This window comes from Mesorhizobium sp. M6A.T.Cr.TU.016.01.1.1, from assembly GCF_003952585.1.
GTDB lineage: Bacteria > Pseudomonadota > Alphaproteobacteria > Rhizobiales > Rhizobiaceae > Mesorhizobium > Mesorhizobium mediterraneum.
The window spans coordinates 3,651,793-3,882,478 of the sequence record NZ_CP034452.1 but is presented as its reverse complement, the minus strand read 5'-3'; the positions used below and the strand labels follow the sequence as shown (position 1 = coordinate 3,882,478).

General features: G+C 62.5%; 199 protein-coding genes, 3 tRNA genes, 2 rRNA genes, 2 pseudogenes and 1 riboswitch (2 of these 207 running past the window's edge). Of the genes and pseudogenes, 118 read left to right on the top strand and 88 right to left on the bottom strand.

The features are described 5' to 3' along the window. Both EJ075_RS18575 and EJ075_RS18570 read left to right on the top strand, forming a co-directional pair. Positions 1-30, top strand: the end of a protein-coding gene (locus tag EJ075_RS18575) for a response regulator transcription factor (protein ID WP_095484205.1). It extends 687 nt beyond the left edge of the window; the window shows 30 of its 717 coding nt (coding positions 688-717); its start codon lies beyond the left edge, outside the window; its stop codon occupies positions 28-30. Continuing rightward, positions 27-1,430, top strand: coding sequence for an ATP-binding protein (locus EJ075_RS18570; protein ID WP_126105245.1), 1,404 nt, complete (start codon positions 27-29; stop codon positions 1,428-1,430). Before EJ075_RS18575 ends, EJ075_RS18570 begins: the two co-directional genes overlap by 4 nt. 236 nt (positions 1,431-1,666) lie before the next feature. On the opposite strand, the gene choV is transcribed toward EJ075_RS18570, so the two are convergent. The 3 genes from choV to EJ075_RS18550 form a co-directional block, all read right to left on the bottom strand. After that, on the bottom strand, positions 1,667-2,848 hold the full coding sequence (choV, locus tag EJ075_RS18560; protein ID WP_126105244.1) for a choline ABC transporter ATP-binding protein: 1,182 nt from the start codon (positions 2,846-2,848) through the stop codon (positions 1,667-1,669). Continuing rightward, complete coding sequence (choW, locus tag EJ075_RS18555) at positions 2,845-3,699, bottom strand: choline ABC transporter permease subunit (RefSeq protein WP_095484202.1); 855 nt, start codon at positions 3,697-3,699, stop codon at positions 2,845-2,847. Before choW ends, choV begins: the two co-directional genes overlap by 4 nt. Before the next feature lie 124 nt (positions 3,700-3,823). Then, the gene (locus tag EJ075_RS18550; RefSeq protein WP_126105243.1) at positions 3,824-4,759 is read right to left on the bottom strand and encodes a choline ABC transporter substrate-binding protein; all 936 of its coding nucleotides are present in this window, start codon (positions 4,757-4,759) and stop codon (positions 3,824-3,826) included. A gap of 23 nt (positions 4,760-4,782) precedes the next feature. Between EJ075_RS18550 and EJ075_RS18545 the strand changes: the two genes are divergently transcribed. The 4 genes from EJ075_RS18545 to EJ075_RS18530 all read left to right on the top strand — a co-directional run bounded on the left by EJ075_RS18545 (position 4,783) and on the right by EJ075_RS18530 (position 8,470). Beyond that, a complete protein-coding gene (locus EJ075_RS18545) occupies positions 4,783-4,980 on the top strand; it encodes a hypothetical protein (RefSeq protein WP_095484200.1) in 198 nt (65 codons plus the stop codon). A 46-nt stretch (positions 4,981-5,026) separates the two neighbouring features. Next, on the top strand, positions 5,027-5,632 hold the full coding sequence (locus EJ075_RS18540; protein ID WP_095484199.1) for a thymidine kinase: 606 nt from the start codon (positions 5,027-5,029) through the stop codon (positions 5,630-5,632). Positions 5,633-5,723: 91 nt separating this feature from the next. Continuing rightward, positions 5,724-6,914 (top strand): glycosyltransferase, encoded by a 1,191-nt coding sequence (locus EJ075_RS18535; protein ID WP_126105242.1) that lies wholly within the window; start codon positions 5,724-5,726, stop codon positions 6,912-6,914. Between the two features lie 188 nt (positions 6,915-7,102). Beyond that, positions 7,103-8,470, top strand: a complete 1,368-nt coding sequence (locus tag EJ075_RS18530) for a Mur ligase family protein (protein WP_126105241.1) — start codon at positions 7,103-7,105, stop codon at positions 8,468-8,470. Here the strand turns inward: EJ075_RS18530 and EJ075_RS18525 are convergent. Continuing rightward, the gene (locus EJ075_RS18525; RefSeq protein ID WP_126105240.1) at positions 8,439-9,749 is read right to left on the bottom strand and encodes a Mur ligase family protein; all 1,311 of its coding nucleotides are present in this window, start codon (positions 9,747-9,749) and stop codon (positions 8,439-8,441) included. The two genes, EJ075_RS18530 and EJ075_RS18525, sit on opposite strands and share 32 nt — an antisense overlap. Positions 9,750-10,012: 263 nt before the next feature. Here EJ075_RS18525 and EJ075_RS18520 point away from each other — a divergent pair, with 263 nt between their 5' ends. The 7 genes from EJ075_RS18520 (at position 10,013) to EJ075_RS18490 (ending at position 19,430) form a co-directional block, all read left to right on the top strand. Further along, on the top strand, positions 10,013-11,101 hold the full coding sequence (locus EJ075_RS18520; RefSeq protein ID WP_126105239.1) for a hypothetical protein: 1,089 nt from the start codon (positions 10,013-10,015) through the stop codon (positions 11,099-11,101). Between the two features lie 35 nt (positions 11,102-11,136). Beyond that, on the top strand, positions 11,137-12,282 hold the full coding sequence (locus EJ075_RS18515) for a hypothetical protein (RefSeq protein ID WP_126105238.1): 1,146 nt from the start codon (positions 11,137-11,139) through the stop codon (positions 12,280-12,282). Between the two features lie 24 nt (positions 12,283-12,306). Further along, positions 12,307-14,217: an ATP-binding protein gene (locus EJ075_RS18510; RefSeq protein ID WP_126105237.1), complete on the top strand. Its 1,911-nt coding sequence runs from the start codon at positions 12,307-12,309 to the stop codon at positions 14,215-14,217. A gap of 162 nt (positions 14,218-14,379) precedes the next feature. Beyond that, on the top strand, positions 14,380-15,684 hold the full coding sequence (locus EJ075_RS18505; protein WP_126105236.1) for a DUF6638 family protein: 1,305 nt from the start codon (positions 14,380-14,382) through the stop codon (positions 15,682-15,684). Between the two features lie 51 nt (positions 15,685-15,735). After that, on the top strand, positions 15,736-16,878 hold the full coding sequence (locus tag EJ075_RS18500) for a DUF2333 family protein (RefSeq protein WP_126105235.1): 1,143 nt from the start codon (positions 15,736-15,738) through the stop codon (positions 16,876-16,878). Positions 16,879-17,040: 162 nt separating this feature from the next. Further along, complete coding sequence (locus EJ075_RS18495; protein WP_126105234.1) at positions 17,041-17,436, top strand: ester cyclase; 396 nt, start codon at positions 17,041-17,043, stop codon at positions 17,434-17,436. A 314-nt stretch (positions 17,437-17,750) separates the two neighbouring features. Further along, entirely contained in the window at positions 17,751-19,430 is a 1,680-nt protein-coding gene (locus EJ075_RS18490) for a formate--tetrahydrofolate ligase (protein ID WP_126105233.1), read from the top strand. A gap of 71 nt (positions 19,431-19,501) precedes the next feature. On the opposite strand, the gene EJ075_RS18485 is transcribed toward EJ075_RS18490, so the two are convergent. After that, a complete protein-coding gene (locus tag EJ075_RS18485) occupies positions 19,502-20,149 on the bottom strand; it encodes a cysteine hydrolase family protein (RefSeq protein WP_126105232.1) in 648 nt (215 codons plus the stop codon). A gap of 130 nt (positions 20,150-20,279) precedes the next feature. Here EJ075_RS18485 and EJ075_RS18480 point away from each other — a divergent pair, with 130 nt between their 5' ends. The 3 genes from EJ075_RS18480 to EJ075_RS18470 all read left to right on the top strand — a co-directional run bounded on the left by EJ075_RS18480 (position 20,280) and on the right by EJ075_RS18470 (position 22,374). Beyond that, positions 20,280-21,269, top strand: coding sequence for a helix-turn-helix domain-containing protein (locus EJ075_RS18480; protein ID WP_126105231.1), 990 nt, complete (start codon positions 20,280-20,282; stop codon positions 21,267-21,269). 113 nt (positions 21,270-21,382) lie between these two features. Further along, positions 21,383-21,868 carry an antitoxin Xre/MbcA/ParS toxin-binding domain-containing protein gene (locus EJ075_RS18475; RefSeq protein WP_126105230.1) on the top strand — a complete coding sequence of 162 codons (486 nt, stop codon included), beginning with the start codon at positions 21,383-21,385 and terminating at the stop codon, positions 21,866-21,868. Continuing rightward, positions 21,865-22,374, top strand: a complete 510-nt coding sequence (locus tag EJ075_RS18470) for an RES domain-containing protein (RefSeq protein ID WP_126105229.1) — start codon at positions 21,865-21,867, stop codon at positions 22,372-22,374. Before EJ075_RS18475 ends, EJ075_RS18470 begins: the two co-directional genes overlap by 4 nt. Before the next feature lie 33 nt (positions 22,375-22,407). On the opposite strand, the gene EJ075_RS18465 is transcribed toward EJ075_RS18470, so the two are convergent. Beyond that, complete coding sequence (locus EJ075_RS18465; RefSeq protein ID WP_126105228.1) at positions 22,408-22,965, bottom strand: sugar O-acetyltransferase; 558 nt, start codon at positions 22,963-22,965, stop codon at positions 22,408-22,410. 164 nt (positions 22,966-23,129) lie between these two features. Between EJ075_RS18465 and EJ075_RS18460 the strand changes: the two genes are divergently transcribed. From EJ075_RS18460 to EJ075_RS18435, 6 genes are all read left to right on the top strand, one after another. Then, complete coding sequence (locus EJ075_RS18460; RefSeq protein WP_126105227.1) at positions 23,130-23,591, top strand: DUF4126 domain-containing protein; 462 nt, start codon at positions 23,130-23,132, stop codon at positions 23,589-23,591. After that, a complete protein-coding gene (locus EJ075_RS18455; RefSeq protein ID WP_126105226.1) occupies positions 23,588-24,964 on the top strand; it encodes an FAD-containing oxidoreductase in 1,377 nt (458 codons plus the stop codon). Before EJ075_RS18460 ends, EJ075_RS18455 begins: the two co-directional genes overlap by 4 nt. A 150-nt stretch (positions 24,965-25,114) precedes the next feature. Next, a complete protein-coding gene (locus EJ075_RS18450) occupies positions 25,115-26,284 on the top strand; it encodes an MFS transporter (protein WP_126105225.1) in 1,170 nt (389 codons plus the stop codon). Between the two features lie 85 nt (positions 26,285-26,369). Next, on the top strand, positions 26,370-27,443 hold the full coding sequence (locus EJ075_RS18445; protein ID WP_126105224.1) for a succinylglutamate desuccinylase/aspartoacylase family protein: 1,074 nt from the start codon (positions 26,370-26,372) through the stop codon (positions 27,441-27,443). A 257-nt stretch (positions 27,444-27,700) separates the two neighbouring features. After that, on the top strand, positions 27,701-29,890 hold the full coding sequence (locus tag EJ075_RS18440; RefSeq protein ID WP_126105223.1) for an anthranilate synthase: 2,190 nt from the start codon (positions 27,701-27,703) through the stop codon (positions 29,888-29,890). A gap of 47 nt (positions 29,891-29,937) precedes the next feature. Beyond that, a complete protein-coding gene (locus EJ075_RS18435; protein ID WP_206437570.1) occupies positions 29,938-30,852 on the top strand; it encodes a cation diffusion facilitator family transporter in 915 nt (304 codons plus the stop codon). 127 nt (positions 30,853-30,979) lie between these two features. On the opposite strand, the gene EJ075_RS18430 is transcribed toward EJ075_RS18435, so the two are convergent. Together EJ075_RS18430 and EJ075_RS18425 are read right to left on the bottom strand one after the other, a co-directional pair. Then, positions 30,980-32,128, bottom strand: a complete 1,149-nt coding sequence (locus tag EJ075_RS18430) for a glycosyltransferase family 10 (RefSeq protein ID WP_245457948.1) — start codon at positions 32,126-32,128, stop codon at positions 30,980-30,982. A gap of 27 nt (positions 32,129-32,155) precedes the next feature. Beyond that, complete coding sequence (locus tag EJ075_RS18425) at positions 32,156-33,229, bottom strand: hypothetical protein (protein WP_126105221.1); 1,074 nt, start codon at positions 33,227-33,229, stop codon at positions 32,156-32,158. 96 nt (positions 33,230-33,325) lie between these two features. Here EJ075_RS18425 and EJ075_RS18420 point away from each other — a divergent pair, with 96 nt between their 5' ends. The 9 genes from EJ075_RS18420 to EJ075_RS18370 all read left to right on the top strand — a co-directional run bounded on the left by EJ075_RS18420 (position 33,326) and on the right by EJ075_RS18370 (position 44,484). After that, a complete protein-coding gene (locus EJ075_RS18420) occupies positions 33,326-33,763 on the top strand; it encodes a DsrE family protein (RefSeq protein ID WP_126105220.1) in 438 nt (145 codons plus the stop codon). A 70-nt stretch (positions 33,764-33,833) separates the two neighbouring features. Beyond that, a complete protein-coding gene (locus EJ075_RS18415; RefSeq protein ID WP_095484178.1) occupies positions 33,834-34,634 on the top strand; it encodes an SDR family oxidoreductase in 801 nt (266 codons plus the stop codon). Between the two features lie 45 nt (positions 34,635-34,679). Then, positions 34,680-34,988 carry a putative quinol monooxygenase gene (locus EJ075_RS18410; RefSeq protein WP_095484177.1) on the top strand — a complete coding sequence of 103 codons (309 nt, stop codon included), beginning with the start codon at positions 34,680-34,682 and terminating at the stop codon, positions 34,986-34,988. 71 nt (positions 34,989-35,059) lie between these two features. After that, a complete protein-coding gene (locus tag EJ075_RS18405; RefSeq protein ID WP_126105219.1) occupies positions 35,060-36,148 on the top strand; it encodes an AbrB family transcriptional regulator in 1,089 nt (362 codons plus the stop codon). Between the two features lie 177 nt (positions 36,149-36,325). Further along, positions 36,326-38,437, top strand: a complete 2,112-nt coding sequence (locus EJ075_RS18400) for a TonB-dependent siderophore receptor (protein WP_126105218.1) — start codon at positions 36,326-36,328, stop codon at positions 38,435-38,437. A 637-nt stretch (positions 38,438-39,074) separates the two neighbouring features. Next, a complete protein-coding gene (gene leuA / locus EJ075_RS18385; protein ID WP_164547289.1) occupies positions 39,075-40,751 on the top strand; it encodes a 2-isopropylmalate synthase in 1,677 nt (558 codons plus the stop codon). A gap of 193 nt (positions 40,752-40,944) precedes the next feature. Beyond that, on the top strand, positions 40,945-42,723 hold the full coding sequence (locus EJ075_RS18380) for a hypothetical protein (protein WP_126105216.1): 1,779 nt from the start codon (positions 40,945-40,947) through the stop codon (positions 42,721-42,723). Between the two features lie 99 nt (positions 42,724-42,822). Then, entirely contained in the window at positions 42,823-43,626 is an 804-nt protein-coding gene (locus EJ075_RS18375) for an alpha/beta fold hydrolase (protein WP_126105215.1), read from the top strand. 234 nt (positions 43,627-43,860) lie between these two features. Then, positions 43,861-44,484 (top strand): hypothetical protein, encoded by a 624-nt coding sequence (locus EJ075_RS18370; protein ID WP_126105214.1) that lies wholly within the window; start codon positions 43,861-43,863, stop codon positions 44,482-44,484. Here the strand turns inward: EJ075_RS18370 and EJ075_RS18365 are convergent. Beyond that, entirely contained in the window at positions 44,474-45,388 is a 915-nt protein-coding gene (locus EJ075_RS18365; protein ID WP_126105213.1) for a metallophosphoesterase, read from the bottom strand. The genes EJ075_RS18370 and EJ075_RS18365 overlap by 11 nt on opposite strands. A gap of 53 nt (positions 45,389-45,441) precedes the next feature. On the opposite strand from EJ075_RS18365, the gene EJ075_RS18360 reads away from it, so the two are divergent. Next, positions 45,442-45,942, top strand: a complete 501-nt coding sequence (locus EJ075_RS18360) for an NUDIX domain-containing protein (RefSeq protein ID WP_126105212.1) — start codon at positions 45,442-45,444, stop codon at positions 45,940-45,942. 1 nt (position 45,943) lies between these two features. On the opposite strand, the gene EJ075_RS18355 is transcribed toward EJ075_RS18360, so the two are convergent. Continuing rightward, a complete protein-coding gene (locus EJ075_RS18355; RefSeq protein WP_126105211.1) occupies positions 45,944-46,933 on the bottom strand; it encodes a glutathione S-transferase family protein in 990 nt (329 codons plus the stop codon). Between the two features lie 274 nt (positions 46,934-47,207). Between EJ075_RS18355 and EJ075_RS18350 the strand changes: the two genes are divergently transcribed. The 6 genes from EJ075_RS18350 (at position 47,208) to EJ075_RS18325 (ending at position 51,929) form a co-directional block, all read left to right on the top strand. Continuing rightward, positions 47,208-47,744, top strand: a complete 537-nt coding sequence (locus EJ075_RS18350; protein ID WP_126105210.1) for an N-acetyltransferase — start codon at positions 47,208-47,210, stop codon at positions 47,742-47,744. A 70-nt stretch (positions 47,745-47,814) separates the two neighbouring features. Continuing rightward, positions 47,815-48,576: a 3-hydroxyacyl-CoA dehydrogenase gene (locus EJ075_RS18345; protein ID WP_126105209.1), complete on the top strand. Its 762-nt coding sequence runs from the start codon at positions 47,815-47,817 to the stop codon at positions 48,574-48,576. A 6-nt stretch (positions 48,577-48,582) separates the two neighbouring features. Continuing rightward, positions 48,583-49,755, top strand: coding sequence for a CaiB/BaiF CoA-transferase family protein (locus EJ075_RS18340; RefSeq protein WP_126105208.1), 1,173 nt, complete (start codon positions 48,583-48,585; stop codon positions 49,753-49,755). A gap of 39 nt (positions 49,756-49,794) precedes the next feature. Continuing rightward, the gene (locus EJ075_RS18335) at positions 49,795-50,574 is read left to right on the top strand and encodes a HugZ family protein (RefSeq protein WP_126105207.1); all 780 of its coding nucleotides are present in this window, start codon (positions 49,795-49,797) and stop codon (positions 50,572-50,574) included. 155 nt (positions 50,575-50,729) lie between these two features. Then, positions 50,730-51,068 (top strand): metalloregulator ArsR/SmtB family transcription factor, encoded by a 339-nt coding sequence (locus EJ075_RS18330; RefSeq protein ID WP_065011891.1) that lies wholly within the window; start codon positions 50,730-50,732, stop codon positions 51,066-51,068. A gap of 57 nt (positions 51,069-51,125) precedes the next feature. After that, positions 51,126-51,929 (top strand): RNA methyltransferase, encoded by an 804-nt coding sequence (locus tag EJ075_RS18325; protein ID WP_126105206.1) that lies wholly within the window; start codon positions 51,126-51,128, stop codon positions 51,927-51,929. Positions 51,930-51,958: 29 nt separating this feature from the next. Here the strand turns inward: EJ075_RS18325 and EJ075_RS18320 are convergent, their stop codons facing one another. Then, positions 51,959-53,128, bottom strand: a complete 1,170-nt coding sequence (locus EJ075_RS18320) for a hypothetical protein (protein WP_126105205.1) — start codon at positions 53,126-53,128, stop codon at positions 51,959-51,961. A gap of 148 nt (positions 53,129-53,276) precedes the next feature. Further along, positions 53,277-53,858: a DUF1134 domain-containing protein gene (locus EJ075_RS18315; RefSeq protein WP_126105204.1), complete on the bottom strand. Its 582-nt coding sequence runs from the start codon at positions 53,856-53,858 to the stop codon at positions 53,277-53,279. 355 nt (positions 53,859-54,213) lie between these two features. On the opposite strand from EJ075_RS18315, the gene EJ075_RS18310 reads away from it, so the two are divergent. After that, positions 54,214-54,843 (top strand): histidine phosphotransferase family protein, encoded by a 630-nt coding sequence (locus EJ075_RS18310; RefSeq protein ID WP_095484160.1) that lies wholly within the window; start codon positions 54,214-54,216, stop codon positions 54,841-54,843. Between the two features lie 246 nt (positions 54,844-55,089). Beyond that, a complete protein-coding gene (locus EJ075_RS18305; protein ID WP_126105203.1) occupies positions 55,090-55,458 on the top strand; it encodes a response regulator in 369 nt (122 codons plus the stop codon). A gap of 120 nt (positions 55,459-55,578) precedes the next feature. Here the strand turns inward: EJ075_RS18305 and ctrA are convergent, their stop codons facing one another. Next, a complete protein-coding gene (gene ctrA, locus EJ075_RS18300) occupies positions 55,579-56,274 on the bottom strand; it encodes a cell cycle two-component system response regulator CtrA (RefSeq protein WP_006203583.1) in 696 nt (231 codons plus the stop codon). A gap of 451 nt (positions 56,275-56,725) precedes the next feature. On the opposite strand from ctrA, the gene EJ075_RS18295 reads away from it, so the two are divergent. After that, positions 56,726-57,103 carry a flagellar export protein FliJ gene (locus tag EJ075_RS18295; RefSeq protein ID WP_029349790.1) on the top strand — a complete coding sequence of 126 codons (378 nt, stop codon included), beginning with the start codon at positions 56,726-56,728 and terminating at the stop codon, positions 57,101-57,103. Positions 57,104-57,191: 88 nt separating this feature from the next. Here EJ075_RS18295 and EJ075_RS18290 read toward each other — a convergent pair whose 3' ends face one another. Further along, positions 57,192-57,323, bottom strand: coding sequence for a hypothetical protein (locus EJ075_RS18290; protein WP_245457947.1), 132 nt, complete (start codon positions 57,321-57,323; stop codon positions 57,192-57,194). A gap of 17 nt (positions 57,324-57,340) precedes the next feature. On the opposite strand from EJ075_RS18290, the gene EJ075_RS18285 reads away from it, so the two are divergent. Further along, on the top strand, positions 57,341-58,141 hold the full coding sequence (locus EJ075_RS18285) for an NADP-dependent oxidoreductase (RefSeq protein WP_245457946.1): 801 nt from the start codon (positions 57,341-57,343) through the stop codon (positions 58,139-58,141). A 71-nt stretch (positions 58,142-58,212) separates the two neighbouring features. Here the strand turns inward: EJ075_RS18285 and EJ075_RS18280 are convergent, their stop codons facing one another. Both EJ075_RS18280 and EJ075_RS33175 read right to left on the bottom strand, forming a co-directional pair. Then, positions 58,213-58,488, bottom strand: a complete 276-nt coding sequence (locus EJ075_RS18280) for a DUF1153 domain-containing protein (RefSeq protein ID WP_006203587.1) — start codon at positions 58,486-58,488, stop codon at positions 58,213-58,215. Positions 58,489-58,573: 85 nt separating this feature from the next. Continuing rightward, positions 58,574-58,723 carry a hypothetical protein gene (locus tag EJ075_RS33175; RefSeq protein WP_158302530.1) on the bottom strand — a complete coding sequence of 50 codons (150 nt, stop codon included), beginning with the start codon at positions 58,721-58,723 and terminating at the stop codon, positions 58,574-58,576. Between the two features lie 36 nt (positions 58,724-58,759). Between EJ075_RS33175 and mnmA the strand changes: the two are divergent. Beyond that, a pseudogene (mnmA, locus tag EJ075_RS18275) lies at positions 58,760-59,915 on the top strand (tRNA 2-thiouridine(34) synthase MnmA). Between the two features lie 15 nt (positions 59,916-59,930). Here the strand turns inward: mnmA and EJ075_RS18270 are convergent. After that, on the bottom strand, positions 59,931-60,938 hold the full coding sequence (locus EJ075_RS18270; protein WP_126105201.1) for a Gfo/Idh/MocA family oxidoreductase: 1,008 nt from the start codon (positions 60,936-60,938) through the stop codon (positions 59,931-59,933). A 342-nt stretch (positions 60,939-61,280) separates the two neighbouring features. Between EJ075_RS18270 and EJ075_RS18265 the strand changes: the two genes are divergently transcribed. After that, positions 61,281-61,357, top strand: a tRNA-Met gene (locus tag EJ075_RS18265). A 256-nt stretch (positions 61,358-61,613) separates the two neighbouring features. Here EJ075_RS18265 and EJ075_RS18255 read toward each other — a convergent pair. Then, the gene (locus EJ075_RS18255) at positions 61,614-62,264 is read right to left on the bottom strand and encodes a hydrolase (protein WP_126105200.1); all 651 of its coding nucleotides are present in this window, start codon (positions 62,262-62,264) and stop codon (positions 61,614-61,616) included. Between the two features lie 154 nt (positions 62,265-62,418). Between EJ075_RS18255 and EJ075_RS18250 the strand changes: the two genes are divergently transcribed. The 4 genes and pseudogenes from EJ075_RS18250 to EJ075_RS18235 all read left to right on the top strand — a co-directional run bounded on the left by EJ075_RS18250 (position 62,419) and on the right by EJ075_RS18235 (position 65,246). Beyond that, positions 62,419-63,312: a LysR family transcriptional regulator gene (locus tag EJ075_RS18250; protein ID WP_126105199.1), complete on the top strand. Its 894-nt coding sequence runs from the start codon at positions 62,419-62,421 to the stop codon at positions 63,310-63,312. A gap of 263 nt (positions 63,313-63,575) precedes the next feature. After that, positions 63,576-64,511 (top strand): pirin family protein, encoded by a 936-nt coding sequence (locus EJ075_RS18245; RefSeq protein WP_126105198.1) that lies wholly within the window; start codon positions 63,576-63,578, stop codon positions 64,509-64,511. A gap of 101 nt (positions 64,512-64,612) precedes the next feature. Continuing rightward, a pseudogene (locus EJ075_RS33750) lies at positions 64,613-64,775 on the top strand (DUF5996 family protein); the annotation flags it as partial. A 120-nt stretch (positions 64,776-64,895) separates the two neighbouring features. Further along, positions 64,896-65,246 (top strand): ethanolamine utilization protein, encoded by a 351-nt coding sequence (locus EJ075_RS18235; protein ID WP_126105197.1) that lies wholly within the window; start codon positions 64,896-64,898, stop codon positions 65,244-65,246. A 156-nt stretch (positions 65,247-65,402) separates the two neighbouring features. Here the strand turns inward: EJ075_RS18235 and EJ075_RS18230 are convergent, their stop codons facing one another. After that, positions 65,403-65,684, bottom strand: coding sequence for a hypothetical protein (locus EJ075_RS18230; protein ID WP_126105196.1), 282 nt, complete (start codon positions 65,682-65,684; stop codon positions 65,403-65,405). 304 nt (positions 65,685-65,988) lie between these two features. Between EJ075_RS18230 and EJ075_RS18225 the strand changes: the two genes are divergently transcribed. The 6 genes from EJ075_RS18225 (at position 65,989) to EJ075_RS18200 (ending at position 72,553) form a co-directional block, all read left to right on the top strand. Further along, positions 65,989-67,209 carry a sedoheptulose 7-phosphate cyclase gene (locus EJ075_RS18225; protein WP_095484145.1) on the top strand — a complete coding sequence of 407 codons (1,221 nt, stop codon included), beginning with the start codon at positions 65,989-65,991 and terminating at the stop codon, positions 67,207-67,209. A 157-nt stretch (positions 67,210-67,366) separates the two neighbouring features. Then, the gene (locus EJ075_RS18220) at positions 67,367-68,596 is read left to right on the top strand and encodes a 6-phospho-beta-glucosidase (protein WP_126105195.1); all 1,230 of its coding nucleotides are present in this window, start codon (positions 67,367-67,369) and stop codon (positions 68,594-68,596) included. Then, positions 68,593-69,669 carry an ROK family protein gene (locus EJ075_RS18215; RefSeq protein WP_095484143.1) on the top strand — a complete coding sequence of 359 codons (1,077 nt, stop codon included), beginning with the start codon at positions 68,593-68,595 and terminating at the stop codon, positions 69,667-69,669. The genes EJ075_RS18220 and EJ075_RS18215 overlap by 4 nt, the downstream gene beginning before the upstream one ends. Continuing rightward, the gene (locus tag EJ075_RS18210) at positions 69,656-70,720 is read left to right on the top strand and encodes an alcohol dehydrogenase catalytic domain-containing protein (RefSeq protein ID WP_126107366.1); all 1,065 of its coding nucleotides are present in this window, start codon (positions 69,656-69,658) and stop codon (positions 70,718-70,720) included. The genes EJ075_RS18215 and EJ075_RS18210 overlap by 14 nt, the downstream gene beginning before the upstream one ends. A gap of 12 nt (positions 70,721-70,732) precedes the next feature. Further along, positions 70,733-71,629 (top strand): TIM barrel protein, encoded by an 897-nt coding sequence (locus EJ075_RS18205; RefSeq protein WP_126105194.1) that lies wholly within the window; start codon positions 70,733-70,735, stop codon positions 71,627-71,629. 15 nt (positions 71,630-71,644) lie between these two features. Continuing rightward, the gene (locus EJ075_RS18200) at positions 71,645-72,553 is read left to right on the top strand and encodes a hypothetical protein (protein WP_245457945.1); all 909 of its coding nucleotides are present in this window, start codon (positions 71,645-71,647) and stop codon (positions 72,551-72,553) included. A gap of 30 nt (positions 72,554-72,583) precedes the next feature. Here EJ075_RS18200 and EJ075_RS18195 read toward each other — a convergent pair whose 3' ends face one another. From EJ075_RS18195 to EJ075_RS18175, 5 genes are read right to left on the bottom strand one after another with little or no spacing between them, the layout of a single operon-like run. After that, positions 72,584-73,582, bottom strand: a complete 999-nt coding sequence (locus tag EJ075_RS18195) for an NAD(P)-dependent oxidoreductase (RefSeq protein ID WP_126105192.1) — start codon at positions 73,580-73,582, stop codon at positions 72,584-72,586. Then, positions 73,579-74,457 (bottom strand): NAD-dependent epimerase/dehydratase family protein, encoded by an 879-nt coding sequence (locus tag EJ075_RS18190; RefSeq protein WP_126105191.1) that lies wholly within the window; start codon positions 74,455-74,457, stop codon positions 73,579-73,581. Before EJ075_RS18190 ends, EJ075_RS18195 begins: the two co-directional genes overlap by 4 nt. After that, complete coding sequence (locus EJ075_RS18185) at positions 74,454-75,371, bottom strand: sugar phosphate nucleotidyltransferase (protein WP_126105190.1); 918 nt, start codon at positions 75,369-75,371, stop codon at positions 74,454-74,456. The genes EJ075_RS18190 and EJ075_RS18185 overlap by 4 nt, the downstream gene beginning before the upstream one ends. After that, a complete protein-coding gene (locus EJ075_RS18180; RefSeq protein WP_126105189.1) occupies positions 75,368-76,561 on the bottom strand; it encodes a glycosyltransferase in 1,194 nt (397 codons plus the stop codon). Before EJ075_RS18180 ends, EJ075_RS18185 begins: the two co-directional genes overlap by 4 nt. Next, positions 76,561-77,424 carry a class I SAM-dependent methyltransferase gene (locus EJ075_RS18175; protein ID WP_245457944.1) on the bottom strand — a complete coding sequence of 288 codons (864 nt, stop codon included), beginning with the start codon at positions 77,422-77,424 and terminating at the stop codon, positions 76,561-76,563. Before EJ075_RS18175 ends, EJ075_RS18180 begins: the two co-directional genes overlap by 1 nt. A gap of 417 nt (positions 77,425-77,841) precedes the next feature. Here EJ075_RS18175 and EJ075_RS18170 point away from each other — a divergent pair, with 417 nt between their 5' ends. Then, positions 77,842-78,801 (top strand): DMT family transporter, encoded by a 960-nt coding sequence (locus tag EJ075_RS18170; protein ID WP_126105187.1) that lies wholly within the window; start codon positions 77,842-77,844, stop codon positions 78,799-78,801. Positions 78,802-78,914: 113 nt separating this feature from the next. Here the strand turns inward: EJ075_RS18170 and EJ075_RS18165 are convergent, their stop codons facing one another. Continuing rightward, positions 78,915-80,144 (bottom strand): ROK family transcriptional regulator, encoded by a 1,230-nt coding sequence (locus tag EJ075_RS18165; RefSeq protein WP_164547130.1) that lies wholly within the window; start codon positions 80,142-80,144, stop codon positions 78,915-78,917. 108 nt (positions 80,145-80,252) lie between these two features. Here EJ075_RS18165 and EJ075_RS18160 point away from each other — a divergent pair, with 108 nt between their 5' ends. The 11 genes from EJ075_RS18160 (at position 80,253) to EJ075_RS18110 (ending at position 93,113) form a co-directional block, all read left to right on the top strand. Continuing rightward, positions 80,253-81,518 carry an ABC transporter substrate-binding protein gene (locus EJ075_RS18160; RefSeq protein WP_126105185.1) on the top strand — a complete coding sequence of 422 codons (1,266 nt, stop codon included), beginning with the start codon at positions 80,253-80,255 and terminating at the stop codon, positions 81,516-81,518. A gap of 60 nt (positions 81,519-81,578) precedes the next feature. Then, positions 81,579-82,514 (top strand): sugar ABC transporter permease, encoded by a 936-nt coding sequence (locus tag EJ075_RS18155; RefSeq protein ID WP_126105184.1) that lies wholly within the window; start codon positions 81,579-81,581, stop codon positions 82,512-82,514. Then, positions 82,507-83,409: a carbohydrate ABC transporter permease gene (locus tag EJ075_RS18150; protein ID WP_126105183.1), complete on the top strand. Its 903-nt coding sequence runs from the start codon at positions 82,507-82,509 to the stop codon at positions 83,407-83,409. Before EJ075_RS18155 ends, EJ075_RS18150 begins: the two co-directional genes overlap by 8 nt. 10 nt (positions 83,410-83,419) lie before the next feature. After that, on the top strand, positions 83,420-84,517 hold the full coding sequence (gene ugpC, locus EJ075_RS18145) for a sn-glycerol-3-phosphate ABC transporter ATP-binding protein UgpC (RefSeq protein ID WP_126105182.1): 1,098 nt from the start codon (positions 83,420-83,422) through the stop codon (positions 84,515-84,517). A 49-nt stretch (positions 84,518-84,566) separates the two neighbouring features. Beyond that, positions 84,567-85,295, top strand: coding sequence for an SDR family oxidoreductase (locus tag EJ075_RS18140; protein WP_348627326.1), 729 nt, complete (start codon positions 84,567-84,569; stop codon positions 85,293-85,295). Positions 85,296-85,440: 145 nt separating this feature from the next. Then, positions 85,441-86,337, top strand: coding sequence for a sugar phosphate isomerase/epimerase family protein (locus EJ075_RS18135; protein WP_245457943.1), 897 nt, complete (start codon positions 85,441-85,443; stop codon positions 86,335-86,337). After that, positions 86,334-87,146 (top strand): SDR family oxidoreductase, encoded by an 813-nt coding sequence (locus tag EJ075_RS18130; protein ID WP_095484126.1) that lies wholly within the window; start codon positions 86,334-86,336, stop codon positions 87,144-87,146. The genes EJ075_RS18135 and EJ075_RS18130 overlap by 4 nt, the downstream gene beginning before the upstream one ends. A 350-nt stretch (positions 87,147-87,496) precedes the next feature. Next, positions 87,497-88,684 (top strand): magnesium transporter, encoded by a 1,188-nt coding sequence (locus EJ075_RS18125; protein ID WP_095484125.1) that lies wholly within the window; start codon positions 87,497-87,499, stop codon positions 88,682-88,684. Between the two features lie 428 nt (positions 88,685-89,112). Next, positions 89,113-90,369, top strand: coding sequence for a tetratricopeptide repeat protein (locus tag EJ075_RS18120; protein WP_164547128.1), 1,257 nt, complete (start codon positions 89,113-89,115; stop codon positions 90,367-90,369). 95 nt (positions 90,370-90,464) lie between these two features. Next, on the top strand, positions 90,465-91,175 hold the full coding sequence (locus tag EJ075_RS18115; RefSeq protein WP_164547127.1) for a FecR domain-containing protein: 711 nt from the start codon (positions 90,465-90,467) through the stop codon (positions 91,173-91,175). A gap of 24 nt (positions 91,176-91,199) precedes the next feature. Next, the gene (locus EJ075_RS18110) at positions 91,200-93,113 is read left to right on the top strand and encodes an adenylate/guanylate cyclase domain-containing protein (protein ID WP_164547126.1); all 1,914 of its coding nucleotides are present in this window, start codon (positions 91,200-91,202) and stop codon (positions 93,111-93,113) included. Between the two features lie 165 nt (positions 93,114-93,278). Here EJ075_RS18110 and EJ075_RS33745 read toward each other — a convergent pair whose 3' ends face one another. The 3 genes from EJ075_RS33745 to EJ075_RS18090 all read right to left on the bottom strand — a co-directional run bounded on the left by EJ075_RS33745 (position 93,279) and on the right by EJ075_RS18090 (position 95,107). Next, the gene (locus tag EJ075_RS33745) at positions 93,279-93,533 is read right to left on the bottom strand and encodes a hypothetical protein (RefSeq protein WP_245457942.1); all 255 of its coding nucleotides are present in this window, start codon (positions 93,531-93,533) and stop codon (positions 93,279-93,281) included. Positions 93,534-93,672: 139 nt separating this feature from the next. After that, a complete protein-coding gene (locus EJ075_RS18095) occupies positions 93,673-94,182 on the bottom strand; it encodes a superoxide dismutase family protein (protein WP_126105176.1) in 510 nt (169 codons plus the stop codon). A 148-nt stretch (positions 94,183-94,330) separates the two neighbouring features. Then, on the bottom strand, positions 94,331-95,107 hold the full coding sequence (locus EJ075_RS18090) for a sulfite exporter TauE/SafE family protein (protein ID WP_126105175.1): 777 nt from the start codon (positions 95,105-95,107) through the stop codon (positions 94,331-94,333). Positions 95,108-95,532: 425 nt separating this feature from the next. Then, positions 95,533-95,645, top strand: a riboswitch (TPP riboswitch). A gap of 129 nt (positions 95,646-95,774) precedes the next feature. Here EJ075_RS18090 and EJ075_RS18085 point away from each other — a divergent pair. The 5 genes from EJ075_RS18085 (at position 95,775) to EJ075_RS18065 (ending at position 101,591) form a co-directional block, all read left to right on the top strand. Continuing rightward, complete coding sequence (locus tag EJ075_RS18085; protein WP_164547124.1) at positions 95,775-96,575, top strand: ABC transporter permease; 801 nt, start codon at positions 95,775-95,777, stop codon at positions 96,573-96,575. Beyond that, positions 96,569-97,330 carry an ABC transporter ATP-binding protein gene (locus EJ075_RS18080; protein ID WP_164547288.1) on the top strand — a complete coding sequence of 254 codons (762 nt, stop codon included), beginning with the start codon at positions 96,569-96,571 and terminating at the stop codon, positions 97,328-97,330. Before EJ075_RS18085 ends, EJ075_RS18080 begins: the two co-directional genes overlap by 7 nt. Continuing rightward, positions 97,327-98,340 carry an ABC transporter substrate-binding protein gene (locus EJ075_RS18075; protein WP_126105173.1) on the top strand — a complete coding sequence of 338 codons (1,014 nt, stop codon included), beginning with the start codon at positions 97,327-97,329 and terminating at the stop codon, positions 98,338-98,340. Before EJ075_RS18080 ends, EJ075_RS18075 begins: the two co-directional genes overlap by 4 nt. Beyond that, positions 98,337-99,638 (top strand): LLM class flavin-dependent oxidoreductase, encoded by a 1,302-nt coding sequence (locus EJ075_RS18070; protein ID WP_126105172.1) that lies wholly within the window; start codon positions 98,337-98,339, stop codon positions 99,636-99,638. The genes EJ075_RS18075 and EJ075_RS18070 overlap by 4 nt, the downstream gene beginning before the upstream one ends. Before the next feature lie 243 nt (positions 99,639-99,881). Next, a complete protein-coding gene (locus tag EJ075_RS18065; RefSeq protein ID WP_126105171.1) occupies positions 99,882-101,591 on the top strand; it encodes an ABC transporter ATP-binding protein in 1,710 nt (569 codons plus the stop codon). Here EJ075_RS18065 and EJ075_RS18060 read toward each other — a convergent pair. Then, a complete protein-coding gene (locus EJ075_RS18060; protein ID WP_126105170.1) occupies positions 101,561-102,676 on the bottom strand; it encodes an AI-2E family transporter in 1,116 nt (371 codons plus the stop codon). The two genes, EJ075_RS18065 and EJ075_RS18060, sit on opposite strands and share 31 nt — an antisense overlap. Before the next feature lie 526 nt (positions 102,677-103,202). Between EJ075_RS18060 and EJ075_RS18055 the strand changes: the two genes are divergently transcribed. Beyond that, positions 103,203-104,072 carry a hypothetical protein gene (locus tag EJ075_RS18055; protein ID WP_126105169.1) on the top strand — a complete coding sequence of 290 codons (870 nt, stop codon included), beginning with the start codon at positions 103,203-103,205 and terminating at the stop codon, positions 104,070-104,072. A 51-nt stretch (positions 104,073-104,123) separates the two neighbouring features. Here EJ075_RS18055 and EJ075_RS18050 read toward each other — a convergent pair whose 3' ends face one another. From EJ075_RS18050 to EJ075_RS18015, 8 genes are all read right to left on the bottom strand, one after another. After that, positions 104,124-105,635 carry an aldehyde dehydrogenase family protein gene (locus EJ075_RS18050; RefSeq protein WP_095484113.1) on the bottom strand — a complete coding sequence of 504 codons (1,512 nt, stop codon included), beginning with the start codon at positions 105,633-105,635 and terminating at the stop codon, positions 104,124-104,126. 179 nt (positions 105,636-105,814) lie between these two features. Then, positions 105,815-107,089: an RNA polymerase sigma factor gene (locus EJ075_RS18045; RefSeq protein WP_095484112.1), complete on the bottom strand. Its 1,275-nt coding sequence runs from the start codon at positions 107,087-107,089 to the stop codon at positions 105,815-105,817. After that, positions 107,086-107,460, bottom strand: coding sequence for a YciI family protein (locus tag EJ075_RS18040; protein WP_126105168.1), 375 nt, complete (start codon positions 107,458-107,460; stop codon positions 107,086-107,088). Before EJ075_RS18040 ends, EJ075_RS18045 begins: the two co-directional genes overlap by 4 nt. Positions 107,461-107,570: 110 nt before the next feature. Further along, on the bottom strand, positions 107,571-108,671 hold the full coding sequence (locus EJ075_RS18035) for a DNA topoisomerase IB (RefSeq protein ID WP_126105167.1): 1,101 nt from the start codon (positions 108,669-108,671) through the stop codon (positions 107,571-107,573). Positions 108,672-108,818: 147 nt separating this feature from the next. Further along, positions 108,819-109,703 carry a transglutaminase family protein gene (locus tag EJ075_RS18030; protein WP_126105166.1) on the bottom strand — a complete coding sequence of 295 codons (885 nt, stop codon included), beginning with the start codon at positions 109,701-109,703 and terminating at the stop codon, positions 108,819-108,821. Between the two features lie 2 nt (positions 109,704-109,705). Next, positions 109,706-112,108: a circularly permuted type 2 ATP-grasp protein gene (locus EJ075_RS18025; RefSeq protein WP_126105165.1), complete on the bottom strand. Its 2,403-nt coding sequence runs from the start codon at positions 112,106-112,108 to the stop codon at positions 109,706-109,708. A 6-nt stretch (positions 112,109-112,114) separates the two neighbouring features. Further along, positions 112,115-115,492 carry a transglutaminase family protein gene (locus EJ075_RS18020; protein ID WP_126105164.1) on the bottom strand — a complete coding sequence of 1,126 codons (3,378 nt, stop codon included), beginning with the start codon at positions 115,490-115,492 and terminating at the stop codon, positions 112,115-112,117. Between the two features lie 110 nt (positions 115,493-115,602). Continuing rightward, positions 115,603-116,793 (bottom strand): acyl-CoA dehydrogenase, encoded by a 1,191-nt coding sequence (locus EJ075_RS18015; RefSeq protein ID WP_095484107.1) that lies wholly within the window; start codon positions 116,791-116,793, stop codon positions 115,603-115,605. A 108-nt stretch (positions 116,794-116,901) separates the two neighbouring features. On the opposite strand from EJ075_RS18015, the gene EJ075_RS18010 reads away from it, so the two are divergent. Next, positions 116,902-117,798: a LysR family transcriptional regulator gene (locus EJ075_RS18010; RefSeq protein WP_126105163.1), complete on the top strand. Its 897-nt coding sequence runs from the start codon at positions 116,902-116,904 to the stop codon at positions 117,796-117,798. On the opposite strand, the gene EJ075_RS18005 is transcribed toward EJ075_RS18010, so the two are convergent. From EJ075_RS18005 to EJ075_RS17970, 8 genes are all read right to left on the bottom strand, one after another. Then, entirely contained in the window at positions 117,799-120,111 is a 2,313-nt protein-coding gene (locus EJ075_RS18005; RefSeq protein ID WP_126105162.1) for a Tex family protein, read from the bottom strand. It lies immediately after the preceding gene. Positions 120,112-120,321: 210 nt separating this feature from the next. Further along, the gene (locus EJ075_RS18000; RefSeq protein WP_126105161.1) at positions 120,322-121,518 is read right to left on the bottom strand and encodes a serine hydrolase; all 1,197 of its coding nucleotides are present in this window, start codon (positions 121,516-121,518) and stop codon (positions 120,322-120,324) included. Positions 121,519-121,585: 67 nt separating this feature from the next. Next, positions 121,586-123,013 carry an amidase gene (locus EJ075_RS17995; RefSeq protein WP_126105160.1) on the bottom strand — a complete coding sequence of 476 codons (1,428 nt, stop codon included), beginning with the start codon at positions 123,011-123,013 and terminating at the stop codon, positions 121,586-121,588. A gap of 111 nt (positions 123,014-123,124) precedes the next feature. Next, a complete protein-coding gene (locus EJ075_RS17990) occupies positions 123,125-124,159 on the bottom strand; it encodes an extracellular solute-binding protein (RefSeq protein ID WP_126105159.1) in 1,035 nt (344 codons plus the stop codon). Between the two features lie 25 nt (positions 124,160-124,184). Next, entirely contained in the window at positions 124,185-124,991 is an 807-nt protein-coding gene (locus EJ075_RS17985; RefSeq protein ID WP_126105158.1) for an ABC transporter permease, read from the bottom strand. Continuing rightward, positions 124,984-125,904 (bottom strand): ABC transporter permease, encoded by a 921-nt coding sequence (locus EJ075_RS17980; protein WP_126105157.1) that lies wholly within the window; start codon positions 125,902-125,904, stop codon positions 124,984-124,986. The genes EJ075_RS17985 and EJ075_RS17980 overlap by 8 nt, the downstream gene beginning before the upstream one ends. Beyond that, positions 125,904-126,998 (bottom strand): ABC transporter ATP-binding protein, encoded by a 1,095-nt coding sequence (locus EJ075_RS17975; RefSeq protein ID WP_126105156.1) that lies wholly within the window; start codon positions 126,996-126,998, stop codon positions 125,904-125,906. Before EJ075_RS17975 ends, EJ075_RS17980 begins: the two co-directional genes overlap by 1 nt. Before the next feature lie 126 nt (positions 126,999-127,124). Beyond that, positions 127,125-128,792, bottom strand: a complete 1,668-nt coding sequence (locus EJ075_RS17970) for an amidohydrolase (protein ID WP_126105155.1) — start codon at positions 128,790-128,792, stop codon at positions 127,125-127,127. A gap of 170 nt (positions 128,793-128,962) precedes the next feature. On the opposite strand from EJ075_RS17970, the gene EJ075_RS17965 reads away from it, so the two are divergent. Both EJ075_RS17965 and EJ075_RS17960 read left to right on the top strand, forming a co-directional pair. Continuing rightward, positions 128,963-129,994, top strand: coding sequence for a histone deacetylase family protein (locus tag EJ075_RS17965; RefSeq protein WP_126105154.1), 1,032 nt, complete (start codon positions 128,963-128,965; stop codon positions 129,992-129,994). 299 nt (positions 129,995-130,293) lie between these two features. Beyond that, on the top strand, positions 130,294-131,937 hold the full coding sequence (locus EJ075_RS17960) for an MFS transporter (protein WP_126105153.1): 1,644 nt from the start codon (positions 130,294-130,296) through the stop codon (positions 131,935-131,937). A 20-nt stretch (positions 131,938-131,957) separates the two neighbouring features. On the opposite strand, the gene EJ075_RS17955 is transcribed toward EJ075_RS17960, so the two are convergent. Together EJ075_RS17955 and EJ075_RS17950 are read right to left on the bottom strand one after the other, a co-directional pair. Then, on the bottom strand, positions 131,958-133,370 hold the full coding sequence (locus EJ075_RS17955) for a hypothetical protein (protein WP_126105152.1): 1,413 nt from the start codon (positions 133,368-133,370) through the stop codon (positions 131,958-131,960). A 463-nt stretch (positions 133,371-133,833) separates the two neighbouring features. Further along, positions 133,834-134,946 (bottom strand): TauD/TfdA family dioxygenase, encoded by a 1,113-nt coding sequence (locus tag EJ075_RS17950; RefSeq protein ID WP_126105151.1) that lies wholly within the window; start codon positions 134,944-134,946, stop codon positions 133,834-133,836. A gap of 438 nt (positions 134,947-135,384) precedes the next feature. Between EJ075_RS17950 and EJ075_RS17945 the strand changes: the two genes are divergently transcribed. After that, positions 135,385-135,669: an SCP2 sterol-binding domain-containing protein gene (locus tag EJ075_RS17945; protein WP_123149707.1), complete on the top strand. Its 285-nt coding sequence runs from the start codon at positions 135,385-135,387 to the stop codon at positions 135,667-135,669. A 62-nt stretch (positions 135,670-135,731) separates the two neighbouring features. Here EJ075_RS17945 and EJ075_RS17940 read toward each other — a convergent pair whose 3' ends face one another. Continuing rightward, positions 135,732-136,301 carry an N-acetyltransferase gene (locus tag EJ075_RS17940; protein WP_126105150.1) on the bottom strand — a complete coding sequence of 190 codons (570 nt, stop codon included), beginning with the start codon at positions 136,299-136,301 and terminating at the stop codon, positions 135,732-135,734. A 91-nt stretch (positions 136,302-136,392) separates the two neighbouring features. Beyond that, positions 136,393-137,526 (bottom strand): ornithine/lysine decarboxylase, encoded by a 1,134-nt coding sequence (gene odc2 / locus EJ075_RS17935; protein ID WP_095484094.1) that lies wholly within the window; start codon positions 137,524-137,526, stop codon positions 136,393-136,395. A gap of 543 nt (positions 137,527-138,069) precedes the next feature. Between odc2 and EJ075_RS17930 the strand changes: the two genes are divergently transcribed. The 4 genes from EJ075_RS17930 to EJ075_RS17915 all read left to right on the top strand — a co-directional run bounded on the left by EJ075_RS17930 (position 138,070) and on the right by EJ075_RS17915 (position 142,074). Further along, the gene (locus EJ075_RS17930; protein ID WP_126105149.1) at positions 138,070-139,269 is read left to right on the top strand and encodes an amidase; all 1,200 of its coding nucleotides are present in this window, start codon (positions 138,070-138,072) and stop codon (positions 139,267-139,269) included. A gap of 1 nt (position 139,270) precedes the next feature. Further along, positions 139,271-140,170: a LysR family transcriptional regulator gene (locus tag EJ075_RS17925; protein ID WP_126105148.1), complete on the top strand. Its 900-nt coding sequence runs from the start codon at positions 139,271-139,273 to the stop codon at positions 140,168-140,170. An 85-nt stretch (positions 140,171-140,255) separates the two neighbouring features. Further along, entirely contained in the window at positions 140,256-140,924 is a 669-nt protein-coding gene (locus tag EJ075_RS17920) for a DUF1007 family protein (RefSeq protein WP_126105147.1), read from the top strand. A gap of 58 nt (positions 140,925-140,982) precedes the next feature. Then, a complete protein-coding gene (locus tag EJ075_RS17915; RefSeq protein ID WP_126107363.1) occupies positions 140,983-142,074 on the top strand; it encodes a nickel/cobalt transporter in 1,092 nt (363 codons plus the stop codon). 33 nt (positions 142,075-142,107) lie between these two features. On the opposite strand, the gene denD is transcribed toward EJ075_RS17915, so the two are convergent. The 4 genes from denD to EJ075_RS17895 all read right to left on the bottom strand — a co-directional run bounded on the left by denD (position 142,108) and on the right by EJ075_RS17895 (position 145,043). Next, a complete protein-coding gene (gene denD / locus EJ075_RS17910) occupies positions 142,108-143,085 on the bottom strand; it encodes a D-erythronate dehydrogenase (protein ID WP_126105146.1) in 978 nt (325 codons plus the stop codon). A gap of 1 nt (position 143,086) precedes the next feature. Continuing rightward, a complete protein-coding gene (locus EJ075_RS17905; protein WP_095484090.1) occupies positions 143,087-143,293 on the bottom strand; it encodes a hypothetical protein in 207 nt (68 codons plus the stop codon). A gap of 63 nt (positions 143,294-143,356) precedes the next feature. Then, complete coding sequence (locus EJ075_RS17900) at positions 143,357-144,343, bottom strand: cation diffusion facilitator family transporter (protein WP_126105145.1); 987 nt, start codon at positions 144,341-144,343, stop codon at positions 143,357-143,359. 13 nt (positions 144,344-144,356) lie between these two features. Beyond that, positions 144,357-145,043 (bottom strand): GNAT family protein, encoded by a 687-nt coding sequence (locus EJ075_RS17895; protein WP_126105144.1) that lies wholly within the window; start codon positions 145,041-145,043, stop codon positions 144,357-144,359. Positions 145,044-145,126: 83 nt separating this feature from the next. Between EJ075_RS17895 and EJ075_RS17890 the strand changes: the two genes are divergently transcribed. Then, positions 145,127-146,311, top strand: coding sequence for a pyridoxal phosphate-dependent aminotransferase (locus EJ075_RS17890; RefSeq protein ID WP_126105143.1), 1,185 nt, complete (start codon positions 145,127-145,129; stop codon positions 146,309-146,311). Positions 146,312-146,436: 125 nt separating this feature from the next. Beyond that, positions 146,437-146,817 carry a YciI family protein gene (locus EJ075_RS17885; RefSeq protein ID WP_126105142.1) on the top strand — a complete coding sequence of 127 codons (381 nt, stop codon included), beginning with the start codon at positions 146,437-146,439 and terminating at the stop codon, positions 146,815-146,817. Positions 146,818-146,826: 9 nt separating this feature from the next. Here the strand turns inward: EJ075_RS17885 and EJ075_RS17880 are convergent, their stop codons facing one another. The 3 genes from EJ075_RS17880 to EJ075_RS17870 all read right to left on the bottom strand — a co-directional run bounded on the left by EJ075_RS17880 (position 146,827) and on the right by EJ075_RS17870 (position 149,662). Then, positions 146,827-147,582, bottom strand: a complete 756-nt coding sequence (locus EJ075_RS17880) for an SDR family oxidoreductase (RefSeq protein ID WP_126105141.1) — start codon at positions 147,580-147,582, stop codon at positions 146,827-146,829. 272 nt (positions 147,583-147,854) lie between these two features. After that, on the bottom strand, positions 147,855-148,619 hold the full coding sequence (locus EJ075_RS17875; RefSeq protein ID WP_095484085.1) for a tellurite resistance TerB family protein: 765 nt from the start codon (positions 148,617-148,619) through the stop codon (positions 147,855-147,857). 119 nt (positions 148,620-148,738) lie between these two features. Further along, positions 148,739-149,662, bottom strand: a complete 924-nt coding sequence (locus tag EJ075_RS17870; RefSeq protein WP_126105140.1) for a rhodanese-related sulfurtransferase — start codon at positions 149,660-149,662, stop codon at positions 148,739-148,741. A 191-nt stretch (positions 149,663-149,853) separates the two neighbouring features. Between EJ075_RS17870 and EJ075_RS17865 the strand changes: the two genes are divergently transcribed. Further along, a complete protein-coding gene (locus EJ075_RS17865) occupies positions 149,854-150,492 on the top strand; it encodes a 2-dehydro-3-deoxy-phosphogluconate aldolase (protein ID WP_126105139.1) in 639 nt (212 codons plus the stop codon). Between the two features lie 75 nt (positions 150,493-150,567). On the opposite strand, the gene EJ075_RS17860 is transcribed toward EJ075_RS17865, so the two are convergent. Further along, positions 150,568-152,439 (bottom strand): DUF882 domain-containing protein, encoded by a 1,872-nt coding sequence (locus EJ075_RS17860; RefSeq protein WP_126105138.1) that lies wholly within the window; start codon positions 152,437-152,439, stop codon positions 150,568-150,570. 378 nt (positions 152,440-152,817) lie between these two features. Then, positions 152,818-154,356: a sigma-54 dependent transcriptional regulator gene (locus tag EJ075_RS17855; RefSeq protein WP_126105137.1), complete on the bottom strand. Its 1,539-nt coding sequence runs from the start codon at positions 154,354-154,356 to the stop codon at positions 152,818-152,820. A gap of 195 nt (positions 154,357-154,551) precedes the next feature. Between EJ075_RS17855 and EJ075_RS17850 the strand changes: the two genes are divergently transcribed. From EJ075_RS17850 to EJ075_RS17835, 4 genes are all read left to right on the top strand, one after another. Beyond that, complete coding sequence (locus EJ075_RS17850) at positions 154,552-156,393, top strand: M3 family oligoendopeptidase (protein ID WP_164547123.1); 1,842 nt, start codon at positions 154,552-154,554, stop codon at positions 156,391-156,393. Positions 156,394-156,768: 375 nt separating this feature from the next. Beyond that, positions 156,769-157,506, top strand: coding sequence for a proton-conducting membrane transporter (locus EJ075_RS17845; RefSeq protein ID WP_126105136.1), 738 nt, complete (start codon positions 156,769-156,771; stop codon positions 157,504-157,506). A 167-nt stretch (positions 157,507-157,673) separates the two neighbouring features. Further along, positions 157,674-158,819 (top strand): aminodeoxychorismate synthase component I, encoded by a 1,146-nt coding sequence (locus EJ075_RS17840; protein WP_126105135.1) that lies wholly within the window; start codon positions 157,674-157,676, stop codon positions 158,817-158,819. Next, on the top strand, positions 158,768-159,430 hold the full coding sequence (locus EJ075_RS17835) for an aminotransferase class IV family protein (protein ID WP_126105134.1): 663 nt from the start codon (positions 158,768-158,770) through the stop codon (positions 159,428-159,430). The genes EJ075_RS17840 and EJ075_RS17835 overlap by 52 nt, the downstream gene beginning before the upstream one ends. A 133-nt stretch (positions 159,431-159,563) precedes the next feature. Here EJ075_RS17835 and aztD read toward each other — a convergent pair whose 3' ends face one another. Further along, a complete protein-coding gene (gene aztD, locus EJ075_RS17830; RefSeq protein WP_245457941.1) occupies positions 159,564-160,775 on the bottom strand; it encodes a zinc metallochaperone AztD in 1,212 nt (403 codons plus the stop codon). Between the two features lie 78 nt (positions 160,776-160,853). After that, positions 160,854-161,840 (bottom strand): zinc ABC transporter substrate-binding protein AztC, encoded by a 987-nt coding sequence (gene aztC / locus EJ075_RS17825; protein ID WP_126105132.1) that lies wholly within the window; start codon positions 161,838-161,840, stop codon positions 160,854-160,856. A gap of 262 nt (positions 161,841-162,102) precedes the next feature. Between aztC and EJ075_RS17820 the strand changes: the two genes are divergently transcribed. Continuing rightward, a complete protein-coding gene (locus EJ075_RS17820; protein WP_126105131.1) occupies positions 162,103-162,483 on the top strand; it encodes a Fur family transcriptional regulator in 381 nt (126 codons plus the stop codon). Between the two features lie 161 nt (positions 162,484-162,644). Here EJ075_RS17820 and EJ075_RS17815 read toward each other — a convergent pair whose 3' ends face one another. Together EJ075_RS17815 and EJ075_RS17810 are read right to left on the bottom strand one after the other, a co-directional pair. Further along, complete coding sequence (locus EJ075_RS17815) at positions 162,645-163,088, bottom strand: DUF6640 family protein (RefSeq protein WP_095484235.1); 444 nt, start codon at positions 163,086-163,088, stop codon at positions 162,645-162,647. A gap of 136 nt (positions 163,089-163,224) precedes the next feature. Next, positions 163,225-163,551, bottom strand: coding sequence for a hypothetical protein (locus EJ075_RS17810; RefSeq protein WP_095484075.1), 327 nt, complete (start codon positions 163,549-163,551; stop codon positions 163,225-163,227). Positions 163,552-163,747: 196 nt separating this feature from the next. On the opposite strand from EJ075_RS17810, the gene EJ075_RS17805 reads away from it, so the two are divergent. Further along, positions 163,748-164,797: a LacI family DNA-binding transcriptional regulator gene (locus tag EJ075_RS17805; RefSeq protein WP_126105130.1), complete on the top strand. Its 1,050-nt coding sequence runs from the start codon at positions 163,748-163,750 to the stop codon at positions 164,795-164,797. Positions 164,798-165,050: 253 nt separating this feature from the next. Here the strand turns inward: EJ075_RS17805 and EJ075_RS17800 are convergent, their stop codons facing one another. Continuing rightward, complete coding sequence (locus EJ075_RS17800) at positions 165,051-165,476, bottom strand: nuclear transport factor 2 family protein (protein ID WP_126105129.1); 426 nt, start codon at positions 165,474-165,476, stop codon at positions 165,051-165,053. A gap of 168 nt (positions 165,477-165,644) precedes the next feature. On the opposite strand from EJ075_RS17800, the gene EJ075_RS17795 reads away from it, so the two are divergent. From EJ075_RS17795 to EJ075_RS17765, 7 genes are all read left to right on the top strand, one after another. Beyond that, positions 165,645-166,553 (top strand): LysR family transcriptional regulator, encoded by a 909-nt coding sequence (locus EJ075_RS17795; protein WP_126105128.1) that lies wholly within the window; start codon positions 165,645-165,647, stop codon positions 166,551-166,553. 369 nt (positions 166,554-166,922) lie between these two features. Continuing rightward, positions 166,923-168,368 carry a homospermidine synthase gene (locus EJ075_RS17790; protein ID WP_126105127.1) on the top strand — a complete coding sequence of 482 codons (1,446 nt, stop codon included), beginning with the start codon at positions 166,923-166,925 and terminating at the stop codon, positions 168,366-168,368. A 196-nt stretch (positions 168,369-168,564) separates the two neighbouring features. Then, positions 168,565-168,936 (top strand): hypothetical protein, encoded by a 372-nt coding sequence (locus tag EJ075_RS17785; RefSeq protein WP_126107361.1) that lies wholly within the window; start codon positions 168,565-168,567, stop codon positions 168,934-168,936. Positions 168,937-169,118: 182 nt separating this feature from the next. Continuing rightward, positions 169,119-171,167, top strand: coding sequence for a bifunctional UDP-sugar hydrolase/5'-nucleotidase (locus EJ075_RS17780; RefSeq protein WP_126105126.1), 2,049 nt, complete (start codon positions 169,119-169,121; stop codon positions 171,165-171,167). Between the two features lie 146 nt (positions 171,168-171,313). Further along, positions 171,314-172,366 (top strand): ferrochelatase, encoded by a 1,053-nt coding sequence (gene hemH, locus EJ075_RS17775; RefSeq protein WP_095484070.1) that lies wholly within the window; start codon positions 171,314-171,316, stop codon positions 172,364-172,366. A gap of 250 nt (positions 172,367-172,616) precedes the next feature. Beyond that, positions 172,617-173,567: an SPFH domain-containing protein gene (locus EJ075_RS17770; RefSeq protein ID WP_095484069.1), complete on the top strand. Its 951-nt coding sequence runs from the start codon at positions 172,617-172,619 to the stop codon at positions 173,565-173,567. Positions 173,568-173,577: 10 nt separating this feature from the next. Next, entirely contained in the window at positions 173,578-174,048 is a 471-nt protein-coding gene (locus EJ075_RS17765; protein WP_095484068.1) for an NfeD family protein, read from the top strand. 47 nt (positions 174,049-174,095) lie between these two features. Here the strand turns inward: EJ075_RS17765 and EJ075_RS17760 are convergent, their stop codons facing one another. Beyond that, the gene (locus EJ075_RS17760) at positions 174,096-175,097 is read right to left on the bottom strand and encodes a KpsF/GutQ family sugar-phosphate isomerase (RefSeq protein ID WP_095484067.1); all 1,002 of its coding nucleotides are present in this window, start codon (positions 175,095-175,097) and stop codon (positions 174,096-174,098) included. 151 nt (positions 175,098-175,248) lie between these two features. Between EJ075_RS17760 and EJ075_RS17755 the strand changes: the two genes are divergently transcribed. Next, a complete protein-coding gene (locus EJ075_RS17755) occupies positions 175,249-176,961 on the top strand; it encodes an outer membrane beta-barrel protein (RefSeq protein ID WP_126105125.1) in 1,713 nt (570 codons plus the stop codon). 151 nt (positions 176,962-177,112) lie between these two features. On the opposite strand, the gene galU is transcribed toward EJ075_RS17755, so the two are convergent. Further along, positions 177,113-178,027: a UTP--glucose-1-phosphate uridylyltransferase GalU gene (galU, locus tag EJ075_RS17750; RefSeq protein ID WP_185928333.1), complete on the bottom strand. Its 915-nt coding sequence runs from the start codon at positions 178,025-178,027 to the stop codon at positions 177,113-177,115. 204 nt (positions 178,028-178,231) lie between these two features. Here galU and EJ075_RS17745 point away from each other — a divergent pair, with 204 nt between their 5' ends. Next, positions 178,232-179,458, top strand: coding sequence for a lytic murein transglycosylase (locus EJ075_RS17745; RefSeq protein ID WP_126105124.1), 1,227 nt, complete (start codon positions 178,232-178,234; stop codon positions 179,456-179,458). Positions 179,459-179,571: 113 nt separating this feature from the next. Then, on the top strand, positions 179,572-180,795 hold the full coding sequence (locus EJ075_RS17740; RefSeq protein ID WP_126105123.1) for a DUF459 domain-containing protein: 1,224 nt from the start codon (positions 179,572-179,574) through the stop codon (positions 180,793-180,795). 216 nt (positions 180,796-181,011) lie between these two features. On the opposite strand, the gene EJ075_RS17735 is transcribed toward EJ075_RS17740, so the two are convergent. Both EJ075_RS17735 and gltB read right to left on the bottom strand, forming a co-directional pair. Further along, entirely contained in the window at positions 181,012-182,466 is a 1,455-nt protein-coding gene (locus tag EJ075_RS17735) for a glutamate synthase subunit beta (protein ID WP_126105122.1), read from the bottom strand. Positions 182,467-182,609: 143 nt separating this feature from the next. Continuing rightward, positions 182,610-187,346 carry a glutamate synthase large subunit gene (gene gltB, locus EJ075_RS17730; protein WP_126107360.1) on the bottom strand — a complete coding sequence of 1,579 codons (4,737 nt, stop codon included), beginning with the start codon at positions 187,344-187,346 and terminating at the stop codon, positions 182,610-182,612. Positions 187,347-187,815: 469 nt separating this feature from the next. Between gltB and EJ075_RS17725 the strand changes: the two genes are divergently transcribed. After that, complete coding sequence (locus EJ075_RS17725; RefSeq protein ID WP_126105121.1) at positions 187,816-188,868, top strand: low specificity L-threonine aldolase; 1,053 nt, start codon at positions 187,816-187,818, stop codon at positions 188,866-188,868. 77 nt (positions 188,869-188,945) lie between these two features. Here EJ075_RS17725 and EJ075_RS17720 read toward each other — a convergent pair whose 3' ends face one another. After that, entirely contained in the window at positions 188,946-189,413 is a 468-nt protein-coding gene (locus tag EJ075_RS17720; RefSeq protein ID WP_095484062.1) for an Hsp20 family protein, read from the bottom strand. A gap of 541 nt (positions 189,414-189,954) precedes the next feature. Between EJ075_RS17720 and EJ075_RS17715 the strand changes: the two genes are divergently transcribed. Beyond that, positions 189,955-190,926 (top strand): alpha/beta hydrolase, encoded by a 972-nt coding sequence (locus tag EJ075_RS17715; protein ID WP_126105120.1) that lies wholly within the window; start codon positions 189,955-189,957, stop codon positions 190,924-190,926. A gap of 23 nt (positions 190,927-190,949) precedes the next feature. Here the strand turns inward: EJ075_RS17715 and EJ075_RS17710 are convergent, their stop codons facing one another. The 3 genes from EJ075_RS17710 to EJ075_RS17700 all read right to left on the bottom strand — a co-directional run bounded on the left by EJ075_RS17710 (position 190,950) and on the right by EJ075_RS17700 (position 193,700). After that, on the bottom strand, positions 190,950-191,462 hold the full coding sequence (locus EJ075_RS17710; protein WP_126105119.1) for a DUF1579 domain-containing protein: 513 nt from the start codon (positions 191,460-191,462) through the stop codon (positions 190,950-190,952). A gap of 113 nt (positions 191,463-191,575) precedes the next feature. Continuing rightward, positions 191,576-192,349: a histidinol-phosphatase gene (hisN, locus tag EJ075_RS17705; protein ID WP_126105118.1), complete on the bottom strand. Its 774-nt coding sequence runs from the start codon at positions 192,347-192,349 to the stop codon at positions 191,576-191,578. A gap of 409 nt (positions 192,350-192,758) precedes the next feature. Next, positions 192,759-193,700 carry an N-formylglutamate amidohydrolase gene (locus EJ075_RS17700; protein ID WP_095484227.1) on the bottom strand — a complete coding sequence of 314 codons (942 nt, stop codon included), beginning with the start codon at positions 193,698-193,700 and terminating at the stop codon, positions 192,759-192,761. 162 nt (positions 193,701-193,862) lie between these two features. On the opposite strand from EJ075_RS17700, the gene EJ075_RS17695 reads away from it, so the two are divergent. Both EJ075_RS17695 and EJ075_RS17690 read left to right on the top strand, forming a co-directional pair. Next, positions 193,863-194,225 carry a response regulator gene (locus EJ075_RS17695; RefSeq protein WP_006199474.1) on the top strand — a complete coding sequence of 121 codons (363 nt, stop codon included), beginning with the start codon at positions 193,863-193,865 and terminating at the stop codon, positions 194,223-194,225. A 115-nt stretch (positions 194,226-194,340) separates the two neighbouring features. Then, positions 194,341-194,415 (top strand) — tRNA-Val (locus EJ075_RS17690). A 670-nt stretch (positions 194,416-195,085) separates the two neighbouring features. Here the strand turns inward: EJ075_RS17690 and EJ075_RS17680 are convergent. Together EJ075_RS17680 and EJ075_RS17675 are read right to left on the bottom strand one after the other, a co-directional pair. Continuing rightward, complete coding sequence (locus EJ075_RS17680; RefSeq protein ID WP_095484059.1) at positions 195,086-196,048, bottom strand: GDP-L-fucose synthase; 963 nt, start codon at positions 196,046-196,048, stop codon at positions 195,086-195,088. 145 nt (positions 196,049-196,193) lie between these two features. Further along, positions 196,194-197,348: a dihydrodipicolinate synthase family protein gene (locus tag EJ075_RS17675; protein ID WP_126105116.1), complete on the bottom strand. Its 1,155-nt coding sequence runs from the start codon at positions 197,346-197,348 to the stop codon at positions 196,194-196,196. A gap of 239 nt (positions 197,349-197,587) precedes the next feature. Here EJ075_RS17675 and EJ075_RS17670 point away from each other — a divergent pair, with 239 nt between their 5' ends. The 13 genes from EJ075_RS17670 (at position 197,588) to EJ075_RS17610 (ending at position 212,256) form a co-directional block, all read left to right on the top strand. Continuing rightward, the gene (locus tag EJ075_RS17670) at positions 197,588-198,631 is read left to right on the top strand and encodes a LacI family DNA-binding transcriptional regulator (protein ID WP_126105115.1); all 1,044 of its coding nucleotides are present in this window, start codon (positions 197,588-197,590) and stop codon (positions 198,629-198,631) included. Next, positions 198,628-199,644 (top strand): Gfo/Idh/MocA family oxidoreductase, encoded by a 1,017-nt coding sequence (locus tag EJ075_RS17665; protein ID WP_126105114.1) that lies wholly within the window; start codon positions 198,628-198,630, stop codon positions 199,642-199,644. Before EJ075_RS17670 ends, EJ075_RS17665 begins: the two co-directional genes overlap by 4 nt. Beyond that, entirely contained in the window at positions 199,641-201,242 is a 1,602-nt protein-coding gene (locus EJ075_RS17660; protein ID WP_095484055.1) for an acyl CoA:acetate/3-ketoacid CoA transferase, read from the top strand. Before EJ075_RS17665 ends, EJ075_RS17660 begins: the two co-directional genes overlap by 4 nt. Then, positions 201,235-202,011, top strand: a complete 777-nt coding sequence (locus EJ075_RS17655) for an enoyl-CoA hydratase/isomerase family protein (RefSeq protein ID WP_126105113.1) — start codon at positions 201,235-201,237, stop codon at positions 202,009-202,011. The genes EJ075_RS17660 and EJ075_RS17655 overlap by 8 nt, the downstream gene beginning before the upstream one ends. Positions 202,012-202,030: 19 nt before the next feature. Next, positions 202,031-203,542, top strand: a complete 1,512-nt coding sequence (locus tag EJ075_RS17650) for an aldehyde dehydrogenase family protein (protein ID WP_095484053.1) — start codon at positions 202,031-202,033, stop codon at positions 203,540-203,542. Positions 203,543-203,601: 59 nt separating this feature from the next. Continuing rightward, positions 203,602-204,855 (top strand): ABC transporter substrate-binding protein, encoded by a 1,254-nt coding sequence (locus EJ075_RS17645; protein WP_126105112.1) that lies wholly within the window; start codon positions 203,602-203,604, stop codon positions 204,853-204,855. 136 nt (positions 204,856-204,991) lie between these two features. Then, positions 204,992-205,948 carry a sugar ABC transporter permease gene (locus EJ075_RS17640; protein WP_126105111.1) on the top strand — a complete coding sequence of 319 codons (957 nt, stop codon included), beginning with the start codon at positions 204,992-204,994 and terminating at the stop codon, positions 205,946-205,948. After that, entirely contained in the window at positions 205,945-206,889 is a 945-nt protein-coding gene (locus tag EJ075_RS17635; RefSeq protein WP_095484050.1) for a carbohydrate ABC transporter permease, read from the top strand. Before EJ075_RS17640 ends, EJ075_RS17635 begins: the two co-directional genes overlap by 4 nt. Positions 206,890-206,893: 4 nt before the next feature. Further along, positions 206,894-208,009, top strand: coding sequence for an ABC transporter ATP-binding protein (locus tag EJ075_RS17630; protein WP_126105110.1), 1,116 nt, complete (start codon positions 206,894-206,896; stop codon positions 208,007-208,009). A gap of 5 nt (positions 208,010-208,014) precedes the next feature. Further along, positions 208,015-209,532 (top strand): GMC family oxidoreductase, encoded by a 1,518-nt coding sequence (locus tag EJ075_RS17625; RefSeq protein ID WP_126105109.1) that lies wholly within the window; start codon positions 208,015-208,017, stop codon positions 209,530-209,532. Beyond that, positions 209,529-210,290: a 3-ketoacyl-ACP reductase gene (locus tag EJ075_RS17620; RefSeq protein WP_126105108.1), complete on the top strand. Its 762-nt coding sequence runs from the start codon at positions 209,529-209,531 to the stop codon at positions 210,288-210,290. Before EJ075_RS17625 ends, EJ075_RS17620 begins: the two co-directional genes overlap by 4 nt. A 12-nt stretch (positions 210,291-210,302) precedes the next feature. Beyond that, positions 210,303-211,931, top strand: coding sequence for a GMC family oxidoreductase N-terminal domain-containing protein (locus tag EJ075_RS17615; RefSeq protein WP_126105107.1), 1,629 nt, complete (start codon positions 210,303-210,305; stop codon positions 211,929-211,931). A gap of 10 nt (positions 211,932-211,941) precedes the next feature. Then, a complete protein-coding gene (locus tag EJ075_RS17610; protein WP_126105106.1) occupies positions 211,942-212,256 on the top strand; it encodes a Dabb family protein in 315 nt (104 codons plus the stop codon). Position 212,257: 1 nt separating this feature from the next. Here the strand turns inward: EJ075_RS17610 and EJ075_RS17605 are convergent, their stop codons facing one another. The 3 genes from EJ075_RS17605 to EJ075_RS17595 form a co-directional block, all read right to left on the bottom strand. Continuing rightward, positions 212,258-213,103, bottom strand: coding sequence for an EamA family transporter (locus EJ075_RS17605; protein ID WP_095484044.1), 846 nt, complete (start codon positions 213,101-213,103; stop codon positions 212,258-212,260). A gap of 7 nt (positions 213,104-213,110) precedes the next feature. Then, positions 213,111-214,025, bottom strand: coding sequence for an endonuclease/exonuclease/phosphatase family protein (locus EJ075_RS17600; RefSeq protein WP_126105105.1), 915 nt, complete (start codon positions 214,023-214,025; stop codon positions 213,111-213,113). A gap of 97 nt (positions 214,026-214,122) precedes the next feature. Next, complete coding sequence (locus tag EJ075_RS17595) at positions 214,123-215,673, bottom strand: cation:proton antiporter (RefSeq protein WP_126105104.1); 1,551 nt, start codon at positions 215,671-215,673, stop codon at positions 214,123-214,125. 123 nt (positions 215,674-215,796) lie between these two features. Here EJ075_RS17595 and EJ075_RS17590 point away from each other — a divergent pair, with 123 nt between their 5' ends. Then, complete coding sequence (locus EJ075_RS17590) at positions 215,797-216,423, top strand: glutathione S-transferase family protein (protein ID WP_126105103.1); 627 nt, start codon at positions 215,797-215,799, stop codon at positions 216,421-216,423. Between the two features lie 224 nt (positions 216,424-216,647). Here the strand turns inward: EJ075_RS17590 and EJ075_RS17585 are convergent, their stop codons facing one another. The 9 genes from EJ075_RS17585 to EJ075_RS17545 form a co-directional block, all read right to left on the bottom strand. Beyond that, positions 216,648-217,712 carry an ABC transporter ATP-binding protein gene (locus EJ075_RS17585; protein ID WP_126105102.1) on the bottom strand — a complete coding sequence of 355 codons (1,065 nt, stop codon included), beginning with the start codon at positions 217,710-217,712 and terminating at the stop codon, positions 216,648-216,650. A gap of 30 nt (positions 217,713-217,742) precedes the next feature. Beyond that, positions 217,743-218,534: an ABC transporter permease gene (locus tag EJ075_RS17580; RefSeq protein ID WP_095484040.1), complete on the bottom strand. Its 792-nt coding sequence runs from the start codon at positions 218,532-218,534 to the stop codon at positions 217,743-217,745. Next, positions 218,531-219,520 (bottom strand): ABC transporter permease subunit, encoded by a 990-nt coding sequence (locus tag EJ075_RS17575; RefSeq protein ID WP_095484039.1) that lies wholly within the window; start codon positions 219,518-219,520, stop codon positions 218,531-218,533. The genes EJ075_RS17580 and EJ075_RS17575 overlap by 4 nt, the downstream gene beginning before the upstream one ends. Positions 219,521-219,684: 164 nt before the next feature. Beyond that, positions 219,685-220,791: an ABC transporter substrate-binding protein gene (locus EJ075_RS17570; RefSeq protein ID WP_095484038.1), complete on the bottom strand. Its 1,107-nt coding sequence runs from the start codon at positions 220,789-220,791 to the stop codon at positions 219,685-219,687. Between the two features lie 243 nt (positions 220,792-221,034). Next, the gene (locus EJ075_RS17565) at positions 221,035-222,207 is read right to left on the bottom strand and encodes an iron-containing alcohol dehydrogenase (protein ID WP_126105101.1); all 1,173 of its coding nucleotides are present in this window, start codon (positions 222,205-222,207) and stop codon (positions 221,035-221,037) included. Between the two features lie 17 nt (positions 222,208-222,224). Further along, on the bottom strand, positions 222,225-223,613 hold the full coding sequence (locus tag EJ075_RS17560) for an aldehyde dehydrogenase family protein (RefSeq protein WP_126105100.1): 1,389 nt from the start codon (positions 223,611-223,613) through the stop codon (positions 222,225-222,227). 85 nt (positions 223,614-223,698) lie between these two features. Then, positions 223,699-225,069, bottom strand: coding sequence for a glutamine synthetase family protein (locus tag EJ075_RS17555; protein ID WP_126105099.1), 1,371 nt, complete (start codon positions 225,067-225,069; stop codon positions 223,699-223,701). A 96-nt stretch (positions 225,070-225,165) separates the two neighbouring features. After that, entirely contained in the window at positions 225,166-226,728 is a 1,563-nt protein-coding gene (locus EJ075_RS17550) for an amino acid permease (protein WP_126105098.1), read from the bottom strand. A gap of 19 nt (positions 226,729-226,747) precedes the next feature. Beyond that, on the bottom strand, positions 226,748-227,566 hold the full coding sequence (locus tag EJ075_RS17545; RefSeq protein WP_095484033.1) for an N-formylglutamate amidohydrolase: 819 nt from the start codon (positions 227,564-227,566) through the stop codon (positions 226,748-226,750). Between the two features lie 134 nt (positions 227,567-227,700). Here EJ075_RS17545 and EJ075_RS17540 point away from each other — a divergent pair, with 134 nt between their 5' ends. Next, entirely contained in the window at positions 227,701-228,528 is an 828-nt protein-coding gene (locus EJ075_RS17540) for a MurR/RpiR family transcriptional regulator (protein ID WP_126105097.1), read from the top strand. A gap of 197 nt (positions 228,529-228,725) precedes the next feature. Here the strand turns inward: EJ075_RS17540 and EJ075_RS17535 are convergent. From EJ075_RS17535 to EJ075_RS17525, 3 genes are all read right to left on the bottom strand, one after another. Beyond that, positions 228,726-228,802 (bottom strand) — tRNA-Met (locus tag EJ075_RS17535). Positions 228,803-229,035: 233 nt separating this feature from the next. After that, positions 229,036-229,150: ribosomal RNA gene (gene rrf / locus EJ075_RS17530) — 5S ribosomal RNA — on the bottom strand. A gap of 96 nt (positions 229,151-229,246) precedes the next feature. Further along, a 23S ribosomal RNA gene (locus EJ075_RS17525) occupies positions 229,247-230,686 on the bottom strand (it continues 1,429 nt past the right edge of the window).

Below are 230,686 nucleotides of genomic sequence, written 5' to 3'. Positions count from 1 at the left end.
CAGTTCTTGCCCGAAACGACCTCAGAATGAGACGCGTCCTGCCGCAGACCCTGCCCGTCTGGGTGCTGCTCATCGTCATCGCCGGCCTGCTGATCAGCCAGATCACGACGCTTTACATCGTCTCGCGCGACCGTGCCGCCGCCAACGACGTGGTCGATCTCTACAGGCTCAATGATCGCGCCTTCTCGCTGGTGCAGCTGATGCATGCCGCCTCGCCCGAAGCACGCAAGGCCACCGCATCCGGCCTGTCCAACGCGACCTACGCGCTTACCGTTTCGGACACGCCCGCCGTCGCCTCGTCGATAGCGGGCGACGACGAACTGGCCGAACTGGAGGACATATTGGTCGGGCGGCTGTCGAAATTCGGCATTACCGATGCGCGGGTCCGGCGCGATCCGGCGACACGGGAAGCCGACGATGGGGGCGCGATCGAGGGTCGCGATGTCGGCGAGGTCGAGCGCGACCTCCTGGTGCTGGCCGCCGATTTCGCCCAGAGCGACAAGCTGACAGCGTCGCTCCGCTTCGCCGACGGCCAATGGCTGAACTTCACCGAGCCGAACACACCGATGGGGCCGATATTGAGTTTCGACAGCCTGCCGCTCTATGCCTTGATCGCCGGGCTGGTGGTGGCCATGTCGATATGGTCGCTGCGCCGGCTGACCGCGCCCTACCGGATGATGGAAACCGCGGTGAAACGGATCGGCAACGACCTGAAGAGCCCGCCGATCGCCGAGACCGGCAGTCGCGAGATCCGCACCGCGGCAAAAGCGGTCAATGCCATGCAGGCAAGGCTGCGCGACTATGTCGAGGATCGCGAACATCTTGCGGCAGCGCTCGCGCACGACCTGCGCACGCCACTGACAAGAATGCGGCTGCGTCTCGAACTGCTGCGGAAATCGACAGTTCGTGCCGCACTCGCGCACGATCTCGCCGATATCGAGGAGATTGCCAGCTCGGTGATCGACTTCGCCACCTTCGAGGTAACCGAGGAGAAGAGCGAACGGATCGATTTCTGGTCGCTCGTGGAATCGGTCGCCGACGGCTACGAGGAGGTTTCGTTCGACAATGACGACACGCGGTCGCGCGGCATCATCTGCCTTGCGCGGCCGGTCGCGCTCAGGCGCTGCGTCACCAATCTCGTCCAGAACGCCGTGACCTACGGCAAGAGGGCGCATCTCAGCCTGCATCGATCGGGAAAGACGATCACGCTAGCCATCCGCGACGAGGGGCCAGGCATACCGCAGGCCGAGCTCGACGCCGTGTTCGGCTCGTTCGTGCGCTTGGAACAGTCCCGCAACCGCCAGACCGGCGGCCTCGGCCTTGGCCTGACGATCGCCCGCAACATCGCCCGCGGCACCGGCGGCGAGGTCAGCCTGTCCAATCATCCCGGCGGCGGCTTGCTGACCGAGCTGAAATTGCCGCTGGCGTAGCTGGCGGTATCGGCCAAGCCGGCATTCCTTCGCGCCCCCCTCTGTCCTGCCGGCCATCTCCCCCACTTGGGGGGAGATCGGCAGTTTCGCAGACGGCTCTCACATTCCAACGTTTGTAGTTGGCGAAATCGGCAATGACAGCCAATCTCCCCACCTGTGGGGGAGATGTCCGGCAGGACAGAGGGGGGCGCGAAGGAGCGCGGCAGTTGTTTTTTTCTCTCCTCCCGAGGAGAAAACTACCGCCTCAACACCGCGCTCAACACATCCCTGATGCCGATGGCGCCGACGAAGCGCGACTGATCGTCGAACAGCGCCACGGGCGCGGTCTGCGAGCGGTGCATGGCCAGCATCACCGTCTTCAGCGAGGTGCCGGGATTGGCCCAGAACACCTGCGCCGTCTCCTCCGGCTGCGCCTCGACATCGGCGCAGGACACCCAGAACGCCGGCTTGCCGTCGCGCTCGGCCGCCGCCACCAGCCCGTGCTCGTCGATCTTGAAACGCGTCGTCTTGCGGCGGTCGAGCCACACCCAGCCGTCCTCGCCGTGGTCGAGGTCGCGGCGGTCGCGCATCACGTTCCAGGCGGTCAGCACCGAGAGCGGATTCACATTGGCGATGAAGTCGCGGACATAGTCGTTGGCGGGGCGCAGCACGATGTCTTCCGGCGCGCCCGTCTGCACGATGCGCCCGCCTTCCATGATGGTGATATGGCTGCCGATCTTCAGCGCTTCCTCGAGGTCGTGGCTGACGAAGATGATGGTCTTCTTCAGCTCGGCCTGAAGCTGCAGCAACTCGTCCTGCAGCTTGGTCCGGATCAGCGGGTCGAGCGCCGAGAACGGCTCGTCCATCAACAGGATCGGCGCTTCGGTGGCAAAGGCGCGCGCCAGCCCAACGCGCTGCTGCATGCCGCCGGAAAGCTCGTGCGCATATTTCTTCGACCATTGGTCGAGATTGACCAGTTTGAGCTGGCGATGCACGCGCTCCTTGCGCTCGGCTTCGGGCACGCCGGCGAGCTCGAGGCCGAGGCCGACATTCTCCTCCACCGTGCGCCACGGCAGCAGGCCGAACTGCTGGAACACCATCGCCACCTGCTTCTGCCGCAGCCGCCGCAGGGTCGCCTCGTCGCAGGTGACGACATCGACCGTCTTGTCGCCATCCTTGACCAGAACCTGGCCGCGCGAAACGACGTTCAGTCGGTTGACGGCGCGCAACAGCGTCGACTTGCCGGATCCGGACAGGCCCATGAGCACGGAAATCTCACCCTCATGCACGGTGAGGCTTGCCCCGGCGCAGCCCAGCACATTGCCGGTCTTTTCGAGGATCTCGGCGCGGGTGGCGCCGCTGTCGATGAGCGCGAGCGAGCCGGCCTGGTCGCTGCCGAAGACGATGTCGACATTCTTGAAATCGACGGCGACGGTCATTTCTTGCCTCCAACGCCAATGCGGGTCATCCGGTCGAGCACGATGGCCAGCACGACGATGGCGAGGCCGGCCTCAAGCCCGAGGTCGATCCTGCGCGAGCCGAGCGCCCGGTTGATCTCGGTGCCGAGGCCGCCGGCGCCGATAAGGGCCGCGAACACCACCATCGACAGCGACAGCATGATCGACTGGGTCAAGCCGGCCATGATGGTGGGCAGGGCCGAAGGCAGCTCGACCTTCCAGAGCAGTTGGCGCCTGGTGGCGCCGAAGGCCTCGCCGGCCTCGATGATCGATTTCGGCACCGAGACGACACCGAGATGGGTGAGACGGACCGAGGTCGGGATGACGAAGATGATGGTGACGATCAGGCCGGGCGCATTGCCGAGCCCGAACAAGGTCAGCACCGGGATCAGGTAGACGAAGGTCGGCAGCGTCTGCATCAGGTCGAGCACCGGCAGCATGATGCGGTAGACCTTCGGCTTGTGCGCGGCCCAGATGCCGAGCGGCACGCCGATCGCCATCGAGGCGGCGGCGGCGGCAACCACCAGCACCAGCGTCTCCACCGTCTGCTTCCAGAGGTTCTGGTTGAGGATGAACAGCAATCCGATGAAGACGGCGAGCGCCAGGCCCTTCGAACGCTGCAGGACATAGGCGAGCAAAGCGATCAAGGCGATGAGCAGGACGGGCGGCAACAGAAGAAGTCCGTCGACCATCCCGTCGAGCAGGAAATTGAGGCCGTTGGAAAAGGCCCTGAGGACGGTGTTGAAATTGTCGGTGAGGAAGGTGAAAAAGGCCTTTCCCCAAGCGCCTATAGGGATCTTGTAGCTGACCAGGAATTTGGAAATCGGATCCATCTAGCCCCTCTTCTATCGGCGCCGTCCTTGCCGGATGGTCATCTTGTCACAGGATATGAAAAAGGGCAGCCCTTTCTACCGTGGCTGCCCTCGTTTCGATTATTCCGAATTCAAGGTTATCGGCTCAGCTTCCGAGCGCGGTCTTGACCGCCGCCGCCGCGTCGCCACCGTCGAAAGTGGTCACGCCGGCAAGCCAGGGGGTAACTGCATCCGGGTGCTTCTTCAGCCAGTCGGTCGCGACCGTATTGGCGTCGCCGCCCTTCAGGATCGCGTCCATCATCTCGCCTTCCATATCCAGATTGAACTTCAGATTGGCGATGAACTTGCCGACATTCGGGCATTCCGTCATGTAGCCCTTGCGCACGTTGGTATGCACGGTGGCGGCGCCGAAGCCGCTGTCGCCCATGCCGTCGAGATAGGCGAGTTTCATGGCGCCCATCACCGGATGCGGCGTCCAACCGAGGAAGGCGATCCATTCGTTGTTCTTCATCGACTGCTCGGCCTGGGTGAGCATGCCGGCCTCGGAGGATTCGACCAGTTCGAAGCCTTCGAGATTGGCCGCCGGGTCCTTGATCATGTCGAGGATGATGCGGTTGCCGTCATTGCCGGCCTCGATGCCATAGATCTTGCCGTCGAACTTGTCCTTGAACTTGCCGAGATCGGTCAGCGTCTTGACGCCGGCGTCCGCGACATAGGCCGGCACGACGATGCCATAACCGGCACCGCTAAGGTTTTCGCTGACGGTCTCGACCGAGCCGTCTGCGGTGTACTCCTTGATGTCGGCGGTCATCGACGGCATCCAGTTGCCGAGGAAGACGTCGAGGTCCTTGTTCTTCAGCGACGCGTAGGTCACCGGCACCGAAAGCTGGATCACTTCCGGCTCGTAGCCGAGCGCAGTGAGCAGCACCGAGGCGACGCCGGTCGTCGCTTGAATATCGGTCCAGCCGACATCGGAGAGACGCACCGTCTTGCAGCTTTCCGGATCGGCGGCGAAGGCTGCACTGGTGGACAGGAAAGCCGCCAGGCCGAGGCCGGCGACGAAGGAATTGAGACGCGACATAAAAATTCTCCCATTTCGATTCTTTGGCGAAGCGAAGTTACGGTTTTTATCTCCGCTTTGTTTCGTCAGCCAAACACCATTCTGGTGCGGTTTCAAGCAATAAGGCAATCGCGATCAACGGCGCGGACTGGCCGATCAGCGACACGCTGCCTGCTGCTCCAGCCGCTTTTCTGCTGGCCAGCCGCTTTTCCGATGAAATGCGCCTTTCCGGTGGAATGTGAGGACGCCCCCTCCCCGCGCCATGCGAACTCGGCTTAAAAGGGCGGCATGGCCAAGCTGTACTTCCACTATGCGACGATGAATGCCGGCAAGACGACGATGCTGCTGCAGGCTTCCTACAATTACCGCGAGCGCGGCATGACGACGATGCTGTTCGTCGCCGGCCACTACCGCAAGGGCGATACCGGGCTGATCTCGTCGCGCATCGGCCTTGAGACGGAAGCCGAGATGTTCCGCGACGGCGACGATCTGTTCGCCCGGGTCGCCGAGCATCACGACCATACGACGGTGCATTGCGTCTTCGTCGACGAGGCACAGTTCCTTGAGGAGGAGCAAGCATGGCAGCTCGCTCGCATCGCCGACCGGCTGGACATCCCGGTGATGTGCTACGGCCTGCGCACGGATTTCCAGGGCAAGCTGTTTTCCGGCTCGCGTGCGCTTCTGGCGATATCAGACGAATTGCGCGAGGTGCGCACCATCTGCCGCTGCGGCCGCAAGGCGACGATGGTCGTGCGCCTTGGCGCCGACGGCAAGGTGGCGAGACAGGGCGAACAGGTGGCGATCGGCAAGGATGTCTATGTCTCGCTCTGCCGCCGCCATTGGGAAGAGGAAATGGGCCGCGCCTCGCCCGACGATTTCATCGGCTTCACCTAAAGCGCACATACTTTTGTGCGACATGCATTGAGCCTGACCAGCGCTATTTCGCTTTCATCGGTGCCCAGCTACGATCCAGGCGGGGGCCAAAATGAAAATTCTGCAATTCACGGTCGACTGTCCATATCCGCCGGTTTCGGGCGCCGAAATCAGGAACGCCGCCAATGCGCGGGCGCTCACCGCGCTCGGCGAAGTTCTGACCGTGAGCTTCACTGGCGGGCCGGCGCCCTTCCCGCCGCCCAACATCCGGCACCGGATCATCGAGGCGGCCCGCGGTCGCGGCCCCTGGCAGAAGCGCAGCGCGCATCCGACCGTGCATTTGATCCCGGCCGACGAACTGGCCGAAGCGGCCGCGATCTGGAAAAATTTCGCGCCCGACCTCGTCGTGGTCGAAGACATCGCACTTTCGCAATTGCTGGCGTTGGCCCCGGAGCTTGGCGGTCGGACCGTCGTCGACCTGCACAACATCGATTCGCGCACGCTGGCGGACCGCATCGGCGCGCTGTCCTTGTGGCAGCGTCTGCGGCGTTTTCGCGAGCATCGGGCCAAGATTGCCCAGGCACGCGAAGCCGATATCCTCGCCGCGAAGACGGCCGACCAGGTCTGGGTCTGCTCCGAAGCGGACCGGGCGACGCTGGCACTGGGACCGGCCCCTGCCCCTGACTTCGTCAAGGTGATCGTCAATCCCATCCCCGACGAGACCATGCTTTCCCTGCCGATTGCCGACCGGCGATACCAGGAAATCCGCCTCTGCTTTATCGGCCACCTCGGTTACTTCCCCAACATCGACGCGGTCAAGCAGATCGGTCGCAAGATGGTGCCGCGCTTTGCGGCGTCCGGCCGCGACTGGTCGATCACCGTCGCCGGCAAGAACCCGCGCGGAATCGTGCGCCACTACTGCGCTAAGCACGGGCTCAATCTCGTCGAAAACCCACCGCGCCTGCCGGACCTGCTGGCCGCCGCCGGCTATGCGCCGATCCCGCTGAGGTTCGGTGGCGGAACCCGCATCAAGGTGCTGGAGGCGATGGCCGCAGGACTGGTCGTCTGCGCCACGAAAAAGGCCGTCGAGGGGCTCGGCCTGGAAGCAGGCACGCACTTTCTGTCCGGCAGCGATGCCGGCGAGCTTGCCGCGACAATCGTGACCTTCGCCGCAGAGCCGCAGAAGGCCGCTAAGATGGCCGCCGCGGGGCGGGCGTTCGCGCGCGACAGGCATTCCTTCGCAGCGATCGAACGGACGATCCTGCAGGCCGTCGACGACCTGTCGGCGCGGCTGCCGGATTGAGCATCGGCCCTTCCGCAATCCCGCCATCATGCGGCGTTTGTGAAGGCCGGCCGCCAAGCCATAACCTCACATTGGCAACGCCGGTGCAGACTCCCTCTGGCGCAACGTTGCAACGGGCTGTGGACAAGGTAGAAGATGAACGCCTGTCCGGTCGTCCCGCCGGGCCGCAGGGGGGAAGTGTCGACAAGATGGAGCAACTTTCCGCACGAGCAAAGCGCCTGCTCGGTTTCGACCGCGCCGGGCCTTTGCGATCCAATTTGCGGCGATTGAAGGGCAAATATCGCATAGCGATGGCGCGCCTGCGCCGGAGGCAAACGAAAGCCACCGTGATCGGCATCACCGGCAGTTCGGCCAAGACCACGACGGCGGAGCTTCTGGCTCATATCCTTGAAGGCAGCGGTTCCGTCCACAAATTGACGGTGAGCAACACATTCAACCGGCTGATCGAAAAACTTTGGCACTTGCCGCGAAATTCAGCCTATGCGGTGATGGAATTAGGGGTCATGGCCAAGGGGGACATGGCGCGGATGGCTTCGGTTCTGAAACCCGACATCGCCATCATGACGCTGATTGCCGACGAGCATCACTCGGCATTCGGCGGCAGAGCTGCTGTCGCCGCAGAGAAACAGGCGCTGGTCGAGTCGCTGGCACCGGACGGCCTCGCCATCCTGAACGTCGACGATGATCTTATCGCGGCGATGGCACTGAACACCGTTGCGCCGTCCGTGACCTTCGGCCGCTCGGAGCGCGCCCGATACCGCGCATGCGACATCCATGCCGCTTATCCTCAGCGGCTGAGCATGACGATACACGGGCCAGGCGGCGCACTTGCGCTCAGAACACGCTTCATCGCCGAACATTTCTGGCTTGCCGTGGCCGCAGCGGCCGCAGCGGCGCTGGAGCTCGGGGTCGATGCCAGGATTATCGCCGAAAGGGTCTCTACCTTCGAGCCGATGCCGACCCGGTGCGGCGTATGGCAGGTGCGTGGCGGGCCGACGTTCTTCGTCGACACGGCGAAGACGCCATTTCATTCGCTCGGGCTGGCCTTCGACATGCTTGGCCGTGCCGATGCCGGCTACAAGCGCGTGGTGCTTGGTCATATCGCCGACTATGCCGGCAAGCCGGCAAAGGCCTATGGCAGCGCCTATCGCGCCGCGCGCGCCATTTGCGACCAGATTGTCTTCGTCGGCGAGCATGCTCATCGTTCGGGTGCGGCACAAGAGGATCGCGACGGTGGCCGCTTCCTCGAAATGCGCTCGGTCCGCCAAGTCGCCGAGCACGTCAGGGCCACACAACGGCCGGACGAAGTCATTCTGGTCAAAGGCTCGCGAAATCTGCATCTCGAACGCATAGCCCTTGCCGCAGACCACGATGTTCGCTGCTGGGAGCCGGTTTGCGGATATCCCAGAAGCTGTCTGGAGTGCGGGAAATACCTGATTCCATTCGAGCAACATCGGGAGATACGCGCAGCCGAGAAAGATGAACTGCGCGCGGTACGAAAACGCGCGAGCCTCTGGCGGCGCTTCACGCCCTTCCCGCGTCGTCCTTCAACCTGACTGGGCCGAAGACGTCGTCCATGACCGGCTTGATGTCGCCGACATGCGCGCCGAGCACCAGCAGGAGATCGTCCGCCGTGGCGAGGCTGGCCGCCAGCCGCAGCCCTTCCTCGTAACTGCCGGCGTTGTGGATCCGGGTTTCCGCCACGCCGCAGTTCATCAGACCTGCCTTGAGCAACTCGACAATCTTGGCTGGCGGCCGTCCGCGCCGGAAGATCGGCTCTTCGTAGCATATGAAAATGTCGAATCCCGGCGTGATCGCAGCGGCGACCCGCTCGTAGTTGAACCCTGGGCGATTGCCCCAGCAGCTGACCATGCAAAGACGCCGGCCCGAAACCGGGATTCGGGCCACTGCCGCAACCAAAGCCCGCGTGGCGGGCGGACTGTTGGCCCGGTCAACCACGATCCGGAACGGATACTGGTCAAAAATGTTGAACCGGCTGGGCAAATCTTCTGCCGAATTCGATAGCGAAAGCAGCGCCTCGGCAATGACGGCCAAAGGGACGCCGAGGGCGTCGGCAAGTGCGGCCGCAGCCATTGCGTTGGCTATGTTGTGGCGCAGGGCTCCGTTCATCGAGGAAGGCAGTTGCCAGGCGTCGACGACCAAATGGCGTGCGTCGCCCTGGCGGCGAACGATCCATTCGCGGCCCGCTTCATGTTCGACCACGAAAGCGACGTGACCTCCAGCAATGTGACGCCTGACCAGATCGTCTTGTGTCTCGAAGCCGAACAGCGTGACCCGGCCCGGGCGATATTGCTCCGCCAGCAAACGGCACGACGGGTCATCAGCACCAAGCACGACGCGCCGAGCGGCGTCTGTCACCTTGCGTTTCAGCCTGGCCATATCGGCAACGGTTTCGATGCCGTCCATGCCGATCTGCTCGTCCTGCACGTTGAGCAGTGCCGCCACGTCGCAACGTCCGAGGTAAAGCCCTCGCCGGTTAAGGCCGCCGCGCGCCGTCTCCAGAACCGCGGCGGTCACGTCGGGCCTGGCGAGCACAGTGCGCGCGCCGCTGTAGCCAGCGCGGTCGCCACTCTGGATCATCTGTCTGCCGACATAAATGCCGTCGGTCGTCGTCAGGCCGACGACATGCCCCTGACATTCGAGAATACGTGCCAGCATCCGGCTCGTCGTGCTCTTGCCGACGGAACCGGTGATCATGGCGACCGGCATCCTTGACCGCATCAGCCCACGCACTTGCGCGCGCAGCCGCCGCCGGAATTGTTTCAGTCCATTGCCGAAGTTCAAGGCGCCGCCCAGCCAGATTCCATGCGCCATTGTCGCGTCGGCTGACCAAATGTCCAGTGGCAGCCTGTCGACCGGGAAGAAACGCAATTGGTTGCTTTGTGACGGCAGTTATGCTATTGATTTGGGTATGGTGCTGATTGCGCCAACCACCCGCCGCGAGGCGGGTTTTTTGTTTCAGGCTTCGGCGCCATCCTTTATCGGCCTGCTAATCTTCCACCTTCCCTTCCCCCCATGCCACACATATATTCGCGGCGGTTCGCGACACGAAACAGATGCCGAAGCGGGAGGCCCCTATGGCGACATTGCAGAATTTCGATGCCGAAATTGCCAAGACCAAGCAGGTCGTGCAGGACATGCGCACGAAAATCGAGCAGTCCGGCACGGTGCTCGACACGCTCGCCAAGACCGACAAGAAGATCGGCGACGCCAATTTCGACCTCGAGAACGCCCGCATCGAGGATGTGCTGAAGCAGCAGAAGGTGATGGAAGGCAACATCGCCGACCTGATCATCGGGCTGGAGGACGCCACCAACGTCTTCGGCGCCGAATTCGAGAGCATGAAGAACTACACCGGCTGGGAAAGCTTCATCGGCATATTTTCCAGTCAGAGCAAGCAGCGCATGCGCACCGACCGTGTCCGCAACATGTCGCTGGCCGGCAATCTGCAGGAGCTGCTGGCGAAATCCGATACCATCGTCGGCATCCTCAAGGCGCAGAAGCAGGTTCTCGACCAGCGCTACAAGACCTCCGAGGCCAGCCTGTCGCAGGTGATCGAACGCCGCAAGACAACCATGTCCAATCTCGAGACCGTGCAGAAGCGCATCGAAGAGCTCAACCCGATGCTGCTCGACATCGAGAACAAGATCGCCGCCTCGACCAGCCAGAAGGAGCGCACGCAGCTTGAAGGCGAGCGTTCGAAACTGGCGACGGAATACAACGAAAAGCAGGCCAAGGAGCAGGAGCTGCTGGCCGAAAGCCAGACGCTGGAACGCTACACCTCGATGTTCCAGACCTTCGTCGATTCGCTCAACAACCAGATCGCGGCACAGTCGACGCTGATCAACAAGCTGACCATCGATACCGAGCAGCGCATCGTGCTCTACAAGGCGCTGGAAGACTCGCTGAAGACCGCCGCCCAGCAGGACGTCGCCCACAAGATCAACACGCTGGGCAGCCAGGTCGACAACACCGCCGAGGAGACCATGGCCGGCATTGGTGCTGCCTCGCAGAAGCACATTGGCGATCTCCTCGAAATGCACGAGAAGAACATGGTGGCGACCGCCGACATCCAGCGCCGCAAGAAGCTGGCCGACGATGCCTTTGCCCGCCGCTTCGACGACGTGCTGAAGAAGCACAATGCGGCAAACTACGTGCAGTCGTAATTGCTGCGCTCGCATACCTCCCAAGGGCTGGCTGCATGACCCCCGAAAACGAAGCGGCAACGCGTTATTTCTCGGCGATCACGGCAGCGCTCAGCGGCCTCGAAGTGTTCATGCGCGACGATCGCTCGCCGCTCTACCGGCACGGCATCGTCGCCAAGATCGTCGCCGAATATATTGCGCGGCTCGACAACTCCTTTGCCTGCTGGCGCAACCGGCTGGGTTTCATGGAGACGTTCCGCATTTCGCGCGCCGAAAGCGGCTTTCCGGTTTTCCAGAACCTGCTCGAACTGGAGAACGACCGCCGCCAGGCCGATACGCGTCTCGCCAACATACCGCTGGCCGACGAGTTGCGCGAGGAAATGGCCGACTTCATCCTGCGTCACAAGCAATTCCCCGAAGCGCTGCAGAAGTCGATGGCCGAGCGGCTCTATCTGGAGGGCGTCAAGGGCGAGACGACCTTCGGGCCCTTCACATTGGCGCAGACGGCAAAAGTCTCGGTCAATCCGAAGACGGGGCGGCCTTACTACCTCGTCCATTGGGCCACCTTCGACGGCAGCGCCAACCTGCCGCTGGTCTACATGGTGACGGTCGAGGATTCCTCCGAAGAGATGATCGAGCAGCTTGTCGACCGCAACGGCAAGCTCAACGAGAAGGTCGACATTCCGCTTCCCGTTGAAGGGCTGCTCAATCCCGAGCTTGCCCATCGCTTCGATGACTTCACCGAGAAGAATTCCGCCTACACGCTGTCGCCGGCGACGATCGCCGTCAACCTCGACAAGGATTTCGAGCCGCTCCACCCGAAGCAGCTGCGCCGCGTCGTGCTCGGTCCCTTCTATTCGGCAGGGATCACCGAGAACAATTCGACGGTGACCGACGTTCTGGCCAAGGTGCGCAAGCCGGAAAACGCCTGGCTCCTGACCTGGACCATCCAGGAGGTCTATTCCAAGGCCGAGAAGCCAGGCCGCAAAGGTCTGTTTTCAAGCGAGAAGACGACGCAGGAGTTCTTCATCGACACCGACGACCTGGAGGCTGCGCGGCAGGGCGTGTCGAGCTACGAGAACCACGCGCTGATTCCGCATGAGGCCTATCAGGCGCTCTACGCCGCCGGCGAGGCGCAGAAGATCTTTTCGGGCTACAAGGTCCACATCCTGTCCAAAGGACAGGTCATCAGTGACGTCTGACCGTCAAACCGCGGAGTATCCTTCATGGACACCGGCCTGACCACGATTTCGGAAGCGGCAATCGAAAAGCACCGCGCCACGGCGCAGAGCTTCATCACCCGCATCGTCGTGCTGGAGGACCCGTCGCGGGAATCCGGCACCGCACTTGCCGGCACCAACCGCCGCTTCGTCTCGACCGTCTCGGTCGGCTCGGTCAGGCGCACGCGCGAGGTCGAGCTGGCCAAGACAGTCGCTGCCGTCCATCCCGGCGATCAGCTGCTGAGCATTGCGCAGCACATGCTTTTGTTTCGCACCCGGCGCGGGCTGGCGATCGCCCTGGCCATATCAGACGTCTTCGCAGAAGGTTCCGACCTCGAAAGCCTGCAGGCGAAAAACGCCCGCGCGCCGCTCGAAGGCGACGAGGCCGCCACCTTCAAGAAGCTGCTGTCGGCCTCGGCCTATATTTCGGCCTTCAGCCTCGCCTCCTACCTGTTCCAGCTGATCGACAGCGACGGCGAGGCGCCGAACGACACGCCCGAGCCGGACTTTTTGTTCGACACGCCACAGGACGCGGTGAAGTCGATCGTGTCCGGGCTCGACAGGGCGATTTCAGGCGCGAAGGACGACGCCGATCTGATGACACGGGGGCGCGCCTTTGCCCGTGTCGCCATCGACGGGCTTTTGGCGCGAAAGGGCCGCTTCGACGGCATCGGCCCGTTCGAGAACGCGCATATCCGCATCGACGTCGACGACTTTACCCTGGATGGCTTCGACGTCGCGCCGGGCAAGCGGTCGAAGCCGCTGGTGATGACCTTCAAGAAGCCGGAGGAGGTTGTCGGCAATCACATCGCCAAATACCAGTCGGTCAAACTCGCCAAGATGCTGATGGCTTACGATTTCGAGCGCGAGCTGAACCCGTTCGTCGAGCTCGGCGGCTTCCTGTTCACCTTCATCGGCGATGGCGCGCCCGGCACCGGCAAGACGACGCTGATCCAGATGATCGCCGGTCTCGTCAACGGCTACTGTCAGGTCGCCGGATATCCCTTCGCCTACGAGAATTTCGGCGTCGATCAGATCTCCTCCTACCAGGGCAAATCCGGCCAGAACTGCCGTCAGTTCATCAACAATGTGCTGAACCCGCGCGTCATCGGCTTCGGCACCATCGACGACATCGATCAGGTGGCGGCGCGCCGCTCTGACGATCGCGCCTCGGCCGGCCAGCAGGAAATCACCGGCGTCCTGATGGACGCATTTGCCGGCGCCGGCACCGTGGTGCGCGGCAACTGCTCCTTTGGCATGTTCTCCAACTATCCCGAAAACGTCGACGACGCGCTGCGCCAGCGCGCCGGCGCCCGCTGGCTGGTCGACGGCCCACAGAGCCGCGACGACTATATCGACATCTTCGTGCTGCTCGCCGGCAAGAACCACAAGATCCCGCTCGGCGACCACAAGCTCTACGCCGCCCAGGAGGTCAAGCGCGCGGTGATGGAAGCCTATGAAGAGCACGAGAAGCCCAGGGAAGACGGGCTGATGAAGGTCTACGAGCGCTACATGAAGGAGAATGGCGCGCCGAAGTCGATGGCCGACATCGGCACCTATCTGCACATGATCAAGGAGGCCGAGCCGCGTTTCACCGGCCGCGCCATCAAGAACGTCACCGACGCGATCAAGATGCGCGCCATGGACATCGAGCTGCCGGACGAATGGTTCGAGAAGCCGGAAGTCTTCATGCACCAGGGCTACGACGACAAGAAGGCGATGATCGAGGAACTGCGTGGGCCATTCTCGATGGACATGGTCATGCAGGAGGTCAACCGCTACGCCGACTCGGAGTTCCGCTACTCCGACAAGTCCGACGACGCGGCGGTGACCAAGATGATCCGCGACACCCGCCTGCGCGACCGCGCGGTGCGCGAGATCGAGGAGCTGAAGGCCAAGGGGAACTGGAATGCGTGAGGTTCTCCGACGCCCCCTTCTCCCCTTGTGGGAGAAGGTGTCGCCGAAGGCGACGGATGAGGGGTGCTCCAGCTTGGCGCGGATGGCGCTCCGTCCAGCACCCCTCAACCGTCTCGGCGCGGCGCGCCGATCCACCTTCTCCCACAAGGGGAGAAGGGATAGATGAGCCCCGCCAAGAAATCCGACCTTTTGCGCGAGAACGAGCTGATCTACGGCCGGCTGTTGACCATCGAGGAGCCGCATCTCATCCAGCGTTATAACAAGGCTTTGGTCGCCTTCGGCCTGAAGCCGACGAAGCTGAAGAGCTTCGACATCGACCGCACCGGCTTCTCGCCTGACGTGGCCGAGGAATGCGGCGACTACAACTACCTCGACCCCAACGAGATCAACCGCCGTTTCATCATCCTGACGCCGTCGCAGATCGATCTGCCGGTGGTGCACACCGCCTTTTCCAACACCTCGCAACTGATGTTCGAGTTCATGTCGAAGAACCAGCGCGCCATCGACGCGCTGACCATCAAGGATGTCATCTACGGCGAGATCGAGGATTCGGTCCCAAAAGTCGACGACATCGAGGATCTGCTGTCGATCAACCAGGTCGAGTTCAAGGTGCTGTCGGCGGAGGACGTGCTGGGCAAGGCCGCCGAACTCGGCAAGCTCGTCGACCAGTTGAAGCAGGAGCCGGACGCCTGGCGCGACAACGCCATGCTCACCCGCATGGTGGAGCTTGCCAAGATCTGCGGCGACATCCGCGAGAACGCGCTGGTGCCGGATCAGGTGATCTTTCGCCACAGCGCCTATTGGACCAGCCATTTCGGCGGGCTCTATGTGTTCATCGATCCTGACATGACGACGGTGATCAGCGACCCGGCAGCACCCGGTTTCCGCCGCTCGCGGCCGTGGCAAGTGAGCTACCTCTCGATCAATGATGCCGACAAGGTGTTCAAGTTCCTTGCCGCGACCGGCCGCATCGAACTGCCGCGCGCCTCATGGATCGAAACATCGGGCTATCTCGAACATCGCGCCGAGATGGTGGTGCGCGCGCTGATCCGCGACGCCGAGCCCGATCGCAATCTGACCGACGTCGACAAGGTCTGGCTGCAGACCTGGATCCATGGCCATGCCGACCTGATCACCAGGGACGGCAATTTTCCCTTTCTCAACGCCGCCAAGCGCGAGATCGCTCACCTCGGCCGGCTCAAGATTGAGGACGTCTTCCCGCAGCAGCGTTTCCTGGTGATCCGGGCCAAGCCCGACCATCCCGACGCCTGGCTGACCAACCAGCTGATCTCGGATTTCGTGCCGCAAGATTTCGTCTCGCGTTACGTCTTCAACAAACCAGGCTTCTACAGCGACTATGACGGCTTCAGCGACGCCTGGCGATCGCATGTTGTGGACGTTCTGAAAACCACATATCTGAAAGACAAGGTGGCGTTTCGCACACGCCTCTACGGCCTTACTGATTGAATGCCTAACCTTATCGAATTCTTGGCTGACTGACGAGGGGGTGACATCGCAATGCTTGATCCGATCGTGAATTTCTTCACACGGATTTTCCAGTGGATCGGCCGCGGTATCGGCTTCGCCATCGGTGTGATCCTGTGGCCGTTCATGTGGGCTGGGCGCTGGTACACACAGCGCGGCTGGATCCTGAAGGCGGTGCTCGGCCTCGCTCTGCTCTTGCTGGTCGGCCTCTACGGCTACTTCATCTGGAACACGCAGGTCTGGAGCAATTTCAATCCCGCCTATGCGGAGGCGTATAATTTCACCCAGCCGGCCGAAACCGCCCCGGCGCAGCCCGCTCCTCCTGCCGTCGGGGAAACCGCTGGCGTCGAGGGAGAGGTCAAGACCTGCACAAACTCGGCCATTGTCCAGGTCGCGGCCGATCTCATCGATTTCAACGTCAACGAGAACGCCTGGATCTCGTCGATGATACTCTACAAGCTCGGGTTCTTCGGGATGGACTGGGACCGCACGCCGTTTCTCGACAACAAGGCCTCCTTCCAGCGCGGGGTCAATCAGGCCATCCGGCGCACTGCGGTCGAGCTCGTCGACACACTCGGCCGCGTCCGCGGCACCAGCCAGATCGACCAGAACCTGCAGGATGCGCGCGGCGCGATCACCTTCGACGAGGAAACCTGGTATTTCGGCCTCAGGCCCTTTGGTCCGAAAACCCCGACGCCGAGTTTCTATCGCACGGCGGCGACCAGCCTTCGCGCCTTCAACGACCGGCTGATGAAATGCGAGGTTGTCTTCAACGCGCGCGCCGACAATCTGATGCAGTTCGTCGACCGGATCGCGAGCGACATAGGCTCGACATCGGACATGATCCGCGACCGTTCGCAGAACTTCAACAGCGGCTGGTTCGACACACGCGCTGACGACCGCTTCTGGTTCGCCTATGGCCAGCTCTACGGCTATTACGGCATCCTCACGGCGGCGCATCACGACTTCCAGCAGATCCTCGACAATCGCGGCCTCACACCGCTGTGGACCAGCGTGGAAGGCCAGCTCAAGGCAGCGCTCGCCATCCGGCCGTTCATAATCTCCAACGGCCGCGAGGATGGCTGGATCATGCCCACCCATCTCACCACGATGGGATTCTATGTGCTTAGGGTGCGATCGAACCTCGTCGAGGTCAGGTCCGTTCTGGATCGATGAAGGAAGCGAATACTGAAAGGCGTCTCGGCTTGAAATCACCGCTGCCCCTGGTCGAGATCAGCAACGTGCTGACGCAGTAGGTCGGCTGCGCATCGCGCGGAACCGGAACCTGATCGTCTCGTCGTCGTTCAACCGCTGGGCGGCAGCCAGCGAGGACATGAGATGGATATCCGGGAAGTTGCTCGAAATTTCTATGCCACGATCGACGCGCAGGACTGGGATAAACTGTCCAGTCTTGTCTCTCCAGATCTCGCCGTTCATCTCGGCAGCGCCAATCCGATCGGCTTCGCTGACTGGCGCAAATCCCTGACCGAGTTCTTTGTTGGATTCCCGGATGGACATCACGTCATTGACGACTACGTCGGCGATGCCGATAAGGTGGTCACGCGCTGTCGCTTTGAGGGCACGCACACCGGCATCTTCCATGGCGTCGAACCGAGCGGAAATCGCGTCTCGGTTGGCGTGATTCACATCGATCGTCTTGAGAACGGCGTCGTGGTCGAACATTTCGGCCAGCTTGACGGCTTGGGGCTGATGCACCAGATCGGCGCATTCTAGCGCAACTACTCGAGGCGCAGGCCGGCGCTCGAACCCTGTCGCATTCGGTGCATTCCGCGGCTGTTTTGAGACGGCAAAACGGCGCGTGCTCTGGCTTCTATACGGCGCGACAACCGGGCGCGAAGACCCGGGACAGATCGCCCGGGAAACAGACGCCTTTCTCTAGAGGAAACATAGTTGCATGCAAGTTGACGCCATGGCAGCGACAGGGCTAGAACGTGCCCTCGCCTGCAGTGCCGGGCTGTCTCGAACAGGCTTGCGACCATACTGATCAAACCCGTCCCCTCCACCGTCCAATCCAGAGGAAAGCCGCCATGGCCGAAGTGAAGTCCGACATCGAGATCGCGCGCGCCGCCGAAAAGAAGCAGATCCAGGAGATTGGCCAGAAGATCGGCATTCCAAGCGAGCATCTTTTGCCTTACGGCCACGACAAGGCGAAGATCTCGGCCGAGTTCATCAAGTCGGTGAAGGCGAACAAGGACGGCAAGCTGATCCTCGTCACCGCCATCAACCCGACGCCGGCCGGCGAAGGCAAGACGACGACGACGGTGGGCCTCGGCGACGGTCTCAACCGCATCGGCAAGAAGGCGATCGTCTGCATCCGCGAGGCCTCGCTCGGGCCGAATTTCGGCGTCAAGGGCGGTGCTGCCGGCGGCGGCTATGCGCAGGTCGTGCCGATGGAAGACATGAACCTCCACTTCACCGGCGATTTCCATGCCATCACCACGGCGCATAATCTGCTTTCGGCGCTGATCGACAACCACATCTACTGGGGCAACGACCTCGGCATCGACAACCGCCGCGTCGTCTGGCGCCGCGTCATGGACATGAACGACCGGGCGCTGCGCGAGATCATCTGCTCGCTCGGCGGCGTCGCCAACGGCTTTCCGCGCGAAGGGGGCTTCGACATCACCGTCGCCTCGGAAGTCATGGCGATCCTGTGCCTCGCCACCGACCTGAAGGACCTGGAAAAGCGCCTCGGCGACATCATCGTCGCCTATCGCCGCGACAAGTCGGCCGTCTACGCCCGCGACCTCAAGGCCGACGGCGCCATGGCCGTGCTGCTCAAGGACGCCATGCAGCCCAACCTGGTGCAGACGCTGGAGAACAACCCAGCCTTCGTTCACGGCGGTCCGTTCGCCAACATCGCGCATGGCTGCAACTCGGTCGTCGCCACCACGACGGCGCTGAAGCTCGCCGACTATGTCGTCACCGAAGCCGGTTTCGGCGCCGATCTCGGCGCCGAAAAATTCTTCGACATCAAGTGCCGCAAGGCCGGCCTGAAGCCGGCGGCAGCCGTCATCGTCGCCACTGTGCGCGCCATGAAGATGAACGGCGGCGTCAAGAAGGAAGACCTCGGCAAGGAGAATGTCGAGGCGGTCAAGAAGGGCTGCGCCAATCTCGGCCGTCACGTCGAGAATATCAGGCAGTTCGGCGTGCCAGCGGTGGTCGCCATCAACCATTTCTACTCCGACACCGACGCTGAAATCCAGGCGATGAAGGACTACGTCGCCTCGATGGGCGAAGAGGCGATCCTGTGCAAGCACTGGGCCCACGGATCGGCCGGCATCGAGGAGCTCGCCAGCAGGGTGGTGGCGCTTGCCGAATCCGGCGCGTCGCAGTTTGCGCCGCTCTATCCCGACGCGATGCCGCTTTTCGAGAAGATCAACACCATCGTCCAGCGCATCTATCGCGGTTCCGAAGCGATCGCCGACAAGTCGGTGCGCGACCAGCTCCATGCCTGGGAGCACGCCGGCTACGGCCACCTGCCGGTCTGCATGGCCAAGACGCAATATTCCTTCTCGACCGACCCGAACCTGCGCGGCGCGCCGACCGGCCACACCGTGCCGGTGCGCGAGGTCAGATTGTCTGCCGGCGCCGGCTTCATCGTCGTTATCTGCGGCGAGGTCATGACCATGCCCGGTCTTCCCAAGGCGCCGTCCTCGGAAAAGATCTTCCTGAACGAGATGGGCCAGATCGAAGGCCTGTTCTGAGATTTTGAAGGCCGGAATGACAAGGGCGCCGCGTCGCTGCGGCGCCCTTTTGCTTGCCCGCGACAAATTTTCTAAGCGGCGCTCCGTGCCAGCGCGCGCTGGTTGGAAGCGTAGATCGTGTCGCGTTCGGGCAGCGTGCCGGTCTTCAGGCAGTCGATCCATTCGGCTGTCTTGAGAACAGCGGCGAAGCGCGACTGCAGGATAACAGTCACCACGCGGTGGATGTCCTCGGCCGAAGCATAGCCGGCGCTGTTGGCATAGGGCACCGAGCCGGTGGCGTCGGACAGGAACTCCACCGCAAAGCCCATGTGGACGGCATGGATGATGGTCGAGAGATCGCAATTATGCGTCATATAGCCGACGACGGTGATCGTATCGATGGCGTTGGAGCGCAACCAGTCCTCGAGGTCCGTGCCGGTGAAGGCGCTCGGCAAGGTCTTTTCGACGTAATGGTCACGGCTACGCCTTGATATCTCGGGATGCAATTCGGCGCCGTGGCTGCCTTTGGCGAAAATCGGCGACGTTTCTGGCGCCAGTTGCTTGATGACCACGACCTTGACGCCTGCCTCGGCGGCCGCGTCCATCGCTCGTGCCGCGTTGACGACGCTGTCGCGAAACGGCGGATATTGGATGGCGAGGTTGCCGCCGTCATAGTCGTTCTGGATGTCGACGACGATGAGGGCACGGCGTGGCGCCTTGCCTTTGACTGGTTCAGACATCAAATTTTCCTTTCTCGTTTCGCTTCGATTGGTCGAGGATAGGCCTGCTGCCGGATTGCAAAAAGTGTCCCAATTGACATTATTCGAAAGAATTGGGACAATCCGGCTCTAACCCTCATTGGTGCTCCTCATGGCCGATCCGATCGTTGCCGCCATCGCCTTCGATGGCATCAGTCCGTTCCACCTCTCCGTGCCATGCCTTGTATTCGCAGAGGATCGCGCCGCGCTCGGCTTGCCGCGCTTCGACTTCCGCATCTGTGCAATCGAAAGCGGGCCTATCCATACCGAAGCAGGGTTGACCGTGACTGCGCCGCACGGGCTGGGCAGCCTCGATGGCGCAGACATTGTGATCGTCCCAAGCTGGCGAGACCTCGACGATCCGCCACCGGCGTTTCTGGTAGAGGCCCTGCTGCGAGCGCACCGGAACGGCGCATTGATTGTCGGACTGTGCCTCGGCACGTTCGCTGTTGCGGCGACAGGACTGCTTTCGGGGCGGCGAGCCGCGACGCATTGGGCCTATACCGAGCAGCTACAGGCGCTTTATCCCGACATGATCGTCGACCCGGACGTGCTTTACATCGACAATGGTGATGTCATGACATCTGCCGGCGTCGCCGCCGGGCTTGACTGCTGTCTCCATATCGTGCGGGCCCGCTACGGCGCGGAGGCGGCTCTTCGGCTTGCTCGGCAGATCGTGCTTTCTCCCCATCGGCAAGGCGGGCAGGCGCAGTTCATAGAACGTCCCATCGCTAGGACCGGCAACGCGGATCGCTTCACACAGGCACTCGACAAGGTGCGCAAAACGCTGGACGAGACGCATAGCCTGGACAGCGTCGCCGCCGCCGCCGGCCTCACCCGCCGGACGTTCACGCGCCGCTTTCAAAAATCGATCGGCACCAGCTTCGGCGACTGGCTGATTGACCAGCGCGTCGCGCTGGCACAGCGGCTGCTGGAAGCGACGGAAAAATCAATGGACACGGTTGCCTTCGAAGCCGGGTTCGGCAGCGCCACATCGCTGCGCCAGCACTTCGCGGCGCGGCTCAGAACCACGCCCGCGCAGTACCGGCGAGAGTTCTCTAAGAGCACTCAGGAGGAGCGCGTGGCGTACGCGCCGAGGTGAGGCAATCGCTTCAGGTTTGCGCTGCCTTTCTCTGCTCCCGACCCTACCGTGCTTGAAAAGGCTTGCGTCATCTGTCATATATTAAAGTGACAGATGACGCTAAGAGGCACGCCGTGGCGATGGCATTGGAGAGGGCCGCACCAGCAGCAAAAAACAATGAACTTCAGAAGGTGGCCAGATTGCTCGGCGGCACTCGCATTCTATCGCGGCACCTCAGGAGCGCATTGGATGCCCATGAGCTGCTTGTGCACGGCCTGCCGGGTTCGGCGCTGGACCATCTCCTTGGGCAGCTCGTCTTCATCCAGAAGACTGATTCGCTCGAGAAGGCCGTCGGCATGAGCTTGCGCACCTACCAGCGCCGTAAGGATGCTCCTTCCAAGCCTCTCAGCCAGGACCAGAGCGGACGAACCTGGAAATTCGCGGAGATCCTGTCGAAAGCGACCGATGTGTTCGGTTCGCAAGCGGAAGCGGAGCAATGGCTGGAGCGCCCGGCGATCGGGCTCGACCAGCGCCGTCCCATCGATCTTCTGTCAACCCCGGCGGGTGTCGAGCTTGTGGAAGACTATCTCGAGCGGCTTGAATACGGCGTTTATGCATGACGCCGCTCCCGGCCGCACTTGGCGGCTCCGATCTCGTTGGCTGGCGTCTCGATCAGGCTGCGTTTGCGCCTACATGGGACAGTGGCGAGGGCGCATACAGGGTCGGCGGTCGATGGAACAGCAGAGGCGTGCGCGCAGTCTACTGCTCAATCGATCCTTCGACTGCGATTCTCGAAGTCGCAGTCCATAAGGGCTTCAGGGCGCTCGACACGATCGCGCATGTGATGACCGCGGCGATAATCAGCGATGTCACGGAAGTGCATATCGTCAACCCTGGCGCCGTTCCCAACCCTAATTGGCTGCGTCCGGGCATCCCGAGCTCTGGGCAACAGGCATTCGGCGATAATCTTCTCCAACGACATCGGTTCGTGGTGATTCCGAGCGCGGTGTCCCAGAATAGCTGGAACCTGATCTTCGACGCGAGCGTCGCGAAGGGCGCATATGCCATGAAGATCCAGGAGGCCTTTGCGCTCGACACACGATTGCATCCACCTCCTGCCAAATGACCGGGCTTACCTCGCTCTAATACCCGCTCATGCTCAGCCGCGCCTGACCGACTGCGCCGGGTTGCCGACGACCGTGGTGTTTGGCGGCACGTCGCGAGTCACTACCGCGCCGGCGCCGACAATGGCGCCGTCGCCGATGCTGATCCCGCCGAGGATGATGGCACTGCCACCGATCCAGGCATTGTCGCCGATCTCGACCGGCTTCGCGATCTCCAGTCCTGCCTGTCGACCCGCCGCCTCCTTGTGATGCTCGGCGCAATAGATCTGCACATTGGGGCCGAGCAGCGTTCCCTTGCCGATGCGGACTGGCGCGGTATCGAGGATGGTGCACCCGGCATTGAGGAAGACGCCGTCGCTGAGAACAATGTTGAAGCCATAGGCGCAGTGGAACGGCGCCTCGATCCGGGCGCCCGGGCCTACTACGCCGAGCAGCGACTTCAGGGCCGGTCCGATGTCGCCGCGCTGCCGGGGCGGCAGCGAATTATGCTCGAACACCGCGTCGCGCGCCATGACCCGCAGCGCCTCCAGCTCCGGATCGAGACAAGTATACCACTCGCCCGCCGCCATTTTTGTGCGCTCGCTTGTGTTCAAGGCGATGTCCTCCTGCCTTTGCCATGCTGTTTCAACGTGGTGTCAAAGCACAGTCCATAAAGATCGGGTAACGCCACAGATCGCAGGCCTCTGGTCAAATGCCGCGCCTATGCTAGCCTGCTCTGGCAGGGTTGTCCTGAGCCCGGCCATCGAGGGGATCAATCATGCTGTATATTCTCGCACTCCTGATTGGCGTCGTTGCGGGCCTTCGTACCATGACAGCGCCCGCCGCCGTCGCCTGGGGCGCTTGGCTCGGCTGGCTGCCGGTCGCCGGCACCTGGGCTGCTTTCATGGGTCACTGGGTCGCCGTCGGCATCTTCACCGCCCTGGCCATCGTCGAGCTTGTCGCCGATCAGTTGCCGTCGACGCCGAGCCGCAAGGTCCCGCAGCAGTTCGGCGCGCGCATCGTCTCGGGCGCCTTCACCGGCGCTGTGATCGGCGCGACCGCCGGCGCCACCATCGGCGGCCTGATCGCCGGCGCAATCGGCGCGGTGATCGGCACGCTGGGCGGCGCCGAGCTGCGCAAGCGCCTGGCCATCACCCTCGGCAAGGACCTGCCAGCCGCCCTTATCGAGGACGCGGTGGCAATCACCGGCGGCCTGCTGATCGTGGCGGCAGTGGCATGACGGCAAAGACATTCGACACCATCATCATCGGCGCCGGACAGGCCGGCCCGCCGCTCGCCGGCCGGCTGACGGCGGCCGGCATGAGCGTGGCGCTGATCGAGCGAAAACTGGTCGGCGGCACCTGCGTCAACACCGGCTGCATGCCGACCAAGGCCATGGTGGCAAGCGCCTATGCCGCGCATCTCGCTCGCCGCGCCGCCGACTACGGCGTGACGCTCTCCGGTTTGGTCGGCGTCGACTACAGAGCGATCAAGGCACGCAAGGACAAGGTGTCGAACGACGCCCGCGGCAATCTCGAAAGCTGGATTGCCGGCATGGACCATTGCACGCTCTATCGCGGCCATGCACGCTTCGTCACCGCCAACACGGTGCGCGTCGGCGATGATCTTCTGACCGCCGAAAAAATATTCCTCAACACCGGCGGCCGCGCCTCGGTGCCTGACCTGCCAGGCGTCAACGACATTTCGTACCTGACCAACTCATCGATGATGGACCTCGACGTGCTGCCGCGCCATCTGGTCGTCGTCGGCGGCAGCTACGTCTCGCTCGAATTCGCGCAGATGTTCCGCCGCTTCGGCTCAGAAGTCACGGTGATCGAAAAGAGCCCGCGGCTGATCGCCCGCGAGGACGAAGATGTCTCGGCCGCCATCCTGTCCATCCTCGAAAACGAAGGCATCACGGTCCATCTCGGCGCCGACGAAATCAGATTCGCCAAGCAGGGCAACGAAATTGCTGTGACCTTCACCGCCGGCAAGGCGCCGGCGGTCGGCTCGCATGTATTGCTGGCGCTGGGCCGGACGCCCAACACCGACGATCTCAACCTCGACAAGGCCGGCGTCGAGGTCGACAAACGCGGCTTCATCGTCGTCGACGATCAGCTGCGCACCAGCGTGCCCGGCATCTGGGCGATGGGCGACTGCAACGGCAAGGGCGCCTTCACCCACACCTCCTACAATGACTACGAGATCGTCGCCGCCAATCTGCTCGACAACGATCCGCGCAAGGTGAGTGACCGCATCGAGGCCTATGCGCTCTATACCGACCCGCCGCTCGGCCGCTGCGGCATGACCGAGACAGCGGTCAGAAAGTCCGGCCGTCGCGCGCTGGTCGGCCTGCGGCCGATGACCCGCGTCGGCCGCGCCGTCGAGAAAGGCGAGACGCAAGGTTTTATGAAGATCCTGGTCGACGCCGACACCAAGGAAATCCTCGGCTGTTCGGTGCTCGGTCCCGGTGGCGACGAGGCGATCCATTGCGTCCTTGACCTGATGTACGCCAAGGCGCCGGTCAGCACGCTCGCGCGGGCAACCCATATTCACCCCAATGTCTCGGAACTTCTGCCGACCATCGCCCAGGAGCTGAAGCCGCTGGCATAGGCCGCTCTGCATTCACCGCAGGCGGCAAACGCGCAACGCAGTCGCGATCCGCTGCCCATTTTTGCAATGCTGCATTGCAGCAATCGCGCTTGTGCACGGGGCAGCTCTGCCGACAGTCTCAATTTTGAACCGATTCAGTCCGGACCTCCCATGCCCCTGCCGATCCTAGCGCTTGCCATTGCGTCCTTCTGCATCGGCACCACCGAATTCGTCATCATGGGCCTGCTGCCCGAGGTCGCCGCCGACCTCGGCGTCTCGATCCCCTCGGCCGGCCTGCTGGTCACCGGCTATGCGCTCGGCGTCGTCTTCGGCGCGCCGGTGATTGCGGTGGCCACCGCACACATGCCGCGCAAGCCGGTGCTGATCGGCCTGGCAATGTTGTTCGTCGTCGGCAATCTGTTGTGCGCGATCGCGCCCAATTATTGGCTGCTGATGGCGGCGCGCGTCTTCACCGCTTTCGGCCATGGCGCCTTCTTCGGCATCGGCTCGGTCGTCGCCGCCAGCCTGGTGCCGCGTAACAAGCGGGCCAGCGCCATCGCGCTGATGTTCGCCGGTCTGACCCTGTCCAACATCCTTGGTGTTCCCGGCGGCACAGCACTCGGCGAAGCCTACGGCTGGCGCGCCACCTTCCTGGCCGTGGTCGGGATCGGCCTTATCTCGGTCGCAGCCATTGCCTGGCTGGTGCCCGCCGGCATCACCCAACCGAGCGGCGGCGGCCTGCTTGGCGAGGTGCGCGTGCTCGGCAAGCTGCAGGTTTGGCTGGCGATGCTGATCTCGGCGCTGGCGTCGGCCAGCCTGTTTGCCGTCTTCACCTACATAAAGCCCTATCTCACCGACGTATCCGGCCTGTCGACCGCGACCGTGACCTGGGTGCTGCTGCTATTCGGCGGCGGCATGACCATCGGCAACATCATCGGCGGCAGGCTGGCCGACTGGAAATTGATGCCGACGGTGATCGGCACGCTTTTGATGCTGGCGCTGCTGCTCGTCGGCTTTGCCGAATTCGGCGCCATCGCAGCCGTGGCGGTCTTCATCGTTTTCCTGTGGGGTCTGCTCGTCTTCGTCATCGTGCCGCCTTTGCAGATCCGCGTCGTCGAAGCGGCCTCCGAAGCGCCGAACCTCGCCGCCACGCTGAACCAGGGCGCCTTCAACATCGGCAATGCCGCGGGCGCCTGGGTAGGCGGCGTGGCACTTTCGCTGGGCGTGTCCTATGCCAATCTGCCGCTGGTCGGCGCGGCGCTCGCCCTGCTGGCGGTCGCCGTGGCGGTGATGTCGCAGACGTTGGACCGCCAGTTGCTGGTGACGCACCCCGCGCAATAGTTGCGCCCATAGCGCAGCAGACTGGACCAATCGACAGCGTATCGGCGAAAGGGCATGTGTTCGGCCTCTTTCCTGGAGGAGTATCATGCAGAAATCGATCGAGCGCATCGCCGGCGACAGCGAGGGCGTTTCCTACGAATTCCCGACCTTCCGCTTTGACGGCAGCGACAAGGCAGCAACCTCAGCCTATCTGCAGGCCGCGCTGCATGCCGGCGAACTGCCGGGCGTCGTCGCCATCGATGCGCTGATGCCGATGCTCGAAAAGGCCGAAGCGGAAGGCCGCATCAAGGGCAATATCACCGTCGTGCCCCAAGCCAATCCGATCGGCCGCGCCCAGTATCATTTCGGCGAGCATCAGGGCCGTTTCCACTTGGGCACGCGCACCAACTTCAACCGCGGCTTTCCGCTGCTGGCGGCGCCGGACACGACGCTCTTGCCGGACACCACGCTTGGCACGGCCGATCAGCGGCTGAAGACGCGGCTGCTGCAGCTGTCGATCGGCCACGACATCGTGCTCGACCTGCACTGCGACGACGAGGGCCTCGCCTATCTCTATGTCCACACCAGCCTGTGGCCTGAAATGGCGGATTGTGCGGCCGCCATGGGCGTCGACGCGGTGGTGCTGTGGGATGAGGACACCGACGGCACCTTCGAAGGCGCCTCGATCACGCCGTATCTGAACGTCCCCGCCGATGTAGCGCGGTTTGACCGGTGCGTCGCCACCACAGTCGAGTATCGAGGCATACTCGATGTCGATGGCGCTCTGGCCGCTTCCGATGCCGAAGGGCTCTATCGGCTGCTGGTGGCGCGTGGCGTGATCGTGGATCAGGCCTTGCCCGCGCCCGGCGGCTTCACCGGTTCCAATTCTTTCACCGGTATCGTCGCACTGCTCGAGAACATCGACATGATGCCGGCGCCCCGGGCGGGTGCGATCCTTTATAGTGTGAAGCCCGGCGACCGTGTAGAAAAAGGCGCACTGCTCGCCACCATAGTCCATGCGCCGGGTGAAGCCGGTGGCCGCACGCAGGTGTTCGCGCCGCAAGCGGGCATCATCCTGACGCGGCGGTCCCGGCGCATCATCCGTGCCGGCGAAGATCTGCTGAAGCTGGTCGGCGACAGGAAGAGCGCCGATGCAAGGTCGGGAACGCTGGAGGATTGAGGGCTCATGCCCTTCTCCATGCCCTCCATTGAATCCAGTTGCGCGGCCGTTCAATCGCCGCTATTGGAATCGCCATGAACATGCGCTCGATCAAGACCGTTTGGTGGTGGGCTCGCTGACAGCGGCCTGTTCGAACGCGTGCGCGTGAAAATAGAAGGTGGCCGCAACGGAATGTCCGGGCGGCCATTTGTTTTTTCAAGCCATGCCCGGGTCCGTTGCCCCAAGACGCTGATACCCAGACGCTGATGGAGACGGCAATGACGACGAAAATTCTGGAGAACGGGGCGGAGCGCTTCGTCACGGCGGGTGGCGTGACGATTACCCGCGAGCGCCACGACCGGCCCTATGAAGGCGCGATCGACGGCTATATCGATGGACTGAATGCGCGCCGCGGCGCCGTGTTTTCCTCGAATTACGAATATCCCGGTCGCTACACGCGCTGGGACACCGCCATCATCGATCCGCCGCTGGTGATCTCGGCGCGCAGCCGCGCCATGCGCATCGAGGCGCTGAACAGCCGTGGCGAGATGCTTCTGCCGGTGATAGGCAAGGCGCTCGGCGGCCTTGACGACGTGACGATCGCCGAGACGTCGAAGAGACTGATCCGCCTCGATGTGGCCAAGCCTGGCCGTGTCTTCACCGAAGAAGAACGCAGCCGCGTTCCCTCCGTCTTCACCGTGCTGCGCGCCATCACCGCTCTGTTCAAAACGGAGGAAGACGCCAATCTCGGCCTCTATGGCGCCTTCGGCTACGATCTCGCCTTCCAGTTCGATCCGGTCGACTACAAGCTCGAGCGCCAGCAAAGCCAGCGCGACCTGGTGCTGTTCCTGCCCGACGAGATCCTGGTCGTCGACCACTATTCGACCAAGGCCTGGACCGACCGCTACGACTATTCGGGCGAAGGGTTTTCGACCGGGGGATTGCCGCGCGACGAAATCGTCGAGCCGTTCAAGACCGCCGACCGCATCCCGCCGCGCGGCGACCATGAGCCCGGCGAATATGCCAATCTGGTGCGCAAGGCGATGGAGAGTTTCAAGCGCGGCGACCTGTTCGAGGTGGTGCCCGGCCAGATGTTCTATGAGCGCTGCGAGACGCCGCCTTCCGCCATCTCCCGCAAGCTGAAGGCCATCAACCCCTCGCCCTATTCCTTCTTCATCAATCTCGGCGAGGGCGAATATCTGATCGGCGCCTCGCCCGAAATGTTCGTGCGCGTCAACGGCCGCCGTGTCGAGACCTGTCCGATCTCCGGCACGATCAAGCGCGGCGACGACGCCATTTCCGATTCGGAGCAGATCCTGAAATTGCTCAATTCGAAGAAGGACGAATCCGAGCTGACCATGTGCTCGGACGTCGACCGCAACGACAAGTCGAGGGTCTGCGACCCAGGCTCGGTGCGCGTCATCGGCCGCCGCCAGATCGAGATGTATTCGCGGCTGATCCACACCGTCGACCACATCGAGGGACGGCTGCGCGAAGGCATGGACGCCTTCGACGCGTTCCTGTCCCATGCCTGGGCGGTCACCGTCACCGGCGCGCCGAAATTATGGGCTATGCGCTTCATCGAGCAGAACGAGAAGAGCCCGCGCGCCTGGTATGGCGGGGCGATCGGCATGGTCAATTTCAACGGTGATATGAACACCGGCCTGACGCTTCGCACCATTCGCATCAAGGACGGCATCGCCGAGGTGCGCGCCGGCGCCACGCTGCTCTTCGACAGCATTCCCGAGGAAGAAGAAGCCGAAACCGAATTGAAGGCATCCGCCATGATCTCCGCCATCCGCGACGCCAAGTCAGGCAATGCCGCCGACACCGAGCGCGCCACCGCGCGCGTCGGCGACGGCGTCAACATCCTGCTCGTCGACCACGAGGACTCCTTCGTCCACACGCTGGCCAATTATTTCCGCCAGACCGGCGCCAATGTCTCGACGGTGCGCACGCCTGTGCCGGACGAGGTCTTCGACCGGCTGAAGCCAAACCTGGTCGTGCTGTCGCCTGGCCCCGGCACGCCGAAGGATTTCGACTGCGCCGCCACCATCAAGCGGGCCCGCGCGCGCGACCTGCCGATCTTCGGCGTCTGCCTCGGCCTGCAGGCGCTGGCTGAAGCCTATGGCGGGGAGCTGCGGCAATTGCACGTGCCGATGCATGGCAAACCGTCACGCATCCGTGTGTCGAAGCCGGGCATCATCTTTTCCGGCCTGCCCAAGGAAGTGACGGTCGGCCGCTACCACTCGATCTTCGCCGATCCGGTCCGCCTGCCCGACGGCTTCATCGTCACCGCCGAGACGGAGGACGGCGTCATCATGGCTTTCGAGCACACCAAGGAGCCGATCGCGGCGGTGCAGTTCCACCCGGAATCGATCATGACGCTCGGACACAATGCCGGCATGCGCATCATCGAGAACATCGTTGCGCATCTGCCGCGCAAGGCCAGGGAAAAGGCGGCTTAGCCCGAGGGGTTCGTGTTGGGATTTCTTCCCCAGTGACCACAGCTGAAATCAAGTCGACGGCGAAGAAGAGGGTCGCCAGCCTCGCCTTCTGGTCGATCATCGTCGCTTGCGTCGTGCTCGGCCTGAAGCTGGCGGCCTGGCACGTCACCGGTTCCGTGGCGCTATATTCGGACGCGCTGGAATCGATCGTCAACGTCATTGCCTCGGCCGCCGCCTACTGGGCGATCCAGGTCAGCTTCAAGCCGGCCGACCAGGATCATCCGTTCGGCCACCACAAGGCCGAATATTTCTCGGCTGTTCTGGAGGGCGTGCTGATCGTGCTGGCAGCCCTTCTGATCCTCAACGAAGTGTGGTGGTACTGGCAGCATCCCGCCCCGCTCGAACAGCCCTGGACCGGCCTCGCAATCAACGGCGTCGCGACGGTGATCAACGCCTTCTGGGCCTGGACGCTGATCCGTGCCGGACGCGCCGAGAAGTCGCCGGCTCTGGTCGCCGACGGCAGGCACATCATGACCGACGTGGCGACCTCGGTCGGCGTGTTCATTGGCCTGGTCGGTGCCGTACTCACCGGCTGGCAAGTCCTCGATCCCGCGCTTGCCGTCATCGTCGCGCTGAACATCCTATGGCAGGGCTGGCACGTGATCGGCTCGTCGATGAACGGACTGATGGACCGCGCCGTCGACACGCAGGAGCACATGCACATCCGCGACGTCATCTCGGCCAATTGCAAGGGAGCGCTGGAGGTTCACGATCTCAAGACACGCATCGCCGGCCGCGCCACCTTCATCGAGTTCCACCTGGTCGTCGATGCCGGCATGTCGGTGGGCGCCAGCCACGTCATTTGCGACCGCATCGAGGACGCGCTGAAGGCGGAAATCCCCTCGGTGCGCGTCACCATCCATGTCGAGCCCGACGACGAGGCAAAACTGCCCAAGGGCACGACGGCAGTGCCATTCGCGTGAAGCGGCAGCGGACGTCGATGGTCCCCTTTCAGGGACTATCGCACATCCTAGGGATTGGTCGCACATCCATCCCTTCCTCATCCCGGGCCTGCGCTCCGCTTTGCGTTCGTTCCGCCCTAATTCAGGCTCAGCTAGGCACTCTCTTCCTCCACTTTCGCAGCCGCGTGCTGATGTAGGCTCGCGGACCAAAAGGCAATGTCGGCCGGCCGGCGGGCCGTTCCTGACCGCGCTCGTCGGTCACCTGATGCACGAATTGCATCAGTCGATAAAACACCGGGGGGTCGCGATCCTGCACGAGGCGGGCGAGTTCGTCAGGTAATGGTTTCGAGCGCCAGGCAAAGTATGCCTCGTATGCCTCGGGCGTCACGATGAGGTATTTCAGATATGCTGCCAGCTCTGCATAGCTGCTGAAGTCTGCAGCGTTGATGTAGGAGCCGGGCGGGGCGAATTCGTGCACGTTCGATGTGCCCAGATAGATCGGCACTGATCCGGCTTCGAAGGCATCGAACAGCTTTTCGGTGACGTAGTCGGTCTCGGTCGAGTTCTCCAATGCGAGGCAGAATTTGTAGCGGGAGACTGTCTCGATCTTCGTCTTGCGGCCGCGATCGGGGCCTTCGACTGTACTGTTGCGGAAATACCGACCGTATGAATCTATCTTGATGTGTTCGGCTAGGCTCTTCAAGAGATCGAGCCGGCCGCTATAGTTCAAGGGCGCCGATTGGAAGGCTACCACCGGAGCCGCTTCTGTCTTGGCGCCTATAGGCTTTGCGCGCACCGCGTCCCACCACCGGGAATTGGGCAAATAGGGGCACCAAATCTCAGAGCTGCGCTCGTGCGACATCGTGAAGTCGAAGTGCCGCATGAGTTTCTGGTCCTTTATGATTTTGTAGTTTGAGCGGGCTTCCATATACCAGGCTATCCAGTACTGGCCCGGATATCGCCATGCGTCACCAATTTCGCGGAAGTTCGGAATGTGGAAGACGACCGCTGTCGCTTCAGCAATTCTACGCTTGTCTAGGGTAAATTCGCCCGGCAGATCGCATTGAATAGACGCGACGTCGACGGGCTTGCTGAAAAAAGTCGTGTAGAAGAGGACGAGCGGCTCTTTTTTAGGCACGGCAAGCAATGTGGACATCTCAATACTGCTCAATACTGCGGCCTGGGCTGTGTAGCCGTCGACGCTAAAGGCAATTGCGTGTTGCTTGAGCCACCCGCGCGACGATGGCGGTTTTGGTCTGATCCTGATTGCATCCAGGTCCTCGTCATATCCCGCCAATCCCCAAACCGAGAAACGGACCCCTAATCAAGGCGTGCAGGCAGATTGCGGCATCGGCTCGAGCCGGTAGACCTTGTCGTCGGATGCGGTCTCGCCTTCGGCCGCCTTCGAGCATAGGTCGACGATCGGCAGGCTGCTGTTGGGATTGGCCAGCATCATCGTGCCGTTGGCGCCGCGGCGCAGATAAATCTCCCTGGCCGCGATGTCGCAGGAAAAGTCGCTCGTCTTCGCGCTCGCCACACAGCGCCACTGGTCCGCTTCCCCTTCACAACTGTAGCTCTGCGTGACCTTGGCAGCCTTGTGGCGCGTGGTGACGGAAACGGCAATGTCGGCACCATCAGGCCAGCTTGCCGGATCGCCATCCATAGCGAAGGAGGCCAGCTCGATCGGGCCTCGGAAAACCCGGATAGTCTGGGTAGACTGAGCGGGATGCGAGCCAAGATGCGCGGCATGGTAGTCGCGCCCGTAGCAGAAGGGCTGGTCCGGCTTCAGCCGCTCACGCAGCGGTGCTCCCAGTGCGGGGTCGATCGGATCGATGCGCGCGAATTCGACCTTGCAGGTCTGCGCCGGCATGGGGTCGAGCCGAAAGCCGTCGTCTTCTGTGCCGAGTGCCTGCCTGGTAAACTCCTTTTCGCCAAGTTCATCCTCGGCGCCGGCATCGAGATAAAGGTTGCGCTGCACGCCGGAGATGATCAGCCGGCCTTTTTCATCGAGGTTGAGCGAGGCCATGGTGCGGTCGCATTCCATGCCGCAACGGATCTCGCTCGACTGCGGATCGTCCTTGCCGCACCAACCGCCGACCCACTCGGGCTTCTTGGCGCCGCGCACCGTCGTGGCCACGAAGCCGTTGTAGCCGGACGGACCGCTACTCGGCTCCTCGTTCGGATGGCTAACCGGATAGCTGCCATAGTAGAAGAAGATCCGTGCCACCTTCTGGTTCGGATGCGCCTTGAGATGCGCGGCATCGTAGACGCGCCCGAAACAGGCATCCTTGCCGTCCGGGCTGAGTTCGGTAAGCTTGTCGTCGGCAAGGGCCGTGCCGGCAAGTGCGGCAAGCAAGGCGACACCAAGTCCGACGCCCTTAGTGGTCTTCGAGGTCATGTGCCCCTCCTCGCCCGACAGGACGTGGCTTCAACTTATGCTAGGATCGGGGCCGAAGCCACGCAATTTGCGGGGCCGGCACAGGAGGATGAAGCCATGCGACGCCGCGATATTTTCCGCGTAGGCCTTGCCGGAGCCGCTGGCCTTTTCGGGCTGCGCCAGGTCGAAGCGGCGGCTGTGGAAGAGGAAAGGCAAAAGGTCGCCTACCACCTCAGCGATCTCGACAAGGTCGGTTTTGTGCTGGGCAACATCAAGAACCACTATGACGGCACCGGCGGCAAGGTCGACATCGTGCTGGTCGTGCATGGACCGGCACTCGCGGCTTTCAAGTCGAAGAGCGCGTCGGCTGGCATTGCCAGCCGTTTTTCCGGCCTCGTTCGCGACGGGCTGACCCCGCATGCTTGCGCCAACACAATGCACGGCATGGATGTTGCGCTCACCGATCTGCTCGATGGCTTCTATGCCGCCGAGACCGGCGGCGTCGTCAAGCTCGCCGAATTGCAGCGCCAAGGCTACGCCTATTTGCGGCCGTGAGCCTCTACGGACTTGAACATCAGGGCGGCCAGGCCCTACGAAGAGTAGATACTCGCCCGGAGGAATAGACGTGCCAGCCACCACAACCAGCCTTGTCACCCCCGCCCTGGTCATCCCCGACCTCGCCGGCAAGGCGGTGCTGATCACCGGCGCTTCGACAGGCATCGGGGCCGCACTTGCACTGGCTTATGCCGCGCAGAAATGTCGTGTGGCGCTGCATTACAATTCAAGTCGGGCGGCTGCCGAAAACCTGGCCGGGACCATCCGCAACGGCGGCGGCGAAGTATTCCTCGTCCAGGCCGATTTCTCGATCCCCGCCGATGTCGAGCGCGTCGTCGAGGACAGCGCGCAACACTTCGGCCGGCTCGATGGCCTCGTCAACAATGCCGGCGGCATGCTCGGCCGCGTGCCTTATGCCGAGCTGACCGAAGCGCATTACGACGCGGTGATGGACCTCAACGCGCGCTCCGTGCTGACTGCCTCGCGCAAGGCGATGCCATGGCTGAAGCGCCAGGGCGGCTTCATCGTCAACACCTCGTCGATCGCCGCGCGCAATGGCGCCGGCGGCGGCGCCGGCCTTTACGGATCGGCCAAGGCCTTCGTCTCCAATGTGACTCGCGGCATGGCCAAGGAACTGATCGGCTTCAACGTCCGCGTCAACGCGGTGGCTCCGGGCACCATCGCGACGCCTTTCCATGAGCGCTATTCGACCGACGAGCAAATGAAGGGCATGGTGGCCACCATTCCACAGGGCCGCGCCGGCACGCCCGAGGACTGCGTCGGCGCCTATCTGTTCCTGTCGTCCGCTCTGTTGAGCGGTTACATCACCGGCCAGGTGATCGAGGTGAATGGTGGCCAGTTGATGCCGTGAGCGGCGACCTGCATACTTGTCGCGGAAGCCAACGGAGAATCTGCAATGTACGGTCTGATCGGCAAGATGCGGGCGACGCGCGGCCAGCGCGACGCAATGATGGACGTTCTGCTTGCCAGCACCGGCTCCATGCCGGGCTGCCTGAGCTACATCATCGCCACCGATCCGGCCGATGCCGACGCAATCTGGGTGACCGAGGTGTGGACCGACCAGGCAAGCCACAAGGCTTCGCTGCAACTGCCGGAAGTCCAGGCAGCGATCGCCAAGGCGCGGCCGATCATCGCCGGCTTCGAGTTCCAGGTCGAAACCCAGCCCGTAGGCGGCTTCGGCCTGCCCGCCGTCAAAACCGCCTGACGCCTGAGAGCGGACGCATTTTTCGCCATCGCGGGGTTCGCATCTCCCCGCTTCAGGTCTAAGACCGAAAAATGGATTCCCTGCCAGACCAGCCGACCGTCGAACGCATGGCGCGGATGCCCAAAGCCTGGCAGTGGCTGGCCCTCCTGATCTTCTCGATCCTCTTTGCCGGTGCGCTGGAATTCGCCGCCTTGCCGGCGGCGCTGCTGATCGGGCCGATGCTGGCGGCGATCCTGGCCGGCACCAACGGCGCCACGGTGCGTGTGCCGCGCCCTTCGTTCGGCGCCGCCCAGGCGATCATCGGCTGCCTTGTCGCCGGCTCGATCTCCGCCGACATCTTCCCGGTCTTCTACAAGGAATGGCCGCTGTTCCTCGGCACCGTGGTGGCGACCGTCGCGGCATCCAGCCTGCTCGGCTGGCTGATCAGCCGCTGGCGTATCCTGCCCGGCACCACCGCGGTCTGGGGCTCATCGCCGGGCGCGGCCACTGCCATGGTGCTGATGGCCGGCGCCTTCGGAGCCGACCAGCGCCTCGTCGCCTTCATGCAATATCTGCGCGTCATCTTCGTCTCGATGACTGCGGCGATTGTCGCAAAGATGTGGGTCGACACATCGGGCATCGAGATCCCGGCCATCATCTGGTTCCCGCCGATTGATCCAATGGCCTTTGCCGCGACACTTGGCGTGGCGCTCGTCGGCAGCCTCATCGGAAAGCTGCTCAGGCTGCCGTCACCCTTCTTCCTCGGCACCTTCGTTTTCGGCACCGCGGTGCATCTAGGATTAGGCGTGACGATGCAGTTGCCGCCCTGGCTGCTCGCCCTCGGCTATACGATGATCGGCTGGACCATCGGCCTGAATTTCACCAGGGCGATTCTGCGGCACGCGACGCGGGCGCTGCCGCAGATCGTTGGCTCGATCATCATTCTCATCGCCTTCTGTGGCGGCCTCGGCTTCATGATCAGCCATGTGCTCGGCATCGATCCGCTGACCGCCTACCTGGCGACCAGCCCCGGCGGCATGGACAGCGTCGCCATCATCGCCGCCGCCGCACAGCACGTCGACATCTCCTTCGTCATGGCGCTGCAATCGGCCCGCTTCCTCGTCGTGCTGCTGATCGGACCGAGCCTGGCGCGGCTGGTGGCGCGAAGTCTGAGGGAATAAGGACCTGCCGCGTCTTCCCCTGTATTCGTAGTCGGCTTCACCAAAACCGGACGAGTTTTTGCGACCCGGCGACAGCACCGGCCAGCCCGAGCGCGAGCCGCAAAAAATACTTGACTAAAATACTCAAATTTGAGAGCGCGGGACCGCAATCCTGTACCGAACAGTGGAGACGAGTTGATGCGGACGCGACCGACGACATGGCGCTTGGGGATATCATTGCTGGGCAGCGCTGCGATGCTCAGCCAGTTCGGGCCGGCTCGCGCTCAGGACGGCGGAAACATCACCGTCCTCGATAAAATATTGGTGGACGCCGAGAGCGACGAGATTCTGCTGCAAGATGGCTATGTCGCCAAGAAGGACCGCATCGGCACCAAGACCGACACGCCGATCGTCAGGATTCCGCAGGCCGTTTCGGTGGTGACGCAGAAGCAGATCGAGGACCAGAAGCCGCGCACGCTGAACGAATCGCTCGGCTATACAGCCAGCGCCAACCCCAACAGCTTCGGCTTCGACACCCGTTATGACGCCTTCTTCCTGCGTGGCTTCCAAGCCTTCTATAACGGCATGTTTCGCGATGGGCTGCGCCAGTACAATGGGCCATCGGCATGGTTCAAGACGGAGCCTTACGGCATCGAAGGCGTCACCATCCTGAAAGGTCCCGCATCTTCCCTTTATGGCGTCAGCGGTCCGGGCGGCATCGTCAATGTCGTCACCAAACGTCCCAAGGAGGAGCAGTACCGCGAAGTCGAAATGCTTATGGGCGAGCATAATCGCTTCCAGGCCGGGCTTGACGCATCCGGGCCGGTGAACGAGGACGGCAGCATTCTGTACCGCTTCACCAGCCTCGGCCGCAAAAGCGATACCGACCTGCCCGGCTACTCCGACGACAAGATCTACCTGGCGCCTGCGATCACTTTCAAGCCGGACGAGGACACCAAACTCACTATTCTCGGTGAATATTCGAAATCCGTCACCGGTGGCACGGCTGCGTTCTACAATCCGACCTATGGCAACCTGTCGGACGTCTACGAGGGCGATCCCGCCTGGAACGACTTCGCGCAGAGCCAGGGCCGTATCAGCTACGAGTTCGAGCACCGTTTCAACGACGTGCTGACGGTTCGGCAGAACCTGCGCTACAACGCTGTCGACGCGGACATCGAATACAGCGGCAATTATTCGATCGGCCCGGATCAGCCGCTGCAGCGCTACTGGGGCCACTATACCGAGGACATGAGGAACTTCGTCGTCGACAACATGGCGCAGTTCGAGTTCGACATCGGGCCGGTCAAGCACACTGCGATAGCCGGCATCGACTACGCCTGGTCGGACTATGATGCCGGCAGCGGGTTGTCCTACGTTTCCATCGACGACATCAAGGCCGCTCCGGTCCCCTACGTCGGCGGGCAGGAGATGAACCAGGTCGGCGTCTATTTGCAGGACCAGATGGAGTGGAACGATTTCACCCTGTTCGCCAGCGGTCGCTACGACTGGGTCGACACCACTTCCACCGCCGCCGACTTCACCAAGTCCAAGCAGGATGACAGCGCCTTCTCCGGCCGGCTTGCCCTGTCCTACCAGACGGAATGGGGCATCACGCCCTATGTCAACTATTCGACGTCGTTCTCGCCTAACATCGGTTTCGTCTATGATGACGTCAACAGCGACATAACCCGCGTCGCCCGCCCGACCAAAGCGACGCAGAAGGAAATCGGCGTCAAATACGAGATTCCGGATTACAACGCGACCATCAGCGCCGCCCTGTTCGACATCGACCAGAAGGATGGCGTCGTGTTCGATGCCTCGACCGGTATCAACAAGCAGCGTCAGCTCGACCTGAATTCGCGCGGCATCGAACTGGAAGCCAATGCCTCGCTCGACAACGGCTTCAGCGTCATCGCCTCTTACACCTATCTGCGCGTGAAAATCGAACGCGGCGCCGAGGGAACCGTGGGCAAGGAACTGTCGGCGACGCCAAATCACATCTTGTCGCTCTGGGGACACTACCAGTTCGAGAACGGCACGCTGGAGGGCCTGGGGCTGGGCACGGGCGTTCGCGTCGCCAGCAGCAGCTACGGCGATGACACCAACACTTTCAAGAACGAGGCGCGCGCCTTCGTCGACGCCTCCCTCTCCTATGATTTCGGCTACCGCAATCCCGACCTCGAAGGCGTGAAGCTGCAGGTCAACGCCAAGAACCTGTTCGATAATCAGAGGACCATCTGCTCGGCCGGCTATTGCTATTGCGACGAGGGCCGCTCGCTGTTCGCCAGCTTGCGCTATCGCTTTTGATGTCCGTCGTCGCCGGCGCAGTCCTGCAGTGCTGGCCTCGCGCCCGTGCCGATAAAGCCAGGTAATGCCGATGTTCTCCCCCGTGGCGAGCGGATTCCGGTCTCGGAGCCATCGACCTCGGCCTCGGCGCATGTTGACGGCGAAACGTCCGCCTTGGACACGCAGGCAGCACGCCGTGATCTCTTTGGCCACGGCGGAGCGCGCCAGGACGACAGCCACTTGCCTCTCTTCGGTCGCTCCTGTATGAAAACCGCCATGACTATCCGCGCCACCTCCGTCGCTTCTCGTCAGACCGGCCTTGCCGGCGAGACCGTGCGCGCGCTTGCTTCCACCCTGCTGCTTCTCGGCCTTATCGGCGATCGCCGGGTTCGCTGAAGGAGCGCCCGGCGGTCGAACCGCCGCTCACGCGCACGCTCCTTGGCCAGTCTCAAAATTGGCAAGTCACATCAAGCGAATGAACATCTGATAAAGGCGCCGCTCGGCACCAAATCCGTCTGAAGGCGGATCCCGCGAGCCGCCGGGAGAGACGACAATGAACGCACGAGAAGAAATCCACGCAGATAGTGGGGAGGTCGGCAAGGGTGCCGCAAAGGCCATGCCAGAGGCAGCCCGGGGCATGCCAGAGGCAGCCCGGGGCATGCCAGAGGCAGCCCGCAAATACCAACCTTACCCGACCGTCGGCCTCACCGACCGGATTTGGCCGTCGAAGGTCATCGACAAGGCGCCGATCTGGTGCTCGGTCGACCTGCGCGACGGCAATCAGGCACTGATCGACCCGATGGGCCACGAGCGCAAGGCGCGCATGTTCGCCCTGCTCCTCGACATGAGCTTCAAGGAAATCGAGATCGGCTTCCCGTCGGCCTCGCAGACCGATTTCGATTTTGCCCGCTGGTGCATCGAAGAGGGCAATGTATCAGCCGACGTCTCGCTGCAGGTGCTGGTGCAGTGCCGGCCGGAACTGATCACCCGCACCTTCGAGGCGCTGCAGGGCGCCACCAACCCGATCGTGCATTTCTACAATTCGACCAGCGAATTGCAGCGCCGCGTCGTCTTCGAGAAGGACGTCGCCGGCATCAGGCGGATCGCCACTGATGCGGCCAAGATGATCACCGACATGGCGGCCAAGGCTGGCGGCGGCTACCGTTTCGAATATTCGCCGGAGAGTTTTACCGGCACCGAGCTCGAAGTGGCGCTGGAAATCTGCAACGCCGTCACCGAGATCGTGAAGCCGACGGCAGAAAACAAGCTGATCATCAACCTGCCGTCCACGGTCGAGATGTCGACACCCAACATCTATGCCGATCGTATCGAATGGATGTGTCGCAACCTCGACAACCGCGAGAACCTGCTCATTTCGCTGCATCCGCACAACGACCGCGGCACCGGCGTCGCCACCACAGAACTCGGCCTGATGGCGGGCGCGGATCGCGTCGAAGGCACGCTGTTCGGCAATGGCGAGCGCACCGGCAATGTCGACATCGTCACCCTGGCGCTCAACATGTACACGCAAGGCGTCGATCCCAAGCTCGATTGCTCCGACATCAACCGGATGAAGGACGTCTACGAATATTCGAACCAGTTGAAGATCCCAGAGCGTCATCCCTATGTCGGCGAGCTCGTCTACACGGCGTTTTCCGGCTCGCACCAGGATGCCATCAACAAGGGCATGAAGGCGTTGCGCAAGGCCAACACGCCGTACTGGGAAGTCCCCTATCTGCCCATCGACCCGGCCGATGTCGGGCGCAACTACGAGGCGATCATCCGCATCAACTCGCAGTCCGGCAAGGGCGGCATAGCCTATGTGCTGCAGGCGGACTACGGCCTCAACCTGCCGCGCAACCTGCAGATCGAGTTCAGCCAGGCGATCCAGGCGATCACCGACGCCGAAGGCAAGGAGGTGCCGGTCAAGCGCATCTACGAGCGCTTTCTCGACACCTATGTCGACCAGCCCGGCGCGCGGCTGAAGTTCCTCGACCACCACACCTATCCGGACATCGAGACCAAGGGCCGGCGTGCGGTAGAGGCGGTCATCCTCGACAGCGGCAAGGAGGTGACGATATCAGGCTCCGGGACTGGGCCGATCGACGGCTTCGTCGACGCGCTGTCGCGCCATGTCGGCGTGCCGATGTCGGTGCTCGACTATTCGGAGCACTCCATGCAGCGCGGCTCGAATGCCTCGGCCATCTCCTATGTCGAGATGGAGCACCCCGACGGCAAGCTGTTCGGCGCCGGCATCAACACCAACATCGTGGCCGCTTCGCTGGAAGCCGTGGTTTCCGCCGCCAACCGCATCATCGGCCGAAAGGTCGACTAGACAAGCGTCGAAAGCTCACAGCTGGAGCAAGATGAACCAAGATGGTATCATCTTGCTCCGGTCTTTCGCACCATTAACCACCGGAGAATTATCCGGTGGGGTACGCGATCGCATAATGGATGCATGCTTGTATGGCAGTGCAGGCTCTATATGATTGCGTCTTAACCTGTGCCGACTTCGAAAGGATCGACACTTGCAGCATGCCACGCCTGCCGCCCCCGCAGTGCGCGAGACGTTGGAACGATTGCTAGCCAGCGAAACGTTCGGACGATCCGAGCGAGCGCGTAAACTGCTTCGCTATCTGGTCGAGCGCGAGCAGGCAGGCGAAGCCGACAAGCTCAAGGGCTTTTCCATCGCGATGGATGTTTTCGGCAAGGACGGCGATTTCGATCCGTCGACCGACGCCGTCGTGCGGGTGCAGGCGGGCAGGCTCCGCGAGCTTCTGCAGCATTACTTCGCCAATGAGGGTGTTGCCGAGCCGATCCGCATCGCCATTCCGCGTGGCGGCTATGTTCCATCCTATGAACTCAACGCGATCCGCCTGCCGGTCGAGCCGGCGCCGGAGGAACACGCCGAGGCGGCGGCCACCTTGTCGGGATCGCTCGAAGAACCAGGTATGGCCGCTCGTGCCGCATCGTTGATGTCCCCTGTCGTTCGCGAGCCGGCGCCCTCGCTGCTGCGCCATCTCCAGTTCTTCTGGTTGGCGATCGCTCTGGTCATCGCCATGCTGGGAGTGCTGATCCTTCGTCAGGGAAGCGGCGCATTGCTGGCGGGAAGCGATACCGCGTCGACGATCGAAAACGCAGTGGCAACCGGCAGCATTGCGCCATGGGCTCCGATTGAAACCCTTCCGCTCGTCTACATTGCAGTGAAAGCCGACAGCGCCGAGGCTGCCCGCGTCGCGGCATCGCTGCGCGCCGGCCTCAGCGGCTTCGATACGGTCAACTTCATCGGTCGGAACGCCGACGGCCCGCCCGATCCGGTCACCGATGCAATCAGCTTCGTATTCGATGTCTTGCCGGGACCAACGGCAGGCGATGTCACCCTGGAGCTTCAAAGCGTGGCGACCGGACGGGTCCTGCTGTCACGCAATTTGACTGCCGCCGACAGCACACCCACCACCGTCGAGGACAGTGTCGCCGGTATTTTGAGTTCGGCCATTCCCGCCTCGGGCACGATCTACAACTATATCGAACAGAGCGGCCTTCAAACCGGCCTGACGGAATGTCTGCTGCTCAACGACAAGTACTATCTCGACCAGGGCGCCAAAACCCATGAGGCTGCCTATCGCTGTCTCGAAAACCTGGTCAATCGGGATGCGAAATCGTCGCTCGTCTATTCGGAACTCGCGGCCCTGCATCTCGAGACGGCGACAGATCACTACGCCTATCCAGCCGGTGCAACGATCGAACAGGCGCTGTCGCTTGCCCGTCGCGCCGTGCAGATGGGGCCGACCAGCCCGTATGCGCACCGTGCCTATGGCTATCTCAATTCCCGCCTCGGCAATTCGGAGGAATCGATCCGCTGGATGCATAAGGCCTACGAACTCAACCCTTACGATCTCAGCATGGCGGCAGCTTACGCCTATGGGCTGATTTTCGCCGGTAGGTACAGGGAGGGAACACCGATCCTTGCGCACGCCGCCGAAACCTCCAGCGCCCATCCGACCTGGTGGGACTACGGGCTTTTCGTCGGCCAGTTCATGACGGGCGATATGAACAAGGCCGCGCTTGCCAGCGAGGCGTTACAAGCGACGCCGACGAAATCGCACTATCTGGCTGCGCGGCTGATCGGCGCGAAGGCAGCCGGCCGCGATCAACTGGCGCACGAACTCGTGGACCAGATGACTGTCAAATTCCCGAAATTCGCTGCCGATCCGCGCGCGACCTTTGTCGAGAGGCGATACCCCGCCGATCTGACCGATCGGCTGGTCGAGGCCTTGCGTGCCGCCGGGCTCGGCAACGCCAGCTAGAAAATAGCACGGCAGATCGCAAAAATTTTACTGGCCATCGCCTTAGACAAGGCGCAATCCAGCCACAATTCGCAATTCGCATAAAAACCATAAATTTTCATGATTTCATCCCTTTACACTGCCGAACGGGGCGCCGGCCCGAGGACAGTTGTCTTCCTGCATGGCTTCGGCGGCTGCCACGACGACTGGCACGAGGTGATTTCGACACTGGCATTTGGTTCACGAACGCTGGCCTACGATCTTCCGGGCCATGGGCTATCACTCGATTTCCCGGGTGGCGGTCCGGCCAAGGCGGCCGCTAAGGCCGTTCTTGCGGACCTCGCCGCGCGCAGAATTAAGAGGGTGCATCTCGTTGGCCATTCTATGGGCGGAGCGGCGGCAGTGCTGATGGCATTGGCCGAACCCGAAAGGATAGCGTCGCTGACGCTTCTGGCGCCGGGCGGTTTTGGGACTGAGATCAATGGGCCGCTGTTGCGCCGTTATGCCGCCGCTGCCGGCAAGAGTGAAATCCGCGCCTGCCTCGCCGCCATGTCCGGACCGCAAAGCCTGCCCTCGGAGCGCATCGTGGATGTTCTTGGCGAAATGCGTGCCCGTCCCGGCCAGTTGCAGAAACTTGTCGACATCGCTGCAGCCATGACCAGGGGCGATCGGCAGGGCGTCATCCCGCGCGAACGGCTCGAAACGCTTGATATGCCGGTGATGGTGGTTTGGGGGATAGATGACGCGGTGCTGCCCTTCACCCAGGCAGACGGTCTGCCGACGCATTTCCACCTGCACCACGTGTTGGAGGCTGGCCATATGCTGATCGAGGAAGCGCCCGGCCTGATCGCCGAGATCGTCCGCCGCAATATGAAACGCCGCAGCAGGCCGTTTCGTCCTAAATCCGCCGCCGCGGCGAACTGATCCGTCTCTGCCAAGCGCGGCTTCGAGCCTGGTTTGTCCGGCAAGCCGCTCAATGCATGTCGCCCAAAGTGCGTAGCGGTTTTGGGATAACGACATGCATAAAAACAGGACTTTAATGCGCGTCGCATGAACCCTTTCAGACGCGACGCGCTTTAAACGCCTATCGATCACACAAGTGCATTTTGCCAACGGCTGTGTTAATTCGATGTTAACCAAACCCGCGAGGCAACGCCGATGAAGGACGCAGGCGAGAACATCACACAGATCGATCAGTCGCGAAAACTGTCCGATGCCATCCGCGACGTGAAGAACGCCTTCGCCGACCGCGACGACGTCGTGGTCGACATGCGCGAGGCGCATCGTATGCGGCTCGATTTGCTTGCCGCCGAACTCGCGCCCATCTTTGCCGACGTGCCCGCCGACATGGACAATTTCGACTTCGCCGTCTCGTCCGGGCTGCAGCCGCGCCTGTGGATCGACGCCGTCAGTCATGTCGCCATGGGGCGCGACCGTCGCACCTATCGCTTCCTCAGGGATACGCGCATCGGCCGCGTGATGCTTGCCGAATCGACCGAGATGAAACCGGTTGCCGACCAGGTGACGCGCTACGTCGCGGAGCGCGTCGTCGAACGCCAGAGAATGATGGAAGGCGGGGTCGAGCAGGCTGTCGCCGGACTGAAACGTGCCTTGGTCCCTGAAGCCGAGCCGCCGCTGCAATCCGTCCGGCGCGGCAAGGGTTGGTCGGCCTTCCTCTCCGGTCTCGGCCTGATCGCCGCCGGCGCCCTGGTCGGACTGGCTGTATCGATCGTGTTGTTCTGGGACCGCCTCGTTGCGATGGGACTGAGCTTCAGGCCATAGCGTTCGCGCCAAGTTCCAGAACCTCCAGATCGGAAGGCGGGATGGCCGGGCCGGTCAGGCCGCGTCGCGTCAGCCTGATCCGCCAGTTGTCCTTTTCGCCATCGATCTCCAACAGATTATATTGCGCCGCTGGGTGCCTGCCGCCTGGCGCCTGCCCTGCGGCGGCGACGCCGACCACCGGAATTTTGGCGCCGCGCCCGCCGATGAAGAACAGCGTCGGCTCGTGCGAGTGGCCGTGCAGCACAAGCTCGGCCCCGTGCCGCTGAACGATCTTGTGGAAGCGGGCAATGCCAAACAGCCGCTTGGGCTGCGAAACGGCGCCGCGCACCGGCGGATGGTGGATCATGATCACCCGGAACAGCCCGCGCTTGGCGGTGGCATCGAGTATTCCGCGCAGCCTTTCCGCCTGATCCTCCAGAAAGAAGCCGTTGGCCATGAACGGAGCCGTGGCCCGCGCCGTCGTCACACCGATCAGCGCGACGTTGCCACGCACGCGCAGATAGGGAAAGGCGTCGCGGTCTACCGGCGTATTGACGCCGTCGCCGGTCATCCACGCCGTCCACGACCGGCAGGCCTTGTCGAAGGCGCCAGGCACATAGGCGTCGTGGTTTCCCGGAACGACCGACACATCATCGGGAGAACCCAGCGTCTCCAGCCAGTGCTTGCCCATCTCGATCTCACCGTCGAGCGCCAGATTGACCAGATCGCCGGTGACCGCAAGGTGATCCGGTGCGCTCGCCTTGATATCGGCGACGATGGTGTCGATGACGGCATCGCGCATGTGGCGGCGGCGGTTGCGCTGCCAGTTGACGTAACCGACCACGCGCTTGGAGGCGAGATCGCGATAGGTTACACCGGGGAGCGGTCCCAGATGGATATCGGAAATATGCGCGAGCCTGAACATCCTCTCTTCATAAGCGACGCGCGCGCTGCTTTCCACCCACGGTTTCGTGGGTGATGACGCGGCCCGAACCGAAGCAGGCCTTCCGCCAGACCGGCTGGCCGGGTCTCAGGGCAAGGCTGTTTCATCTGTATTTCGTGCTGCGGCGGCCGATGACGCTCGGGGTGCGCGGCCTGGTCCACGACCGCACGTCCAATTCCGTCTACCTCATTCGCCACACCTATGTACCGGGCTGGCAGCTTCCCGGCGGTGGCGTCGAGCTGGGCGAGACGATGATCGAGGCGCTGGCGCGCGAGCTCTCCGAGGAGGCCAATATTGCATTGACCGCGCCGCCGGTGCTGAAATCGATGCACTTCAACCGGCGGGCCAGCCGCCGCGACCATGTCGGACTCTATTTGGTCGAGCAGTTCAATCAGACGGCGCCGAAGCTCCCGGACCGCGAGATCGCCGCGGCCGGTTTCTTTCCGCTTGACCGCCTGCCGGAAGGAACGACGCCGGCCACGTTGCGGCGGATTGCCGAGATTTTTGGCGGCGCGGCGGCGTCGCCCTACTGGTAGATCACGCCGCTTTCCTGAACCGCACCCGATCATGTGGCGCCGCGTAGTCCAGCTCCGGTCCGACCGGCACGATGCCCGTCGGGTTGATCGTTTCGTGGCTGCCATAATAGTGCGCCTTGATGTGGTGCAGGCTCACCGTGCCTGCAACTTCAGGGACCTGATAGAGGTCGCGCAGATAGTTCGACAGGTTCGGATAGTCGGCGATGCGGCGCAGGTTGCACTTGAAATGGCCGACATAGACCGGATCGAAGCGGACCAGCGTGGTGAACAGCCGCCAATCGGCCTCTGTAATGCGGTGACCGACGAGATAACGCTGGCGAGACAGACGGTCCTCGAGTTGGTCGAGCGCCGAGAACAATTCGCCAAACGCTTCCTCATAGGCCGCTTGCGTGGTGGCGAAGCCGGCCCGGTAGACGCCGTTATTGACTGAGGGATAGACCAGCGCATTGACGGCGTCGATCTCGCCGCGCAGTGCTTTCGGATAGAAGTCGAGGCTGGCATCGCCCCATTCGTCGAAGGCTGAATTGAGCATCCGGATGATCTCGGAGGACTCATTGGAGACGATTGTTTGTTCTTGCCTGTCCCATAGAACCGGCACCGTCACGCGGCCGGAATAAGCGGGATCGGCCTTGGTGTAGATCTGATGCAGGAAATCGAGCCCGTAGAGCGTGTCGCCGGTGGCGCCGTCCTCGGTCAGGAACGTCCAGCCATCGGCGCCCATGAAGTGGTGGACGACCGAGACTGAAATCACGTCCTTGAGCCTCTTCAGCGCGCGGAAGATCAGCGTCCGGTGCGCCCAGGGACAGGCAAGCGAGACATAGAGATGGTATCGACCGGGCTCGGCCATGAAGCCGCGCTTGCGGCCCTCGGCTGGTGCGCCGTCGCGAGTGACCCAATCGCGCCATTGCGACTGTGCCCGCATGAACTTGCCACCACTGTCCGCGGTGTCGTACCCGCGATCATGCCACCTGCCTTGGACCAGCAGTCCCATACTAAATCTCCTTGCGTCCTCCTCATCATTTAGGCGCAAGGCGGCGCTGCCGAAGTCGTCATGTGCTGAACAGACCGTCACTTGGGCGAAACGGCAGGCGAAAACGGCCGATTGCAGCGGCTGGAAATTGATGCTAGCGGACAATCCGCATGTTCGACTTTGCTTTGATCCGGTTCGACCGACGACGAAAGGGCGCCCGCGCTTGATAAAGCGCTGACTGGCGAACGCTGCCGTTTGCAGCAAACCTTTCCCCGTATACCGGAACGCAAAGACCATGAGCCTTGCCGACGTGAAATACCTGCCGGAAACTCCGGCGCATGACCTCGAAATCGAAGCCATCAACGACGAAGCCTTCGGGCCGGGCCGTTTCGTGCTGGGCGCCTACAAGATCCGCGAGGGCGGCCCGCATGAACGCACCCTGTCCTTCGTGGCCGTCGATGGCGATATCGTTGTCGCCTCGGTGCGCATGACGCGTATCGCGGCAGGCGCCGGCCGCGCGCTGATGCTCGGACCGCTTGCCGTGCGGCCGGCCTTCAAGAATCTCGGTATCGGCCGCCGGCTGGTGGCAATCGCGCTGGAAGCCGCCGCCAAGGCCGGCATGCCTGCCGTGATGCTTGTTGGCGACGAGCCCTATTACGGCCCGCTCGGCTTCAAGAGAATCCCGCGTGGGCAAATCTCCATGCCGCGCCCGGTCGATCTCGACCGGCTTTTGTCGCACGAGATCGTGCCGGGCGCGGTGTCAAGGCTGGTGGGGGAGGTTTGCCACGCCGATCAGGCAAGGGTTGCCGCGCACGTCGCCGCGATGGCGTGACCATCCGGATGCTGTTGCGCCGTTCTGTCGGGCTTCGTAGCATATGGCCGGCAGGATGGAGGACGCCGGCATGAACCCTAACGGCCAGATTGCGATCGTCACCGGCGGTGGCTCCGGCCTCGGCGAGGCGACGGCGCGGGCGCTGGCCGCGAAGGGCGCCGGCGTTGCCATCCTCGACCTCGGCATCGACCGTGCGGCGAAGGTTGCGGCTGATATCGGCGGCATCGCCGTCCAATGCGACGTGAGCAGCGCCGACGGCGCTGCTGCTTGCGTGGCGGAAGTGGCAAAAACGCTCGGCGAACCCCGTATCCTGGTTAATTGCGCCGGCATCGCCATCGGCGTGAAGACAATCGGCAAGGACGGCCCGCATCCGCTCGACCAGTACCGCAATGTGATCGAGGTCAATCTGATCGGCACCTTCAACATGATCCGCCTCGTCGCCGACCGGGCCGCGAAGCTTGCGCCGCTGGAGGGCGGCGAGCGCGGCGTCATCGTCAACACGGCATCGGTCGCCGCCTATGACGGTCAAATCGGCCAGGCGGCCTATTCGGCCTCCAAGGGCGGCGTCGTCGGCATGACGCTGCCGGTGGCGCGCGACCTCGCCCGGTCGGGCATTCGCGTCTGCACCATTGCGCCCGGCATCTTCAAGACGCCGATGATGGCCGGCATGCCGCAAGAGGTGCAGGATTCGCTGGGCGCCGCGGTGCCCTTCCCGTCCCGTCTCGGCGAGCCTTCCGAATATGCAGCCCTTGTGCTGCACATCATCGAAAACCAGATGCTCAACGGCGAGACCATCCGCCTCGATGGCGCCATCCGCATGGCGCCGAAGTAGCCGACCATGAGTGCCGAAGTCTCCCCGCTGGCGAAGACCGGCCCGCTCGCCGGTCTGACGGTGATCGAGATGGCCGGGATTGGACCGGTGCCGCTGGCCGGCCTGATGCTGTCGGAGATGGGAGCCGAGGTGCTGCGCATCGAGCGGGCTGGATCAACCCAGCCGTTTCTGTCGCTACCGGACGAATATGACATCGACCGTCACGGCCGCTCTATGCTGCGGATTGACCTGAAGCGCCAGGAGGGTGTCGAACTGGTGCTGCGCCTCGCCGAAAAGGCCGACATGCTGATCGAAGGGTTTCGTCCTGATGTCATGGAGCGGCTTGGTCTCGGGCCCGATGCCGCAGTGGCGCGCAACCCGGCGCTGATCTACGGCCGCATGACGGGGTTCGGCCAGAACGGACCGCTATCTGGTCGTGCCGGTCACGACATCACCTATCTCGCCTATTCGGGTGTGCTGCACGCTATCGGCCAGGAAGGAAGCCGGCCAGTCCCACCGCTCAACCTCGTCGCCGACTATGGCGGCGGCGCCATGATGCTGATTGCCGGCGCGCTGGCCGCGCTGTTTGAGCGTTCGCGCTCCGGCAGGGGCCAGGTGATCGACGCCGCGATGACCGAGGGCGCTTCGATGCTGACGACACCTATGCACGCCTTGATGGCGGCGGGCCTGTGGAGTGACAGACGCGGCGCGAACCTGCTCGATTCCGGCGCGCCCTTTTACGACACCTATGAGACGGCGGACGCACGGCATGTCGCCGTCGGCTGCCTTGAACCCCGGTTCTTCGCCGAATTCGCAAGACTGCTACCGCTCGACGAGCGTTTTGTACGCGGCCAATACGACAGGACCTTGTGGCCAGAGATGCGTGCCGCGATTGTCGATCGGGTCCGGCAGAAGACACGGGACGACTGGGACCGGCTCTTTGCTGCGACCGATGCTTGCTTTGCGCCGGTTCTGTCGCTGAGGGAAGCCAGGGATCATCCGCACAATCGCGCTCGCAACGCCTTTGTGACGTCGGGTGCGCTTGAGCGCCCCGCCCCAGCGCCGCGCTTTTCGCGCTCCCGGCCGACGCTTGCCGCCGTGCCGGCCGTTCACGATCGTCAGGCGGCGACCGTGCTGGCACGCTTCGGCCTTTCGGCAAGCGAGACTGAGGCCCTTGTCAAATCCGGTGTGATAGGGTGATAACTGGAGAGCAAAAATCAGCTTAAGACGGTGAGCATTTTGGGCGACCGAAAGAAGGACGTGATTCGCGAGACCGACGCCGAAGCGATCAGGCTGGCGAAGACGCTGATCCGCAGGGCCCGTTTCGGCGCGCTGGCGGTGATCGAGCCTGGGACCGGTTCGCCGCTGGCCAGCAGGGTTGGTGTCGCCACCGATATCGACGGCACGCCGCTGATCCTCGTATCGATGCTGTCCGCCCACACCGGCGCGATCCTTGCAGACCCGCGCTGTTCCCTGCTTGTCGGCGAGCCCGGCAAGGGCGACCCGCTGGCGCACCCGCGGTTGACGCTCGTCTGTCGGGCAGCACGGCTTGAGCGCGGATCCGACGAGCACGCCCGCACCGAACGGCGTTATCTCAACCGTAACCCCAAGGCGAAGCTCTATGCCGGACTTGGCGACTTCTCGGTCTTCCGCCTCGAGCCGGAGCGCGCCAGTCTCAATGGCGGCTTTGGCAAGGCCTACTTGCTCGAGCGCACCGATCTGGTCATGACCGCGCCGATCGTCGAAGAGCTTGCCGCTGGCGAACAATCCGCCCTCGACCACATGAATGCCGACCATGGCGATGCAATTGCCGTCTACGCCCGCCATTTCGCCAAGGCCGCAGGCGACGGCTGGATCATCACCGGCTTCGACGCTGACGGCATGGACCTGGCGTTGGGCGACGATGTCTGCCGGGTCTTCTTCCCCGAGCCACTGAGGACGGCGCGTGAGCTCAGGCATGTTCTGGTCGACATGGCAAAGACCGGCCGAGTGGCAGACGAAACACAGTCCGACAGTTAATCGCGTCGGGTCGAAAGCAAGTCTTGAGGTTTGAGTGAAATGTTCTACCCTTTCCCGGTAGCGTTGAATCGCCAGCGCACATTCGCGAGTGAGCCTATGGAATCAGACGCTATTGCCCCCATAGCGCCGGATGAGCAGGAAGGTATGGGGGATCGATGGTCTCGAAAAAGCTAATCGCCAACGCCGAATCAGCGGCTGCGTTTCTGACGCTGATGGGCAACGAGAAACGACTGTTGATCATGAACTATCTGGCCGATGGTGAAATGTCGGTCGGCGCTATCGCCGAGAAGGTTCTGCTCAGCCAATCCGCCTTGTCACAGCATCTGGCCAAACTGCGGGCGCTCGATCTCGTCGAGACCCGGCGCGACCGGCAGATGATCTACTATTCCTGTAAATCCGATGCCGTGCGCGAACTTCTCAACACGCTGGACGGGATTTTCGGCGAGGGTGAGCTGTCGCAGATGGCGTACCGCCCGCGTCGCTCCGGGACTTGACCGGCCGGCCCAAGTTCTTCTTCCCTCGCTGACCCTATTTCGTCTGCCGAGGAACGCATGCGTCCCATTCATATCGACGACCCGCAAGACCCGCGCGTCTCCGCCTATCTCGATATCCGCGAGCGCGATCTTGCCGGCCGGCAAGGCCGCTTCATTGCCGAAGGCAAGGTGGTGCTCGAAATGCTGTTCGCCGCCGAACGCTTCACGGCCGAATCGGTGCTCATACTCGAAAACCGGCTGGCCGGCCTCGATGCAACCCTGCGCCGGGCGCCCGCGGACCTTCCGATCTATGTGGCGACCAGCGAGGTCATGGACAGGATTGCCGGCTTTCACATGCATCGCGGCATATTGGCGATCGGCCGCAAGGGTGCGGCGCAGCCTGCCGAGGCCTTGCTGGACACCCTGCCCGCCCGTGCGTTGATCATCGTGCTGGTCGGCATCGCCAACCATGACAATATGGGCTCGATCTTTCGCAATGCCGCTGCTTTCGGCGCCGATGCGGTGTTTCTGGACACGACCTGCTGCGATCCGCTGTACCGCAAGGCGATCCGCGTCTCGGTCGGCGCCGCGCTGAAAGTTCCCTTCGCCTCCTTCACTGAGACCGGCGGCTTCACCGCAGCGCTCGACCGGCTGGGCTTCGGCCAGTTCGCTTTGTCGCCACGCGGGCGAACCGAGATCCGTAATGCGAAAAGGACCGAACGGCTGGCGCTCTATCTCGGCACCGAAGGCGAAGGCCTGCCTGAGAGCCTGCTCGCCCGCCTGCGGACGGTGCGGATCGATATGGCAGAAGGCTTCGACAGCCTGAATGTCGCCGCCGCGTCAGCCATCGCCTTGCATCATTTTTCGGCAGGCAGGACCTGAGCCGCAGAGGTCAGCATCACTGCCTGGGTTCAATGCGCCGACTCGGCCTTCTGCAGCGCCCGCACGCGATCGGCAAGGCTGCGTTCACCGCTTCCCGATTGCTTGGGTGCCGCAAGAACCTTTGCGATCGGCGAATCCGGCCCGTCGAGCTTCGCCGTCAGGGCGACGACCTGCGCCGCCAGGTCGCTCATCTGCTCGCGCAACGCAGCGCTGGCGCGGCGCGCATCGCTGCCGCCTTCCGATTTGGACGCCTCGAAGGCGGCAATATCCGTTTTCAGTTTCTTGTTCTCGCGGGCCAGTTCCGTCAGCCTCGCCTCCAACCGCTCCCGGTCGCTGTCGAGCTTGGCGATGGCTTTTTCGATGTCTTGGTCGCCCTTGACGGCCGCATCGACCTGACTGCCTTGCACTCCGACGAGACGCACCGCCGACGCGTTTTCCACGCTTTCGCCTTTCGACTTTTCGCGAAGCCGCGCGATTTCCTTTTCGCGGCGGTCAAGCTTGTCCTCGCGATCGGCAAGCGTGGCGAGCAGACGCTCGACCTTCTTGACCAGTTCGCCGGTCCTTTTCTTTTCGGCCTTCAACGCGTCTCGCACGGCCTTGCTCTCGGCCGCGATCTCCTGTTGGCGCCTGTCCGCTTCCTTGCGTTGGCCGCGCAGCACCGAAATGTCGTCGGCCAGCTTTTGCAGCTCGGATTCGCGCGCCACAAGTTCGATCTGACGGCTGCTGGAAGAAAAGCTGGCGTCGTCATACATGTGCTCCAGCTTTTTCAGCTCGAGCACACGCCTTTCCAGGGCATGCTCGGCTTGAGCGAGCCGATCCGACAAAAGCTGCAACTGGTCTTCGCGCTGCCGAAATTCTTTGCCCTTGGCCTCGAGTTCGGAAAGGGCCTGTTCCTTGTCCTTCCGCTCGACCGCCAGTTCCTTCAGTGCCTCGCGGCCGCGGCCGATCTCTACAAGCTGTTCGGCCGATTTCTCGCGCAGCGATTTGACGCTCATCTCGAGCCGGCGCGTCGACATGGCGAACTCGGCGCGGATGCGATCCTTCTCCGCTTGGATCTCGGCCAGTGTCAGCGGCATCGAGCCCTCGACGCGCTTGCGCGTCAGCATCACGGCCCGCCGCCAGATGGCCGGGGCAATCATCAGCGCCAGAAAGCCGGCGCAGAGAAAGCCGAGGACAAAGAACAGGACCGACTGAACCAAGGTGACTATCCGTTATGGACGGCAAACAACCGTTATGGACTGTGCCACGTTCGCATGACGGAATTCCAGTGCTGCGGCAAGGGTCTGCCGCAGCAATGTCCAGATCGTCAACCCTGGAACCAATCGAGATCGCGAGGCAACCGCTTGCTCAGAACGGATTCCAGGTGGCGCGCTGGGTAAGCTTGAGGTAGCCGAGATTGACACCAAGCCGGGCGCCGACGCCGGTACGGATCGGCACCAGCAGCACATTGTTGTTCTTCATCACGTTGAAGCCGACGCCAGCCACGATATAGGCCGAGCCGGCAACGCCGCCGAAACGATTGTAGAGGCTGTTCACATCATCGAGATTATAGACCAGCATCATCACCCGCGAGCCTTCGCCGCCAAAATCCCAGCCAAGCGACGGACCCTGCCAGAACACTTTGTGATCGCCGGCATTCTTGGTGTAGAGGGTGCCTTCGCCATAGGTCAGGCCACCGATCAGCGCGCCCGAGCCCTCTTCGCCAAGCAAATAGCCATTGGGCAAGCCGTAGGAGGCGAAAATCTTCTCGACGACGGTAGCGAGCCCGCCCGATGTCGCGCCGAAGAATTTATGACCGGAATCGACGATCTCCTGAGCGGTGTACTCCTGGGCCCGCGAAGCCGAGGTTGAAAAGATGACAAGGCCCATGAGAGCGATCGCCATCGAGATGACACGGAAAAAGCTCCGGTCGTAGTATCGGGAATACATGCTTCCAATCTCCGTCAGGGAGCACCTTCGCCGACGCCTCGCATCCGTGCGGCTCTTTGGCGGCCGTTAAGGATGACTGTTATGGGCAAACTATGCCGTAATCCTTTTTCAACCATTAAGCTTTCACATGAAGATGGCGGTTAGAAGGCTGGTTCGAGCCGGTTTCGCGTCGCCCGCGCAGTATCCGCACCCTGCGTGAACACACCATTTTCGATAACGACAATTCCGGATTTGTTGCTGCACGCTCAGGCGCTGTGTATTCAGTAGGCCTTGGGAGAGAGCGTGATTCGTGTGGGCAGGCGTGATCATTGATCGCGCGGCCATTTTTAGTGAAATTTTGCAGGGACTTTCGCCGATGGCCGAGCTTTTCACCCTTTCCGCACCCGATCTCGCAGCGCTTTTGTGCAGCCGGGTCTGCCACGACATCATTTCGCCAGTCGGCGCCATAAACAACGGGCTCGAGCTGCTCGATGAAGGCGGCGCCGACGAAGACGCCATGAAGTTGATTCGCCAGAGCGCCAGAAACGCTTCGGCCCGCCTGCAATTCGCCCGCATCGCCTTCGGCGCAGCCGGCTCTGCCGGCATGATGATCGACACGGGGGACGCCGAGGCCGTTGCGATCGCCTTCCTGAAGAACGAGAAGCCGGAACTGGTCTGGAACGGCACCCGTGCGCTGCTGCCCAAGAACAAGGTCAAGCTGCTGCTCAACCTCATTCTCGTCGCCAACGCCGCCATCCCACGTGGTGGCAAGCTTACGGTCACGCTTGAAAACCTCGACACCGAACCACGCTTTGCGCTTGCCGCGAGCGGTCCGATGCTGCGCGTGCCACCCAAATTCCTGGAACTTCATTCCGGCAACAAGCCTGAGGAGCCGATCGACGCGCATTCGGTGCAGCCCTATTACACACTGCTTCTGGCGCGCGAGGCCAATATGACGATATCGATCCACGCGACCGCGGAAGAAATCGTGCTTTCGGTTGCCTGAGGCAGCCAAGCTGGCCGAAAAGAACAGATAAGTATTTTTCTATACAATACTTACTGAACAACTACAGTTTAATGAACTGAGTCTTAAAACTTAGATCGAACGAAGAATCGATCAAGTAGTTTCTGTATAAGCCTTTCTTGCAAAAATTTTACCTAATGGCTTTTCGGCTTCTTTACCGGATTGACCTACGGTGCCTTTCAGTACCGCGACGCTGCCGGATTGCCGCATGGCAAAGAGGGCCCGGAAATGAAACGCTGCATGTTCGTCGACGATTCGAGCGTCATCAGGAAGGTTGCAAAGCGCATCCTGGGTGGGTCCGACATGCTGGTCATCGAAGCCGCCAGCGGATTTGATGCGGTCGAGATGTGCGCTGCCGACATGCCGGACATCATCGTCATCGACGGCGCCTTGCCGGACATGCAGGCGGTGGACGTCATCCGCCGCGTGCGCGCCATGGAAAGCCCGGTTCAGCCCCAGATCCTGATTTCGCTGGTTGAGGTCGATGTCGCTTCGATCATGCGGGCAAAGCGCGCCGGCGCTCAAGGCTATCTGCTGAAGCCGTTCAATCGGCCGCAACTTCTCGAGCGCTTCCGCACCTTGAGCGTTGCAGCCTGATTCGCCGGACCCCTCGCGCATGATCCCGGAAATCGGCGCTCTAATATCTGCGACATGAACGCAAAATCCGGCCGAAGCCGGATTTTTGTCGGAAAAATCGATCGGATCGACGTTGTCGGCTCAGGCGCTGACGCGGATATCTTCCGGCTCGCGCAGCACATAGCCGCGACCCCAAACCGTCTCGATGTAATTCTGGCCGCCGGAAGCAGCGTCGAGCTTCTTGCGCAGCTTGCAGATGAAGACGTCGATGATCTTCAGCTCCGGTTCGTCCATGCCGCCGTAAAGGTGGTTGAGGAACATTTCCTTGGTAAGCGTGGTGCCCTTGCGCAGCGAGAGCAACTCCAGCATCTGATATTCCTTGCCGGTCAGATGCACGCGCTGGCCACCGACCTCAACGGTCTTGGCATCGAGATTGACCACCAGGTCGCCAGTGGTGATCACCGACTGGGCATGGCCCTTGGAGCGCCGCACGATAGCGTGGATGCGGGCGACCAGTTCGTCCTTGTGGAACGGCTTGGTCATGTAGTCGTCTGCGCCGAAGCCGAGGCCGCGTACCTTGTCTTCGATGCCGGCCATGCCGGAGAGGATAAGGATAGGCGTCTTCACTTTCGAAAGGCGAAGTGTTCTCAAGACCTCATATCCCGACATATCGGGGAGATTGAGGTCGAGAAGGATGATGTCGTAGTCGTAGAGCTTGCCTAGATCGACACCTTCTTCACCAAGATCGGTCGTATAGACATTGAAACTTTCCGATTTCAGCATCAGCTCGATGCTTTGTGCGGTCGCACTGTCATCTTCTATCAGCAGAACACGCATTTCATTCCCCTTTTCTGCTGCCGGACCATTTCACGACCCGTCCAGGACCGGAGCAGTGATTGCCTGAGCAGAGGCTGCCATCGAATGGTTAACAAAACCTAATTCCGTGCCGTTGACGGTACCAGATTTTTTAACCCCTTTCTACACCTTGTTGAATCTAATAATGAATCACAGAACCAAACCGCTAATGCAGAACATTAAAAAGCCAGACTAAGTGACTCCAGGGACTCGTCGGCCGCGTTTCCGTATCGAGAGCCGGAATTTTTACCCGGCCTTAAGTCCTGAGCCGTATGATTAACAATGCCCGTAAACGAATGGTTACCGCCGGCAAAAAACTTTAGGAATTTGTTTCCCATAGTTCCGGTAAAGTCGGTGAAAACGGGTGAAGCCTGAGGTTTGCCAGGTGGATTGGGCGATATGTGCAGGTGTGCGTTTCCAGGAGTACCGAATCATGAAGTCACGTGAAAACCTCGTTCGGCTGAAGCAGTTTCAGGTGAACGAGAAGAGGCGGCAATTGCTGCAACTCGACATGATGATCGCTGAATTCGAGCGCATGGCTGTCGAACTGGAACTTCAGATCACTGCCGAAGAAAAGAAAGCCGGCATCACCGACATCAACCATTTTGCCTATCCGACCTTCGCCAAGGCAGCGCGCCTGCGCCGCGACAACCTCAGAAATTCGCAAAGCGACCTCGCCCAGCAACGAAGCGTCGCCGAATCACTGCTCGGCGAAGCCGAAGCGGAGCTTTCCAAAGCGGAAATGCTCGAATCGCGCGACACCAAGATCCGCGACGCCGAGACCGGCGGCCGCAGCGCCATGATCGGCTGAAAACAAGGCTTTAAGGGCCAATCAAAGCCCAGCGATCCGGGCGTTGCTCATCTGGAACGTCGCCGCTCATACCGGGCCGTCAGCAGGCTTACGCCACCAAATCCCCTTCATGTTCCGCGACCGCCCGCGCCCGGGCATCCTTGATGTCGGGAGCATGCTGCTCTGACCAGGATCTGATCTGATTGAGCAGCCCCGCCAGGTTCTGGCCGAGCTCGGTCAATTCATGTTCGACCCGCGGTGGGCGCGGTTCGCGCCGGCCGCTATCCGCTGCTCGGCGAGCCGCCCTTCATCCTCGGCTGGGACGTTTCGGGAACCGTTGAGGCGCTGGGGTCTGGCGTAATCGGCCTCAAGGTCGGCGACGCCGTATTCGGAATGCCGCGCTTTCCCAAGCAGGCGGCCGCCTATGCCGAATTGACCGCCGTCCCGGCGGACGAGATCGCGCCGAAGCCGAAAGGCATCGATCACCTCCATGCCGCGGCACTGCCGCTGGCCGGCCTGACGGCCTGGCAAGGTCTGGTTCGCCATGGCGGGCTCGAACAAGGCCAGCGCGTATTGATCCACGCGGCGGCCGGTGGCGTCGGGCATTTGGCGGTGCAGATCGCCAAGGCGCGCGGCGCTTATGTCGTCGCCACCGCGAGCCCTGAAAAGCTCGACTTCGCACGCTCGCTGGGAGCCGACGAAGTGATCGATTACACAAAGGATGATTTCGTCGACAAGGCCCATGACATCGACCTCGTCCTGGAGATGTTTGGCGGCGATCATGCGCAGCGCTCGCTGAAGGTTCTCAAGGCCGGCGGCGTGCTGGTGTCATTGCTCGATGTCAGCGACACCACAAAGGCAGAAGCCAAGGCGCAAGATATCCGCGTCGAGCGGATGTCCGTCGTGCCCGACCGCGCAGGCCTTGTAGAACTTGGCAAGCTTATCGAAGCGAAAAAGCTTGCCGCCCATGTGGCAAGGGCCTTTCCGCTCGAAGAAGCAGGCGCTGCCCATGCCTTTCTCGCCACCAGGCCGATCGGCAAGGTGGTGCTGACGGCCTGAAGCAGAGAAAACCGTTCCGGCAAAACAAAAGGGCGCGGATTATCGCGCCTTTTGACGTCCTCGAACCAGCCTTAATGCCGATATTGCTGGATGCGCGTCGTGCGCAGCCCGGCAAGGCCATATTCGTCGATCGACGCCTGCCAGGACAGGAATTCCTCGGTGGTCAGCTTGTAGCGCTGGCACGCCTCTTCGAGGCTCAAAAGCCCGCCGCGCACAGCCGCCACCACTTCCGCCTTGCGTCGGATAACCCAGCGGCGTGTGTTCGTCGGCGGCAGATCGGCAATCGTAAGAGGGCTGCCGTCAGGCCCGATAACATATTTGACTCGCGGTCTAACAAGATCGGTCATCGTACTCTCTACTAAAAACTCAAAGACCCAATCCCCACCACATTACCGCCACAGCTTTAAAAATTGCCTAAGCAGACCCTAATAGCTAGGTAAGGATCATGAACGCCGCGTTAGTCTTTTCGTCGGCATTTGAGATATCTGCCGGCAAGCGCCGCATCCGTTCAAAAAAATCGGCCAGTTCGCGAAGCTGGCGTACCTGGAAAGCTTGACCTATATTCCGGCCATTGGCATTCAAGCGCCGTCGTCCAGGCGCATGCAGAACGAAAGAACCATGAACAGCCTCGACCTTCCCCGACGTCCCGAAGATACCCGCATCGTTGTCGCCATGTCGGGCGGAGTCGATTCGTCGGTCGTTGCCGGCCTTTTGAAGCGCGAAGGCTATGATGTCGTCGGCGTAACGCTACAGCTCTACGACCATGGCGCGGCAACGCACCGGGCCGGCTCGTGCTGCGCCGGCCAGGACATCGACGATGCCCGTCGCGTCTCCGAGACGCTCGGCATTCCGCATTATGTGCTCAATTACGAGGAGCGCTTCCGCAAGGCGGTGATCGACCCCTTCGCCGAGAGCTATGTGGCCGGCGAAACGCCGATCCCTTGCGTTTCCTGCAACCAGACGGTGAAGTTCGCCGACCTTCTGACGACCGCCAAGGAGCTTGGCGCCGACGCGCTGGCCACCGGCCATTACATTCGCTCCGGCGCCAATGGCGCCCATCGCGCACTGTACCGGCCGGTCGACGCGGACCGCGACCAGAGCTATTTCCTGTTCGCCACCACACAAGCGCAGATCGATTATCTGCGCTTTCCGCTCGGCGGCCTGTCGAAGCCGCAGGTTCGCGCTATCGCCGAGGAAATGGGCGACTCGCCAGCCAGCAGGATCTGCCGGCAGACATCATCGCCAAGCTGAAGCCGACTGCTGCCAACCGGGCGATATCGTCCATATCGACGGCCGCGTGCTCGGCCGCCATGAAGGCATTTTGCGCTACACAATCGGTCAGCGCCGCGGCATCGGCATCGCCTCGGGCGAGCCGCTCTACGTCGTCCATCTCGACGCCGACCGGGCCCGCGTCGTCGTTGGCCCGCGCGAGGCGCTGGAGACGCACAAGATCTATTTGCGCGACATGAACTGGCTGGGCGACGCTGCGCTGTCCGACATCCCGGCGGCCGGTCTGGAGCTTTTCGCCAAGGTCCGCTCGACACGCCCGCCGCGCCCGGCGGTGCTGCATCACTGCGCCGGCATTACTACGGTGGAGCTGGTCGACGGTGAGTCCGGCATCGCGCCCGGCCAGGCCTGCGTGCTCTATTCCGACGACGGCAACGAGGCCCGTGTGTTCGGCGGCGGCTTCATCGAGCGTTCCGAGCGAGGCGCCGAGGCTGAGGCGATGCTGACGCGGCTGGCGGCCCGGCCGGCGCAGATTCCCGCCGAATAGACGGTGATTCCGATTCTATCGGGATGAATCAGGCTCTAATTCGGCGGCATCGTTCTCTCGGGAAGACGATCCGGTGTGGGTAATCGTGCCAGCGGTCAGGATGCGCAGCACCCTGATGGCTTCCTCGCCGCCGGTGCGCGGCTCTGCCCGCGTCTCGATGCACTGGATGAAATGCTCGAGCTCTCTCGTCAGCGGCATGCCCTCGCCCACCGCCACGTAGGACGGCTCGTTGGTGGTGAAAGCCCATTGGCCGCTGTCTTGCCACACCGCGTGGCGGTAGACGGCGAGCTTGCGCTCCCACGGCTCGACATCGTCGAACACCGCCATCGCTTTGGTGCCGACCACGGTCAGCCGCCGTTCGCGGTAAGGATTGAGCCGCGACGCGAAGAGATGGCTGCGCAGACCGTTGGGAAAGCGCATGTGCAGATGCGCGAAATCGCTGAGATTGTCGAGGAGCGCTGCCCCCTCGCCACGCACCTCGATCGGTTCCGTGCCGGTGATCGCCAGGATCATCGACAGATCATGCGGCGCCAGATCCCACAGCGCGTCGTTCTCGGTGTGGAACTTGCCGAGCCCGAGCCGGTGCGAATGTATATAGCGGACCTCGCCGAGCTCGCCATTGTCGATCAGCGCCTTCAACGTCTCGAAGGCTGGATGAAAGCGCAGCACATGGCCGACCATGAAGACGCGGCCATTGTCGGCCGCCGCCTTTACCGAACGCTCGGCATCCGTCACCGTCAGCGCGATTGGCTTTTCCACCAGCACGTCCTTGCCGCCCTGGACGGCGCGCACCGCCATATCGGCGTGGAACTGCGGCGGCAGCGCCATGACGATGGCGTCGATGTCTTTTCGAGCAAACAGCGCCTCCGGCTCGATCGCCAGGCAATCCTGTTCACTGGCGAAGCCTTCAGCGCGGGCTGGGTTGACGTCCGAGACCGCGTGAAGCGCGCCGAGCGCCTTGAGGGTGCGGATGTGGTTGCTGCCCCAGTATCCGCAACCGAGGACTGCAATGCGCGGTTTCATCAATTCCAACTCTAGAATTTCGTGGCCGAGACATAGCGGCGCACTCCGCCGAACTCAACCCCGGCATTTCAGCTCAAATTCCTGCCCGGTAGAGCTTTTCGCCCATTGGAGCGACGCACGTCCGCTTGGACGCACAAAGTTCTCACCTCATGACTTTGACCCTTCGCACCGTGCTTTCCGAAATCGATTCCGATATCCGGCCCGAAGCGATAGAATATGCCAATATGCCGGCTGCATCGATGCTTGACAGGCTTGGCCTCCCAACCTTATATCCGCCCGACCTTGGCGAACGCTTCGACATGCCTTCTGATTTAAGGCGGATTTCGGGCCTTTCGCCGCCCTGGCGGGGTAGCTCAGTTGGTTAGAGCACGGGAATCATAATCCTGGGGTCGGGGGTTCAAGTCCCTCTCCCGCTACCATTTGATCAATAAGATCAATCGGTTATGGAAACAGCCGCTACCATCGACCACTTGCCGGTCGTCAACATCCGTCCGCGCCTCGCAAGCTCTGGTGGCTTGCGGAGCAGTCGGACGACGTGCCAGGCTCCGAGCGCATAGCCGCCGAGAACCACTAGCTTCACAACCACGAAGGGTGAAGCCAGAAGGGCGAGGATGGCGAGGCCGGCAAACGGATCGATTCCGACCCTCGCAGAAATGCTCGCCATCCCGGCCCGGATCAGCCTTTGCTCGGCACCGGCGTGTTGAGAAGCTGCTGCTCCCAAAGATACGCGATGCCGCTGCCGCCGAAGTGCTGGATGAGAATCTCGGTCAGCTCCTCGACATGCTCGGTGCGCGCCCAATCGCGTTGCCATTCGCCAGCGAGCGCCATCACGGTCATCACGTTCGCGCCGGCCGCGATCATTCGCTGGATGGCAACTTCGTGAGACTCCTTCGAAATCCCGCCCGACGCGTCGGTGATCACGGTCACGTCCCAGCCTTCGCCGGCGGCCTGGATCACAGGCATTGCGACGCAGACCTCGGTCCACAGGCCGGCGATGATCAGCTGCTTGCGGCCGGTCGCCTTGACGACGTTCACCACATCCTCGTCCTGCCAGGTGTTCACCCAGGTGCGATCGATGACTTCCTGGTCCGGAAATACGTCGGTGATCTGCTTAAAGAGAAGTCCACCGCGCGCCGCGATCACGCTCGTGAGAATGGTCGGAACATTGAAGGCTTTTGCTAGCTTCGCCAGCGCGGTCGTGTTGTTGACCACCATGTGCGGATCGTGGCTGTTCAGGTTTGCGAGCTGATAGGGCTGGTGGTCGATCAGAACGAGGACCGAGTCTTCAGGACGAAGAAGCGAATCGAGGCCGTTACGAGGGGTCATCAAGACTTCCTTTCTCTGCCGCTATGGACGGCGATGGGTTCACGGGAGACATGCGCCAGCGGGCGACGTTGCCTGGACGCAATTTGCTGTTCCTTTTGGTGATGCGGTAGTGCCATAGTCAGGCAAGCTGTGTCGCGAAACGAGGAACGCCGAATTGGACATCGAAGATCTACAGACATTCGTCGCAGTGGCCGATGCAGGGGGCGTATCGGCCGCCGCGCGCCGGCTCGGCGTCTCCAAGTCAATCGTCAGTCGGCGGCTCTTTCGGGTTGAAGCGGAGCTTGGCGTCCAGCTTCTTGCGCGAACGACCCGCGGTGCCGCGCTCACAGAAGCGGGAATCACGTTCAGAGACCATGCGGCCCGAGCCAGCGCCGAGATCGATACGGCCAGGGAAACGATCCTCCCCACCGGTGAACTGCGCGGCCGCCTGAGGGTTGCCATGCCGCTTTCTTTCGGCCCGACCCACTTCGCCCCCGTGCTTGCGAAAATGGCGCAACACCACCCGCAGCTCCACATCCATACCTCCTATAGCGATCGCTTCGTCGATCTGATCGCCGAAGGTTTCGATTGCGCGATCCGGGTTGGTTACCTTCAGGACTCCAACCTGGTCGCCAGACGTGTCGGGCCGATCTACGGGAAGCTGGTCGCAAGCCCGGATTATATCAAAGCGCACGGTTCACCTGAGACGGTAGAGCAACTCGTCAACCATCAGGCCCTCATGCAAGGAACGGAAGCCTGGCAGTTCATGGATGGCGACAAGATCGTCACGGTTCAGCCGCAGGGCAGGTTCAAGGCCGACAACGCTACGGCGCTTGCTGCTACCGCAGCGGCAGGACTCGGCATCGCCTGGCTCCCCGATTGCATCACACACGAATATGTGGCCTCCGGCGCGCTCGTTCCGGTGATGACACGCTTTCCCCCACCTTCGGCAGGCGCGTATGTCGTCCGACCGCCGGGTCAGCACCCCGCACGGAAAGTCCGGGTCCTCACCGAAATGCTGATCGAGTACTTCGCACGAAATCCGGACGTTTGGGGTCTCGACCGTTAAAACACGAACGGGCGAAGCCTTATTAAAGAATTGCGTTCGACGGTCGCTCGACTGCGGCCCGCTGAGCTCGACGACATTGCCCCCACGTTCCACTTACTGCGACACAGCTTGACGTATCGCAGGGCTAGTTGGGCAGACGGTCGCTCGCCAGTTTAGGCATTCGTCGGGCCGAAAGCGCTCTTCCCGCTCGCGCGGTCCGGATTAATCGAAATCGGGCATTCGCATCGGCAAGCCCCCCGGAATCCCAAGAGAGGATGAGGCGCATGAGTTGGAACCCGGCAATCGAACCGGGCTGTCCCGATGAGGTTGGCCTCGACGCGATCGAAACGCTCATCGTCCCGCGCGCTCGCGACCTGGGCGGCTTCGAGGTTCGGCGCGCCCTGCCCGCACCCAAGCGGCAGATGGTCGGGCCATTCATCTTCTTCGATCAGGCCGGCCCGGCTGAGCTGCTGACCGGGCAAGGCGTCGATGTCCGACCGCACCCGCATACCGGTCTCGGCACCGTTACGTACCTCTTTCGCGGCGACTTCCATCACCGGGACAGCACCGGGGCAGACCAGATCATCCGTCCCGGCGAATTGGACTGGATGGTCGCCGGGCGCGGCGTGACCCATTCGGAGCGCACCTCCTCGGCCGCCCGAAGCGGTCCGAACAGCCTGTTCGGAATACAGACTTGGGTCGCGCTGCCCGACCGCCAGGAGGACATGGCGCCCATATTCGAGCATCATGGCGAGGAGGCGCTCCCGGTGATCGAGGATCGCGGCGTCTCGGTCCGGCTGATTCTCGGGGACGCCTATGGTGAAAAGGCCCCTGCGACGATGTTCTCGGAAACATTCTACGCCGATGTGGCGCTCGAAGCAGGAAGCCGACTGCCGATGCCGGATAATCACGAAGACCGAGGCATCTACATCGTCGAAGGTTCGATCTCCATCGCCGGCCAGGAATACGAGGCATCTCAGATGATGGTCTTTCGCCCCGGCGACAGGATCACGGTCGCGGCCGGCGACAGAGGCGCGCGGCTGATGATCCTCGGCGGTTCGACCCTTTCGGGTCCCCGCTACATCTGGTGGAATTTCGTCGCCTCATCCAGGGAGCGCATCGAAGAGGCCAAGGCCGAATGGCGCGCTGAGAACTGGGGCAAGGGACGTTTCGATCTTCCCGTCAATGACCGGGATGAGCACATTCCGCTGCCGGACTGACCGGTGTGCGGACAAGTCGATCGCCCATATGCGACCGGGGCGATCGCAGAAGACACGAACGACGTCGCGTGCCGGCTGAATGCTGGATGGAGACAGGGAAAATGAGCAACAAGTGGCCCCCCCTCGACTACCTCAGTTGGCGCGAGACGTGTTCCGCCTGCATCTATACTTGCAGATCGCCGGCAAGTATCGGCTGACTCATACCCGTGGCTCAACTATTCCTGGAAAGCGAGCTTCTATGTCACGCCTCGTGGCCTGACATCACGGGTCAGTCGATTCTGGTGGATGGCGGCGTGACAATCCCAAGGCCGCGCTGAGGACTTCGCGTCGACACGCAGGAGTTCAAGCCAGCCACTCAACCACACCGCTAGAGGAGCAATTCCCATGAAGGTCCGCAAGTTCACCATCACCGACGTAGTGCTGGAGCGTTCCCCGGGACAGGACGGAGACGTGTTTGTGGGCAATCTGGTCGACCAGCGCCATGCCTCCCCGATCACCATCGGGTACGGGCGCTATGGGCCGGACCAGACACTCGAGGAGACAATGGCCGTCGATGATGTGATGGTCGTCCTCGAGGGGCGGCTGTCGGTGTCCGGAAAGTCAGGCAGCGTCACCGCAGGGCCGGGCGAGATCGTCCATATGCCCAAAGGCCAGAAGGTCACGATCTGCTCGCACGAGCAAGGCGCGGTCACCGCCTATGTCACCTATCCCCACTGGCGGGAGGCACAGGGGTAAGTCCTCCGGGCGACGCCGCAGGCTCGACGTCCACGCGGATCATGCTCAACCGAGTAGGCGCTGAGGTCTTGCCTGTGCAGATCTGGCGCGTGGCCTCTCCGCTTTGTCCCAGCGACGCCTCGCGCCCGCAGGCTCAAAGCTGTGCAAATCCGCCGTTCACGAACACCTTGCGCCCGTCTGGAAGCTGCTGTCGTTGCTCGCGATTTGCAGCCCACATGCCATGCCGACACAGCCGGCAGCCCAGTCCCAAGCATCCCGATAGCGCCCGATCGTTTGCAAGCCTTGAAGAACTTCGATCGCGGCGGCGGTCAGAACGAGGAGCACAGTCAGCTTTGCCCTGTGATCCGGCCAAGCAAAATATCCGATGGTCGCCAGCACGACAAACGCAGCGGCGTGATCGAGTTTGTCATAACCAAGGGTGATGGCGATGCCAACCATCTGCAAAAACCACCCAGGCGAAAGGGTTAGCAGCGCGGCCAGAAAAGCAGTCCTTGCTGTGACGATATGTGATCTTACATGCGACAAAGGTTTTGTCGGTCTTTCATTAAAAAGCGCAGGCTCTCAGGCTCACGGCCGTGCTTGCTAGGTGTAAGTTCACTTCCCAATGACCTGGCGCATCGGTCGAACGGATGAAGCCTAATAAATTCTTACACAGTATACGGGTAGAGGATGCGGAACGACTTTTGCCGGGTTGCTCTTAAGCATGCCGGTGAGCTGTTCTGCCCGAACATCGGGCTCGATCATGTGGACACCCAGCCAAGAGCAGCTTTCCCTCCGGTCTTCCAGTGACCACACCTTCAATGTCACTCTGTTTGAGGGTCTCCACTCGTCGGATTTTTGCGGGTGGATCGAGGCCCATGCCCGCAATCGGACTGTGCTGGCGGTCACCACTCCTACTGTCGAAAGGCTCTATGGAAACGCAATCCGTGCAGCCTTCGCAAGCGTCGGTTTGAAGCCGTCCTGGCTCGTGTTGAACTGCACCGAGCGGACGAAGACCATGAAATCCGTGTTGACCGTTTGTCGCGCAGCCTCAGACGCCGAGATCGATCGCCGGGGTGCGTTGGTGGCGATCGGGGGTGGCGTCTGCTCAGATATCGTTACGCTGGCGGCTTCGATGCTACGCCGGAGTTTGTCTCACCTTCGCATCCCCACCACCTTGATTGGGCAGGTGGATGCCGGAATCGGACTGAAGGGTGGCGTCAATTTCGGAGAAGGCAAGAACTACCTTGGTTGTTTCCACCCACCGGAAGCTGTCGCGGTGATCCCGTCATTACTCAAGACCCTGGGCGTCGATACGGTCAGGCAGGGGGTGGCCGAGATGATCAAGGTCGCCTGCACCTCCGACACAGATCTCTTCCGGATGATCGAAGAGATTCGCGGAGGTGGGCTGCAGTCCTGGGTCCGAAACGGCGACTCGTTGGCTCACGAGCCCATCCAGCGCGCCATCGCCGCCATGCTGGGAGAGCTTTCGAAGAACCCCTTCGAGATTACATCCTACGAGAGGGCGGTAGATCTGGGTCACACGATCGCCCATCCGCTTGAAGCTTCGACCCATTACGAGCTCCACCACGGCTTTGCCGTCGCGATCGACCTCGCTTTTTCCAGTGTTCTCGGTTGGCACCTCGGTTGGCTCAGGGAGCAAACGGCCCTGCGCATAGTGGATCTGTTGGTGGCAGTTGGCTTGCCGATCTGGCACGAGCATCTGAACGAAGACTTGGTTTCGAGGTCGTTCCGGGCCGCCGCCAAGCATCGAGGTGGCAATATAAATATGGTGGTGCCGACCGACCTTGGCCGCTATCGCTTCCTCAAGCGGGAAGATCAGTGTCCGCCGGGATTGATACCCGAGGTTCTCAGCTATTTGCGCGCTCGGAGCTGGCAGGAAGCTGTTTCCAATAGCGGTTCGGCTCAATATGGGGTGGAACTTCCTGTTGGGGGAAATCCTGCCAGGATTGGCCTGCAATGAGCGTAGGGCCTTTCCTTTCAAGGCCAAGTCCGGACCGAATTTCAGTTCATGCTGAGGCGCTTGCCGGCGAACTGCTGGCGCTGCCGATTCGGCCGTGCATGCCCGACGGGGAGATCGCCTACGTCACCGCGACCGTCGGCTTGTTCCGGACGTACTGATGACGCGGGTCTGCATCCTTGGCGGGAGCTCGCCCTTCACGGTAGCGCTCGTCGATGCGATTGAGGGAAGCGAGGCGTTAAGCCACCGGCTGGGCGAGTGGGTATTAGTCCTCCAAGGGCGCAACGTGCAAAACGTTGATGCGGTTGCACATTATGCCCGGCACCGGCTGGGAGCATTCGGAACCTCGGTCATATCCACGACGGACCTCGATGCGGCCCTGGCCGATGCCGAGATCGTGGTTGTCCAGACGCGCTTCGGCGGGCTTGAGGCGAGGGCCGATGACGAACTCTTCGCAAGCGAGCTGGGATGCATCGCCGACGAAACGCTGGGACCCTGCGGCCTGCTCTCTGCCTTCCGTCAAATACGGCCGGTAGACGATCTCGCGATCCGCATGAAGGCAATATGTCCCGGTGCCTTCGTCGTGAACATGATCAACCCGCTGAGCCTGACGACGGCCATGATGCTCCGCCACGGCTTGGCTGCGGTCGGCATCTGCGAGCTTCCCCTTGCCACGCTCCAGGCTTTCGCGCGGGCGCTGCGCATCGATCCGACCGAACTTTGCTGGAGTTACGAGGGCCTCAATCACAGAGGCTTTATCCCCATCGCCAGGACCCGTGACGGGGAGGATCTCCTGCAGCGCGTCCTCCGGTTGGCCCCAGATAGCGCAACGCAGAAGTACCGGGACGATATTCTTCGCCTTGGCGCAATATCCACGAAATACTTCGCTCTTTTCGACGGCGGGGCTTCGCACAACAAGGGTCGGGCGGTCGCGCTGATATCTCTGCGAGATGCGATTGCCGGGGATCTTATCGCGGACCCTACGCAATGCCCGGCGCAAATAGCAAAGCGTGATATGCCTTGGTATGCGCAAGCTGTCGTGCCGCTCGTCGCCGCTCGCATCGGAGCGCAGAGCTACGATGCCACTATAAACGTCGCGGTGGATGGACCTCTCGTTTGCGAGCGGCGAGCCCTCGTCCTCGGTGATCGCATCGATATTCTTGAATCCGAACCGGCCAACGGTCCATTCCGCGACTGGGTAGCGGCGTTCGAACATCACGAACGATTGTGCCTGGCAGCACTCGCCGATCCAACACCGTACACGATCGGCGCAGCGCTCGAAGCCGATCGGATCACGCCTTCCGACAAAGTTCGGACCGCAGCTGCACGAATTTTCCGGACCTGGCGCGATGCCGCCAGCAATCCGCCAACCGTGCGAGGCCAGCAATGACCAATAAGGACATTGCTGTCTTTGATATCGGCGGCACGCATTTTCGTTCGGCGCTGTGGACCAATGGAAGGCTGGGTCCAGTAAAGCGACGACCTGCGATCAACTACCTTAACACGGCCCACCACAGCCCCGTCGAACTCCAGGAAGCGTTGGCCGACTATCTGGTGGCCGAGACTGAGCGTCTGCAACTGGAGAGCGGAACCGCGATAGATCATGCCGGCATCTCACTTGGAGCACCCTTGAATGCTCGTAGCGGTCGTGTGCTGCAATCTGGCCCACTCTGGGGCCCGAGATCAGGACCCTTCGAGCTCCAGGCGGCGTTGACACGCCGTCGGCTGGACACCCGCTGGACGATCGCGAATGACGTGACCGCTGGACTGGCATCCTACATACAGACCTGCGATCCGGGGAGCCATTCGCGTATCTTGTTCGTCACGGTGAGCACCGGGATCGGGGCGAGGCTCTACGATTTCGCGCGAGGCGGCGTGCCGGTCGATCCCGTGCACGGGATACAGGGCGAAATTGGCCATATCAAAGTAGAGGCTTTCTTCCGCGGCACGCGTCTTAAGTTTACCTGCGATTGCGGTGGATGCGACCATCTGAACGCCTATTCGTCCGGACGCGGCGTGTTGAAACTGCTGCGCGAGTTGTCAGCTTGTTCCCCCGACGCGCTGGCAGCCTCGACGATGGCCGCGGCACGCGACGAGGACGATGATGCCATGCTCGCGGAGTTCTCGCGTGGGGTGGCGGCCGCTGATGCCCTCGCCTTAGACGTCCTCGCTACGATCACGCGACCGCTGGCAACTATTTTCTCGGCGCTCCTGACGCACGATCCGCTACTCGATTCAATTGTTCTCACCGGGGGTGTCGTGGATGCACTCGAACCGGCCTATTCGGCCAGCCTTGATCGGCAATTCCGCGACCATGGATTGTTCCAGATCACTGAATGCGATTCGTCCTATTTCGCCCGCCGGCTCCGTGTCGTCGCGCCGGGGGACCTGTCTGGACTTATCGGTGCTGGCCATCTCGCCGAAATGGCGGATGAGGGGCGAAGCATCCATGTTTTCCGGTGATCGGATCAGCTTGACCGGATCGAAGTCGCACCTCGCTCTTGTGCGGCCGTCGGGCATGGGTGCCCCAAGACTGGAGCAGGTCCGGACACCCGTGGCGCTACCGGGCGATTTTGTCTGCCGGACCCTCATTGCCGGCGTCTGCGGGACAGACCTCCAGATTCTACGCGGCGTGCGCGACGATCCAGCCCGGATCCTTGGCCATGAGGGCGTAGCGGTTGTCGAGGAAGTGGCCGCGAAAGCGGATCAACGCTGGCTAGGTGCGACGATTGCAGTGAATCCAACGCCTGACTGGGGCACCGCTGAACTTGGCCATACTCTCGACGGGATGATGCAGCAGCGCTTCCTCGTGCCTGCTCGGTTGCGGCCCTTGGTCGTTTCGTCGCCCGCGGAACTGGCTGCCGATCTCGCTATTCTCGCTGAGCCGCTCGCATCAGTCCTAACTTGCGGAGACATTCTCAAGCGGGTCGCGGAGCCGATCCGTGTATTGGTGGTGGGACGAGGTACGATCGGCCAACTGCTTCGTATTGCGCTCAAAACTGCCTGCGCGTCGGTTCGGGACGTAGTCGTCACAGGGACGAAAGAGACGGCCGGTGTTGAGCACAGAGCATTCGACACGGTGATCCTATGTTCCTCGCGGCAGGATGTAGCGGCCGCCCTCAGTATCGGGCTAGGCGCCTTGTGCGATGGCGGCATCCTCCATCTCTTCGGAGGTCTCCCCTCTGAGGGTCGGGACCCGCGTCTGCCCGGGGTCAATCTCAGCGAGATCCGCGCGCGAAATACCGGCGGACGTGTCGGTTGGCCGCTTGCCGAGCAATGCCAGACAACTATCGGCCACAAGCGGGTGGCGATCACGGGGCACCGCGGTTCTTCCAACGCGATGCTGACACGGGCAATGCTCGAACTCAGCGCCCGCCCCAATACCTATCGGCCGCTTCTTACGATCGTGACAAACCCGGAGGAAGCTATCCATACATTACGCGACGCTGTCGGCTGTCCGCCGGTTAGATCCTGGACCAAGCTTGGGATCGACTTTCGGAGGTGGCGAACTTGAGGGGAACGTCCGTTGACGAGTAACGCGCCTTTGACTGTCTCACAGAGTAGCTATCGACCACAGATCGGGGTTGCGCTGTGGAAGGTGGGCGATCGGGGCCTGACCGGCTTTGAAACCGCCGCCGCTGCGCGTCTCGATCACGTTCACGTCGACTTGGGTGGCCCGAACCGCGGTCCCGATCTCACAGATATCGGAATACTGGCGGCCTTCGACACAACGTCACGCCGTTTCGCGCTTCCGATCACCGCCCTTGCAGTCAATCGGCTCAACGATCTCGGCCTGACCGCGCCAAAGGACAGCCAGGAAGCATTGGAAGTCCGGCGAAGTATCTTGCATGCAATTAGAGTGGCGGACTGTCTGCGGGTGCCCAGGATCATCATTCCGGGTTTTCGCCAGAGCCTCGTTCGGACGTCGCGGGACATGGCTAGAACGGCTGAAGTGCTGCGTTTCGCGCTTGGTCCCGCCCAAGCCGCAGGGATTACTTTGGCATACGAAAGCGGGCTTGACTCCGAAAGAACCCTCCAGCTTCTTCAAGCTGTTGGCCAGCCGGGCATCTGCGTACAGTTCGACACGGGAAATCCCGCTATCTACGGGCATTCTGCGGCCTCCAATTGGGCGCGACTTGCTGACGTCGCCTCGCCGGACGTCCACCTTAAGGATGCTTTGTCGGTCGAGGGGGATGTGCCGCTGGGCGACGGTGTAGCCGAACTAGAGCTTACGTTCATTGCATTCGCGCACCAGCCGACGCCTACATCCTTCACACTCGAGGGCGACTACAGCGACGATCCTGGACCTCGCATCAGTCGCGACCTCGCTCGCCTGAAGACACTCATCAGAAGGTCGATGTTGTCGAACTGCCTGGACTGCCCAGATGAGCGACGGCACGTCTCTGCTTCAATGTATCGATAGATGGGTGGCTGTATAATGAAACCTGCCATTGCGAACGCCTACAGGCTGATTTTTTTCGGCGGCTCGATGATTGCTCGCATGGGCATCCTGTGCGTCTCAGCCCTGCTCATTCTATTGATTTATGGCCAAGCCAAACTGTCAGCAGAGGAGAATGGCATAACCCTGCATTACACCTCTGGCGGTTCGGCTGCTGCAATCGCGGCTGCGGGCTTCAACCTCGCTGACGTGCAATATGTCGAGCAACTCAATGCGCTTCCTCCCGGGATGAAGGGGCTGATCTGGCTTGACGAGAGCAGCGGCGTCACGCCGGGTTTCATCGCCAAGGTCAAGCCGTTCATCGGCAACCCGAAGCTGTTCGGCTTTCGCCTCTGTGACGAGCCTGACATCACCGGCAAGTACCACTCCCCGGCAGTCAGCCCGGCAGCCCTCAAAGCCGAGGCTGACTGGATCAAGGCCAATGTGCCCGGGGCCGTGACGTTCGTCACGCTGATGGACATGGGGTCTTTTGAAGCCCCCCACTTCATGAACACCTTCAATCCCGCCAACACCGGGATCGATCTCTTCGGCCTCGATCCGTATCCGGTACGCGGCAAGATTTTCGATTTGGACTTCATCGACAGGACGGTCGAGGCAGCCGTTGCCGCGGGCATCCCGCTCAACAAGATCGTGCCTGTGTTCCAAGCCTTTGGCGGCGGCAACTGGAGGACCTATACCGGCGGGGTCAGAGACGTTTATAAACTGCCGACACCGGACCAGGCCAACCAGATATTCGCGCGCTGGGCCACTTACGCTCCCAATCCCGTGTTTGACTTTGCCTACGCGTGGGGATCGCAGAACGGGGACACCAAGCTGGGCAGCGCCAGTCCAGAGGCACTAAGCCTTCGCGCGGCGTTCAAGGCACACAACACGGCGCGTTCGCAGTAGGCCCCGATATCCGTGGACCCGTGTCCACGGTCACGCTTGAGTCTCCAGTTCGAGATAATAATGCATCACGTCGCCGAGGCTCTGCGGAAGATCGACACGGGGCTGCCAGCCGAGCGCGCGCAGCCGGCTGACATCGACCACCTGCCGCCCGATATCCACCGCCCGTCCTGGCAATTGCGTCAGCGCCGGATCGGCAATCCCAGCCGCGGCGACGAGCAGATCGTAGACGGTGGCGATCTGCGTCTCGCGCCCTGAGGCGACGTTATAGAAAATATCGCCGGCCCCGGCAAAACCGATCGCGACCAGCGCACTCGCCACGTCGCGCACGTCGATGAAATCGCGCCACGCGGTCAGCGGACCGAGGGCGATGCCATTGCGGCGCCCCACCCTTAGCTCTGTGAGTTGGCTGGCGATGCGGCCGGCGACATGGCGCTCCTCCTGGCCCGGACCGACGACGTTGAAGATGCGCGCCACGCGGCCGTCGATCCTTCCCGCGCGCGTTGCGATCCGCACGATGTCCTCGCTGGTGCGCTTGGTCGCGGCATATAGGTCGATCGGCTCTGTCGCGCCGGTTTCGACCAGCGGCAAGCCCCCACCGCCGAGGTCGCCATAGATCGAGCCCGAGGATCCCAACACCAGCACCGCGCCCCGCCCGGCCAGCGCATCGCAGAGACGGCGCGTGGCGACGATGTTGTTGGTCACCAGCCGATCGAACGGTTCGTCGCGCAGCGATCCGGCAAGATGGAAGACGATATCAGGTGCCGTTTCGGCGATCAGCCGCGCCGCTGCCGCCGCGTCCGACAGGTCGGTGGCGACATAGGCATAATTCGGCCCGTCGGGCACCAGAGCATTTGGCAGCGGCGCGGCGCGCTCGGCACCGCCGGGATGGATGTGGTGCGTGAAGCGCGTCGCATTGCCCGGCGAACGCCCGACGCCGACCACCCGGCAATCGCCGCGATCGCACAAAGCACGCACCAGATAGCGGCCGATGAACCCTTGCGCGCCGGTGACCAGGATCGTCCGCGTCACGCCATCTCACCCAGGCAATCGCGCACGCCATCGGCCAGGGTGATCTCCGCCCGCCAGCCAAGCGTCTCGCGCGCCAGCGACACGTCGGCGACAAGATGCGCGATGTCGAGGGCGCGCGATCGGTCGCCCTGTTCCTCAACGATCAGCGCGTCCGATCCGCCGCCGATCCTCGCGAAGGTTGCGGCGAGCGCGGCGACGTCGGTCCCGATGCCGGAGGCTATGTTGAGCGTCAGGAGGCCCGGCTCGTCGCGCGCGGCGGCCATCAGCAATCCCCGCGCCAGATCGTCGACATGCACGTAATCGCGGGTCGTATCGGCCGAGAAGACGCGCATCGGCTGTCGCAGGCGCGCCTGCGCCGCCAGACGGCCGACCAGCCCATTCGCGCGCATGCCCGGACCGTAGACCGAGAAGGGCCGAACAATGATTGCCGACCCCAGCGCCCCTCGCCGCACCGCACCCGAGACAAGTTGCTCCGCCGCCGCCTTTGCCACGCCATAGGGCGAGAGCGGCAGGAGCGGCGCGCTCTCCGATACGCACGCGGTGTCTGGGCGACCATAGACCTCGGCCGACGACACATGGACGAAGCGCCGCACGCCGATCCGCTCGGCGGCGGCGAGCAACGTCGCCGTGCCCAGCACATGCGCGCGGGCGAATGCCGCCGGCGCGTCGAACGAAGCCGCAACGGAACTTGGCCCGGCAAGATGAACGATGGTGTCGATCTCGGCGAACAACGCCTCTAGCGCCGGCTGGTCGCAAATGTCGATCGCTCCCGCTTCCCCGTCGATCGGGCCGACATGCGCCACGCACGCATCCTCGCCGATCCGGCGCAGCACCGCCCGGCCGATAAAGCCGTTCGCACCGGTGATGCCGATCACGCCTCGTACCCCCGTGCGGCGAGGCGACGGCGCACTGGCTCCGGCAGCTCGTCGCTACTGAGCGCACCTGCCGCGCCGACATGGACCCGCAGCACGCCGGCTTCCGTCATCGCGTCGCAGACATAGTCTTCATTGCCGCCCGCGACCCGGATCTCGCGCGCGACCTCCCCCGGCCACCATGCTTCGAAGGCGGTATCGCCCAAGAGCAAGGCTTCGGCGGCAGCCAGCTTGGCGGCGTCGTTGACGTCGATCCATGAAGCCTGGTGGCGATATAGCCGCACCACCGCACCACCAGCTATCAACAGATTGGCGGCATCGACCAGGCCGAGCGGCGTGCGCTGCGGCAGGCTGCCCAATGCGGAAGCGGTCACCACCGCAAGCCCGCTGCCGACCAGGATCGGATAGACCGGCTTCTCGCGATAGGCGGTGAGCAGATCAGGATCCTGCGCGTCCACCTCGAGCGCGCCATAGGGCATGCGGAACGGCTCGTCATGTGCCGCCAGCGTCATAGCCGCGCCGGACGCACGGTGCGCGGCGGCCAGCGCCGCCAGATCGAGCGTGGTGAGATTGTCGGCATACACCACCAGCACGTCGCCGGCGTCGCCCGACAGCATTGTCGCCGCGCCGAAATTGCCCTGCGGCACTTCCTCGATCAAGGGAGCTAACGCCACGCCGATGCCGGCGGCGCGTGCGGCGAAATCGGCGATCCTGTCCGCCTCACGCGCTGCATCGGCACGGGTCAGCGCAATGAAGATGCGCCGGCATCCGCCACGCGCCATCATCCAGATGTTGCGCTCGAGCAGGCTGACCCCGCCGACTTCGACCAGCGGCTTGCGCCCGACTACGCCGGAGCGCGCCATGCGCTCGCCCTGCCCGCCGGCCATGATCAGACCGGTCCATGCGCCACTGCTCATCGCGGCGTCTCGATGCCGGTGCCGCGCATCGCTGCCAGCGTCGCCTCCACCATGTGCTGCCGAGTGAAGCCGGACAGGAATCGGGCATAAGCTGCGGTCCGCAGCCGCTCGGCGAGGCCGGGTTCGCGGATCATCCGCTCCAGCGCATCGGCCAGCCGCGCCGGCGCGTGCGGCGGCACGACCAGTGCGTCGATTTCGGGCCGCAGGAAATCGCGCACCCCGACATTGTCGCACGCGACAATCGGGCACCCAGAGGAGGCGGATTCGAGCAAGGCGGTCTGCAATCCCTCGCGATACCACGATGGGATGCAGGCGATGTCCGCCCCGGCGTACAGCGCAGTGATGCTCGGCTGGTACCCGATGAATGCCACATCGGGATAGGAGCGTGCCCGCGCCAGTTCCGCTTCCGTCAGCGCGTCGGCGCGGCCGCTCATCGGGTTCGAGGTGAACACCATGCGATGCGCCACGCCGCGCTCGGACAGGAGGCCCGACGCGGCGGCCGCGTCCAGCACGCCCTTGTCGCGCAACAGTCGCCCGGGAACGAGTATCGTCGGCCGTGCGCCGACCGCGCGCGCTTGCTTGTAGGGGAAGTCCTCCGGCATGACGCCGCAGCCGCCGGTGACGATCACGCGGTCCGCTGCGACGCCGGTGCGCCTGATCAGTTCGGCCTTGTCCTCGTGATTGTGGACGATGACGATCGCGCGACGGCTAGCGAAGGCGAAGCGATAGACAATGCAGATCAGCCGGGTCGTCAGGCTGCCGCGCTGCGACTCCGAGAAGGACGCGCCGAGTCCAGTGACCAGATAGATCGCATGCCGGTTGCTGAGCCTGACCCACGGCCCGGCCAGCAGGATCGACAGTGCCGACCACAGGATGAACACACTGCCCGGACTGAACAGCGCCGCTCGCGCCGCCATCAAGCTGGCGCGCGCCAGCCGCAATAGGCTCGGCCGCCCGCGATTGCGCGAGAACGGCATCGTCCGCGTCGCGATGTCCGGCGCCAGCGCATCGCGTGCGGCATCGATCGCCGGCCTGGAATCCCAGCCGGCGGTGGCGAGCCCGTTGTCGTCCGGCGACCACACTTCCACGGCGTGGCCCGCCTCGGCCAACGCGGTGCTGACGTGGTTGAAATCGGAAATCCAGCGCGGCAACGCGGTGACGACGACGATGATGCGGCGTCCCTTGCGCATCACGCGCTGTCGGTCTTGTGCCGTGCGGCGACGAACGCGGTTTGCGGACCGCCCATCGGGAGCCACCGGCCTATCCCGTAGCGCAGGAACATGTGCAGCCGGTAGTAAGGCGCGGCCGCCCAGCCCTGCGCGAGAGGGGCGTGGCTGTCCGGTGCCGCTGCGACGCGCCGGCTGCCCAGCACCGTGCTGAGCGCGGTCGACAGCCCGACCGGATAGCGCCGCATCGCGATCATCTTGAGCCCGGCTGCGTCCAGCAACCGCTCGATCGCCGGCGCATCGAAGAACCACATATGCGTCGGCATGTTCGGCCGCCCGACAAGCCGCTGCCAGAAAGGCGACAGGTTGGAAAACAGCCCGACCTCGAAGCAGACCGTGCCGCCAGGCGCCACCTTCGCCGCGATCGCCCTTAGCGCCGCCACCGGATCGGGGAAGTGACTCAGCAGATCGACATGGAAGCTGGTGTCGTAGCGCCCTTCGGGTAGACGGCTGTCCTCGATCAGAGCGCGCTCCACCGTGATGCCCAGCGTGCGTTCCAGGCGCGTGGCGCGTTCGTCGGATGGCTCGACCGCCTCGACCGTGAAACCGGCCCGGATCGCCGCCGCGGTGAACTCGCCGTCACCGCAGCCGATCTCAAGCAGCCGTCCACGCTGCGTGAACGCCTTCACCCAGCCGACCCGCGCGCGCGCCGGCGCGGAATAATAGACGCTGTGGTGATGATCGATCGACGCGTCCACCGGATGGGCCGGCAACGGATCGATATAGATGACCCCGCACACGCACTGCCGGCCGCTATACTCCCCTTCGCGCAACGCCACCGGACCGGCATTGGTCCGGCAGATTGGACAGGCGCCCGATCGTTGCAAGTTGCTTCCCTCCATACTGCCATCATCATACAGGCAGCGGGACGCTTCTCTGACATCTATCTGGATGATGCCGTCGCCTATAAAAGGCGTCTCTATCGGCGGCGTTCAGACGAGCCCGATCCTGGCCAGGTGCTTCATCATGCGCAGCCGGAACATCAACGGCCGCAGCCTGTGAATTGAAAAGCCCGCGCCTCCGGGAGAGGTCGCGGGCAAAGGTCTGTTGGGATCAGAGGGACTGATCCAGCTGTAATGTGGGTACCTTCCATGATCAGCGCATCGGTCAAACGGATGAAAGCCCGCGCCCCTGTGTTCCACACGGAAAACAAAACCGTCGCACAAGGATTGGTGAAATAGGTGGCGCTGCTGCTCGGCAAGACGCAGCAATCTTGCTAAAGTCGGCGGTGGGAGGAGACGGAAATGCAATCGCTGCCGATAGCACATCCAGGCGTAGCGAAGGCGACAGCCGGCGCATCGCTTCCGCTGGCCTATTCCACCGCGACGCTCTGCTGGCTTCTGTCCGCCGGCGTCTACATCGCAGCCAAATGGGTTGCCCCCGAGATGCCGCCTTGGGCGCTCTGCTTCTGGCGGCTGGCGCTCGCCTGCGCGATCCTGCTGCCTATCGTCCATCGCCATCATGGGGCGATGCTCGCGCTGATCCAATCCCGGGCGATCGAGGTGCTGGCCATCGGCGCCATCGGGCTGACCCTCTGTCAGGGCATGATCTACACAGGCCTCAGTTACACCAACGCGACGACCGCCGGCATCATCATGGCCTTGTCGCCGATCATGACCATGGTGCTTGCCCGCTTCGTGCTCGGCGAGCCCCTCGGCGTCTGGAAGGCGCTTGGCGCGCTGCTTGCTGTGGTCGGGATGGTGGTGATCGTGGCGCGCGGCGACCTTGCCGCGCTGATGCGGCTCCAGTTCAATCCCGGCGAATTGTGGATCGTCGGCAGTGCGTTTTGCTGGGGCCTCTACACCGTGCTGCTGCGTCGCTCCAAATTCGCTATCGAGCTTCTGCCGATGGTGGTGCTGTTGCTAGCAGCCGGCGCGCTGGCCGCACTGCCCCTCTATCTCTGGGAGCTGTTTTCCGGGGAGCGTTCGGCGCTGCATGCGAACGGCCTTCTGGCACTCGCCTATGTCGCTGGCCCGGGCGGCGCTCTGATGTATTACCTCTACAACCGCAGCGTCGAGACGCTTGGCGCCGGGCGCGCCAGCATGCTGCTCTATCTGCAGACTGTCTTCGTCGCCGTGCTCGCTTACCTTTTCCTCGGGGAAAGCTTGCACGACTACGATCTCGCAGGCGCTGCCTTCATCGTCGCCGGCCTGCTGCTCGCCACCGCGATCAAGCCCAGGCAGCGCACAGTGCATGTCGCGTAGGGACTTGCTGACCGCGTGTACTCGGCTACACCAGCACGATCAGTCGATTTCCTCGCGATAATGCTTGATAGTCGCCTCCCCCGCTACTCCAGATAATCGGGAGCAAGGGCAGATCATTGTAGTCGGCTGTTGTGTCGCAGCACGAGGCCGACCGCGCCGAGCAATGCGTCGTTCTCTGTGTGCTTGCCAACAATTATCCGCGTCCGCAGGGCGGGCGCGATATCGCGGGACTTGATGAGCGTGTGGCGTTCATATGACGCGATCAGCGGTGCCAGGAGAATGTCGCCTGCCAAAGCCATGCGGCCGCCGATGATGATGAGCGGCGGATTGATCACCGAGCCGATCAAGCCAAGACCACGGCCGGCGAACTCCGCGGTGTCCTCGATCATACGCAACGCCCCGACGTCGCCCTGTTCCGCCATCATGATCACGTCGTCCATCGTGACCGGCCGCCGCACTATGCGCGAAATCTGCTCGAGCGGCTGGGCAAAACTCGCATAGAGCTCTAGGCATCCGCGATTGCCGCACCGACAAAGATCGCCGCCGGGATCAATGCTGATGTGCCCGAATTCGCCGGCGCCGCCGGCGATGCCCGTCACCAGCCGGCCATGCTGGACAATGGCCCCGCCGACGCCCAGATCGATCTTGAACAGCACGAAATCGTCTTGGCCGACCGCCGCGCCCCACATCAACTCCGCGATGGCCGAGCAGTTGCTCTCGTTATCGGCGAAAATCGGCTGTTCGAGAACCGGCCCGAACACATTGCGGATGTTGACCCCGGCCCAGGTCGGAACAATACTCGCACGCAGCACCACTCCTTCGCGGCTGACAGGGCCAGAGACGGAAACCCCAACCCCCAGGAGCCCCGCCATCGGCAGACCGTTCTCGTCGTAACATTGGGCAATTGCTGACTTGGCGAGCTGGGCCGCCTGTTGCGGCTGGTAGTCCAGCCCCATAGGAATAGTTTGTTCGACAATGACAGAATGCGACACGTCGGCAACGACGCACCGTATCTCGTCGAGGCCCAGATGGATTCCGACGCAGGTGCCCGCAGCGGGATTGAGCGTCAAGGTCGCAGCAGGCCTGCCGATACCCCTGATCCCGTCATGATGGGCCGAAGATTCGATCACCATTCCGGACTTTCTCAAGCCATTGAGCGCGGTTGAAACAGTCGACCGCGCCAAACCGGTGATATGCGCGATTTGCGACGCGGAAAGCACGCCACGCTCACGCAGACATCGCACGATCAGGCTCTCCGGTGATGCGGAGGGCTTGTCGATCAGCCAATTTCTAAGCGAAGGTTTGTTCATGATGAGCACAAAGGACGTTGACTGATAGCTCAAATATGTCATCTTGGAAAGAACAGAGATACCTGAATCTCACCGGCCACGACCTCAAATCGCAGCCATAAGCGGTCGATACGAACCGTGCTCACATCTGGGAGTGAAACGATGCAATATCTGAGGACGGCCCTTGCGGCCGCTACGGCGTACACCCTTGTTGCGGGAGCCGCATTCGCAGAGCCCAAGACCAATCTATTGCATCAATGGGCGACCGGATCGGACGCCCAGGCTATTGCCAAGCTCGGCGAGATGTTTACCGCGAAAGGTGGCACCTGGCAGCAAACCTCCATCGCAGGCCACACGGCCAACACGCTGGCGAAACTGCGCGCCGACGTGATCGCCGGCAACGCACCTCCCGCGGTGCAGCTCAAGGGGCCCGAGATCGCCGAATGGAACGAGACCGGCATGACAGCCAATCTCGACGAACTGGCGACAGCGAAAAATTGGGAGAAGGTCGTCGCTCCCGAATTGCTGCCGGTGATGAAGCCAACCGGAAGCTGGGTAGCGGCGCCGATGAACATCCACCGCATCAATTGGCTGTGGGCATCGCCGAAGGTCATGAAGGACGCAGGGGTCGCCGAGGTGCCGAAGACATGGGCGGAATTCAACGCCGCCTGCGACAAGGTCGTGGCGTCGGGCAAAATCTGCATCTCGCACTCGACCGCCGACTGGACCGATTCGACGGTCTTCGAGGTCGTGGTCTACGGAATGGATCTCGATCTCTTCAAGAAGGCCTTCGTCGAGGGTGACGTCGAGGCGATGCGCAGCGACGGCATGGTCAAGGCTTTCGAGCAATTCCGCACCATGACGACGAAGTACATGGATCCCGGCATGAACGGGCGCGACTGGGATACCATGTCGCATCTGGTCGGCCGCGGCGAGGCCGCCTTCCACATCATGGGCGACTGGACGCTCGGCCTACTCACGGCCGGCGGCTTCAAGGAAGGCACCGACTATGTCTGCGCCCAGGCGCCGACTGACTGGGGCAAGCCGGGCTTCATCCTGAATTCCGACTCGGTCGTGTTCTTCCAGCAGAAGGACCCGGACTACGTCGAGGGGCAGAAACTGCTCGCCAGCACGATCCTGTCGCCCGAGTTCCAGACGATTTTCAATCAGACCAAGGGCTCAATCCCGGCCCGTCTCGACGTCGATCTTTCGAATGGCTTCAATCCCTGCCAGCAACTCTCCCAGAAGGATCTGCAGGCGTCGATCGAGGCCGGCACGCTTGTCCGTTCGATGGCGCATAACATGACGATCCCGCAGAAGGTGCGCGGCGCGATCATGGATACCGTCACCGAATTCGTAGCGACGCCGGACATGACCGCGCAGGACGCAGCTAGTGCGATGGCTGATGCGGCCGAAGCGCAGATGTGAAGAAGCTGCCGATGATGGCCTGGCGCGCGTCGCCCGGCCTGACCTTCGCTGGAGCAGCCGATGTCCACGCGTGACCTGACTGTACCAGTTGCGGCTCCCGCGACCCCGTGGCGGGAGCGCCTTGGCACGATGGTGCCCATTCTGGTGCTGGCGCCGTCGCTTGCGGCGAGTTTCATCTACGTTTTCGTGTTCACACTCTGGACGCTGTATCTCTCGCTTTCCAATTCGTCGCTGATGCCGACCTATGGGTTCGTCGGTCTGGACAATTATGCTTCGCTCTGGGCGAACCGGCGCTGGAACATCGCCTATACCAACCTCTTCCTGTTCAGCGGCTTCTATATCGTCGGCTCGATGGCCATCGGACTGCTTCTCGCGATCCTGATCGACCAGCGCGTTCGCGGCGAGGCGGTTTGGCGCACGATCTTCCTCTACCCGCTGGCAGTGTCCTTCATCGTCACCGGCACGGTGTGGAGCTGGCTCTATAATCCCGTCGCCGGCATCCAAGCCTTCGTGCGGGGGCTCGGTTGGACCGACTTCAGCTTCGCCCTGACAGCCAACCGCAACACTGCGATCTATGCGGTGATCATAACCGGTATCTGGCAGTCATCCGGCTTCGCAATGGCGCTTTTCCTGGCTGGCCTGAGGTCCGTCGATCCGGATCTCGTCAAAGCGGCGCAGATCGACGGAGCGTCGGTTTCCCGGATCTATCGGAGGGTCATCCTGCCGACGATCGCCCCGATCTTTCTGGCAGTGGCGGTCATTCAGATCCAGTTCGCCATCAAGACGTTCGACCTGGTGGCAGCGTTGACGCGGGGTGGGCCAGGTGTGTCCACCACCTTCCCGGCGATCTACGTCTACGACCTCATGTTCCAGCGCGGGCAGATCGGCGAGGGCGCCGCTGCGGCGATGATGATGCTCGCGGCCCTTGCGGTTGTGCTGGTGCCCTATTCCTTATGGATCGTTTGGCGCAGGCGGGCGGAGGGCCGCAATGGCTGAAATTGCCCTCACCGCCCGGCATGATCCCGAAGCGGCCGCGGCTACGCGGCGATATTTCTGGAACCGCTTTCTTATCTATGCGGTGCTGACGCTTTTTGCTGTCATCTACCTTGCCCCACTGCTGGTCGTGGTCTTCAACTCGTTGCGGGAGCAGTCCGAGATTGCCCGCAACGGCCTCATCTCCCTGCCGCGCAGCTTCCGCCTCGATGCATGGGCGGAGGCTTGGGGCACTTATTGCGTCAGCGGCACCTGCGAAGGCATGAAGCGCAATTTCTTCAACTCGCTCTGGATGGCGATCCCCGCGACGGTCATCTCCACGCTCCTCGGCGCCATGAACGGCTATGTGCTGTCGAAATGGCGCTTCAAAGGCTCGGAAATTCTGTTCAATCTGATGTTGCTCGGCGTCTTCATGCCCGGCCAGATCTCGCTAATGCCCTGGGCGTTCCTGCTCGGCAAACTCGGCCTAACCAATTCGACATACGGGCTGGTCTTGATTCATGTCGTCCAGGGCATCTCGTTCACGACCCTGTTCTGCCGCAACTTCTACGTCAGCATACCGGACGATCTTATCAAGGCGGCACGCATCGACGGCGCCGGCTTCTGGCGGATTTTCCGCAAGATCATCCTGCCGCTGTCGCCGCCGATTTTGATTGTCACCGTCATCTGGCAATTCACCGGTATCTGGAACGAGTATCTGTTCGGCGTTGTCTTCACCTCCGGCCAGCAGCAGCCGATCACGGCGGCATTGGTCGCGCTCACTGCCGGCGGCACGACCGCCCGCGCTTACGACGTGATGAGCGCAGCCGTGCTGATCGGCGCGCTGCCACCGTTGCTGATCTACCTGTTCGGTGGAAAATACTTCGTGCGCGGCCTGACACAGGGCGCCATCAAATGAGGCGTCGCCCGTGTCCACACTGACCATCCGCAACCTTCACAAGAGCTATGGCGGGCTCGAGATTCTGGCCGGCATCAATCTCGAGGCGCAGACCGGGGAATTCGTCGCGCTCGTCGGCCCCTCCGGCTGCGGCAAGTCAACCTTGCTCGCCATGATCGCCGGCTTGGAAACCGTCACGTCGGGCGAGATCTGGATCGGCGACCGGCTGGTGAACTCCGTGCAGCCCAAGGACCGCGACATAGCGATGGTGTTCCAGTCATACGCCCTCTATCCCACGATGACGGTGCGCGAGAACATCACCTTCGGCATGGAAAGCCGGGGCGTGCCCAAAGCGGCGCAAGCGGAAGCGGTAAAGCGGGTTGCCGCACTCCTGCAGATCGAGCAGTTGCTCAAACGCAAGCCCGGCCAGCTTTCAGGCGGCCAGCGGCAGCGCGTTGCGATGGGGCGCGCCCTAGTCCGCGACCCGAAGCTGTTTCTGTTCGATGAGCCCCTGTCCAATCTCGACGCCAAGCTGCGCGTCGACATGCGCACCGAAATCAAGAAGCTTCACCACCGCGTCGGCAAGACCACGGTGTACGTCACCCACGATCAGGTCGAGGCGATGACGCTGGCGTCCCGCATTGCGGTGATGAACCAGGGCTCGGTGCAGCAGTTCGATACGCCGAAGCGGATCTATGACCGGCCGACCAACATGTTCGTGGCCGGTTTCATGGGATCGCCGGCGATGAATTTCATCCCCGCCCGGCTTACGGGCTCGACCAGCATCTCGGTGCGCGCCGCTGACGGCAGCGGCGCTACTCTCACCCTTGCCGCTCCGCTGCCCGCCGGTGCGCCAAAAGACGTGGTGCTCGGTGTTCGGCCCGAACACATCTACCGTTTCACGACGGACCTGAAGGCGCGGAAACCGGCTGTGGAGTCCATGCAGGCGCCGGTCGAATTGGTCGAGCCGACCGGGGCCGAGACGCTTGCCGTCCTCAGGCTGGGTGATCTGGAGATCACTGGCCGTTTCGAGCCGGATGAGGCTCCCGTCATGGGCGAGACGATAACGCTTGGCATCGACATGTCGCGCGCCTGTCTGTTCGATCCAACAACCAAGGCGCTTCTGTGATCTGATGTCCATGCAATTCGCGACTTACCCGAGCTTGACCGATCGCGTCGTGCTGATCTCCGGCGGCGCCTCCGGGATCGGGGCCGATATGGTCCGCGCCTTCACCTCGAATGGCGCCCGCGTGGGCTTTCTCGATGTGCAGGATGGACCCGCGGAGGCGTTGGTGCGCGAGCTTGATAGCGTCGCCGGGCGGCCCCCATTATACCTCCGTTGCGATGTGACCGACGTCGATGCACTGCAGGCGTCGGTCGAAGCCATGCGTGCGCAGCTTGGTCCGGTCGCCGTCCTGGTGAACAACGCTGCCGATGATCAGCGCCATCCCGTTGACGCGGTGACGTCAGAATATTGGGACCGCAGCTTCGACGTCAATCTCCGGCATCACTTCTTCGCCGCGCAAGCGGTTCATCCGCATATGAAGGAACTCGGCTTCGGCTCGATCATAAACTTCTCTTCCATCGCCTGGCGTTTCGGGGCGGACCAGATGGTGGCTTATGCCACAGCCAAGGGGGCTGTGGTGGCCCTGACCCGCGCACTGGCGCGGTCGTTTGGACCTGACAACATCCGCGTCAATGCAGTCGAACCCGGCGCTGTCATCACCGAGCGGCAGCGCGAGCTGTGGTTCAAGACGCAGGACGCGATCGACCAGACGGTGCAGCGACAATTGATCCGCCGCATCCTCTTGGGCGAGGAGATTGCGCGGACCGTGCTCTTCCTTGCCGCAGATGACAGCCGCATGATCACCAAGCAGTCCATCGCCGTCGATGCCGGTCTGCGCTGATGCGATCGCTTCCACATCTTTCAACGGGACTGTCACGCTGATGCTTCGTCTCGGCCTCAATCCTTACGGACTGACCTGCTATCTCGGCCTACAGGGTCGCGGCACGCCGCGGCACAATCCGGATGGGGCGGGGCTGGAAGGCTTCATGGCGCTCGCGCAGGAACTGGGCGCGCGCACGCTCGAGATCTATGAACCGTGGTTGACCGACTTGCCGGACGCCGAGGTCGTCGATCTGCGCAGGCGTCTGGCCGCGCGTGACATCGTCCCGGTGGTGAGCGGCGGTCTTATCGTGGCCGGTCCCCTGGATAATGCGTTTCGGGCGGCGCGCCTGCTCGAGGCGACAACGATCCGTATCGCGCTGACCCCCGTCCTGTGTGGCGACCGCAACGCATGCGGCCAGAAATGGAGCGAGTTCAATGCGACGATCCGCGCTGCCTTGACGGAATGGGGGCCGCGTGCGGCGGCTGAGGGCCGGGTGCTCGGCATCGAGAACCATCAGGACTTCGGCAGCGATGAACTGGTCGCGTTCTGCGAGCTCGGCGGGCCCGGTGTCGGCATCACCTACGATACAGGCAACACGTTCCCAGTCGGCGAGGCACCGCTTGCCTTCACGCGGCGGATCGCGCCGCATGTCCGCCATGTCCACCTCAAGGACTATCGCGTGCAGTTCACGGATGAGGGCTACCGTCTGGTCCGCTGCGCGATCGGCGACGGCGCCGTGCCATTCGCCGAACTGGCAGCCATCCTCGCCGAGCACCACGACACGCTGACGGCCGTGCTCGAGCCGGGCGCGCTGGAGGCCCGCCACGTTCGCTGTCTTACCGACGACTGGTGGAACGGATATCCGCCGAAGACTGCGCGCGAGTTCGCGGCCTGCCTGAGTGCTGCGCACGTGAACCGCCTTGCGGACGATGCCGACTACCGGACGCCATGGGAGCGCGGCGATGACGGCGCGCTCGTTTCGTATGAGCTCGACATGATCCGGCGCAGCGCCGCCAACATGAAGAAGCTCGATTTCATTGCAATGGAGAAATCAGCATGACTGCCCGAGAACTCAGCGGCCTGACTGCCTTCGTGACCGGCTCAGGACGCGGCCTAGGCCGCGTGATGGCCGAACGCCTGGCCGAGCTTGGCGCAAACGTCGCGATCCACGATCTCGATTGGACACGGCCATCCCAATATGGCGAATTCGCAGACCTCGGCGAATCCGCAAGGGGTTTGGAAAAGCATGGGACACGGGTGACCGCGGTCACGGGCAACATCGGCGACAAGCAAGCCGTCGCCGAAATGAAGCGGAAGATCGAGGCGGACCTCGGCGATGTGCACGTTCTGGTCAACTGCGCCGGCGGCGACATCGGCGCCAAGGGAGTAAAGCCCAGTCCCAACAACGCGCTCGACATCGACTATGACGACATCAAGGTGCTGACCGAGAACAATCTCATCGGCACGATGCTGGTCTGCCAGGCGTTCATTCCGCCTATGGTCAAGCGCGGCTCAGGCTCGGTGATCAACATAGCCTCAGCGGCAGCGCATATCGGATGCTCGCCGGAGGTGGTCTACTCGACGCTCAAGGCGGCCGTCGTCCATTATACGCGCTGCCTCGCCAAGGAATTGATCGACGATGGCGTGCGCATCAATGCGGTAAGCCCCGGCGCCACCAAGACGGCACGCTTCCAAGCGAGCCGCGTGGTCGATCCGGAGCGCATGGATTCGAGTAAGAAATCGCTAAACCGGTATGCGGAGCCCGAAGAGATCGCCGAAGCGGTGGCCTTCCTCGCCGGTCCGCGCGCGCGCTTCATCAACGGGCAGGTCATCCGCGTCGATGGCGGTTTCACAATCTTCCCAGGTTGAATCACGGCCGTTCACACGGCGAATTGTCGGGCTGAGCGCACCCCAATGAGCAGGGCCACCACGGCCCATTGCCGACCTTACTTCGTTGATGGGTTGCAACCTGCTCGCAGAGCCCACGAAGCGACGGGCGAGTTCGGCAACCGAAAATTCTCTTGGCGACACGCTGACGTTACAGCCCGCTTGTATGCACCCACGCAATGGCTCAGATTGTTTGGGTCCGGTCTACTCTGCGCCCTGAGAAGGCGAAGATTTCCGGATCGAGGCGCTGGGGCACTGCGCGCCACGGCAGAGCGGGCGAACCGCTCCCGTCTACACGTTCAGAGGCGGAACATTAGAGGTTGGGGGCACAGATGAGGCAAGAGAACGACGTTGAGAAGTGGGTGCGCACGCTGCGTGCTCGAGCACCTGACGACGCGGCCGAATTGCTTGCCCGAGAGTCTCCCGAGTTCATCCGGGACCTATTGAAGTTGTTGCCGGATAGGCACGCCCGGAAGGTGGCGGAGCATTTGCCATCGCATATGAGGCCTGTCACGCCTTATGGCGACGGCAAGGATATCGCGTTCCCCGGGTCTGTCATCGAGCTGATGGACCCGATCCCCGCCAGCGTTCCTGTCGGAACGACGGTAGCCGCCGCGGTCGAGGCCGTCAGGCGCGCGCAGGTGCCGACCGAGTTGACTTACCTCTACATCACGGACGCGGGCGATAAACTCGTTGGCCTGGTGGTCCTGCGCGATCTGATGCTGAGCGAACCGGCCGCCACGGTCGATCAGATCATGCTGCCGAAACCGTTCGCCCTTCACGTCGATATGCCTTTGGGTGAAGCCTGCACGGCGGCGGTACGCCGTCACTACCCCGTCTATCCCGTGGTGAACGTGGAGAACCGGCTGCTCGGGCAGGTTCGCGGCTGGCGGCTGTTCGAGCAGCAAATCATCGAGATTTCTGCCCAGCCTGGCCAGATGGTGGGTGTCCAGAAGGAGGAGCGTTCTTTCACGCCCCTGGTTTCAGCCTTCTTGAAACGTCATCCGTGGCTGCAGCTCAACCTGCTGACGGCCTTCATAGCCGCTTTCGTGGTCGGGTCGTTCACAGGCACGATCGAGAAGATCGTCGCTTTGGCGGCGTTCCTCCCGGTGCTGGCCGGGCAAAGCGGAAACACCGGCTGCCAGGCACTGGCCATGACGTTGCGTGGTCTCGCCTTAGGGGATGTGGACAAACGACCAAAGCTGCACCTGGTGCTGAGGGAGGGGGTGCTCGGGATCGCCAACGGCGTGCTCGTCGGTCTCGTGGCGGCCGCGGCCATGTGGTTCTACGCGTCGCGGCAACCGGAGTCGGCAGCCCAGGCGCCCATGCTGGCGCTTGTGATCCTGCTCGCAATGTCCGGATCGTGCCTCATGTCCGGGATCTCCGGCGTGCTGATCCCGTTGGGCCTGCGGCGGGTCGGCGCCGATCCGGCCGTGGCTTCCGCGATCTTCCTTACCACGGTTACCGATATTGTAGGCATGGGCCTGATGCTGGGGCTTGCCACTACGCTCGTGCTGTAGTGGCGCACATTTACGCAGGCCGTCCTGAGAAGCATCGCCCGCCAGCTCTCCGAGCGCTTGCGCAACGCGGCGGAAGACCTTCGGATGAGCTGCATGCGACCCTGATGCGTCAAGCGGCGACCAGATACGTGCAGAATCGCGCAAACAATATTGATCTTGTCGGCTGCGCAATCCACGGCTCATTATGATTTGGCTTAGTTGCCGTTTGTAGCGAATACTTAATCGAAGTCCAGCAACGCTGAGAAGATGTTTGACCAACCAGCGTAGGCGAAATGCGAATGAACCCGATAGTTTGTTGCGCAGCTGCAACAGCTACTGAAGACTCGGAGATCTCGTGACAGTTCCGTCGCTTTTTTTCGTGCAGGCGTGCTAGATCCGCTGCACTAGTCGGGTTGGGTGGGGTTCTCGGCATGCATTCCTCGTTTTCAATGATCTTCGGCTTCGCCGCGGCGCTGCTCTGTGCCAGCATATTGCCGGCCGGCGCACAAGGTCTCTATCCGGCCTACGACGATGCGTTTTCGGCCCGCGTTGCCAATCCGACCGACAACGGGACGCTAGCTCAATTCGTCACAGTTGCCGTCAACGCAGGGCAGTACGATCAGGCGATCTCGTCGATCGAGCAGTATCTGATCAAATATCCTCGCGATGCGCGCGCGCGCCTCGCGGCCAGCCGATTGTACTATCATGTCGGATCCTATGAATTGGCCCGGCGGCAGGTGCAGTACGGCCTCGAGGTCGGGGACCTGCCCGCGGATGAGCAGCTGGACGCCGTTCGCCTGCTCGCCCGCATCGAGCGCGCGTTACTTGGCGTCACCTGGGAACTCGCTCTGACTGGCGGCATGTTCAGCGCATCCACCGATTTTGAGCCGGGCGGGGCCGAAGACGACCGCACCTTGGTCTCGCCCTATGGGCGGGCGGACGGCTTTGTCCGGTGGGATCTCGGCACGCCAAGTGCTGATGCACTTGTCCTCTCGGGATCGTTGACGGCGACACAGCGCTTTTTCACAGAAGACCTGTCGGTTCCCGGTGCCGAGGAGACTTTTATCCACGGTAACGCCGCCATTACCCTGGACAAGGGGCTGCCCAACAGCGGGATCGATTCCCTGCGGCTGCTACTTTCCGCGTTTACCGTTACAGATCGCTTCGACAACGATGTCCACGAGACCGGCGTCGGCCTCAGTGGACGCTTCCTCGTTCGCCCCACAGTCGAGACGACGCTTTTCGCAGGTGCTGGCTACATCGATCTAAGCGGCTCGAAAGGCATCTTCGCCGATAGCAGGGTCTTCTATGAGGCAGGCGGCAGCTACCGCTTCCGCAATGGCCAGGCGCTCGGACTGCGCCTGGTCGGCTCGAATGACTTCGCCTCCGGATCTGGCGAAATCGGCCGCAGCTATATGGGAGAGGTCCGCTACGGCGGCGTACTGATGGAAGTACCGGACCTGTTCGTATGGTCTCACCAGGTCGCCGTCTCGGCCGGCCACAGCGACACTCCCGACTTGTCCGTCGGCATCGGCACGAACATAGAAAGTGACTTCTGGCGCATTGCCTCGGAAAGCGATTTTCAGCTCACTGATTGGCAGAAGGTCAGTGTCGACCTCGCCTATCGCGAAACCGACTTCGATATCGCTAGCGGCGACCGGAATTCATTCGAATTGCTCGTGAGCTACACGTTGACGCTCAACTGAAAGAGGCCGCGATGAGGACCCTGTATCGTCAGATAGCCACTTGTATCGCCTGCCTTGCCTTTGCGGCACCATCTGTCGCTGAAACGGTCGGGTCCATGACGGCCTACCAGACCAACATCATCCGTAATGACGGCGAGGCGATGAACGTCGGCGCTGGCGTCGAACTCGGCGACCACCTGCGTAGCAATGTCACCGGTCTCGGAATGCTCGTGTTCCGGGACGAGTCGAGCGCCAAGATTGGTCCGAACACCAGCCTGACGATCGATGAATTCGTCTACAATCCGGGGTCCCGATCAGGAAAGATCGACATCAGGATGAACAGCGGCCTGGCCCGTTTCTACGGCGGTCAGGTTTCGAAGGGCGGCGACATGCGAGTTGCGACGCCACACATGGTGCTCGGAGCCAGAGGCGGCATCATTGAAGTGCTTGTGATAGCTGGTCAGACCGTAGGCATACTGCGCGCCGGCCGCATGACCTGCATGATGAATGGCCGCAAGCTCGTGGTCACAAACCCGGGCCACGCCTGCACGTCGGACAATGACAAACTGCTGACCGGCTACGGCGGTATCGACGCCTTCCCGATATTGGACAGCATCGAGCGGATAGCCGGCACCGGCCTCCCAGGCAAACCGGGTCCGGGGCTGGACGTAAACGCGATTTGTGCGTCAGCACTCGGCAACTCGCTCAAGGCCTGCAAGTCCACCGACGGGGCATTGCCCGGCGTGGCCATGGAGTTCCCTGACAGCCCAGCGCCCCCTGTAGGCAGCGGGGTGGATGAGGATGACTGCTATCCCGACTGCCGGTAGGCCCGGCCGGCCGGCATGAGCCCCTTGGCTGATTGGCGGCGGGCTGCCCGGCGCAAGCTTCCGGGTCTTGCGGTCGTACTCTTGCTGCTCGCTTGCCATTTTGCTTTCGACGGGCCGCTATCGCGCCTGCGCGAGCGTACGTATGACTTCTACCAGTTCCTCGCCCCGCGCGAGGCGACGAGCAATCCTGTTGTGATAGTCTCGATAGACGACGCGAGCCTTAAGGCATATGGGCGATGGCCCTGGAACCGTGGCCTTTTGGCCGACCTGGTCGACGGTGTCGCCGAGTCCGGTGCCGCGGTGATCGGGCTTTCGCTGGTGCTGCCTGAGGCTGACATCTCTCCTGATGGTATCGCCGGAGACAAGCGCCTCGCGAGCGCACTGGCGAAACATCGAACGGCGCTCGCCGTCAGCCTGGGCAATGAGGCGACCGTATCAGAAGCAGAGCCCAAAGCCGGTTGGTCGATCGTCGGGCAAGTACCCGAGACGCTTCCTGGCTTCACCGGTCTGACAGGCTCGCTTCCAGATTTCTCGACCGCCGCTGCAGGCCTCGGCGTCATTCGCACTTCGCCGGATCCCGACGGCGTATTGCGCCATGTGCCGCTGCTCTGGCTCCGAGATACGGCTCAAGGCGTGCAACTCTGGCCGTCCTTCGCGCTCGAACTCCTGCGCCTCTACGCCGGAGAGAACGGCTACGTGGCTCGGATGAATGCCGCCGGGTTTGACGCGCTCAGGATGGCCGGGTCCATTGTGCCACTCGAGCCGCAGGGCAGCATCCGCCTCTGGGAAACCGACACTAACACGCCGCGCATATCTGCCAGTGATATCCTTTCGGGCCGCGGCAATCCGCTGCTGCGGAACGCCATCGCCATTGTTGATCTGTCGGCCGTGGGATTGACCCAGTATCTGCCCACGCCGACGCGTCCGGCGCGACCAGGCGTGGACATCCACGCTGATGCAATCGGCCAGATCCTTGCCGGGCGCTATCTTGTAGAGCCAACGCTAGCGCGTACGCTGGAGCGGCTGTGGTTGGTCCTCAGTGGCATCGTTTTCATCGGGCTTTCAGGAGTGCTCGCCGAGCGTGTCGCGCTCGGCGCACTCGCTCTGGCGCTCCTGGCTGCCACGCCCTTCGCGTTCGGCGCTCTCGAATACAGCCTGCAGGGTGCACTCTATGATCCATTGCAGCCGGCGCTTGCGACGATCCTCGTAGCCGGCTTCGAAGGCTATGTCCTCTACAGGCGCAGCGAGCAGCGTCGGTCCACCCTGGCACGGCAGTTTTCCCAATATCTGTCGCCCTCCGTGGTGCAGCGCCTCGCAAATTCGGACACCGAAGCGATCCTGTCCGGAGAAAAGCGCGAGATCACAATCCTGCTGAGTGACATACGCGGCTTCACGACGATGAGCGAACAACTCGGTGCCCAAGAAATCGGAAAGGTGGTCAATCACTTTCTCGGCCTTGCGACCGATGAGATACTCAAGCGCGACGGGACGATCGACAAGTTCATGGGCGATGCCGTGCTAGCCTTCTGGAACGCGCCGCTTGATCAGCCAGATCATCGCGAGCGCGCGCTCGAGGCGGGGCTTGCCCTGATCGAACGGGTGAAGCGCGAAAATGCCGGTTTCGCCGCGCGCGGGCATCCCTCCATCGAAATCGGCGTCGCCATCGAGACTGGCATCTGCTCCGTAGGGAATTTCGGCTCCGAACGGCGCTTCGATTACACCGCGATCGGCTCGCCGGTGAACCGCGCGGCACGGCTCGAGTCAACGACCAAAAAGCTGAGGATCCCTCTGGTGCTTGGTCCCGGATTTGCGCAGGGAGCATCAATGCCAGTTGTGCAGGCAGGTGTGTTTGAACTGCAAGGCTTCAAGGGCGAGGTGTCGATTTTCACCGTTCCGGAGATGTACGCCTCGTCGCGATCTGCCGAGGAAGTCGTATGATGTTTGGCACCGGCTCAACTCGCTACCTCATTGGCAGCCGGCGAGCGAAAGCCAAGGGCGGCGGAAATCCGATGGGCGGCCTGGGCTACCATGTCGCCCAGTTCGCTTATGCGTTCTTCCGGCACCCGGTTTTCCGGGGCGGCGATGTTCAGCGCCGCGATTATCTTACCCGGTGCCACGAAAACCGGTGCGGTGATCGGCGCCGTTCGGGCCCAGGATGGCGAAAATCATGCCGCGCGGCACATCGAGATCGATACCATCGACGGCGCGCAGCTTGCCGAACGTTTTGACGAGGCCGCGGGCGGAAATGGCTGACTGGGCAAGACCCGTGGAGGACAAGCCCATAGGAGAAGTTTCGTTCATGCAATCATCCAGCAGTCGCGAAATAAAGGCCAATTTCGGCGCGATGGCTGTCGTCAATTCCTCGGCAGGCGCACGAGCTTATCGTCTGGCTTGTCCTCATGCTAGAGGCTCCAACCATGTACCACTACTTGGCCGCCGAGGCTGAAGAGCCGGTCAGATCATATGTCGGACGGATCTCTACTCATCGCTGGGTTTCTCATTCGATCACGGCGCAGGCCTGACGATTTCCGGCATCACCGGCAGGCTGGCTTTTGTAGTCGTCCTGTCCGCCGTGGATCATCAATGCCTTGCCTCGTATTGCCGTTTCTCCACCGTCCAGTTTGACCATGCTGTTGAAAGCCTGGGCACGCAAAACGCCGTCGGCGCCGACCCGCTGATTTGGCATGTCGCCCGCGTGCGGGCCTTTTCCAGTGAGATATCCATGTTCGGCATTCGTCGGATTGAAGTGCCCACCTGCCGAGTCATGGCCGGTCTGATGGTCGCACTTTCCGGTTTCATGAACATGGAACGCGACCCATTCACCCGCCGGCAGTCCTGTTACGTCCAACGCTATCAGCACACCCTGCGCTGTCTCGGTCAGCGTGGCCGTTCCGTTCTTCTCGCCAGCCATGTTGACGAATTCGGCTTTCGCGGTCGCGGTGTCCTGAGCCGCTGCAGGCATCGCGACCGCCAGCGCCAATCCTGTTGTTGCAAGCAAATTTTTCATCAGTTGGCCTCCGGTTGTACAAGGACCCCAAACAACAACGGGGCCTCTTCGTTCCATTTGGGAATGTCTCCGGCACGGCCGCCAGAGAAGCGGGTGATGCGTAGAACTCGATAGTCTCCGTGTATAAGTGAAGTTTCACGACGTTGGTTTACACCAATTCGAAGAGTTCCGCGGTTTGCCAACCTGCCAGCAGTATGATGAGAATACCAATGAGCCTGAGAAGCGTCTTTTCAACGATTGTTTTCACTACCAGTCCGGCCATCGGCGCTGCGACCACGCCGCCAAGGATCAAGCCGGCAACGGGGATTAGATTTTCCATCAGCCCCCCAGCCTCCTCCCAATGGCCCGTTAGTAACGCAAACAAGAAGGTCAGAGACACCGAGAACGTGATGAGGAACTCGCTGGCATTTACCGTGCCAATAACGTAGCGGGGCGTCCCGCCAAAACCGAGAAGCCCGGTCGTCACTATGGGTCCCCACCCGCCACCGCCTGCGGCATCGAGAAATCCACCACCAAGCCCAAGGGGAGGTACCACGCCTGCCGGGACCGGATTGCTTGGGATCCGCCGGAATGAACGGAACAGGAGCCAAGCTCCGACCAGCGCAAGGTATGTGGTCACATACGGCTTCATGACGGCTCCTTCAAACGAGGTGAGCACAAAAGCGCCGAGGACGCCGCCGATCACGCCAAATGGCATCAGCCGCCAGAAAAGCTTCCAGTCAATGTTGCGGTGATAGAGGTGAGCCGAACCTGAGGCCGCAGTGGTAAACAGCTCAGCAGCGTGAACTGAAGCCGAAGCGTGTGCAGGAGACACGCCAAACCCCAGTAGTGTTGTCGAGGAAACAACGCCGTAGGCCATGCCGAGAGCCCCGTCCACGGCTTGAGCTACAAACCCCACGAACGCAAAAAGAAGAAATTCTTGCATTTGGCTCTCCGATAAAAGCGCGGGTCGTAATTGGCGAAGAGGAACCCGCCGCGTGCAACATATGCAATTGCGTCTTCATGCTTCCACAATTCACTAAACGCCTGGCATCGATAATGGTGACGACGAACGGGAAACTGTGCGCTCGACCGACGCCTTTCCTCATATCTTCAAAGTCATGTAGACTCTCAAAATATTGAGAGCGATCTCGAACAGGTTGCCAGGTTTAGCACCCTCTTAAGTTGAAGCCGCGCATTAATCTACCGTCCTCGAAAGACCATGCCAATCGCTCAAGCGATGCTATCTTTGATGATGCCATGCGGTAGCGAGACGACCTGAGCGACCACTGCTGAGGCAGCCGCCTCTGACCTAGGGTTTCACGGGTCGTGACGCATACTTGCAGCTCCACCCTTTATCTGTTTAATTGCCGCCATCCACAGGGGTGCTCCGTATCGTCGGGGCTGAGAGATGGGCTGCAAGCCCGTAAACCCTAGAGCTGATCTGGATAATACCAGCGGAGCGAGGCGGGCGATGTTTTCTGGCGCACAGATTTTTCTTTTTCCGATGTCCGGCGATTTCGTGGGCCCGCCCGAGGACCATATCACGATCGACCTCACGGTCGCGGCCAACGGCCCGACCCCGCGCTGATCTTTCGCGCCGGAGGTCTCGCATGTCCCAGTCTTTCTCCGTTGCGCCGCGAATCGCAGCCTTGTTCGCCAAGGTCGGACCGGCCTTGCTATCGGTCGGCACGCTGGTTTTGGCTTGGGAGCTCTATGCGCGCATCTCGGGCATCTCGCCCACTACGCTGCCGGCGCCGTCACGAGTCCTCGCCCAAGCCATCCAGCAGCGCCAGGCGCTGTTCGACAACACCGTGCCGACCATCAGCGCCACATTGGCGGGTTTCGCCTGCTCGCTGGCCGTTGCCTTCATCCTTTCGGTGCTGATCGACTTCTTCAAGCCGCTGCGCCGCGCCCTGTTCCCGGTATTCATTATCAGTCAGATCCTGCCGCTGGTGGCGATTGCCCCCCTGGTCGTTCTTTGGTTCGGCTTCGGGCTGACGCCGAAGATCATGCTGGTCGCGCTCGTGACCTTCTTTCCCATGCTGGTCGCGCTGGTGCAGGGTTATGAATCGACGGATCGGGACATCTCGGCGCTTCTGAGTTCGATGGGCGCTTCCCGCATGCGCATTTTCCTGCTGGCCCGCCTGCCCTCCTCGCTGCCCTATTTCTTCGCCGGGCTGCGCATCTCGATCACCTATGCTGTGGTCGGCGCCATCTTCGCGGAATATGCCGGCGCGGCCAAAGGGCTCGGTATCTACATGCTCAACGCCAAGAACAATTTCCGGCCCGATCTCGTGCTCGCGGCCGTGCTGGTCAGCGCGTTGCTCACGCTGGCCCTGTTTGCCGCCACGGTGCTGATCCAGCGCGCCGCCATGCCATGGGAACGGCTCGATGCCGCGCGAAAATCATGAACAGGCGGCTGGAATTGCGCCAGATCAGCAAAAGTATTGGCGATGTCGACGTGCTTGCCGGCATCACCCTGCATGTCGAGCCGGGCGAATTCGTTTCAATCCTCGGCCCCTCCGGAGCCGGCAAATCCACGATCTTCAGGTTGCTGACGGGCGGTCTCGAAGGCCACGACGGCGGCATCGACTTCGACGGGCGGCCACTGGCCGACGCGCGCCGACCGTTTGCCTTCATGCCGCAGCACGACGCCCTGATGCCCTGGCGCACGGTTATCGACAACACCGCGCTCGGCCTGGAAGTCCAGGGCATGTCCCGTAAGGCGGCGCGCGACAAGGTGGCGCCGCTCTACGGCGAATTCGGCCTTGCGGGCTTCGAGCAAAAGTATCCGGCGCAGCTTTCGGGCGGAATGCGCCAGCGCGCCGCGCTGTTGCGTACCGTCGTTCAGAACCGCGCCATGCTGTTGCTCGACGAACCGTTCGGCGCACTCGACGCCCTCACGCGCACCGGCATGCAGCGCTGGCTTCAGACGATGTGGGACCGACACCGCTGGACCGTGCTGCTGATCACCCACGATGTCCGCGAGGCGGTCTTCCTGTCCGACCGCATCTATGTGCTGAGCGGCCGCCCTGCCCGCGTGCTGCGCGAAGTCGCCATACCTCTTCCGCGCCCGCGCAAGGATCTTGCCTCGCCGGAAGCCAGCGCCATCGAAGCCGACATCCTTCATACGCTTCTCGATCCACAGCCCGCCCAAAGGACATGACCATGCTTTCAAGACGCCTCTTCATCGCTGCCGCATTGATCACCGGGCTCGGACCCGTCACATCCGTCTGTGCCCAGCAGACTGTCACCGTCGCTCTCGACTGGACGCCGAACACAAACCATGTAGGACTCTATGTCGCCCGGGCGAAAGGCTTCTACGCTGAGGCCGGGCTCGACGTGCAGATCCTGCCCTATACCGACACTGCGGCCGGTACGCTGATCGCCAACCGCGTGGCCGATTTCGGTATACTGGGATCCATAGGATTGTTCACCCAACGCACGGCCGGCGCCGACCTCGTCGCTACCTACGCCATCATGCAGACGGAAACCGGCAGGCTGGCCTTCAATGCGGACCGCGCCGATATACAATCCCCCAGGGACCTGGACGGCCTGACCTATGGCGGTTTCGGCAGCGCCTGGGAGAATGCGCTGATCGGCACCATCATCCGCCATGATGGAGGCGAGGGCAAATTCGAAACGGTGACGCTGGGCACCTCTGCCTATGAGGCCTTGGCCAATGGCGCAGTCGATTTTACGCTCGAAGTCTACACTTGGGAGGGGATCAAAGCGGAGCTTGACGGCAAGGCCCAGCGCGCCTTCCGCTACGCGGATTTCGGCGTGCCCGACCAACACACCAATTTCATTGGCTCGAGCCGCGCCTACCTCGAGAAAAACGAGGACACGGCAACCGCGTTCATCGCCGCGACCAGGCGCGGCTACGCCTTCGCCGTCGAACATCCGAAAGAAGCGGCTGATATGCTGATCGGAGCAAACAGCGACGTGCTGACCAACCGTCCGTTGATCGAGGCATCACTGAAGGCGCTGGTCGACGGCCACTATCTGCAAAGCCCCGCCGGGGCGATCGGCACGATCGATCCCGCAAAGATGGAGGCTATCGGCGACTACCTGTTCAAGGCCGAAATCCTGCGCGACGGCGATGGAAACCCGGTCAGCGAACGACCCGATTTCGCAGCCTATTACAGCAACGCCTATCTGGCCGACCAAAAATGAGCCCGCCGCGGCTCATGCATCTCAATGCCGTGATCTTCGGCCTCGGCAGTCACGAGGCCGGTTGGCGCATGCCCGAAAGCGACCCGCTTGCCTCGACCAGCCTGGCCTACTGGGTCGATATCGCCCGGCGCGCGGAGGCTGCCGATTTCGACGCTCTGTTCCTCGGCGATGTGCTGGCCTTGCAGGGTGGCGCCGATCGGCATCTTTCCGACGCGATGGATCCGCTGCTGATCCTATCGGCGATCGCTGCCGTCACCAGCAGGATCGGACTGATCGGGACTGCATCGACCAGCTTCGATCACCCTTTCCACCTCGCCCGGCGCTTCGCCTCTCTCGACCACATCAGCAAAGGCCGTGCGGGCTGGAACATCGTCACCTCGTCCAACGTGCTCGAGGCCCGTAACTTCGGACTGGACGCCATGCCGGAGCATGACGAGCGCTATGCCCGCGCAGCCGACGTGGTCGACGCAGCCATAGCGCTCTGGCAAAGTTGGGCTCCCGATGCGCGGACGCCGGACAAGGCCGCCGGGCGATACTTCGATCCTGACAAGGTCCGGCCCGTCGATCACGCCGGTCCGTTCGTGCGCACCGCGGGCCCGCTCAACGTGCCGCGATCGCCCCAAGGTCGGCCGCTCCTGGCGCAGGCCGGCTCGTCGGAAGCTGGCCGCGCCTTCGCCGCCCGTTACGCCGACATCGTGTTCACCGTCCAGGCGACGCTGACGGAAGCGCAGGACTTCTATCGCGACATCAAATCACGAGCGGCCGACAGAGGGCGCAATCCGGACACGATCCTGGTCTTTCCGGGGATCGTGCCGATCGTCGCGCATACCAGGCAAGCAGCCGAAGAGCGGCTGGCAGAACTGAACGGCTCTGCCGTAACCGACCACGTACTTGCCAAGCTCGGCGAATTCCTTGGCGAGGATTTAACCAATGCCGATCTCGATGCGCCGCTACCGCCCCCGTTGAACACACGGCCGAACCAGTCCAGCCAGAGCCGGGTCGGCGTGCTGGTTGGAATCGCAAGGCGGGACAGGCTGACCCTGGGCCAGTTGCTCATGCGCCTCGCAGCTGGCCGCGGTCATCTGCTTGCCGTTGGAGATGGCCGCGATATCGCCGACACGATGCAGCAATGGTTCGAGGGCGGAGCGGCCGACGGTTTCAACGTCATGGCGCCCGTCATGCCCGGCGACCTGCAAAGCTTCATCGACGGTGTGATGCCTTTGCTGGAGCATTCGGACGTTTTCGACGCTGGCGGTAAGCGCACACTTCGCGAGCGATACGGTCTTCCAAGTCTCTAGGTCTGGAATCCAAACCCAATCCCGTTCGTCGATGAGAGCGCCGTAAGCCATCAGGCGCTACTTTGCCTACAGGTCATCACCGTCCATCGCCACATCGATTCTCCCACGCAATCCGGCTCGGTCAATGCGCCGGTGTCGACCGCTTCCACCGTTATGTCCCGCCCTTTCGAGAAGGCCGGAATTGACACCCTCGCATAGCCATGCTCCTGGCAGTCCAGACCTTCGAACAGAAAAAGCGTCCCAATGCTTCGTGGATTTTTCTCCTACTACCGCCCCTGGAAGGGTCTGTTCATCCTGGATTTCTGCTGTGCGGTTCTGTCTGGCATGCTGGAACTCGGGTTCCCGATGGCAGTCAAGGTGTTCGTCGACGAACTGCTGCCGACGCAGCAATTGCTGCTGATCCTTGCTGCGTCGGCCGGCCTGCTTGCCATCTATGTGTTGAACACCGGACTGATGGCGGTCGTGGTTTACTGGGGTCATATGCTCGGCATCAACATCGAGACCGAGATGCGCCGGAAGAGCTTCGATCACCTGCAGAAGCTCTCGTTCCGCTTCTATGACAACCACAAGACCGGCCACCTCATCGCCCGCGTCACCAAGGACCTGGAGGAAATCGGCGAGGTCGCCCATCATGGCCCGGAAGACCTGTTCATCGCGATCATGACTTTCCTCGGCGCCTTCGCACTGATGTTCCTGGTCAATCCGCAGCTTGCATTGATCACAGCGGCAATTGTGCCGCTGGTCGCCTGGGTGACAAGCCGCTATGGCGCGCGCATGACGCGCAACTGGCAGGCGCTTTACGGGCGGGTCGGCGATTTCAATGTTCGCATCGAGGAGAATGTCGGCGGCATGCGGGTGGTGCAGGCGTTCGCCAATGAAGACCACGAGCGTAATCTTTTCGCGCGTGACAATGCCAGCTACCGCAAGACCAAGCTCGATGCCTATCGCATCATGGCCGCCAGCACGTCGCTGAGCTACATGAGCATGCGGTTGATCCAGCTGGTGGTAATGATCGCCGGAAGCTACCTCGTGCTGCGCGGCGAACTTTCCAGTGGCGGTTTCGTTGGCTTCCTGCTCCTGGTCAATGTGTTCTTCCGGCCGATCGACAAGATCAATTCGGTGATTGAAACCTATCCGAAAGGCATCGCCGGATTCCGCCGCTATGCGGCTCTCCTCGACACTGAGCCCGACATCGCGGATCGGCCTGGCGCGGTTGATGCACCGACGCTCCGAGGTGATATCAGCTACCGGGATGTCACCTTCGGCTATAGCGGCGAACGGCCGGTTTTGAAGAACATCGATCTTGACATAACAGCAGGACAGACCATCGCCTTCGTCGGGCCGTCCGGCGCCGGCAAGACGACACTGTGCTCACTGCTGCCGCGCTTCTACGAAGTCGACAGCGGCGCCATCACAATCGACGGTTTGGATATCCGCGACATGACGCTGGCCTCGTTGCGCGGCCAGATCGGCATCGTGCAGCAGGACGTGTTCCTGTTTGGCGGCACGATCCGCGAGAACATCGCCTATGGCCGGCTGGACGCGGTCGAAAGCGAGATCGTCGAGGCCGCGCGCCGCGCGCGCCTCCACGAACTCATCGCTTCCCTGCCGGAAGGCCTCGATACGATCATTGGCGAGCGTGGCGTAAAACTGTCGGGTGGTCAGAAGCAGCGCCTGGCAATCGCGCGTATGTTCCTGAAGAACCCGACAATCCTCATCCTGGACGAGGCGACGTCGGCACTCGACACGCAGACCGAGCGGGAGATCCAGCAGTCGCTGGCAGAACTTGCGCAGGGCCGGACCACCTTGGTGATCGCGCACCGGCTGGCGACGATCCGCAATGCCGATCGCATCGTCGTGGTCGCCGAAACGGGCATCGTCGAACAAGGTCCCCATGATGAACTGGTCGCGCGCGGCGGTGCCTACTCACGACTAGGCGCGGCTCCGGACTGACGTGATGGCTTCGTGTCGCGCTTTGACGCCGGTTCCGCTTCGGGTTGGTCGTTCAATCGTTTCTTGAGGATGTCAATGAGGCTGATGGTGACCGCGATCACCGCAGGGCCAAGGACGAGCCCGGATGCTCCAAAGAGAACGATGCCACCGACCGCGCCGATAAAGGCCACCACCGTGTGGAGCCGCAGCCGGCTCCCGACAAGCATCGGATAGAGCAGATTGTCGATGCCGGCGACGATGACGCCGCCCCAGATGGTCAGTATCGCCGCGCTCGCCCAAGCCCCTTCCAGCGCGAGATAGATCGCTGCCGGCACCCAGATCACGAATGCGCCGAGCACTGGCACGATGGCAAGAAGTCCCATTACCAGACCCCAGAAGACCGGAGTTGGCAGGCCCAGCCACCAGAACATCAGGCCGCCCAGCGTTCCCTGCACAGCGGCGACAAACACGGTGCCTATCAGGATCGCATGTACCGTCTCGGCAAGGCGGGACAGTATGTATGCCGTCTCCGGTACACGCAGGGGCGAGAGACCCTCGATCCCCTGTAGAGCGGGTTCGCGGTCCCGCAGGAAATAGAACAGCAGATAGAATGTCAGCACGAACATCACGGCCTGATTGATCGAGCCGCGCAAAAGCGATGTGCTTTGTCCCGTCAGCCATTGTACAAATGCGGCGACCGTACCGGCTGGATCGACTTGGTTCTCGATCCACTGGGCAACGGCCGAAAGCCTGGGATAGTTCGACATGAAGCCGTCTGCGTTCCAACCCCGGATGACCTCCTCCAGATAGGTAGCGCCGTTTACCGCCTCGCGAACAAGCTGCTGTGCCACGAAGATGAGCGGCAGGCCGACGGCAATCGCCGCGACGCTCACCGATATCAGTGCAGCCAGGTTTCGATTCCTGAGCCTTTCCTCGACCCGCCGATGGGCCGGATACAGAATGATTGCCAACACCAGCGCCCAGGTCAATGCGGGCAAAAAAGGCAACGCCAAGAGATAGCAGACATACAGACCGATCGCCGTCGCAGATACGATGCCGAGCAATCTCATCTGTTTCATATCGGGCATTTGTTTCAGGTCGGGCATCTCTCGCCGTCTCGCAAACCAGACGAGCCTAGTGGATTTCCTGACAGAATGGCAGCTGCCGTTGCCGTACCTACGGCTAGGTCGCTGTCGAGTGTGACGAAAATGGCCCGGCCATTTTCTCGCTCTTCGGGCTCATTATGCTGATTGGGCGCCCGTGCGCGCTGGCTTCACAGGACCAATAGAAAAAAGGCCGGACTGTAAAAGTCCGGCCAAGCATGAAGGTTCAAAACCTCCAGAGGGGAACGCGCCGGATGCAATGGGAGGAAAACATCCGACGCAATCGGTATATGGGTCGGCACAGGTGACGTTTCAACGACATACTGTGGGCCACGTCAGCCGCTGCATAGAGCCACCAGCGCCGATTAAAAGTGCTCACGGCCCGCGTATCAGTTTTAGCGTGACAGCCATAACGGTTGGCAACTTTTTGCGCTATATGGCAGTTATCCGCCAGCCTCTGGACATAGCCGTGAAGGCTGAAGCCGTGATCGGTGTTCGCCATTGGAAGGCTTGATTGGGCTCGGCGAGGATGGCGCTAAACTTGGAAGATATTGCCTGCCGTCCGGCATTTCGTCGGTCAGTTCGGGCTCAGTCGCAGATGCTGCTCCAGGCCTACGAAGCCAACCCGCGGCTCGCTTCCGTGTTCGCTACGCAGCAGCGCTGGCTGATGGCTCACATCGGTCTTGCCTTGCACTTCAGACGGCAACCACATGACGATCGCACCAGACTGACGACCACACGTTTTATCGACATGATACACCGCTGTTCGGTGGCCAGCCGCAACACCGCCGACGCTTTCATAAAGGAGATGCTGCACTACAATTTCATTCGTGATCTGTCGACGAATAGAGACAGAAGGGTCCGCCCCCTGCAGCCGGCTGCGACCACTCTGGAAACGCTCGCCGGATGGGTCTTTGCCCATCTGAGAACGCTGGACAGTCTCGACGGCGGAAGTCGACTGACCACATTCGCCGCGAGACCGGACGCGCTTGCCAGATTGCAGCCGCTGGTGGCGGATGGCCTGCTTTCGTCCCATGCCGTGCGCGAGCCGAAACAGACCTTTTCCCTGTTCACCTGGCTTAACAATGGCGGCGTCGTCATGGATTGGCTGATGTCCGGCGTCGATCCCGACCATGCCGGCCTCGACCGAATTCCGACCGGCATTGTCTCGATCGGAGACTTCGCAAACTGGCTCAAGCTTTCCCGCACCCATCTTTCACGCAAATTGCGCGACGCCGAAAACCTCGGCAGCATCGGCTGGCTGGGTCAGCGGGGCCATTCGGTCATGTGGGTGTCGAACCATTTCTATCAGGAATACATGACCGCCCAGGCCGTGAAGCTCGCGATCATCGATGCGGCCTTCCAGAATTGCTTTCACAATCCAGGAACCCCGGAATAGAGAGCAACATGGCGATCGTGGCGGCCATTGCGACCGCCACGATCGGAGTTCTCAGTCGATGTCGAAGGATACGCCTTGGGCCAGCGGCAGCGCTTTCGAATAGTTCACCGTGTTGGTGGCGCGCCGCATGTAAGCCTTCCAAGCATCTGAGCCGCTCTCGCGGCCGCCGCCGGTCTCCTTCTCGCCACCGAAGGCACCACCGATCTCAGCCCCCGATGTGCCTATGTTGACGTTGGCGATACCGCAGTCGGACCCGTCGACGCCGAGGAAGCGCTCGGATTCCTGCAAGTCGCGGGTGAAGATCGACGACGACAGCCCCGCGCCGACCGCATTGTGCTCGTCGAGCACGGCGTCGAAATCCGAGTACTTCATCACATAGAGGATCGGCGCGAAGGTTTCTTCGGTAACCGGTGAGACCTGCTTGGGCATCTCGACCAGCGCCGGATGCACGTAATAGGCGTCGGGATGGCCGTTCTCCACCCGTGTGCCGCCGGTCACCTTGCCGCCTTGCGAAGCCGCCTCCTGCAATGCCTTCTGCATGGCATCATATGCTGCCTTGTCGATCAACGGTCCGACCAGCGCTGATGTCTCCAGCGGATTGCCGACCGAGACGCTTTCATAGGCCTTCTTCAGGCGCGGAACCAAGGCATCATAGATGCTTTCATGCACGAACAGGCGCCGCAGCGTCGTGCAGCGCTGGCCGGCCGTGCCCATGGCGCCGAAGGCGATGGCGCGCAAGGCCATGTCGAGATCGGCCGTCGGGCAGACGATGCCGGCATTGTTGCCGCCGAGCTCCAGCACGGCGCGGGCAAAGCGCTTCGCCAGCCGCGGACCGACATCCCTGCCCATGCGGGTCGAGCCGGTGGCCGAAACCAGCGGCACCTTGGGATGATCGACCAGGATTTCGCCGACAGCGCGGTCGCCGATCAGCACCGACGTCAGGCCTTCCGGAGCATCGCCGAAACGTTCTGCCGCACGCTTGAAGATCGCCTCGCAGGCGAGCGCCGTCAGCGGCGTCTTTTCCGACGGCTTCCACACCACCGCGTCGCCGCAAACCAGCGCCAGCGCTGCGTTCCACGACCACACCGCGACCGGGAAATTGAAAGCGGAGATGACGCCGACGACGCCCAGCGGATGCCAGGTCTCCATCATGCGATGACCCGGACGCTCGGTGGCGATGGTCAAGCCGTACAATTGCCGGGAGAGGCCGACGGCGAAATCGCAGATGTCGATCATCTCCTGCACTTCGCCGAGCCCTTCGGACGGGATCTTGCCGACCTCGATCGACACCAGCCGGCCAAGCTCGGCCTTGTGTGCGCGCAGTTCCTCGCCGAGCAGCCGCACCAGTTCGCCGCGTTTCGGCCCTGGCACCAGACGCCACGCCTGGAAGGCCATATGGGCCTTGTCGATGGTCTTTGCCGCATCGGCCGGCGAGATCGTCTTCAGCGCGGCAATCTGCTCGCCCGTGACCGGGCTGCGCACGATTAGATCACCGCCCGAAAGCGCGGCCTCGGCAACACCCAGTTTCGCCAGTAGCCCGGCTGTTTCCTTCGCAATCGTCATTCTCTGTCCCTTTCCAGATGCCGTCGCTCATGTGGCGTCGGTTAAAGCCTTGTGCCATGCCGTCCCTGTGCCGATCGGCACATCAGGCGCTGTCAAGGCGTGGCATTACTCGTTTCAGGGAAAAATCTCCACCCCGGCATGGTCTAAGCCAAGGTCGGACCGTTGAACCAGCGAGTCGTTCAGCGCGCTGTCTGCGCGGTTCCCCGCGCGGCGCCTTCCTTCATCAACCGGTCGATATGCATGCGGATATGCGCGGCCTCGGCTGCCGTGTTGGCAAGCGCGATGGCACGGTCGAAGGCGATGCGCGCCTCCTCGCCACGACCAAGCTGCATCAACAGGCCGCCCTTGAGGCCGAAGAAATGGAAATAGCCGGAAAGCCTCTGTTCCAGCGGCTCGATCATGGCAAGTGCCGCTTCCGGCCCGCGCACCTTGGCGACCGCGACGGCGCGATTGAGCGTCACCACCGGCGACGGCTGCATCTGTTCAAGCAGGCTATAGAGCAGGTCGATCTCGTTCCAGTCCGTATCCTCTGGCCTTGCCGCCCGCGCATGCAGGGCAGCGATCGCCGCCTGCACCTGGTAGGGACCGGGCTTCTGGTGGCGCAATGCCTTGTCGACCAGCGCTAGCCCCTCGTCGATCATCTTGCGGCTCCACAGGCTGCGGTCCTGGTCCTCGAGCAGCACGATCTCGCCGCTCTCGTCGAAGCGCGCCGGCGCACGCGCATGCTGGAGCAGCAGCAGCGCCGTCAGGCCCATGATCTCCGGCTCGGTCTGGAACAGCCGCAGCAGCAGCCTGGCCAGCCGGATCGCCTCTTCGCAAAGCGGGGCGCGGGCGGGAGCCTCACCGCTGTTGGTCGAATAGCCTTCGTTGAAGATCAGATAGACCATGGCGGCGACGGCGGCGAGCCGTTCCGAGCGCTCGACCGCACCGGGCGTCTCGAATGGCACGCCGGCATCCGCAATACGCGCCTTGGCGCGGGTGATGCGCTGCTCCATGGCGCTTTCGCCGACGAGGAAGGCGCGGGCGATCTGCTTGACGCTCAGGCCGGAGACGATGCGCAATGCCACAGCGATCTGCTGCGTCGCCGGCAGGTCGGGATGACAGCAGATGAACAGCAACCGCAAGATGTCGTCGCGGTAGTGCGCGCCGTCGAGCCGTTCGGCGATGTCGGTCTCGGCATCCTCCAGATCGGAGATCTGGTCTTCCTCTGGCAGCGGCGCCTGCTTGGCGCGCTTGCGCACCGCGTCGATGCCGCTGTTGCGCCCGACAAAGATCAGCCAGGCTGCCGGATCGCGCGGCGGGCCGTTTGTCGGCCAGTTCTTCAGAGCTCGCAGGCAAGCGTCCTGGAAAGCTTCCTCCGCCGCATCGAGATCGCGGAAGTAGCGCAGCAGCGCGCCCATCGCCTGTGGGCGGGCGGTGCTGATCGCCGTGCTGATCCAGGTAAGGTCGGTCATACGGAAACCTTGGCGGGATTGAAGAGCGAAACCGGCCGTATCTCGTAAGAGCCGCCGCTCGGGTTGACCTCGGAAAGCTCGCGCGCAAAGTCGACGGCCTCGTCGAGATCGGCGCATTCGAGCGTGTAGAAGCCGAGGAATTGTTCCTTGGTTTCGGCAAACGGGCCGTCGATGACGACCGCTTCGCCCTTGACCTTCCGCAGCGTTGTCGCAGCGGTCGTCGGCAGCAGCCGCGCCACCGGGCCAAGCCGGCCCGCCTGAGCGTATTTTTCCTGCACGCCCAGGAGTTTTTCCATGACAGCGTCATCTTGTTCCTTGCTCCAGGAGCAGACGACGTCTTCGGAGGCATAGCAGAGGATCGCGTAGAGCATGGGTGGTCCTTTCTCTGTCAAAGGACGAAACACTAGGACCTATCCCGACATGACGTCGACAAAAAATTACGCCCTGCACGGATCACGAAACTGCGGCTGCTCTGTCCGGTTCAGCTTTCCTGCGCCTTCAGCCATCTCAGTACGAGAGCCTCTTCGTCATCGAGACCGGGTATCGATCGTTTCCGCTTGTTCGCATCCGCTATTTCGGTGAGCAGCCGTCCTTCGGACCAGGCATCGAAAACTTGCGGGTGGATATAGCATCTGCGGCAGATGGCGCGCGTGTTGCCCAGCCGCTCGGCGACCTTGTCGATGAGGCCGTTCATCACCCGCTTCTGTTGTGCCTGGCTTTCGGGTCGTTCGGTTTGCGCAAACAGCGACGCAGCATGGATGGTGCCGCCCCAGGTTCGGAAATGCTTGGAGCTGAAATCGGCCCCTGCCATCTCCCTGATGTAGCGGTTGACGTCGTCGGAGCGGATCGGTCGCCTGCTTCCGTCCTCGTCGAGATACTGGAACAGCTTCTGGCCCGGCAGATCCTGGGCCCCGCGCACGATCCTGGCGATCCGGCGATCGACGAGCTTCAGCTTCCATTCCTTGCCGGACTTGCCTTTGAAAGCGAAACGCAGGCTCGAGCCATTGATGTCGACATGGCGGTCGCGCAGCGTGGTCAGCCCAAAGCTGTTGTTATCGCGAGCATAGGCGGCATTGCCGACGCGGATCATCGTGTTGTCGAGCAGCCAGACCACAGCAGCGACAACCCGCTCCAGCGGCAGGCCGTGACGGCGCAGATCGGCATCGATCTGGCGTCGCAGCTCGGGCAGGCTTTCTGCAAAGGCAACCAGGCTCGAATATTTTACGCCGTCACGCTCCTCCGCCCACAGCGCATGGTAGCGATATTGCTTGCGTCCGCGCTGGTCCCGGCCGGTCGCCTGGATGTGACCGTCAGCAACGGGCGAAATCCACACATCTGTCCACGCCGGTGGAATGGCGAGCGCCTTGATGCGGGCCAAAGTGTCCTCGTCGACGCCCTGCCCGTCAGGCCCTTTGTATGAAAATCCCTTGCCAACCCTCAGACGGCGGATACCGGGCTCGGCGTCAGTGATGTAGGTGAGTGAGGCTCGATCGGCAGAGGCTTGCGACCCATTTGTCGGCGCCCCTGGAGCAACCTTCCTGCTAGCCGACCGGCCAGGCGACGACCCGGATTTGTCCAGCATGTCCTCTCCACGGAATTTCCCGTAGATAAGCGACGGATCGGCCGCTGGTTCCGCCATGGCTTCCACAAAGATACCAGGCTCACCACATCCGCGTTCGAGAAGCAGCCTTCTGCCGATGTTCAAGATCGAGTGTGGCCTCGCTTGCCGTCATGCCTTTTCAAGCACGACCGGAATGACGTCGACTGCTTGCTCGCCGACCTGCCCTCCCGTCGTCTTCAGGACGCCGACGATCGGCGCTACATCCGAATAGTCGCGGCCATGGCCGACGGTGATATGGTCGTTGCTTGCCCGCATGCCGTTGGTCGGATCGAATTCCTGCCATCCGGTGTCGCGCCCACACCACACCTTGACCCAGGCATGCATGGCGTCGGCCCCTTCGAGCCGCGGTTTGCCACGCGGCGGAATGGTGCGCAGGAACCCGCTGACATAACCGGCGGGAATACCGAGGCCGCGTAGGCCGGCGATCATGATGTGCGAAAAATCCTGGCAGACGCCCCGCCTCAGGTCGAAGGCATCGCTCGCCCGGGTCTGCACCGTGGTCGCCTCGCCATCATAGGTGAAATCGCGATGAATGCGGTTGCACAGGTCCACCGCAGTGCTGACAGCCGAGCTGCCGGCACTGCCGCGCGCGTAGGCCGTGATCGCAGCGTCGATGCCCGCGTGATCGCTGGCGGCCAGGAAATGATGCGGCGATCCGGGCGACAGCGACCGCACCGCGTCGAGTTCCTCGCGCAGCCGGCGAATGTCGGGCGACACATCAAGCCCAGGCTCCGGCCGCGAGACGGCGACGCGCGCGCTCATCCTGATGTCGAGCGCATCATGGGCATCGCGAAAGGCGATCGACGTGACATTGTTGCCAAAGAAATCGGAAAAGTCGGAGCGTTCGCTCGGCGCCGGCGCGAAGGACAGCGAAGCGGCGATCACGCGCTGCACGCCCGAAATCGTCGGCGGCAGCACGCGCACCTGATGGCGGCCGCCGCCAGCCGCCGCATCATAGTCGTAACGCAGATTGAGCCTGATGTCGTAGAGCATGCTCACCCGAAATAGGCTTTGGCGAGGCTGTTGTAGAGGCCGCCGATCTCGGTGGCGAGATCGTCCAGGGCCTTGGCCGTCATGTCCGAGGGCTCCTTGATGGCGATTGCCGTGTTGAGTTGCAGGATCTCCTTCGCCGCTGGCGACATATGCCCCTCACCGACAGCAGGCAACAGCGCGATTTCGGCCTTCAGCCGCTCGAGCTGGAACAGGATGGAGCGCGGGTTGAGCGGATCGAGCACCAGGAGATCGATCACCGTGCGCCGGCCGGCCTGCACCGGATACTGCCGCCGGTGGGTCATGACGCTGTCGCCGATCTCCAGCATCATGTCGAGCGCGCCATCCGGCGCCGCAGCCCTGGTCAATCGGGCGAGCGTGCGGGCGATCTGGATGCCGCGTTCCAACCGCCGGCCGATCTCCAGGAAGCGCCAGCCGGTGAAGCGGTACATATTCTCATGCAGCAGGCCCGAAAACCCGGCGAGCTTGCGCAGGATGACCGTCATCGCCCGCGTCGCGTCATCGCCCGGCGCCACCGTTGTCGCGAATTGATGAATGGTCTTCGACAGATCCTTCAGCGCCAGCCAGCCATCGGGCGAGAAGCGGTCGCGGATCTGTCCGGCGCTGTAGACGGCGCTGTCCAGCGTGCCGATCAGCCCCGGCGGGATCGCCGTCGCGACGTCGATGCCGAACGGTTCGAGATAGTCTCTGATATCGGCAAGCAGCGGCATGTCCGGGTCGGAGGCCTCGGCCAGCCGCACGTGATAGGCGCGCAGGATGCGCACCGTGTCTTCCGATCGCTCGATGTAGCGGCCGAGCCATGTCAGGTTTTCCGCCGCGCGGCTGGGCAGGCTCCCCGGCAAGGTGCGGGTGAAGCTGTCGTGCTCCTGCGGCAGCAGCGTCTCGCGCTCCACCGGTCTGTCGCTGACCACCCACACATCCGCCGCCTGGCCGCCGCGCTGCATGGCGATTGCCGTCGGGTCGAGCGAAAAGCCGACACGGGCAAAACCGCCGGGCATCACCGTCCAGCCTTCGGGCGTTCGCGCCAGATAGACGCGCAGGCTTGCTGGCCGCGGCTCCAGCCAGCCGCCGACATAGACCGGCGTGGTCGAAAGCGTTACCGCTTCCTGTCCGACGAAGTCGCCACCGCCGCGTTCGATCTGGGCTATCAGCTCGGCCCGCTCCCCGGCAACCAGCGCCGAGCCCAGCCTGGTGCAATCGTCATCCTCGAACGCAAGCCGCGTCGACAGCGCCGGACCGATCACCATGTGGTCGAGGTTAGCCAGCACATGGTCACGGTCCGTGTCCCGGCCGCACCACCATGTCGCGACGCTCGGCAGCAGAAGCTCCTCGTTGCGCAATTCGCGCGAAATCTTCGGCAGGAAGGCGGACATCGCCCGCGTTTCCATCAGCCCGGAGCCGAGCGCGTTGACGGCCGAAACGGCTCCCCGGCGGATCGCCTCGACCAGCCCTGGCGTGCCGATCTGCGACTCCGGCCGCAACTCCAGCGGATCGGCGAAGGCGGCGTCGAGCCGTCGCCAGAGCACGCTGACCGGCATCAGTCCCGAAACGGTGCGTACCATGAGCCGGCCGCCGGAGACGGTCAGATCCTCGCCTTCGAGCAGCATGATGCCGAGATAGCGGGCGATATAGGCATGTTCGTAATAGGTTTCGTTGAGTGGCCCCGGCGTCAGGATGGCGACACGGCCGCCTGATACCTTGGCCATGCCGTTCAGCGCGTCGCGAAAGCGGCGGAAGAAGCCGGCAAGACGGTGCACATGCATCTCGCCATAGATGTCGGACAGCGCGCGCGTGGTGGCGACGCGGTTTTCCAGCGCAAAGCCGGCGCCCGACGGCGCCTGCGTGCGGTCGCCGAGCACCCACCAGCGGCCGTCCGGTCCACGGCCGAGCTCGAAGGCGCAGAAGTGCAGGAAATGGCCGCTGGCCGGCCTGGTGCCGACGACCGGCCGCAAATATTCCGGGCTGGCGGCGATCAGCCCCGCCGGCAAAATGCCTTTCTCGACCAGCCGGCTCGGCCCATAGATGTCGGCGATCGTTTCCTCGAACAGCTCCGCCCGCTGAACCAGGCCGGCACTGATCGCAGCCCATTCCTGCTCCTCGATCAGCAGGGGCACATGCGCCAACGGCCATTCGCGCTCATTGGCGCCGGCCTTGTCGTAGACGCGGTAATAGACACCGGCGTCGCGCAGATACTGGTCGGCGCGAGCGAAGCGCTGGGCGAGCTTTTCAGGCCCCAGCTCTTCCAGTGCCTCGATGAAGTCCTTCCAGACCGGACGAGGATTGCCTGATGCGTCGACCATCTCGTCGACGACGCCGTCGATCGGCTGGTAGTGCTCCAGCAGGTTATGCGGTCTGCCGCGTATTTTCCTGTGATTCCCCTTTGCCATGGCTGATCAGAGTCTTGCAGGCCGCCGCAGGTCAAGGGTCATCGGGAAATCCTCAGAGGCTTGTTCGTCGCGCAGCACGTAGCCGGACGGCGTATGGCCGCGCGGCTCGAAGCGGGCGAGCCGCCGCGCCTCCGCTTCGTTGCCGTTGACCGGGAAGGTGTCGTAGCTGCGCCCGCCGGGATGCGCGACATGGTAGACGCAGCCGCCGACCGCCCGGCCCGACCACCGATCGTAGATGTCGAAGACCAGCGGCGTGTTGACTGGCAGCGCTGGATGCAGGCCCGATGCCGGCTGCCATGCCTTGAAGCGGACGCCCGCCACCGCGATCTCTCTGGTGTCGGTCACCTTCATTGGCACGATACGGCCGTTGCAGACGACGGCATGACGCTCCGGGTTGAGCCCTTCCGTCTTCACCTGCAGCCGCTCGACCGAAGAATCGACAAAGCGCACGGTCCCGCCGATGGCGCCCTGCTCGCCCATGACATGCCACGGCTCCAGCGCTTGCCGCAGCTCCAGCTTGACACCGGCATACTGGACCTCGCCGCAGAACGGAAAGCGGAATTCGAGCTGCGCGTCAAACCATTCGGGGCGGAATTCAAAGCCGTTCAGCTTGAGGTCGTCCAGCACGTCTAGAAAGTCAGCCCAGACATAGTGCGGCAGCATGAAACGGTCATGCAGCGACGTGCCCCAGCGCACGAAGCGGCCGTCGAGCGGGTTTTTCCAGGCGCGGGCGATGATGGCGCGCACCAGCAATTGCTGCGCGAGGCTCATGCGCGCATTGGGCGGCATCTCGAAGCCGCGGAATTCGACCAGCCCCAGCCGGCCGGTCGGGCCGTCGGGCGAAAACAGCTTGTCGATGCAAATTTCCGAACGGTGGGTGTTCCCCGTCACATCGGTCAGAAGATTTCGGAACAGCCGGTCGACCAACCACGGCAATGGCGCATTGCCCTTGTCTGGATGCGGCACCTGCGCCATCGCGATCTCGAGCTCGTAGAGCGAATCGTGGCGCGCCTCGTCGAAGCGCGGCGCCTGGCTGGTCGGGCCGATGAACAGGCCCGAAAACAGATAGGACAGCGACGGGCGGCGCTGCCATTGCAGGACAAGGCTTTTCAGCAGATCCGGACGGCGCAGGAACGGGCTGTCGTTGGGCGTCGCGCCGCCGACGACGACATGGTTGCCGCCGCCTGTGCCGGTGTGGCGCCCGTCGATCATGAACTTGTCGGCGCCAAGCCGTGTCTGCCGCGCCTCCTCGTAGATCGCTGTGGTCGTCGCCACGCAGTCCTGCCAGTTCGCAGCCGGATGGATGTTCACCTCGATGACACCGGGATCCGGAGCCACCCGGATGACGTTGAGGCGCGGATCGTGCGGCGGGCCGTAGCCCTCGATATGCACCGGCAGCCCGATAGCCTTTGCCGCGTTCTCGGCCGCCGCGACCAGTTCGAGATAATCTTCCAACGCCTCGACCGGCGGCATGAACACACAAAGCCGTCCGTCGCGCGGCTCGACCGATAGCGCGGTGCGCACCGCGCCACCGATCTCGGTGATTTCTTGTTCGACACGGCCCTGCTGGCCGGTCGCGGCGGTGAAGGACGCCGCCTGCTGGCGGCGCGCCATTTCGTCGGCGCCTTCCAATTCGGCCGGGGCAGCGTCCGGCAAAGGAGCGGCTTCAGGTAAAATAGCCTGGCGCGCCGGCAATGGTCCGCGCGGCAGCGAAGGATCAACCGGCACGATGTAGGGGAACTGCGCCGGCGGCACATGGGGCAGCGTGCCGAGCGGAAGGCGGTAGCCGACCGGCGAATCGCCCGGCACCAGGAACAGCTTGCCGCGCCGTGTCTTCCATTTCTCCGAACGCCAACGCGGCCCCGACGCCTGGCTGTTCCAGCGCTGGACCGGCAGCACGTAGCCCGACGGCTTGGTCAGGCCGCGTTCGAACACTTTTGCCATGCGGCTGCGCTCTTCCGGGTCTTCCAGCTTCGAATTGGACGGGTCGACATTGTCGGGCAGCTTGCCTTCCTTGAGCAGCCACTCAGCCGGGTCCTCATAGGCTTCGCTGACCATGGTCTTGTCGATGCCGAGTTCATCGGCAATCGTCGTCAGCAGGCTTTCAGCCTGCTTCGGTCCGACATCTGCTTCGCTGTTTTCCCGTGCGATCAGCGACGGATCGCTCCACACCGGCTCGCCGTCGGCGCGCCAGTAGAGCGAGAAGGTCCAGCGCGGCAGGCTTTCGCCCGGATACCACTTGCCCTGCCCGTAGTGCAGGAAGCCGCCGGGCGCGAACCGTTCGCGAAGCCGGCGGATTAGGGCATCGGCCTTTTCACGTTTTGTCGGGCCGACGGCAGCGGTGTTCCACTCCTCCGCCTCGAAATCGTCGATCGACACGAAGGTCGGCTCGCCACCCATGGTCAGCCGCACGTCCCCGGCTTCGAGCGCGGCATCGACCTGGACGCCCAGCGCATCGAGCGCCTGCCAGCTTTCGTCGGAGAATGGCTTGGTTATGCGCGGGTGCTCGGCGATGCGGTCGACCCGCATGTCAAAGCCGAATTCGACATTGGCGAAGCTCGCCATGCCGGAAATGGGCGCAGCGTTGCGGAAATGCGGGGTTGCGGCCAGCGGCACATGGCTTTCGCCGGTCAGCAGGCCGGAGGTCGGGTCGAAGCCGATCCAGCCGGCCCCCGGCAGATAGACCTCGCACCAGGCATGGAGATCGGTGAAATCAACGGCAGTGCCGGGCGGCCCGTCAAGCGCGACGAGGTCGGGCTTCAGCTGGATCAGGTAGCCGGAAACGAAGCGCGCGGCGAGGCCGAGGTTTCTTAGGATCTGCACCAGCAGCCAGCTCGTATCGCGGCAGGATCCCTTGGCGGCGGCCAGCGTTTCCTCGGGTGAGAAGACACCGGTTTCCATGCGCACGATATAGGCGATCTCGCGCTGCAGCCGCGCATTGAGGTCGACGACGAAATTGACGGTGTTGGTTGGGTGTCGCACGATGGTCTGCAGGAACGCCGACAGCAGCGGTCCAGCCGGCTCCGGCGTCCGGTAGATGGCGAGATCGTCGCGGATCTCTTCTGGGTATTCGAACGGAAAGATTTCGGCCGACGGCTCGACGAAGAAATCGAACGGATTATAGACCGTCATGTCGGCGACGAGGTCGACCTCGATCTTCAGCTCCGTCACCGGCTCAGGAAACACGAAGCGGGCGAGGAAATTGCCGTAGGGGTCTTGCTGCAGATTGACGAAATGGTTTGCGGGCTCGACCTTCAGCGAGTGACTGAGCACCTTGGTGCGGGAATGCGGCGCCGGCTGCAGCCTGATGACCTGAGGGCCAAGGACGACCGGCCGGTCATATTTGTAATGGGTCAGGTGGTAGACGGCTGCCAGAATTGCCATGGTGCCCCGAAAGTCGGCGTTTCAAACCAATTCGCCGAACCCTGACACATCAGGCGGGCATTCTCCAAGCAGATGTTGCGGTGCACCTAATTTAAGCGACAGTTGCCGGCTCAGAAAAACGCCTGCAACCCGGTCTGCGCCCGCCCGAGGATCAGCGCATGCACGTCATGCGTGCCCTCATAGGTGTTGACGGTTTCAAGGTTCTGCGCGTGGCGCATGACATGGTAGCCGATCTGGATGCCATTGCCGCCATGCATGTCACGGGCCTGGCGGGCGATATCGAGCGCCTTGCCGCAATTGTTGCGCTTGACGATCGAGATCATCTCCGGCGCCATCTTGCCTTCGTCCATCAACCGCCCGACCCGCAAGCTGCCCTGCAGCCCCAGAGCGATCTCGGTCTGCATGTCGGCGAGTTTTTTCTGGAAAAGCTGCGTCCCGGCCAGCGGCTTGCCGAACTGCTTGCGGTCGAGGCCGTATTGGCGGGCCCGGTGCCAGCAATCTTCCGCTGCACCCATCGCGCCCCAGGAGATGCCGTAGCGCGCCCGGTTGAGACAGCCGAATGGCCCCTTCAGGCCCGACACATTGGGCAGCAGCGCGTCTTCGCCGACCTCGACGCCTTCCATCACCACTTCGCCGGTGATCGAGGCTCGCAGCGACAGCTTGCCGCCGATCTTCGGCGCCGACAGCCCCTTCATGCCCTTCTCCAGCACGAAGCCGCGAATCTCGTTGTCATGCGCAGCCGATTTCGCCCAAACGACAAAGACGTCGGCGATCGGCGCGTTGGAAATCCACATTTTCGAGCCGGAGATCTTGTAGCCGTTCGCGGTCTTTTCGGCGCGCGTCTTCATGCCGCCCGGGTCGGAACCGGCATCCGGCTCGGTCAGGCCGAAGCAGCCGATCCATTCGCCGCTGGCGAGCTTCGGCAGGTATTTCTTGCGTTGGGCCTCCGAGCCATAGGCATGGATCGGATACATCACCAGCGACGACTGCACGCTCATCATCGAGCGATAGCCCGAGTCGATGCGCTCGACTTCCCGCGCCACCAGCCCATAGGTGACATAGTTGGCGCCGAGCCCGCCATATTCCTCGGGGATGGTGATGCCGAGCAGACCCGCCTCGCCCATCTCGCGAAAGATGCCGGCGTCGGTCTTTTCCTCGAGATAGGCTTCCTCGATCCTGGGAGCGAGCTTGTCGGCAGCGAATGCCGCCGCGCCATCGCGCACCATCCGCTCGTCTTCCGAAAGCTGGTCCTCGATCAGGAAAGGATCGTCCCAGACGAATGCGTTCTTATCGGCGGCCATGGCTCTCGGTTCCCAGAACAAAATCTTGAAGTGCCCGGCTTATCGACCCCCGCTTAAAAAAAATCAAACGAAATTGCATCACCAATCAATGAGCGTTAGTAATGGATCATGAGCGTCCAGCGCCGCCTTTTGCCTAACATCGGCGCCCTTACCGCCTTCGAGGCTGTGGCGCGCCTCGGCTCTTTCACCGCCGCCGCCCGCGAGCTCGATCTGACTCAGGGTGCTGTAAGCCGGCAGATCGCGTTGTTGGAGGACCAGTTCGGCCGTCGGCTGTTCGAACGCGACAGCCGCAATGTCCGGCTGTCGACTGCAGGCGAGATCTATGCCGAAGCGGTGCGCGCCGCCCTGGGTCAATTGCGCGACGCGGCCCTTGGATTGATGAGCAATCGGCATAGTGGCATCTTGAACCTCGCCATCCTGCCGACCTTCGGCACACGCTGGCTGATGCCGCTCATCCCGGATTTCGTCGAAAACAATCCCGACATCACCATCAACTTCGTCACTCGTATCGGCCGCTTCGACTTCGTCCGCGAGAGGCTCGACGCCGCCATCCATTACGGCCTGACCGATTGGCCCGATGCCGACTCCACACTCTTGGTCAGCGAGACGGTCGCGCCTGTCGTTTCACCCGAATTTCTGGCCGGCCGCGCCATTGCCACACCCGCCGACATCGGCCGTCTGCCGCTGCTGCATATGGCGACGCGGCCCGGCGCATGGACCGAGTGGTTCGAGCATCAGGGTTTGAGCGCACCGACTGGACCGGGCATGCAGTTCGAGCAGTTCGGCACCGCCGCCCAGGCCTGCATGGCCGGGCTCGGCGTCGCACTGCTGCCGCAGGTCCTCATCTCAGGCGAATTGCAGCGCGGCCAGTTGGTGCCGGCGCCGGGCCGGCCAATGCAAAGCCGCAGCGCCTATTATCTCGTCGTGCCGCACGACAAGCGCGGCCATCCGCCAGTCGCCAGTTTTCGCGACTGGCTGCTGGGCCATGTACCGCCGGAGAAGTAGCTACTTCCGCTTCAGCGCATCGGCCAATGCGGCACCGAATGCGCCCTGTTGCGCCGGCCGCTCTGGCTGACGCTGCGGCGCCGGCGCGCGCGACACCGGTCTGTTGCCATTGTCGCGCGGCTTCGGTGTACCGCCGTCACCATCCTTGCGCATCGACAGGCCGATGCGCTTACGCTTGATGTCGATGTCGACAACGCGCACCTTGACCACGTCGCCGGCTTTCACCACCTCATGCGCGTCCTTGACGAAACGGTCGGCCAGTTGCGAGACGTGCACCAACCCGTCCTGATGCACGCCGATATCGACGAAGGCGCCGAACGCCGCGACATTGGTGACGGTGCCTTCCAGCAGCATTCCCGGCTTCAAATCCTTGATGTCATCGACACCGTCGGCAAAGGTCGCGGTCTTGAAGCCGGGGCGCGGATCGCGGCCGGGCTTTTCCAGTTCTGCCAGTATATCACGCACCGTCGGCAGGCCGAACCGCTCATCGACGAAAACCCGCGGATCAAGCGCCTTGAGGGCGGCACTGTCGCCCATCAGCGAGCGGAGGTCGCGCCCACAGGCGGCGACGATCTTTTTCGCCACGCCATAGGCTTCCGGATGCACGGCCGAGGCATCCAGCGGTTCGGTGCCGTTGGGAATTCGCAGGAAGCCGGCGCATTGCTCGAACGCGCGGGGTCCAAGGCGAGAGACCTTCAGCAGATCGCGACGGCTGGCGAAAGGGCCGGTCGCATCGCGATGCGCGATGATGGCCTCGGCCAGCGATGTGCCAAGACCCGAAACCCGCGCCAGAAGCGGCGCAGAGGCGGTGTTGAGGTCGACGCCCACGGCATTGACCGCGTCCTCGACCACCGCTTCCAGCGAGCGGCCGAGCCGGTACTGGTCGACATCGTGCTGATACTGGCCGACGCCGATCGACTTCGGCTCGATCTTGACCAGTTCGGCGAGCGGATCCTGCAGTCGCCGCGCGATCGACACCGCGCCGCGCAGCGACACGTCGAGGCCGGGGAATTCCGCCGCCGCCGTTGCCGAGGCGGAATAGACCGAGGCCCCCGCCTCGCTGACGATCACCTTGAGCGGCTTCGGCCCGGAATCAGCCGGCATGTCGGACAGCATGTCGGCGACCAGCCGTTCCGTCTCGCGGCTGCCGGTTCCGTTGCCGATCGAAATCAACTCGACCTTGTGCAGGCGGATGAGCTTCGCCAATTCGGCCTGCGTGCCGCGCACATCGTTCCGTGGTGGAAACGGATAGACCGTCGTCGTCGCCAGCAGCTTGCCGGTGCCGTCCACCACCGCCACCTTGACCCCGGTGCGGATGCCGGGATCGAGCCCCATCGTGGCGCGCGAGCCGGCCGGTGCTGCGAGCAGCAAATCCTTCAGATTGCGGGCGAAGACGTGGATCGCTTCCTCCTCGGCCCGCTCGCGCAGATCGCGCATCAAATCGAGCGTCAGATGCAGCGACAGCTTTATGCGCCAGGTCCAGCCAGCAACCTCCATCAGCCAGCGGTCGCCCGGCAGCTGGCGGCCGATGGCGTAGGCATCGGCAATCATCCGTTCGATCGGCTTCACCGGCGACGCGTGGTCGGCATCGACTTCGATGTCGAGCGACAGCACCTCTTCGTTGCGGCCGCGCAGCATCGCCAGCGCGCGATGGCTCGGCACATTGGCCCAGCGCTCGACATGGTCGAAATAGTCGGAGAATTTCGCGCCGGCCTCCTGCTTGCCGTCGACGACGCGTGACCGCATGAAAGCCCGTTCCTTCATGTAGGCCCGCAGTCTGCCGACCAGGTCGGCATTTTCGGCGAACTGTTCGGACAGGATGTCGCGCGCGCCGTCGAGTGCCGCCTTGGCGTCGACCACCTCTTCGCTGATGTATGCCAGCGCCAGTTCGGCGGGCACCGCCGCACGGTCGGCAAGGATGGCCTCGGCCAGCGGTCCCAGCCCGCGCTCTCGCGCGATCTCCGCCTTGGTTCGGCGCTTCGGCTTGTAGGGCAGATAGATGTCTTCGAGTTCCGCCTTGGTGGCAGCCGCAGCGACCTTGGTTTCGAGCTCCTCGGTCAGCTTGCCCTGCTCGCGGATCGAACCGAGGATTGTGTCCCGGCGCGCGTCGAGCTCGCGCAGATAGGCGAGCCGCTCGGCAAGCAGGCGCAGCTGAGTGTCGTCCAGGCCGCCGGTGACCTCCTTGCGGTAGCGCGCCACGAACGGCACTGTCGCGCCTTCGTCCAGCAGTCCGATCGCCGCCGCGGCCTGTTCGGGCCGGGCAGTGATCTCGGCTGCGATGATTGCTGCGATGCGCTTGATGTCGGATGCCATGTCGTTCCTGCTGTCCTTATCGAAAAGAGCGGCGACCATAGGCGCAGAGCGTCGCTCCGCCAACCGCGGCGTTTTCGATCAGCCTGACAGGTCCACAGGAAAGCTGCGGCGCTACGGGCGCCTGGATCGGGTCAGACTATTCGGGCAAAGCCATATCCGGTCTCGAACGCAGTCTCGCCGGTCATGGCGTTTCCTTCCGATTTTTGGAACTTAGGCCAGAGCGGCGGCGATCGCGTGCACGGCCTTCATCGTCGCCACCGAATAGGCGATATCGGTGAAATCCGGGTAGCTCGAAAGCTTCACAACGACCATTCTCGTGTTCCAGTCGATATGGATCAGCTGACCGAACACGCCCCGGCACATCAGCGCGCGTGAGCCCGGATCCTCGATCCAGAACTGGTTGCGGTAGCCGCCTTCCGGCAGGCTGGGATTGAAGTCCGGTCCATGCCTGCCGCTGCGCGTCGCCTCGATCCAGTCGGCCGGCACCACGCCGCCGCCGTTGTCGAGGATCAGCTGCCCGAAACGGCCAAAGTCGCGCAGCGTGGCGTTGAAGCCGCCATCGGCGATGGCGTAGCCGGCGCTGTCGACGGTGAAGCAGGCGCTTTCATCCGCCCCGAGCTTTTGCCAGAGTTCCTCGGAAACCAGCTGCGCCAGCCGCTGGCCGGTCACCCGCTCCATGATGAAGGCGAGCACGTCGGTCTCGATCGAACGGTATTCGAACGCAGCGCCATGCGGCCGGCTTTTCTCCTTGAGGCCCAGGATCAGCTCGAACATATGCGACGGCCACTCGAAGGCCGGATCGCTGCCCGGCGGCACCGGTTTCCAGCCGCTGGCGACATCGACCTGACCGATATCGGAATAGCGGTCGGTATATTCCTCGGAAAAACGCACCCCGCTCGTCATATCGAGCACATGCTGCACGCTGGCGCCGGCCCAGCCAGTGACGCCAAGCTCCGGCAGATACGTCGTCACCGGCAAGGCCGGGTCGATCAGGCTGCGCCCGACCAATATGCCGAACACCGAAGCGGTGACGGACTTCGCCATCGACTGCGACAAATGCAGCGTGCGGTCGGTCATGCCGTTGAAATAGCGCTCATAGGCGATCTTGCCGTCCTTGAGCACGAGGAACCCGTCCGTATAGGTCTCGTCGAGCAGCCCGGCCAGCGTCGCAGGCTGACCCGTGCTGTCGCCCACCGGCAGCGCATCGAGATCGACCTCGGCTCGCTCGAGCCGGCGGCGATGGCCATTGCCGCGCCAGACTTCGACGGTCGGCAGAATTTCGCGGATGTGCTGGAATGCCCACCGGTTCCAGGGCCCCCTGTCCCAGTCGAGCTTTGGAGGCACCATCTTGGGCGGCGAGCCCTGCATGATCGGCGGCACCGGTTCGCTGTTGCGGTAGGATGTCATTTTATGCTCCGGGAAGTGTCCCGCGGTGTCGCGACAGTTTTTGCTTTCAGTGCGGTCGTGCCGTCCGTCATAGTTTCGGCCGGCGCGCCTTTTCTCCGTACCAGCCACCACCTGCTTTTTCATAGGCCATGCCGGCGCGGAACACATCTTCGTCACTGTAGGTGCGGCCGACGATCTGGATACCGGTCGGCACGCCGTTCTTCGCGTGGCCGGATGGAACCGACAGCACCGGACAGCGGCTCATCATGTTGAACGGCGTCGTCATCACCCAGCCCAGCGAGGGATTGACCAGCTTGCCGTTGATCCTGACTTCGTCCTTCGACTGGTCATGGTCGGCCGGCACCGACGGCAGCGCCGTGGTCGGGCAGATCAGCACATTGTATTTTTCGAGGAGCGGCCCAAGCGTCGTATACATGCGGCCAGCCACCTCCAGGCTGTCGACAAAATCGGTTGCCTTGGAACCCGCTCCCTCCTCGGCGAACTTGCGGGCGTAGGTCGTCATCTCGTCGGCATGGTCGGGCAGCAGCTTCGACAGGAACGCGCCGAACAGATGGTTCAAATAGGCGAGCCCGGCCTCCAGGACCTCCGGTCCCCAACCTAAATCGACCTCCTCGACCTCAGCACCCAGTGAGCGGAACACGTCGAGCGCTTTCTTCGTGTTCTTCACCACTTCCGGATCGACCTCGAAGCCGCCGAGATCCATCGAATAGCCTATCCTCCAGCCCTTGATCGGCTTGAACCTGGTCGGCAGGGTTAGCTTCGGCCGGAGCGAAGCGATATCCAGAGGACTGGGACCGGTCATGACGTTCTGCAGCAGGATCGCGTCCTCCACCGTGCGTGCCAGCGGTCCGGTGTGGCAGTAGAAGTCGAGGTTGAACGGTGGGTCGTCCGGGTTGCGGCCATAGGGCGGCTTGTAGCCGACGATACCGCAGGCCGACGCCGGGATGCGGATCGAGCCGCCGATATCTGAGCCGGTGGCGATCGACGATGTGCCGGATGCGAGCGATGCGGCCGAGCCGCCCGACGAGCCTCCGGGCGTGAACTTGGGATTCCAGGGATTGCGGGTGACACCCCACAACCTGGACCATGTATAGGCCGCGCAGGAGAATTCCGGCGTCGCCGTGCGTGCATGGACGATGCCGCCAGCTCGAATGATGCGCTCATTCATGGTCGAACTGATGTCGGCAACGAAATTCTTCATAATCAGCGAGCCGCCGGTGGTCGGCTTGCCCTTGATATAGCTTTCGTCCTTGATGCCGACGGGCAGGCCCTCGAGCGGGCCCGTCTTCTTGCCCTTGGCGTATTTCGCCTCGGCTTTTTTGGCCAGTGCCATCGCCTCGTCAAAATGCGTGTTGGTGAAAGCGTTGACCTTGTCCTTCGTCGCCTCGGCGCGCCCGATGACCGCTTCCATCAGCTCGACCGGTGAGAGCGTCTTCGCCTTGAAGCGCCTAAGGGCCTCGCGTGCCGGCATGTAGCAGAGATCGAGATCGGGCATTTGCAGGCAAACTCCGGGTGCGTCAGGCGACAGCCGGACGTCGGTCCTTGGCGAAGATTTTTTTGATTCACGGACCCGGCAGCCATGGCTGCCGGGTCCGTGGTACTGCGATCACTTCTGCAATTCGGTCCAGATCCTGGTGTAGAGCGCCTGGACGTCGGGCGCGCAGTTCAGCATGAACTTGCCCTTGTCGGCGAACTCGGCGGGGATGTTGACCTCCGGCGCCGTCTTCATGTCCGCAGGCATGAAGGCCTCCGATCCCTTGATGCCGTTGGCGTAGCGCGCGAAAGACGAGATCAGCGCCGCGTTTTCGGGATCCATGATGAAGTTCTGGAACAATTTGGCGTTTTCGACGTTCTTGGCGTCCTTCAGCACCGCAAGATTGTCCATCCAGATCGGATAGCCCTCCTTCGGATAGCCATAGACCATGTCCTTGTTCTGCAGGCGGGCGCGGAAGGACGCGCCATTCCAGTCGACGCTAGCTGCGAAGTCGCCCTTGGCGAACTTCTCGACCGTGCCGTAGTCCATGGAGATCCATTTCGGCTTTGCCGCCACCAGCGCATCGCGCACCTTCTTCAGCACCTCCTTGTCGCCGGTGCAGGGCTCGCCGCCGACATATCTGATGGCGAGATGCATGACATCGGCCATTTCGGGAACGACGTTGACCTTGCCGACCAGTTCCGGCGGCGGATCCAGGAAGATGGCCGAAGTGTTGACGTCACCCTTGTAGACGGAGGTGTTGACCGTCACGCCGGTCGTTCCCCATTGCCACGGCACGGTGTATTTGCGGCCTGGATCGAAGGGAACATCGACCCATTTCGGGTCCATGTTCTTGAAGTTCTCCATCTTGCTAGGCTCTGTCTCCAACAGCAGCCCTTCCTCGATCCAGATCGGCACGAAGCTCGCAGAGGGCACCACGATGTCGAAGCCGCTGCCGCCCTGGCGGATTTTGGCGAGCGCGGTGTCGTTGGAATCGTAGTCGGTGACTGTCACCTTGACCTTGTATTTTTCCTCAAATTTCTTGATGAGGTCGGGGCTGGTGTAATTGCCCCAGTTGTAGATGTTGAGCTCGCCATCGGCGCGGGCAATACCCGCCGAGGCGAGGAGCGCGGCGCCGAGCGCCGTCGCAGCCAGTTTCCACTTCATCGTTTTTCTCCTGTTACAGCTGATATCATTCCTGATCCTTTTTCCTGCTGATGAAAAAGAAGACGGTGACGATCAATATCGAGATCAGCAGGAACACCGTCGAAATCGCGTTTATTTCCGGCGTGATAACGCGCCGGAACTGGCCGAGCATGTAAGTCGGCAACGTGTCCTGGCCGCCGGACTTGACGAACTCCGTGATGACGACATCATCCAGCGAGATGACGAAGGCCAGCATCAATCCAGCAAGGATGCCTGGCCAGAGCAGCGGAAAGGTGACGCGCCGAAAAGCCTTCCAGGGTGTCGCGTAGAGGTCGGCCGCAGCGACCTCCAACGTCAGATCCATGTTCTCAAGCCGCGCCCGGATCGGCAGATAGGCAAAGGGGATGCAAAAGGCCGTATGCGCGGCCATCAGGTAGCCCAGCCCCGAATAGCCGGTCCAGATCTTGATGCGCGAAAAGAAGATCAGCAGCGCCACCGCGGTGACGATTTCCGGCACCATCAGCGGCTGGTTGATGAAGGCGTATTTGAAGCCGAGGCCGGGATATGGCTTCGTCCGGGTCGTGGCAAGCGCGGCCATGGTGGCGACGATCGTGGCAATAGTCGCCGCGACTGAAGCAATCTGCAGCGACCGGATCGAGGCGTCGACAACCTGGTTGTTGTTCCAGGCCTGGTAGAACCAGCGCAGCGACACGCCTTCCCAGATCGCGATCGAACTGCCGGCGTTGAAGGCATAGACGACAACCGTGATGATCGGCAGGTAAAGCGCGAAGAAGCAGACCATCGCGATGGCCGTGAAGCCGGTCTGCCGGCGGATGTCGAAGCCGCTACCCATGCGTGCCGCCCTGACGCCCGGCGGAGCGGACATAGAAGAGCAGCGCGACCATCACGATCGCCATCAACGAGATCGACAGCGCCGAGCCGAGCGGCCAGTTACGGCCTTGCCCGAACTGCAGCTCGATCAGATTGCCGAGCATCATATTCTTCGAACCGCCGAGCACGCGCGGGGTGACATAGGCGCCCAGCGCCGGGATGAAGACGAGGATCGAGCCGGCGATGATGCCAGGCTTGACCAGCGGGATGATGACCCGCCTCAGCACCTGGAAGCGGTTGGCGTAGAGGTCGTAACCCGCCTCGACCAGCCGGAAGTCGATCTTTTCCATGCTGGCATAGAGCGGCAGCACCATCAGCGGCAGATAGACATAGGTCATGCCGACCATCAGCGCGAAATCGGTGAACATCATCTGGATCGGCTGGCTGATGATGCCGAGCTTGATGAGCACCGTGTTGACGATGCCCTCGTTGCGGATCACCTCTTGGATGGCGAAGGTGCGGATCAGCAGATTGGTCCAGAACGGGATGGTGATCAGGAACAGCCAGATCTCGCGCTGCCGCGCGGGCCGGGTGGCGATGAAATAGGCGGTCGGGAAGCCAAAGAGCAGCGTGAAGATCGTTGTCATGAACGACAGCTTGGCCGAACGCCAGAAGATCGACAGATGCGCGTCGGCGAAGGCCAGCGTGTCGTCGAAGATGTCACGCTGCATCACCACCGACAGCCAGCCGTCGGTGGAGAATTTCCACACCACGTCGCCATAGGGCCCCGGCGTCAGGAACGAATAGATCACGACGATCAGCAGCGGGCCGGTCGCCGCCAGAAAGATGATGATCAGTGCCGGCGCTGACAGAAGCCAGCGATCGCGGATATCTCGGCGTTCGGCTTCCTTGGCGACTTCTTCCGCGCTCGCCATCAGTCCCTCAGCACTTGTGCGGCATCGTTGCCGATCGAAATGCCGACCTTGTCTCCCCGCTCGAAACCGCAGCCTGCGCTGCGCGTGTTCTGCTGGCGCACGGTGAAGGCCTCGCTACTGTCCAGGCGAACATGGATGTGCGTGTCGGTGCCGAAATAGACGATGTTTTCGACCGTGCCCGACAGGTCGCCCTTGCCGCTGGTCAGCTTGGCATGTTCCGGCCTGACCACCACGGTGGCGTTGTCCTTCGGCTGAAAGCCTTCAGCCACGGTTGCGTCGATCGTCGCGCCGGATTTGAGTGTTGCGCGTGCCTTGCCGTTGGCGATGCCTGTTATGGCCGCGGTCAGGAAATTGGTCTCGCCGATGAAGTCGGCGACGAAGCGCTCCGCCGGCTTGTCATAGATGTCCCAAGGCGTGCCGACCTGCAGGATCCTGCCCGACGACATCACCGCGATGCGGTCCGACATGGTCAGCGCTTCTTCCTGGTCGTGGGTGACGAAGATGAAGGTGATGCCGGTCTCGTGCTGCAGCCGCTTCAGCTCGATCTGCATCTCCTTGCGCAGCTTGAAGTCGAGCGCCGACAGCGGCTCGTCGAGCAGCAGCACCTTCGGCTGCGGCGCCAGCGCCCGGGCCAGCGCCACGCGCTGCTGCTGGCCGCCCGATATCTGGCTGGTGCGGCGGCCGCTGAGCGCTTCCATCTTGACCAGCTTCAGCATCTCGGCGACCCGCGCCTTCACTTCGGCTTTGGGCTTGCCGAGCATTTCGAGGCCGAAGCCGATGTTCTCGGCCACCGTCATATGGGGGAACAGCGCATAGTTCTGGAACACGGTGTTGACCGGCCGCTTGAATGGCGGCAGCGGCGCGATGTCCTGACCATGCAGCAGTATCTCGCCGGCGCTAGGGAAATCGAAGCCGGCAATCAGCCTTAAAAGCGTCGTCTTCCCGCAGCCGGACGGACCAAGCAGCGTGAAGAACTCATTTTCGCGGATCGACACCGAAACCGTGTCGAGGGCGGCGACCTGTGACTCCCCGGTACCGAATACCTTGCGGACGCCACGAACCTCAATTGCACTTTTACCCGGTTGTTCCGGCACGATTACCCCATTCTTGCGTCCGCTCTTCAGGGCGGATCCAGTTCCCACTCGATTGTCAGCACACGGCGTGTGGCTTGGCAAGCATGCATCTGAATGTCGATTCAGAACGCAATTCCCGTGCCATCGTCATGCCTGGTAAGTGATCTTGCCGCCGCAGATCGTCGTCACTGGCCGCACCATATGCAGCGCTTCCGGCGCGGTCGCCTCGATATCGGCAGAGAGCACCACGAGATCGGCCATGAAGCCTAGCTTCAGACGGCCTTTGCGATGCTCCATGAACTCGGCATAGGCGCCTTCCACCGTGTAGCCACCGAGTGATTCATGCAGCGAGAAGCTCTGATCGGGATCATCGTCTGCCCATGGTTTGCGCAGCACTGCCGCCTGAATGCCCAGGATCGGATCGATCGGCGACACCGGCCAATCCGAGGCGAAGACGACACGCGCGCCCGCGTTCTTCAGCGTCCGCCACGCATAGCTCAGCGGCCAGCGGGCGGGCCCGATGCGCGACACCGTCGGCTCCAGCGGCAAGCCCATGCTGCCCGGCGGATGCGGCGGCTGCATCGAGGCAATGACGCCAAGCTTTGCGAAGCGTGGCACGTCGGCGGCGGTGATCACCTCGATGTGCTCGACCCGATGCCGGCTGTCGCGCGTGCCGTTTTGTTTCTGTGCCGCCTCGTAGCCGTCGAGCACGGCGCGCACGGCGCCGTCGCCAATCGAGTGCACCGCAATCTGCAGCCCGCGCCTGTCGACGGCCACGGCAAGGTCGATGAATTGCTGCGGCGTGAACAGCGGCTCGCCCAGCCAATCCGGACGGTCTGCATAGGGCTCGACCATCACCGCCGTCCATGAATCGAGCACGCCGTCGTAGAACACCTTGACCATGCCCGACGATAGCCATTCGCCCTTGTAGCGCTCAGCCATCATCGACGCCTTGTCGAGCATGTCGAGCGTCATGAAGTTCTTGTAGTGGAACGGCACCTGCACGCGGCACAGCAAGCCGCCTTCGGCCTCGATCTCGGACAAGAGTTCGAGCTGATGCAAATTGCCGTCCATGTTTTGGATCGAGGTGATGCCGTGCCTGGCACACCATTCCAGCCCGCGGCGCATGATCGCCCGGTCGGAGGCCTGCTCCGCCGGCGTCGGCTTCGGGTCCGGCTCGCCGCCGGTGGTCTGGCCGAGCCACACGCGATCCTCGCCGGCCAGCGCGATCAGCGGCCCAAAAGCCTCGCCCTCGCGCAATTCGCCGCTGGCCAGCCCGTCGTCGCCCATGACGATCTCATTGCCCGGGCCAAGCTGCTTTCCTCTAAGCAGGCCGGCCAGTTCCAGCGCTTTGGTGTTGGCCCACATTGTATGGTGATCGGGCGCCGCCATGACGAAGGGCCGGTCCGGCAGGATGCGGTCGAGATGACGGCGGCTGACCCGCTCAGTCGCCGACAGGATGGTGTAGTCGGCGCCTTGCGCCTGCAGGATGGGCAGGTCCGGTCGCATTGCGGCATAATGGCGCACAGCGTCGGAAAGCGCCTCGAAACCGTGGACGCCCATCAGCTGGAGATGATCGAGCTCGGCCGCGCCGCCGAAAAGATGCATATGCGCCTCAATGAAGCCGGGGACGACGGAGCCGCGGCCGGCATCGATGACGCGCGTGCCGGGGCCTTTGTGCTCCAGCACGGTCGCGCGATCTGCGATCGCAATGATTTCGCCGCCCTTGATGGCTATGGCTTCGGCACGGGGGTTATCGGGATCCATCGTCAATATGCTGGCATTCTCGACGATCAGATCGGCCGATGGCGGCATAATTTTCTCCCGTTTGAGCTTAGGCTAGCAGAGTATTGGCGTCTGGCAAGCCGTCCGCTGCTACTTGCAACAACGATCTGGAACGCCTCTTGGCGGCGCTGAAACTCTCTGCCACAAAGCAGTCCGTCAATGACAGATACGCAACTCGAAGAGCGAGCCGGGCCCGCAAGATGAAGACTGTTTTCTCCCCTCTCCACGTCGGTCATGCCGGCAACTTCGAACTCATTTCGGGCGCCATCGTGCCGGCCTTCGAGAAGCCCTCGCGCGCTGAGTTCATCCAGGCGAGGGTGGAGAGCGAAAAGCTCGGCCCGATCCTGCCACCCGACACCCACGATCTCGCTGCCGCCAGGAAGGTGCACACCAGCGACTACATCGATTTCCTGCCGACCGTGTGGCCGCTCTGGGAAGCGTCCGGCCGGACGGGCTCGGCCATCCCCTTCACCTGGCCGACGCGCGGCCTGCGCGGCGATGTGCGCCCCAGAACGATCGATGCGCTGCTTGGATTTTACTCCTTCGACGGCGGCGCCACCTTCGTTGAAGGCACCTGGGAGGCGATCAAGTCGTCCTATGACGTGGCGCTGACCGCGGCCGCCCTGGTCAAGGGCGGCGAGACGTCCGCCTTCGCGCTCTGCCGTCCGCCCGGCCATCATGCCGGCGCTGCTTTCATGGGCGGCTATTGCTACATCAACAACGCCGCCGTTGCCGCGCAATGGTTCCGCGACCAGGGCGCCAAGCGCGTCTCGATTCTCGATGTCGACTACCATCATGGCAACGGCACGCAGGAGATCTTCTACAGCCGCGACGACGTGCAGGTGCTGAACCTGCATGGCGACCCGATGACCGAATATCCGTTCTTCCTTGGCCATGCCGACGAACGCGGTGCCGGCCCCGGCGAAGGCTTCAATCTCAATTATCCGATGCCGTTCGGCACCTCATGGGACGCCTGGAATGCTTCGCTGGAAGACGCCTGCGCGAAACTTGCGGCTTACGCTCCCGATGTCGTCGTCGTCTCGCTCGGCGTCGACACGTTCGAGAAGGACCCGATCAGCAAGTTCAAGCTGAAAAGCGCCGACTATCCCAAGATCGGACGTCGCATCGCCAGGCTCGGCCTGCCGACGCTGTTCGTCATGGAAGGCGGCTATGCCGTCGAGGAAATCGGCATCAACGCCGTCGGCGTGCTGACCGGATTCGAGGATCGGTAATGCATGTCGACCAGAGCCTGCCCTCGGGCGTTTGATCCGAGAGAGCGCAGCGGTTTTGGGTAACGACATTCGTGGCAATTTAGTAGGCAGCGGGCACAAAGTCGGCCACCTCACCGAAGCGCTTCACGCCGCCTGCAAGGACGTCCGCGGACCTGTTCCGGCCTCCGCTATCCTGTTGTTGGACCATGATCTTCTTCGAAAAGGCGTTCGCCCTTTGCGAAGTGATGCTCTACTTTGAGGGAACGGTATGAGGGACCGATTCACCGGAAGAAGACAGCATTGAAGTCGGGGAAGCATCCATGATCGACGACGAGCCGAACAGCGAACGCGTCTCGGCGCTGGCGCCGTTCCGGCACGGCATTTTCCGCGCCGTATGGTCCGCCAGTCTGGTTTCGAATTTCGGTGGCTTGATCCAGGGCGTCGGCGCCGCCTGGATGATGACGACGATCGCCACCTCGTCCTATCAGGTCGCGCTGGTCCAGGCGTCGACCACCTTGCCGATCATGCTGTTTGCGCTCGTTGCCGGTGCGATCGCCGACAGCTTCAACCGGCGCAAGGTCATGCTGATTGCCCAGACCTTCATGCTGGTCGTCTCGGTTCTGCTGACCGTGTTCACCTATCTTGGCCTGATAACGCCGTGGACGCTGCTCGCCTTCACCTTCCTGATCGACAGCGGCACGGCGCTCAACAACCCGTCATGGCAGGCGTCGGTCGGTGATATGGTGCCACGCGCCAAGCTGCCTGCGGCTGTCGCGCTCAACTCGTTAGGCTTCAACCTGACGCGCAGCGTCGGCCCGGCGATCGGCGGCATCATCGTTGCCGCCGCAGGTGCCGCCGCCGCCTTTGCCGCCAATGCATTGAGCTATGTCGGCCTTATCATAGTGCTCGCCCGCTGGAAGCCGGACCTGCCGGCCTCTACACTGCCGCGCGAGACGCTGGGCGCGGCGATGGGCGCCGGCCTGCGCTACGTCGCCATGTCGCCCAATATCGGCAAGGTGCTGGTCAGGGGTGCGGCTTTCGGCTTCAGCGCCGGCGCGGTTCTGGCGTTGCTACCGCTGGTGGCGCGCGACGTCGTCAAGGGCGATGCCTTGACCTACGGCATCATGCTCGGCGCGTTCGGCATCGGCGCGGTCGGCGGCGCGCTGATCAGCGTCCGGCTGAGGCAGATCCTGTCCAGCGAGACGATGGTGCGCATGGCATTCGCCGGCTTCGCGCTCTGCGCCTTCAATGCCGCCGTCAGCGACCACGCCTGGCAGACGTCGCTCGGGCTGCTCATCGGCGGCGCCTGCTGGGTGATCGCGCTGTCGCATTTCAACGTCACGGTGCAGATGTCTACGCCGCGCTGGGTGGTCGGCCGGGTGCTGTCGGTCTATCAGACGGCGACCTTCGGCGGCATCGCGCTCGGCAGCTGGATTTGGGGTGTCGTCGCCGATGCGCATGGCGCCGAATTCGCGCTGATCGCGGCTGCTGTCGCGATGCTGGCGGGCGGCGCGATCGGCCTCTTGCTGCCCTTGCCGCAGCAGGCGGTGCTCAATCTCGATCCGACCAACCGTTTCAAGGAGCCGCATCTTGCGCTCGACCTCAAGCTGCGCAGCGGCCCCATCGCTATCATGATCGAGTACATCATCCGCGAAGAGGACGTGCCGGAATTCCTAGCCACCATGGCCGAACGCGGCCGCATCCGACGCCGTGACGGCGCCCGCAACTGGACGCTGGCGCGCGATCTCGAAAATCCCGCAATATGGATCGAGCACTATCACACGCCGACATGGCTCGAATACATCCGCCACAATAAGCGGGCCACCCATGCCGACGCCGTTATCGGCGAGCGCGTGCGCGCGCTACACAGCGGCGACGAGCCGCCGCGCGTCCGCCGCATGATCGAGCGTCCGACAACCGCCGGCACGGCGATCGTCATGCCGAAAGGCCCGATCGAGCACTAAGCGGCAGCCCACCCTGCGCGTTAGGATGCAGCGCGCAGGCTCGTACGGACACGCCGCCTGCTTGTAGCGCGGGCCTTCTCCGCCACGACACCGGTGATCTCGACCACGCCGTCCTCACGCGGTCTGGCGTTTGTGACCTTGTGGAGACGCTCATAGGGCAACAGTTCCTTGACCCGAGCATCGAGCAACGCGACTTCGGCTCGCAGGTCCTCGCATTCCTGCCTCTGGACATCGAACTGTATCTGCTCGGATGCCTGCTGCAGGGAAAGCTGCGAAAAATTCGCGTTCACGGTCGAAAGGTTCATCTTGTCGTTTTCGTTCTCCTTTCTGAGAGCAGACAACCTTTCCTCCGCGATTTGCTTTTCGGCCACAGCGTCGCTCCATTGAGCCTTGAGCTTGGCGATCTCGCTGGCGGCTTCACTGTTCTCGTTCAAGGCAACCTCCAATCGCGATTGGAGGTTCCGAATTTCGGAACGCAGGCCGCCGATCTCCGTGAAACCACGCGCTCGCTCGGCTTCCCTGTCACCTTCCATGATACGGGCCGCTTCCGTCATTTCCGACAGCTTCGCTTGCGCGACATCGAGCGATTTCTGCAGCCGCATTTCCTCTTTCTCGCTCTTGCCAAGCGCAGCCAGCACTTCCGAAAGTCGCGCCGTCTCATTGGCATGAATCGTCGAGAGTTCATCCAGCCTGTGCCGCGCCTCAACTTCCCGTTTCAGCGCCTTGTCGAGGTCGATCGACAGGCTGACATGTTTTTCCCGCAGTATCTCGTTCTCGCGCGAGCATCTGTTGGCCTCGGCCGTTCTGGCCGAAAGCGTTGTGACGAGGTCACCGAACTCGGCTTCGCGCTCTGCGCTCGCATTGCCTGCCACGACGAGTTCCAGCCTTGCTGCAGCCAGCGCACGGCGAAGTGCCTCCTTGTCCTCGATCAGGCCTGTCTCGCGCTGCTGCAGGGCCTCGACAGCGCTTTCACGCTCGCGCTGCTTTCTGGTGGCATCGTGGAGCTGCTCCGACAGCACTCTTTGCTGGGTGGTCAGGCCGACATTTGCCAGTTCCAGTTCGTTGGCGCGAAGAATGTCCCCGTGAAGCAGCTTCAGGAATTCGCCTGTCAGATGATGCGAGGTCGCGATCTCCGACAGTTTCGTATTGATCTCCTCCAGATACTCCCGCGCATCGTCAAAGAGCCCATCGACGGCATTTAACGCAGCCAGTCGGGTTTGTGTGTGGGAGGTCAGGCGTCGAGCGGTGCCAGCGTCGTCCTCGGGCTGAGAGTTGTCATTCTTTGCCGCGAGATTCTCATCCGGGACGGCCTCCAACGGCGACTGGTCGTCCAGGTTGAGGCACTCATCGAACGCGTCCGCCAAATCGGCTTCAAGCTCCTTGAATGCTCTGTCCACCTTCTCGGCGCGCTTCATCAGACTTTTGAGTCTCATGACTGAACCTCCCCCTCGTGTAGCGCCATCATGGGGTCTTGATCCTCGCCTCCCGGATACGGGTTCATCCTATCTCCCCTGACGCGGTCGACGCGTGAGATGACCGCTCTAGAATCTGCTGTCATGGCCCGTTTACCCACTCTGAGCGCAGGGGCCGAGTCCACGCTAGGGACAGGCTCGGCCACTGTCCTCGTCTGTTTGAATGACGCAAACCGTGTAAGTGCCCTGATTGTAGCCGGCTTTGGAAACAACCCACCGGAGGAACGTCCGCCAGAGTTCCAGATTGACCGCCGCGACCATCGTCGTGCTCCCTTGTTGTTCACGACGTGACATGCCGGCCGAGCTGCTCGGTAAGCCTAGCCCTCGCCCGACAGGTCCCGCCTCGCCTTGTCGAGTTCCTCGGCATAGCGCCGCATCAGATGGCCTTCGGTCAGCAGCCCGACGACGACGCGGTCGTCGTCCGCTATCGCGAGAGGACGCGAATACGACTCTGAAACTCCCCACGATCGACATAACATCCGCGCAAATGTCGCCGCCCCGTGTTCGGATTGAACGATTGGCGGCCGTGCAGCACCCGGCGATTGTCGAACACCGCCATTTCGCCGGCCTTGAGGCGGTAGGCTATTTGGAAACGCGAGCCGCGGATCATCATCATCAGCTTGCGATAGGCCGCGTAAAAGGGCGCGCAAATGTCGGAGGGAAGGTCGATGACATCGACAAGATGGGCGTTGAACCGTAACTCTGTCACTTCTCCATCGCGTCGCGTTACGATCACAGGAAACCTACCGCGCAGATCGTAGTTTTCGTCGTGAAAACGATAGGGTATCTCGACCTCGCACAAGAGACGGTAGGCTTCAGGATCTTCCGCCTGTAACGCGGCCACGATCGCAAACCCATCGGCAAAGACCGATCCACCGCCTTCAGCTTCGTTCGCGATACAATGAAGGAATTGATAGCCGGGCGGCACCTCCTGGTTCGCAAGATCGGTGTGTAACGGCAGGGCGACCGGCGTATAGGCCAGGTTGTTCGGTTTCGGCATCGACACGACCTCGAACATGGTGCCGAAATTTGTCTGGCGCAGGAACCCTATCCGCTCGGCCGCGCGCCGCCCGGCGTCGGGATCATCGTCAAGCCCATCGACGATGGAGAGCCCGTATGCAGCCGTTGCCTTCAGCCAGGCGAGCAGATCGGCATCGCTTTGCAAGATGTCTCCGGCGGAGTGACGCGGTATGGTTTCAAGATCGATCGAGCCGTCCCAGAGTTTTGGAGCGATGTCAGCCGGATCGTTTCTCTTTCTGCCCGGACGATAGGATTCAAAGAACTGGCCCGGGAATTCCTCCTCAGCCTGGTCGTTCAACCAGACAATGCTCACAGTGCCGCCTCTGTCTTGCACGCTGATCGGTCTGAGTGAGGGCTCCACCCTGGTCAGGTCGAATATCCGCTCTTCGGTCTGCGGGTGAAACGCCGATGGCGCATTGTCCTTTAGCCAGAGCCAAGGATAGCAGACTGTTTCGCCTGACGAGAAAGTTACGGCAAGCGCGGTCTCCCGGGCTTCCACGGAAAGCATGGTATTCATGACGGTGTCTCTCTGAACACAGAATTTGATTTTCAGCTTGGATCAAGCCCGCAGGCTATCAACCCAACGGTGGTGGCCACCACAAGCTCGGCTTCCCATAGCGATGGGATCCGGGATTTCTGTTTGGTTCTTCGAGCACTCGATCTCCAGGTAGAAACCTGATTCAAGCAACATGGCGATGGTAGCGGTCATTTGCCGGCGGTGTCCAGCTAAATGCAATGGATCGCCATCCCCTCTCGGCTACCTCTCGTGGACGGCCGGCTTCGCTGCGGCGATAAAACCCATCTTCATCTCGGGGAACCGCGTTGACGTAAACGTCAACCCAAAGCTATATGCGCCAGCGACCGTGATCGCGAAATGCACAAGGTGGCGATTTCGGCCAGATCGATGTGGCCCAGTACCAATGTGCGACAACGCAACGAGACGAGGAGAACGGCCATGGGCGTTCAGGAAATTGCCGACAAGATCAGCGCGCGCGTGGCGAGTGCCGGGTTCGATCGTTCCGTGAAATTCGATACCGGCGGCGACGGTGTCATCGTCATCGACGGCGCTGATGTCTCGACCACCGACGCGCCGGCCGACTGCACCATAAAGCTTTCACTCGACGATCTGGAGTCGCTGATATCAGGCGATCTCAATCCGACCATGGCGTTCATGTCCGGCAAGATAAAGGTCGAAGGCGACATGAGCGTCGCCATGGCGCTGAGCCAGCTGATCGGCTGATCCACTCTAACCCGGGATGAAACAAGCCGCCGCGCAATGGGCGGCAGCTTGTTTCCGATCCGTCAGGCCGCGAGCGGCAGCCGCTGTGCCTTCAGCTTGCGCCCTGCCGCCTTCAGCGTGCCCTGCGCGTCGGCGAGCGCGCCTTCCACCAGTTCCAGCGCCAGCAAGCGGTGCCGTTCGTAAGGTCCCGGCATGGCCAACGAGCCGGTCTTCTCCGCCGAGAACCCGAAGCGCTCATAGTAGGGCGCGTCACCGACCAGGAGGATTGCCGTGTGACCGAGACGCGCGGCTTCAGTGATTGCATGGCGCATCAGCGCCGAGCCGATGCCAGCATGCTTGATTGTGGGATCGACGGCGAGCGGGCCAAGCAGAAGGGCTGCCCGACCGCCCTCGCCCAGCACGACATCCCATAGCCGCACCGTGCCACTGACAGCGCCCGAAGCATCGCGCGCAACAAAGGCCAGGCCTTCCGAAGGCCGGCGGCCACGCCGCAGCTTTTCCGATGATTTTTTCTTGCGCTTCGGCCCCATGGCGCGATCGAGCAAGGCCTCGCGCGCCGGAACGTCGGCAGCGGTTTCGGCGACGATCATAAAGGCCGGCGAGCTGTCCACGATTTCAACTGGCATTTCCATTTCCGCGATCCTTCACGAGCGGATTGTTCCACAGGCGAACCGAAGCGGGCGATCTCGTCGCCCGCACCGGGTGATCTGAGGGCCGAAGCCGTCAGATCACGTAGGATCGGAGAGGCTCGAAGCCGTTGAAGGCGACCGAGGCGTAGGTCGTGGTGTAGGCGCCGGTGCCCTCGATCAGCACCTCGTCACCGATGGTCAGCGACAAGGGCAGCGGATACGGCGTCTTCTCGTACATCACGTCGGCCGAATCGCAGGTCGGGCCGGCGAGCACGCACGGTGCGGTCTCGGTGCCGTCATGCGCGGTGACGATCGGGTAGCGGATCGCCTCGTCCATCGTCTCGGCGAGACCGCCGAACTTGCCGATGTCGAGGAACACCCAGCGCACATTGTCGTTGTCGGCCTTCTTCGAGATCAGCACGACTTCCGACTTGATGACGCCGGCATTGCCGACCATGCCACGGCCGGGTTCGATGATGGTTTCCGGGATGGCGTTGCCGAAGTGCTTGCGCAGCGCCGAGAAGATCGCCTGGCCATAGGCCTGTGCCACCGGCACATCCCTGAGATAACGGGTCGGGAACCCGCCGCCCATATTGACCATCTTGAGCACGATGCCTTCCTCGGCGAGCGCCGCGAACACCTTCTTGGCATCGCCGAGCGCACGGTCCCAGGCAGTCAGGTCGGTCTGCTGCGAGCCGACATGAAACGACACGCCATAGGCGTCGAGGCCGAGCGTCCTGGCACGACGCAGCACATCGACCGCCATCGCCGGCACGCAGCCGAACTTGCGCGACAGCGGCCATTCGGCGCCTTCGCCGTCGGTCAGCACGCGGCAGAACACACGGGCGCCGGGCGCAACGCGGGCGATCTTGTCGACCTCCTCGACGCAGTCCACTGCGAACAGCCGGATACCGAGCTGATAGGCGCGCTGGATGTCGCGCTCCTTCTTGATGGTGTTGCCGAAGGAGATGCGGTCCGCCGGCGCACCGGCGTCCATCGCCATCTCGACTTCGGCAACGGAAGCGGTGTCGAAGGACGAGCCCATCGCAGCAAGGAGGCGCAGGATTTCCGGCGCCGGATTTGCTTTCACCGCATAGTAGATTTTCGAGTCGGGAAGCGCCTTCTCGAAAGCGCGGAAATTATCGCGCACGACATCGAGGTCGACGACGAGGCAGGGGCCGTTCGGACGTCGGGTGGCGAGGAAGTCAAGGATGCGCTGGGTAGCCATCGGGGTCTCTCCATCAGCGCCTTTCGGCGCGCACAAAGGCTGCGGGACGCGGGTCATCGACCTCGCGAACACGCGGTGGACAAAGGCGGGACGTCAAATCCATGGAACCAGCCGGTGGAGACCCCGGAACCATGAAACGCCGTCTCGCGGCGGTGAACCTTGGCCTTGCCCGGCCTCGGTTCGCTTTGTCTGCCTTGGCTTGGATGGGAGACCCGTCCGCACTGCCGGCAATGAAGGTGTGCCTCTTCAGTAACCCCGGTCTTTGGACGACCGGCAGAACACCAGAAAGGCCCGCACCGTCGTTGCTTCAAGGTGTCCTCGGTCTGGCGGTTGGCCGCTAAACCGACTGGAGGGGTTGGCTCCAGTTACCTTACCGATATCCCTCACCATTTTGAGGATCGGCGGACACCCACAGGCACGTGCGACTTTGGGCAAGCGCGATATAAGGTCGAAGGATTTCACAATCAATAAAAATCGTACGTCAGGTTGTAAAATTCCTAGCATCGAACAATGTTGCAACAGCTGTATCCGGATATCGAACGCATGACAGGCACTCGCGGCCCCCTGAACGCTTTTCTCGACCTAGACGATATCCCTGTATCCAATGCGCAGTCCGGCCCGCTTGCCGGCCTGCGGCTGGCCGTCAAAGATATTTACGACGTGGCCGGCTACCGCACCGGCTGCGGCAATCCGCAGAAATACCAGGAGGTTTCACCCGCCGCCGCGACAGCGCCGGCCGCTCAGACGCTGCTTGATTCGGGCGCGCGCTTCGTCGGCAAGACGCAAACGGATGAACTAGCCTTCTCCCTGATGGGGCTGAACGCGCATTTTCCGTCGCCGGTCAATCCGGCAGCGCCGGACCGCATCACCGGCGGCTCATCCTCCGGTTCCGCCGCTGCGGTCGCCGGCGGGCTGGCCGACATCGCCGCCGGATCCGACACCGGCGGCTCGATCCGCGCCCCGGCAAGTTTCTGTGGCTTGATCGGCCTCAGGGTCACGCATGGCCGCATCTCGCTCGATGGCGCCATGCCGCTGGCCCCCTCCCTCGATACGTTCGGGTGGTTTGCCAAGGACATGACCACCTATGACAAGGTCGGCGCGGTGCTGCTCGGTGACGATCTGCACCGCCACGAATTGCAGCGCCCCCTCGCCCTGGATGCGCTGGACGGGCTCATGCTCGGCCTGCAGGAGGCGGACGAGTACCGCGGCATGGTCCAGCATGTCTCTTCGGTGATCGGCACACCGCGGATGATCGCGCCGCTCTCGCATTCCACCGACGATCTCTACTGGTGCTTCCGCAGGCTGCAGGGGCACGAGGCCTGGCAAAATCATGGTGCCTGGATCTCGCAGAGCAACCGGATGCTGGGCCCCGGCGTCAAGGAACGCTTCGAGCATGGCGCGACCATCGACGCCGCGACGGCGCGACATGAAACGGAGCGCCGCGACGCCTTCCGCCTCGAACTCGCCGAGCGTCTTAGCGAGGATGGCGTTCTTGTACTGCCGACCGTTCCGGGCGCCGCCCCGCTTAAGGCCGATTCCTTCGACGATTTACAGACGTACCGTGAACGCGCGCTGAGACTGTTGTGTTTTTCCGGCCTGTCCGGCTTTCCGCAGATCACCCTACCGCTCGGCCATGTCAACGGCGCTCCATTCGGCCTGTCGCTGCTTGGACCGAAGAACAGCGACCGGCAGCTGATGGCGCTTGCCGCGCGCATCCTTTCAGCCCGCCAAAGGAGCGCATGACATGGATACGCTGACCCGCATGCGCGCCTTCATCGACGTGGTCGAGGCCGAAGGTTTTTCGGCAGCGGCGCGCAAGATCGGGCGCTCCAAGGCGCTGCTGTCGAAATATGTGCGCGAGTTGGAGGACGAGCTCGGTGCGCTACTGCTCAACCGCACCACGCGGCAGTTCTCGATGACAGAGGCCGGCCATACCTATTATCGCCGCGCCTCGGAAATCGTGCGCGAGGTCGACAGCCTGGCCGATGCGGTGCGCGAATCCTCCGGCGACGTTCGCGGCAGGATCAAGCTTTCAGCGCCGCGCACCTTTGCTGACGCACCGATCGGCCAATCGCTGATCGACTTCGCCAAGCAGCATCCCGACATCGTGCTCGACATCCATCTCGACGACCGCTTCGTCGATCTGGTCGAGGAAGGTTTCGATCTCGCCGTGCGCATTTCGCGGCTGGAAAACTCCTCGCTGATCGCGAGGCGTCTGGCGCCGTTTTCGGTGCGGCTCTGCGCATCTCCCGAGCTGATCGCCAAGCACGGCATGCCGGTGCGGCCGCAGGACCTTGGCCGCGTGCCCTGCATCATCGACACCAATGGCCGCTGGCTGACCAACTGGCCGTTCAAGGGCGACAGTGGCGATACGGTAACCGTCTCGGTCTCCGGTCCGATCGAGGTCAACAGTCCGATGGCCGCAAGAGCCGCCGCGGTGGCTGGATTGGGATTTTCCATCCTGCCCGATTTCATCGCCGCTCCCGACATCGAAAGCGGCCGGCTGGTGACTGTGCTGGATGACCGCATCCTTTCGGGTAGCGGCATTTTCGCCGTCTATCCGCACCGGCGCTATTTGCCTGCCAAGGTTCGCGTTTTTGTCGATTTCCTCGTGCAGTGGTTCAAGACGAATGGCAGCGCATGAGCTTTCAGCCGCCTGGCGGTCCCATTTTCGCCCCCTTTCTGGTAACTCTCGATATTTACCGAAGTCGATGGAATCGCGACCGAGAATGCATCTGAAACGGCAAGCAATCATGATGGCTTCGGCCATGGCGGCGACATTTGCCATGGTCGTGCCGGCCGAAGTGCATCCCCACGTCTTCGCCGAGGCCCGCCTCGAAGTGGTTCTCAGCCCGGATCACCAAACTGTGAAGGCGTTGCGCCATCTCTGGCGCTTCGACGATTTGTTTTCCAGCACGGTGATGATGGAATTCGACAAGAATTCCGACCTGAAGCTCGACGACAAGGAGCTGAAGGAAGTCGCCGACACCGTCCATGCTTCGCTGGCGGAGTTCAATTACTTCCAGCTCGTCACCGTCGACGGCAAGGACGAGGCGATGAACCCGCCGCCGCAGCTGATGGCAAATTTCGAGAACGACCAACTCATCATCCTGTTCGAATCCGAACCGAAGGCGCCGATGAAGCTGGCCGGCAAGATCGATATCGGCGTCTACGACCCGACCTTCTACACGGCGATCGATTTCACCGAGGATGCCAATCTGCAGGTCGATGGCATGCCGTCGAAATGCACGAGCAAAGTCGTTCGTCCGAACCCCGACGAGGCAATCGCCGAGAACCAGAAGACCCTGACGGACGCCTTCTTCAACGATCCGACGGGCACCGATATGAGCAAGATCTTTGCGACCAAGCTTGAAATGAACTGTCAGCCAGAAGGATAATCCGGTGACGAAACCGTCCCTGCGTTTGGCGTTCGGCCTTTTGGCTGCCGTGCTTGTGATGACGCACTTGCTCGGCGCCGCCCACGCCCAAAGCTCGCTCGGCATCGGCACCAATGACGGGATAGCTCCCACCACCGGCCCGTTCGCCCATGTCCTGATGTGGATCAATCTGCGCCAGCAGGAATTCTACCGCGCGCTTGCCGGCGCGATGAAGGCGATGCGCGAGGACGGCAGCAAGTTGTGGCTGCTTATCGGCCTGTCCTTCGCCTATGGCATTTTCCATGCTGCCGGCCCCGGTCACGGCAAGGCGGTGATCTCGTCCTACATGGTGGCAAACGAAGTCGCGCTCAAGCGCGGAATCATGCTGTCCTTCGTCTCGGCCCTGCTGCAGGCGCTGACGGCCATCCTGGTAATGATGCTCGCCTACTTCGTCTTGCGCGGCACCGCTATATCGATGACCGATGCGGCATGGTTCCTCGAAATCATGAGCTATGTCTTCGTCACTCTGTTCGGCGCCTGGCTTTTGTGGCGCAAGGCCGGCACCGCCATCCTTCGCCTGTTAGGGGTAAACCCTGCCTACAGCCTCTCGGCCGCTCATGCCGGCCGTTCGCATGCCAGCCACGCACATTCCGCGCATTCGCATTCGGTGCATTCCCATGCGCTGCACGCACATACCGGCCGCGACCAAGATGACCACGATCACGGCGCGCACAACCATCACCATGGCCATGGCGGGCACGATCATCATCACCATGCGGCGGGCGAAGTCTGCGAGACGTGCGGACATTCACACGCGCCCGACCCGGCGCTGCTTTCCGGCGACCGCTTCGACTGGCGCACCGCCTGGACGGCGGTGGCTGCGGTCGGTATCCGGCCCTGCTCTGGCGCTCTGATCGTGCTGAGCTTTGCCATGCTCAACGGGCTGTGGCTCGGCGGCATTCTGTCGGTGCTGGCCATGGCGCTCGGCACGGCGATCACGGTCTCGGTGTTGGCGACGCTGGCGGTGACGGCCAAGAACTGGGCGGTCTATTTCGCCGGCGACGGCCGCATGGGCAACCGCATCCACTCGATCGTCGAGATCGGCGGCGCCGCTTTCGTCTTCCTGTTCGGGTTGCTGCTGCTTTTGGCGAGCCTAGCGACTGGCGGATGACGGCTTTGCGTGTCCGATTGGACGCGCAGCGCTCTAGCTTGCGATCTTGCCGTCCAGCTCGTCCTCAATATGGGCGCGGATGATTTCATCGAAGCTCTTTTCGGCGGCAAAGCCAAGCTCCCTCGACCGCCGCGCCTCGAACCGCGTCGGCCAGCCCTTGACGATCGCCCAGATCGTGTCGTCGGGCTCCTCGCGGATCAGATTCACCGCCTTGGCGCCGGCAATGCGCTCCAACGCCTCGATCTGCTCGCCGACCGTGACGGCGACGCCGGGCATCGTCAGATTGCGGCGCGGCCCGACGGCGCTGCCGTCGATCCCTGCCGCGTGGATCAAAAAATTCACCGCCGAGCGCGGGCTGGCGTGGGTGTGCACGACAGAGCGCGGCACCGGCAATATCGCTTCCTGGCCGCTTAACGGCTCGCGGATGATGCCGGAGAAAAAGCCTGAGGCCGCCTTGTTTGGCTTCCCGGGCCTGACGCAGATGGTCGGCAATCTGATGCCGATGCCGTCGAAGAAACCGCGCCGTGTGTAATCGGCCAAGAGGGCTTCGCCCATCAGCTTCTGCGTGCCGTAGGAGGTCAATGGCGTCGGGTGGAACTCGTCGGGGATGACATCCGGGAACGGCGCGCCGAACACGGCGATCGACGAGGTGAAGACGACGCGCGGCGCAAACCCCGCCAGCCTTATGGCATCGAACAGCGCCCTTGTGCCGTCGAGATTGACGCGATAGCCGAGATCGAAATTGGCCTCCGCCTCGCCCGACACGACGCCCGCGAGATGGAAGATCACGTCCGGCCGCAACGCGACCAGCCTTTCCGTCGCGCTCGGCGCAGCAAGATCGCCGGTATGGATAGCAACATCGACGTCTTCCAGGACCGGCGCCTGTGGCGGCACGATATCGTGAAGGTCGAGCGCGGCGATCTTCCGGCCGCTGAGCGTTCCGTCCTTCGCCAGCCGGGCGATGAGCTTGCGGCCGACCATGCCTGCCGCACCGGTTATCAGGATACGCATATCATTTTCCTCTTTTGCGCTGGCTGCGACCGCGCAGCCAAAACACGACGAAGATGGCCACCATGAAGACAGCGGCAATAGCAGCGGCAAGAATGGTCGAGACGCGGCCGACCGCCAGCATCACGGTTGGCAAATAGTAGGCGGCGATGCCGAACAGGATCAGCACCCAGAGGGCGCCTATTGCCGCATTGCGCGTGTCGCGGTCCATCAAGTGGTCCCGACGCTGCGGAAATTCATCAATTTGGTTACCAATGCCATGGAACTCCCGGTGTCAGTGATAGTGGCCATGATGCGGAGCCACATTGTGCGCATGGTCGTGCTCGCCGTGGTGCTCATCATGGCTGTCGGCGCATTGGCCGAATTCCGGTTCTACGGTGGCGTGGGCAATTCCATGCTCGGCGGCAAGCCGCTTCTTGATGGCGCTGACCGCTTTGTGGGCATCGACGCCATCGTTGAGGCAGGCATGCAAGGTCGCCATGTTGCTTGACCCGTCAAGCGACCAGACATGCATGTGATGAACCTCGCGCACGCCCTTGATTGTCCCCTCTATATCCCTGGCGATCAGGTCGCGATCGAGGCTCGCCGGCACGCCTTCGAGCAGGACATGGGCTGCTTCGCGCATCAGCGACCAAGCCGTGGACAGGATCAGCAGCGAGACAAGGACGGACAGGATCGGATCGATAGGCGTCCAGCCCGTCGCCAGGATGATTAGGGCAGCAATGATCGCCGCCGCCGAGCCAAGCAGGTCGCCGAGCACGTGCAGGATGGCGCCGCGCATGTTCAGGCTGTCGCGGTCACCGCCATGCAGCACGAAGAAGGAGCTGACATTGACCAGCAGACCGGCGACCGCAACGACCAGCATCGGCCCGCCGAGCACGGGCGCAGGCGTCAGCAGGCGTTCCCAGGCCTCATAGATGATCCATAGCGCAATGGCGAAGATCGCGATGCCGTTGGTATAGGCGACCAGCGTCTTGACCCGGCCGAAACCATAGGTGAGACGAACGGTGGCCGGCCGGCCAGCCAGATGAAAAGCATACCAGGCAAGGCCGAGCGCGATGCAATCGGCAAGCATGTGCCCGGCATCCGCCAGCAGCGCCAGCGATCCGGTAAAGAGACCGCCAAGCGCTTCCACGACCATGAAGCCGGCAGTCAGGCAGGCCGCGATCAGCACCCGTTTCTTGTCGGTAGAGCCGTGCACATGACCGGCGCCGTGGCTGTGGTCGTGCCCCTGCGAACCGTGATCATGGGTATGCGCCATTCACGAACTCCCGCTACGCACCGAACTCGGCACGGAAATCCTCGAGCCGTCGCTTCTGCCGGCCGTCGCCCTCGAAATTGGCCGGATCGAGCCATGCCTCATAGGCTCTGCGCAATGCCGGCCACTCCTTGTCGATGATCGAGTACCACGCGGTATCGCGGTTTTCGCCCTTGACCACAAGATGCTGGCGAAAAATGCCCTCGAACTTGAAGCCGAAACGTTCCGCCGCGCGCTTCGACGGCTCGTTACGGTTGTTGCATTTCCATTCGTAGCGGCGATAGCCAAGCTCGTCGAAGATGTATTTCATGAACAGGAACTGCGCTTCCGTCGCCGCCGGCTTGCGCGAGATCAGCGGACCCCAATAGATGTTGCCGATCTCGATCACGCCATAGGCCGGATCGATGCGCATCAGCGTCTGGCGCCCGGCAATTTTTCCGCTGGCCTTGTCGATGACGGTGAAGAACAGCGGATCTTCGCTGGCTTCGGCCTTGTCCAGCCAAGGCTGGAAGGCGGCACGGGTCTGCGGTGGGTAGTCAGGCAGCCAGGCGAAGCGGCCTTCTACATCGGGCACCGAGGATGCTTCAAACAAGCCGTCGCCGTGCTTTTCCGCGTTGAGCGGTTCAAGCCTGACGTAGCGCCCCTCCAGGACTTTGCGTTCGGGCCGCGGGCGCGGTTGCCAATTCTTGAGATTTTCCGACACCCAAAGCTCCAATCCGTTTGACTTTTGCGAAAGGACGCTCACAAAAACGCTCGCTCGGTGAAAGAACCACACGGACGGGAAAAATGCTCCACACGATTTCGGCCTTCGACCGTCTTGGCGAGGAAAATGCCTTCGCGGTGCTGGCGCGTGCCACCGCGCTTGCCCATCAGGGCCGCGATATCGTCAATCTCGGCATCGGCCAGCCCGACTTCAAGACGCCGCAGCACATCGTCGAGGCAGCGATCAAGGCGCTGCGCGACGGCCATCACGGCTACACGCCGGCCAACGGCCTGCTGGCGACACGCGAAGCGGTCGTGCGCCGCACGCTGACCACCACCGGCGTCGAGGTGTCGCCTGAGTCCGTGATGATCCTGCCCGGCGGCAAGCCGACCATGTTCGCCGCGATCCTGATGTTCGGCGAACCGGGCGCTGAAATTCTCTATCCCGATCCCGGCTTTCCCATCTATCGCTCGATGATCGAGTTCACCGGCGCCACCCCGGTACCGGTGCCAATGCGCGAGGAGAACGGCTTTGCCTTCTCGGCGCAGGAGACGCTGGCACTGATCACACCGAAGACTAGGCTGCTCATCCTCAATTCACCGGCCAACCCGACCGGCGGGGTCACCCCCCGCGCCGAGATCGAGAAGCTGGTCAAGGGACTGGAAGCGCACCCCGACGTCGCTATCCTCTCCGACGAAATCTACGACGTGATGACCTATGACGGCGAGACGCACTGCTCGCTGCTCAATTTTCCCGAAATCCGCGACCGGCTGATCGTGCTCAACGGCTGGTCGAAGACCTGGGCGATGACCGGCTGGCGCATGGGCTGGTCTATCTGGCCGAATGGTGACAAGGGCGCCCACCTCTACGACAAGGTGCGCAAGCTGGCAGTCAATTGCTGGTCCTGCGTCAATGCGCCGAGCCAATATGCCGGCATCGCGGCCATCGACGGCCCGCAGGACGACGTCGACGAGATGATGCGTGCCTTCGACCGCCGCAGGAAGGTCGTGGTCGAGGGGCTGAACGCTTTGCCTGGCGTTTCCTGCATCACGCCGAAGGGCGCGTTCTATGCCTTCCCCAACGTTTCGAAGACCGGCTGGAAGGCCAAGAAGCTGGCGTCCGCCCTGCTCGAGGATGCCGGCGTGGCGCTGATCGGCGGACCTGATTTCGGCATTCTCGGCGAGGGCTATATCAGGTTGTCCTACGCCAACTCCGAAGAGAACATCCAGCGCGCGCTGGAGCGGATCGAGACGTTTCTGGGCAAATGAGGACTAGCGCATCCCCAGGGAAAATCGGAATCGATTTTCCCTGGGGATCATGCGCAAATCAAAGTGCCACAGCGCTCTTTGCGCGTTCGGCGATAGAATTCACGACCGAAGAAAGGTGACGTCAGATGTTTTATGCCATCCTCGCCTATCACGTGGAAGAAGCGATCACGGCGCTGACGCCGCAGGAGGATGCGGCGTTGATGACCGATCTGCTCCAGATCAACGAGCGGCTATACCGGGAAGGCACCCTTGGCCCGGCGGCGCGGCTCGGGGCGACACAAGACGCGTGTACCTTGCGCGGGCCGGGCGCCGGAATGGTCATTGACGGACCCTTCGCCGAGACCAAGGAGCAATTGTTGGGACTCTACGTCGTCGACTGCGCCACGCGTGATGCCGCGATCGCGATTGCACGCGACCTTCGTCGCGTCAATCCGACCGCCGTCTACGAAATCCGCCCCATCTCGCTATATCTTCCCGGCGTGCCGCTTTCGGTCACGCAGTCCTAGAGCGGCTGCTCACCCTCGCCCGACGTACGGCATTTTCGTCGCCATAACGGTCATGAACAGCACATTGGCGTCGAGCGGCAGGCTGGCCATATGAACGACGGCATCGGCGACGCGCTCGACGTCCATCACCGCTTCGGCGGCGATGGAGCCATTGGCCTGCGGCACCCCGACCGTCATAGCCTGCGCCATGTCGGTCAAGGCATTGCCGATGTCGATCTGGCCGCAGGCGATGTCATAAGGCCGGCCGTCCAGCGCCAGCGTCTTGGTCAGCCCGGTAATGGCGTGCTTGGTCGCGGTATAAGGCACCGAGCCCGGCCGCGGCGCGTAGGCCGAGACCGAGCCGTTGTTGATGATGCGGCCACCCATCGGCCGCTGCCTGCGCATGGCGCCAAAGGCGGCGCGGGCGCACAGGAACGAGCCGGTGAGATTGACCCCGACGATGTCGTTCCACACCTCGACGGGGATCTCGTCGATCAACGTCGACTTGTAGCTCGTGCCGGCATTGTTGAAGAGCAGGTCGACACGACCGAAAGCCGCCGCCACCGTCTCGAACATCTCGTCAACCTGATCGGCCTTGCTGATGTCGCAGGCAACCGCCAGCGCCTTGGCTTGTGTCGATCCGGCCTCGGTGATCGCCTCTTTCAGCACCTGCTTGCGGCGTCCGCAGAACACCGTATTCCAGCCGGCCTTGAGCAGCGCCGTGGCGACGCTTTTACCGATGCCCGTGCCGGCGCCGGTGACGATGGCGGTTTTGTAGTCTGTCATAACTGTCCTCCTACAGCGCCGTATGTCCGCAAGGACGCTATAGCACCTTGATTTTGAGCAATTTGATTTTGCGCATGATCGCGTCCAAAAATCGATTCCGATTTCGGGTTATGCGCTAGCTGCTCCGACAAAAAGGGCGGCCATTGGCGGCCGCCCTGATCTGAACCGGGCTTGGGAGGAGGAAGCCGATCCGACTGCCTAAAATCATGCGCTCGCCGGGTTAACGAGACGTTAGCGCGAAATCTGGCCAGTCAGCTCCCTACGGTTGCAGCCTACCAGCGCGAATTGGGAGCGGTCTTGCTAGCCGCCTTTGCTGCCTCGCTGGCGCCCTCCGCTGGCACCTTTGCCGCCGACACCGTCGCCTCGACATGGTCGACCAGCGCGTCCGGCAGGCCGAGGCGGCCGGCGAGCAGATCGAGATAGCCGCGTTCGGCACGCGTATCCGGATCGATGGTGAGCCGCGAGGCGGTGTAGAGTTCGAGCTTCTGCGCGTCGGTTTGGGCGCCAGCGACCAGCGTATCCAGATCGAGCGGCGTTTCCAGCTCCGACATCAGGAATTTCTCAGCGTCGGAGCCGATGCCCGCGAGGCTGAGCTTGCCGGCGATCTTCTGCCGCTCGCCGTCGTCTATATGGCCGTCGGCCTTCGCCGCCGAAATCATCGCCCGCACCAGCGTCAACGTGAATTCGTCCTCGCCTTGCGGCGCCTGCGAGGGATGGAAGGCGGTGTCAGCGGGCGGCGGCAGCAATTCCGGCTCACCGGCAACCTGCGTCTCAGCCGGCGCACTGCCGCTCTTGTAGTTCTGGTAGGCCTTGTAGGCGAGGCCGCCGATCGCGGCCAGGCCACCGAGCTTCACCGCAGTGCCGGTGATCTGACGGCCAGCGCCGGTTCCGAGCAGCACCGCGGCCAGCGCGCCGGCCGCCAGCGGATTGTCCTTGGCCATCTGCACAGCCTGCCCCCCTTTTTCGCGGACGGTCGACCCCGTTCCGGGAATTTGCGAGCCGAGCAGATCGTCGAGGAGCTTCTTGGGATCGAACATCAATGCCTCCAGAATTGGCCCGGCCGAACGTGCACGGGCAGGTTTTCGGACGTTGAAGAGGTAGGCCCCGCATATTGACATTACAATGACGGGTGAGCGCTTGATGGACGCACGTCGCTCTAACCGCCGATGTGCGGGCCCCTGCCCCGCACTTGCGCCAATTCGACCTGGCGCTGGCGCTCGGCGTAGCGCGCACGATCCTCGTCTGAACGGGCATCGAAGCAATGCGGGCATGAGACGCCAGCGGCATATTTCGGCGATAACAGGTCCTGCCCGGTCAGCGGATGCCGGCAGGCACGGCACAGTTCGGCCTCACCCTCGACCAAGCCGTGTGACACCGAGACGCGCTCGTCGAAGACGAAACATTCGCCCTGCCAGAGGCTCTGTTCGGCGGGCACCTCTTCGAGATATTTCAGGATACCGCCCTTGAGATGGAACACGTCCTCGAAGCCGAGCGACTTCACATAGGCTGTCGCCTTCTCGCAGCGTATGCCGCCGGTGCAGAACATCGCCACCTTCCGGCCGACGAGCTCGGCCCGATGCTGATCGACCCAGGCCGGGAATTCGCGAAAGCTCGTGGTGGCAGGATCGACCGCGCCTTTGAAGGTGCCGATCGACACCTCATAGGCATTGCGCGTGTCGATGACGACCGTGTCCGCATCCGAGATCAGCGCGTTCCAGTCGGCTGGCGCGACATAAGTGCCGGCGCTTGCCGCCAGATCGATATCCCTAACGCCCATGGTGACGATCTCGCGCTTCAGCCGCACCTTCATGCGGTGGAACGGCATCTGCGCGGCGCTGCTGTACCTGACCTCGAGACCGGCGAGACCTTCGATGGATTCGAGATGCTCGATGAGCGCGGCTATATCAGCTTCGCTGCCGGCGACCGTGCCATTTATGCCCTCATGCGCCAGAAGCAGTGTGCCTTTGATACCGCGTCCGCAGCAGAAGGCGGCGAGCGGCGCACGCAACGCTTCGAAGTCGTCGAGCCGGGCAAACCTGTAGAGCGCGGCGACGCGGAAAGTTTGATTGGGCAGTGTCATCGCCGAAGCCACTAAACGCTCATGAAAGCCGATTCAAGGCTGACGCGTGGACCAGCCTCTCCTTGGTGGCTTTGACAGTCGGGCTGACGGCATTGCCGGCAGTGCGTGACATCGCGACACGCTTCGTTTCGTGGACAGAAAAACGGCCTTCTGCTAACCGGTTGAACGGATCAATACCGGAGAGACGACAAATGCCCAGCAAGACCGAAAAGCTCCTGTCGCTCCTTAACGGCCAGCCAGTCATCCCGGTGCTGAAGATCGCCAATGTCACTGACGCCGTGCCGCTGGCACGCGCCCTGGCGCGCGGCGGCCTGCCGGCGATCGAGATCACGCTGCGAACCGCTGACGCGCTGGAGGCGATCCGGCTCGTGGCAGGCGAAGTCGAGGACGCCATCGTCGGCGCCGGAACCATTCTGGACGCACGCCAGTTCGGCGAGGCGGCAGCAGCCGGCTCGAAGTTCATCGTCAGCCCCGGCATCACCCGTGAGCTTCTGGCGGCGGCGAAGGACAGCGACGTGCCGTTGCTGCCCGGCGCCATCACGCCCGGTGAGATCATGGCCGCCCGCGAGGCAGGCTTGCGTTTCCTGAAGTTCTTCCCGGCGGAACAGTCAGGCGGCATCGCCTCGCTCAAGGCATTCGCCTCGCCGCTCGCGGACGTCAAATTTTGCCCGACCGGCGGCATCACCGGCAAGAACGCCGCCGACTATCTGAGCCTGCCCAACGTCATCTGCGTCGGCGGCTCCTGGGTGGCGCCGGACGATTTGGTCAAGGCCGGCAAGTGGGATGAAATCGAAGCCCTGGCGCGAGCCGCGAGCAAGCTCGGGCGATAGAGACACCTTGAACCCAAGTGGATTGGCTGCCGCGCGGATTGCGCGGCGCGGCTTTTGTAATGCTTGGTCGATCCGCTATTTGGTCTGGAAGCGGGCGACCGACAGGAACTTGACGGCATTGCCGGTGAACCGGTTGGCGTCGGCCATCTGATCGTTCGGCTGGAAGCCCGCGGTGTAGACCTCGCTCGGCGGCGTGTGCACGATATTGTAGGCATAGCGCGGCGCCGTCGTTGCGCTGGAGACAGTGGCAACATTCTCGCCGCTGTTCAACGCCCAACGCGCAGCCTTCGGCTCGGCGGCGACCACCACGGATTTGGGACCAGGCTTCAGGTCCCGGGCGGTTGCCCTGGCTGCCTTGCGGGTGGTTTTCACACCCGCACCGATCGCCGCAGCCGGATCGGAGCCGGCCGGGCGGGCAACGACAGCCTCGCGCGGCGATGCAGCATTGACGTTCGCCGCGTCGCTGAAGACCGAGCTCGGCTGGGAGAGCGAAGCGACCTGGTATTCGTCGGTTGCACTGACCCGCTCGAGGACGGCCTTGACCGCGTCGGGTTGGACCTGGTCGGGCTGGACCAAATCGGGCTGGGCCAAGTCAGGTTGAGCCAAGTCGGGCCGCGCCGACGGCAGCACCGAGAACGCATCGGTAGCGGTCTTGCCGTGCCCGGCCGTGTCCGCCAACGCCAAAAGCACATCCTTGTCCTGCGGCGCAAGGTCGGCCGCTGCAAGGTCGGCCGGGAGCGAGTGATCGGGACGCCAGGTCGGCAACGGAATGTTGTTGGCCGCAACCTGCGCCGGATCGGCGACAGCAGACGGGTCGGCCATGCCAAAGGGAGCGCTTGCCGGCGCTTGCGCGGTCGCCACCGCCTGTTCGGTGGTAGCGGTGGCATCCGCCACGCCGAACGGAACGTTTTCGGGCTGGGCGCCGACATCTGTCTTCGGACGCGGGGCGAAATCAGGCAGCGGAATGCTGCGCGCCGGCAGCGCTGCGATGATCGTTTCCGGCGTGTCCTCCTCCGGTTCCGGAGCAGGCGCATCGGCGATTTGCGGGATTTCGGCGCGCTTCGCATCCTCAGGCGATACGATGGCAATGCCCGGAAGCTTGCTGTCCTTGGCGACCGGCGCCGGCTTCGCGTTCGCCAGTTTCACGGTCTTTGGCTTCGGCGCCGGCGCGGCTGCCACATCGGCGCTGTCATCCGCCTCGTCTTCACCGCCGCCGAAGAAAGCCGCCAGCAGACCCCCGGATCTTTTGGAACCGCCACCTGCGCTGGCCAGTTCAATGGCGGGGCTGCCGGCGCCCTTGCGCGACTTGTAGGAGGCGAGCGCCTGTGAATAGCCGGGCAGCGGCTTGCCGTCACTCGGCACGTGCAGCGTCTTGCCATTGGGGAACACGCGCGCCAGTTCCTGGCGACTGATGCCCGGCCAGTGGCGCACATTGCCGACATCCATGTGGACAAATGGCGAGCCGGACGACGGATAGTAGCCGACGCCGCCGCCCTGCATCCGCAGACCGATGTCGCGCAGTTTCTTCAGCGGCACGCCGGGAATGTAGAAGTCCATCGCCTTGCCGAGCATATGCTGGCTTTTCTTGGCAACGCCCCTGCTGCGGCTGCGCAGCATCGAGTTCGTGGACGACGAGCGATAACCGCACACGACCTGGATATAGTCGCGGGCGCCGCTCTGCCGGTAAGCCTCCCAGACCAGGTCCAGCAGGCGCGGATCCATCTTGGTCGGCTCGTTGCGGCGCCAGTCGCGCAGGATGACGTTGATCTTTTTCAGACCCGCCTGATCGTAGCGGCCGCCGCGCTTGAAGACGATCTCCGCCTTCTCTTTGGTGTGGAGGTTATAGAGTTTCAGCGAACGTGTCTGGGCGCTGGCGCCGGTCGCAGCCGCTGCAAGGAAGCCAAAGGCGATAATCACCGCTGCCAGCCATCTCGGCCAGACGCTCATGTGATAGTGCCGCCCGTTTGTGTGTCGTTCGACTTTGTTCAAATCAAAAGGCCTTGCAGGCTGCCGTTTGTCCCCGGATTTGACCAACGGATGCGGTGATGTTCGCATCCGAATATCGATCCTAATGGTTAATCATCGCTTATTGAAGCCGAAATGCGGTAACACCGTGGCGATATCCCGTCAAAAATATTGCGCAGGGTTTCTTGGTAAACTGCTGGTTTAGATCATGTTTCGGGCTTTGCCATGAACACGATCTGTTACCGGCCGCCTTAATGCGTGAACACTGCCGCAATCGTGTCGTCTGACGCGCGTCACGCCCTCATTGATGATGTCAAACGTCCTGATGACGGGCTGGCAAGCTGGTTCGAACTTGCTTGGTCAGGAAGCAAGCCGGTCGACACGGCCTGTTTCCGGATCGATGCCGTATTCCTTGAGCTTCCTGTAAAGCGTCGAGCGGCCGATGCCGAGGCGGCGGGCAACTTCGCTCATCTGGCCGCTGTAATGGTCGATGGCGAGCTTGATCATTTCGAGTTCGACATCGGCCAGCGCGCGTACATTGCCGCGTTCGTCGAGCGCCCGCAGCGTGCCGAAGCGGGGCTGCGGACTGGCCGGCGGATCGAGCTCGGTCGCAGCGATGCCGTTATTGGCCGGCGCGTCCTCGCCAAGCGGCCCGATGATCAAAGGCGATGCGGGAGGCAACGCGTCATGCGCATCGAGGTTGACGGTGCCCACGACCTGCGCCCGGATCTGCGGAAACTCCTCCTCGGTCAGCACGTCGCCTTCACAAAGCACCGAGGCCCGGAAGACGGCGTTTTCCAACTGCCGGATGTTTCCCGGCCAGTCATAGGCCTGCAGCATGGCGAGCGCCGCGGCCGAAATGCCGTGCAGACGGCGACGTGGATCGGTGGGCGCAACCTTCTCCAGGAAGTGCTCGACCAAATACGGGATGTCGTCGCGGCGATCGCGCAGCGGTGGCACGAAGATCGGATAGACGTTCAGCCGATAGAACAGATCCTCGCGGAACTTGCCGTCCTTGACCTGCTGCAGAAGATTGCGGTGTGTCGCCGAGATCAGCCTGATGTCGACCCTGACGGTCGAACGCCCGCCGACCGGATCGACCTCACCGTCCTGCACGGCGCGCAACAGCTTGACCTGCACGTCGAGCGGCAGGTCGCCGATCTCGTCGAGGAAGAGCGTGCCCGAATGCGCCTCGACGAACTTGCCGGTGTGTTTTTCGGTGGCGCCGGTGAAAGAGCCTTTCTCGTGGCCGAACAGGATCGATTCGACCAGATTGTCTGGGATGGCGCCGCAATTGACGGTAACGAAGGGTTTTGAGCGGCGGTCGCCGCTGCCCTGGATGGCGCGCGCCACCAACTCCTTGCCGACGCCGGATTCGCCCTCGATAAGGATCGGGATGTTGGACGCGGCCGCCTTCTGGCCGAGGCGGATCACCCGGTCCATCGCCGGGCTGTGCGTGATCATGTCCTTGAAGGTCAGATGGCCACCGCGCCGCCGCGACGTGCGCTTCATTTCGCCCTCGACCGCCTCGACTTTGAGCGCATTGCCGATCGATGCCTGCAGCCTGTCGGGAGAGGCCGGCTTGACGACGAAATCGAAGGCGCCATGACGCATGGCCGAAACGACGGTCTCGATGCCACCCTGGGCGGTCTGCACGATGACCGGAACATGGATGCCGCGCTCGCGCATCGCCTTCAGCACGCCAATGCCATCGAGGCCCGGCATGACAAGGTCGAGGATGACCACCGACACGTCGCGCGCATTCGGCCCGTCGAGCGCGTCGAGACCCGCCTCGCCGCCATCTGTGACGATCGCGCTGTGGCCGAATTTCGTGACGGCCGCCTCGAGCAGCCTGCGCTGCACGGGATCGTCATCGACTATGAGTATGGAACCTGTCATGACTGGTTCAACGATGCTCGCCCAATATGCCCACCCGAGGGGCAATCCGCCCTATGGATCATCTTGGCACAGGGTTCTAAACAAGGTTTCAAAAAACCCGGTGAACGAATTCCTTAGGATTTGACCGGCTTCTCATTCCCCTTTTGAATCTTCGAGTCTGGCCGCTTGAGTCTTGCAATCTGGAAAGTATCGGCAATGCGCATGGTTTTTGGTCGGCAGCTTGCGGCGGCGTCGTCGTCCGGTCAGAGTGCGGCGGAGCTTGGCGATCTGCCGGAATGGAATCTCGGCGATCTCTATTCGCGTATGGAAGCCCCCGAGCTGAAGCGCGACATCGCCAAGGCGGCAGCCGATGCCATCAACTTCGAGAGCCGCTGGAAGGGCACGCTCGCCGCAGAGGCGGAACGCGGCGACGGTGGCAGGCTGGGCGAAGCGCTTGCCACCTATGAGGCGCTGGAGGAACTGATCGGCCGGATCGTCTCCTATGCCGGGCTGGTCTATGCCGGCAACACCGCCGATCCGCAGCGCGCCAAGCTCTATGGCGACATTCAGGAGAAGATGACCGACGCCAGCGCGCATCTCCTGTTTTTCGCGCTTGAGCTGAACCTCATCGACGATGCCGCGATCGAGACCGCACTTGCTGCCGATCCCGCCTTCGCTCACTACCGGCCGTGGGTGCTCGATCTGCGCATGGACAAACCCTACCAGCTCGAGGATCGGGTCGAGCAACTTTTCCACGAGAAGTCGATTACCGGACGCGGCGCCTGGAACCGCCTGTTCGACGAGACCATGACCGATCTGCGCTTCGACATCGATGGCGAGGGGCTCACCCTGGAGCCGGCGCTGAACCGCCTCCAGCACGCCGATGGCGAGGTGCGCCGCCGAGCCTCTGAAGCGCTGGCCGCAACCTTCCGCAAGAATCTGCGCACGTTCACGCTGGTCACCAACACGCTGGCCAAGGACAAGGAGATTTCCGACCGCTGGCGTGGCTTCGAGGACATCGCCGATTCGCGCCATCTCGCCAACCGCGTCGAGCGCAGCGTGGTGGACGCGCTGGCCTCTGCCGTTCGCGACGCTTATCCGCGCCTGTCGCACCGCTACTACGCGATGAAGGCGCGCTGGCTCGGCATGGACGTGATGAACCACTGGGACCGCAATGCGCCGTTGCCAGACACCCCGCAAGCGGTCATCGGTTGGGACGAGGCCAAGAACACGGTGCTTTCCGCCTATCAGCGCTTTTCACCTGAGATGGCGGAGATCGCCCGGGTTTTCTTCGACCGCAACTGGATCGACGCGCCGGTCAGGCCGGGCAAGTCGCCGGGCGCCTTCGCGCATCCGACCGTGCCGTCGGCGCATCCCTATGTTTTGCTCAACTACATGGGCAAGCCGCGCGATGTGATGACGCTGGCGCATGAGCTTGGCCATGGCGTGCATCAGGTGCTTGCCGCAGGCCAGGGCGCGCTGATGGCCTCGACGCCGCTGACGCTGGCCGAAACGGCATCCGTCTTCGGCGAGATGCTGACCTTCCGCTCGCTGCTCGACCAGACCACCGACAAGCGCGAGCGCAAGGCCATGCTCGCCCAGAAGGTCGAGGACATGATCAACACGGTCGTTCGCCAGATCGCTTTCTACGAATTCGAACGCAAGGTGCATGCCGAGCGCAAGAACGGCGAATTGACATCCGACAGGCTCGGCCAGTTCTGGTTGGAAGTGCAGGCGGAAAGCCTCGGGCCGGCGATCAAGCTGCGCGAGGGTTACGAGGTGTTCTGGACCTACATCCCGCACTTCATCCATTCGCCCTTCTACGTCTACGCCTATGCTTTCGGCGACTGTCTGGTGAATTCCCTCTATGCGGTCTACCAGAATGCAGAGCGTGGCTTTCAGGAGAAATATTTTACCATGCTGCGCGCCGGCGGCACCAAGCATCATTCCGAGCTCCTTGCGCCCTTCGGCCTTGACGCCACCGACCCTGCCTTCTGGCAGATCGGACTTGGCGTGATCGGCGGCCTGATCGATGAGCTCGAAGCTTTGGACAATTGACACACAGCGCTGAACATTCGGGGCCGACAGAACAGTTTAGCCGCAATGCATATTCGGGCCGTTCTATTCTTGCCCTAAATATATGTTCTTAAATAACTCTCCGTGAAATTTTCCGTTAGCTTTCCGGAAGCTGTATGATAGCGTCCCGCCTCAAGCTCAGTCGGGCGCGGGGCTCAGGCCAGGAAAAAATCTCCGGCCGGTCACGGCGCTTCGGCGAATGCGACAGCGGCCGTTGGCCATGGCAGGAAAAGCCGGTCGCCGACAGCTCGATTTAAGCCGGCTGTTCCGCGAACAGCGGAGCCACCATCGAATGGTCCTTGTGCCAAGGTCACCACTCCAGGCCACGGCAGATGGATCGGACTGGAGAGAGAGACAATGGGCACTTTTTTCTACATGCTCCTGGCGTTCTTGGTAGGTGTGTTGGTTGGCTGGTTCATCTGGGGACGCCTGCGTGGCGAGCTCGACAGCCTGCGCGGTGACGTGGACCGCACGCGCAGCGAGCGCGACAGGCTGCGCGCCGATGCCGACCGCCTGACCGGTGAGCTGGATGTATGCCGTGGCGCCCGCGCCGACCTGGAGCGCCAGTTGGCCGAGGCACAAGGCGCCAAGACCGGCGCGACAAAGGCAGCAATCCCGGCACCGTCGGCATTAATGTCGACGTCCGCGCCGGCAAAGACCACGCCGGCCAAGCCGACGCCGGCAAAGACCGCGTCCAAGAAAACGGCGGCCGCCAAGGCGGCAGCCGCGCCAACGGCAAGTGCGTCGAAAGCGGCCGCGTCGAAAACGAGCGCCACAGCCAACAAGGCTGCGCCGGCGGCAAAGAAAGTCACCGCAGGCAAGGCAACAGCGCCAGCGGGCAAGCCCGACAGTCTGCGTCGCTTGATCGGCATCGGCCCGGTCAACGAGCGGAAGCTGCACGGCCTTGGGGTCAGGACCTACGCTCAGATCGCCGCCTGGACGGCGGCGGATATCAAGCGGATCGAAGACGTTCTCCAGTTCGACGGCCGCATCGAGCGTGAGCGCTGGATCGAGCAGGCGAAACTGCTTGCCGCCGGCGATGAGAAGGAATTTGCGCGCCGCTTCCCGACCGCGGGGACTGCGAGCAACACCTGAATTGCCTGCCGGCATCGAGCACAGACTGGCGGCGCCTCGAGGTGCCGCCGGTTTGCTTTTGCACCAAGGCTGCCTTTGCGTCTTGAGACGCCGCTCTCTCGATTGCGCGCGATCGAGCCCCCATATAGAGCGATAGCTTGCGTTATCGATCGCAGCATCCGAGCCCCATGTCCCTGCCCTCTGCAATTTTCCGGAATGACGAGCGCGCGCATCAGCTCGTTTTCGACCGTCCGTCCGGCATCATCGTGGCGCATGAGGCGGAGGATTTCCTGCCGGCGCTGGAAATTGCGCAGGCCGCGCATGACGCCGGCAAATGGCTGGCCGGATATTTCTCCTACGAGGCCGGCTACCTGCTCGAGCCGAAGCTCGTTCCACTGCTGCCTGGTGGACGCCGCGCCCCGCTTGTCTGCCTGGGGATCTTCGACGCGCCTGTCGAACAGACGGTCGTGCGCAGCCACGCGCCGGCGACCAACGGTCCGATCTTCGACGCAAGGGCTGCCTGGTCTTCAGAAGATTACGCAAAACGCTTTGCGCGGCTACACAATCACATTCGCAAGGGTGATTGCTATCAGGGCAATCTGACCTTTCCGGTTCATGCGCAGTGGTCGGGCGACCCGCTGGCCGCCTTCGATGCGCTGACGGACCGCCAGCCGGTGAAATACGGCGCGCTGATCGCGCTCGGCGATCCGGTCGTTTTGTCGCGTTCGCCGGAACTGTTCTTCGAGATCGATGCCGAAGGCATGATCGAGACCCATCCGATGAAGGGCACCGCCCCGCGCGGCGCGACCAAGGCGGAAGACAAGCGGCTGAAGGCGTTCTTGCTCAATGACGAGAAGAACCAGGCTGAGAACCGGATGATCGTCGATCTGTTGCGCAACGACATCTCGCTGATCAGCGAGGTCGGCACGCTGGAGGTGCCGGAGCTTTTCCGCATTGAGAGCTACCCGACCGTCCACCAGATGGTGAGCCGCGTGCGGGCCAAGCTCTTGCCCGACCTCACCATCCGCCAGATCTTCGCTGCGCTGTTTCCATGCGGATCGATCACCGGCGCCCCAAAAATCCGTGCCATGGAAATCCTGCACGATCTGGAAGGCACGCCGCGCGACGTCTATTGCGGCGCCATCGGCTGGATCGCGCCCGGCGGCACGATGCGCTTTTCGGTAGCGATCCGCACCATATCGCTCTTTTCCAGTGGCGAGGCCGTCTACAATATCGGTGGCGGCGTCGTCTTCGATTCGACGGCCGAGGAGGAGTATCAGGAGTGCCTGCTGAAAGCGCGTTACGCGACGGGAACACCGCCGATTTCGACCTGATCGAAACCATGCGCTGGCAGCCGGGCCAGGGCTTCCTCCGTTTCGACCGCCATTTGGCACGCCTTTACAGCTCGGCAGCCGAACTGGGTTTTGCCTGCGATCCGCAGAAGGTCGGCGAGGTGCTCAGGAACGCCGTCGACCGGCCGGACATAGCCTTGCGCACACGGCTTGTCCTGTCGCGCAGCGGCAAGGTGACGGTCTCGGCGCTGCCTTATGAGCCGCATGCAGCCGACAAGGTGTGGAGACTGCAACTAGCGCGGGTGCGGCTCGATTCGAGCGACACGCTGCTGCGCCACAAGACGAGCCGCCGGGATACCTATCAGCGGGCGCGAGCCGAATATCTGATTAGCCGCGCCGACGAGGTGCTGCTGGCCAACGAGCGTGGCGAAATCTGTGAGGGCACGATCACCAATCTCTTTGCCGATTTCGGCGGCGGAGTGCTGGCAACGCCGCGGCTCGATTGCGGCCTGCTGCCTGGCGTGTTGCGTGGCGAATTGCTGGATGAAGGTCGTGCCCGCGAAGCAATCTACACCTTGGATGACTTGAAATCGGCCAAGGCGCTGTTTGTCGGCAATTCGCTGCGCGGATTGATCCCGGCGCGGCTGGGCTGAAACGCAACCGATAAGGCACCGGACGACGCCGATGGCTGTGTCTCGATCATGGCTTTCCCTTGCGCGTCGGGGAAAATGCGTCCGGCCCGGGATAGAGTGGGCCGGACGCGCGGCAGCCGCTTGGGAGGAGCGACTATTCGCCTTCGTGGGTCTGACCGGAGCCGCCGACGGAAACGATGTTGAAGGGTTTGCCTTCGACAGCAATGTCACCGGTCTTCTCGAACGACGTCGCGTCAACGAGATGCAGCACACCTTGCAAAGGATCCGTGACCACGATCCTGTCGCCGGCGACCGCGACACGCGGCCTCGGGTCGCTCCAGTGGCCATCCATCGAAGAGGGATCGGTCAGCTTGAGTGAGTTTGCGATCTCCCCCTTCACCACGTCGATCTGGTGAAGCTGGCCGTCCTCGGTGAAGACGTAGGCGAACTTCGCACGAACGGGATCGACCGCGAAATGCACGCGGCGCGTTGGAAGGCCGATCAGCCGGAATGCGTCGCTCTCGAGTGTCGGATCGATCAGCACCACCTTGTCGGCACCGTAGTTGCCGAGGAAATATTGCAGGCCTCTGCCGCCGATCAGAGTTGTCGTTTTGCCGTCCGGCAGGCTGTCGGCATAGGGCAGATGGCGGATCGCCGGGGTGCCGTCGCCTTGGGTGACGACAAGCAGGCCGGTGGCACAGGCGAAAGCCAGGATATTGCCGGAAGATGCCTCCCCGTGAAGGTCGGGGCAGGCGTGGATGCCGCCGACCTGCGCGCCAGCCTTGTCAGCGACCCTGATGCCGACCGGGAGCTCGTCCGGCTTTTCCCTGTTCGGCTCCGACAGGAGGACATGGGAGCCATAGGCGACTGCGACGCCGTGCTGCGGCGCGTCCGTCTTCACTTCCCTGAAATCCGATTTGCCTTCCAGGACGGCCTTCTCGGAGATGATACGGGCGACACCTTCGCCGTCGAAAAAAACGGCGAAATCTCCGTCATGCTCGACGAAATGCGACGGCTTCTCGCCTACGATCTCGACGCCGGCAAGCTTCGGCGCTTCGACGTCGATGTCGCCGTGTTCGCCGTGATCCTCGAAGGAAATGCCGCTCGCGATCCCGGTAACGACGCCGGCCGAGCCCTGCACGGCGAACACGGTCCGGCCGCTTTCGCTGCGATGGAGCGACGCCGGTCCTTTGATCTGGAACGTGTCGAGCTTTCCGCCATTGACCGCATCGATTACGGTCACCTTCGGATCCGCGTGGTCCGAGATAAAGAGGCGCCAGGCGGTTACCTCCTCGGCATGGGCAGCACTTGTTGATACAGACAGAAGCAGCGCGATGGCCGTGGCTGACGCCCAATTTGTGCTCACGATATTCTCCTTGATGTTATTACATAACCGATTGTGGTCAACGAAAAGGCGGATTGCTCCGCCTTTCCATCGTGGCGATCAGCTTGCGAGGATCGCGCCTTTGATCGTCGTGATGTTGTGCCGCATCATCTCGATATAGGTCGCGGCCGGGCCGTTCTCGCCCGACAGGGCGTCGGAGTAGAGTTCACCGCCGACTTTCAGGCCTGTCTCGCTAGCGATCTGCTCGATCAGGCGGGGATTGGTGACGTTTTCCACGAAGATTGCCGAAGCCTTGTCTTGCCTGATCTGTTTGATGAGGGCCGCGACGTCGGCGGCTGAGGCTTCAGATTCGGTGGAGAGGCCCTCCGGCGCGAGGAATTTTATGCCGTATTCGTGCTCAAAATACCCAAAGGCGTCGTGGGAGGTGATGATCGTGCGCTTGCCCTCGGGGATTTCGGCTACAGCAGCCTTGATCTCCTCTTCCAGCGCCTCGATCTGCTCGCCATATGATTCAGCATTGGCCCGATAGGTGTCACAGCCGGCTGCATCGGCGGCACAGAAGGCGTTGGCGATGTTCTTCACATAGACCTCAGCGTTATGCACGGATTGCCATGCATGGGGATCGGACTCGCCGTGATGGTGGTGCGGTTCCTCATGGCCCTCTTCCGCCTCCGCAGCGTGCCCTTCCTCGCCCTTGGCGGCGTTATCGTGATCATGGTGATGCTCTTCCTCGGTGTTGCGCAACACCTCGCCGCCTTTGGTCAATTCCACGATCGGCGCCTTCGTGGCGCTCGCCTCGACGAGACGCTGGAGGAAGCCCTCGAACTGGAGGCCGTTGACCAGCACCACGTCGGCCGAACCAACGGCGGCCGCGTCCGCCGGCTTCGGCTCGTAGACATGGGCGTCACCATTCGGACCGACCAGCGCGATGATGTCGACACGGTCGCCGCCGACATTCCTGGCGAAATCGGCGATGATCGAGAAACTCGCGACAACTTTGAGGTTCTCGGCCGCAGCCACCGACAGGGTGATTGGCAACGATGTTATGACGCCCACCAAGGCGGCAAGCTTCAGCGTCCTGGACATTCGATCAACTCCTTCTGTTCAAGCGGTTCTGTGGGAGACATGACGGACGCACATGGCAGGCCGGACGATCCCGTCGAGGTGATGCATGGCGGGGGACCGTTGTAGCTCAGCGTCAGGTCTTGAAAGGTCACACAGCCACCATTCGATCCCGCTCTTGACGATCCGTTGTGTTATGTTATCACGTTCGTCAACCGAAAACGTTATACTATAACAATTGGTCGCCATTGTGCTCGAAACTGCGTGGAACACGAAGGAACAACGGATGCCTGGACGTAATCAGCAGTTGGTTCTCGACGCGCTGACGCGCTCCGACAGACCGATGAGGGCCTACGAATTGCTTGGGCTCCTTCGCCAGGAAGGACTCCGCTCACCGCTACAGATCTATCGCGCCCTGGATCGGCTCATCGAGGAGGGCCTGATCCACCGGATCGAGAGCCTGAGCGCGTTCGCGCTTTGCGTCCATGGCGAATGCACCCACGGGCGCGCCGCCTTTGCTATCTGCGCGAATTGCGGGCGAGCAAGTGAAGTTCACGATCCGGCATTGGAGCGGGTGCTGCGCCGGATTGCCCGACGGCAGGGCTTCCGAACCAAGTCGGCCACGGTGGAGCTCTCGGGTCTATGCGAGTCTTGCGCGCATGGATGAGATGCCCGTCTTCTTGCTCACCGGTTTTCTCGGCGCCGGCAATGCTCGCCGCATCTTTCGCCGCGCAACTGCTGGCGCTCGACCCTTGCCCAACTCGACTAGAAGGGCATGACCGACGAGCGTCACCGGCTGGTCGCTCGGCTCAAGGCGCTGGCGCTGTCCTAAATTGCGGCCAGGCCTAGCAGCAGGATCGCCGACATCGCGGTAAAGACCGTGACATTGACATCCCACTGCCAGCCTGCTGGTCCGAACGGCGGTCGGAATGGCAGGTAGCCGTTCTCGTCATAGAGCACGCCGCCATAGATCGGTCGTGAGAGCATGGCCACGAAGAACGCTCCATACATGACGGCGCCCAATCCGCCGGCGAGATAGAGCCGCTCGGCTTCGAGTGGCCCTGCAATCCAGATAAGTCCCAGCGCAATCAGCGCGACCCCGGTGTAGCTCAGCACTTGCCAGACGACGTGAAACCGGGCGTGCGGAGTCCACAGCGGATTAGTGGCGTGTGTTGCGTTCAAGTCGGCTTTGATTGTCACCACACCGTAGCCCACCGTCGCAACGCTTAGAAGAATTCGGGCAAGCAGATGACTGTCGTAGGCAAGTTCCATCGCACTTTCCTCCTTCATTGGCGAAATCGATGACGGCACTTCAGCAGTTTGGCGTCCGGACTGCCCTCAACGGGAACCGACGGTACGTCGGGCCGCAGGCCGACGTCCACCTTGCCGGGCAGCGGCGCGGGTAGCGTCATGCCGGAACGGATTGAATGGCGCCTTGGGCACAGAAAAGCTGCCCATCGGCCAGACGTGCATAATTGTGGACGATCCCATTCTCGTGATCCTGCAGCTGCACAATGAAGTTGCCGCTCCGTTCCGTCCAGCTCATGAGCACGAGGTTCGGGCGTACGCTGGTCATGTCGATCTTGACCACCTCGTCAATTTCGGCAGCTCCGATCGACGCCTGCACATGCAATTCCTCAGGCGAGAAAAACGTCAGCCGAGGCACGAACGCGCCGAAAACGCAGTCGAAAGTCTTACCGATAAGCGAGGCTGGAAAAATATTGGTTTCTGCCATGACTCCCTCCACTGGCTTGGCCTTTGTGACCAAGGGCTATTTGCAATCTACCGGTGCTTCAGTTGCAAAAAAATGCCATATATACCAATTTGGAGCGCTCCAAGAAAAACGATCTGCCTTTTCCACTTTCGAGTCAACAAAATTCTTGGAGCGCTCCAAATTATGGTCTAACTGAAAGGAAACGAGTGAACCGCCAATGCCAACCCTAGCCGATGTCGGCAAGGCTGCCGGAGTTTCCCGGGGGACTGTTTCCAACGTCTTCAACCGGCCGGAGCTGGTCAGGCCTGAATTGCGCGAGCGCGTCGAAGCGGCCGCGCGGGCGCTCGGGTTTGGCGGCCCCGACCCGAAAGGACGTTTGCTGCGGGACGGCAAGTTCAATGCCATCGGCTTCATGCCGCCTGGCGCCTACGCCATCGCCGAGGTGATGAGAAGCCCCTATGGCCGCGAGCTGGTGCTGGGCGTTTCGCTTGCCTGCGACGAGGCCGGAACGACGCTAAGCCTTGTGAACGGCACCGACAACACGCGCTTCGCCAGCATCCGCGAGGCCCTCGTTGACGGCTTCATCCTCGGTCACAGCGCGGACATCGGTCTCATAACATCGGCACAACGACGGCGCCTGCCCTTCGTCATTCTCGAAAGCGATGCAGGTCCCGACATCAATTCGATAAAGATCGACGGCAGAAGTGGCGCGGTAGCTGCCGTCCGGCATCTGACTGGGCTGGGGCACCGGCATTTTGGCATCTTATCCATACGGAGGACTCCGGGCCCTCCGATCGTCCACATGCCCGGACAGGCAAAGCGCCCGCTTCTGGCCGGCTTCCCGCTCGACGACGAAAGGCTCGACGGTTTCAAGCAGGGTTTGGCGGAGGCGAATTTGTCGATCGACGATGTCCCGATCATCGAGACGACGCCGGGCGATCCGTCTGTTGGAGCAGTGGTATTCGACAATGTGCCGGAAGCCACCGCAATCCTGACCATGTCGGACTGGCAAGCGATCACAATACTCGACGAGGCGGTTCGGCGCGGCATAGAGGTGCCGGGCCATGTATCGGTCATTGGCTTCGATGGCACTGCCGAATCCGCACGCACCACGCCGCCGCTGACGACTATTGCGCACGACGTGATCGGAAAAGGCAGGCTCGCCGCTCGCATGGTTCTTGACAATGAACCACCCCGCCAAGTCGTTCTGCCTGTGGAACTGGTGGTTCGGGCGTCCACAGCCGCGCCGCGGGCAAAAATCCGCTGAACGGGCGCGCGCGTTGCTGGCGTGGTGCGCACGCCGCGGTTACGCAGCCACTGGCGAGACTGAAGCCTATCCTTGGCGACATTCGCTTTTGGTCATCCAAGCGTGACGATCTGTATTTTGCCGTGCTGTGCAAGCGGCTTTGAACGTATGGGCGGATCGAACGGAAGTTACCGCATTTGTGCACGCCGCGAATGGAGCCCGATCCCGAAGGGACGCGTCCGTGCCAAGCGTGAGGCCTTAAAGTGCGGCAAGCCTAGTCCGTTTTTGGTGGCGCTTCGACCGCCCAATCGGGGTCTGCGCCGAAGGGATGGTCGATAAAAAAGGCCCAGGTGCCATCCGGCAGCTTCCGGTGCACCTCCATACCGTGATGATGCACTTCGATCGGCTTGCCATTTTGATCCACGCCTTTGATCAGCCATTGCGATCGCGTCATCGCGAAGTCGCCGGCAATCGTGGTGTGGTGTGTGACGACATCCATATGCGGGTTCATGCCGACGTAGGCGGCCATGGTTTCGCGAATGGCGTCGGCGCCGCGCGCGATCGTTGTGCCACCGTGGACCTGATCCACCTGAACGATTGATGCGGCAGGATGATACATCGCTATTGCTGCATTCACGTCGTGCGCATTGAAGGCGCGTGCCAGCCACAGATTGCAGAGTTCTGGCGAGGGAGCGCCCATGTCGATCTCCTTCCGTGGTTATGTGCTACAAGCTATATTTGTCTTCATGTTTTGCAAAAACACCCGGCAAAAATGAAAGCAGAGCTTGCAGTTTCCGCAAGAACGAGCGGCCAGAGGCAATCGGCTTGATGAGGCATCCCGTTGGATTCCGGACTTGGAGGTCTGGCTGTGCTGACTCAAAGACTCTTTGAACTGTCGGACCTGCGCCTGATACGCGCCATCGGAGAGGCCGGCAGCCTGAGTGCGGCGGCCCGCCATTTGGGCGTTGACCACTCTACTGCTTTTCGACGGTTGGGCGCGATGGAAGGGCGTTTGGGAGCGCATCTGTTCGAGCGTGCTCGTGATGGATACACGCTCACCCTGGCCGGCGAAGTCGCCCTCATTACAGCCACCCGCGTCTTGGACGATCTGACCGATCTTGAGCGCCGCCTGGCTGGCCAGGATTTGCGGCCGTCTGGAACAGTAAGGGTGACCACCGCGGACACTTTGGTCGAGCTGCTCGGTCCGATCTTTACCGTATTGGCCCAGGAACGACCGGAGATCATGATCGAACTCATTGTCGACAACTCGTTCTTCACGCTGTCGAAAAGAGACGCCGACATCGCAATCAGGCCGGTTAGCGCACCGCCCGACAACTTGGTCGGAAGGAAACTCGCCAAACTGGCGACTGCGCCATACGCTTCGCCAGCCTATCTGGCGCGGCGCCCCCTTGACGCACCCCTGCCGGACTTCGATTGGATAGGTTTTGAGGAGAGCCTTGCCCATCTCCAGTCGGCGAGATGGCTTAAGCAGAACGTCGCCGAGGATCGGATCGTCCACCGCGCAAATTCGCTCCTGGCCCTGCAGGCCGCCGCACATTCTGGCATGGGGGTCGCCGCGCTACCTTGCTACCTGGCAGATCAGGATCCCGACCTTAGGCGGGTGCGTGGACCTCTGGCGGACATGGAGGCGGCCTTGTGGCTGCTCACCCACCCGGACCTCAGGCGAGTGACCCGGATTCGTACGGTTCTCGACTTCCTGGCCAACCAGCTTGCTCGGCGCAAGACTTTGATCGAAGGACAAGCGCCAATGGATTGAGCTTCCCGTGAGCGGGGCGTTTGCAGGAGCGGGCGAAATGCCGCCCTAATGCAGTCCGGCGTGCGAAGATGAAGCTCCGGACTCCGCGAACATCCGTTCGACCTCATCACGGTTGCCCGGATAGGCTCCCCGCCATTGCGGCCTAACGGACGTCGGTTGCTGCGGAAGCGAGAAAAGCCGATCTTGAGCTTCGCCCATCCACGGTTTCGGCCTTAACCACGTCGCCAACGCGGCGTAGCCGCGGTTGGCGCTTTTCACTGGTTTATGACAATGATCTGTGGTTGTAGCGCGTGGCGGTCGGGCAAAAAAATGCTCCGCTTTGCGTCTGTTTGCCCGGCTTTTCAGCCTATCTGAGGGAGTAATCAATAAATGGCGAATGAAAACTGGCCCGTTTACGGCGAGATCACCGGCCCTGTCGTGATGATCGGCTTCGGCTCGATCGGACGGGGAACGCTGCCGCTGATCGAGCGCCATTTCAAGTTCGACAAGTCGCGCATGACGGTCATCGACCCACGCGATACCGACCGCAAGCTGCTCGACGAGCGCGGCATCACATTCATGCAGGATGCGGTGACAAGGAAAAACTACAAGAAGCTGCTGACGCCGCTGCTGACCAAAGATGGCGGCCAGGGCTTTTGCGTCAACCTGTCGGTCGACACCGGCTCAGTGGATTTGATGCGGCTCTGTCGTAAGCTGGGCGTGCTTTACATCGATACCGTCGTCGAGCCGTGGCTCGGCTTCTATTTCGACGCCAAGGCCGACAATGCCAGCCGCACCAATTACGCGTTGCGTGAATCCATGATCGAAGAAAAGCACGCGCACCCCGGCGGGGCGACTGCAATCTCCACCTGCGGCGCCAATCCGGGCATGGTCTCGTGGTTCGTCAAGCAGGCGCTGGTCAACCTCGCCACCGATCTTGGCCTCGAGTTCTCGGAGCCCGCGCAGCACGATCGTGAAGGCTGGGCGAGGCTGATGAAGAAGGCCGGCGTCAAGGGCATCCACATCGCCGAGCGCGACACCCAGCGCACCAAGAAGCCGAAGCCGATGGACGTGTTCTGGAACACCTGGTCGGTCGAAGGTTTCATCTCGGAAGGGCTGCAACCGGCCGAGCTCGGCTGGGGCACCCATGAGACGTGGATGCCGAAGAACGCCAAGAAGCACAAGCATGGCTCGAAGGCCGCGATCTTCCTGGAGCAGCCGGGCGCCAACACGCGTGTGCGCAGCTGGTGCCCGACGCCCGGCCCGCAATACGGCTTCCTGGTGACGCACAACGAGTCGATTTCGATCGCCGACTTCTTCACCCTGCGCGGCAAGAAGGGCAAGGTTCAATACCGCCCGACCTGCCACTACGCTTACCATCCCTGCAACGACGCCGTGCTGTCGCTTCACGAGATGTTCGGCGCCGCCGGCAAGGCGCAAGCCGTGCATCACGTGCTCGATGAAAACGAACTGGTCGACGGTGTCGACGAGCTCGGCGTGCTACTCTACGGCCACGATAAGAACGCCTATTGGTACGGCTCGCAACTATCATTGGCGGAAGCGCGCAAGCTGGCGCCTTATCAGAACGCCACGGGCATGCAGGTCACGTCTGCCGTGTTGGCGGGCATGGTCTGGGCGCTGGAAAATCCCGAGGCCGGCATCGTCGAGGCCGACGAAATGGACTACAAGCGCTGCCTGGAAGTGCAGTCCCCCTATCTCGGGCCGACAAAAGGCTACTACACCGAATGGACGCCGCTCGATAACCGCCCTGGTCTGTTCCCGGAAGACCTCGACAAAAACGACCCATGGCAATTCCGCAACATCCTCGTTCGATAGTGCAACGTCCTCGTTCGATAGCAACGTCTCACTGCCTTGCAATCGCCTGGAAATCGGGCGATTGAAGGAGGGTGGCCTAGAGCGACGTGCGTCCATTTGGACGCACAATGTACGCTCTAGCGCTTTGAATGTACGCATCGTGCTTTCCGAAATCGGATCGATTTTCGGGCCGATGCGAGAGGAGAGGGTTTTGATGATGACGATTGAGCGCAAACTGCTTTCGGCCGGCATTGTCGCGGCCGCTGCCGCCTTGGCGGCGTGCACCACCGCCGGCCCGGGCGGGCCGCCATTGGCCGCGCGGAGCCCGGTCGAAGGCTCGTGGATTGATGCGCAAGGCACAGGCCTTTCGACCTTCGCCAGCGGCAGCTTCAACACCGTCGCGACCGACACCGGCCAGAAACTTGCCGACGGCAGCTATACCATGACCGGCGGCACCTCGGTCGAGATCCATGGCACTTCGCTGATCCGCCAGACGCCGATCAGCTTCAACTGCTTGTTGATCTCCACCTCCCAGCTTAATTGCACCAGCGCGAGCGGGCAGAATTTTGTGCTGACGCGACGCACCTGAGCCCTATACTGAACTGCTTTTGCAAAGGACGGCGGCTTGAGGCCGCCGTCCTTTTTTGCGCCGGCAAAGCTGTCCCCGATTCCGCTTGCATCGGCTGAAACCCGATGTGAACATGGGCAAAAATCTGGCTGTTATGTTCCAGTCAAGCAAGGGCGTTAAACAGGTCATCCGGGGAGACGAAGATGAAGAAGATCGCCGCCATTGCCGCCCTGTCGGCGTCCATGCTTGGCCTGTCGGCCGGCGTGTCCTTTGCCGACTACACGCTGAACATCCTGCACATCAACGACTGGCACAGCCGCATCGAAAGCAACAACAAATATGAATCGACCTGCTCGGCCGAAGAGGAGACCAAGGGCGAGTGCATCGGCGGCGCGGCGCGGCTGATCACGGCGATCGCCCAAGAGCGCAAGAAGCTGGAAGGCCAGAACGTGCTGCTGCTCAGCGCCGGCGATAATTTCCAGGGCTCGCTCTTCTACATAACCTACAAGGGCAAGACCGAAGGCGAATTCCTCAACCAGATGAAATTCAACGCCATGGGGGTCGGCAATCACGAGTTCGACGACGGCGAGGCAGCGCTTGCGCCGTTCCTCGACATGATCCAGTTTCCGGTGCTCGGCGCCAATGTGAAGGCCAACGCGCAATCCAAACTCGGTGACCGTGTGAAACCGTCGGTCGTGATCGAGGTCGGCGGTCAGAAGATCGGCATCGTCGGCGCGGTCACCAACGACACGCCGGAGCTCGCTTCGCCAGGCCCTAACGTCAAGATCGAAGACGACGTCAAGTCGATCACATCAGAGGTCGAAAAACTGAAGGGAGAAGGCGTCAACAAGATCATCGCGGTCACCCATATCGGTTACAAGCGCGAGCGCGACGTCATCGCCAAGATCCCGGGTGTCGACGTGGTGGTCGGCGGCCACAGTCACTCGCTGCTGTCCAACACCGACCCCAAGGCTGAAGGCCCCTACCCGACGATGGTCGACAATCCGGACGGCTACCAAGTGCCGGTCGTCCAGGCGGCGTCCTATTCGAAATATCTCGGCGAATTCAAGGTCGTGTTCGACGACAACGGCATCGTCAAGCAAGCCAGTGGTGACCCGATCTACCTCGACAAGTTGATCACGCCTGATCCCGCCGTGCTTGCCCGCATTAAAGAACTCGGCGCGCCGATCGAGGCGTTGAAGAACCAGGAGGTCGCCGAAACCACCAAGGCGATCGACGGCAGCCGTGAGAATTGCCGCACCCGCGAGTGCGAGATGGGCAACCTCGTCTCCGATGCCGTCCTCGACCGCGTCAAGGACCAGGGCGTCGAGATCGTCATCTCGAATGGCGGCGGTCTGCGCGCCTCGATCGATCAGGGCACCGTCACCATGGGCGAAGTGCTGAACGTGCTGCCATTCCAGAACACATTGGCGACCTTCCAGATTTCCGGCAAGGATCTGGTTGCCGGGCTCGAGAACGGTCTCAGCCAGATCGAGGACGGTGCCGGACGCTTCCCGCAGGTTGCCGGCCTGAAGTATTCATTCGACAAATCGGCCGCCCCGAATGCCGGGCGCGTCAAGTCGGTCGAGGTCATGGAAGGCGGCGCGTGGACCCCGATCAATCCAGACAAGGATTACCTAGTCGCCACCAACAACTATGTGCGCCAGGGCGGCGACGGCTACAAGGTGTTCGCCGACAAGGCCAAGAACGCCTATGATTACGGTCCGGGCCTCGAACAGGTGGTCGCCGATTATCTCAGCGCGCATCGGCCCTATACGCCGAAGCTCGATGGCCGCATCACCGAGGCCGCGGTGGCCGCCGCTGCGGAACCGGCCAAGCCGGCCGAGGCTGCGCCCGCACCGGCCGAGCCCGCAAAACCGTCAGAAACGGCTCCAGCCGCAACTGCGGAGCCGGCGATGCCCGAACCCCCGGCGGGTTCAAGCGACATCGCCACGACGCCACCGGGGGTCCCGGCGGAACCCGCCCCGCCAACGCCGGCACCTGCCGAGTCCGCAAAACCAGCCGAGGCAGCGCCTGCGGCACCGGCTCCTGCAGCGGAACCGGCCAAGCCAGCCGAGGCCGCACCGGCCGAAAGCAGCCATGTGATCGTTGCCGGCGATACCTATTGGGATCTGGCGGAGAAGGCCTATGGCGATGGCGCCAAGTGGAAAACGATCTCCGACGCCAACAAGAACTACGAACCGCGCCGCCTTCCCGTCGGCGCAACCTTGACTATGCCGGCCGCAAACTAAGTTCTTCCGTCATTGTCGGAAAACCCGTCCGGGTAACCGGGCGGGTTTTCTGCTTTCCGCCTGAGGTTAAGATAAGGTGCGGCCAGACGCTGCATTGAAAACCGGCGTGGCATCGCTAGTTTCGCGCGGTGTCCGGAGATCCCTTTATGACGCTTTCCAACCCTGTCGATCCCAAGGCTGCGAAGGCCCTCGGCCCGCTGCCGCCGGTCGGAGCGGGCAGGATCGGTGTCATACTGGTCAATCTCGGCACGCCCGACGGCACCGAATTCAAGCCGATGTGGCGTTATCTCAGGGAATTCCTGTCCGATCCGCGCGTCATCGAACTCAACAAGGCGATCTGGTACCCGATCCTCTATGGGCTGGTTCTCACCACGCGGCCGAAGAAGTCAGGCGCCAACTATGCCAGGATCTGGAACCGGCAGCGCAACGAGTCGCCGCTGCGCACCTACACCCGCGCCCAGAGCGAAAAGCTGACCGAAGCGCTGCGCGACCTGCCCGATGTCGTCGTCGACTGGGCGATGCGTTACGGCAATCCTTCGACAGAGAGCGTCGCCAAAGGGCTGGTCGCGCAAGGCTGCGACCGCATTCTCTCTTTTCCGCTCTATCCGCAATATTCCGCGACCACGACCGCGACCGCCAACGACCAGTTGTTTCGCGCGCTGATGAAGATGCGCCGCGCACCGGCGATCCGCAGCGTGCCGCCCTACTATGCCGAACCGGTCTATATCGAGGCGCTTGCCCGTTCGATCGAGCGCCATCTGGCGACCCTCGATTTCGAGCCTGAGGTGGTCATCGCCTCCTATCACGGCATTCCGAAACCCTATTCCGATAAGGGCGATCCCTATCAGGCCCATTGCCTGGAGACGACCCGGCTGCTGCGCGAAAAGCTCGGCTGGGATGAGAAGAGGCTGATTACCACCTTCCAGTCACGCTTCGGTGCGCAGGAATGGCTGCAGCCCTACACCGACAAGACGGTCGAGAAATTAGCCGGAGAAGGCGTGAGATCGATCGCCATCGTCAATCCGGGCTTTTCTGTCGATTGCATCGAGACGCTGGACGAGATCGCCAGGGAGGCGGCCGAGACTTTCCATCACGCCGGCGGCGAGACGTTCGCGCACATCCCTTGCCTCAACGACAGTGCCGAGGGCATGGCGGTGATCGAGGCGATGGTGCGGCGCGAACTGTCAGGCTGGATCTGAAGCGGGTTTAATCGCGCAGCTAGCGCGGCTGTCTATACACCGGCAATCCGCGATCACCTGATTGTAACATTTCTGAAACACACTTAAGTGTTTGGTGAAGTCGGTTGTATGGAAACGACTATCGCATCGGCACGAAAATCGGAATCGATTTTTGGGAAGCATGATGTGCAGGTATAAAAATTAGAGCGTACTTTGTGCGTCCGGTGAACGCGCGTCGCTCTAACGTGCTCGGCATCTGAGGGAGAGCCAAATGGATTTCAGTGGTTTCGATATCGCGCTTCTTGTTCTTGTCGCTCTTGTCGTGCTCGTGCTTTTCAAAGGCATTCGGACAATCCCGCAAGGCTACAATTATACCGTCGAACGCTTCGGCCGCTATACCAAGACATTGAGTCCCGGCCTCAACCTCATCGTGCCGTTCGTCGACCGCATCGGCGCCAAGTTGAACATGATGGAGCAGGTGCTCGACGTCCCGACCCAGGAGATCATCACCCGCGACAACGCCACCGTCGCCGTCGACGGCGTCGCGTTCTACCAGGTGCTCAACGCCGCACAGGCCGCCTACCAGGTCGCCGGGCTGCAGAACGCCATCCTCAATTTGACGATGACCAACATCCGTACCGTGATGGGCTCGATGGACCTCGACGAGCTTTTGTCAAACCGCGATGCCATCAATGAACGCTTGCTGCGCGTCGTCGACGAGGCGGCACATCCCTGGGGCATCAAGATCACCCGCGTCGAGATCAAGGACATCAATCCGCCGGCCAACCTTGTTGAATCGATGGGTCGCCAGATGATGGCCGAACGCAACAAGCGCGCGCAGATCCTCGACGCCGAAGGCCTCAAGCAGTCGCAGATCCTGGAAGCCGAGGGCCGCAAGGAAGCCGCCTTCCGCGACGCCGAGGCGCGCGAACGCTCCGCCGAGGCCGAGGCCCGCGCCACACAGGTGGTGTCGGAAGCGATCTCCAAGGGCGACGTGCAGGCGCTCAACTATTTCGTCGCGCTGAAATACACCGAAGCGCTGACCAAGATCGGCTCTGCCACAAACAGCAAGGTCGTGCTGATGCCGATCGAAGCGTCATCACTGATCGGCACGCTCGGCGGCATCGGCGCAATCGCCAAGGAAATCTTCGGGAGCGAAGGCACTGCCGGCGGCGCGCGGCAAGCTTCACGCCCGCCCGTGGTTCGCCCCAGCCAGACCTGAGGCCGATCCCATGTTCAACCGCATCATTTCCGAACTCGGCCCCTGGAATTGGATGGTTCTCGGTTTCGTCCTCCTCGTAATGGAGGTCATCGCGCCGGGCATCTTCATGCTATGGATCGGCATCGCCGCGCTGCTGATCGGTGCAGTCTCCCTGCTCATCTGGGACGCGGGTTTCTGGACCTGGCAGGTCCAGGTCCTCGCTTTCCTCGCGATGTCGCTGGTTTCAACCTATGTCGGCAAGAGACTGGTGGGTGGGCGCCATGACCCGACCGACCAGCCACTGCTCAACCGCCGCGGCGCACAAATGATCGGCAGGATGGCGACGCTTGCCGAGCCGATCAAGGACGGGCGCGGGCGCATAAAGCTTGGCGACACGCTATGGCGCGTCTCCGGCCCCGATCTGCCGGCCGGCACGCAGGTGCGCGTGACGGGCGCGGCCGATACCGATCTGGAGCTGACGGTCGAGGCGGTTCAAGGCTGATCCCACCCATCTCCGCGGAGTGACTTTCAAGCAGACTCTGATGTCTGTCAGGCCGCGCCGATGCGCAGCAGGTCGTGCAGATGGACAAGTCCGACCGGCCGTTTGCCCTCGACCACCATCAGGCTGGTGATGGCCGAATTGTTGATCGTCTGCAGCGCCGTCGCCACCAGCGTGTCCGGCCCGGCCGTCTTCGGCTCCTTGGTCATGACCTGATCGACGCTCATCGCCAAAAGATTGCTGCCGATGTGGCGCCTGATGTCGCCGTCGGTGATGATGCCGATCAGCGCACCGTCCTCGGCGGTTATCGCCACGCAGCCAAACCCCTTGCGCGACAATTCGAGGATCGCTTCGCGCATTCCGGTGCCGGAAGGCACCAGCGGCAGCCTGTCGCCGACATGCATGATGTCGCGGATCTGCGTCAGATTGGCGCCAAGTTGCCCGCCGGGATGGAAGGTGCGGAAATGATCCGGCGTGAAGCCGCGCGCTTCGAGCAGCGCAATGGCCAGCGCATCGCCGATCACCAGTTGCAGCAGCGTCGATGTCGTCGGCGCCAGGCCATGCGGACAGGCCTCCGACGCGCGCGGCAGCAGAAGCACAACATCGGCCTCGCGCGCCAGCGCCGATCTCTCTCCGGCGGTGACCGCGATCAGCGGGATCGAGAAGCGCCTGGAATAGGCGATGATGCCCTTGAGCTCCAGGCTCTCGCCCGACCACGACATGGCGATGATGGCATCGTCCCTGGCGATCATGCCGAGGTCGCCGTGATTGGCTTCGGCAGGGTGGACGAAGAACGCCGGTGTGCCGGTCGAGGCGAGTGTCGCGGCCAGCTTCGAGCCGATATGACCGCTCTTGCCGACGCCGGTGACGATGACGCGGCCTTCGATCTGCGACACCATGTCGACGGCGCGCGCGAACGGTTCGGCCAATCCGTTTTCGAGCGCAGCCGCCAGCGCCGCGACACCGGCCTGCTCGGTTGCCACCGTTCTGAGCGCCGAGGCTATCGAAGCTTGCCCGTCGAGCCGCTTCTTGTCTGGGGATCCCGCATGCATGGCTGATGCGATTAGCGCTTTGCCATGCGCCTGTCCAACGGAATTGCCATTCAGTGCGGGCTGATGAACCGCCGCCTCAACCCTCCGTTAACCATCCCCGTTTACGGTTCGGTAAGTATGGCGCGCGCGCGCCGCGCAAGCAGTGGTGGCGATGTCCGGGGCCCAGCCTGAAATGAAAAGAAGACGAAACGGCAAGGCGGTCTGCGCCTTGCTGCTGGCGACCAGCGTCTTCGCCTTGCTGCGACCAGCGCAGCCCTATGCCCAGGTAACCGAGCTGCGCGGCGAGGTTTCGGAATCGGCGATTCTGGCCGGCGCCCAGGATCAGACGGCACAGGCCGGCGCAACCACCCAAAGCGATGCGCCGGCGCCCACCTATCAGCCGGCCAGCCCGGGCGCCGTACAGGACGATGACACGGCGCCCGCGACCGGCAGCATTTTCGATCCGCCGGAAGCCACCGACGATCCGTTTGCGGAAACGCCCGCTCCCGTCCCGCCACGCCGACCATCGAGCGCAACGCAACGGGCGGCCGATCAAGACGAGGCAGAGGCCGCCGAGGCAGAAGCCACCGCCGCGACTGCAGCCACGACGGACGACACGGACACCGCCGGGACAGACCAGGACGCCACCAACCGCCGGGCCGTGACAATTGATTCCGCCGACAGGCAGGAGCTCGATCCGGGCGCCGAGCGCGCCGAAGCCATCGAAGGTCGGGACAGGAAGGTCGAGGACGACCCGTTCGCCGCCACCGGCATCAAACTCGGCTCGTTCGTGATCAGGCCGACGCTCGAACAAGGCCTGACGGCCTCGTCGAATGCCGATTCAAGCGCCGACGGCAAGCCGGCACTGCTGTCGGAAACGACGCTGCGCTTCAATGCCGTCTCCGACTGGCGAGAGAATTCGGCTGTCATCGACGGCTACGGCACTTTTCTCAAGACCATATCGGGCGACGAGATTCAGGAGTTGCGGGGCCGAGTCGACGGCACGTTCAATGTCGACCTCGACAACGATCTGCGCGCCATCGCCAAGCTCGGTTACGAGGCGGCGCCGGAATCGGCTTCGTCGCCGGTCGTTGTCGAAGGCACCATCGAGCAGCCAGTGCGCCAGACCATTGACGGCAGTCTCGCGGTCGAGAAGGATGCCGGCAAGATGCGCTTTGCACTGAGCGGCGCGGTCGAACGCGACATCTATGGCGACGCCAAGCTTTCGACGGGCGGAACGGTGTCGCAGAAAGCCCGCGACTCGACGCTCTATACCGCCACCTTGCGTACCGGCTATGAGATTTCTCCCGCCATCACGCCTTTCACCGAGGTCGAAATCGGCCGCCGCGTCTATGATTTGCGCGTCGACCCCAATGGTTTCGAACGATCCTCGACACGGCTTGGCGTACGGGCCGGTGCCGAACTCGACCTCGGCGAGAAGCTTGCCGGCGAATTCTCGGCCGGCTGGCTGCGGGAAGCGATCGACGATGACCGCCTGGAGGCGATTTCGGGCGCCACGGTGAACGCCGACCTCAGATGGTCGCCGGAACGCGGCACCACGATCGGCCTCACCGGCCAAACCACCGTCGAGGGCACGACAACTCCCGACGAAAGCGGCGACATCCTTTACTCCGGCCGCCTCACCGGCGAGCGGGAAATCCGTGCCAACCTGATCGGGAACGCAGCTCTCGGCGTGGACTGGCGCGACTATATCGGGTCCGACGGCCATGACCTGACGCTGAGCGCCGAGGCCGGACTGACATGGTGGCTGAACCGGTATGCCGGACTGACCACCCGCGCCAGAACCGAAAAACAGACCAGCAACCTGGAGGGCCGCGACTACACGGCCCACAGCATCTTCGTCGGGGTGACGCTGCAGCCGTAAAGCAAGCCGTTGAAGGTTTGGGTACGTCGAGATTCGGGTCAGGCAGTGGCGGGAACGGCGGTTTCGAGAACCTGAACGCGGCCTACATTGGGTTATGCAAGTACCGGAAGCGCAGAAATCGCCGTTCGCAGGCCGGCTGAATGTCAGCTCGCTAGAATGCCGCACCCCGCTGCTCTGACGGTTTCAACTCGTCGAGAAGCTTGCGGATGGCGCCCGCCATGTTCCCGTTCACGTCGCTGCGCCACAGTGCGAAGGCGACGTTGGCCTCAACAAAGCCTTCCGGCGATCCGCAATCGAAGGTGCGCCCCTGGTAATGGCAGCCATAGAAGGGCTGCTGCTTCTCCAGCTTCAGCATCGCATCGGTGAGCTGGATCTCGTTGCCGGCGCCCTTTTCCTGGCCCTCGAGAATCCCGAATATCTCCGGCTGCAGGATGTAGCGCCCGTTGATGTATAGATTGGAGGGTGCCGTGCCGGTCTTCGGCTTCTCCACCATGCCGGTGATGCGGAAACCGTGATGCGTATCCTCGCCGCGACCGACGATGCCGTATTTATGGGCCTCGGCGGGGTCGCATTCCTGAACCGCGACGATGTTGTTGCCGGTCTCGGCATAAAGCTCGACCATCTCCTTCATGCAGCTTTTTTCCGACTGCATGATCATATCAGGCAAAAGCAGCGCGAAGGGCTCGTCCCCGACGAGCTCGCGGGCGCACCAAACGGCATGGCCAAGGCCAAGCGGGACCTGCTGGCGCGTGAAGCTGGTCTGCCCCGGCGAGGGTTGCAGCCGCTGCAGGCGGGCGAGCTCGTCGTTCTTGCCGCGCTGGGCGAGCGTGTCATAGAGTTCGAACTGGACGTCGAAATGGTCCTCGATGACCGCCTTGTTACGGCCGGTCACGAAGATGAAATGTTCGATGCCGGCTTCGCGTGCCTCGTCGACCACATACTGGATAACTGGCCTGTCGACGACAGTCAGCATTTCCTTGGGTATGGCCTTGGTGGCCGGGAGAAACCGGGTTCCGAGACCGGCGACCGGGAAAACTGCCTTGCGAACTCTCTTCATGCTGTCAATTATCCGTTTGTAAGCCTGTTCGGCAATCCCGCTTCGAGACATTTTCGTGCCGGAATCGAGGATTATGGAACGGCTGGTCAGAAAAAAATTTGTAGTTCGTAAAGCACCGACGCGGCTTTTCGTTCCCAACGGCACCTATGGTAAACCAATTGCTAACCGGCTTCGGCGATGAATGATCTTCCTGTGATGATGAAGGAGGAAAAGATGTCCGTTCGCAACGCCGCAAAGCGCTTCACCAGCGTCGTTGCGGCCGCCAGCCTTTCGCTCGCCTTACTGATGCCCGCCGGATCTGCTTTTGCCGACGCCGGCTTCCGGCAATGGGTGGCGAGCTTCCGCGCCACCGCAGTGCAGAGCGGCGTTTCCGGCGCCGTTTATGACCAGGCGTTCCAGGGGATCAGCGATGCCGATCCGGTCGTGCTGGAAAAAGCGCGTTATCAACCCGAATTTACCGCGCCCGCCTGGGATTATTTCGACAACCGCGTCCATGACCAGTCGGTCGCTGTCGGCCAGCAGATGGCCAGGAAGTGGAAGCCTTGGCTGGACAGGATCGAGGCAAAATACGGCGTCGACCGCTACATCCTGCTGGCCATCTGGTCGATGGAATCGAACTACGGCGAAATCCTCAAGCGCGATGAGGTCATGCGAAATGTCGTGCGTTCGCTGGCAACGCTTGGCTATGCCGACCGCAGGCGATCGAAATTTGCCCGCACCCAGTTGATCGCGGCGCTGAAGATCCTGCAAAGGGGCGACATCGACAAAAGCCACCTCAGCGGCTCATGGGCTGGCGCCATGGGCCATACCCAATTCATTCCCACCAGCTATCAGGCCTATGCGGTCGATATGGATGGCGACGGCAGGCGCGACATCTGGAATTCGATTCCCGATGCATTGGCCACGGCCGCCAATCTGCTCAGGAAGAACGGCTGGCAGGCCGGCAAGACCTGGGGCTATGAAGTCAGCCTTCCCGATGGGAAGAAGTTCCCGGCCGGATCGAAGTCGCTGTCGCAATGGCAAGCGCTGGGTGTCACGCGTGTCAACGGCAAGCCCTTCAAGAGTGGTGCGGAGAAGGCCACGCTGAAAGTGCCGGGCGGCCGCGGCGGCCCGGCCTTCCTGATGATCAAGAACTTTTCGGTCATCAAGCGCTACAACAATGCCGACAAATACGCGGTTGCCGTTGGCCTTCTTGCCGACGAAATCGCCGGCTATGGTGGGCTTGTGCAGGACTGGAAGCGGCCTTTCACGAAGCTCTCCTTCGAGGAGAGGCAAGAGCTTCAGCAGCGGCTTTCCCAGTACGGCTACTATGACGGCAAGTTCGACGGCAAGATCGGCGAGGGATCGAAGGCCGCCATCATGGCCTTCCAGGCGAAGGCTGGCTTGACCCAGGACGGACATCCGAGCATGGAAGTGCTCAAATGGCTCAGGCAGAACTAGCCTCGCATAGGGAGAAGACCTGGAGCATCGGACCCAAAACCGTTGGGAATCCGATGCTCGAGCGGCGGCACGGTTGGACTTGGGTCCGGCGCTCTTAAGGATGGAGAGGGTGATTGGTTTCGGCTGCGCGTATCCAGGTGATCCTTCGTCGCGTGCCGATCCTGATTCTGGCTGTTGCCGTTCTGGCCGTCAGTACTGCCGCCGCCTTTCATACGCCGGCCGTGGCGCAGGAAGAACAAAGGCGTGGCTGGTCGCTGCGCGACCTGTTGTTTCCGCGCCGAAGCGAGCGGGTGGAACCGCCGCCGCGACAAATTCAGAGAGCCAGGCCGCCGAAGGCCAGGGCAAAAAAGCCCCGCGCCGCGCCGCGCCGGCCGGCTGAGCCGACAACCCCCATTGTCGAGAAGGCGCCGGATGCCCGCACCGTTCTGGTGGTCGGTGATTTCATGGCGAGTGGCCTTGCCGAAGGTCTGGATACTGCCTTTGCCGAAAACAACAAAATCAGGATCGTCGTTCGCAGCAACGGTTCGTCCGGTTTCGTGCGTGACGATTTCTACAACTGGCCCGAACAGATCAAGTCGCTGATCGAGACCGAAAAGCCCGCCGCCGTAATCGTCATGCTGGGCTCCAACGATCGGCAGCAAATGCGCGTGGACGATGAGCGCGAACAGCCGCGGTCCGAAGGCTGGGACAAGGAGTACGAACGCCGGACCGAAGCGTTCGGCAAGGCCATTGCATCGGCCAAGGTGCCGTATCTGTGGGTCGGCATGCCGGCATTCAAGGCGCCGAAGATGACCTCCGACATGCTGGCTTTCAACGACATCTACCGCTCGACGGCCGAAAGTCACGGCGGTGAATTCGTCGACATCTGGGACGGTTTCGTCGACGAGGACGGCGCCTTTGTCACCAGCGGGCCTGACATCAACGGCCAGCCGGTGCGCCTGCGCACCGACGACGGCATCTATGTGTCGAAAGCCGGCAAACGCAAGCTCGCCTTCTATGCCGAAAAACCCTTGATGAAGATGCTTGGAATGACCGCGCCCACGGGCACACCGGCTACTTATGCGCCAGCGGGCGCTCCCGTCGAGGCGCCGGCACCGGCACCCATGGCCGTCGATCGCACCGTGCCGATGCTGCTCAACGATCCGGCGCTCGATGGCGGTTCGGAGCTTCTCGGCGCAGCGCCGCCGGCAAAGGCGGACGGGCTCGGCGAAAAACTCGTCGTCGAGGGCAAGGCATCAGATGCTTCGCCCGGCCGCGCCGACGACTTCCATTGGCCGCCCAGGGCGCAGCCTGCGGCGGCGGCCGCAAACGAAACGACAACGGCGATCAATCCTTGATACGAGGCTCGGAGACCGTTTCGAAACTCGCTACTGTGAGTCATATGAGGGTGTTTTCGAGAACCGGAGCGGAGCGTACATTCGAGTATGTGAGCACCGGCCTACGCCGGCCGTAGCCTTAACTGCCACGACCGCTCATGAGTGCTTCGGCCGGCGAAGGCCGGAAGCGCAGAAAACGCCCTCAGATGGCCGCAGGAGTAGAGTTTCCAAACGGTCTCAGCGCGGTAGCACGCTCGATCCCATCAGCGCCTCGTCGATCGAGCGCGCCGCCTGCCGGCCCTCGCGGATCGCCCAGACGACCAACGACTGGCCGCGACGGACATCACCCGCCGCATAGAGCTTTTCGACGCTGGTCCTATAGTCCCGGTCATTGGCCTCGACGTTGTTCGAGCGGCGGCTGTCGATGGCGATCTTCATCTGGCCGCCCAGCTCCGACACCGGTCCGACGGCGCCCGGCCCGGCAAAGCCGATGGCGATGAAGGCGAGATCCGCGCGGATGACGAATTCCGTGCCGGCGACCGGCTTGCGCTTTTCATCGACCTCGCAGCATTTGACGCCGGTCAACGCGCCGTCCTCGCCGATGAATTCGAGCGTCGCCACCTGAAACTCGCGCTCGGCGCCTTCGGCCTGCGAGGACGAGGTGCGCATCTTCGTTGCCCAGTAGGGCCAGACCGAAAGCTTGTCTTCCTTTTCCGGCGGCTGCGGCCGGATGTCGAGTTGGGTGACGCGGACGGCGCCCTGGCGGAACGCGGTGCCGACGCAGTCGGATGCGGTGTCGCCGCCGCCGACGACGACGACATGCTGGCCACCGGCGACGATCGGCTGCGAGGGCCACGCCACCGACTGGATCGGCTCGCCGCCGACGCGCTTGTTCTGCTGCACCAGATAGGGCATCGCGTCATGCACGCCGTCGAGATCGTCGCCGGGGATGTTGGCAGGGCGCGGTGTTTCCGATCCGCCGCAATAGAGCACCGCATCGTACTCGGCGAGCAGCTCCGCTACCGGCTTGTCGACGCCGACATTGATCCCACAATGGAAGCTCACGCCCTCGCCCTGCATCTGCTCGATGCGCCGATCGATATAGTGCTTCTCGATCTTGAAGTCGGGGATGCCATAGCGCATCAGCCCGCCCGGCCGGCTCTCGCGCTCATAGACGTGGACGTCGTGGCCGGCACGGCCAAGCTGCTGGGCGGCGGCCATGCCGGCCGGCCCCGAGCCGATGATTGCGACGCGCTTGCCGGTCTTCTTTTCCGGCGGATAGGGCCGGATATGACCGGTTTCATAGGCCTTATCGGCGATCGCCTGTTCGATCGTCTTGATGGCGACCGGAATGTCCTCGAGGTTCAGCGTGCAGGCTTCCTCGCAAGGTGCCGGACAGATGCGGCCGGTGAACTCCGGGAAATTGTTGGTCGAATGCAAGTTGCGGATCGCATTGTCCCAGTCGCCATTGTAGACGAGGTCGTTCCAGTCCGGGATCTGGTTGTGGATCGGGCAGCCGGTTGGCCCATGGCAGTACGGAATGCCGCAATCCATGCAGCGCGCGGCCTGTTTCTCGACCTCCTTGTCCGACATCGGCAGCGTGAACTCGCGAAAATGCCGGATGCGGTCGGAAGCCGGCTGGTACTTGTGCACCTGCCGGTCGATCTCGAGAAACCCTGTTACCTTGCCCATAGTCCAGTTCCTGCTGTCCAGATGGTGCGGTTTTCGCCGCACCCGTTAACCTCTTGAGGCAGCCATGGCAACCTTCAGCACGAGGTCAGGATTGTTGATGAGACCCGTGCCGGGAAGCCAGGCTTCCCGGCAACTCCCAAAGCCTATTCTGCCGCTACGCCCATGCGCATGCGTTCCATCTCGATCAGCGCGCGGCGATATTCGACCGGCATGATCTTCCGGAACTTCGGTCGGAAAGTCGCCCAATTGTCGAGGATCTCGCGGCCTCGCGCCGAACCCGTGTAATGGACGTGGTTCGAGATCAACTGATAGAGCCGCTCCTCGTCATGGCTGGTCATATCGCCCGACACGTCGACACGACCTTTGTGGTCGAGGTCACCGCCATGATGGAGCAGTTTCTCCATCAGATCGTCTTCCTCCGGAACCGGCTCCAGTTCGACCATCGCCATGTTGCAGCGCGCGGCGAAGTCGCCTGCCTCGTCGAGCACATAGGCGACGCCGCCCGACATGCCAGCTGCAAAGTTGCGGCCGGTCTGGCCGATGACGACGACGATGCCGCCGGTCATGTACTCGCAGCCATGATCGCCGACGCCTTCGACGACGGCGGCGACGCCCGAGTTGCGCACGGCAAAACGCTCGCCGGCGACGCCGCTGAAATAGGCCTCACCCTCGGTCGCGCCGTAGAGCACCGTGTTGCCGACGATGATGGACTCGGCGGCAACGATCTTCGTGTTCTCCGGAGGGCGGATGACGATGCGTCCACCCGACAGACCCTTGCCGACATAGTCGTTGGCGGCACCGACTAGCTCGAACGAGACGCCGCGCGCCAGGAAGGCGCCGAAGGACTGACCGGCCGTGCCAGTGAGTTTCACCGAGATCGTGTCCTCGCGCAGGCCCTTGTGCTTGAAGCGCTTTGCCACCTCGCCCGACAGCATGGCACCCGTCGAACGGTCGACATTGCGGATCGGCAGCTCGATGCTGACCGGCTGCCTGGCGTTCAGTGCCGGCTTGGCGAGTTCGATCAGCTTACGGTCGAGCACATCGTCGATTGGGTGCTTCTGCCGTTCGGTCCAATGCACCGCCTCGTGTGGGGCATCGGGCTTGAAGAACATCTTGCTGAAATCGAGTCCGCGCGCCTTCCAGTGCTGGATCAGTGCGCGCTTTTCCAGAAGGTCGGTGTCGCCGATGATCTGGTCGAGATGGGTGTAGCCCATCTCGGCGAGCAGCGCCCGCACCTCTTCCGCCACATAGAAGAAGAAGTTGATCACATGTTCCGGCGTGCCCTTGAAGCGCTTGCGCAACACCGGGTCCTGCGTCGCGACGCCGACCGGGCAGGTGTTGAGATGGCACTTGCGCATCATGATGCAGCCGGCCGCGATCAGCGGCGCGGTCGAGAAGCCGAATTCGTCGGCGCCGAGCAACGCGCCGATGACGACGTCGCGGCCGGTGCGCAGGCCGCCATCGACCTGCAGCGCGACGCGCGACCTGAGGCCGTTGAGCACCAGCGTCTGGTGCGTCTCGGCAAGGCCCATTTCCCACGGGCTGCCGGCATGCTTGAGCGAGGTCAGCGGCGATGCACCCGTGCCACCGTCATAGCCCGATATGGTGATATGATCGGCACGCGCCTTGGCGACGCCGGCCGCAACCGTGCCGACGCCGACTTCGGACACCAGCTTGACCGACACATCCGCCGCCGGATTGACGTTCTTCAGGTCGTAGATGAGCTGCGCCAGATCCTCGATCGAGTAGATGTCGTGATGCGGCGGCGGCGAGATCAGGCCGACGCCCGGCGTCGAATGCCTGACCTTGGCGATGGTGGCGTCGACCTTGTGGCCGGGCAGCTGACCGCCCTCGCCCGGCTTTGCGCCTTGCGCGACCTTGATCTGCATCATGTCGGAGTTGACCAGATATTCCGCCGTCACGCCGAACCGCCCGGAAGCGACCTGCTTGATAGCCGAACGTTCCGGGTTCTTGCCGCCGCCCGGCAGCGGCAGGTAGCGGTCGGCTTCTTCGCCGCCCTCGCCGGTGTTCGACTTGCCGCCGATCGTGTTCATGGCGCGCGCCAGCGTGGTGTGCGCTTCCCTGGAGATCGAGCCGAAGGACATCGCTCCGGTCGAGAACCGCTTGACGATGTCGGCCGCCGGCATGACCTCGTCGAGCGAAACCTTCTTGCGGCCGGTTTCTTCGGCGAGCCTGATCTTGAACAGGCCGCGAATGCTCTGCGCCCGCGCCGTCTCGCTGTCGATCTGGGCGGAATAGTCCTTGAACGTCTCCCATGAGCCCTGGCGCACGGCGTGCTGCAAGGTGGCGACCGCATCGGGCGACCAGATATGGGCTTCGCCGCGCATGCGGAACATGTATTCGCCGCCGACTTCGAGGCTATTGCGCAGCACCGGGTCGTTGCCGAAGCCGTCGGTATGGCGGCTGACCGTCTCGGCCGCGATCTCGTCCAGCCCGACGCCTTCGATCAGCGTCGCGGTGCCGGTGAAATACTTCTGCACGAAATCCGACTTCAGTCCGATCGCGTCGAAGATCTGCGCGCCGCAATAGGACTGATAGGTCGAAATGCCCATCTTGGACATCACCTTGAGAATGCCCTTGCCGATCGACTTGATGTAGCGGGTAACGACTTCGTAGGCGTCGACCTCCGCTGGCAGCTCGCCGCGCTTGTGCATGTCGAGCAACGTGTCGAAAGCCAGGTAAGGATTGATCGCCTCGGCGCCATAGCCGGCAAGGCAGCAGAAATGATGCACCTCGCGCGGTTCGCCGGACTCGACCACGAGCCCGACCGAGGTACGCAGCCCCTTGCGGATCAGGTGGTGGTGCACCGCCGCCGTCGCCAGCAGTGCCGGAATGGCGATACGGTCCGGCCCGAGCTGACGGTCGGACAGGATGATGATGTTATAGCCGCCGGCGACCGCCGCCTCGGCGCGCTCGCACAGCCGGTCGATGGCGCCCTGCATGCCGGCCGCGCCTTCATTCGAAGCATAGGTGATGTCGATCGTCTTGGTGTCGAAGCGATCCTCGGTGTGGCCGATGGAGCGGATCTTCTCGAGATCGCCATTGGTCAGGATCGGCTGGCGCACTTCGAGCCGCTTGCGGCGCGAATTGCCGACGAGGTCGAAGATGTTCGGCCTCGGCCCGATGAAGGACACCAGGCTCATCACCAGCTCCTCGCGGATCGGGTCGATCGGCGGATTGGTGACCTGGGCAAAGTTCTGCTTGAAATAAGTGTAGAGCAGCTTCGATCTGTCCGACATCGCCGAAATCGGCGTGTCGGTGCCCATCGACCCGACCGCTTCTTGGCCCGTTGTCGCCATCGGCGACATCAACAGCTTGGTGTCTTCCTGGCTGTAGCCGAACGCCTGCTGGCGGTCGAGCAGCGAAACGTCCCTGCGCAGCGCGCGCGGCTCGACCGGCTTCAGGTCTTCGAGGATGAGCTGGGTGTTGGCGAGCCAGCTTTTGTAGGGATGCCTGGTTGCGATCTCCGACTTGATCTCCTCGTCGGAAACGATGCGGCCCTTCTCCAGGTCGATCAAAAGCATGCGGCCTGGCTGCAACCGCCACTTCTTCACGATCCTTTCCTCCGGCACCGGCAGGACGCCGGCTTCCGAGGCCATGATGACGCGATCGTCGTCGGTGACGATGTAGCGCGCCGGGCGCAGCCCGTTGCGATCGAGTGTGGCGCCGATCTGGCGTCCGTCGGTGAAGGCTACCGCCGCCGGCCCGTCCCACGGCTCCATCAGGGCGGCGTGATATTCGTAAAAAGCCTTGCGATCTTGATCCATCAACTTGTTGCCCGCCCAGGCTTCCGGGATCAGCATCATCATCGCATGGGCGAGCGAGTAGCCGCCCTGAGTCAGGAATTCGAGCGCATTGTCGAAACAGGCGGTGTCAGACTGCCCCTCATAGGAGATCGGCCAAAGCTTGGAGATGTCGTTGCCGAACAGTTCGGAATCGACCGAGGCCTGGCGCGCGGCCATCCAGTTGACGTTGCCGCGCAGCGTGTTGATCTCGCCATTGTGGGCGACCATGCGATAGGGATGCGCCAGCTTCCACGACGGGAAGGTGTTGGTCGAGAAACGTTGGTGGACCAGGATCAGCGCTGTCTCGAAGCGCGGATCGGTCAGGTCCTTGTAATAGGCGCCGACCTGATAGGCCAGGAACATGCCCTTATAGACGATGGTCCGCGACGACATCGACACGACGTAGAAGCCATTGTCGACGCCCTTGGTCTCCTCATGGATCCGACCGGAAATGACCTTGCGCAGGATGTAGAGCCGCCGCTCGTAATCGTCGTCGCTCTCGATCTCGGCGCCGCGACCCAGGAACACCTGCCGCTGGATCGGTTCGGAAGCAGCGATATCCGGCGCCTTGGACAGCGATGAATTGTCGACCGGCACATCGCGAAAGCCGAGCAGTGGCTGGCCTTCGAGCTGCGCCACCTCGGCGATTATGCCTTCGATATGCGCCTGAAGCTCAGGATCGCGCGGCATGAACACATAGCCGACGGCGTAGTGGCCGGGCTTGGGCAATTCGACGCCTTGGCTGGCCATCTCCTCGCGGAAGAAGCGGTCGGGAAGCTGCACCAGCACGCCGGCGCCGTCGCCCATCAGCGGATCGGCGCCGACGGCGCCGCGATGCGTCAGGTTCTCGAGCACAGCGAGCCCGTCTTTGACGATCTGATGCGACTTCACGCCCTTCATGTTGACGATGAAGCCGACGCCGCAGGCATCGTGTTCATTGCGCGGATCGTAAAGGCCTTGCGCGGCAAAGCCGGTATGGGTTCGCCCGATATTGGTCAGAGACGGATTTTTGACGGCTGGCGCTTTCGTCTGCGCGGCCGGGCCGTTCGTCGCAGATGGCGTCATTTCCGTCATCATCCTGTCCTCCATTCCCAGCCCTTAGGGCGCTGGTTTGCGTCGGGAAGCGCTTGGCTCCCCCTTCATCCTTGCGGCACGTCTTGCGAAATCCTTGCGAACCAGGCGACCTGGTTCGCATCCGGTAATCGTACAGGCCAGAGCCAGGCTGTCTACCTGTCGCTCACGGCAACGGCCGGAGAGGCCCAATGATACGCCAATCCAGCCAGATGTGTGCGACAAAATAAGACAGCACTACTGTCCTAAATTTTTTATGACAGAAATTCCGGACGCGCACAAGACCGATTCATGAAAATCTTGGACATTCCACGACAGAAAATTACGCATAGCCATATCAGCACGTAACCTTCGGTCGTTTATCTCCACCGTCGTCTCTCCCTGGCTTTACCGGTTTTCCGGCACTTGGCACTTGCGAGCAGGATGCGAAAGCGGCCAAGGTTGCATGGATTTTCCCAGCACAGGCAAACGCATGAATTTCGCTTCCGACAATTGGGCAGGCGCCCATCCCAGCATCGCCGCAGGCCTGTCGGCCCATGCCGGCGGTTTTTCCACCGCCTATGGCGACGGCGCCCTCGACCAGGCCGTCTACCAGCGCTTCAGCGAAATCTTCGAGCGCGAGGTCGCGGTGTTTTTCGTGGCGACCGGCACCGCAGCCAATTCGCTGTCGCTGACCGCCTACAACAAATCAGGTGGCATTTCCTTCTGCCATCGCGAATCGCATGTCATCGAGGATGAATGCGGCGCGCCGGAATACTTCACAGGCGGCTCACGGCTCTATGGCGTCGACGGCGCGCTGGGCAAGATCGATCCGAACAGCCTGGAAAGAGCGGTGAACCGGTTCGCGCCTGAAATCGTCCATTCCGGGCGCCCGATGGCGGTGTCGATCACCCAGTCGACCGAGGTCGGCACCATCTATACGCTGAACGAGATCGCCAGGATTTCAGCGATCGCCAAGCATCATAACCTGCCGCTGCATATGGATGGCGCCCGCTTCGCCAATGCGCTGGTCGCACTGGAGACGTCGCCGGCGGAAATGACCTGGAAGCGCGGCGTCGACATCCTCTCCTTCGGCGGCACCAAGAACGGCTGCTGGTGCGCCGAGGCCGTCGTGCTGTTCGATCTGGACCGCGCCAGCGAACTGGCCTTCCTGCGCAAACGCGCGGCGCAATTGTTCTCGAAATCGCGCTTCGTCGCTGCGCAGTTCGAAGCTTATTTCAAGGACGGCCTGTGGCTCGACACGGCCCTGCATGCCAACGCCAAGGCAGCGCGCCTGGCGGCAGCGATCGAGGACTCCCCGTCGGCGCGTCTGGCTTGGCTGCCGCAAGCGAACGAGGTTTTCGCGGTGATGAAAAAGGCCGAGGCTGAAAGGGCACAAATGGCCGGCGCCGCTTTCTACGATTGGCACAAGCCGCATGACTTCGACGGTCATATCGGCGAGGACGAGGCGCTCTACCGTTTCGTCACCAGCTTTGCGACCACGGCCGAAGAGGTCGACCGCTTTGGCCGGCTAATTGCTGGATAACGGGGACCTCATTCACCAACGAAAAAGGGCGGCGCCAAGCGCCGCCCTCCGTCCCTGAGATCGTATGTGTGACGCAGCTACGCGGCGGTCTTGGCTTCGATCTGCTTGGCCTTGGCCGAAGACGCGGTGATCGCGATCTTGCGGGGCTTCAGCTCCTCGGGAATGTTTCGCTTGAGGTCGACGAAGAGCAGGCCGTTCTTCAGCGAGGCGCCGACGACTTCAACATGGTCGGCAAGCTGGAAGCGGCGCTCAAAGGCCCGGCTGGCGATACCGCGATAGAGCAGTTCGGAGCCTTCGCCATTGCCCTCTTCCTTGCGCTCACCCTTGACGGTCAGCACATTGCGGTGAGCTTCGATCGAGAGCTCGTCGTCCGAGAAGCCGGCGACGGCCATCGAGATGCGGTAGGAATCCTCAGCCGTGCGCTCGATATTGTAGGGCGGGTAGGTCTGCGCGCTTTCAGGCTGCGCAAGCGAATCGAGCATCGTGAACAGCCGGTCGAAACCGACGGTCGAACGATAGAGCGGGGAAAAATCAACGTGACGCATAGTGTGTTCTCCTGTTGAGCAACAAGGTTTGCGTATGGCCGGTGCGAAACCCGTATCGGCGTTCCGGATAGGCCAGCGGCCCCGACATTGGCGGCCGCAACAGACATTTGGGGAACACGTGAAAGCATTTCAAGATTTCTCGATGAACGGCAGATGAACCGGGGCTTCGGCGGACGTTCAGCTAGGCGGCGCTAGACTGCTTCCAGGATCAAGGAACAGGCGGCGGTTACGGCGCCGCGCGTCCTCTCGGACACGCAAAGCACGCTGTAACACTTTGATTGCGCATGATCCCCAGCGAAAATCGGGTCCGATTTTCGGGGTTGTGCGCGAGGTGCCGCAACGAGGCCGACCGGGTGTAACGTCCCTTCCTCCCGGATCGACAGAGGCCGGAAGCACGCCGCAAGCTGCTTCCGGCCTCACTCGTTGGCTGCCCCGTTCAGCCCTTCCAACGCGTCCAGAATTCCTTTGCTTTTGATGCATGGGCGTCTATGCCTACCAAAGCTTGCGCCATGCAGGCAGCGACTCACAAACGCAGCGCCGAATGGACCTCTTCAACGAAATTCCCCACTTCCGCGAAATTCCGGGCAATCCGCTGCCGGAAAATGCGGTAGGTGGTTTCTTCACAACGCGCGACGGCAAGAATATCCGCTATGGCCTCTTTCCCGCCGTTGCGCGCCCGATGAAGGGCACCGTGGTCGTTCTGACCGGCCGCAACGAGTGCATCGAAAAATATTTCGAGACCATCCGCAATCTTGCCGACCGCGGCTTCGGCATTGCCACCCTCGACTGGCGCGGCCAGGGCGGGTCCGACCGGCTGATCGGCGACCGCGAGCGCGGCTATGTCCGCACCTTCTTCGACTATACCAGCGACCTGGAACAGTTCTTCGAGGAGATCGTGCTGCCCGACTGCCGGGGGCCGTACTACATATTGGCCCATTCGGCTGGGGCGGTGATCACGCTGCTTGCTGCGCCGTCAATGGTGAATCGCGTACGGCGCATGGTGCTGATCGCCCCATTCCTAACCGTACCCGACCTGCCGGTTTCGATAACCACCGTTCGCCGTGTCTGCTCGCTGTTCTGTCTGCTGGGCCTTGGCAAGCTTTATGCCGCCTGGGGTCCGCGGCCCAGGAAAACCATACCCTTTGCCGCCAACATGGTGACATCAGATCCGGAGCGGTATCGGCGCAACACGCTTATCTACGAGACCTACCCGCAACTGGCGCTCGGCGGCCCGACGATCCGCTGGCTGAAAGCGGCGGCGGAGGCGTCCGAGGCCATCAGCGATCCCGACTTCATCGCCAGGATCCAGGTTCCCTTGCTGGTGATCGCCGCTGGCGCCGACCAAGTCGTCTCGACCAAGGCGGTGGAAACCTACACCCAACGTCTGCGCCTCGGTTCGCTGCTGGTGATCGATGGCGCGCGCCATGAAATATTGCAGGAAGCCGACTTCTATCGCGAGCAGTTCCTTGCCGCCTTCGATGCCTTCATCCCGGGAAGCGACGACGCGGCCTGATTGGAACGCCGCGTCTCTTGGCTTTACGCCTGGCGAGCGAAATCCATGATCCAGTTGGTCTCCCAGTTCTTACCACCATCCGGTGAAAAAGCCTGCTCCCAGCGCGCCGAGTTTTCAGTGATCCGCGACCAGAGGAAACGAACCTGGATCGGGCGGCCGTCGAATACGTCTTCGCACAGGAATGTGCCGACGCCTGCATCGAAGGTGCCGCGCATCGGGATATCGATGGTCGCCGGATTGCGGCCGTCGATCCACCAGATCGACCATTGTCTCGCCGCAGGATCGAACGTCCGCAGCGTGGCGGCGCGATAGGCGCCGCCGGGCAATTCAATGACATTGTCGTCGAAATTGCCGAGGCCGCCAAGGATCGAGTGCACTTCGCATGTCCCGCCAAACACGTCCCAGTTCGTGTCACTTTGCAGGCGCTTCTGCAACCTTCGATGGCTGACGTTCCAGCGTCCGAAGAAGAAATCGAAGTCGGCCCGGCCGTCTGCCGGAGCATCTTCGGAACGGCTGGTTGTTGATTGCGTCGGCATGTGAACCCCTCCCGTGACAGTATCTCCATAGCAGAGAGTTCCTGACATCCTCCTGTCAGGAGCTTGGACTAGCCTTGGCGCCTTGGGCCGCAATGGCCAACTGCCCAGCTGGCTCAGCCACGCAGCGCGGCCATCGCGGCGGCGTGAAGCTCCGGCGTTGCCGCAGCCAGGATGTCGCCGCCACCTTCCGCCGGTCCGCCTTCGAAGGTGGTGACGACGCCACCAGCCTTCTCGATGATCGGGATCAGCGCGACGATATCGTAGGGTTTCAATCCGGGGTCGGCGACGATGTCGACGCTTCCCGCCGCGACCATGGCGAAAGCATAGCAGTCGGTGCCGTAGCGGGCGAGCTGGACCCGTTTTTCGAACAGGTCGTAGCGCAGGCGCGCGTCTCCCTTGAATAGTGCCGGCGTGGTGGTGAACAGCGTCGCCTCGGCAAGGCTTGTCGTCTTGCGTGTCGTCAGCCTCCGCGGCCCGCCCGGACCTTCATAATGAGCACCGGAAGCGTTGGCGTAGAAAAGCTCGCCGGTGAATGGTTGCGACATCATGCCGGCGACGGCATCGCCATCGACCGTCAGCCCGACCAGCGTTCCCCACACCGGCAGGCCGGAAATGAAGGCGCGCGTCCCGTCGATCGGATCGATCACCCAGATATGCCTGCTGGAAATGTTCTCGCTGCCATGCTCCTCGCCGAGGATGCCATGATCGGGATATTCCGCTGATATCAGCGCCCGGATGACTCGCTCAGCCTCGCGGTCGGCCTCGGTGACCGGGTCGAAGCTGCCTTGCTCCTTGTTGGCGACCGCGCCCTGGCTGCGGAAGCGCGGCAAGGTTTCGGCTGCGGCGGCAAGCGCAATGCGCCGCATGAAATCGATGCTGATGTCCAACTGATTCTCCCGCGTTGCAGCGTGCTGGAACCGTCGTTTGCCTGTGGTTTTCCGCCAAAACAAGGGCGTGCGAAGATTTTTGCGCATCGACGACTGTTGCTCGAATGCAACGCTGGCGCCCTCGAAATACGATTTCCACATCACAGTGAATTAAAAACGCCTTTCGGCGGCTTGACATTTGTGCAGCGCACAATAGATTTGTTCTCGGACAGGTTTTCCTGTCCATGCCCTCCTTGGGCGTTTCCTCCCTAGACTTCGACCGTGTCGTGCAAACGATGCGGTCTTTTTTTCAGCGCGGCATCCAGCGCACACGCGCCTTTCCCGACCCGCACACTGACGCCTTTATCTGGCACAAGATCTCTTTATTTGGCGCAGAATCCTTTGCAAAAATCGATTCCGATTTTTGGCATCATTCGGCGGCAAGCGGCAGATCGATAAAATCGTGATCGGGCATCGCCATCAGGTCGGCCGAGAATTGCGCCAGATCGTCGGCGAGCGCATCGAAGCCGGCGGATTTCTGGAACGTCCGCTCGTTCATGTAAAGTCCGCGATTGACCTCGATTTGCAGTGCATGGAGATGGCGCACGGGGCGGCCGTAATGCTCGGTGATGAAGCCTCCGGCGTAAGGCTTGTTATGGGCCACGGTATAGCCCATGCCGATGAGCAGGCCGATCGCCGTCTCGGTCAACGCTGCCGAGGCAGACATGCCGAAACGATCGCCAACGATAAAATCCGGCCTGAGACCGCTGTCACCGACCCTGATGCTCGCCGGCATCGAGTGGCAATCGATCAGCACGGCAAAGCCGAACCGTGCATGGGTCCTGGTCAGAAGCCGTTTCAGCGTCTCGTGATAAGGCTTGTAGACAGCCTCGATGCGCGCGACGGCTTCCGCCAGCGGCAAGCGGCCGGCATAGATGTCGAGCCCCTCTCCCACCAACTTGGGCACGGTGCCAAGCCCGCCGGCCACGCGCGCCGAGCGGATGTTGCAGAAGGACGGCACGGGCTCGGCGAACATGCGCGGGTCGAGTTCCCAAGGCTCCCGGTTGACGTCGAGATAGGCGCGCGGGAAGTTTGCCGCCAGCATCGGCGCGCCGAGCGCAACGGCGCCACCGAACAATTCGTCGACGTAGCAATCCTCGGACCGGCGGATGGCGTTTCGGTCCAGCCTTGCCATGGCCAGGAACCGGTCCGGATAGTGGCGGCCGCTATGCGGCGAGTTGAAGAGGAAGGGGACGCGCTGTTCGGCGCCCGACCGGATTTCGAAGGCTGGAACGACCGAAAAATCTTCGGCTGCCGTTTTCAATTTGAACGAACCCAAAAAAACCAATGCATCATGATTGGAAAGTGCCACCTCGCCGGCCGCATGTCCAGCACTTCGGCGGCTGAACCGCTTTGTTAAATGCGGATTGGGCTCTTCATCGTTCACTTGATGTTTACCGTCACCTCCTCATATACAGGATGGTTAACGGGCTGCCCCACGGCAGTCTCGGGTGGGTGATTCGGACGGGATAAGATGGCACGCATTCTACTGGCGGAAGACGACGACGACATGCGCCGGTTCCTCGTCAAGGCGCTGGAGCGTGCCGGCTACCAGGTCAGCGATTTCGACAATGGCGCCAGCGCCTATGAGCGGCTGCGCGAAGAGCCCTTCTCACTGCTCTTGACCGATATCGTCATGCCGGAGATGGACGGCATAGAACTCGCCCGCCGCGCCACCGAGATCGATCCCGACCTCAAGGTCATGTTCATCACCGGCTTCGCCGCCGTTGCGCTCAATCCGGATTCCAAGGCGCCGAAAGACGCCAAGGTGCTTTCGAAGCCGTTCCATCTACGCGACCTCGTCAACGAGGTCGAAAAGATGCTGCAGGCGGCCTGAGCCAATTTTGGCAAGGCTTCGGCGTGTCTTCAACGGCGCGACAAGGCGTGCCTTTCTTTCCCTTCTCCTCCTATTGACGCGCCGGAGCAAAAATGGTGTATGCGCGGCTTCGGATGGGCGTGTAGCTCAGCGGGAGAGCACTGCATTGACATTGCAGGGGTCACAGGTTCAATCCCTGTCACGCCCACCATCCGAACTACAGTCCATCTCTCATAACTGCTTCGCTTTCGCCTCGGGTTCAAATCCGATCGTCGCGTCCGGCTAATGCATGTCGCGCAAAAGTGCGCAGCGGTTTTGCGATAACGACATGCATAAAAACAAGAACTTAAAGCGCGTCGCATGAATCCGTTCAAACGCGACGCGCTTTAGTGCCGGCGAGAAGCCATGAACGGGTCGGAGAGCGCGCGCCCGAAGCTTGGGAAGCCGTCCCGGCTCGAACCAGGACGGGCGATATCGGATCGGATCATTGTGGTGTTGGGTCTGGCGTATTTCCCGGCCTGCCTCCCCCCTTGCCTTCCCGGCACGGCACGTCGCCTGCACCGCAGCATTTGCCGCTGTAGACCGTTTTCGAATTTAACTTGTCGCACTCTCTCGTCACCGTTGTTTGACAACCCGCCAGCACCGAAGCTGAAACGACAGCAAGAAAGATGTTTCGTATCGCAATAGACATGAGAAGCTCTCCAAGATTGTCCGCGCTTTGCAAACGCAGTGCTTGGTCGCTTCTCGGCCCGTATTGGTTCACAAGAAAAATTGAAGGACAGTTGGAACGTCCGCGACGGTCGTTCGCTTCCGGGCGCCTTGCGACGCGCTTCAGGGCCGCCTAGGCGGTTATCTCCGGCGGCAATCAGCGTCGATTGAGATCAGGCCGCGCCGAGGCGGAGATCGCCCTTCTCGATATGCCGGAGAAACCAAGCATAGGTCTGCTCCAATCCACTCTGAAGCGAGTACTGTGGGCGCCAGCCCGTCGCAAACAGACGCGACACGTCCATCAGCTTGCGCGGCGTGCCGTCCGGCTTGGTCGCATCGAATGTGAGCACGGCATCGGCGCCGACAACGGAGAGCATGGTGCGGGCCAGCTCGGCAATGGTGATGTCTTCGCCCGAGCCAACATTGACATGGCTGTCGCCGGAATAGTTTGTCAGCAGCCAGACCAGAGCGTCGGCGGCGTCGTCGACATGCAGGAATTCGCGCATCGGCGTGCCCGATCCCCAGACCTCGAGGGTTTTGTCGCCGGCGCGCTTGGCCTGGTGCGCCTTGCGCATAAGGGCCGGCACGACATGGCTGGTGGAGAGGTCGAAATTGTCGCCGGGGCCATAGAGGTTGGTCGGCATCGCCGAGATGTACTCGACACCATATTGGCGCCGATAGGCTTGGCAAAGTTTCAGTCCAGCGATCTTGGCGATCGCATACCATTCGTTGGTGGGCTCGAGCGGACCGGTGAGCAAAGCATCCTCGGAGATCGGCTGTGCCGCAAACTTCGGGTAGATGCAGGACGAACCGAGAAATAGCAGTTTCTGCACCTCGTTGCGAAAGGCGCTCTCGATGACATTGGTCTGCATGATGAGATTGTCCTGCAGAAAATCGACCGGCAACCTGTCGTTTGCCAGGATACCGCCGACCTTGGCCGCCGCCATCACCACCGCATCCGGCCTGTGGTCAGCCATCCAGCGTCGCACGCCGGCCTGGTCCATAAGATCGAGTTCATCGCGGGATGCGGTCAGGACCTCGCAGTCCTCGCCCGCCAGCCTGCGCAATATGGCGGAGCCGACCATGCCGCGATGCCCGGCCACGAAAACGCGCTTGCCCTGAAGGTCGAAACTCATTGGCGTATCCCTATGCAGAAAACGGCCGCTATGACCATCTGGCGGCGGCGCGCCGGATGGGCCTGCGTCGGACGCATACCGCATACAGATTTGCCCAGACAAGGCAAATCGGAGATTTGGGCGAACTCTTCTAGTGGGATGGCGATCAGACGCCCGCCACGGCACACAGGCTCTTCATTCTTGCGATGGCAAGCTCCGGGTCGGCCAGCAATCCGGCCTGGTCGGCAAGACGGAACACATCGGCATAGTGGCAAATGCCGCGCGCCGATTGCATGCCGCCGACCATCGAAAAATGCTCCTGGTGGCCGTTCAGCCATGCCATGAGGACGATACCGGCCTTGTAATACTCGGTCGGCGCCTCGAAGATTTTCCGCGACAGAGGTACCGTCGGCGCCATCATCGCGTCATAGCCGGCGCGGTCGCCGTCGGCCAGTTTCGCCAGCGCGGCATTGGCGACCGGCGCGATGGCGTCGAAAATGCCGAGCAGCGCGTGCGAGTGCCTTTCGCCATCGCCCGCGATCAATTCGGGATAATTGAAATCGTCGCCGGTGAACATGATCACCCCTTCCGGCAGCCGGTTCCTGAGCGCGATTTCCTTGTCGGCATCGAGCAGTGATATCTTGATCCCCTCGACCTTGCCGGCGTGGCGTTCGATGATGGCGACCACCGTGTCGAGCGCGGTCTCGAAATCATGGCTGCCCCAATAACCCTTCAGAGCCGGATCGAACATGTCGCCCAGCCAGTGCAGGATGACCTTGCCGGATGCCTGAGACAGGATGCGGTCATAGACGCTGATATAATCGTCGGGACCCTTGGCGACAGTCGCCAGCGCGCGGCTGGCCATCATGATCGCCTTGCCGCCCAGGCCTTCGATGAAACCGAACTGCTCCTCATAGGCCGCGATGACATCGTCGAGCGTCCTGGCGGCGCCTGGCGCCAGATGGTCTGTTCCGGCACCTGAGGCGAGATCGGCGCCCTCGACGGTTCGCGCCTCGGCGATCGAGCGGCGGATCAATTCCCTAGCGTTTGCCCAGTCGAAACCCATGCCGCGCTGCGAGGTGTCCATCGCCTCGGCGATACGGAAGCCGAGACGCCACAGATGATGGCGGAATGCCATCGTGCACTCCCAGTCGACCGCGGGATGAGACCACGGATCGGTCATCGCGAGGGGATCGGCAACGACATGGGCGGCGGCATAGGCGATGCGCGAAAACCGTGCGCCGATCACCGGCTGTGCCGGCTGGCCGACAAGGCGGTAGCGAGTGCTGCGGCCGCCCTCTTCGGGCAAGGCAATGTCCATATATCTCTCCCTTGGTCGCGCCTATAAATGGAACGTTCCAATAAATCAAGAACCTTTATGTCCCCGATCTCGGTCTCGCCAAATGCTGCATCGCAGCGACAAACCCTTGAAGAGCACCGGCTGCACCCGCTAAGCTCCCGTTTTTCTAGCTCGGAAAAAATCCCGATTGACTCAAATCCCGCACAGGGATTAGAACGTTCCAATAATTCGACCAGAAAATACCGGGAGGACGGATCTGGATGGCCAGCAGGCCCAAGGCGACGATACTCGACATTGCCCGCGAGGCGGGCGTGTCCAAGTCGACGGTGTCGCTCGTGCTGCAGGGCAGCGGACTGATCCGGCCTGAGACCGCGCTGAAGGTTCGCAAGGCGATCGAGGATGTCGGCTATGTCTACAACCGCGGCGCCGCCAATCTGCGCAAGGCTCATTCCAACGTCATCGGCATGGTCATCAACGATCTCACCAACCCCTTTTTCGCCGAAATGGCGGTCGGCATGGAGCGGGTCTTCCAGTCGGCAGGCATCGTGCCGTTCATCGCCAACACCGCGGAGAACCCGGTGCGCCAGGAGGAAGTGCTGAAATCGCTGATGGAACAAGGCGTCGCCGGGCTGATCGTGTCGCCGGCGCGCGGCACGACCTCAGGTGCTTTCCGCCGCATCGAGATGGCGGGCCTTCCGATCGTCTTCACCATGCGCCGCCTTCCCGAAAGCCGCATCCCAGTGATCGCGCCCGACAATCATCGCGGCGCCTGGCTCGCCACCGCCCATCTGATCGGCAAAGGGCATCGCCGGCTGGTCTTCTTCGGCGGCTCATCGGACCTGGTGGTCTATCACGAGCGGCTGGGCGGTTTTCGCGAGGCCTGCGAGGCGCTCGGCATCGCCAAACGCGATACACTCGTCGTCGAAGGCGAAACCAGCCGCAAGGGCGGCATTGCCTGTCTGGAGACGGCCCTCGCGATGGCCGAGCCGCCGACCGCGGCACTGTGCTTCAACGATGCGGTCGCCTTCGGCGTCATGCTGGCGCTGCGCAAGCGCGGGCTCGAGCCCGGTGCGGATTTCGCCGTCGTCGGCTTCGACGACGTGATCGAAGCCCAGCATTACATGCCGGCGCTGACCAGCGTCGCGGTGGATTCGGCAGGCCTCGGCGAGCGTGCCGCCCATGTCATGCTGAAGATGATCCAGTCGCGCACCACGCGCGCCGAGGATCATATCGGCGCCGTCAACCTCGTCGTCAGGGACAGTTGCGGTCCTGATCGCCGTGCGGGAATGGGGGACGCGGCATGACCGTGAAATGGGGGCTGATCGGCGCAAGCACGATCGCCAGGCAATTCGTGATCAACGCCATCCGCGCTCAGGCCGACGGGGAAATCGCGGCGGTGATGAGCTCCAGCCCGGATCGCGCCACTTCCTATGCCAAGGAGAACGGCATTCCGCTTGCCGTCTCGACGCTCGATGAATTGCTCGGCCCCGACATCGACGCCGTCTACATCTCGACCACCAACGAATTGCATCTCGAACAGGCATTAGCCGCCATCAAGGCGGGAAAACATGTGTTGTGCGAAAAGCCGCTCGCGCTGACCAGCGCCGATGCGCGAAAGATGGTCGCCGCAGCCAAGGCAGCCGGCATCGTGCTCGGCACCAACCATCATCTGCGCAATGCCGGCTCGCACCGGGCGATGCGTGAAGCCATCGCCGCCGGCCGCATCGGCAAGCCGATTGCCGCGCGCGTCTTCCACTCCGTCTATCTGCCGGAAAACCTGCAGGGCTGGCGTATCACCAGGCCGGAAGCGGGTGGCGGCGCAGTGCTCGACATCACCGTGCACGATGCCGACACGCTGCGCTTCGTGCTCGGCGACGATACGCTGGAGGTTTCGGCGTTCACGCAGGCCGCAGGCATGGCCAGCGGCGGGCTGGAAGATGGCGCCATGTGCATCTGGCGCTTCAGATCGGGCATCATCGCCCAGTCGCATGAGGGCTTCACCACCAAGTTCGCCGGCACCGGCTTCGAGGTGCATGGCAGCGAAGGCTCCCTGATCGCGAAAGATGTGATGACGCAGAAGCCGATCGGCTCTGTGCTGCTGCGCACGGCAAACGGCGAGGAGGAATTGGGCTTCGACCGCGAAGATCTCTATGTCACGTCTTTGCGCCAGTTCCATGCGGCGATGGGTGGCGAAGGCCAGCCGTCGGCCACCGGCGAGGACGGCGTCTGGTCGCTGACATCGGCCGAAGCGGCGTTGCAATCCGCAAAGTCCGGCAAATCAGTCGCGATCGATCCAAAACTCGGGGGCGCAGGGTGAGCAAGCTCGTCTCCGCAGCGCAAGCCGCCAGCCTGATCAGGGACGGCATGGTCGTTTCCGTGTCGTCGTCGAGCGGTCTCGGCTGCCCGGATGCGGTGCTCGCCGCCATCGGTGAGCGCTTCGAGGCGGAAGGCCATCCGAAGGGTATCACGACGCTGCACCCGATTGCCGCCGGCGACATGTACGGTATCAAGGGCATCGACCATCTGGCAAAGCCCGGCCTGTTGAAGCGCACGCTGTGCGGCTCCTATCCCTCGGGCCCGTCATCCTCGGAGCCGCCGCAGATCTGGAAGATGATCGGCGACAATTCGGTCGCCGCCTACAATGTGCCTTCAGGCATCCTGTTCGACATGCACCGGGAGGCTGCTGCCAAGCGCCCCGGCGTGCTGACAAAGGTCGGCCTCGATACGTTCGCCGACCCGCGCCATCAGGGCTGCGCCATGAATGCGGCGGCCAGCGAGCCGATCGTTTCGGTGCAGCAGTTCGACGGTGAGGAATGGCTTTATTTCCGCTCGATCGTGCCCAATGTGTCGATCATCCGCGCCACGACCGCCGACGAGCGCGGCAACCTCACCTATGAGCATGAGGGCGCCTATCTCGGCGGGCTGGAACAGGCGCTCGCCGCCCGCAACAATGGCGGCATCGTCATCGCGCAGGTCAAGCGCGTCGTCGAGAACGGCACGCTGAAGCCGCATGACGTGCGCGTGCCCGGTGTGCTGGTCGACCACATCGTGGTGGCGCCCGACCAGTTGCAGACGACGCTGACACCCTACGACCCGGCGATCTCGGGCGAGATCTTCCGGCCGCTGTCGACGTTCCGCAACGCCGAGATGAGTGTCCAGAAGGTCATCGCGCGGCGCGTCGCCATGGAGCTTGCCGACGGCATGGCCGTCAACATCGGCTTCGGCATCTCGGCCAACGTGCCGCGCATCCTTATCGAGGAAGGCCAGCACGGCAAGGTCACCTGGGTGATCGAACAGGGCGCGGTCGGTGGCGTGCCGCTGCTCGACTTCAAGTTCGGCTGCTCGTCGAACGCCGACGCATTCATGCCTTCGCCACACCAGTTCATCTACTTCCAGGGCGGCGGTTTCGATGCGTCATTGCTGTCCTTCCTGCAGATCGACCGCCATGGCTCGGTCAACGTGTCGAAGCTTTCGGCGAGGCCACATGTCACCGCCGGCGCGGGCGGTTTTGTCGACATCACCGCGCGGGCGAAGAAGATCGTCTTTTCCGGGTTCTTCAATGCCGGCGCCAAGCTGTCGCTGGCCGATGGCGGCATCCGCATCGATCACGAAGGCAAGGTGAAGAAGGTGGTCGGCGAGGTCGAGCACATCTCGTTTTCGGGCAAGCGCGCGGTCGCGCAAGGACAGGACATCACCTATGTCACCGAGCGCTGCGTTATGAAGCTGACGCCCGCTGGGCTGATGGTGACGGAGTTGGCACCGGGCATCGACCTTCAGCGCGATATACTGGCGCAGGCCGAGATTCCGCTCGGTATCGCCAACGATCTGAAAGTGACACCGGACGCACTCTACCGGGAGCGGCCGATCGGCCTGTCGCTCAATGGCGGGGCATCGCTCGGAGGCGCACATGGCTGAACGTCTCGTCACCTTTGACACCGATGGCACCCTCGGCATCGTCACACTGCGCCGGCCGGAGAAGTTCAACGCGCTCGACATCCCGATGCTGCGCGCGCTGGAAGCCGCGCTTGACACGGCGGAAGCTGCGGATGGCGTCCGCGCCGTGCTGCTGTGTGGCGAAGGCAAGGGTTTTTGCTCGGGTGGAGATGTCGAAGCCTGGTCGCAAATGAGTGCCGCCGACTTCCAAGTGCAATGGGTGCGCTACGGCCATCGCGTCTTCGACCGGCTGGCGCGGTTGCGGCAGCCGACTATCGCCGTGCTGTCAGGCCATGCGCTGGGCGGCGGGCTGGAACTGGCGGTCGCCTGTGACTTCCGCGTCGCCGAGGCGCAGGTGAAATTGGGCTTCCCGGAAACCTCGATCGGCGTGGTGCCCGGCTGGTCCGGCACGCAGCGCGCGGTGCGCCGCTTCGGCGCGCAAACGGTGCGGCGCATGGCAATCGGCGGCGAGCTGTTCGTGGCGGCCGAAGCACTCGCTCTAGGCATCATCGATCGGCTGGTCGACACGGGCAAGGCATTCACTGAGGCCAAGGCCTGGGCCGGCAAGATCGCCGAGCGCGGCCCGTTGGCAACCGAAGCCGCCAAACTGATGATCGCGGTCGCCGAGGGCGAGGAAAGTGCTGCCGCCACAGAGGCGCTGGCCAGCGGCTTCATCGCTCTAACCGGCGATCTCAAGGCCGGTGTCGACGCTTTCAAGGCCAAGCAGAAACCAGCGTTTTCAAGATCCTAGAATACATGCGGAACCTCACATGAACTTGCCTCTCGACATCGCCATGCCCGCCGAGGCATCCGCAGCACCGAAGACCTATCGGCTGCTGATCGATGGCAAGTTTGTCGATGCCCGCGACGGCCGTACGCTGGAGCGCGAGAGCCCCGGCCATGGCTTCACGGTTTCACGCTATGCGCAAGCCGGCGCGGCGGAAGTCGAGGCGGCGGTGACCGCCGCGCACAAGGCGTTCGAGGCCGGCCCCTGGCCGCGCATGAAGGCCGGCGAGCGCGCCGCGATCCTGCTCAAGGCGGCAGACCTGATCGAGGCGCGGCTTGAGGAGATCGCCCGGCTCGACGCGCTGGAATCCGGCAAGCCGATCGCCCAGGCGCGCGGCGAGATCGGCGGCGCCGTCGATATCTGGCGTTATGCGGCATCCCTTGCCCGCACGCTGCATGGCGAAACCTACGCCAATCTCGGCGACGCCATGCTGGGCGTCGTGCTGCGCGAACCGATCGGCGTCGTCTCGATCATCACGCCATGGAATTTTCCGTTCCTCATCGTCAGCCAGAAACTGCCGTTTGCGCTCGCCGCCGGCTGCACGGCGGTGGTCAAGCCGAGCGAGATGACCTCGGCCTCGACCTTCGTGCTCGGCGACATCCTGATGCAGGCCGGCTTGCCGGATGGCGTCGTCAACATCCTCGCTGGCCTGGGCGCCGATGTCGGCGCGGCGATGGTCAGCCATCCGCTGGTCGAGATGGTGTCGTTCACCGGCTCCACTCGGGTCGGCAAGATGACCATGGGATCGGCTGCGAGCACGCTGAAGAAGGTTTCGATGGAGCTCGGCGGTAAGAACGGCCAGATCGTCTTTCCCGACGCCGACCTCGAAGCCGCCGCCGACGCAGCGGTGTTCGGCGGCTTTTTCAACGCCGGCGAATGCTGCAACGCCGGCAGCCGGCTGATCGTCCACGAGGCGATCGCCGACGACTTCCTTGGCGCAGTGAAGGCGCTCACCGCCCGGGTCACCGTCGGCGATCCACTCGATGACGGCACCAAGGTCGGCGCGATGATCTCTTCCGAGCACCTGGCCAAGGTCACCGGATACGTGACGGCGGCGGCAAACGACGGCAGCAGCGTCTATAGCGGCGGCAAGCAGATCGCCTCCAGTGCCGGTCAATATCTCGACCCGACCATTCTTCGCGGCGTAACCGAAGACATGGCCATTGCACGCGAGGAAGTGTTCGGCCCGGTGCTCTCAGTGCTGACCTTTGAATCGATTGAAAAGGCGTTGCGCATCGCCAACAACACGCCCTATGGTTTATCGGCGGGCGTGTGGAGCGCCAGCATCGACACCTGCATGTCGGTGGCGCGGAATGTGCGTTCGGGAACCGTTTGGGTGAACACGTTCATGGAAGGTTATCCCGAGCTGCCTTTCGGAGGCTACAAGCAGTCCGGTCTCGGACGCGAACTCGGCAAGCGCGCCGTCGAGGATTATACCGAGGAAAAGACAATCCAGTTTCATCGTGGCCAGCGCACCGGATGGTGGGTCGGCTGAGTTGGGAAGAACCCGGCGGGCAACCGCCGGTCGTGTAGATGTAACAAGGGAGGAAGTACATGTTGCGCAAACTGCTTATCGGAACGGCTCTCGGGTCGGGCCTTGCGTTCGCGGCCCACGCCCAGGACGTCAAGGAAGTTGAGATGCTGCATTGGTGGACGTCGGGCGGCGAAGCGGCTGCTTTGAACGTGCTCAAGGAGGATCTGTCCAAGCAAGGCTTTGCCTGGAAGGACGTGCCCGTGGCCGGCGGCGGCGGCGACGCCGCCATGACCGCGCTGAAGGCGATGGTCGCTGCCGGCAATTACCCGACCGCCTCGCAGATGCTCGGCTATACCGTGCTCGATTATGCCGCAGCCGGCGTGATGGGCGACCTGACCGAGACGGCGGTAAAGGAAGGCTGGGACAAGTCCGTTCCGGCCGCCCTGCAGAAATTCTCGGTCTATGACGGCAAGTGGGTCGCAGCTCCGGTCAACGTCCATTCGGTCAACTGGCTGTGGATCAACAAGGCGGTGATGGACAAGATCGGCGGCACCGAGCCCAAGACCTTCGACGACTTCATCGCGCTGCTCGACAAGGCCAAGGCGGCGGGCGTCATCCCGCTCGCGCTCGGCGGCCAGAACTGGCAGGAAGCCACCATGTTCGATTCGGTCGTGCTGTCGACCGGCGGACCTGAATTCTACAAGAAAGCCTTCAACGACCTCGACGAGGAGCAGCTGAAGTCCGACACGATGAAGAAGTCGTTCGACAACCTCGCCAAGCTCGTCACCTATGTCGACCCGAACTTCTCGGGCCGCGACTGGAACCTCGCTACCGCCATGGTCATCAAGGGAGATGCGCTGGTGCAGGTCATGGGCGACTGGGCCAAGGGCGAATTTAACGCCGCCAAGAAGGTCCCTGGCACCGACTTCCTGTGCTATCGCTTCCCGGGCACCGACGGCAGCGTGGTCTACAACTCCGACATGTTCGGCATGTTCGACGTTCCGGACGACCGCAAGGCCGCCCAGGCCGCCTTGGCCACCGCCACTTTGTCGAAGAGCTTCCAGTCGGCCTTCAACGTCGTCAAGGGCTCGGTCCCAGCGCGCACCGACGTGCCTGACACCGACTTCGACGCTTGCGGCAAGAAGGGCATGGCCGACCTGAAGGCCGCCAATGAGGGCGGCACGCTGTTTGGTTCGCTCGCGCAAGGCTATGGCGCGCCTCCGGCGGTCGCCAATGCCTATAAGGACGTCGTCTCGAAATTCGTCCACGGCCAGATCAAGACCTCGGACGAGGCCGTGACCCAGCTGGTCAACGCGATCGAAGACGCCAAGTAAAACCAGGCATGGAGAGACCTTCCCTGCTCCGGTGGGGAAGGTTCCACCAAGGCAGGATGGTCGGCCTCGCGTCGGAAATGCCTATCACCTGGCGCCGGCGATCAACCAACACGCCCGACCCGAAAGGGAGGAGCCCATGACTACGGTCGCGACCCAGATCAAGCTGACGCCGGAGCATAACGCGCGCCCGGGCGCCTCGGTGCGCTCGCGCCTGCAGGACGCCTTGCCGAAGATCGTGCTGGCGCCAAGCTTTGCGATCACCATCGTCTTCGTCTACGGCTTCATCCTGTGGACGGTCTATCTGTCTTTCACCAACTCCAAGACGTTCCCGTCCTATGCCATTACTGGGTCACGCGCCTATCAGCGGCTGTGGCGCTGGACCTTCGAGAGCGACCCGCCATCGAGCTGGTACACGTCGATCACCAACATGGGCATTTTCGGTTTTCTCTACATCTTCATCTGCCTGGCGCTCGGCCTTTTCCTGGCCATCCTGCTCGACCAGAAGATCCGCGGCGAAGGCGTGTTGCGGCCGATCTATCTCTACCCGATGGCGCTATCCTTCATCGTCACCGGCGTCGCCTGGAAATGGTTCCTCGATCCCGGCCTCGGCCTCGAGCAGACGCTGCACCAATGGGGCTGGAAGAGCTTCCATTTCGACTGGATCAAGAACAAGGATTTCGTCATCTACACCGTGGTGATCGCCGGCGTCTGGCAGGCCTCGGGGTTCATCATGGCGATGTTCCTCGCCGGCCTGCGTGGCATCGACGGCGAGATCATGAAGGCGGCGCAGATCGACGGCGCCACCACGTTCCAGCTCTATCGCCGGATCGTCATCCCGCTGCTGCGGCCGGTGTTCCTGTCGGCCTTCATCGTGCTCGCCCACCTCGCCATCAAGTCCTACGATTTGGTCGTCGCGCTGACCAGTGGCGGACCGGGCGGCTCGGCCTGGCTGCCGTCGAACTTCATGTATGAGTACACCTTCAAGCGCAACGAAATGGCTGTCGGCTCAGCCAGTGCTGTGATCATGCTGATGACCATCACCGCGATCATCGTGCCCTATCTCTACTCCGAGCTCAGGGAGAAGCCGCGATGAGCGTCATTGCCACTCCCGCTCGCCAGAGCACTGGCGGCATCAGCGCCAGGACCGTCAACCGCGTTGTCATCTACGGCCTGCTGGCGCTGTTCGCGCTGTTCTACCTGATGCCGCTATTCGTCATGCTGGTGACCTCGTTCAAGACCATGGACGAGATCCAGAACGGCAACATGCTGGCGCTGCCGCAGGCGCCGACCTTCGAGCCATGGCTGAAGGCCTGGGGCGAGACCTGCGTCGGCCTCACCTGCGCCGGCATCAAGGGCTATTTCTGGAATTCCATCAAGATGGTGGTTCCGGCGGTGCTGATCTCGACGCTGCTCGGCGCGCTCAACGGCTATGTCCTGACCAAATGGCGCTTCCGCGGCCACACGCTGGTGTTCGGGCTGATGCTGTTTGCCTGCTTCATTCCGTTCCAGTCGGTGCTGTTGCCGATGGCGACGATCCTCGGCAGCCTCGGCCGTTTCGGCGTGACGTTGCGGAACGCAACGGGGCTGTCATTCGGCTTGGGCAACCCAACGGTCAACCTGGTCTTTGTCCACGTCGTCTACGGGCTTGGCTTCACCACTTTGTTCTTCCGCAACTATTACGAGGCGTTCCCGACCGAACTGGTCAAGGCGGCGCAGGTCGACGGGGCCAGCTTCTTCCAGATTTTCCGGCGCATCATGCTGCCGAATTCGATGCCGATCTTCGTCGTCACCGTCATCTACCAGTTCACCAACATCTGGAACGACTTCCTGTTCGCCTCCGCCTATGCCGGCACCGGTGACGCGATGCCGATGACCGTGGCGCTGAACAACGTCGTCAACACCTCGACCGGCGTCGTCGAATACAACGTCAACATGGCGGCGGCGATGATCGCCGCACTGCCGACCCTTCTCGTCTACGTGGTCGCTGGCCGCTATTTTGTGCGCGGCCTGATGGCCGGCGCCGTCAAAGGATAATCGAATGGCTTTTCTCGAAATCAATGGGCTGAGGAAGCGGTTCGGATCGGTCGAAATCCTGAAGGGCATCGACGTCGATCTCGAAAAGGGCGGCTTCCTCGTGCTGGTCGGCCCGTCCGGCTGCGGCAAGTCGACCTTGCTCAACACCATCGCCGGCCTGGAAACCATCACCGAAGGCGAAATTCGCGTCGACGGCCGGACGATCAACAATCTTCATCCCTCGAAGCGCGATATCGCCATGGTGTTCCAGAGCTACGCGCTCTATCCGAACATGACGGTCGCCGGAAACATCGCCTTCGGCATGGAGATGCGCGGCGTGCCGGCTCAGGAGCGCCAGAAGGCGATCGACAAGGTGGCGAAGGTGCTGCAGATCGGCCACCTCCTGCAGCGCAAGCCGAGCCAGCTTTCCGGTGGCCAGCGCCAGCGCGTCGCGATGGGCCGCGCGCTGGTGCGCGACCCCAAGCTCTTTCTCTTCGACGAGCCGCTTTCCAATCTCGACGCCAAGCTGCGTGTCGACATGCGTATCGAGATCAAGCGCCTGCACGCGACCACCGGCACAACGATAGTCTACGTTACCCACGATCAGATCGAGGCGATGACGCTGGCCACCAAGATCGCGGTGATGCGCGACGGCGAGGTGCAGCAGTTCGGCACGCCAGCCGAAATCTACAACAACCCGACCAATCTGTTCGTTGCCGACTTCATGGGTTCACCGGCGATGAACCTGATCCCGGCGACGATCGGCGGCAATGGCAATGCGCTTTCCGTGGTGCTGCAGCGCGAGGCGCGCGAGCCGATCTCGCTGCCGCTGGCCGATGCGCCGTCGGGCCTGTCGGCATTCCACGACAAGCCGATCATCTTCGGCGTCCGCCCCGAAGCCCTGACCGATCCGGAAGGGGCCGAACGCAACGCATCGAACATCGCCACCGCCGACTGTCACATCGAAGTCGTGGAACCGGCCGGCTCCGACACTTTCGCGGTCACCAATCTGGGCGGCAAGGCGGTGGTGGCGCGGCTGCGCGCCGACGCCAACATCCAGCCGGGCACCAGCACGCCGCTCGCCTTCAACCTGACCAAGGCGGTGTTCTTCGATCCGGCGACCGAGAACCGTATCCTCTGACAGCCATGACAAACCCGGACATCGTCATCATCGGCTCCGGCATCGGCGGCGCCACGATCGCCTCCGGCCTTGCCGGCAGTGGCGCCTCGATCCTGATGCTGGAGCGCGGCGAGAAGCTGCCGACGACGACGCACACGCGCGACACACGCGCTATCTTCGTCGACGGCCATTACCGGCCGAAGGAGATGTGGCGCGAGGTCGGGGGTGCTGCGTTCAACCCCGGCAACTACTACTATGTGGGCGGCAATTCGAAATTCTATGGCGCGGTGCTGATCCGCTACCGCAGGCAAGACTTTTCCGCCATGGAGCACTATGGCGGCGTCTCGCCGGCCTGGCCGTTCTCCTACGAGGCGTTCGAGCCATGGTACTCCAGGGCCGAGCAGCTTTTTCGCGTGCGCGGCGCACTCGGCGAAGACCCGACCGAACCGTTCCACTCGATCCCCTATGCCTTCGGGCCGGTGCCGGACGAGCCGCCCATCGCCCGCGCCCGCGCCGAGCTCAAGGGTCTCGGCCTGCACCCCGCATCGCTGCCGCTCGGCGTCGACATCGATGCCTGGCTGAAGGACGGCAAGACAGGCTGGGATGCCTTTCCCAACACCGGGACCGGCAAGGTCGACGCCCAAACAGGGCCGCTGGCGGCAGCACTGGCCGACCGGAACATCAGGCTAGAGACCAGTGCCCACGTCGAATATCTCGAAGCGTCATCGGATGCCAGGACGATCGCCGCCGTTCACTATCGCCAGAATGGCACGCTGAAGAAAGTGACGCCGAAACTGGTCATCCTCTCGGCCGGCGCCGTCAATTCAGCGGTCATCCTGCTGCGCTCGCCCTCTCCCAACAATGGCAAGGGAGGCGGCAAGGGCCTCGCCAACCGTTCCGACCAGGTCGGCCGCAATTTCATGAACCACAATTCGAGCGCCATGCTGGCGATCGATCCGCGCCGCAGGAACACATCCGTCTACCAGAAGACGCTGATGCTCAACGACTACTATCTGTCCGACGGCAAGGGCGGCAAGCCGCTCGGCAACGTCCAGCTTCTCGGCAAGATCGACGGCAATATCTTGAGGGCCAACGTCAAGCTTGCACCCAAATTCGCGCTGGACTTCATGGCCGGCCACGCCGTCGACTGGTATCTGATGTGCGAGGACCTGCCCGATCCCGAAAGTCGCATCATGGTCGATGGCAAGGACATCGTCATGCAGTGGCGGCGCTCCAACATGCAGTCGCTCGACGGGCTGACCAAGGTGATGCGTGAAAACTTCCGCGCCTGCGGCTATCCAATCGTCCTGTCGCGGCCTTTCGACAAGCGAACGCCGTCGCACCAGTGCGGCACGGTTAAGATGGGCGACGATCCGGCGACCTCGCCGCTCGACCCCTTCTGCCGCTCATTCGATCACCACAACCTGTTTGTCGTCGACGGCAGCTTCCTGCCGAACTCGGCCGCGGTCAATCCGGCGCTGTCGATCGCTGCACAGGCATTGCGCGTCGCCCACCATATCCGCAAGACGGAGCTTGTCGCATGAGTCGCCCGGGAGCGATCGTCACCGGCGGCGCACGCGGCATCGGCCTTGCCTGCGCCGAGGCGCTGGCCGATGCGGGCTTCGACATCCTTGTCGTGGACCTCGCCGACAACGCGACCGACGGGCTTGCCGCTGACATCGCCGCCCGCGGCGCGGCGTTCGCCTACTATGGCGGCGACATCGCCGATCTCGACAGCCATGCAGCGCTGGTCGATGCCGCATTGAATGCCTTCGGCCGCATCGACTGCCTCGTCAACAATGCCGGCATCGGCGCGGTCGAACGCGGCGACCTGCTGGAATTGAAACCGGAGAATTTCGACCGGATCCTCAGCATTAATCTGCGCGGCACCGTCTTCCTCAGCCAAGCCGTTGCCAAGGTGATGCTTGCAGCGCCGGGTGATCACCCAAAATCGATCATCACCATCACCTCGGTCAGCGCCGAAATGGCCTCGCCCGAGCGCGGCGACTACTGCATCTCCAAAGCTGGGCTTTCGATGTGGGTGAAGACCCTGGCACTGCGGCTCGCCGCCGAAAATGTCGGCGTGTTCGAGGTGCGGCCGGGCATCATCCGCACCGACATGACCGCCGGGGTAACCGCCAAATACGACGCGCTGATCGACCGCGGGCTGGTACCGGCAAAGCGCTGGGGCGAAGCCGCCGATGTCGGCGCCGCGGTGGCGGCACTCGCCAGCGGCAAGCTTGGCTTTTCGACCGGCTCGATCGTCAATGTCGACGGCGCGCTGTCGGTGCCGAGGCTGTGAGCAGGTGACGCCATGACCGACTATATCATCGTCGGCGCCGGCCCGGCTGGCTGCGTCCTCGCCAACCGGCTGAGCGAAGAGCCATCGAATTCAGTGCTGCTGCTCGAGGCCGGCGGCAACGACCGGCATCCGCTGATCCACATGCCGGCTGGCTTCGCCAAGATGACCAAGGGCATCGCCGCCTGGGGCTGGTCGACCGTGCCGCAGAAGCACATGAAGGACCGCGTCTTCCGTTACACGCAGGCCAAGGTGATCGGCGGCGGCTCCTCCATCAACGCCCAGATCTACACGCGCGGCAACGCCCGCGATTACGATGCCTGGGAAAAGGAAGAGGGCCTTGCCGGCTGGGGCTATCGCGACGTGCTGCCCTATTTCAAGCGAGCCGAGAACAACCAGCGCTACGCCAACGATTTTCACGGCGACCAAGGCCCGCTCGGCGTGTCCAATCCGATTGCGCCGCTGCCGATCTGCGAGGCTTATTTCCGCGCCGGACAGGAGATGGGCATTCCCTTCAATCCGGACTTCAACGGGATAACCCAGGAGGGCGTCGGCTATTACCAATTGACGCAGAAAAACGCGAGACGCTCCTCTGCCTCGGTCGCCTATCTCCGGCCGATCCGCGAACGCAAGAATCTGACCGTCAGGACCGATGTGCTGGTGACGCGCATCGTCATCGACAAAGGCCGCGCCGTCGGCGTCGAGATCGTCGACAGGCCGGGCGGCCAGCCGAAGATTCTGCATGCCGAGCGCGAAGTGATCGTCTCGTCCGGCGCCATCGGCTCGCCGAAGCTTTTGATGCAGTCGGGCATCGGCCCGGCAGACCATCTGAAGTCGGTCGGCGTGACGCCGGTGCATGACCTGCCCGGCGTCGGCTCCAACCTGCAGGACCATCTCGACCTGTTCGTCATTGCCGAATGCACCGGCGACCACACCTATGATAACTACGCCAAGCTGCACCGAACGGTGTGGGCCGGCCTGCAATATCTGCTGCTCAAAAAGGGCCCGGTTGCCTCCAGCCTGTTCGAGACCGGTGGCTTCTGGTACGCCGACCCGACCGCCGCCTCGCCCGACATCCAGCTCCATCTCGGCCTCGGCTCCGGCATCGAGGCCGGCGTCGAGAAACTCAGGAATCCAGGGGTGACGCTGAATTCGGCTTTCCTGCGCCCACATTCGCGCGGCACGGTACGACTGAACAGCGCCGACCCGGCTGACCACCCGCTGATCGATCCGAATTACTGGTCCGACCCTTACGACCGCGACATGTCAATCAAGGGACTCAGGCTGGCGCGCGAGATCATGCGGCAGAAGGCGCTTGCTTCCTACGTGCTGCGCGAGGTGCTGCCGGGACCGACGCTCACCAGCGACGACGAGCTGTTCGACTATGCCTGCCGCAGTTCCAAGACCGACCACCACCCCGTGGGGACCTGCCGCATGGGCCACGACGCGATGAGCGTGGTGACGCCCGATCTCAAGCTGCGCGGCATTGAGGGCTTGCGCGTCTGCGATGCCTCGGTGATGCCGCGCATCCCCTCCTCCAACACCAATGCCCCGACCATCATGGTCGGCGAAAAAGGCGCCGATCTGATCCTTGGCCGCGAGCCGTTGCCGCCGGCCGTGTTTTCAGGCAACCAGGCTGCATAGGAACCCAAAAATGATCAGGCACTGTGTTTTCATCAGGTTCCGCAATGACGTCACCGACGACGAGCGCGCGGCGATCCATGCCGACCTCGAAGCGTTGCGGCGGGTGATCGAAGGCATGAGCAAGGTCGAATTCAGCGCCAATGTCAGCCCAGAACCGTTCGCACGCGGCTTCACGCACGGCTTCACCATCGATTTTCGCGATGCCGCCGCGCGCGATGCCTATCTAGTGCATGAAGCGCATCAGCGGGCCGGCGCCCGGCTGGTTGCTGCACTCGAAGGCGGAACCGACGGGCTGATGGTGTTCGATCTGGAGATAGGCGCTTAGCTTACCCAAGCCTCAGCGCGACGACACCGGCAACAATGCTGAGCACGGCGGCACCCCGCCATCCCGTCATCTTCTCGCCGAGCGCAAACACCGAAATCATCATGGCGAACAGGATGGACGTTTCGCGCAGCGCCGCGACCGAGGCGATCGGCGCCTTGGTCATCGCCCACATCACGATCCAGTAGGCGGCGCCACTGAGCACACCGGTGTACACGCCCGCCTTCCAGTCGCGCGCCAGCACCGGCAGCGCCTTTGGCCCGCGAAAGATCAGGCACAGCACCAGCGCCCAGAGCGCATCGCAGACGAACAGCCATGCCGCATAGCTCGAGGCGGTGGCGGCGAGCCGCGCGCCGCTGCCGTCGGACAGCGTATAGCTGGCGATGAAGATCGAGGTGCCCAGCGCAAAGCCGACCGCGCGCAGGTTCAATCTCTCTAGATGCGCGCCACCGCGAAACGACAGCACCAGCGTGCCCGCCGACAAAAGAAGGATCCCAAGAATGGCGAGCGGCGCCGGCACCTCGGCGACGACCACCATGCCGCCAAGTGCGGCCAGCAGCGGCGCCGTGCCACGCGCCAGCGGATAGGTCTGGGCGAAATCGCCGGCCTTGTAGGCACCAATCAGGAACGTCCTGTAGCCCATGTGGAAGATCACCGAGGCGATGATGTACGGCCACACTTCCGATTTCGGCACCTCGACGAAAGGCAGCGCCAGAAGCGCCACGGCGCCCATGCCGAGCGTCATCAGCGTGATCGACAGGAAACGATCGAGATGGACCTTGACCAGCGCGTTCCAGATCGCGTGCATGGCGGCGGCGGCAAGCACCGCGAAGAAGACGAACAAGGTCATCGGTGGCTCATGCGCCTCCGGTCCCTGTCGCGAACGGCGTTTCCAGGTCGATGTCGACCCGCAGCGGAAAGTGGTCGGAGGCGATTTCGCCGATATCGGCGCTGACCGAGCGCACGCGGTCGGCAAACATGCCGCCGACGAAACAATGGTCGAGCCGTCGCTTTGTCAGCCTGCCATCGATGGTCTTCACATGGGTGTGGAAATCCGACGTCGGTTCACTGGCGACAGCGGCGGCATCGACAAAACCGTCGAGATAGGCGGCACCGCGATGATACGGCGTGCTGCCGACAATGCGCCGGTACTCGGCGCTGCCCGGCTCCATGTTGAAATCGCCCATCCAGATCGCGGCTAGCGGGTTTTCCGGCTGCGGCTCGCCATTGCTCCAGTTGCGCAGGGGTTCGTCGTCGGCGCCACTCCACGGGCCGCCGTCGGACGGCGCCCGGCGATGCTCGGCGAGCAGATAGTCGATCTGCTCCAGCCGCTCCTCGGCCGCGATATGCGCGAGATGCAGCGACAGCACCCGCACCGGTCCGGCAGGGGTGCGGATCATGCATTCGAGCGCCGCGTTGCGGGTGTTGAGCGGACGCACGGTGCGGCGCAGCGGCAACGTGTGCAGGCGCGACCAGACGATCGGCAGCCTCGACAGCACCATGGTGCCGAATTGCCGCCGCCGGTTGACGATCCGGCCTTCACGCCGCTCGCTGGCGTCCATGTCGAAGGCCGGGCCATAGACCCAATGGTATTCGGGCAGCAGCCGAGAAAGGATTTCCGGCTGGTCGTCCTCGTTGCTGCGCAGCCAGTGCCGTTCCACTTCCTGCAAGGCGATGATGTCGGCGCCAGCGACAACCTTGGCGCAGCGCGCGAGATCGTAGCGGCCGTCGCTGCCGAAACCGTACTGGATATTGTAGCTGACCAGCTTCATTGCTTAACCGGCTCAATTTCGTGATGGCAGTAGCGGTTTGGCGGATCGGTTGCAATGTGCAGCCGGATGGAGAGAGCTTGGGCCAGATAGCGCGCGGCTAAGTCGTCAGCGGCTGGAAACGTCCTGGCGGAGAAGCGGCCAGTTCCGACCAGTCGATTTCCTCCTCCAGGCGATGATAGGCTTCGTCGCCGATCGTCCCATCGATACGCAGCTGTTCCAACGCGTCACGCTGGCTCTTGATGGCATAGAGGCGCAACCTGTCGTACTCGGTTGCAGCCTGGGCATCGTCAGGATTTTCGGCGATCACGCGCTGCGCGGTAAATTGCTCGCGGACCGCGGCCGCCGCATTCGATGTCTTGCCGCTCAACGCGTCCAGTGCGGCCTGCATGATGGCGACGCGTGCCTGCGCGACCTCGCGGTCGACAGTTTCGTCCGGATCGAGACGAAGCAAGCGCAGCAGCGGCTTCAGGCTCATGCCTTGCAGCACCAATGTGCCGAGGACGACCGAGAAGGCGGCGAGCACGATCGGGTCGCGGCCGGGAAAGTCGGCCGGCAAGGCAAACGCTGCCGCAAGGGTGACCAGACCACGCATGCCGCACCAGCCGATCAGCACGCCGCCGCGAAACGACGGGGCTTCGGCCTGCCGATCCGCGTCACCGAAGCTGGCAAGCCACCTCATGATCGCGCCGCATCCCAGCACCCAGACGAGACGCGAGACGATGACGACTGCCAGCACGGCTGCGGCGAAGACGAACGCTTCGACCTGCCCCTGCTCGGCAAGCCGGCCGACGATCGATCGCGCCTGAAGTCCCATCAGGACGAAGGCCAGCACGTTGAGCACGAAGACCGCCGTCTCCCAGACCGAGTAGGAGCTGACGCGATTCCTGGCCGGCATACGGCGCGGCGCGGTGCGCGCGATGGTCATGGCATAGACGACGATCGTTATGATGGCGGAGAGCCCGATCCTATCGGCCAGGATCCAGACGCCGAATGTTCCGGCGAATTGCACCACCGTACCGCTCGCCGGGTCTTCGATGCGACTGAGGGTGACGAGAAACAAGCGGCCGAGCACATAACCAGCGGCAAGGCTGCCGACCGTCGACAGCAAGATCATCGGAACCGCACTGCTCAGCAGGATAGAGCCGGCAGCTGCGGAAACCGCCATGCGGTAGATCAGGAGTGCCGTGGCGTCGTTGAGCAGGCTTTCGCCTTGCAGGATCGCGGTGATGCGGTGCGGCACCTTGAACTGTCCAAGCACGGCCGACGCCGCGACGGCATCGGGCGGCGCCACGATCGCGCCGAGGGCAATGGCCGCAGCGATCGGCAGGCCTGCCATTGCCCATCCGGCGAGCGCCACGGCCGCAGTCGTGAAAACAACGGCGCCAAGCGCCAGCAAGACAAGCGGCAGCCTGTAGCGATTGAGATCGCGCAGCGACGTGTCGTAGGCAGCGTCGAGGAGCACCGGCGCGACGAACAAGGCGAGCGCCAGTTCGGGATCGATCTCGATGCTCGGCGCAAACGGCAGGAAGGCGATACCTACGCCTGCCAAGGCCAGCAACGAAGGATAGGGAACCTGGAGACGCCGCGACAATGCCGTCAGCGCGACGGCGATCAGCAGGAGAACTAGGGTCAGCTCGAAAAGCGCCATGCCTCATCGTAGCCCGAAGCGCGATTATTGGCAGCGGTAAAAACCATGAGCTGCTGTGATTGGCCGTTGTGCTCTGACTTGGCAGTATGCGTTGAGGCGGTTGTCTACGTATAAGCTTGGGTCATGATCCTCATCGGCCAATATGACTCGCCCTTCGTCCGTCGCGTTGGCATTGCGCTGACCCTGTACAACCTGCCGTTTGAACATCGTCCCTGGTCGACCTTCGGCGATGCGGACAAGATCAGGCCCTACAATCCGCTGACGCGCGTGCCAACCCTGGTGCTGGACAATGGCGAGGTGCTGATCGAGAGCCACGCCATGCTGGACCATCTGGACAGCCTCGTAGCGGCCGAGCACAGGATGTTTCCGACCGACGAGCCGGCGCGCCGCCAAGCGCTGAAGATAGCCGCTTTGGCAACCGGGCTGGGCGACAAGGCGGTCAGCCTGTTCTACGAGAGGCTGCTGCACGAGCCGATCTCCGACCTCTGGGTCGAGCGCTGCCGCAAGCAGATAGAAGGCGTGATGGCTGTACTGGAAGCCGATCGCAGCACAAGGCCTGAATCCTACTGGTTCGGCGATCGGATCGGCCATGCCGACATCGCGGTTGCCGCCGCGCTCCGCTTCCTTGGCGAGGCGCATCACGGACTGGCTTCGCTCGCCGCGTTTCCGGCGCTCGCCGTCCATGCCGCGCGGCTGGAAGCGCTGCCGGTCTTCAGGACGGTGAGCCAGCCGTTCATCCCGCCGGCCTGACTTCGACTTCCGGGATACTGCCGCTGTTAGTGCATGTCGCCCAAAAGTGCGCAGCGGTTTTGGGATAACGATATGCATAAAAACAAAGGCTTAAAGCGCGTCGATTGAATCCGTTTCAACGCGACGCGCTTTAGAGCATTTTGCAGCCAAACGTCTTCGCTTGGCGTCCGACAAAATGCGTCAAACAAGACCTGGAGCGCGGTTTTGGTTCCACCAAAAGCGCTCTAGTGCAGCACCAGCATGTCGCCCGACGAGAAGGAAATCTCGGCCTTCTCACCGACGGCGGGCGGCGGGGCGGCCGGGCTGTTGAACGTGTCGAGCGACACCGTGCTGCCGCCGATGCCGACGCGAACCCGGATGACCGAGCCGAGGAAATGGACTTCGGCGATCTCGCCCGAAAGGCTGGAATCGCGGCCGGGATGGCGGCCGAGCGAAATCGCCTCGGGCCTCAGCGCTAGGGATAGCTTGTCGCCGGTTTTCGAGCCGTTGAGCTTGCCCTTGAGCGCGACCTCCTGCGTGTTGACGCGCACTTTGCCCGAAGCGGCATCGGTGACGGTGCCTTCGAGCACGTTCAGCGTGCCGACGAAATTGGCGACGAACTTGGTCGCCGGCCGGTTGTAGATCTCGAACGGCGTGCCGACCTGCTCGGCCTTGCCACCATACATCACGGCAATGCGGTCGGAGATCGACAGCGCCTCTTCCTGGTCGTGCGTGACGAAGATCGTGGTGATGCCTAACCTCTTCTGGATCGAGCGGATTTCCTCGCGCAGTGACACGCGGACCTTGGCGTCGAGCGCCGACAACGGCTCGTCGAGCAGCAGGAGCTTCGGCTTCGGCGCGATCGCCCGCGCCAGCGCGATACGCTGCTGCTGGCCACCGGAGAGCTGATAGGGATAGCGATCGCCCATCTGCGGCAGCTTGATGAGGTCGAGCATCTCGGCAACGCGCCTGTCAGCATCGGCCTTTGGCATGCCCGCGACCTTCAGTCCGAAGCCGATGTTCTGCGCCACGGTCAGGTTCGGAAACAGCGCATAGGCCTGGAACACCATGCCGACATTGCGCTGGTTGGGCTTGAGCCGGGTGATGTCCTTACCGGCCACCACGATCTTGCCGGCGCTCGGCTCCTCGAAGCCGGCGACCATGCGCAGCACCGTCGTCTTGCCGCAGCCCGATGGCCCGAGGAAGGAGACGAATTCGCCCGGCTCGACGTCGAGGTTAAAATCCTGGACCACGGTGGTGGGGCCGAAGGATTTTCGCACATGCTGGATGGAGAGGAATGGCTCGGCCATGGTTTTTTTCTTTCGGTCAGTACTTTTCGATCAGTTTGGCCGGTTCGCCGATCGCGGCGCAAAACGCGACAGGATCTGGATCAGCGACATGCACGCCCAGGTAATGGCGAAGGCAATGATGGCAAGTGCTGCCGGCTCATAGGCGCGATTGGCGCCGATGTTCTGCAGGTAGGGACCGAAGGCCGGCCGATTGAGCAGGCTGGCCATGGTGAATTCGCCGAGGACGATGGCGAAGGTAAGGAAGGCGCCCGACAATACCGCGATCAGCACATTGGGCAGAATGACGCGGGTGATGATCGTGCCCCAGCCGGCGCCGAGGATCTGCGCCGCCTCCGTCAGCGTGCGCACGTCGATGGTGCGAAGCCCGGTGTCGACGGCGCGGTACATATAGGGCAGCGCCAGCGTCGCATAGCCGATGACCAGCAAGGCGTTGGTGCCCGTATCGCTCGCCAGGAACGGCAGCGGCGAGTTCGATCCGTACATTCTGATGTAGCCGAAGACGATGACGATCGCCGGGATGACCAGCGGCAGCAGCGTGATGAACTCGACGACCGGCCTCAGTTGCGGCAGCCGCAGCCGGATCCAGTAGGCGGTGGGCACGACGATCAGCACGCCGAGGATGATGGTGAAGACGGCGGCAAGCACCGAATAGCCGAAAGTCGCCTGGAAGCGGGGGTCGCCAAGCACGACCTCGTAGGCATCGAAGGAATAGACGCCGCGCCGCATGCGCATCGAGAATTCCACGGTTGCAATCAGCGGAATGAAGAAATAGGCCGCGCCCAGCGCGAAGACGACCCAGGCCCAGAAACGTCCGCTCTTCATTTGAGCCACCTTTCGCTGCGCGTCCGGAACCAGATGTAGAAGACGTTGGCGAGGCCGGTGATGACGATCATGCCAAAGGCAATGGCATAGCCGAGATGCGGGTTGTGCAGCACGTCGCCGCGGATCTGCGCGTAGAGCACGATGGGAATGATGTTGAGCGACGAGCCGGTCAGCGCATAGGCGGTGGCGATGGCGCCGAAGGCATTGGCAAACAGCAGGATGACGGTGCCGAGAAAACTCGGCCAGATCACCGGGATGACGACCATGCGCCAGTATTGCGCGGTGGTGGCGCCAAGTGTGGCGGCCGCCTCGCCCCATTCCTTCTTCAGCCCGTCGATCGCCGGTGTGATGATGACCACCATCAGTGGGATCTGGAAATAGACATAGGTCAACGTCAGGCCCCAGAACGACAGGATGTTGAAGCCGTGGGCGTAGATGTTGAAGCCGAACACGGTGTTCAGGATCACCGTCGCGAGGCCGAGCCGGCCGAGCGTGGCGAGGAAGGCGAAGGCCAACGGCACGCCGGCGAAATTCGAAGCCACGCCGGAAAAGGTCAGCGTCGCCGACCGTATCCAGTTCGGCAGGCCGCCGCGCACGATGGCAATGGCAATGGCCAGACCGGCAAATGCGCCGATGAGCGACGAAGCAAGGCTGATCTTGATCGAGATCCAGTAGGCGGCAAGGATGCTGGGCAGCTTGCAGTTTCCGTCGACCCAGGAAATCCAGGAATCATATTGGCACTGCATGTAGTTCGACAAATTGGGTGGGTCGAAGATACCGACGATGTTGTCGAAGGTGAATGCGCCGGCATCGTTCTGGAACGCGCCCAGCACCAGATAGAGCGTGGGCAGGACCAGGAACATGATGGCGAAGATGAAGAACGGCGCCACGCCCAGCCATTGCGTCGGCAGCCGAAACGCGCGCGCCTCGCTGGGCGGCGCCGTCTTCCCGGCAATCGCGTGATCGGAAAGCGAGAGATCGGTCATGCGCCGGCTACCGTCTTATCGCATCGGCCCGAAAATCGAACTCGATTTTCGGAAAGCACGATGCGAAAATTTGAGTTCTAGAGCGTACTTTGTGCGTCCAAGTGGACGCACGTCGCTCTAGTGGAATGCCGGGCGGCAGTGAAGCCGCCCGGCGGTTTTCAACCTTACTGAACGTTGGCGCCGACGACGGCGTCCCAGTTCTTGGTGATGGCTTCCTTGGCCTTGCCCTGCTCGTCGAGCGTTGGGAACACTGCGGCCTCATAAGATGCGGCCGGCGGCAGCTTGGCCAGCACGTCCTCCGGGATCTTGCCGTTCTTGGCGAGATCGTTGAAGCGGATCGGGTGGCAGTAGCCCTTCAGCCAGCCAATCTGGCCTTCGTCGGAATAGAGATATTCCAGCCAGAGCTTGGCAGCGTTCGGATGCGGCGCGTAGGCGCTGATCGCCTGCACGTAGACACCGGCGACGACACCGGTCTTCGGCACGACGACGTCGACCGGCGGATTGCCTTTCAGCGTGTCGCGGCCGGCAAGCGCATTGTAGTCCCAGTTGATCAGGATCGGTGTCTGACCCTGTGCAAGCGTCGCCGGCTTGCCGATGACCGGCACGAAATTGCCGGCGGCGTTGAGCTTCTTGAAGAACTCGAGGCCGGCAGTACCTGCGGCTTCACCGGCCGCGGCGCCGCTCGAAAGGCCGGCGGCGTAGACCGCCTGGATGGCTTGGTTCGAGGCGCGTGGATCGCCGGCGAGCGCGACGGCGTTGGCATATTCCGGCTTCAGGAGATCGGCCCAATCGGCCGGCACTTCCTTGACCAGATCCTTGTTCACCATCATCGCCAGCACGCCGTAATAGTCGCCGGTCCAGTAGCCTTCGGCATCCTTGGCGCTGTCGGGGATCGAGTCCCAGGTCGACACCTTGTAGGGCATCAGCAGGCCGTCGGCTTTGGCGGTGGGGCCGAAGGATAGGCCGACGTCGATGACGTCGGGCGCCTGCGGGCCCTTATTGTCCTTGTTGGCCTTGATCGCCTCGATCTCGTCGCCGGAGCCGGCATCGGGGTTAAGCTCGTTGACGGTGATTTCGGGATATTTCGCCTTGAAGCCGGCGATCACGGCGCCATAGCCGCACCAGTCATGCGGCAGGGCGATTGTGGTGAGCTGGCCTTCCGCCTTGGCAGCGGCAACCAGTTCATCCATGGACTGAGCCGACGAGATGGCAGAGGTCGCCATCAGGGCGACGGCCGTAAGGGAAAGCACTTTTCCCGTGAATTTGAACATGTGTTCTCTCCGTTGAACTGACGCCGTTGGACGCCTGCGATGCGGTATCGTTTTCGTGTGACAGCCAGATGAAAGCTTTGTGAAAGCGATGCCCCGCAGTACGAAAAAGTAAACTCTTTTTAACCGGCTGTAGCAATCGCCCCGCGATTATTTTTCCGGCTAATTAATTTCGGTCTTACCTTTCATTTTTCCCCTTTCTTTGCCCTCAATTCCCAGATCAATTTTTCGGGTGCGAAAACCGTCTCAGACGGTGCCGGCAATGGCGTTTTCAAGCAGCGTCAGAGCCGCTTTCCTGGTCAGCTTGACCGGGTTGCCGCCGGCGGTCGGATCGACCACTGCCATGTCGGCGATCAGGCCCTTGCGCTTCTTGTCCATCTCGAGCCCCTTGATCAGGCCCGGCAGCGCGTGCGGCACCTTCAGCTCCTTGCGCAGCTTGACGATCGCCTTGGCGAAACCGTCGAAGCCACCCTTGATGCCGCAATAGGCGGCGAGCCGGGCGATGCGCACCTCGATGGCGTCGCGGTTGAAGGTCAGCACATAAGGCATGAACACGGCGTTGGTCATGCCGTGATGGGTGTCGTAGAGCGCGCCGATCGGATGCGACAGCGAGTGTATGGCGCCCAGCCCCTTCTGGAAGGCGGCGGCGCCCATCGCGGCCGCGCTCATCATATGGGCGCGGGCGACGAGATCCTTGCCGTTGGCGTAGGCTTTCGGCAGGTTTTCGAACACGAGCCGCACGCCTTCGACAGCGATGCCATCGGCCATCGGATGATAGCCCGGCGCGCAATAGGCCTCGAGGCAGTGGGCGAGCGCGTCCATCCCGGTTCCGGCGGTGATGAAGCCCGGCATGCCGACCGACAGTTCCGGATCGGCGATGACGATGGCCGGCAACAGCTTCGGGTGGAAGATGACCTTCTTGGTGTGGGTCGCCTCATTGGTGATGACGCCTGCGCGGCCGACTTCCGAGCCGGTGCCGGCCGTCGTTGGCACGGCGATGATCGGTGCGATCGCGTCGGAATTAGCGCGCGTCCACCAGTCGCCGATATCCTCGAAATCCCATACCGGCCGCGTCTGGCCGGCCTGAAAGGCGATCAGCTTGCCGAGATCGAGCGCCGAGCCGCCGCCGAAGGCGATGACGCCGTCATGCTTGCCCTTCTTGAACACGGCAATGCCGGCGGTCAGGTTCGAATCCACCGGGTTCGGCTTGACCTCGGAAAACACGCCATAGGGAACCTTGGCGTCGTCGAGGATCTTCAACGTAGAAGCAACGACCGGAAGTTTGGCCAGCCCTGGATCGGTGACGAAGAGCGGCCGCTTGATGCCGGTCGCATCAAGCACATCAGGCAATTCCTTGATGCGCCCCGCGCCGAAGCGAACGGTTGTCGGGTAGTTCCATTTGGAAATGAGTTTTGTCATTTTTGACTTTCAGAAAATCAGATGGTTTCACGCAGGTGATATGATTTCGGCCTCGTCAGATTGTCGTAGCCGATGGCCGACAGGGCCGCGCCCTTGCCGGTGTCCTTGACGCCGGTCCAGACCAGCGCCGGATCGAGATAGTCGCAGCGGTTCATGAACACGGTGCCGGTCTCGACGCGGTCGCCGATCGCCGCCGCATGCTCGGTGTCGCGCGTCCAGATCGAGGCCGTCAGCCCGTAAGGGCTGTCGTTCATCAGTGCGATCGCCTCCTCATCGTTGCGCACCTTCATGATGCCGACGATCGGCCCAAAGCTTTCCTCGCGCATGACGCTCATTTGATGATCGACCTCGGTCAGCACTTCCGGCGCCAGATAGGGCGAGCCTGGGTCGTCGTTAGCAACCTTCATGTTGATGAGCGCCTTGGCACCCTTGCGCAGCGCCTCGGCCTTCTGCTCGCGGATCAGGTCGGCAAAGCGCGCCTGTGCCATCGGACCCATCGTCGTCGCCTGGTCGAGCGGGTTGCCGACGACGTAGTTCTTGGTTTCGGCGATGAAGCCTTCGACGAACTCGTCATAGACCTTCTCGTGAACATAGACGCGCTCGATGCCGCAGCAGCACTGGCCGGAATTGTAGAAGGCGCCGTCGACCAGGTTGGCGACGGCATGGTCCATCTTGGCATCGGCCAGGACATAGGCCGGGTCCTTGCCGCCTAGCTCGAGGCCGAGCGTCATGAAGGTGCCTGCCGCAGCCTTCTCGATGGCGCGGCCACCAGCAACCGAGCCGGTGAAATTGACATGGTCGATCTTGCCCGAGCCGAGCAGTCTTTCAGTCTGGGCGTGGTTCATGACGAGGTTCTGGAACAGGCCCTTTGGCAGGCCGGCCTTGTCGAAAGCCTGCTGAAAGCGTTCGCCGACCAACAGCGTCTGCGCCGCGTGCTTGAGGATGACGGCGCTGCCGGCCATCAGCGCCGGCACGATGGTGTTGACGGCGGTGAGATAGGGATAGTTCCACGGCGCGATCACCATGACCACGCCGAGCGGCACCTTCTTCACATAGCGGCGAAACCCGTCCTTGGGATTGGAGGCCATCACCGGCTTCAGTGCCGCTTCGGCGATCTCGACCATGTAGTTGGTGCGTTCCCTGACGCCGCCGAACTCGCCGCCATAACGCACCGGACGGCCCATCTGCCAGGCGATTTCCGGCACGATCTCATCGGTCATGGCGACCAGCGCTTCCAGCATGGCAAGCATATATTTGCCGCGCTCGACGACCGGCGTCTGCGCCCATTTTTCCTGCGCTGCCTTGGCACGCTCGACCGCGGCATTGATCGCCTGATCCGTGGCGATCGGTCGCTCGGCATAGAGCGAGCCATCGACGGGGGATTTTATCTTGACCGTTTCGGTCATTCCTTGAGTCCTCGCAGCTTATGACAATCTCGGTTTTGAGCTACCCGCCTCCGCACCAAAGGCTGAACGGCAGCGCTGGCGTAGTTTAGTACCGCTCAAACCCCCTGTGCAGTTCCCAGTCCGTAATGCGGCGGTCGTATTCGAACTGCTCCCAGCGTGCCGTATGGACATAATGTTCGAGCACGCCGTCACCGAACGCCTGCTTCAGCATCTCCGAATTCGCCAGCGTCTCGGTGGCATCGCGCAGGGTTTTGGGAATTTCCGGCAGCTGCGAGGCCTGATAGGCATCGCCGACGAAGGGCTTCTGCAGCTCCAGCTTTTCATCGATGCCGGCAAGGCCGGCCGCGATCAGCGCGGCGAAGGCGAGATAGGGGTTGAGGTCGGCACCACCGATACGGCATTCCATGCGGATGCCCTTGGTGCCCTCGCCGCACAGGCGGAAACCGGCGGTGCGGTTGTCCTCGCTCCACATGATCTTGGTCGGCGCGAAGGTGCCGGCCTGGAAACGCTTGTAGGAATTGATGTAGGGTGCCAGGAACCAGGTGAATTCCTTGGCGTATTTGAGCTGGCCGGCCGCCCATTGCTGACCGAGCGTCGACAGCGTCCATTCGGCTTGTCTGTCGTAGAAAAGCGGCGTCTTGCCGTCGGCGCTCCACAGCGAATTGTGGATGTGGCTGGAATTGCCGGCCAGCCCATAATTATACTTGGCCATGAACGAAATCGCCTTGCCTTCGGACTCTGCGATTTCCTTGGCGCCGTTCTTCAGGATGACGTGGCGGTCGGCCATGTCGATCGCCTCGGCATAGCGCACATTGATTTCTTCCTGGCCCGGACCCCACTCGCCCTTGGAGTTCTCGATCGGAATGCCGGCTGCTTCCATCTCGTTGCGCAGCCGGCGCATGACGCCTTCTTCCTTGGTGGTGATGCCGATCTGGTAGTCGCCGATATAGGGGGAGGCGGTGTCGAGGCCCTGCCAGTGCTTCTTGCGGGCGGAATCATAGGTCTCGCTGAACAGATAGAATTCGAGCTCGGAGGCGAAATAACCGATGTAACCGCGTTCGCTCAGGCGCTTGACCTGCTTCTTCAGGATGGCGCGTGGCGAATGCGGCAGGTCGTCATGGGTATGGTGGTCGAGCACGTCGCAGATCACCAGCGCCGTCTTTTCCAGCCATGGAATGCGCCGCAGCGTCGACAGATCCGGCTTCATGACGAAGTCGCCGTAACCCTTCGACCAGCTCGCCGCCTTGTAGCCGGGCACCGGTTCCATATCGATGTCGGCGGCCAAGAGATAGTTGCAGCCATGCGTCTCGTCATGGGCGGACTCGACGAAATACTGTGCCAGGAACCGCTTTCCCGCCAGCCGCCCCTGCATGTCGACAATGCAGGCCAGCACCGTGTCGATCTCGCCGCTGGAGACCGCCTTCTTCAACTGATCGAACGAGAAATTTCCGGCCATTCCTTTGGCACTCCAGTGCTTGTCGTTTCGGGCTTGTCGCCTTGAAGATGTGGAACGCCATGGCCGGCAGGCGCCGGCCATGGCGATGGAGAGGTGTCAGGCGCCGGCCTCGCCTATGGCTACCTCGGCAGCCTTGATCGCTGCCTGACGCTTGGCAATCTGGTCGCCGATCGGCGGGCCCTTGAAGCGACGGTTCTCGAAGCCGAACCAAAGCACGGCGGTCAGCACGATGAAGCCCAGGGTGATATAGAGCACCTTGTCGTTTGGCGGCTGGATGGCGATGTAGAAGATGATGACCATGCCGATGACCGACAGGATGCAAAACAGCTTGAACAGGCCGGCGCCGAGATTCCACGGGCCGGGATTCGGCCATTTCTCCGTTCCGAAAGCCATCATGCCGAGCACGATCGGAATGATGAAGGACAGGAACAGGAACACCAATGTCGAATTGACGACGATGGTATAGATGTTCGTGCCACCGATCGAAATGAACTGGGCAAGAAAGACATAGATGATCTCGAGGACCGCAGCCGTCCAAATCGCATTGACCGGCGTGCGCCAGGCCGGGCTAACCTTGGCTAGCGAGGCCGAGCCGACCGGCATGCCACCGTCACGCGAGAAGGCGAAAAGCATGCGCGAGGCAGAGGTGACCGTTGCGAGACCGCAGAGGAACTGCGCGATCAGGATGGCCAGATAGAGCAGCGTCTTAAGCCACGACGGCAAGATCGCGTCCATCGTCGCGAAGAACACGCCCCAGCCCTGCTTGGCGCCGGCCGCCAGATCGGGGATCGCCAATACGATCGCGCATAGCATCACCCAGCCGATCAGCGATGACCAGAGCACGGACGAAACGATCGCCCGCGGAACCGAGTGCGCTGCCTTCAACGTCTCTTCCGAAGTATGCGCCGACGCGTCATAGCCAGTGATGGTGTAAACCGGCAGTAGCAGGCAGAGCAGGAAGAGATACCCCATGGAATCGGACTGCGGGAAAACGCCGCCGCCTGCATCACCCGAATAGTTCGTGAACGTCCACAACCGTGTGATGTCGATCGCTGGAGCAAACATCAGGCAAGCGACGATCAGCACGGCTGTCGTTGCCAGGATCAGGAAGCCGGAGGCGTCCGTCAGCATAGCCGTCAACTTGATGCCGAAATGGTTGAGCAGCGCCTGCAACACGGTGATGAAGGCGACAAACCCGACGATCTCGCCAGGCGTGCCAGTCATGCCGAAGGCTCCGCCGAAAGTGCCGACGAAGAAGAAGGCGGTGCCGATATTGATCGCGCCGAGCACGGTGATCAGGCCAAGCAGGTTGAGCCAGGCGGTGAGCCAGCCGGTGAAGCGGTTGCCGAGGATTGACGCCCAGTGATAGAGGCCGCCGGCGGTCGGAAACGCCGAGGCGATCTGCGCCATGGCGAGTGCAAAAAATCCGGAAACGGCGCAGCCGACGATCCAGCCGATGCCGGCGCCTGCGCCGCCGATCGACGACGTGGCTTGCGCGAAGGAATTGATGCCACCCGACAGGATGCAGATGATCGAAAACGAGATGGCGAAATTCGAGAAGCGGCTCATGCTTCTCGAGAGTTCCTGGGCATAGCCCATTCCGTGAAGGACCTTCAGATCCTCCTTCTTGTCGACGTCCGAATAGTCTTGCGCTGACATTTTTGTCCCCTTCTGGTTCTTAGTTGGCCGATTGTGCTGACTTTCCCACTGCGCTTGCTCGGGAGCCCCTGGCCGCCTCGGGCTCCAGATCTAGAAAAATGCCTGTGAGCAGGTCCGCCCATTTTCGCTGCCCGGCCTCGCCGGAGATCTCGTCGTTGCGGATTTCGATCATCGCGCAGGGTAGCCCCCGCGGGCGCGCGTGGCGTTCCAGCGTGAAATAAACGCGGTCGGCCGGCGAATAGGGTTCGTTGACGCCGACTGTGACGCCGGCGAGCCGCCGCAGCGCGGCGATAAGCGGCGCCGCGAGCCGGCGGTCCTCGTCGTGGATGATGCCGATATGCCAAGGCCGGTTCATACCCTTGTAGACCGGGGTGAAGGAATGGATTGAAACCAGCCGCGTCTCGAGCCCGCGCGCCAGCCTTTTGTCGATGATGCTCGCGAGCGTGTCATGGAAGGGTTGCCAGGACAGAGCGATGCGCGCGGCGCGCTGCTTTTCCGACAGGCCAGCATTGCCCGGAATGGCGGTGGTCTCGCTGACCGGCGGCACCAGGTCGGGCGCATCCAGTGGCCGGTTGCAGTCGATGACAAGGCGCGAAATGCGGGTCTCGACCAGCGTCGCGTCGAGCGCCTCGGCCATGCGGTGGGCGACTGGCAGCGCGCCGGGGTCCCAGGCGATGTGGCGGGAAAGCTGCTCGGCAGCAAGGCCGAGCGTTCCGAATTCCGGCGGCAGGAAGTTGGAGGCGTGGTCGCAGGTCAGCACGAATGGGCTCGAACCGCCGGGGTTTGTCACCCTCACGGTTTCAGGCAATGCAAGGCTGGCGGGCCGTGCTGTCTCCATTGTCCTGTCGTCCCCGGGGAGCGCTGTATCGTATGTTACGTATTTTACCTCATTGCGTCCCTGCGGATGATTTCATACAGTTTGTCGGGCTTTGTCAAACGCGATTTCGGCAAAGCGGCCAGGGTGGGGAAAAGATGATTTCGAGCATCGCCGAACTGATCTCGGACCGCATCGGCACGATGCCGGCGGGCGAGCGCCGCGCAGCGCAAACGCTGATCGCCAACTATCCGCTGATCGGCCTGAAGACGGTCGCCGAGTTCTCAGCTGTCGCCGGCGTCTCCTCGCCGACGATCCTGCGTTTCGTCGCCCGGCTCGGCTTCCAGAACTACCCGGAATTCCAGTCGGCGCTGCAGGACGAACTGGCGGCGCAATTGCAATCGCCGGCATCGCGGACGCTCAATCCGTCGGCGCTGGGCGGCGGCGCGGTATCGCCGATGCTGGAGGCAACGCTCGACAACATGCGCGAGACGTTCCGGCATCTGTCCGACAAACAGCTTGCCGACATCGTCGCAAAGCTTGCCGACCGGCGCGGCAAGACGTTCCTGATCGGCGGCCGCTTCACCGATCCGCTGGCGCGCTACATGGCCGCCCACCTCGCCATCGTCCAGCCCAACGTCTTTCACCTCGCCGGACAGGAAAGCGTCTGGCGCGACCGGCTGATCGACATGGGCAAGCGCGACGTGCTGGTGATCTTCGACATCAGGCGCTACCAGGACAGCCTGATCCGCTTTGCCGAAACCGCGCATCAGCGCGGCGTGCAGATCGTGCTGTTCACCGACCAGTGGCTGTCGCCGATCGCCCGCTTCGCCCGCCATGTCATCGCCGGGCGCACCGCCGTGCCCTCGGCCTGGGACTCCTCAGCGGCCCTTTTCGTCGTGGCCGAAACGCTGATCGGCGCCGTCACCCGGCAGCTCGAGGCCGACGGCGCCAAACGCATCCGCGAGCTGGAAAGCCTGCGGTAGGGCGACGCGGCCTGAACCTCGCCACATTCTCACCCGGATCGTCAACGGCCATGCCAACGGCCAGATCGACGAACTCCTGCCGTGAGCCTACGCCATCGGCTGAAAGCAGGCCGTGGGCTGAGAACCGCGGTTACAAGGCGACCCCGTGCCGGGCCGCAAACGCAAAACGGCCCGCGCGATGCGGGCCGTTTTTGATTTGGTTGCGGGGACAGGATTTGAACCTGTGACCTTCAGGTTATGAGCCTGACGAGCTACCGGGCTGCTCCACCCCGCGTCAACTTAACGGCGAATGCCGGCCGGGCAGCCCGGACTTGTTGGTTTGTCCGTCCTCAAGGCCTTGGCCTTTGTGGGCGGACGGGTGCTGCTCCACCCCGCGTCAACTTTTGAAACAAGTCAGCGCTTAGTTGGTTCCGCCAAATGAAAGGGCCGCTTGCGCGGCCCGAGCTCCCGTATGGCGGGCCTGTTATGTAAGGAGAAGATTGGATTTTTGCGACGTGCGTTTTGCAGACCTGGCAGCGACCTACTCTCCCGCGTCTTGAGACGAAGTACCATCAGCGCTGGAGCGTTTCACGGCCGAGTTCGGAATGGGATCGGGTGCAGCCGCTCCGCCATAACCACCAGGTCGGCAAAGCGCACGTTGCTCGAGAAGCTGTTTTCTGTGCCATCCATCTCGGCGCAATCCAAAGGATTGCGCTGGTGATGGGCATAAGGAATGAGAACGATCAAGCCGATCGAACTATTAGTACCGGTAAGCTTCAAGCGTTGCCGCTCTTCCACACCCGGCCTATCAACGTGGTCGTCTTCCACGGTTCTCAGGGAATACTCGTTTTAAGGTGGGTTTCCCGCTTAGATGCCTTCAGCGGTTATCCCGTCCGGATATAGCTACCCTGCTATGCGGCTGGCGCCACAACAGGTCCACCAGAGATCCGTCCATCCCGGTCCTCTCGTACTAGGGACAGATCCTTTCAATATTCCTACACCCACGGCAGATAGGGACCGAACTGTCTCACGACGTTCTGAACCCAACTCACGTACCGCTTTAAATGGCGAACAGCCATACCCTTGGGACCTGCTCCAGCCCCAGGATGCGATGAGTCGACATCGAGGTGCCAAACAACCCCGTCGATATGGACTCTTGGGGGTCATCAGCCTGTTATCCCCGGCGTACCTTTTATCCGTTGAGCGATGGCCCTTCCACGCGGGACCACCGGATCACTATGACCGACTTTCGTCTCTGCTCGACTTGTCAGTCTCGCAGTCAGGCAGGCTTATGCCATTGCACTCAGCGAACGATTTCCGACCGTTCTGAGCCCACCATCGCGCGCCTCCGTTACTCTTTAGGAGGCGACCGCCCCAGTCAAACTACCCACCATACATTGTCCCGGACCCGGATAACGGGCCGCGGTTAGACATCCATAGTGATAAGGGTGGTATTTCAAGGGTGGCTCCACCTGAGCTGGCGCCCAGGTTTCAAAGCCTACCACCTATCCTACACATGCCACTACGAATGCCAATGTAAAGCTATAGTAAAGGTGCACGGGGTCTTTCCGTCTAACCGCAGGAACCCCGCATCTTCACGGGGAATTCAATTTCACTGAGTCTATGCTGGAGACAGCGGGGAAGTCGTTACGCCATTCGTGCAGGTCGGAACTTACCCGACAAGGAATTTCGCTACCTTAGGACCGTTATAGTTACGGCCGCCGTTTACTGGGGCTTCGATTCAGAGCTTGCACCCCTCCTCTTAACCTTCCAGCACCGGGCAGGCGTCAGACCCTATACGTCGTCTTGCGACTTCGCAGAGCCCTGTGTTTTTGATAAACAGTCGCTACCCCCTGGTCTGTGCCACCCTCCTCCACTTGCGTGGAAAAGGGTCACGCTTCTTCCGAAGTTACGCGTGCAATTTGCCGAGTTCCTTCAGCATAGTTCTCTCAAGCGCCTTGGTATACTCTACCAGTCCACCAGTGTCGGTTTCGGGTACGGTCTATAAGGAGGAGCTATTTCCTGGAACCACGCAGCAGCCCGTTCAATCCGATAAGATTGGACTACCTCAATGATCCGTCACTTCCTCCAGGCCCACGAATATTAACGTGGTTCCCATCGTCTACGCATTTCTGCCTCGACTTAGGGGCCGGCTAACCCTGCTCAGATTAGCTTTAAG

Excerpts from the sequence above, each read along its gene's own strand:
- EJ075_RS17565 (WP_126105101.1), bottom strand. The coding sequence starts at position 222,207 with ATGACAAAACTCATTTCCAAATGGAACTACCCGACAACCGTTCGCTTC.
- EJ075_RS17555 (WP_126105099.1), bottom strand. The coding sequence starts at position 225,069 with ATGGCCGGAAATTTCTCGTTCGATCAGTTGAAGAAGGCGGTCTCCAGC.
- aztC (WP_126105132.1), bottom strand. The coding sequence starts at position 161,840 with ATGTCCAGGACGCTGAAGCTTGCCGCCTTGGTGGGCGTCATAACATCG.
- EJ075_RS18485 (WP_126105232.1), bottom strand. The coding sequence starts at position 20,149 with ATGTCTGAACCAGTCAAAGGCAAGGCGCCACGCCGTGCCCTCATCGTC.
- EJ075_RS18325 (WP_126105206.1), top strand. The coding sequence starts at position 51,126 with ATGCGTCCCATTCATATCGACGACCCGCAAGACCCGCGCGTCTCCGCC.
- EJ075_RS18345 (WP_126105209.1), top strand. The coding sequence starts at position 47,815 with ATGAACCCTAACGGCCAGATTGCGATCGTCACCGGCGGTGGCTCCGGC.
- EJ075_RS17655 (WP_126105113.1), top strand. The coding sequence starts at position 201,235 with ATGGCTGAACGTCTCGTCACCTTTGACACCGATGGCACCCTCGGCATC.
- EJ075_RS18160 (WP_126105185.1), top strand. The coding sequence starts at position 80,253 with ATGCAATATCTGAGGACGGCCCTTGCGGCCGCTACGGCGTACACCCTT.
- EJ075_RS17640 (WP_126105111.1), top strand. The coding sequence starts at position 204,992 with ATGACTACGGTCGCGACCCAGATCAAGCTGACGCCGGAGCATAACGCG.
- EJ075_RS18120 (WP_164547128.1), top strand. The coding sequence starts at position 89,113 with ATGATCTTCGGCTTCGCCGCGGCGCTGCTCTGTGCCAGCATATTGCCG.
- EJ075_RS18215 (WP_095484143.1), top strand. The coding sequence starts at position 68,593 with ATGACCAATAAGGACATTGCTGTCTTTGATATCGGCGGCACGCATTTT.
- EJ075_RS18425 (WP_126105221.1), bottom strand. The coding sequence starts at position 33,229 with ATGACCTCGAAGACCACTAAGGGCGTCGGACTTGGTGTCGCCTTGCTT.
- EJ075_RS18210 (WP_126107366.1), top strand. The coding sequence starts at position 69,656 with ATGTTTTCCGGTGATCGGATCAGCTTGACCGGATCGAAGTCGCACCTC.
- EJ075_RS17590 (WP_126105103.1), top strand. The coding sequence starts at position 215,797 with ATGATCCTCATCGGCCAATATGACTCGCCCTTCGTCCGTCGCGTTGGC.
- EJ075_RS17810 (WP_095484075.1), bottom strand. The coding sequence starts at position 163,551 with ATGGCAGAAACCAATATTTTTCCAGCCTCGCTTATCGGTAAGACTTTC.
- EJ075_RS17865 (WP_126105139.1), top strand. The coding sequence starts at position 149,854 with ATGCCCAGCAAGACCGAAAAGCTCCTGTCGCTCCTTAACGGCCAGCCA.
- EJ075_RS17850 (WP_164547123.1), top strand. The coding sequence starts at position 154,552 with ATGCGCATGGTTTTTGGTCGGCAGCTTGCGGCGGCGTCGTCGTCCGGT.
- EJ075_RS17760 (WP_095484067.1), bottom strand. The coding sequence starts at position 175,097 with ATGCATGCGGGATCCCCAGACAAGAAGCGGCTCGACGGGCAAGCTTCG.
- EJ075_RS17880 (WP_126105141.1), bottom strand. The coding sequence starts at position 147,582 with ATGACAGACTACAAAACCGCCATCGTCACCGGCGCCGGCACGGGCATC.
- EJ075_RS17780 (WP_126105126.1), top strand. The coding sequence starts at position 169,119 with ATGAAGAAGATCGCCGCCATTGCCGCCCTGTCGGCGTCCATGCTTGGC.
- EJ075_RS17855 (WP_126105137.1), bottom strand. The coding sequence starts at position 154,356 with ATGACAGGTTCCATACTCATAGTCGATGACGATCCCGTGCAGCGCAGG.
- ctrA (WP_006203583.1), bottom strand. The coding sequence starts at position 56,274 with ATGCGTGTTCTGCTGATAGAAGATGACAGTGCGACCGCACAAAGCATC.
- EJ075_RS17635 (WP_095484050.1), top strand. The coding sequence starts at position 205,945 with ATGAGCGTCATTGCCACTCCCGCTCGCCAGAGCACTGGCGGCATCAGC.
- EJ075_RS18470 (WP_126105229.1), top strand. The coding sequence starts at position 21,865 with ATGACGCCGCTCCCGGCCGCACTTGGCGGCTCCGATCTCGTTGGCTGG.
- EJ075_RS17980 (WP_126105157.1), bottom strand. The coding sequence starts at position 125,904 with ATGGCGAGCGCGGAAGAAGTCGCCAAGGAAGCCGAACGCCGAGATATC.
- EJ075_RS17605 (WP_095484044.1), bottom strand. The coding sequence starts at position 213,103 with ATGACCTTGTTCGTCTTCTTCGCGGTGCTTGCCGCCGCCGCCATGCAC.
- EJ075_RS17580 (WP_095484040.1), bottom strand. The coding sequence starts at position 218,534 with ATGAAGAGCGGACGTTTCTGGGCCTGGGTCGTCTTCGCGCTGGGCGCG.
- EJ075_RS18530 (WP_126105241.1), top strand. The coding sequence starts at position 7,103 with ATGGAGCAACTTTCCGCACGAGCAAAGCGCCTGCTCGGTTTCGACCGC.
- EJ075_RS17615 (WP_126105107.1), top strand. The coding sequence starts at position 210,303 with ATGACCGACTATATCATCGTCGGCGCCGGCCCGGCTGGCTGCGTCCTC.
- EJ075_RS17645 (WP_126105112.1), top strand. The coding sequence starts at position 203,602 with ATGTTGCGCAAACTGCTTATCGGAACGGCTCTCGGGTCGGGCCTTGCG.
- EJ075_RS17970 (WP_126105155.1), bottom strand. The coding sequence starts at position 128,792 with ATGCCGCCATCGGCCGATCTGATCGTCGAGAATGCCAGCATATTGACG.
- EJ075_RS18510 (WP_126105237.1), top strand. The coding sequence starts at position 12,307 with ATGGACACCGGCCTGACCACGATTTCGGAAGCGGCAATCGAAAAGCAC.
- EJ075_RS18045 (WP_095484112.1), bottom strand. The coding sequence starts at position 107,089 with ATGACCGACCTTACCTGGATCAGCACGGCGATCAGCACCGCCCGCCCA.
- EJ075_RS17925 (WP_126105148.1), top strand. The coding sequence starts at position 139,271 with ATGGATACGCTGACCCGCATGCGCGCCTTCATCGACGTGGTCGAGGCC.
- EJ075_RS18310 (WP_095484160.1), top strand. The coding sequence starts at position 54,214 with ATGGCCGAGCTTTTCACCCTTTCCGCACCCGATCTCGCAGCGCTTTTG.
- EJ075_RS18515 (WP_126105238.1), top strand. The coding sequence starts at position 11,137 with ATGACCCCCGAAAACGAAGCGGCAACGCGTTATTTCTCGGCGATCACG.
- EJ075_RS17675 (WP_126105116.1), bottom strand. The coding sequence starts at position 197,348 with ATGGACATTGCCTTGCCCGAAGAGGGCGGCCGCAGCACTCGCTACCGC.
- EJ075_RS17595 (WP_126105104.1), bottom strand. The coding sequence starts at position 215,673 with ATGGCGCTTTTCGAGCTGACCCTAGTTCTCCTGCTGATCGCCGTCGCG.
- EJ075_RS18230 (WP_126105196.1), bottom strand. The coding sequence starts at position 65,684 with ATGGTTGGCATCGCCATCACCCTTGGTTATGACAAACTCGATCACGCC.
- hemH (WP_095484070.1), top strand. The coding sequence starts at position 171,314 with ATGACGCTTTCCAACCCTGTCGATCCCAAGGCTGCGAAGGCCCTCGGC.
- EJ075_RS17900 (WP_126105145.1), bottom strand. The coding sequence starts at position 144,343 with ATGGCGCATACCCATGATCACGGTTCGCAGGGGCACGACCACAGCCAC.
- EJ075_RS17625 (WP_126105109.1), top strand. The coding sequence starts at position 208,015 with ATGACAAACCCGGACATCGTCATCATCGGCTCCGGCATCGGCGGCGCC.
- EJ075_RS18155 (WP_126105184.1), top strand. The coding sequence starts at position 81,579 with ATGTCCACGCGTGACCTGACTGTACCAGTTGCGGCTCCCGCGACCCCG.
- choV (WP_126105244.1), bottom strand. The coding sequence starts at position 2,848 with ATGACCGTCGCCGTCGATTTCAAGAATGTCGACATCGTCTTCGGCAGC.
- EJ075_RS17585 (WP_126105102.1), bottom strand. The coding sequence starts at position 217,712 with ATGGCCGAGCCATTCCTCTCCATCCAGCATGTGCGAAAATCCTTCGGC.
- EJ075_RS17915 (WP_126107363.1), top strand. The coding sequence starts at position 140,983 with ATGACGCACTTGCTCGGCGCCGCCCACGCCCAAAGCTCGCTCGGCATC.
- EJ075_RS17860 (WP_126105138.1), bottom strand. The coding sequence starts at position 152,439 with ATGAGCGTCTGGCCGAGATGGCTGGCAGCGGTGATTATCGCCTTTGGC.
- EJ075_RS17540 (WP_126105097.1), top strand. The coding sequence starts at position 227,701 with ATGATTTCGAGCATCGCCGAACTGATCTCGGACCGCATCGGCACGATG.
- EJ075_RS17770 (WP_095484069.1), top strand. The coding sequence starts at position 172,617 with ATGGATTTCAGTGGTTTCGATATCGCGCTTCTTGTTCTTGTCGCTCTT.
- choW (WP_095484202.1), bottom strand. The coding sequence starts at position 3,699 with ATGGATCCGATTTCCAAATTCCTGGTCAGCTACAAGATCCCTATAGGC.
- EJ075_RS17620 (WP_126105108.1), top strand. The coding sequence starts at position 209,529 with ATGAGTCGCCCGGGAGCGATCGTCACCGGCGGCGCACGCGGCATCGGC.
- EJ075_RS17735 (WP_126105122.1), bottom strand. The coding sequence starts at position 182,466 with ATGGGCAAGGTAACAGGGTTTCTCGAGATCGACCGGCAGGTGCACAAG.
- EJ075_RS17840 (WP_126105135.1), top strand. The coding sequence starts at position 157,674 with ATGTCCCTGCCCTCTGCAATTTTCCGGAATGACGAGCGCGCGCATCAG.
- EJ075_RS17560 (WP_126105100.1), bottom strand. The coding sequence starts at position 223,613 with ATGACCGAAACGGTCAAGATAAAATCCCCCGTCGATGGCTCGCTCTAT.
- EJ075_RS17890 (WP_126105143.1), top strand. The coding sequence starts at position 145,127 with ATGCTCCACACGATTTCGGCCTTCGACCGTCTTGGCGAGGAAAATGCC.
- EJ075_RS18150 (WP_126105183.1), top strand. The coding sequence starts at position 82,507 with ATGGCTGAAATTGCCCTCACCGCCCGGCATGATCCCGAAGCGGCCGCG.
- EJ075_RS18180 (WP_126105189.1), bottom strand. The coding sequence starts at position 76,561 with ATGCGCAAGGGACGCCGCATCATCGTCGTCGTCACCGCGTTGCCGCGC.
- EJ075_RS18445 (WP_126105224.1), top strand. The coding sequence starts at position 26,370 with ATGCAGAAATCGATCGAGCGCATCGCCGGCGACAGCGAGGGCGTTTCC.
- EJ075_RS18235 (WP_126105197.1), top strand. The coding sequence starts at position 64,896 with ATGAAGGTCCGCAAGTTCACCATCACCGACGTAGTGCTGGAGCGTTCC.
- EJ075_RS17610 (WP_126105106.1), top strand. The coding sequence starts at position 211,942 with ATGATCAGGCACTGTGTTTTCATCAGGTTCCGCAATGACGTCACCGAC.
- EJ075_RS18535 (WP_126105242.1), top strand. The coding sequence starts at position 5,724 with ATGAAAATTCTGCAATTCACGGTCGACTGTCCATATCCGCCGGTTTCG.
- EJ075_RS18315 (WP_126105204.1), bottom strand. The coding sequence starts at position 53,858 with ATGTATTCCCGATACTACGACCGGAGCTTTTTCCGTGTCATCTCGATG.
- EJ075_RS18075 (WP_126105173.1), top strand. The coding sequence starts at position 97,327 with ATGACCATGCTTTCAAGACGCCTCTTCATCGCTGCCGCATTGATCACC.
- denD (WP_126105146.1), bottom strand. The coding sequence starts at position 143,085 with ATGCGTATCCTGATAACCGGTGCGGCAGGCATGGTCGGCCGCAAGCTC.
- EJ075_RS18370 (WP_126105214.1), top strand. The coding sequence starts at position 43,861 with ATGAAGGACGCAGGCGAGAACATCACACAGATCGATCAGTCGCGAAAA.
- EJ075_RS18570 (WP_126105245.1), top strand. The coding sequence starts at position 27 with ATGAGACGCGTCCTGCCGCAGACCCTGCCCGTCTGGGTGCTGCTCATC.
- EJ075_RS18060 (WP_126105170.1), bottom strand. The coding sequence starts at position 102,676 with ATGCCCGACCTGAAACAAATGCCCGATATGAAACAGATGAGATTGCTC.
- EJ075_RS18280 (WP_006203587.1), bottom strand. The coding sequence starts at position 58,488 with ATGACCGATCTTGTTAGACCGCGAGTCAAATATGTTATCGGGCCTGAC.
- EJ075_RS18020 (WP_126105164.1), bottom strand. The coding sequence starts at position 115,492 with ATGGCAATTCTGGCAGCCGTCTACCACCTGACCCATTACAAATATGAC.
- EJ075_RS17960 (WP_126105153.1), top strand. The coding sequence starts at position 130,294 with ATGATCGACGACGAGCCGAACAGCGAACGCGTCTCGGCGCTGGCGCCG.
- EJ075_RS18010 (WP_126105163.1), top strand. The coding sequence starts at position 116,902 with ATGAGCGTCCAGCGCCGCCTTTTGCCTAACATCGGCGCCCTTACCGCC.
- EJ075_RS17680 (WP_095484059.1), bottom strand. The coding sequence starts at position 196,048 with ATGAGTTTCGACCTTCAGGGCAAGCGCGTTTTCGTGGCCGGGCATCGC.
- EJ075_RS18450 (WP_126105225.1), top strand. The coding sequence starts at position 25,115 with ATGCCCCTGCCGATCCTAGCGCTTGCCATTGCGTCCTTCTGCATCGGC.
- EJ075_RS17990 (WP_126105159.1), bottom strand. The coding sequence starts at position 124,159 with ATGAAGTGGAAACTGGCTGCGACGGCGCTCGGCGCCGCGCTCCTCGCC.
- EJ075_RS18115 (WP_164547127.1), top strand. The coding sequence starts at position 90,465 with ATGACGGCCTACCAGACCAACATCATCCGTAATGACGGCGAGGCGATG.
- EJ075_RS17950 (WP_126105151.1), bottom strand. The coding sequence starts at position 134,946 with ATGAATACCATGCTTTCCGTGGAAGCCCGGGAGACCGCGCTTGCCGTA.
- EJ075_RS18015 (WP_095484107.1), bottom strand. The coding sequence starts at position 116,793 with ATGGCCGCCGATAAGAACGCATTCGTCTGGGACGATCCTTTCCTGATC.
- EJ075_RS18245 (WP_126105198.1), top strand. The coding sequence starts at position 63,576 with ATGAGTTGGAACCCGGCAATCGAACCGGGCTGTCCCGATGAGGTTGGC.
- EJ075_RS17820 (WP_126105131.1), top strand. The coding sequence starts at position 162,103 with ATGCCTGGACGTAATCAGCAGTTGGTTCTCGACGCGCTGACGCGCTCC.
- EJ075_RS17845 (WP_126105136.1), top strand. The coding sequence starts at position 156,769 with ATGGGCACTTTTTTCTACATGCTCCTGGCGTTCTTGGTAGGTGTGTTG.
- EJ075_RS18405 (WP_126105219.1), top strand. The coding sequence starts at position 35,060 with ATGGATTCCCTGCCAGACCAGCCGACCGTCGAACGCATGGCGCGGATG.
- EJ075_RS17940 (WP_126105150.1), bottom strand. The coding sequence starts at position 136,301 with ATGGAAATGCCAGTTGAAATCGTGGACAGCTCGCCGGCCTTTATGATC.
- EJ075_RS17995 (WP_126105160.1), bottom strand. The coding sequence starts at position 123,013 with ATGCCCGATCTCGATCTCTGCTACATGCCGGCACGCGAGGCCCTTAGG.
- EJ075_RS17575 (WP_095484039.1), bottom strand. The coding sequence starts at position 219,520 with ATGACCGATCTCTCGCTTTCCGATCACGCGATTGCCGGGAAGACGGCG.
- EJ075_RS18410 (WP_095484177.1), top strand. The coding sequence starts at position 34,680 with ATGTACGGTCTGATCGGCAAGATGCGGGCGACGCGCGGCCAGCGCGAC.
- EJ075_RS18480 (WP_126105231.1), top strand. The coding sequence starts at position 20,280 with ATGGCCGATCCGATCGTTGCCGCCATCGCCTTCGATGGCATCAGTCCG.
- EJ075_RS18185 (WP_126105190.1), bottom strand. The coding sequence starts at position 75,371 with ATGAGCAGTGGCGCATGGACCGGTCTGATCATGGCCGGCGGGCAGGGC.
- EJ075_RS17665 (WP_126105114.1), top strand. The coding sequence starts at position 198,628 with ATGACCGTGAAATGGGGGCTGATCGGCGCAAGCACGATCGCCAGGCAA.
- EJ075_RS17805 (WP_126105130.1), top strand. The coding sequence starts at position 163,748 with ATGCCAACCCTAGCCGATGTCGGCAAGGCTGCCGGAGTTTCCCGGGGG.
- EJ075_RS17720 (WP_095484062.1), bottom strand. The coding sequence starts at position 189,413 with ATGCGTCACGTTGATTTTTCCCCGCTCTATCGTTCGACCGTCGGTTTC.
- EJ075_RS18540 (WP_095484199.1), top strand. The coding sequence starts at position 5,027 with ATGGCCAAGCTGTACTTCCACTATGCGACGATGAATGCCGGCAAGACG.
- EJ075_RS18455 (WP_126105226.1), top strand. The coding sequence starts at position 23,588 with ATGACGGCAAAGACATTCGACACCATCATCATCGGCGCCGGACAGGCC.
- EJ075_RS18375 (WP_126105215.1), top strand. The coding sequence starts at position 42,823 with ATGATTTCATCCCTTTACACTGCCGAACGGGGCGCCGGCCCGAGGACA.
- EJ075_RS18420 (WP_126105220.1), top strand. The coding sequence starts at position 33,326 with ATGCGACGCCGCGATATTTTCCGCGTAGGCCTTGCCGGAGCCGCTGGC.
- EJ075_RS18065 (WP_126105171.1), top strand. The coding sequence starts at position 99,882 with ATGCTTCGTGGATTTTTCTCCTACTACCGCCCCTGGAAGGGTCTGTTC.
- EJ075_RS18365 (WP_126105213.1), bottom strand. The coding sequence starts at position 45,388 with ATGTTCAGGCTCGCGCATATTTCCGATATCCATCTGGGACCGCTCCCC.
- EJ075_RS18520 (WP_126105239.1), top strand. The coding sequence starts at position 10,013 with ATGGCGACATTGCAGAATTTCGATGCCGAAATTGCCAAGACCAAGCAG.
- EJ075_RS18225 (WP_095484145.1), top strand. The coding sequence starts at position 65,989 with ATGTGGACACCCAGCCAAGAGCAGCTTTCCCTCCGGTCTTCCAGTGAC.
- EJ075_RS17765 (WP_095484068.1), top strand. The coding sequence starts at position 173,578 with ATGTTCAACCGCATCATTTCCGAACTCGGCCCCTGGAATTGGATGGTT.
- EJ075_RS17710 (WP_126105119.1), bottom strand. The coding sequence starts at position 191,462 with ATGCCGACGCAATCAACAACCAGCCGTTCCGAAGATGCTCCGGCAGAC.
- EJ075_RS18040 (WP_126105168.1), bottom strand. The coding sequence starts at position 107,460 with ATGCTCTACGCGATCCTCTGCTATGCCTCCGAAGACGTCGTCTGCTCC.
- EJ075_RS17790 (WP_126105127.1), top strand. The coding sequence starts at position 166,923 with ATGGCGAATGAAAACTGGCCCGTTTACGGCGAGATCACCGGCCCTGTC.
- EJ075_RS17670 (WP_126105115.1), top strand. The coding sequence starts at position 197,588 with ATGGCCAGCAGGCCCAAGGCGACGATACTCGACATTGCCCGCGAGGCG.
- EJ075_RS17785 (WP_126107361.1), top strand. The coding sequence starts at position 168,565 with ATGACGATTGAGCGCAAACTGCTTTCGGCCGGCATTGTCGCGGCCGCT.
- EJ075_RS17800 (WP_126105129.1), bottom strand. The coding sequence starts at position 165,476 with ATGGGCGCTCCCTCGCCAGAACTCTGCAATCTGTGGCTGGCACGCGCC.
- EJ075_RS18350 (WP_126105210.1), top strand. The coding sequence starts at position 47,208 with ATGAGCCTTGCCGACGTGAAATACCTGCCGGAAACTCCGGCGCATGAC.
- EJ075_RS17725 (WP_126105121.1), top strand. The coding sequence starts at position 187,816 with ATGAATTTCGCTTCCGACAATTGGGCAGGCGCCCATCCCAGCATCGCC.
- EJ075_RS17955 (WP_126105152.1), bottom strand. The coding sequence starts at position 133,370 with ATGAGACTCAAAAGTCTGATGAAGCGCGCCGAGAAGGTGGACAGAGCA.
- EJ075_RS17870 (WP_126105140.1), bottom strand. The coding sequence starts at position 149,662 with ATGACACTGCCCAATCAAACTTTCCGCGTCGCCGCGCTCTACAGGTTT.
- EJ075_RS18125 (WP_095484125.1), top strand. The coding sequence starts at position 87,497 with ATGAGGCAAGAGAACGACGTTGAGAAGTGGGTGCGCACGCTGCGTGCT.
- EJ075_RS17600 (WP_126105105.1), bottom strand. The coding sequence starts at position 214,025 with ATGAAGCTGGTCAGCTACAATATCCAGTACGGTTTCGGCAGCGACGGC.
- EJ075_RS17630 (WP_126105110.1), top strand. The coding sequence starts at position 206,894 with ATGGCTTTTCTCGAAATCAATGGGCTGAGGAAGCGGTTCGGATCGGTC.
- leuA (WP_164547289.1), top strand. The coding sequence starts at position 39,075 with ATGCCAGAGGCAGCCCGCAAATACCAACCTTACCCGACCGTCGGCCTC.
- EJ075_RS17570 (WP_095484038.1), bottom strand. The coding sequence starts at position 220,791 with ATGTTCAAATTCACGGGAAAAGTGCTTTCCCTTACGGCCGTCGCCCTG.
- EJ075_RS18170 (WP_126105187.1), top strand. The coding sequence starts at position 77,842 with ATGCAATCGCTGCCGATAGCACATCCAGGCGTAGCGAAGGCGACAGCC.
- EJ075_RS18360 (WP_126105212.1), top strand. The coding sequence starts at position 45,442 with ATGACGCGGCCCGAACCGAAGCAGGCCTTCCGCCAGACCGGCTGGCCG.
- EJ075_RS17815 (WP_095484235.1), bottom strand. The coding sequence starts at position 163,088 with ATGGAACTTGCCTACGACAGTCATCTGCTTGCCCGAATTCTTCTAAGC.
- EJ075_RS18055 (WP_126105169.1), top strand. The coding sequence starts at position 103,203 with ATGGCGCTAAACTTGGAAGATATTGCCTGCCGTCCGGCATTTCGTCGG.
- EJ075_RS17545 (WP_095484033.1), bottom strand. The coding sequence starts at position 227,566 with ATGGAGACAGCACGGCCCGCCAGCCTTGCATTGCCTGAAACCGTGAGG.
- EJ075_RS18135 (WP_245457943.1), top strand. The coding sequence starts at position 85,441 with ATGGCGCTCGCGCAGGAACTGGGCGCGCGCACGCTCGAGATCTATGAA.
- EJ075_RS18095 (WP_126105176.1), bottom strand. The coding sequence starts at position 94,182 with ATGAAAAATTTGCTTGCAACAACAGGATTGGCGCTGGCGGTCGCGATG.
- EJ075_RS17875 (WP_095484085.1), bottom strand. The coding sequence starts at position 148,619 with ATGTTCGATCCCAAGAAGCTCCTCGACGATCTGCTCGGCTCGCAAATT.
- EJ075_RS18330 (WP_065011891.1), top strand. The coding sequence starts at position 50,730 with ATGGTCTCGAAAAAGCTAATCGCCAACGCCGAATCAGCGGCTGCGTTT.
- EJ075_RS18440 (WP_126105223.1), top strand. The coding sequence starts at position 27,701 with ATGACGACGAAAATTCTGGAGAACGGGGCGGAGCGCTTCGTCACGGCG.
- EJ075_RS18505 (WP_126105236.1), top strand. The coding sequence starts at position 14,380 with ATGAGCCCCGCCAAGAAATCCGACCTTTTGCGCGAGAACGAGCTGATC.
- EJ075_RS18340 (WP_126105208.1), top strand. The coding sequence starts at position 48,583 with ATGAGTGCCGAAGTCTCCCCGCTGGCGAAGACCGGCCCGCTCGCCGGT.
- EJ075_RS18000 (WP_126105161.1), bottom strand. The coding sequence starts at position 121,518 with ATGACATCCTACCGCAACAGCGAACCGGTGCCGCCGATCATGCAGGGC.
- EJ075_RS18490 (WP_126105233.1), top strand. The coding sequence starts at position 17,751 with ATGGCCGAAGTGAAGTCCGACATCGAGATCGCGCGCGCCGCCGAAAAG.
- gltB (WP_126107360.1), bottom strand. The coding sequence starts at position 187,346 with ATGACGGAAATGACGCCATCTGCGACGAACGGCCCGGCCGCGCAGACG.
- EJ075_RS17885 (WP_126105142.1), top strand. The coding sequence starts at position 146,437 with ATGTTTTATGCCATCCTCGCCTATCACGTGGAAGAAGCGATCACGGCG.
- EJ075_RS18550 (WP_126105243.1), bottom strand. The coding sequence starts at position 4,759 with ATGTCGCGTCTCAATTCCTTCGTCGCCGGCCTCGGCCTGGCGGCTTTC.
- EJ075_RS18270 (WP_126105201.1), bottom strand. The coding sequence starts at position 60,938 with ATGAAACCGCGCATTGCAGTCCTCGGTTGCGGATACTGGGGCAGCAAC.
- EJ075_RS17945 (WP_123149707.1), top strand. The coding sequence starts at position 135,385 with ATGGGCGTTCAGGAAATTGCCGACAAGATCAGCGCGCGCGTGGCGAGT.
- EJ075_RS18500 (WP_126105235.1), top strand. The coding sequence starts at position 15,736 with ATGCTTGATCCGATCGTGAATTTCTTCACACGGATTTTCCAGTGGATC.
- EJ075_RS17550 (WP_126105098.1), bottom strand. The coding sequence starts at position 226,728 with ATGTCAGCGCAAGACTATTCGGACGTCGACAAGAAGGAGGATCTGAAG.
- EJ075_RS17920 (WP_126105147.1), top strand. The coding sequence starts at position 140,256 with ATGCATCTGAAACGGCAAGCAATCATGATGGCTTCGGCCATGGCGGCG.
- EJ075_RS18070 (WP_126105172.1), top strand. The coding sequence starts at position 98,337 with ATGAGCCCGCCGCGGCTCATGCATCTCAATGCCGTGATCTTCGGCCTC.
- EJ075_RS18400 (WP_126105218.1), top strand. The coding sequence starts at position 36,326 with ATGCGGACGCGACCGACGACATGGCGCTTGGGGATATCATTGCTGGGC.
- EJ075_RS18305 (WP_126105203.1), top strand. The coding sequence starts at position 55,090 with ATGAAACGCTGCATGTTCGTCGACGATTCGAGCGTCATCAGGAAGGTT.
- EJ075_RS17930 (WP_126105149.1), top strand. The coding sequence starts at position 138,070 with ATGACAGGCACTCGCGGCCCCCTGAACGCTTTTCTCGACCTAGACGAT.
- EJ075_RS18050 (WP_095484113.1), bottom strand. The coding sequence starts at position 105,635 with ATGACGATTGCGAAGGAAACAGCCGGGCTACTGGCGAAACTGGGTGTT.
- EJ075_RS17755 (WP_126105125.1), top strand. The coding sequence starts at position 175,249 with ATGTCCGGGGCCCAGCCTGAAATGAAAAGAAGACGAAACGGCAAGGCG.
- EJ075_RS18295 (WP_029349790.1), top strand. The coding sequence starts at position 56,726 with ATGAAGTCACGTGAAAACCTCGTTCGGCTGAAGCAGTTTCAGGTGAAC.
- EJ075_RS18030 (WP_126105166.1), bottom strand. The coding sequence starts at position 109,703 with ATGCTCTACGACATCAGGCTCAATCTGCGTTACGACTATGATGCGGCG.
- EJ075_RS17695 (WP_006199474.1), top strand. The coding sequence starts at position 193,863 with ATGGCACGCATTCTACTGGCGGAAGACGACGACGACATGCGCCGGTTC.
- EJ075_RS17965 (WP_126105154.1), top strand. The coding sequence starts at position 128,963 with ATGAAGACTGTTTTCTCCCCTCTCCACGTCGGTCATGCCGGCAACTTC.
- EJ075_RS17650 (WP_095484053.1), top strand. The coding sequence starts at position 202,031 with ATGAACTTGCCTCTCGACATCGCCATGCCCGCCGAGGCATCCGCAGCA.
- EJ075_RS17745 (WP_126105124.1), top strand. The coding sequence starts at position 178,232 with ATGTCCGTTCGCAACGCCGCAAAGCGCTTCACCAGCGTCGTTGCGGCC.
- EJ075_RS18025 (WP_126105165.1), bottom strand. The coding sequence starts at position 112,108 with ATGGCAAAGGGGAATCACAGGAAAATACGCGGCAGACCGCATAACCTG.
- EJ075_RS18035 (WP_126105167.1), bottom strand. The coding sequence starts at position 108,671 with ATGCTGGACAAATCCGGGTCGTCGCCTGGCCGGTCGGCTAGCAGGAAG.
- EJ075_RS18220 (WP_126105195.1), top strand. The coding sequence starts at position 67,367 with ATGACGCGGGTCTGCATCCTTGGCGGGAGCTCGCCCTTCACGGTAGCG.
- EJ075_RS17715 (WP_126105120.1), top strand. The coding sequence starts at position 189,955 with ATGGACCTCTTCAACGAAATTCCCCACTTCCGCGAAATTCCGGGCAAT.
- EJ075_RS18460 (WP_126105227.1), top strand. The coding sequence starts at position 23,130 with ATGCTGTATATTCTCGCACTCCTGATTGGCGTCGTTGCGGGCCTTCGT.
- EJ075_RS18255 (WP_126105200.1), bottom strand. The coding sequence starts at position 62,264 with ATGACCCCTCGTAACGGCCTCGATTCGCTTCTTCGTCCTGAAGACTCG.
- EJ075_RS18525 (WP_126105240.1), bottom strand. The coding sequence starts at position 9,749 with ATGGCGCATGGAATCTGGCTGGGCGGCGCCTTGAACTTCGGCAATGGA.
- EJ075_RS18200 (WP_245457945.1), top strand. The coding sequence starts at position 71,645 with ATGAAACCTGCCATTGCGAACGCCTACAGGCTGATTTTTTTCGGCGGC.
- EJ075_RS17905 (WP_095484090.1), bottom strand. The coding sequence starts at position 143,293 with ATGGACCGCGACACGCGCAATGCGGCAATAGGCGCCCTCTGGGTGCTG.
- EJ075_RS18005 (WP_126105162.1), bottom strand. The coding sequence starts at position 120,111 with ATGGCATCCGACATCAAGCGCATCGCAGCAATCATCGCAGCCGAGATC.
- EJ075_RS17985 (WP_126105158.1), bottom strand. The coding sequence starts at position 124,991 with ATGGGTAGCGGCTTCGACATCCGCCGGCAGACCGGCTTCACGGCCATC.
- EJ075_RS18090 (WP_126105175.1), bottom strand. The coding sequence starts at position 95,107 with ATGCAAGAATTTCTTCTTTTTGCGTTCGTGGGGTTTGTAGCTCAAGCC.
- EJ075_RS18495 (WP_126105234.1), top strand. The coding sequence starts at position 17,041 with ATGGATATCCGGGAAGTTGCTCGAAATTTCTATGCCACGATCGACGCG.
- odc2 (WP_095484094.1), bottom strand. The coding sequence starts at position 137,526 with ATGGCTACCCAGCGCATCCTTGACTTCCTCGCCACCCGACGTCCGAAC.
- EJ075_RS18085 (WP_164547124.1), top strand. The coding sequence starts at position 95,775 with ATGTCCCAGTCTTTCTCCGTTGCGCCGCGAATCGCAGCCTTGTTCGCC.
- EJ075_RS18130 (WP_095484126.1), top strand. The coding sequence starts at position 86,334 with ATGACTGCCCGAGAACTCAGCGGCCTGACTGCCTTCGTGACCGGCTCA.
- EJ075_RS18355 (WP_126105211.1), bottom strand. The coding sequence starts at position 46,933 with ATGGGACTGCTGGTCCAAGGCAGGTGGCATGATCGCGGGTACGACACC.